Source organism: Bacillus shivajii (assembly GCF_020519665.1).
Classification (GTDB): domain Bacteria; phylum Bacillota; class Bacilli; order Bacillales; family Salisediminibacteriaceae; genus Bacillus_CA; species Bacillus_CA shivajii.
In genome coordinates this window covers 3979340-4210025 of sequence record NZ_CP084703.1, presented here as the reverse complement: position 1 = coordinate 4210025, position 230686 = coordinate 3979340, and the positions used below count along the sequence as shown (strand labels likewise).

Here is a 230686-nt window from a genome sequence, read left to right as displayed (position 1 = left end):
ATGCAAGAGGAGCCGCAGTGGGTGACTCTCTTTGTAACATTTTAGAAAAAGCAGGCTTTGAAGTTGCAAGAGAATATTATATTAATGATGCAGGGAATCAAATTGAAAACTTAGCTCTTTCTCTTGAAGCACGCTACTTCCAAGAGTTAGGAGAAGAAATGGAAATGCCAGAGGATGGCTACCATGGCAAAGATATCATTGGTTTCGCTAAAGAAATCGTTGAAACGTATGGTGAGCGTTTTCAAGATAATGATCGCCAAGAGCGCCTCGCATTTTTTAGAGAATATGGGTTGAAAAGAGAGCTAGATAAACTAAAAGAAGACTTAGAAAGCTTCCGTGTCTCTTTCGATAATTGGTATTCAGAAACGACGCTTTACACATCAGGTAAAGTCGAAGAAGGATTAGAGGAATTGAAAAAGCGCGGAGAAACATATGAAAAAGATGGAGCGCTTTGGTTTGAATCAACAAAATATGGCGATGACAAAGACCGTGTGTTAATTAAGGGAGATGGCTCTTACACATATTTAACGCCAGACATTTCTTATCATAAAGATAAGTTTGCTCGCGGCTTTGAAGAACTCATCAACATTTGGGGAGCTGACCACCACGGTTACATTCCTCGTATGAGAGCAGCAATTCAAGCGTTAGGGTTTGAAAAAGATCAGTTAGATGTGCAAATTATCCAAATGGTCAACTTATTTGAAAACGGTGAGCGTGTGAAAATGAGTAAGCGTACTGGTAAAGCTGTAACAATGCGTGACTTAATGGATGAAGTAGGTACAGACGGAACGAGATACTTCTTTGCCATGCGTGCAGCCGATACACACTTAGACTTTGATATGGGACTTGCAAAATCTCAATCAAATGAAAACCCTGTGTACTACGTCCAATACGCTCATGCAAGAATTTGCAGCATGTTACGCCAAGCAAAAGAATCTGGATTTGAAGGAAACGCAGATGCGAACTTTGAGCGACTGACTGCAGAAAAAGAAATAGAGCTAATGAAAAAAGTAGGTGAGTATCCTGTCGCTGTTGCTGACGCAGCAAAGAAGCGTGCCCCTCACCGCATTACAAACTATGTTCACGAACTTGCACAAGCATTACACAGTTTCTATAACGCGGAGAAAGTCATTAATGAAGACGACGTTGAACTAACAAAAGCGCGCCTAGCATTAATGGAAGCAGTGAAACGCACAATTTCTAACGCATTAACACTTGTCGGTGTTGAAGCTCCAGAAAAAATGTAATCATAGAATGAAAAATGGCCTCATTGAGCTTTATATAGCTCGATGAGGCTTTTTATATGAAAGAGAGAAGGCAGTGAACAAATCAAGAAAGTGGTGAACAAATCAAGAAAGAGGTGAACAAATTGAGAAAGAGGTGAACAAACTGAAAAAGTGACGAACAAATCAAGAAAGTGGTGAACAAATCAAGAAAGTGGTGAACAAATCAAGAAAGTGGTGAACAAATCAAGAAAGTGGTGAACAAACTAGTAAAAGCGATGAACAAATTTAGAACACACTTAAAAAAGTGTAGATGTACGTACCTCTTTCTGTTAGGATAGAATAGGATAAAAAGTTCCAAACTAAACAGAAATCAATGTATTTTTGAAAACGTAAACAAAAAGGATGATTGTTATGCAAGAAGTTTTATTAGCGTTATTAGCTGGATTAATTGTAGGGTTTGTTTTTGCTTTTATTAAGCTACCGATTCCAGCACCACCAGCATTGCCGGGAATAATGGGTATTTTCGGTATTTATTTCGGATACAAGCTATTCCAGTGGGTAAGTCAATTCATGGGATAACCTAAAAATAACAATCTTTTAGAAAGCGGCCCTCAGACAAAAGAAGTAAACGTTTGAGAATTGTTCTTTTATAGAAGTGGAATCGGCATGTTTTTCATGTTTTCGCACAAACTACTGACAGTATGAAAAGTCAAGGAAGTGTGCGAGGAGTGTTGAACGTATGCCAACGACAGAAGGAATTAATGAAGCTCATATTTATTATGAAGTAGAAGGTTCAGGAGAAAAAGCAATCGTTTTTATCCATCCACCAGGAATGGGGCATGTCACCTTTCGTAGGCAAAAGCAAGGCTTACAAAAAGACTTTAAGGTTATCGGAGTTGACCTTCGGGGAAATGGCCGGAGTGGATTAGACGATCGTCCGATCACGATGGAACTCATTGCTGATGACCTTATCCGTGTTATGGATCATGCTGGAATTGAGTGTGCCTTTTTTTGTGGTTATTCAAACGGAGGGTCGATTGTACAAGAAATAGCGATTCGGCATCCATCTCGAGTAAAGGGTATCATTATGATTGGTGCCTTTTCTGAGGTGAATAGCTTTTTGCTACGTAATGAATTCCGCTCTGGTATAGTTGCCACAAGGCTAAAGCAAATGCCACTTATCTCTTACGTTCTAGCAATCGCTCACGAAAAAGATAAAGAGAAGCTTGCAGAATTAAGAGATTACGTCAGAAGAACGTCTCCTGCAGTATTAGAGCAGTATTACCGTATGGGGCTAGCATACCAATCAACAGAACGATTGAAAGATATTCAATGTCCGGTACTTCTCATTTACGGTGAAAGAGATGACTATGTACATCATTACCGTCATTTATTTCGAATTCATTGTAAAACGGATGTATCAATGGTTTTAGTAGGAGAAACAGGTCATCAAGTACCGACCAAAAAAGGACATGCTTTAAACCACATAATGAAAGAATTTATTAGAAATATCAATTAAAAGAGCGGCTGACCAACAAGTGCGTGGCACTTCTGCGGTCAACCGCTTTTTAGCGTACTAATCACATTCGCACTATGGCGATTGAAAATGACTCAATTTTATTATTAAACTAAGCTTGGAAGCCCGTTGCGAGACTACAGCAACTAGCATCGAAACAGCCATGCGAAGTGATTTTCGAACCATGGCACATGACGGAACAACGAGCCAGGCGAGACCGCGCAGACTTGAATGAATCATCATAAATAGCTACGGGACGAGGAGGCTTGCGGATCGTCCGTGGCAAAGAAGACACCGCGATAGCAAGTGGAGCGCAGCTAGAGCGGATGTCGCACTTGTGCCTTGAGGTGAAAGCGAGTGTGACTGTAGCGAACGAATAACAATTACCTTCATAAATTATCATAATATGTTTTCTATTATTGAGATTGCTTATTTTCATGGTTGACTAAGCTTTTAAAAGCCTTAACCCGTTAAGAATCACGAGTAATGTACTTCCCTCATGCCCAATGACACCTAACGGTAACGTTAACTGCTGGGCAAAATTCGCAATGATTAACAGCAAAATGACAGAGACTGAGAAAACAAGATTTTGCTTAATAATTCGATTTAACCTTTTGGATAGTTGAAAAGAGAGTCGAATTTTATTCAGCTCGCTTTTCATGAGTACAAAGTCAGCGGTGTCAATGGCAATATCAGTCCCTGATCCCATCGCAATACCAATGTTTGCTTTTGCTAAAGCGGGAGCATCGTTAACTCCATCTCCAACCATAATAACAGAACCATACTTTTCCTTAAGTTTTACAACTTCTGTTACTTTTTTCTCTGGAAGACATTCTGAGATCCAATCATTAAGTCCAGCTTCTTTCGCGATAAATGCAGCTGTTTCCTCTTGGTCACCTGTAATCATCACTGTCTTAATCCCGAGCTTTTCAAATTCTTTTAATGTTTGCTTAACATCTTTACGAATTTCATCTTTAATCGCAAATGCTCCGACAAACTGATCATTTCGTGCAATGTAGACAATGGTCTTCCCTGAGTTCCTCCACTCTTCTTCGAGATTTGTGAAGTCGCGAGGGAATGCTCCTGATATCGTTCGGGCCATAAGCGTCGAGCTACCAATCGTCCACTTCACATCATCAATGCTACTTTCAACACCATAACCAGTTAAATCGTTAATGGTTGAAATAGAAGGCAATGATTTTGCCGACTGTTTGATCGAATGTTGATAGAGAGCTTTTGCTAGTGGATGGTTCGATTGTTGTTCGATCGCGGCGACTGATTCAAAAATATCTTCATCATTACCTTCGATGTAAACATCCGTGACCGTTGGATTGCCGGTTGTTATTGTCCCGGTTTTATCAAATGCAATGACGTTTGCTTTTGACAATTGTTCTAAATAAACGCCTCCTTTCATTAAAACACCGTTTCGAGCCCCAGTAGAAATCGCTGAAAGAAGCGCTGGCATAATCGAAGCAACGACAGCACAAGGGGAGGCAACAACGAGCAGGACCATTGCCCGATAAAATGTATCTTCAAAATGCCACCCTAAAAAAGTAAATGGAATGATAAGCATAAGAGTAACAACTACTAATACAGTAATGACATAAGGTCCTTCGATTTTTTCAATGAATTGTTGGGCGGGAGGGCGTTCAGCTTTTGCTTCTTGGACGAGCTTGATCATTTTTTGGAATAAGGAATCTGCATTGCGTTTTGTTACTTTTACAGTCATGGATCCTTTTCCGTTCATCGTCCCATTGTATACTTGGTCGCCTTCAACTTTACTAACTGGAATCGGTTCACCGGTCAAGGTTGATTCATCAACAGTTGTTTCACCTGATATCAACTCTCCGTCAGCAGGAACGCGTTCACCAGGCCGGATCAATATTCGATCGCCAATTTGCAGTTCATCAACTGACACCGTACGAATTCCATCTTGTTCATCTAATAAATTCGCTTCTTCTGGAGCTAATTTCATTAGAGCTGATAAATCACGTTCACTCTTTTGTAGCGTGTATGTTTCTAGTGCACCAGCTAATGAGAAGATAAAGATTAATATCGCACCTTCGCTCCAATAGCCAATGGATGCGGCTCCGATCGCAGCTAAAATCATTAAGATCTCTACATTCAATGAACGGTCTTCGATAAGATCTTCAATGCCTTCTTTTGCTTTGTAAAAGCCTCCAATCGCATAAGCAAGAATGTAAAATGATACGGCTGCCGTGTACATGTTTCCTTGGTCAAATAAAAATCCGATAAGTAAAAATAGCCCGCCAGCAAGTGAAAGAATCAATTGCCGATGCTTCCAAACATTAGAGTTGCCATCAAAAAATGTGGATTTCTTATGTGTACATGTATTCATGTTCCTACCCCTTTCTTCTAATTGAGAAATAGAATCATCTTCATTCCCCTTTGAAAGTACAAATTGCTGTCACCTAAATGGTGACAGCAATAAATCATGTTTTACATCCTTCAATTTTCAGCTTTATATCAATGTATTTCTTATTATCGGAAAGGCTTTGTTAAAGTCTGTCGCCCCTTGCAACACATATTCGTGTATGGACGAGGTATCTCGAAGCTCACTAAACTTTAACAGAGTTATTGAAAAAAAGGTGGTCAATATATCTTTATTCAGTAAGGCAAAAAAAATTGCCAATAATTTATAATCGTTTTAAATAAGTTGATTATTAGATAATAATGATTATTTATAATGATATATCCCGAACGAAAAAAAGTGAAACTTCCTGTTTGAGGGAAGTTTCACTTGCTTTACATAAGAGGAGATAACACTTTGGCTACTATTTGCTTTGAATGATCAAAAATAGACCGTTGTTTTATATGGTCAAATGTAATTTTTTCACTACTTTTATAAAAATCGTCGTCAATTTCTTCTTTTACTTGCCTGATCCAATCTAGGTCATGAATAATACAATTGACTTCATGATTTAAATGGAAGCTTCGTTTGTCAAAATTGGCTGTACCAATATCGACAATTTTATCATCAACGATAATCGCCTTTGAATGGTAAAACCCTTCATAAAATTGTCGAATTTCAATGCCAGTATTTAAAAGTGTCTTAATATAATTGAATGCGGCATCTTTCACGAGGGGATGATCAGGATATTTAGGTATTAATACTTGTACTCGAACCCCATTTTTTGAAAGTGAGATGAGCTTATTTAGCACTTGTTTTTCAGGAATGAAGTAAGGTGTGCCAATAAAAACAAACTCTTTTGCTTGGTCGATCATCGTTAAAATCTTTTCAATGACATGAGCCCCGTCAGTTGGAACAATTTGCATTGTAAGTGGTCCCTCTCTTAAGGGCGGAAAATATCGATCTTCTTGTCCAACCTTTTCTTTCCTCGCTCTTTCCCAATCAAGTAAAAACTGTTTTTGTAAATCAGCCACAGATTCGCCAGTCACACGTAAATGGTAATCGCGCCATCTGCCCATTTTAGGGTCACGGCCTAAATATTCATCACCAATATTAAATCCGCCGATATACGCTTTATCGCCATCGATAACGGTGATTTTTCGGTGATTCCGGAAATTCAAGCTAAAAAAAAGAAGAGGGAATTGAGGAGCATTTGCTTTCGTGAAATAAATTCCGGCTTTTCTTAACTCTTCTACCTTTTCTTTTGGTAAACTGTTTCCGATCCAATCAACTAACAGGCGCACTTCTACTCCTTCACGTGCTTTTTCCATTAAACGCATTAACATTTTATTACCTATTGAATCATTACGAAAAATATAAAATTGCATATGGATGTGATCTTTAGCATCATATACTTCTTTTAACATATCATCGAATAATTTATCGCCATGTGAAAAGAAATGAGCATCACTCTTTCTTTCAGGTGAAGGTTTATATGGAATGACCCTTGATTTGTGGATTTTCCGTCCGATCCATATATCGACTGTAACCCACACAAAAAATAAAAGGATCATAACGAGAATGGTGAGAAAGACTGTCACAGGATGACCTCTCCTAACATAACAAATAGACTCATTGTAAGTATAAGTTTGTGCAATAACCAATTGATTTACTAATCTTTATTCTTATTCCCCACTAAAATCCATTTCAACCAATTTTCAAAAGAAATGTATGAATGAATACTCATTCATTATTTTTTGTGCTATAATAAAAACTAAATATAAATTATTTTCAGAAAAGGGTGTATTTTTCTGCGAGAAAAACATGTATTCTATTGTTTGTAAGCACTAAAAATGCATCAATCGACAACGAGAGAGAAGGAGGAACGTAAAAGAGCGATTTACTATTGAATCTTTAGGCTCTGTTAATCTTCATTGTTGATTTTCAAAATTACGAGACGCCAGCGACGAGCATGGCTTCACGAATAGGCTTCGAGTTGTCTCGACGGATACAGCTTCAAAGCAGTGCTTGTAGAGGAAGAGACAGGAACTCCCCAATTAGCTGAAGCCTTGCCCGCGGCAAAGAAGACACCGTGAAAGCAAACGAAGTGACGCTTGAACGGATGTCGCACTTGTACCTAGAGGTGCAAGCGAGTGTATTTTTGAAAATCAATACTAACCTTTAACAAAGCCAATATTTAATGAAAGTCAACTATGAAAGGAGCTGTTTTTAATGGATTTAATCATGATTAACTGGATTGCCTTTCTTCTTGTAACAGGCTATGCGCTCTATTTATTTGCCACGCTTGTAAAAACGAGAATCGAATACATTAAATTAGGTCAAAAACCAGAGTTCATAAAAACAACAAAGGAACGCTGGGAAGACTTCAAGACGATGGTCTTTGGACAAAAAAAGTTATTGAAAGATAAAAAAAGCGGTATTATTCACGTATTGTTCTTTTACGGATTTATCCTCGTTCAATTTAGTGCAATTGATGTCATTTGGAAAGGGTTGTCACCAGGTGGACATTTACCTTTTGGCCCGCTCTATCCTTACTTTACGTTCTTCCAAGAAATTGTTGTCATAATGATTTTAGTTGCGGTCGTTTGGGCGTTTCACCGACGTTATGTTGAAAAGCTCGTTCGCCTAAAGAGGAATTTCAAATCCGGTTTAGTACTTATTTTCATCGGAGGACTGATGATCTCTAAACTTTTTGCAAAAGGGATGGAGATGATTTGGCTAGGAAAAGAAGTGACAATGGCGGAGCCAATTGCATCTAGTATTGCAACCGTTTTCAGTGGGGCTGGTGAAACTACTGCAGCAACTATGTTCTTCGTATTCTGGTGGATGCATTTAATGTTCTTACTGATTTTCTTAGTGTACATTCCACAATCAAAGCATGCTCACTTAATTGCAGGACCAGCAAACGTTTGGGTTGGACCAACACATAATAAAGGACAGTTAAATTCCATTGACTTTGAAGATGAAGAAGCAGAGAAGTTTGGGAAAAATGTCATTGAAGACTTTGACCAAAAACAACTTCTAGATCTATATGCATGTGTAGAGTGTGGCCGTTGTACAAATATGTGTCCAGCAACAGGAACAGGTAAAATGCTCTCACCAATGGATTTAATTGTAAAAATGCGTGACCACTTAACAGAAAAAGGGGCAGCCGTTACGTCAAGAAAGCCTTGGATGCCAACTTATGCATTTAACAATACAAAAGGAAATCAACTAGCTGCAGCTGGAGCAGGTATAGCAGGTGATGAAGCAGCAGCAACAGCTGAAGCATATGATGTAAGCCTAATTGGTGATGTGATTACCGAAGAAGAGATTTGGGCATGTACGACTTGCCGTAACTGTGAAGATCAATGCCCAGTTTTAAATGAACATGTCGACAAGATCATTGATATGAGACGTTATTTAGTATTAACAGAAGGAAAAATGGATACAGAAGCTCAACGTACAATTACGAATATTGAACGCCAAGGTAACCCATGGGGGATTAACCGTAAAGAGAGAGAAAAGTGGCGTGAAGGTCGAGAAGATATTGACGTACCTACAGTAAAAGAGATGAAGAAGAAAGGTGAAGAATTTGAATACTTATTCTTCGTAGGTTCAATGGGATCATACGATAACCGAAGCCAAAAAATCGCTCAATCTTTCGCAAAGATTATGAATGAAGCAGGCATTAAATTTGCCATCCTTGGAAACAAAGAGAAAAACTCTGGTGATACGCCTCGTCGTATCGGTAACGAATTCCTTTTCCAAGAGCTTGCAGCAGCGAACATTCAAGAGTTCGAAAAAAATGATGTGAAGAAGATCGTAACGGTGGATCCACATACGTACAATACGTTTAAAAATGAATATCCTGAATTCGGTTTAGAAGCAGAAGTCTATCATCATACCGAACTTCTATATGAATGGATCAAAGAGGGACGCATTAAACCAACGAAAGAAGTAAATGAGACGATCACGTATCATGACTCATGTTACCTTGGACGTTATAACGACGTGTACGACCCACCACGTGAGATTTTAAATGCAATTCCAGGGGTTAAGGTTATTGAAATGGAACGTAACCGTGAAAACGGAATGTGCTGTGGTGCAGGCGGAGGCATGATGTGGATGGAAGAAGATACAGGGACACGTGTCAACGAAGCACGAACAGAACAAGCATTAGATGTATCTCCATCAATTATCGGTTCTGGTTGTCCATATTGCTTAACGATGTTAAGTGATGGAACAAAGGCGAAAGAAGTAGAAGAAGACGTGAAAACGATGGATATTGTAGAAATTTTAGAAAAATCTTTGGAAACAAAAGAGGAATTTGTGACAACATGACGAAGTAGACTAGAAGGAAAATTCTAAATTTTCGGGTGATCCTAAATATTTTGCGATCACCCGAATATGTATGTTTAAAACGCGTCTTTTGTTTTGGAAGCGTTAACATTTATTGGCGTTATCCTGAGCGAGCGTTCAATCGAGCTTGAATGTGATTGATATGACCTGTTTGGAGTTATGTCTTTTTGCTTTGTTGTGAACAAAGTAAATCAGTAAAACAAAGTAACTATCAATATAAAGGAGGAAGTTTCATGAGTAAAACAGTGATTGTTAGTGGAGCGAGAACGCCAATCGGACGTTTAGGAGGCAAACTATCAGGATTTACAGCATCGCAACTCGGCGGAAAAGCAATGAAGGAAGCGTTAAATCGTGCAAAAGTAGAAGGTAAAGAGGTTGACCATGTCATTATGGGGACAGTGTTACAAGGGGGACAAGGGCAACTCCCATCACGCCAAGCAATGCACGAAGCAGGAATCCCTTGGGAAACAGAAACAGAAACGATTAACAAGGTTTGTGCTTCAGGAATGCGCAGTGTGACATTAGGAGACATTTTAATTCGTGCTGGTGAACAGGAAACGGTTGTTGCAGGTGGAATGGAATCGATGAGCCAAGCACCGTTTTTTGTTAAAGGAGCGCGATTTGGTTTTAAAATGGGTGAGCAAAAGTTTCACGATATGATGATTCATGATGGCTTAACTTGTACTTTTACAGGCGTTCATATGGGGAACTACGGAAATAATGTTGCAAAAGAACACGAGCTTACTCGTGAAGCACAAGATGAGTGGTCTTTTAATAGTCATCAAAAAGCTGTGACAGCAATAAATGAAGGGAAGCTAGCTGAAGAAATCGTTTCGGTAGAAGTTCCACAGCGTAAAGGCGATCCAATCGTTGTTAAAGACGATGAGTCTCCGCGCGCAGAGACGACGGTCGAAAGACTAGCGAAATTAAAACCTGTTTTTGGTGCAGATGGCACGATTACAGCAGGTAATGCACCTGGAGTAAATGATGGTGCTGCAGCCGTTGTATTAATGAATGAAGAGAAAGCGAAACAACGTGGTGTTGAACCTCTAGCAACGATCATGGGTCATACACAACTTGCTGTTGAACCAGAGAACTTTCCTAAAACGCCAGGCTTAGTGATTAATAAGCTTCTTGATAAAACAGGTGTAAAGCTTGAAGATGTCGATTTATTTGAAGTAAATGAGGCTTTTGCAGCAGTATCTCTGGCAAGTGGTCAAATTGCAAATTTAGATCCTGAGAAAATCAATGTAAACGGCGGGGCTGTTGCTTTAGGTCACCCAATCGGAGCTAGTGGAACGAGAATTATTTTAACACTGGCTTATGAATTAAAACGTCGCGGAGGCGGAATTGGTATTGCAGCGATCTGTAGTGGCGGAGGCCAAGGCGATGCAGTCATGATTCAAGTTTAATGACATTTATTAGAGTTTAATGGCAAAGTGCATTTAATGGTGCACAAGCAGAGTGATAAATGAAGGCATTATTTTATGGTGGTTTCATGTTAAATGTTTTTGCACTATGAAGAACAAAAAGTTGTTTTATGTAATTTTTAAAGGTGTCTATGGAAGCACGTTGCGAGACTCCAGTGGGACCAGCGCGAGCCGAAAATCACCCAAAACGATCGTGGTGAGTTTTGGGAAGTTGAGGCCGTGCCCACGGAAAGCGAAGCAACAAATACAGCTTCGTCGAACCACTGAGAACTGCGCCGACGCATCCAGCTACGTAGCAAAAGCTAGTAGAGGAAGAAGCAACATGTGCTTCCCCACATGATTACGAATTGATAGACATTTAGATTTTGTCGTTCGATAAAGGGAGGATATACATGCAAATCAATAAAGTAATGGTCATTGGAGCAGGTCAAATGGGTTCAGGAATTGCACAAGTTTGTGCCATGAACGGCTATGATGTCATCCTTCATGACTTGAAAGAAGAATACGTAGAACGAGGGTTACAAAGGATTGGAAAACAGCTTCAACGTCAAGTTGATAAAGAACGGATATCAGAAGCAGATATGGATCGATTTTTACGACGAATACACTCCTCTGTTCAATTATCAAACGCCGAAAATGTAGATATCGTTATTGAAGCAGCATTGGAAAACATGGAAGTGAAGAAAAACGTATTTGCACAGCTTGATGATATCGCACCTGATCATACGATTCTTGCAACAAATACGTCTTCTTTACCGATCACTGAAATTGCTGCTGTCACAAAGCGTCCAGAAAAAGTCATCGGGATGCACTTTATGAACCCAGTACCTGTTATGAAACTAGTAGAATTGATTCGCGGCTTAGCGACTAGTGATGAAGTGTTTGATACGGTAAAAACAATGGCAGAAGAGTTGAAGAAAACTGCCGTGGAAGTAAATGACTTCCCTGGCTTTGTGTCAAACCGTATTCTTATGCCGATGATTAATGAAGCCATTTACACTGTTTATGAAGGGGTAGCTTCACCAGAAGACGTCGATGAAGTCATGAAGTTAGGGATGAACCATCCAATGGGGCCGTTGACGCTTGCTGACTTTATCGGCTTAGATACATGTTTATATATTATGGAAACGCTCCACGAAGGCTTTGGTGATGACAAATATCGCCCATGTCCTCTCCTAAGAAAATATGTAAAAGCAGGATGGCTAGGGAAGAAAGCTGGACGTGGGTTTTATAAGTACGAATAGATGCTAAGAGCGTGTGTAATGCATGTAAATCATAAAAGTATCGTCTAAGATGAGGTGACATCATTGGAATTAACCTTTACAGAAGAACAAGAAATGATGAGGAAAATGGTTCGTCAATTTGCAGAGGAGCAGGTAGCAAAAGCCGTTCCTCATATGGAAGAGACGGATGAATTTCCAAAAGATATTATAAAAGCAATGGGAGAGCTTGGTCTCATGGGAATCCCGATCCCGGAAAAGTATGGGGGATCTGAAATGGGCTTTACTTCCTATATCCTTGCCATTCATGAGCTTTCAAGAGTGAGTGCGACAGTTGGTGTTATTCTATCTGTCCATACCTCAGTTGCGACAAACCCAATTCTTTATTTTGGGACTGAAGAACAGAAACAGCGCTATATACCGAAGCTTGCAACTGGAGAAAATTTAGGGGCCTTTGCATTGACAGAGCCTGGATCAGGAAGTGATGCAGGAAGCTTGAAGACTACTGCAGAAAAAAAGGGCGATCATTACATTTTAAATGGATCGAAAGTATTTATTACAAATGGTGGAGAAGCCGACGTCTACATTGCCTTTGCGAAAACAGAACCTGAAAAGGGAAGTAAAGGTATTAGTGCCTTTATTATCGACAAAGATACACCTGGTTTTTCTGTCGGAGCTAAGGAAAAAAAGATGGGTCTTCACGGATCGAATACGACTCAACTATCGTTTGATGATGCGAAAGTGCCAGCTGAAAACCTCCTCGGAAAAGAAGGGGAAGGGTTTAAGATTGCCCTATACAATTTAAATGCCGGTCGAATTGGTATTGCTGCACAAGCATTAGGGATTGCTGAAGGAGCACTTGAGGCAGCAACAGCGTATGCAAAAGAAAGAAAACAATTTGGTAAACCAATTGGAGCTCAGCAAGGGCTAGGTTTTAAATTAGCGAATATGGCGACAAAGGTTGAATCGGCTCGATTACTTATTTATCAAGCAGCATCAATGAAAGAGGCAGGGATTTCGTGTAATAAAGAGGCATCCATGGCAAAACTCTTTGCTTCTCAAGCAGCTATGGATGTGACGACAGAAGCGATACAAGTATTCGGTGGTTACGGTTATACGAAAGAGTATCCTGTAGAGCGCTACTTTAGAGATGCGAAAGTAACACAAATATATGAAGGAACATCCGAAATACAAAAAATTGTGATTAGTAAAGAGCTTTTAAAGTAAGGTGCTGTTAAAGTTCAGTGTTGATAAGAAGTGTTATTTTACAATTGTTTCATTTGTGAGGAGCGAAGGTGGCGACTCCAGCGGGAAAAGCACGAGGTGAAGATCCACTTAGGAAAGAAATAATCATTTTCTTTCCTTAGTTAGCTGAAGCCGTGCCCGCGGAGAGCGTCCACCGAGAGTGGAGCTTAAAATCAACAACAAGCAACACTTCTTCGAACAGCTTCGAGCTGCCCCGACGCATTCACTACTGTGTGTTGCAAGTAGAGGAAGGGGCAACCAACTTTAACATAGCCCTAAAGTAATGACATGAAAGAGGGGACTTAGAAGATGAATTTTCAACTTACAGACGAGCAACAGATGATTCGTAAGATGGTTCGTGACTTTGCTGAAAATGAAGTTGCACCAACAGCAGCAGAAAGAGATGAAGAGGAACGGTTTGACCGTGAAATTTTTGATCAAATGGCAGAATTAGGGTTAACCGGGGTCCCGTGGCCAGAAGAATACGGCGGAATTGGAGCTGATTATTTAAGCTATGTCATTGCAGTCGAAGAATTATCACGTGTTTGTGCATCAACGGGAGTAACATTATCAGCTCATATTTCATTAGCCGGATGGCCGATTTATACGTTTGGATCAGAAGAGCAGAAACAAAAGTTTTTGCGTCCAATGGCTGAAGGAAAGAAAATGGGGGCATATGGCCTAACAGAATCTGGCTCTGGTAGTGATGCAGCAAATATGAGAACAATCGCTAAACGTGATGGCGATGATTACATTATTGACGGATCAAAGATCTTTATTACAAACGCAGGTGAAGCAGACATTTACGTTGTTTTTGCTTTGACAGACCCAGAGAAAAAGCATAAAGGTTGCTCCGCTTTTATTGTAGAAAAAGGAACACCAGGATTTTCAATGGGCAAAAAAGAAAGCAAACTCGGCATTCGTTCATCACCTACATTAGAAATCATCTTTGATAACTGCCGAGTTCCGAAAGAAAACATGCTCGGAGAAGAAGGAGAAGGCTTTAAAATTGCGATGATGACACTAGATGGTGGACGTAATGGGATTGCTGCTCAAGCGGTAGGGATCGCTCAAGGGGCGCTTGATGCATCTGTTAATTATGCAAAAGAACGAAAACAGTTTGGTAAAGCGATCGGAGCTCAGCAAGGAATTGGTTTTAAAATTGCTGAAATGGCGACAAAAATTGAAGCATCACGACTCCTTACGTATCAAGCGGCATGGAAAGAGAGCGAAGGCCTCCCATACGGAAAAGAGTCAGCAATGTCTAAACTATTTGCTGGTGACACGGCAATGGAAGTAACAACGGAAGCAGTTCAAGTATTCGGAGGGTACGGTTATACAAAAGAGTACCCAGTGGAACGTTATATGCGTGATGCAAAAATTACACAAATTTACGAAGGAACAAACGAAATTCAAAGGCTCGTAATATCAAAAATGTTATTAAAAGATTAATAGATGGGGGCGGGATATATGGATTTAGGAGGAAAAATTCGCAAAGGAGATCAACGTGCATTAGCAAAAGCAATATCGATTGTTGAAGATAGAAAGCATGGGTACCGATCTCTTTTGTCCCGCCTATACGATGAAAATAACAAAGGACAAATTATTGGTGTGACAGGATCACCTGGAGCTGGGAAGAGTTCACTTGTCAATATGCTTGTAAAAGAGTGGCGAAAACGAGGAAAAACTGTTGCGATAGCAGCTGTAGATCCGACAAGCCCATTTTCCGGTGGTGCATTACTTGGTGATCGTGTCCGAATGAAAGATCATGAAGAAGATGATGGTGTATTTATTCGAAGTTTAGGCACAAGAGGTAGCTTAGGGGGACTATCTGAAGCATGTCAGGATGTTGTGCGACTCATGAGTGCTTCAGGTTTTGATTTAGTGGTCGTTGAAACAGTTGGTGTAGGCCAGTCAGAGCTCGATATTATGAAAACAGCTGACTCTGTTGCACTCGTTTTATACCCTTCAGGTGGCGATGTCATTCAAGCATTTAAAGCAGGAATTATGGAAATTGCGGACTTATTTATTATTAATAAAGCAGATTTACCTGGCGTCGATCAACTAAAAGGAGAACTTGAAGACTTATTACACATTTCTGAGCGTTTCGGAAAGTGGTCACCACCTATCGTTGAAACCATTTCAACAGAAAATAAAGGAATGAACGAAGTTGTTGAGAAGCTTGATGAACATTTTCGATTCTTGGTTTCATCGAGTGAAAGAACTGAACGACGACTCAGTCAGAGAAAACAAGAAGTCACACGCCGTTTACAAGAACAATTTTTATTTGAAATTTCCCCTCTATTAGATCGATACTTCACCCATCAAGAGGTGTTAGAACAAGATCCTTATGAAACCTCCGAGAAAATTTTCCAATTATGGAAAAAGGGTGAAGGCACGAAGAGAGGAGAGGGCTAAGTATGAAAAAGAAACAAGTGCCATCGATGGTAAAAGATCAGCGGCTTGTTCATAAACGCAGGGAGCAGATCGTAAAGGCATCGGTAAAGCTTTTTAACGAAAAAGGTTATCACGGAACGACGACGCGAGAAGTCGCTCAAGCGTCTGGTTTTAGTATAGGTACGTTATATGAATATATCGGATCCAAAGAAGATATTCTTTATTTAGTTTGTGACGCAGTCTATGACGAGGTCATGGAAAAGTGGGAACAATTAATGGATGTAAATCTTGAAGGTATTGAGCGTTTGAAGCAAGTGATTGAATCTTACTTCAATGTCGTCGACGATTTACAAGATGAAGTACTAGTCTTATATCAAGAAACGAAATCGCTACCGAAAGAATCGTTAAATTATGTGTTACAAAAAGAAATAAATATGAAAGAAATGTTTGAAAAAGAAATTCGCGCTTGTATGGATAAAGGAATACTCCTTTTAAATGAAGAAGAGGTGACGCTTGCCTGTCACAACATTCTCGTTGCAGGACATATGTGGACGTTTAGAAGGTGGGCAGTTCAAAAGGAATATAACATTGAACAATATTGTAAATGGCAAATGAGCCAGCTATTTCATGGGTTTCAGTTGGAAGATGAAAAAAGTGCATCCTCTTTGCACACAACAGGTACGGAGGGAGAAGTATGATAAGATACGAACCGAAGAATCCAATCCGTTTTGTAACAGCATCAAGTTTATTTGATGGTCATGATGCGTCCATTAATATTATGAGAAGAATGCTTCAAGCCTCAGGAGCTGAAGTTATTCACCTTGGACATAACCGTTCGGTGGATGAAGTCGTTCAAGCAGCAATTCAAGAAGATGTCCAAGGCATTGCGATCTCATCATATCAAGGCGGACATGTAGAATATTTTAAATACTTATATGATTTGCTTCAAGAAAAAGGAGCAGGACATATTCAAATTTTTGGAGGCGGTGGTGGAGTCATTATTCCTGCCGAGATTCGTGAGCTCCATGACTATGGGATTACTCGAATTTTTTCTCCAGAAGATGGAAGAAAACACGGCCTTCAAGGAATGATTGATCAAATGTTAGAGACTTGTGACTTTGCCCTTGATGATGTCTCAAAAATTTCAGGCGAACAAATTGAAACGAGAGAAATGGGCTCTGTTGCACGAATGATCAGTGTTGCAGAAAAACGTGCATTTAAAGAAGAACTAAATGAACAAGCGCAAACCCTGTTTGAAGAAGAAATCCTTTCTAAAAATATGCCAGACACACCGATCCTTGGAATTACAGGAACGGGAGGAGCCGGGAAAAGTTCATTAACAGATGAGCTTGTAAGAAGGTTCTTAAATGCGTTTGATGATAAATCATTAGCGATCTTATCTGTTGACCCAACGAAGAAAAAAACAGGTGGTGCATTGCTTGGTGATAGAATTCGTATGAATGCTATTCACTCACCGCGTGTTTATATGCGTTCTTTAGCGACAAGAGACAGCCGTCAAGAGCTTTCGAAAGCAATCGAAGAGGCGATCCATGTCGTTAAAGCAGCGGGATACGACATGATCATTGTTGAGACAAGTGGAATTGGTCAAGGAGACGCAGCAATTACCGATGTAGCAGATGCCTCTATGTACGTCATGACGAGTGAATTCGGTGCACCATCACAGCTTGAAAAAATCGATATGATTGATTTTGCCGATATCATCTCAATAAACAAGTTTGACCGAAAAGGATCAGAAGATGCGCTTCGAGAAGTACGTAAGCAATATCAACGAAGCCATACGTTATTTGAAGAGCAACCAGAAAACATGCCAGTTTACGGTACGATTGCGAGTCAGTTTAATGATCCAGGTACAAACCGCTTATTTTATGAACTAATCACGATCATTAATGAAAAGTGCGAGAGCGACTGGCAAACAAACCTCGGAAAAACAGATGAATTATCAACAAAAAAAGTCATTATTCCATCTGAACAAATTCATTACTTGAGGGAAATCTCAGATACCGTTCGTTCTTATCATAAAAAAACAGAAGAAGAAATGAAAAAAGCGCGTCGGCTTTTCCAAATTGAAGGTACGCTTGAGGCGTTAAACGAGAAAAAACGTGATGATGACCGTCACGGGTTAATCGAGCTAAAAGAAGAATATAAGTCTGAACTAACTCAAGAAACAAAGGAAACGCTCGATACATGGGAAAATAAAAAGGAAATGTATAAACAAGATCAATTCGTTACAAAAATTCGGGACAAAGAAATCGTCACGGAATTAAAGACGAGAAGTCTTTCGGGTTTAGATATTCCGAAAGTTGCGTTACCAAAGTTTGAGGACTATGGTGAAATCGTCCGTTGGGTTCGAAAAGAAAATGTTCCAGGTGAGTTCCCTTATACTGCTGGTGTTTTTCCATTTAAGCGAAAAGGGGAAGACCCGAAACGTCAATTCGCTGGTGAAGGAAGCCCAGAAAGAACGAACCGACGCTTTCATTATTTATCAGAAGACGACGACGCAAAACGTTTAAGTACAGCGTTTGACTCGGTAACTTTATATGGTGAAGATCCAGGATATCGACCTGATATTTACGGTAAGGTCGGTGAAAGTGGTGTGAGCATTTGTACGCTAGATGATATGAAGAAACTTTACGATGGCTTCGATCTATGTGCACCATCAACGTCTGTTTCAATGACAATTAATGGACCGGCGCCAATCATTTTAGCAATGTTTATGAACACGGCGGTTGACCAGCAAATTGAAGCATACACGAAGCAAAATGGTAGAGAACCGAATGAAGCCGAAAAAGAAGAAATTAAAGATCGAACGTTGTCTACGGTTCGAGGAACCGTTCAAGCAGACATTTTAAAAGAAGATCAAGGTCAAAACACGTGTATTTTTAGTACGGAGTTTGCCCTTCGAATGATGGGCGATATTCAACAATATTTTATTGATCATAAAGTGCGAAACTATTATTCTGTATCGATTTCTGGCTATCATATTGCAGAAGCGGGAGCAAACCCGATTAGTCAGCTAGCATTTACGTTAGCAAATGGCTTTACGTATGTGGAATACTATTTGAGCCGTGGTATGCACATTGATGACTTTGCACCAAACTTATCGTTCTTCTTCAGTAACGGGCTTGACCCAGAATATACGGTAATTGGGCGAGTTGCTCGACGCATTTGGGCAATTGCGATGAAGCATAAGTATGGTGGAAACGAGCGAAGCCAAAAGCTTAAATACCATATCCAAACGTCAGGGCGGTCATTGCACGCACAGGAAGTTGATTTTAATGACATTCGTACAACATTACAAGCGTTAATGGCAATCTATGATAACTGTAACTCACTTCATACGAACGCCTATGACGAAGCGGTCACTACACCGACGGAAGAAAGTGTCCGTCGAGCGATGGCAATCCAACTCATTATCACAAAAGAAATGGGACTTGCGAAAAATGAAAATCCACAGCAAGGTTCATTCATCGTTGAAGAGTTAACAGATCTTGTTGAAGAGGCTGTCCTTATGGAGTTAGAGCGCATGAACGACCGCGGTGGAGTGTTAGGGGCAATGGAAACACAATATCAGCGTGGAAAAATTCAAGAAGAATCTCTATTATACGAAACGAAAAAGCATAACGGAGATCTACCGATCATTGGAGTTAACACCTACTTGAACCCTAACACTCCAAAAGAAGATGACTTTGATATGGAACTAGCTCGTGCAACGAAAGAAGAGAAAGAAGGTCAAATACAGCATTTACGCAATTTCCAAGAATCACATGCTAGCGAATCAGAAAAAGCATTAGCTCGTTTAAAAGAAGTTGCCTTAAGCGGGGGGAACTTATTTGAAGAGTTAATGGAAGCAGTGAAAGTTGCAAGTCTTGGCCAAATTACCGACGCCCTTTACGAAGTCGGGGGTCAATATAGAAGAAATTTATAAGTAGACGTATTGGAGCCTCTCGTAGGCTCCTTTTTTATGAAAAATTACGGAAGTCGCAAGTAAAAGAGAAAAATCGCAAACAAATCCACCATAAATACCGACTGGTTTAAAACGAGAACGTTGCTATTTATTATTCCTCCTTTAACAGAAAACCTCCGCCTTTTACGATGTTTAAACCGAAAAATTAATGCCCACGCTAAAAAAGGATACGACTTGAACACGACACTGTACCTACATTATATATTTCAGCTTGCAAGAAAGACTTAGGTAAAAGACATTGTTAATTTTCAGCGGCAAATTTTAAAACACATCATTTAGAAGCGAGTACTTTTAATTAATTGATCTTTTATTATCCTTCATTGTTTGATAAATATAAATTTAGGGATTTAAAATGGTGAAGAGCGAAAGGCGCCGACTGTCTCTTTCTCTACAAGCAACGCTTCGAAGTTTATCCGTCGAGACAAATCGATGTGTTTTCGTAGAGGTTATCGCTCTTGCATGGCGGGAACAGCGACGAACAAAGCTTCGTGAAACAACTGTGAGTTGCGCCGACGCATCAAGCTACGAAGCAAAGATAGTAGAGGAAGAAGCAACAAACACAACTTCTTCGAATAACTCTGAGCTGCTTCGACGCACGCAACAACAAAGCAAAACTTGTAGAGGAAGAAGCAGGTTAGCCGAAAATCACCCAAAACAAACATGGTGAGTTTTGGGAAGTTGAGGCCGTGCCCGCGGCAAAGAAGACACCGTGAAAGCGAACGTAGTGAAGCTAGAATGGATGTCGCACTTGTGCCTAGAGGTGCAAGCGTGCGCCGTAAGCGATTCATCAAACAACACAAAAAGACATTCTTCCCTCTAATAGCTACGAGTTTCCCAAACTTATGAACTTCATTGTGTGTTCTTGAAAAGGATAAAGGCAATTAGCAGAGAATAATTAAAAAACTTCTTCAAAACATTGGATTAGACTGGCATAATAATAATAGATGTGTTTATAATGAAAGGTATGAATTTATCGTCGCTACTTGCGATTACTTAGCATAGCAATTATGATTAGCAGCATAGAAGACTGAACATAACTTACGTTTTTCTATTATGAATTACGATAGAATTTTCTTTGAAAGGAAGTGCCGGATGTGAGCATCAAACAGTACAGTGAGGCTCAGTTAAAGGAGTTGGCAATGATTGAAATTGCCTATGAACTGTTAAAGGAGAATAAGACCTCTTATAACTATCATGCACTATTAAAGCTAGTAGCAGAAGCAAAAGGGTTGTCAGAAAAACAAGTGAAAGAGCGTATTGCACACCTCTATACTGAGATGTCAATGGACGGTCGCTTCGTAAATATTGGCGACAATAATTGGGCTCTTCGCTCATGGTATCCTTTTGATCAAACAGAAGAAGAGCTTTCTCAAACGAACAGAGCACGTAAGAAAAAACGTGATGAAGATGAGGAAGCAGGAATCTTTGAAGATGAAGAAGATTTCGATGAATTTGAAGATCTTGAAGATGAACTTGATGAACTAGCAAGTGAAGAGGACTCTGATCTCGACGAAGATGATGACGAGATGGATGATGATGTGGAAGAGGATATAGATGGGGATGAAGAGGACGACCTCTAATATTTCTTTTCGTATATTTAAACTCTCATCTTGACTTTTTCGTCACTTATCGCTAAAATTCTTTTTGGGCTTTACTTATAGTAAATGCAAATAATCGATTGAAACCATAAAAACAAAAGTGCCCCCTCCTTATAAAGAGGTGGGTACTTTTGTTTTTTTTTATTTAGACATACATGAAATGTTGTCACTAGTATCAGTATACAAGGGAAGGCTAGTTGCTATTATTTCTTGATTTTCCCCCTAATACTACGAGAAAAAGCGAGGGACTATGAACATGACGACCAAGTATATTTTTGTTACAGGCGGTGTTGTTTCATCATTAGGAAAAGGGATTACAGCGGCATCTTTAGGGCGCCTGTTAAAAAACCGAGGACTAAAGGTAACGATTCAAAAGTTTGATCCATATATTAACGTTGACCCAGGGACGATGAGTCCTTATCAGCATGGAGAAGTGTTTGTAACTGATGACGGAGCAGAAACAGACCTAGACCTTGGACACTACGAGCGCTTTATTGATATTAACTTAGGTAAATATAGTAACGTTACAACAGGAAAAGTGTATTCTACTGTATTGAAAAAAGAACGTCGTGGTGATTATTTAGGTGGAACGGTTCAAGTCATTCCACACATTACAAATGAACTGAAAGATCGTGTTTACCGTGCAGCAAAAGAGGGGCACCCAGATGTTGTTATAACAGAGATTGGTGGAACAGTTGGGGACATCGAAAGTCTTCCGTTCTTAGAGGCGATCCGTCAAATTAAAAGTGATGTTGGAGCGCAGAATGTGATGTACATTCACTGTACATTAATTCCTTACCTTGGCGCAGCTGGAGAAATGAAATCGAAGCCGACACAACATAGTGTGAAGGAGCTCCGAAGCTTAGGCATCCAGCCGAATGTTATTGTTGTTCGTACAGAGCGTCCTGTGCCAGAAGATATGAAAGACAAAATTGCCCTATTTTGTGATATTGAAAAAGAAGCAGTTATCGAAGCTCGTGATGCTGAAACCTTATATGAAGTACCGATTGAACTACAAAAGCAAAAGCTTGATGAATATGTTTGTAACCATTTGAACTTAAAGTGTAATGAAGCTGACATGAGCGAATGGTTAGGACTCATTGATAAAGTAAAAAATCTTTCTACAAAAACGAAAATTGCCTTAGTCGGAAAATATGTTGCTCTTCAAGATGCATACTTATCTGTTGCTGAGGCACTAAAGCATGCAGGCTATGCTTTTGATTCAGATATTGAGATTGAGTGGATTAATTCAGAAGAAGTCACAAGAGATAACGTGAAAGAAAAGCTTTCAAATGTTGATGGTATTCTTGTTCCAGGTGGATTTGGTGATCGAGGAATTGAAGGAAAAATCTTAGCGATTGAACATGCTCGTGTTAATAAAATTCCTTTCTTAGGGATTTGTTTAGGTATGCAGCTAGCGTCTGTCGAATTTGCAAGAAACGTTTTAGGTTTTGAAGGAGCAAACTCTGCAGAGTTAAACCCAGAAACAAAGTATCCTGTCATTGATTTATTACCTGAACAAAAAGATGTCGAAGATTACGGCGGGACATTAAGACTAGGGCTTTACCCATGTAAACTAATAGATGGAACAGCAGCTTATGAAGCGTACTCTGAGCAAGTCGTCTATGAGCGTCACCGTCATCGCTATGAGTTTAATAATGAGTATCGTGAACAAATGGAAGAAGCAGGTTTTATCTTCTCTGGAACAAGTCCAGATGGACGATTAGTTGAAATTGTTGAAGTGAAAGATCATCCGTATTTTGTCGCTTCACAGTTCCACCCTGAATTCGTCTCTAGACCAACGCGTCCACAACCGCTTTTCCGTGAATTTATTCGTGCTAGTTTAGGGAAATAATTAAAAAGAAAGAAGAGGCCGAACGACAGCCTCTTCTTTTATTTTTAATTAAATTTTGATTATTACCTCGAAGCAATTTGCGTCTAGTAAACTTTGTGTCGTCGCCTTCGAATCTTCAAACTCAATGGGAATCAACACTTTCCTTTAACAGAGAATCTCATTCAAATGAGACTTAATGGAAAAAACTCTATTCATGTTTGGAAGTACACGCCACTTCGCTTTCCGCGGGCACGGCCTCAACTTCCCAAAACTCATTCTGTTCGTTTTGGGTGATTTTCGGCTCGTGCTGTTCCCGCAGGAGTCTCGTAGCGTACTTCCAAACTCAACATAATAGTAAAATATGGACCCATTTTCATTCACCATGTTGCAAAGGCATGGCAGACAATTTTTAATTGTTATCTGAGCAACACAATCTAAGCACCGAGCTGTTGCTGTTTCTCTTGTTTTCGCTTCTCTTTAAATTTCTTCGTTTCAGCTACAACCACTCCCGATAATAAGAGGAGGGCCACTAAGTTCGGAAAGGCCATTAAACCGTTCATGACATCCGCGAAGCCCCAAACGATATCTAAAGAAACAACGGAACCAACAAATAATGCAGCAACGAACGCGATTCGGTAATACATGGAGACTTTATCGCCAAATAAGTATGTGAAACACTTCTCACCAAAGTAAGACCACCCAACGATCGTGGAGAATACGAAGAATAATAACGCAATCGCTACGACGTATCCGCCTATACCAGGTAAATAGTTTTCAAATGCCATTGATGTTAATTGTGCAGCACTATCTGCCTCAACGAGGTACATTTGCCCCATAACGAGCGCAAGCCCTGTAATTGTACAAACAAGGATCGTATCAATAAATACTTGTGTCATTGATACTAATGCTTGACGAGCAGGTATATCCGTTTTTGCAGCAGCTGCAGCGATACCACCGGTACCAAGACCAGCTTCGTTGGAGAAGATTCCTCGTGCAACCCCTTGTTGGATTACTGCACCAATTGCTCCCCCTGCAACTGCCTGACCATTGAATGCATCCGTAAAGATATAAACAAATGCATCAGGTACATAAGAGACATTTAAAATAATGATACTTAAACCTGCAAGAAGATAAAAAACGATCATAATTGGTACGATAAAGCCGACAACTTTTCCAATACTTTTAATTCCACCAATAATAACAAGACCAACTAAAATTGTAAGTATAAGTCCTGTGACCCAAGTTGGAATTCCAAAGTTTAAGTTTGCAACACCTGCGGCCTCATGTGATTGCACCATGTTTCCGATCCCAAAAGCAGCAATGGCAGCAAAGAACGCAAATAAGACAGCGAGCCATTTCATGCCGAGTCCTTTTTCAATATAGTGCATCGGCCCACCGGACATCTCACCTTTAGAGTTTTCAGTTCGATACTTAACACCAAGTATGGCTTCACTATATTTTGTTGCCATTCCGACAAATGCCGTTAGCCACATCCAAAACACTGCACCAGGACCACCAACTGCAACTGCAGAGGCAACCCCGGCAATATTACCAGTACCGACTGTAGCCGCTAAAGCAGTCATTAAAGCTTGGAAGTGAGAAATATCCCCTTTTGATTTTTCATCCTTCTTAGAAAAAACAAGTTTTAAAGAATACGGTAGTTGTTGGAATGAGAAGAACATTAAACGAAATGTTAAATAAAGACCTGTACCAACAAGTAAAATGATCAGTGGTAAACCCCAGACAAACCCACTGACGGTGCCAATAAACTCTTCAACAGCTTCCATAAAACCAACTCCTTTTTATATAAAGTGTTAATTATGAATATACTGAAAATTCTATCTCGAAATTGGGTGTTCGTCTATATTTTTTTACAATTATATTCAGGAAAAGTAGAAACATTAATAAAAATGGTCAAGTTCATTTGATTTAACATTACGTTAACTTGAGGAGGGGAAGTAGACCCAAATTCACCTCACAAAGATTAGTAAGGTGAGCTATTGGGTCATATCATTACATATCATATTCCTCTAAATATTCTTGAAGAGTGAAGTATAAAGCGTAATAAATATGAAGAGCAATTAGTAAATGTGGTGTTCCTATACGATTACCGTCATCGGTTGGCACTAACCCTTGGCTTAATCCTGTAGAAAAATGAAAATTACAAAGCGTTATCCATTCTTGTTCTTGATCACTTTGCGAACTATGGGAGCTAACCCCAATTACTTCACAACCTGCTTTTTTTCCTTTTTCAACAATTGTTTTCGTACCGGTGCTTGCAGGGTCAGTCGAAAAAACAAGCAATGTATCTAAATGGGTAAAGGCTGTATTCGTATTAGCTACCTTTATAGTCGGGAGCGGATCGACACCGCTTACTGCTTGTGATACGATTCCTTCTAGTTCTGACTCCCCATAAATCCAAAGATCACCATCACTAATGATACTTTGGGCAATGATTCTTGCAGCATCTTCAAATTGTTCTTCATATTCATCCGTTCTGTTAATGAAATTTTGTAATTGTGTACGAAAAATTTTCATGACGAACTTCCTCTCTTTATGTAATTCAACTGTTTATAGTGTAGCAATGAATGGTACGAGTTATAAAGGAAAGATAATAAATCAGCGAGAAATTGTCAGTGATATTTATTAGATTCAATTTCATAATTACGTTTTTTGCGTAGTGAAACATTGTAAGGTATCGCACAGGAAAATGATTAAAAGTCCACTTTGGAAAGGAATGAGTTTCCTTTCCAAAGTTAGCTGAAGCCGTGCCCGCTGCAAAGAAGACACCATGAAAATGAAGTGTATTTCAACTGCAATCAAAATAAAATGCAAATTATTAGGGTTTTAAACAAAACAAATTTTTAAACTGTCATCAATTTGAAAGAGATGATTATAAAATGGTCACGTTTGACGAATTTTAACAAAAAACCTGAAAGTTTTCCTCTTTTCCTGTACATTAAGGGGAGGAAAACAGAAAGTGTTGGCGAATTATATCTTACACAAGGGGAGTATGTATGTGGCAAACAAATGAGGAGGATCAGAGATCATGGCTAAAAAGATATTAATTGTAGATGATCAATTCGGGATTAGAGTGTTATTAACAGAAGTATTTGAAAAAGATGGATATACAACATTACAAGCATCTAATGGAAAACAAGCATTAAAAATTGTGGAAGAAGATGAACCTGATATTATCTTATTAGATATGAAAATCCCAGGAATGGACGGTTTAGAAATATTAAGAGAAATAAAAAAATCAGGGGCAAAGTCGGATGTCATTATGATGACAGCATACGGTGAGTTAGAAATGATTAATGAAGCGATGGAATTAGGAGCATTAACACATTTTTCGAAACCATTTGATATTGATGAAGTGAAGGAGAAAGTACGTAACTATTTGACGGTTTAGTGAAGCTTTTGCAAGTAAACACGTAATATATCAAAGATTTCTTTGCATATATTCGTGAAAAACCAATTTCGTATGCTATAATACAAGTGTGAGTCAACTTGCGAAATGGTTTCATTTTGCTGTGACCAATTTGGTTATGGCTTTTTTCACGTAAACGTCCGTTTCATACAAATGGTAAGGATATTTTTACATAAAGTACAAATACTATCATTATTGTTTGTATGTATAGTTACCATGAATAGTTGATGCATAATGTTCGTGAATTTCAAAGGAGGATTTTAAGAATGCCTTTAGTATCAATGAAAGAAATGCTAGAAACTGCAAAAGCTGAGGGGTATGCGGTAGGACAATTCAACCTTAACAACCTTGAGTTTACTCAAGCAATTCTACAAGCTGCAGAAGAGGAAAAGTCTCCAGTAATTCTAGGAGTGTCTGAAGGGGCTGCACGTTACATAGGTGGTTTCCACACAGTTGTAACAATTGTAGAAGCCCTAATGGCTGAATATGAAACAACGGTTCCTGTAGCAATCCACTTAGACCACGGTTCAAGCTTTGAAAAGTGTGTAGAAGCAATGTATGCAGGATTCACATCTGTTATGATCGATGGTTCTCATCACCCATTAGAAGAAAACATTGCACTTACAAAGAAAGTTGTTGATGTGGCTCATACATTAGGAATTTCTGTAGAAGCTGAATTAGGCCGTATCGGTGGACAAGAAGATGACTTAATCGTAGATGATGCAGAAGCAGCATATGCGATTCCATCTGAGTGTGACCAGCTTGTACGTGAAACAAATGTGGACTGCTTTGCGCCTGCATTAGGTTCTGTACACGGTCCATATAAAGGTGAACCAAACCTTGGCTTTGACCGTATGGAAGAAGTATCTCAATTAACGGGTGTACCTCTAGTTCTTCACGGTGGTACAGGCATCCCAACAAAAGATATCCAAAAAGCAATTTCTCTTGGAACAGCGAAAATTAACGTAAATACAGAAAACCAAATTTCTTCTGTAAAACGTGTGCGTGAAGTTCTTGCTGAAAACGAAGAAATGTACGACCCACGTAAATACTTAGGGCCAGCACGTGATGCGATTAAAGAAACAGTTATCGGTAAAATGCGTGAATTTGGTTCTTCAAATAAAGCGTAATAGCACACTTAACAATATAAAAGCAAAGGAAGTTGGATTTGTCTCATAATTTATGAGGCTCTTCCAACTTTCATTTTTACCCACTTTCGTCTAAATCTTTCGATAATCGAAAGCGTTAACAAAAGGCAGAGTGAGGGTTTGCAGGTACTTTAATCACGTATATAGCATAACATATCAAAAAAAAGAGGTGTTATGATGAAATTTTTCATTGATACAGCAAACTTAGACGAAATTAAAGAAGCTCATGAACTAGGGATTCTATCAGGGGTTACGACAAACCCTTCTTTAGTAGCCAAAGAAGGCGTTGATTTCCATCAACGGTTAAAAGAAATTACCGATGTAGTTACTTCAGGCTCTGTAAGTGCAGAAGTGATTGCAACTGATGCAGAAGGAATGATCAAAGAAGGGAAAGAATTAGCAGCGATTGCTCCTAATATTACGGTAAAGGTCCCGATGACTTTAGATGGGTTAAAAGCTGTTCGGACGTTCAGCGAACTCAACATTAAAACAAATGTTACGTTAGTATTCTCTGTAAACCAAGCTCTCCTTGCAGCAAGGGCTGGAGCAACGTATGTATCGCCATTTCTAGGTCGTTTAGATGATATTGGACATGATGGACTGGAATTAATTTCGAAAATTGCCGAGACATTTGATATGCATAGTATTGGTACAGAAATTATCGCCGCATCTGTCCGTCATCCACAGCATGTCACAGAATCGGCCCTTCGTGGCGCTCATATTTCAACGGTTCCAATAAAGGTTATTCACCAACTAGTGAAGCACCCGTTAACAGATCAAGGGATCGAAAAGTTTTTAGCAGACTGGGAAAGTGCCCAAAAATAATACGACCGAATTGTTGAAATAAGATTTAGCTTATTCAATCGATATGGCCGCTATTTTGCAAAAAAATGCTCGACAGACGAAACACGATAAACCATTTATTATCATGTAATCATACATAAGCCTGATTCTTTTATAAGATTTGGGGGAGTGTTCAACTTAAAAGTTTAAAAGAGGCTGTCTCAATATGAAGTGACTAGTACCTCCAGTAAACCTAACAGTGATGTGCGAGATCATCTTGGCGATGGAGTGTAGTCACTGATGAGGCAGTCTTTCGGTTTCATCGTCGTCTTTTTTATTATAGGAAATGGATAAGGGTCTCAACTTACAAGTCTAAAGGTTGCCTACCAATTGACAAGTGATTGAGATGATTTCTGAATGCCATTCCCCTTATACTTGATACCAAAAATTTATAATCTTAAAAAGTGTAAAATAAATAGGGAACGGATATGATGGTATTAAAGGTATCCATTATCAATACAATGTAAATATAATCTTGATTCGTATGTTTAAGATTTATAGAAGGGAAGATGGTTATGGAAAAACTATTGATTGAGGGCGGTCATTATTTAGAAGGGACCGTACAAGTCAGTGGCGCAAAAAACAGTGCAGTCGCATTGATTCCTGCAGCGATTTTAGCAGACTCAACTGTGACTATTGATAATCTTCCAACCATTTCTGATGTAGGGATATTAGCAGAATTATTAGAAGAAATTGGCGGAAGGACAGAACATGACGGTGATACGCTGACGGTTCACCCTGAAGATATGTTTGCTATGCCACTTCCGAATGGGCGTGTGAAAAAACTACGAGCATCTTATTATATGATGGGTGCTATGCTAGGGAAGTTTAAAAAAGCAGTGATCGGTTTACCAGGAGGATGTAATCTTGGACCAAGGCCGATCGATCAACATATAAAAGGTTTCGAAGCGCTTGGTGCAAAGGTCACAAATGAACAAGGTGCCATTTATTTACAGGCAGACGAGCTGATTGGTGCACGTATTTATCTTGATGTAGTAAGTGTTGGTGCAACGATTAACATCATGCTTGCAGCGGTTCGAGCCAAAGGAAGAACGATCATTGAAAATGCAGCGAAAGAGCCAGAAATTATAGATGTGGCTACACTTTTATCTAGTATGGGTGCAAATATTAAAGGGGCAGGAACAAATGTCATTCGTATTGACGGCGTGGACAAATTAGACGGGTGCCGTCATTCGATCATCCCAGACCGTATTGAAGCCGGGACGTATATGATTTTAGCTGCTGCAATGGGAAAATCCGTTTTAGTCGACAATGTCATCCCTGACCATGTGGAATCATTAATTGCTAAGCTTAGGGAAATGGGTGTGATGATTGAAGTCGGCGATGACCAAGTTTTTATCCGAACACAACAAAACCTAAATGCAGTTGACGTGAAAACCCTCGTTTATCCAGGCTTTCCTACCGATCTTCAACAGCCATTCACCTCCTTATTAACGAGTGCTGAAGGTTCAAGTATGGTGACAGATACAATTTATAATGCTCGTTTCAAACATATAGATGAACTTCGTAGAATGGGAGCGAATATAAAGGTTGAAGGTAGATCTGCGTTAATTAACGGTGGAAATAGATTGCAAGGTGCTAAAGTACGAGCGAGTGATTTGCGCGCTGGTGCCGCACTTGTTGTTGCTGGATTAATGGCAAATGGAATTACAGAAATTACAGGGGTAGACCATATTGATCGTGGCTACGCTAACTTAGAAGAGAAGTTAAATGGACTCGGTGCAAAAACTTGGCGTGAAAAGTTGACAGAAGCAGAAGCAGAAGAAGTGGAGAACTCATAGATAGATTATTGAAAGAAATAGACCAAAACGAAGACTGAAAGTGGAAAAGATGTCTCGTAAAAAATTAACTGTGAGGGGAAACAATATGGAACGTAGTTTATCGATGGAATTAGTTCGAGTAACAGAAGCTGCTGCATTAGCTTCAGCAAGGTGGATGGGAAGAGGTAATAAAGAAGCAGCAGACCAAGCAGCGACAGAAGCAATGCGTGATGTGTTTGATACTGTGCCAATGAAAGGGACAGTTGTCATTGGAGAAGGGGAAATGGATGAAGCTCCGATGCTTTACATAGGAGAAAAACTAGGTAACGGTTACGGACCTCGTGTCGACGTAGCTGTTGATCCATTAGAAGGAACAAACATTGTAGCAAATGGAGATTGGAATGCTCTTGCTGTTATTGCAATTGCAGATAATGGCGACTTACTTCACGCTCCTGATATGTATATGGAAAAAATTGCAGTAGGACCTGATGCTGTTGGGAAAATTGATATTAACGCCCCGGTTGCAGAAAATTTAAAAGCAGTAGCAAAAGCCAAAAATAAAGATATCGATGACATTGTTGTTGCGATATTAAAGAGAAAAAGACATGAAAAGATGATCGAAGAAATTCGTGAGACAGGCGCAAGAATTAAACTCATTCAAGATGGCGATGTTGCAGCTGCGATTAACACGGCTTTCGATGATACGGGTGTAGATATTCTATTAGGTTCAGGTGGGGCACCAGAAGGGGTCCTTGCAGCTGTTGCTCTGAAATGCTTAGGTGGAGAAATTCAAGGAAAGCTACTTCCACAAAATGAAGAAGAAGCAGCTCGTTGTGAAAAAATGGGGATCGGAGACATCACCAGAGTGTTAAAAATGGAAGACCTTGTAGGTGGCGATGATGCTATTTTTGCAGCAACTGGTGTCACTGATGGAGAGTTGTTAAAAGGTGTTCGGTATAAAGGAACAGCTGGTACAACACAATCAGTCGTTATGAGAGCAAAATCTGGTACAGTTCGTTTTATTGACGGAAAACATATGTTAAATAAAAAACCTGATTTAGTTATTAGATAAAGCATAATTTTAACGTTCTTTAAGACGTTAGGAAAGACTCCGGACCGAGGAGGTGATGCCTCCTCGAGCCATTGTTCTATATCGAGGAATCACCAATAAATAAGGTGATGAAATTTCGAAAACACCTTGATTATTAATGTGATTTATGCTTTTATTGAGTTATGCGAAATGCAAGTAAGATGTAAGTGGATGATTCATTTATATAGTGAATACTCAAGCAATTTACCTCAAGTTACTTCTTATGACTTCAAAAATCTCTTCATGATGATCAACGGATATATCATATTAACCTTAATGAATTGAATGACGTTTCCAGTAGATTGTTTACTAGTGACTATAACTTAATTAAAATTTGAGAAGAAATATACATATTCTGAATGTTCAGTACACGCGGAACTTTTGAAGTCCAATGAATGACAAATTATTTTAGTAAAGGTGTGAACATATATGAGTGCGACATTAAACGAAATGGAGCATATGAAGCTAAAGGAATTGTACGAGCTAGCACGAGAGTACAAAGTATCCTATTATAGCCAGCTCACAAAGAAAGAATTGATCTTTGCAATTTTACAAAAGCAAGCAGAAAAAGAAGACTTAATGTTTATGGAAGGAATCCTTGAAGTTGTTCCTTCGGAAGGATTCGGTTTTTTACGTTCAAATACGTATAAACCAAGTTCACAAGATATTTATATTTCAGCCTCACAAATCCGTAGGTTTGAATTACGTAATGGTGACCGTGTTTCAGGTAAGGTGCGTCGCCCAAAAGAAAATGAACGATATTATGGGTTACTTCAAGTTGCAGCGGTAAATGGAGAAGACCCAGATGCTGCGAGAGAACGTCCACATTTTCCACAATTAACTCCGCTCTATCCAGAAAAGAAAATGACGTTAGAATATAAGCCGAACATGATTTCTTCACGTGTCATTGATATGATTTCACCAGTCGGTTTTGGACAGCGTGGGTTAATTGTTGCTCCGCCAAAGGCCGGTAAGACGTTATTATTAAAAGAAGTAGCAAACAGTATTGCAGAAAATCATCCTGACTTAGAATTAATGGTCCTACTCATAGATGAGCGCCCAGAGGAAGTAACGGACATGGAACGCTCTGTAAAAGGAGAAGTCGTTAGTTCTACATTCGACGAGGTCCCAGAAAATCATATTAAAGTAGCTGAACTTGTCTTAGACCGTGCAATGCGCCTTGTGGAAGCGAAAAAAGACGTTGTCATCCTTATGGATAGTATTACTCGTCTAGCAAGAGCATACAACTTAGTCGTCCCACCAAGTGGTCGCACGTTATCTGGTGGTATAGATCCTGCAAGTTTCCATCGTCCGAAACGATTCTTCGGTGCGGCAAGAAACATTGAAGAAGGCGGAAGTTTAACGATTTTAGCTACAGCATTAGTGGATACGGGTTCTCGTATGGACGACGTCATTTACGAAGAATTTAAAGGGACAGGAAATATGGAGCTTCACCTTGATCGTAAACTTGCTGAGCGTCGTATTTATCCTGCGATTGACTTACGTCGTTCTAGCACACGTCGTGAAGATTTATTATTACCGAAATCACAAATTGAAAACTTATGGGCAATGAGAAAAACAATGAATGACCAGCCTGAATTTTTAGAGCGTTTCCTTAAGAAAGTAAAAGTTACGAAGACAAATGATGAATTCTTCGATTCGTTTGAAAAGGAAAAGAACGGTAAACTGCGTGTGAAAAATTAATTTGGTGTGTAAGGTAATTCTTAGCAAAGAGAAACATTATGGCTTAAGTAGTTGCAAATTGCCATGACACTTGATATAATTTCGACATGTGTGAATTGATGTTTACGCATCGACATTTAACTCTGTTTCGAAAGATTCAGGGCGGAAGGAGATGAAAAGAATGAAACAAGGAATTCATCCTGATTACAAAAAGGTAGTATTCAAGGATACAAGTACAGGTTTCATGTTCTTAAGCGGTTCTACAAGAACTTCTAACGAAACAGTTGAGTGGGAAGACGGTAACACGTACCCGTTAATCGCTGTTGAGGTAAGTTCTGACTCACACCCATTCTATACAGGTCGTCAAAAGTTTGCCGATGCTGGTGGACGTGTGGATCGCTTCAGAAAGAAATACAACATCAAGTAAGAAGCCGGATAAGCAAAGCAGGCAAGAATTTTTCTTGCCTGTTTTTTTACTTAAAAGAGTCTTTTTACAAAAGCATAAAGAGTGTAAAAACGAAGGCTTCCCCCCCTACACACGATCTGCTGACTTCGACGTTGACCACAATACATGCGATCGAACTTAGCATAAAGATCCTTAGGAGAACTAGGCGATAAGCCAAGTTTTGTTAAACTCAAAGAAGATAAATAGAGATATCCAATACTTCGCCCTAACTTCCAAAATATTACATAAATATGATAAGATCGTATTGATGTCATGTTTAGGTGGAAAAGTATTGTTTTTAATATTGCAATCAAACTATAATAAAAGATAGTTAAAATAGATGGAACACTAACGATAATATACATACGTTATGAACGTTTGTTAACAATATGTAAGAGGGAGAGACGTTACATGCATTTAACAAGGAGAGAAGGCTGGTTAGAAGTTGTATGCGGAAGCATGTTCTCCGGAAAATCCGAAGAACTTATTCGCCGAGTGCGTAGAGCAAGTTTTGGGCGCCAAAAAGTACAAGTGTTTAAGCCGAAACTGGACAACCGTTATAGTGAAAAAGAAGTTGTTTCTCATAATGGAACGAAAGTATATGCTCTACCGATCGAAGAGGCCTCTCAAATCTGGGATTTGCTTGAAAAGGATACACACGTTGTAGCGATCGATGAAGTTCAATTTTTTAACGAAGACGTATTACATGTCGTCCAAGATTTAGCTGACAACGGAATTCGTGTTATTGTTGCTGGGTTAGACCAGGACTTTCGTGGAGAGCCTTTTGGTCAAGTTCCACATTTAATGTCTTTAGCCGAATCAGTATCAAAGCTTCAAGCGATTTGCCTATCATGTGGCTCACCAGCAAGTCGTACACAACGATTAATCGATGGTAGACCGGCTTCTTACGATGACCCAATCATTTTAGTTGGGGCTTCTGAGTCATATGAACCACGTTGCCGTCATTGTCACGAAGTACCTGGAAAGCTAAAAGGGAAAGAAGAAGTAAAAGCAAAGCACTCATATACATCATTAATATAATTTTGTTGCCAGGGATATTCCCTGGTTTTTTTGTTCTACCCTGAAAATAAGCAAAATAAGTTCCATTTGATGCTTCTATCCACTCGTTATCACTTCAAGGCACAAGTAGGACATCGGTTCATGCTTGACTCCGTTCGGATTCACGGTGTCTTCTTTGCTCGGGCACGGCATGGGCCTCCCGAAAAATCATTACTTTCGTTTTGGGTGTTTTTTGCCTCGTTGTTCCTGCGATTACTCGTCGCAGCTCGAAGTCGTTCTAAGAAGTCATGCTCGTTCCTGTCTCTTCCTCATATAGCAATGCTTTGATGCTATATCCGTCGAGATAGCTCAAAGCCTACTTGTGAAGGGGATGCTTGTCGCTGGAATCTTGCAACATGCTTCCAAATTCACCTTAAATATAGAAACAAAACAATTTTCATGCGCCATGGTGCGAAAGTAACTTCACAAGGATGTCTGTTATCGTTCATTGTTGATTTTTTGAAAATCACGAGACTCCTTCGGACGCAGCACGAACTGAAAACCACCTAAAATTAGCAGAGGGAGACCCCTGAAAAACATTTGATAAAAGGATATCCGTCAAAAATCCGAAGACTCCAGCGGGAAAAGCAATAGGCGAAGATCCAACAGGGCTTAAGCCCTGTTTAGCTGAGGCATTGCCCGCGGAAAGCGAAGGAATTTTTGAACGGATATAATGACTTATTAATTGGCTCGACGAATATGGTGTGTTTTAAGTTGCGCTTGAGCTAATCTTATTTTTTTCTTCTGTTTTTGTATTTGAGTGCCCAGTTGTTAATAATTGTGAGGCGTATATTGTATTCAAAGTTGTAAAAAAGGAGAAGATATTCGTAGGAGGTGTTTATGTTGAAGTATACCTTAAGCGGATTAGCGCTTCTTTTCCTCTTATTAAGTAGCACAGCTTGTACTGAGATGGATCCACCAGAAGCTCAAGGATTAGGTAATCAAGGTGAAGCAAGAAAAGATTGGGGAGAGAGCTTATTTGGTCCAGGTCCGATCAACTACGGTAATGTGACTGACAGACCGGAACGACATACAAATGTAAGTGAGCTAAATACGACAGGAACAAGTTATCGTTCTCCAGAAGCAAGCCGTCAAACGCTTGCTGACGACCAAGATATTATGGAGACGATCATATATGAGATGGACCGCGTAGAACCAGGAATGGTGATTATTACTGGAGGACAAGCTTGGGTCAATGTGATGTTTGAACGTGGAATGGAACAGCAAGAAAAGCAAGACCTCATAGAGGAAATCGAGGACCGTCTCTACGATGCTAACCCTCGTTATCATTACAGAATTATTGAAAATACGTTTCAATAAGTCATGAAGTGCCCGTTTTCAAAACTGAATAAATACTATAAAAGCAACCAGTTTTTACTGATTGCTTTTTTTATAGTAAGGATTCAACGAGGCTAGTGTTGATTTTTATCTTAGGTTAATAACAAATTAGTGGCTCGCTAACTGTCCTCCTTAAAGGCATCTATAATGAAGTTTTTCTTGAGATAAATATTAGAGCCTTCTTGCTGCTTGTTGTAATGGGTCCCATACTCCGTTATAAGGGGGTGCATAGCTTAAATCTAAGTTTTCTAGGTCAGAAATCGTCATGTTATGATAAAGCGCTGTTGCAGCCACGTCAATGCGTTTATCGACACCATCTCGCCCAACCGCTTGTACCCCTAATAATTGACCATTGCTTTTATGCTTCATCATTTTAAATAAGATTTTTTCACTGTTTGGATAGTATCCTGCATGGGTATGTCCTTCAAATAATATCGATTGAAATGGGATATTTAAGTCTTCCGCTTCTTTTTCACTTAACCCAGTTTTTGCAACGGTTAACTCAAAAAACTTCATAATCGATGTGCCGACAATTCCTTGGAATGTTTTTGTCACACCTGCAATATTACTTCCTGCGACTCTCCCTTGTTTATTAGCGTGTGTACCTAATGGGATGTAGTCATTTTTTTCTTTAATCCTGTGATATTGTGTCGCGCAATCACCAGCAGCATAAAGATCTTTCACATTCGTTTCCATATAAGAATTCACGATCATTGCCCCGGTCTGGTGGAGGTGAACGTCAGCATTTTTTAAAAACGATGTATTCGGTTTAACACCAATAGCGACAACGGCCATATCAGTTTGGTAACTGCCTTTATCTGTCTTAATCTCTTCTACTCGCTGATCCCCTTCAAATGACTCTACGGATTCGTTTAAAACAAGCTCAATCCCTTGTTTCTTTGCTACCTTTTCGATCTTTTCACTGATTTCCTTATCGTAAACCGTTCCAACTCGCTCAGCTAAATCAATCAATCGCACACTCATCCCTTTTTCTACGAAGTTTTCTGCAACCTCCAGTCCGATATAACCTCCGCCAATGACAGTGACCTGAGTGACTTGTTCGTTCATATCCTCAACGATTTTTTTCGCATCAGGAATTGTTTTTAAGACATGGATTCCCTCAAGGTCATTGCCGTCAAATGGAGGGAAAATAGGTGAAGCACCTGTGGCAACGAGGCATTTATCATAAGTCATTTCAAAAGGTTCACCAGTTTCAAGGTTGTCTCCTTTAACGACCTTATTTTCTGGATCTAATTCAGTTACTTCATGATATATTCGTGCATCAATTCCATGCTTCTCACGAAAGGTATCACGACTTCGAGCAATGAGATCTCCGCTATCTTCGACCAGTCCACCTATGAAATATGGTAATCCGCATTGGGCGTACGAATAATAACTCCCTTTCTCTAATACCGTTACTTCAGCCTGTTCATCATTACGTACAACTTGCATCGCAGCACTCATGCCAGCAGCATCGCCACCAATGATTACGACCTTCATCTTAAAAGCCTCCTTAGATAAATCCGTATATTCCTTCACACATTTGTTTCATTCTATATACAATATCCCACAAAATAAGAAAACAAAAACATCAACCAAAAATTACCAAGTGCCTGGCACCTGGAAATTGAATTCCATGTGCCAGGCACTGAACAACATGAAACGAGGCCTTGTTTTTACTTTTGCATCCACCTATACTATAATAAGACTGTTAAGCGTTAATAAATGAGGTGAATAACGTGTTTGATCGTTTAGAAGCGGTAGAAGACCGATACGAAAGACTGAATGAATTACTAATGGACCCTGATGTCATTAGTGATACGAAAAAATTACGTGAGTATTCAAAGGAACAAGCAGACATAGAAGAAACTGTACAAACGTACCGTCAGTATAAGGAAGTTAAGCAGCAATACAATGATGCAAAAGAGATGCTTCAAGATAATCTCGATGATGAAATGTCTGAAATGGTCAAAATGGAAATGGATGAACTTGAAGAGCAAATTCCACCGTTGGAAGAAAAACTAAAAGTTCTACTTATTCCGAAAGACCCGAACGATGACAAAAACGTTATCGTGGAAATTCGCGCTGCTGCAGGTGGAGACGAAGCGGCTCTATTTGCTGGTGACTTATACCGTATGTATTCACGCTACGCGGAAGCACAAGGCTGGAAACCAGAAGTGATCGAATCAAGTCAAACGGGTGTAGGCGGATTTAAAGAAATCATTTTCATGATTAACGGAAACGGAGCTTTCTCCAAAATGAAATATGAAAATGGCGCTCACCGTGTTCAACGTGTTCCTGCAACAGAATCAGGCGGACGAATTCATACATCAACAGCAACTGTTGCTGTATTACCAGAAGCCGAAGAAGTCGAAATCGACATTAACGAAAAAGATATTCGTGTCGATACATTCGCATCAAGTGGCCCAGGCGGACAAAGTGTAAATACAACCATGTCTGCCGTTCGTTTAACACACATGCCAACAGGAACCGTTGTGTCTTGCCAAGACGAAAAATCACAAATCAAAAATAAAGAAAAAGCGATGAAAGTTCTTCGTGCCCGTATTTTTGACAAGGTCCAAAAAGAAGCACAAGCAGAATACGCAGATATTCGTAAATCTGCGGTGGGTACCGGAGATCGTTCCGAACGAATTCGAACGTACAACTTCCCGCAAAGCCGAGTAACAGACCACCGTATTGGCCTTACAATTCAAAAGCTCGAGCAAATCCTTGAAGGAAAGCTCGATGAAATCATTGATGCACTGGTCGTTGAAGAACAATCACGCGCAATGGAAGAAGCCGATAAATAATGGAAACAACAAACAAAGTATACGAAGTCCTTCAGTGGGCTTCTTCTTTTTTAGAAAAATCAAGTTATGAATCTACGATTGCAGAAAGGTTGTTGATTCACCATACGGGCTGGTCACGGGCGGAGCTGTTGTCAGAGCTCCAAACGCCCTTACCAGCAAATGTATATGAAAGCTTTATCGCCGATGTAAAAAAATCAGCAGCAGGAATTCCTGTTCAGCACCTCATCGGTGAAGAAGAGTTTTACGGTCGTTCATTTGAAGTAAATAAAAATGTCCTCATCCCACGCCCCGAAACAGAAGAACTCGTTCAGCTCATGATTGGTCATATTCGTGAGTTACATAGTTCATCTCCTGAGCCGGCCCGTATCATTGATGTCGGCGCAGGAAGTGGCATAATTGGGATCACTCTAAACTTAGAGATACCCAATACTCGGGTAAGTGCGGTCGATCTGTCACCTGATGCTTTAGCTGTAGCAAAGCGAAATAACGAGAAACTCGGTGCATCTGTCGAGTTTTTCGAAGGTGATCTTTTGAGCCCTTTTATTGAGGCGGGCCAAAAAGCCGATGTCATCGTCTCAAATCCGCCGTACATCCCAGAGTCAGATCGTACGGAATTGAAGGAAAATGTCCGTGATCACGAACCAGACCTAGCCCTGTTTGCAGATGACAATGGCCTCGCTGTTTATAAACGGCTCATTGCCGAAATCCCGAAAGTTTTAGCATTACCAGGATTAATCGGCTTTGAAATCGGACATGGCCAGGGAGAAGACGTACGAAAGTTGGTTTTATCCACATATCCACAAGCTGAAGTGTCCGTCCACAATGATATTAACGGTAATGAACGAATTGTTTTTGCGAAAATAAAGGTTAGATAGCTGATATTCAGTTATATGCAAAGCTTGTTTGTTTTGATTTGGTGCGGATGAACGTGCTAAGTAGAGGAGGTCTGCCTTTGGTGAGGTCGGACCTCTATTTTTTAGTTGGTTTTTGAACCCTACAAAATTGAAGCAGCTTCAGTTGAAGCAGGTTCAAACTTGTAGGGTTCAATTTATGAATAAACAAGAGAAATCATGTATAAAACCACCCTCTATTTTGAATAAAAATACAAATATTTAAAAGGAGGAAATATAAAGCTTTTGTCGAATAAAAAAGTGAAATATATATAGGAAGGATTGAGTAGATGAAATGAGTGGTAATAGAAACTGGAAGGATCACCTGTTCTACCATGTTTATTCAAGGGGGAACCGTAAAGAAACGTTATTCCGCGATGTTGACGACTACATATTTTTTCAAGAACTTCTTTCTAAAACACAAGTTAAATATCCATTTGAACTAATTGCTTACTGCCTCATGAATAACCACTATCACCTTGAGATCCGATCATTCAAACATTCATTATCGAAAATAATGGAACATATTAATAAGCTCTACGCCCGCTACTTCAATCGTAAATATAATTTAACCGGACATGTTTTTGAACGGCGTTTTCAAGCAAAGCCAATTTATCAAAAACGAGGATTACTCATTGTAAGTCGCTATATCCACTACAACCCCGTAGAGGCAAACCTCTGTGAAACTCCGAAAGACTATCGTTGGAGCAGCTTCTCTCATTATTATCCCGAACTTCGGTCCACTCTCATAGACGAGAAACAACACCCGATCATCAACACGACACCAATTCTTTCACAATTTCCTGGAGATGAAGGCGAACAAAAACAAACGTATATTGAATGGTGCAAGTATTAAGAGGTAAGTTGAAGTATACATAAACGTTCAAAACCAAAAAAACTCCTATCTATTAACAACTTATTAACAAAGTTTATCCACAACTGTTAATAAAAAAAGGTTGTTATTCACCTGAAACCAATGGAAAACCCGCATATTATTTAGTTTTCCATGAGATTAACCATGAGTAGTTAACTTATGCACAATTATCTGTGTATAACTCTATCATTTTCAACAACCGATTCTCTATGTCACAACTTGTCGGACAAATCTATGTTTATATTATTCCTTGCCTGACAACAATGAGGACTAAGAGGAAGGTGAAGGAAATGTTATTAAAAAGAACGCAATTATACTTAATGTTATGTTTAACAGTACTTATTTTATCTTGGGAAGGAAATTATCTCGTACCTGCTCAAGCAGCAAATAGTGAAGTGATCCCTGAAGAATCTATTAGACTTCGAATCTTAAGTAATAGTAATTCACCGATCGATCAAACGTTGAAACTTAACGTAAGAGATGCGGTGAACACGCAAGTGACTGAATGGGTGCAACATTTTGATGAGTTTGAAGAGGCTCATGAATATATCGGACAAAACATTGAAAAATTAGAAGAAACAATTGCAAGTGAGCTTGAAAAGGTAGGAAAAAATATATCTTTTGATGTAGGTTTAGAAGAAACGTCATTTCCAACAAAGCGTTATGGGAACCGTCTTTATCCAGAAGGTCAATATGAAGCGGTTAAAATTACTTTAGGTGATGGACAAGGGGATAATTGGTGGTGCGTTTTATTCCCGCCACTATGTTTTCTCGACTTCTCAAATGATGAAGGGAAAGCAGATCAAGCAGAAATCGAAGCTGCAGAAGAGGAAGAAGTTGAAGTAAAGTTCTTTGTTGTAGAAGTAATCACAAATTTATGGGGAAAAGTTACGTCATAATAAAAAATCTATAAAGTTATCAACATATCTCTCTTTCTCTTTGCATACAATTTACTAGAATGCAAGAGAGAGGGTGGAGCAAATGAGTTTTTACGTAAGACAAGCAAGTGATAGAGATGCATTGACCATTAGACATTTTGTCGCAAAAGCAAGTGTGGATAAACTAACAGAACCTGTAGATTGGGATTCATTTTTAATCGCGGAAAACGATAAAAATGAATGTGTGGCCATTGTAGCCATCGAACCTGTCGGTGAAGGAAATGGTTTGTTAAGAAAGCTAATTGTAGATACTGATAAAGTGACAACATATTTTTTACTAGAGTTTGTGGAAGCTGCCTTACAATATGCAAAAGAGCAAAAACTAGAGTCAATTTATTTATTAGCGGCGAAAACGTCAAGCTTTCTACAGCAACTCGGATTTACGAAATGTCACGAAAATGAGTTGCCGGAAACATTGGAAGCACATGACGATATTACAGAACATCTATCCAATGACGGACCAATGTACGTCCATCACTTTCATTAATCGACAAATTATTCACAACTTATGCACATAGTAAGAGGGGTTATTCACACAAAGTTGTGGATAACCCCTTTTTATGTACAAATGATAAGATACTCGTTGACATTCTGTCCGCATCAAAGCAAAATATATAGCATTAACGAATCTTTGTTAACTTCTTTAATAATAGGCTGTGTTAAAGCTCAATGTTGATATCTTGGGATTTGAGGAATGGCAGGTGGTGACGCCTGCGGGAACAGCAACGAGCATCACTTCTTCGAACGACTTCGAGCTGCGACGAGTAAACGCAGGAGCCACGAACCGAAAATCACTCTGAACGAGTATTTATGAGTTCAGAGAAGTTGAGGTCGTGCCCGCGGCAAAGAAGACACCGTGAATGCAAGCAAAGTGCAGCATGAACGGATGTCACACTTGTGCCCAGAGGTGCAAGCATCCACCTATAATGACGAAAATCAACACCTAACTTTAACAGAGCCTAATAATAAGAAAAAATAAGAATGCTTAACTAAAGGGATCGTTCGGAACAAGATCGTATCATACATTATGAAATGCCTCATACTTGCACGATTATTTTTGATAATATAAATATGACTCACTCCTTAAAGGAGGAAGCAACAAATGAATGAAAAGCAAACAAACATGTGGATTGTGGATAAAGCTGTGGAAAAAATAAGTAACGATCCACAAATTCACCAAGCCGCGGAAATATTGAGAAAAAATGAAGTCATTGCCTTTCCAACAGAAACTGTATATGGCCTAGGTGGAAATGCAAGAAATGATAAAGCGATTGATCGGATTTTCCGAGCGAAAGGAAGACCTCAAGATAACCCGTTAATTGTACATATCTCTAATGAAAGCCAGTTAAAGGAATATGTTACTAACGTTCCAGAAAAAGCAGAAAAACTGATCGAAGCCTTTTGGCCAGGACCATTAACGATCGTCTTACCACATACTAACAAGTTATCCACAAAGGTGACAGCAAGTTTATCCACAGTAGGAATAAGGATGCCAGATCACCCGGTTGCTCTAGCGTTAATTGAAGTTGCGGGAATTCCATTAGCTGCGCCAAGTGCGAATACATCAGGAAAACCGAGTCCAACAACCGCCGAGCATGTGGCAAAAGATTTAAACGGAAAAATTGCTGGAATAATTGATGGTGGAGAAACTGGGGTTGGATTGGAAAGTACAGTTGTGGATTGTTCGAATAATGAAGTGATGATTTTACGGCCCGGTGGCATCACGAGAGAACAAATGGAAGCCGTTGTGGGTAAGGTGAACGTTGACCCAGCTTTAATAGAAGAAAACATGGCTCCACGTTCGCCTGGAATGAAATATACGCATTATGCCCCTGTTGCTCCTCTTGTTCTTATAGAAGGGTCTCGCTTATTTTTTGAAGAAAAAGTAAAGGAAGCAAAACAGGATGGAAAAACCATCGGCGCTTTAGTTTCTCATGAATGGAAGGGCATCCCTGATGTTGATGTTGAAGTTCTAGCAGGGTCCATTGAAGACTTATCCACAGTAGCTCACCAGCTGTATGATTCATTAAGAGCATTTGAAGACTATAAAATAGATATTATTTTTTCACAAGTCTACCCTGAGACAACGATTGGTTCTGCGATTATGAATCGGCTTAGAAAAGCTGCAGGTGGGACAATCATAAGCGAAAACGTAAAATAACAATATTTTAAAAATAATTCCCCTTGGACGTGCATAGGTTTAATATAGCTGGTCCAAGGGGTGATTTCGTGTTAGCAGAGTTTTTTACGATCGGAATTATGGCTTTTGCCTTAAGTATGGATGCTTTCTCCTTATCAATTGGGATGGGACTCCTTGGTTTGAGGTACCGACACATTTTAATGATCGGGTCTGTCGTAGGTCTGTTTCACGTATGGATGCCCCTCATTGGCCTCGTACTAGGGAAACTTTTATCGCAACATATTGGGATTTTTGCGTTTATTTTAGGGGGCAGCTTACTCATCTTATTAGGTGCCCAAATGATTCTATCCACTTTTCAAGAGGAGCAAGGCTCGATGCTAAGAATAACTTCTTTTGGAATTTTGTTATTTGCAGTGAGTGTTAGTTTAGATAGTTTTTCAGCAGGGTTAAGTTTAGGAATGCTTGGTGCAAAAACGTTCGTTACACTTGTCAGCTTCGGTGTAATGAGTGGACTATTAACTTGTATTGGACTATTAATTGGTAAAAAAGCAGGCGGTTGGCTTGGAGGATACAGTGAATGGCTAGGGGGATGTATTCTCATTTCATTTGGTATTAAAATCATTTTATCCATTCAATAGTAACTAATTTCAGAAACGAAAGATTTTCCATTTGAGGAGGATTTTTCGTTTTTTTATGATAAAATTGAGGGTAGGTATTGTTAGAATATGTCGACTTGGAAATGATAATGACAAGCCTTTGTATACCGAGTATTTAAGTCAAATAAGGTGATGCGTAGAAAGGGGATGTATACATGAAAAATGTATTATTTATTTGTACGGGTAATACATGCCGCAGCCCTTTAGCAGAAGCGGTTTTTGAACATAAAAAGACAAGTGATGAATTGAAAGCAAAATCAGCGGGGATTCATGCGATGGAAGGGATGCCAATATCCGAGCACTCTAAAACAGTATTGGAGAATAAAGGGTTTAACCATAAGCATGAAGCAAAAGTTGTTGATCCATCGTTACTGAAATGGGCAGATGTTATTTTAACAATGACAGAAAGCCATAAACGAACACTCATTGAGCAGTTTCCTGAAAAGGTGAATGAGATATATACGCTAAAAGAATTTGTCCACGATGACCCTGAAACAACAAAGCTAGTAGAGGAATTGAAAGATCAACAAGCACACCTTGAATTAAAAAGAGCAAAATTTATTGCTGATAACCAAGGAAAGATTGAAGAATACAACAAAACAAATGATGTTCAAAATCAACAAGAACTTGAAAAACAATTGTTAGACGAAATCATCCCTCACCAAAACGTAATTGATGAAATTGCAGGAAAGCTCCCTAGCTTTGATATTAGCGACCCATTTGGTGCAGATGTTGAAAGATATGATGAAACACTCACAGAAATTGAAAAAGCGGTTGAAAAGCTGCTAAAAAAACTAAAATAATATATGGAAATTCAAGGGGAGAGAGAAACGTCAATGGAGGGTAAAAAGTATCGCTTTAGTTTAAGGAAGAAAATGGTCATAGGCATTTGTACAGTAGCTGCGATTACTTACGCAACAAGTGCCGTTTTTATTTTTTATTTAAGTGAAATATTAGCAAATACGCTTGGGGTAAATGAAAATGTCTTTACTTTACTAACATTATTACTTGGGATCATCTGGTGTGGGATCCTTGGCTTTGTTGGAGCAACGATCATTGTTCGACCATTGAATGAATTAGAAACATCTGCACGCAAAGTAGCAGAAGGGGATATTACTGAAGATGTAGAAGTTCCAAAATCAGATGATGAACTTCGCGCATTAGCGTTAGCGTATAACAATATGATTAGTAACTTAAGATCTATGGTGCGAGACATTCATACCAACTTTGAACAAACGAATGAACAAGTCGTTGAAATTAAGTCCGCATCAAATGCAGCTGCAAATCAGGCAGAGAACATTTCACGAACAGTAGAGGAAATTGCATCAGGTGCAGACAGTTCAGCAAACGCAGTGCAAGAAACAGTCGAATCAATTGACGATGTCATTGAACTTGCAACGACTGTACAAAACCACGCAAAGCATTCAAATGAACTCTCGAATGGTATGGTAAAGACGTTAACTGAAAGTAAAGCAGTGATTCAATCGCTTGTTGAAGGCATTCAAACTTTAGCAAACAACAATCAGGATTCCCTTACTGCCGTGAATCGTTTAGAAACACATGCGAAAAAAGTTGAAGAAATTATTTCTCTTGTAGGTGATATTGCAGAACAAACAAATTTACTTGCATTGAATGCTTCCATTGAGGCAGCTAGAGCTGGAGAACAAGGAAGAGGTTTTGCAGTTGTAGCAGATGAAGTAAGGAAACTAGCTGATGAAAGTGGTACAGCAGTGAAAGGGATATCTGAGCTAATCCAAAACATTCAGCAGGAAGTGCAAAATGTTGTTAGGCAAATCACTGATCAAGTGTCAGCGGCAAATAGTGAAGCGGAAAAGGGAACAAAGACAAATGAAGCGATCGTAGAAATGACAGAATCAGTCGATGGCGTAGTGAAATCCGTACATGAAATTCTTCAATTAGTCGATCGTCAAATGACATCAATTGAAAATACCGCTCGTCAATCACAGGAAGTAGCAGCAGTTGCAGAAGAAACGTCTGCAGGAGCTGCAGAAGTCACTTCATCAACGCAAGAACAAACAGGTGTTATGGAAGAAATCGCAGCATCTGCTGAAGTTTTAGGCGACCAAGCGGATAAACTAAAGCAAACGATCAAACAATTTTCTGTATAAATGAAGGAGGATATTATGAAAGTAGCAATCGGTTCTGACCATGGAGGATACAGCTTAAAAGAAGAAGTTAAAACAGTATTAAAGGAAATGAATATTGATTTTGTCGATGTCGGGTGTGAATGTGAAGATTCTGTTGATTATCCTGATTACGGTATTCCTGTAGCAGAAAAAGTCGCAAACGGTGAATTTGATCGTGGTATTGTGGTCTGTGGCACAGGGATTGGTATGTCAATCGCAGCTAACAAAGTAAAAGGTGTACGCTGTGCACTCGTTCATGATTTATTTTCTGCTAAAGCGACTCGTGAACACAATGACTCTAACGTTTTAGCGATGGGTGAACGTATTATCGGTCCTGGACTAGCAGTAGAAATTGCACGTGTATGGTTAAGTACCGAATATGAAGGTGGAAGACACGAAAATCGGGTCAACAAGATTACACAATATGAACAAAATTAAGGAATGAAGGGCACGACCTTCATTCCTTTCTATACATAAGGATCTTTTCTGTAAGGAGGAGACATGTTCATGGATACAAACGTTGAAGAGGTTGAACGTAGTTTGTTAAAAGGGCTACGAGAGTTTCAACAATCTGCAAAGCTACGAGAAGGCCGAACGTTCGTAATTGGAACGAGTACGAGTGAAGTGAGTGGAAAGCATATTGGAAAAGCTGGCACAGAAGAAATAGCTGCAGCAATTTGGGGCGCTTTAAGGACATTTCAGAAAGAAACAGGGATTCATCTTGTATTTCAATGTTGTGAACATTTAAACCGCACCCTCGTACTAGAAAAAACTGTCGCTGAAAAAAATAACGTTGAAATTGTGCATGCAATTCCGGTTCCGAAAGCTGGAGGATCGATGGCATCATATGCCTACAAAAACTTCAATGAACCCGTTCTTATTGAACAAATTGAAGCTGATGCAGGCATAGACATTGGTGATACATTTATCGGAATGCATTTAAAACGTGTCGCTGTACCTGTAAGAACTTCAATCAATCAAGTTGGCGAGGCCCATGTCACATATGCGAGAACACGGCCGAAGCTTATTGGTGGAGAAAGGGCTGTGTATACCATTTCCGAAGAGGAAGGAACATGTGATTAACCATACTTTCAAGGTAGACATCAAATGTAATGAGTTTTAGGAAGCCCATACTTCCCGCGGCATAGAAGACACCGTGATAGCCAGTGGAACGTAGCTAGAGCAGATGTCGCACTTGTGCCTAGAGGTGAAAGCGAAGCAGCAAATGCTTCCCAACTAACGATTTATTTTCAGGGTAGACGTCCATGCGAAGTGATTTTCGCACCATGGCACATGAAATTTTTTATTTTGAGATATGTTTGACAGCTTGTGCGAGACTCCTGCGGGATCAGCACGAGCCGAAAATCACCCAAAACGAACTTTGAGAGTTTTGGGAAGTTGAGGCAGTGCCCGCGGCAAAGGAGACACCATGAAAGTGAACGAAGTGAGACTTGAATGGATGTCGCGCTTGTGCCTAGAGGTGAAAGCGAGCACATAAGCTGTCAAACCATAAACACTATTTTCAGGATAGACTAAAGCAAAATGACAAAAGTGTTAAAAATCGTTCATATAGACAAACCATGTAACCTCTAAATAGTACATATATTTAATATAATAGAAGCTCGTAACAAAAAAGGAGGACATAAAAATGACAACAATGAAAGTTGACTCACTATCAGAAATTAGAACAAATGACGCAGAGCTATTCGCCGCAATGGATGCAGAACTAAAAAGGCAACAAGCAAATATCGAACTGATCGCTTCTGAGAACTTTGTTTCAAAAGCAGTAATGGAAGCGCAAGGATCTGTGTTAACGAATAAATATGCAGAAGGCTACCCAAGCAAACGTTATTATGGCGGGTGCGAACATGTCGATGTTGTTGAAGATATAGCTAGAGATCGTGCAAAAAAGATCTTTGGTGCAGAACATGCAAATGTTCAACCGCATTCAGGAGCACAAGCAAACATGGCCGTTTACTACACAGTCTTAGAGCATGGTGACACAGTTTTAGGAATGAACTTATCCCATGGGGGTCATTTAACACACGGTAGCCCGGTAAACTTCAGCGGGAAGCAGTATGAATTCGTAGATTACGGGGTCAATGAAGAGACGGGAACAATTGTGTATGAGGATGTCCGTGAAAAAGCACTAGCTCATAAGCCAAAGTTAATTGTAGCAGGCGCGAGTGCTTATTCAAGAGAAATCAACTTCCGAAAGTTTCGTGAAATCGCAGATGAAGTGAATGCATATTTAATGGTAGACATGGCGCATATCGCCGGCCTTGTAGCAGCAGGGCTTCATGAGAACCCTGTTCCATATGCAGACTTTGTAACATCAACGACACATAAAACATTACGTGGACCACGTGGTGGAATGATCTTGTGTAAAGAGGAGTATGGGAAGAAAATTGATAAAGCAATTTTCCCTGGTCTTCAAGGAGGGCCACTCATGCATGTTATCGCAGCGAAAGCTGTGGCTTTTGGTGAAGCACTGTCAGACGAATTTAAAGTGTACTCAGAGCAAGTAAAGAAAAATGCCCAAGCATTAGCGGATGCCCTAAAGAGTGAAGGAATTGATCTTGTTTCAGGGGGGACAGATAACCACCTTGTTCTTGTAGATTTACGTAACTTAAAGATTACGGGAAAAATTGCAGAAGAAACGCTTGATCAAGTAGGGATTACAACGAATAAAAATACGATTCCGTATGACCCAGAAAGTCCATTTGTAACGAGTGGTTTACGTCTTGGAACAGCAGCAGTGACTACAAGAGGTTTTAAAGAAGAGGAAATGAAAGCGATTGGAAACATAATGGCAACCGTTTTAAAAGACGTAGAAAATAAAGCGAATTTACAAGAGGCAAAAACGAAAGTAGAGCAATTAACGGGCAAATTCCCATTATACGAAAACGAATAATATGACGAAGAAACAAGAGGGGGGGACATAACCTTCCCTTCCACCTCGATCGTTATTGAAGAAGACCAAGCCATCCAGAAAGGTTGGCACTCCGATTAATGAAGACCGACAAAAACTTTTTAACTCATACATTTATTCTTTTCAAAAACAGCTTGAATCGTTGTTGCTTTTTATGTAGAATTTTCAAAGAGTGTTTGAAAAGGACCATTTAATCATGGAGTAAATTTAAATAAAAAGGAGCGGTACGATGAACAACGTTTACGTGTTAGACCACCCGTTAATTCAACATAAGTTAACTTACATAAGAGATAAAAATACAGGGACGAAAGAGTTTCGTGAACTTGTAGACGAAGTGGCGAGTTTGATGGCATTTGAAATAACAAGACATTTACCGTTACAAGACATTGAAATTGAAACCCCTGTAAGTGCGGCAAGAAGTCAAATGATTGCTGGTAAAAAACTAGGATTAGTACCAATCCTAAGAGCGGGACTTGGTATGGTTGATGGCATTTTAAAATTAATCCCTGCAGCAAAAGTTGGGCATGTTGGTTTATACAGAGATCCTGAAACATTGAAGCCAGTAGAATATTATGTAAAGCTTCCTAATGACGTTGAAGATCGTGAACTTATTGTTATTGATCCGATGTTAGCAACTGGTGGGTCTGCGGTGGAAGCGATTAACTCACTTAAAAAACGTGGTGCGAAAAACATCAAACTTATGTGTCTAGTAGCTGCTCCAGAAGGCGTAGAAGAAATACAAAAAGCACATCCTGAAATCGATATTTACTTAGCGGCAATGGATGAGAAATTAAATGAAAAAGGCTACATTGTCCCAGGTCTAGGAGATGCAGGAGACCGCTTGTTTGGCACGAAATAAATAGGAAATTAAAAAGAAAAAGCAGCATTGCTTTTTCTTTTTTATAATGCTTTGTTAAAGGTAAGTGTTGATAAGGGCAGCGCCTGCAGCTATTTTTTTCATGAAATAGCTACGTCTGCTTCAAACGCACACGACGTCCTAATAACACGCAGGCTGTAGAGTGTGACGCTTTGGGCTAGTGAACGGATCCTCACTTTATAAAAAGCGGCTAGAGGAAAATACAACGAATTTTATAGGAATATAAACACCTTGTTATTTGAAAGGGGTAAAAAAATGACTGATCGAATTAAAGTAATGACGATTTTCGGGACTCGTCCTGAAGCGATTAAAATGTGTCCACTCGTATTAGAATTAGAAAAACATACACAAGATTTTGAATCGATCGTAACAGTAACTGGACAACACCGTGAAATGCTTGACCAAGTGTTAACAATTTTCGATGTAAAACCTGATGAAGACTTAAATATTATGAAATCGCGCCAAACGTTAACCGATGTAACAACACGAGCTTTACAAGGTCTTGATGAAGTAATGAAGCGTGTAAAGCCAGATATCGTACTTGTTCATGGAGATACAACGACAACATTTGTGGCAAGTTTAGCAGCTTTTTATAATCAAATTGCTGTAGGGCATGTGGAAGCAGGTTTACGTACGTGGGACAAGTATTCCCCGTTTCCAGAAGAAATGAACCGTCAACTGACAGGTGTAATCAGTGATTTGCATTTTGCCCCAACAGAAAAAGCTACGGCTAACTTAATAGCTGAAGGGAAGAATGAAGAAAGCATTCATATTACAGGTAACACAGCGATTGATGCATTAAAAACAACAGTTACGGATGAATATGAACATGACGTATTAAAGAAGCTTGGCGATGACCGAATGATCTTAGTTACTGCACACCGCCGAGAAAATTTAGGCGAACCAATGCGGAATATGTTCAGAGCAATTAAACGATTAGTAGAAGAACACGATGATGTACAAGTTGTTTATCCTGTTCATTTAAACCCACTCGTGCGTGAAGCGGCAGATGACATTCTTGGTAATGATGACAGAATTCACCTCATCGACCCACTTGGTGTACGTGACTTTCATAACTTCGCCTCCCGTGCGCATATTATCTTAACGGATTCAGGGGGAGTACAAGAAGAAGCACCGTCTTTAGGAGTTCCGGTTCTTGTTTTAAGAAATACAACAGAACGACCGGAAGGAATTGAAGCTGGTACATTAAAGTTAGCTGGGACAGATGAAGAACAAATTTATGACTATGCCAAGCAATTATTAACCGACGAAGAGGCATATAAAGAAATGTCGCGTGCATCCAACCCTTATGGTGATGGAGAAGCTTCAAAACGAATTATTGAAGCGATTCGCTATTATTTCAAGAAAAGAGAAGATCGACCTGAACCGTTTCGTCCATAAAAAAAAAGCTGTCGCATTTTTTGCGGCAGCTCTTTTTTTGCGACTAGAAAATTAGATTCTTTGTTTGAATGAAAGGCTTCTTTCTTTGGCATGATAAGGGAAAACGTAATTGGTATTTGTTCAAGAAAGGATCTTCAGACGGATTCCCAACGTGAGGAAGGCTGAAATCGACGCAAAACGAAATGATCACACGCGAGACGAGATGATCGCACGCGAGACGGAATGATCGCACGCACCATGCGTTTATCACACATAAGAATAGACAAGTAGAGGAGAAGGGATGAAGACGTACATGAGTGTTATAAGTAATTTATTTTCTTTATTTTATTACGTAATGAAAATGTTTCGAAAAGTACATAGAGCCTTGTTTATTAAAAGGTTTAGCATTATCACTTTATTAACCATCCTTTCTGTAGTAGCTATCACACCGAGTTTCGTTCAAGGTCAAAATTCTAGTAATGGAATAGGTCCAGTGACAACACCTGTTATTTTTCCAGAAAGACCAGAATTGCCGTCAAATGAGAATGAACAAGCAATATTTATCGTAGAAGCTGCGAAGAATCCGGAAGTAACGTTAGAAGAAGTCTTGGAAACTTTCCCAACTATTGAAACGCGTAAAACCTTTACAAAGTTGTACAACGGTTTTTCAATCAAAGCATCAAGGAAAGTAGCAGAAGAGCTAAAGCAATTAGATGGAATTAACCGTGTAGATGAAGTGGCGTATTACGAACCGACATTAGATGAAAGCATTCCATTTATTCGTAATGAACAACTTTTGAATAAATATTTAAGTGATGGTAGTAAAATTACAGGAGAAGGTGTAAAAGTGGCAGTGATCGACACCGGGATTGATTACCGTCACCCAGATTTAAAAGATAATTTTCATGGCGGATACGATGTCATCGATGAAGATGATGACCCAATGGAAACGTTAAAAGGTGAAGGGATGCCAACCATACATGGAACCCATGTCGCTGGAATCATTGCAGCCAATGGAAGGCTTCAAGGTGTCGCTCCAGAAGCTGAAATTTATGCATACCGTGCACTAGGGCCGACTGGGATGGGGACAACTGAACAAGTGATAGAAGCAATTGAAAAGTCTGTTGAAGATGGTGCAGATATTATTAACCTCTCGTTAGGAAACACAGTTAATGGTCCGGATTGGCCAACGAGCATTGCATTAGACAAAGCTGTTGAAAATGGTGTAATTGCGGTGACATCAAACGGAAATAGCGGTCCGAATTTATGGACTGTCGGATCACCTGGGACGTCTTCAAAAGCAATATCTGTAGGAGCTTCTACTCCTCCGATCAAAGTTCCTTATTTAATGACAAAACGAAATAGTGACGTGGAGATTCCAGTCATTCCTATGCAAAAGGCATTACCATGGGAGTTAAAAAGAGATTATCCCGCATATTACATTGGACTAGGTAAAGAAGAGGATTATCATAATGTTGATGTGCGAGGAAAGATCGTAATTGCAGAAAGAGGGCAGATTTCATTTACGTTTAAAGCAAAACTAGCAAAACAAGCAGGTGCGAAAGCATTGATTGTCTACAATCATACAGATGGTGAATTTGCAGGTATGTTAGAAGAACCGACCGAGCTCCCTGTAGTAAGTGTTTCGAAAGAAGTTGGCGAACAGTTGAAAGAACAAATGGAGAAAGAGGAAATATACATTCGAACAATTTATCGCGAAGAAGAAGATTTAATGGCACCATTTAGTTCAAGAGGACCTGTCACACATACGTGGTCGATAAAACCTGATCTCGTAGCACCAGGAGTAAAAATAGATAGTACAGTCCCAAGAGGATATTTAGATTTGAACGGTACTAGTATGTCAGCTCCTCATGTAGCAGGGGCAGCAGCTTTAATTAAACAAAAGAATCCTGATTGGAATCCCGAACAAGTGAAAGCTGCATTGATGAACACAGCACTACCAATTGCTGACCAAGATGGTAACCAATATCCCCCACATATACAAGGGACGGGGCGGATTCAGATCGACAAAGCGCTAACGACAGAATCTCTTGTCTATCCGGGAACCGTTTCATTTGGAAAATGGTCAAGAGATGATAGCCGCTTGGAAAAAACAGTCGAGGTCACAATTGAGAACATCTCCGATAGGAGAAAACGATATACAGTTGAACCCCCATTTGAGGTTCCAGATGGTGTGCAATGGAAAGTGCCATTTTCATTATATTTACAACCAGGTGAAAAGAAGACTGTAACAATATCAATTGATGTACTTCCATCAGTGTTTGAGGAAGGGATATATCATGATGAAATCCAAGTGAAAAGCGAAGATGAAACGATTCGAATTCCTTATTTGTTTTTTGTTGAAGAGCCTGAGTATCCGAGATTAATGGCATTTATGCTTGAACAATCGACAGAGGAAAATCTTTATCAGTATGAAGTGTACTTCCCAGGCGGAGCAGAAACTTTTGGAATTGCTTTATATGATCCTGATACATTTAGGTTTATTAAGTATATTGATGTAGAAGAAGATATAGAGCGCGGAATGTTTGAGAAGAAAATAAAAATTGAAGATGTACCATCGGGTATTTATAAAGCGCTTATTTTTGCAGAAAAAGATGGTCACGAAGACACAATCGAAAGAGATGTATTTATCGGAGAGTGGTAATGATAATCAATGGCTCCTCAAGAAGGTTGTTGGAGTCATTGATTTTAGACTTAATTTCATCTCCCGTACGGCCCTGCCCTGGTTACATTAAATAATAAAAAGCGAGGCTTACTAGTCGTAATTTTCGGAAAATATATTTTCTCTAATTTACCAAAGACACTCAAGAGAAAATTATGTATAATAAAGAAGGAAAATGTCTATTTTATGATAATTCTTTCATTTTATGCATGAAAGCGTTTTTATTCTGAAAATTATTGACATAACTCCCTTGCTATTGTACGATTACAAAGCGTGTGCTGTTCTCAGTTTTTTTAGCTGTAACTAGAAATGAAGGAATTCACATTAAGGGTGGGAGAAGATGATTGACCCTTCCAAAATTCGCCAAACGATGAAGTTCTTTGCACTCATGACAACGATCAGTTCTTATTTCGTAGGCTGTACCCTCGTTGGAATATTTGGCGGGAGGTGGATGGACAACTACTTTGATACAGGTAGCTTGTTCCTAGTTACAGGGTTGTTGTTGGGATTAAGTGCAGCGGTGACAGGGATCTATTTTACCATTCGCCGTTTTTTAGGAGGCGATTCTGATGAGTGATTATAGCATTGTTGCAAAGAGGTATTCTCTTTACACGATCATCCTCATCATTGTATTTTTAGTGATAGCTCAATTTGCAGTAAACAAATCTTTTTACTTTGGACTTGCCCTAGGAGCAGTTTTTAGTTTATTGAATTTATTAAGTACATATAGGCAAGTGAAAGTGATCGGAGAAATGGTAACAGGTGGTACTGTAGCTTGGACCTTTGGTACGGTCTCGCGGATTGTTACAGCAGTTATCGCTGTTTTTATTGCAATGCAATTCCCAGCATATTTTGATATGACGGGTGTAATCATAGGTTTAATGATTACCTATGTTTTCATATTAATAGAACCCATTTTTTACGTGAAACAGCTAAGATCAAACTGACGTTTTGCGTCAAAAAAGTTTTGAAAAGAGGTGAGAGTATTTGGGAAGTAATTACACAGAACCCGTTGTCTATTTATTTGGCAATCCACACTTAGGGATTAACTTAGCAAACGTGTTCATGGTTACGGTTTCTCTTGCAATCGTGTTTTTTCTCCTGTTTTTTATGTCTAGGACAATTAAAATGTATCCAACAGGTGCACAAAACGCTCTAGAGTATTTAGTCCAATTCATTAAAAATGTCATTAGTAGTACGATGGACTGGAAGCAAGGGAAGCACTTTGTTGTACTAGGGGTCTCCTTGTTATTATATGTTTTTGTATCGAACATGGCCGGGATTCCATTTGAATTTGGCCAGTACACGGAAGAAGGAAAAATTGTTTGGTGGAAATCACCGACATCAGATCCGATGCTTACTCTTTCCTTAGCATTAATGGTCATAGTAATGACTCATATTTACGGTCTTAAGCTGAAAGGCCCGAAAGAATATGGGAAAGATTACTTCCGCCCAGTGTGGTTTCTATTTCCATTTAAGATTATCGAGGACTTTTCTAATACCTTGACACTTGGAATGCGTCTTTATGGTAACGTGTACGCAAAAGAAGTGTTGATGGTCATGCTCGTTGGATTGGGAACATCTTCTATCATGTGGGGGATCTTTTCATTCTTACCAATGGTTGCGTGGCAAGTTTTCGGTACATTTATTGGGGGACTACAAGCGTTTATCTTCTGTATGTTAACGATGGTGTACATGTCCCACAAGGTTAATGAAGAACATTAATTGTTTTATTGATTAATGAAAGAACATATGAAACAAACATTTTTTCAAATCCATATCAATGGTAATTTTGCTCTTATTTTTTTATAGGGCGTTACAAAATAAAACTAAACTAAATTTTTTAAGAATCTAAAGGAGGATTTTTATTATGGGTATGCTCGCTCTTTCAGTAGCAATCGTAGCAGGTCTTGCAGCACTAGCAGGTGCATTTGGTGTTGCAATTGTAGTTCGTAGTGTTGTACAAGGAATTAGTCGTCAACCAGAAATGAAAGGTCCAATTCAATTACTATTATTCATCGGTGCACCGTTAGTAGAGGCGATTCCAATCCTAGCGATCGTTATTGCCTTCATGTTATACGGTCAAATGGGATAATTGAATACAATTATTAGTTAGGTTCAGACGTTTCGTTTGGACAACCTTACACAAAGGTGCTTTACATACTAAAGCAGCTTAGACCAGTGTAACAACAAGCTTAAATGGCGGAGAACGTTAAATAACACTCTTCGCCATTCCTTTTGATAAGGATGAAAGCGAAGGAGGCGAAATCATTGCAAGCATTGTTTGGAGACACATTTACTTTCTTAGATGCGGTATACCAAATTTTTGGTTTTCTAGTGTTAATGTGGCTTTTGAAAAGATACGCTCTCGGTCCAATTATGGAGATGATGGAAAAGCGTGAAAATCATATTGCTGATCAAATCTCCTCAGCGGAAAAGAACCGTGAAGAGGCAGAGAAGTATTTAGCCGAGCAACGTGAAGCGATTCAAAGTGCTCGTACGGAAGCAAAAGAAATCGTTGAAAGAACGAAAAAGCTAAGTGAACAACAAGCTGAAGATATTATTGCGAATGCAAAAAAAGACGCAGATCGTATAAAAGAAGCAGCACTTGCCGAAATCACTCAGGAAAAAGAACAAGCTATTTCCGCGCTTCGTGAGCAAGTTTCTACCTTGTCTGTTCTTGTGGCAAGTAAAGTGATCGAGAAAGAATTAGATGAACAGGAGCAAGAAAAACTGATCCAAGAAACTCTTAAAGAAGTGGGCGAAGATCTATGAGAAGGCATCAAGTAGGCTTTCCTTATGCAAGTGCTCTTTATGACATTGCAAAAGGTAATCAATCAGTAGATCAAACAGCTGCGGAATTAGAGGCGGTTACACAAGTACTAAATGATACGAAACTTCTTGACGAAGTGTTCAAACACCCAAAGGTCTCAAATAAAGAAAAGAAACAACTCATTCAGGACAATTTTTCTGCGCATATTAGCCAAACTGTACTGAATATGCTTTTCTTTCTCGTTGATCGAAAAAGAGAAGATGCGATCTTTGCGATAAAAGATGAATTTGATTCTCTTATCAATGAAGACCAAGGTATTGCGAAGGCAACTGTAACAACAGCGAAGCCTTTAAAAGATGATGAGAAATCCACAGTTGCAGAAGTTTTTACTAAAGCATCTGGAAAGAAACAGCTGTTAATTGAAAATGTTGTTGATAAATCGATTATTGGTGGGTTAAAGGTACGAATCGGTGATCGTATTTATGATGGAAGTATCGCTAGGCAGCTTAATGATATTCAACAGCAGATGATACAAGGGAACGTTAGTAGATAGGGGTGAACGTAATGAGCATCAGAGCCGATGAGATCAGCTCTCTTATAAAGAAACAGATTGAAGGTTACCAATCTGAGATTGAAGTAAATGATGTTGGTACCGTTATCCGAATCGGTGACGGAATTGCTGTTGCTCACGGTCTGGAAAATGTTATGGCCGGAGAGCTTTTAGAGTTTTCAAACGGTGTTATGGGGATGGCACAAAACCTTGAAGAAAACACTGTCGGTATTATCATTTTAGGACCTTACACAGACATTCGTGAAGGTGACGAAGTTCGTCGTACAGGTCGTATTATGGAAGTTCCAGTAGGTGAAGAACTTCTAGGGCGTGTAGTAAACTCATTAGGTCAGCCAATTGATGGAAAAGGACCTATTGAAACTAGTAAAACTCGTCCAATAGAAAGCCCTGCACCAGGTGTAATGGATCGTAAATCAGTACATGAACCATTACAAACAGGTGTAAAAGCGATTGACTCATTAATTCCGATCGGACGTGGTCAGCGTGAGTTAATTATCGGTGACCGTCAAACGGGTAAGACAGCAATCGCAATTGACACAATCTTAAATCAAAAAGATGAAGATATGATTTGTATCTATGTTGCAATTGGTCAGAAGGAATCGACTGTTGCAGGAGTTGTAGATACACTTCGTCAACACGGTGCACTAGATTATACGATTGTCGTATCTGCAAGTGCATCTCAACCAGCACCTCTTTTATTCCTAGCCCCATATGCAGGAGTATCAATGGGTGAAGAATTCATGTATAACGGTAAGCACGTACTCCTTATTTATGATGACTTAACAAAACAAGCATCAGCTTATCGTGAGCTATCATTATTATTACGCCGTCCGCCAGGTCGTGAAGCTTACCCAGGGGACGTATTCTACTTACACTCTCGCTTACTTGAGCGTGCAGCAAAGCTTAGTGACGATAAAGGCGCAGGCTCGTTAACTGCACTTCCTTTCATCGAAACACAAGCTGGTGACGTATCAGCGTATATTCCAACAAACGTTATTTCCATTACTGATGGGCAAATCTTCTTAGAATCTGACTTATTCTTCTCTGGGGTACGTCCAGCAGTAAACGCAGGTCTATCCGTTTCTCGTGTAGGTGGTTCTGCACAAATTAAAGCGATGAAGAAAGTTGCTGGTACATTACGTCTTGACTTAGCATCTTATCGTGAACTAGAAGCGTTTGCTCAGTTCGGGTCAGACTTAGATAAAGCAACACAAGCAAAGCTAAACCGTGGTGCACGTACAGTTGAAGTACTTAAGCAAGGACTTCACCAGCCATTAGCTGTTGAAAAACAAGTTGTTATCCTTTATGCATTAACCAAAGGTTTCTTAGATGATATTGAAGTGGAAGACGTGCGTCGTTTTGAGTCTGAGATGTTCACATTCTTAGAACACAATAATAAAGACCTTCTTGCACAAATTAAAGAAACTGGTAATCTGCCGGATGAAGATGAGCTGAAAAAAGCAATTAGTACATTTAAAGAATCATTTAGCTCTTCGAAATAAACCACGGATAACATAAAGTAATTCAAGTGTGTGTTTAAAAAGGAGATAAAAGCTGACCACGTTACTCAGTTTTTCTAAGACTTTTTAAACAACCTCTTTTAAGCAAAGGTGGTGAAGAACAGTGGCTTCAATGAAAGATATAAAAACGAGCATAACTTCAAAAAAGAAAACGAAACAAATCACGAAGGCGATGGAGATGGTTTCAGCTGCAAAGTTAAACCGAGCCCAATCTAAAGCAACTGCCTTTTTTCCTTATACGGAAAAGATTCGTGAAGTTGTTAGTAGTATTGCATCGGGGAATGGAGATACTGAAACGTCCCATCCAATGCTCGAAACACGAGATGAAATAAAGAAGACAGGATATGTCGTTATTACATCAGACCGTGGTTTGTGTGGTGCATATAACAGTGGTTTGTTACGTCAAACATTAAATTTAATTAAAGAGCGGCATCAATCAGAAGATGAATACGGAATCATTGTGATTGGGCGAGTAGGTCGTGATTTTTTCAAAAAACGCGGAATGCCAATTTATCAAGAGATCATAGGGCTTGCCGATCAGCCTGAATACTCGGATATAAAAAATATTGCTTCCACCACTGTTCAAATGTTTACGGATGAAATATTTGATGAAGTGTATATTCACTACAACCACTTTGTTAGTGCGATCAGCCAACAAGTGACGGAAACGAAACTCTTACCATTAAATGAATTTGATGGGAATGACGGTAATGATGAGAGTGCGACTACTAGATTAGACTACATGTATGAGCCGAATCCGGAAGTCATTTTAGAACAGTTATTACCACATTATGCAGAGAGCTTAATTTTCGGGGCATTGTTAGATGCTAAGGCAAGTGAATTTGGAGCACGAATGACAGCAATGCGTTCTGCGACAGATAACGCTGATGAAATGATCGACGGTTTAACGCTATCTTATAACAGAGCAAGACAAGCGGCGATCACTCAAGAAATTAACGAAATTGTCGGCGGTGCAGCTGCCTTAGAATAATAGCTCGAGTTGGTGAGAGTGAATACATACCCTCTCAAAGACAAGTGGTCAGATAGGAAGTAAGGAGGAAAGAAGATGAATAAAGGACGCGTCACTCAAGTAATGGGTCCGGTTGTAGACGTACAATTCGAACGCGGACAATTACCTGAAATTTATAACGCACTTAAAGTTCAACATAAAGCCGAAGCTTCTGGTGAAGTGGACATTGACCTTACGTTAGAAGTAGCACTCCACCTTGGAGATGATACTGTACGTACAATCGCTATGGACTCTACAGACGGAGTTATTCGTGGCATGGAAGCTATGGACTTAGCAAAGCCAATCTCTGTTCCTGTTGGAGATAATACATTAGGACGTGTATTTAACGTATTAGGGGATAACATCGATTTAGATGAAGCAATTCCAGAGGATGTTCGTCGTGACCCAATTCATCGTTCAGCACCAGAGTACGATGATTTATCGACAACAACTGAGATTCTAGAAACAGGTATTAAAGTAGTAGACCTTCTCGCTCCTTATGTAAAAGGTGGAAAAATTGGTCTTTTCGGTGGTGCCGGTGTAGGTAAAACCGTATTAATCCAAGAGTTAATCAATAACATTGCCCAAGAGCACGGCGGTATCTCTGTATTCGCTGGTGTAGGTGAACGTACTCGTGAAGGTAACGACCTTTACTACGAGATGAAAGACTCTGGAGTTATTACAAAAACTGCAATGGTATTCGGTCAGATGAATGAGCCGCCAGGAGCGCGTATGCGTGTTGCCTTAACTGGTTTAACAATGGCTGAATACTTCCGTGATGAAAAAGGTGCAGACGTACTACTTTTCATCGATAACATTTTCCGTTTCACGCAAGCTGGTATGGAGGTTTCTGCCTTACTTGGACGTATGCCTTCTGCCGTTGGTTACCAGCCAACACTTGCAACAGAAATGGGTCAACTTCAAGAGCGAATTACATCAACGAAAAAAGGATCTGTTACATCGATCCAGGCAATTTATGTACCTGCCGATGACTACACAGACCCTGCACCAGCGACAGCATTCGCTCACTTAGATGCAACAACAAACTTAGAGCGTAAGTTATCTGAAATGGGTATCTATCCTGCGGTAGACCCTCTTGCATCTACATCTCGTGCCCTTTCACCTGAAGTTGTAGGTGAAGAGCATTATGAAATTGCTCGTCAAGTACAGCAAACACTTCAAAAATATAAAGAATTACAAGATATCATTGCAATCTTAGGTATGGATGAGTTATCAGATGAAGATAAGTTAACGGTACACCGTGCCCGCCGCATTCAATTCTTCTTATCTCAAAACTTCCACGTGGCGGAACAGTTTACTGGTCAGCCAGGATCTTACGTACCTGTTAAAGAGACGATTAAAGGATTTAAAGAAATTATTGAAGGTAAGTACGATGACCTTCCAGAAGATGCTTTCCGTCTCGTAGGCCGTATTGAAGAAGTTGTTGAGAAAGCGAAGGAAATGCAATAGGAAGTGACTTATAACATGGTTAAATGCATGTTTTCCATGTTATGAACACTTCGTTAAAGGAGGAGGGTGAACCGTGAAGACGATGCAAGCAAATGTCGTCACTCCTGATGGCAGTGTATTTGAAGGACAGGTAGAAATGGTTGTCGCGAAAACTTTAGATGGTGAGATGGGGATTATGGCCAATCACTTACCACTCGTTTCGCCACTATCCATTGGTGCCGTTCGTATAAAAAAAGATTCAAAGGTTCAGCTCATTGCTGTCAGTGGCGGTTTAATGGAAGTTCGCCCTGACGAAGTAAATATATTAGCTGAATCTGCTGAACTCCCATCAGATATCGATGTAGCTCGTGCTCGTGCAGCAAAAGAACGTGCAGAGCGCCGCTTAGAGCAAGCGAAAAAAGATAACATCGATTTCAAGAGAGCAGAATTAGCTCTGAAACGTGCGATTAATCGCCTTGAAGTTTCAGATAGATAAATACCCTAAAAACACTCGCAGCAATTTGCTGGCGGGTGTTTTTTTGCAAGCTTTTCATTGATTCAACTTTGTTGTGAAATCAACACTAGACTTGAACAAAGCCTTTTTTAAAAGGTTGTTGCTTGAATCAATTTCATAATTTCGTTTTTTGTGCAATGAAACGAATGATATTATAAATTTATCATTAAGTGTACGTTTTATTTTGAAGTGAAGGTCACGCTCATTATTGGGAATTAGTTATCATATTTTGAGTTATGAAATTGATTCGCTTTTTACACGTTAGAATTTATAAAATTTTAGCTAAGAAGCAATTTCGGCGTAGTGAAAATTTTTATGTGTATAGTATAAGTGCAACTACGCCTTTGTCTTCGCCTAAAAGGCTCGCCAATCGGCGAGTTTTCTTTATAAATAGAAAAAAGTCGAATGTCTGCACGTTTCAATCCTATTTTAACAGTAGAAAAAACTTGCAGCACTTTTTGTGAAAAAATCTCCTATTCCCTCGGTAATTGGTGAAACATGTCCCTTTGAAATCTGTAGAATTCGACGGATCCTATTAATGATCTCCATAAATCTTCATAGAGAATCTTCAATGATCTACTTCAAAAACTTGTAACAAATTCTTTTTAAAATCAAGACATATTTATTTCAGATAATGAATTCAATAGTAAAGGAGGGACTTGTTCTATATAAATAAATAACGAGATGTCCAAACCGTGTTTCACAAAATATGTGAAAAGTTCATTTTTTGGACACACTTTTTAAACAAAGTTATTTATTAAGTTTGTTTATAGAACTGTTATATATATACCCCCACAACTGTTATAGTCTTTGTAAAGAAGACTAGATGCCAATTATAAAGGAGGAATGCTTGGAAATCTGAGCTGCTTCAAAGTGTCACTCATTGTCCATCTGAAAAAAATCACACAGATGAATTGGGAATAAAAACCATTCAGAATAAACAGATAATTTACTTAAGAATAACACAAGGAAAGTATGTATAAAAATAATGATTATTTGATAATATTTAATTTAATTAAATTTAGCGGGCTTGACTTCAAAAAAACTCTTTCATATCAACGGGTGTAAACGATTATGATTTATTGAACACCCAATTAACAACATAATCACTATAACAACGTTAGAAAACTGAGAATTCAGAATAATATAGACAATTTTTGATGTACTTTGTTATAATTTGGGTGTGAGTTGGAGTAACACAGTATCATGAAATGGAGGGGAGTGAACATATGGAACTGGGAGTTTATTATGACAGTTTGGTGTATGTCATTATCTTTATTTTGCTAGGAGTTGCGCTTCCAGTCGTAGCACTCACGTTTGGCCGGTTTGTTCGACCGAAAAATCCCTATAAGGAAAAATTGACGACTTATGAAAGTGGGATCGAGCCAACGGGAGATGCTCAAGTCAGGTTTCACGTCGCCTACTACATTGTAGCGATTGAGTTCATCATTTTTGATGTTGAAACCGTTTTCTTGTACCCATGGGCTGTTGCTTTAGATCAGCTAGGGTGGGTAGGTCTTAATGCAATGTTAATCTTCATTACGATTTTAGGATTAGGGCTTGCATATTCTTGGAAAAAGAAGGTGCTGGAATGGAACTAAAAGGGTTTAAAGATTTAGAACACTATGATCCGAGAGTATTGGAAGATGTAAAGAGGAATGTATTTTTTACGAAAGTTGAACAGTTAAAAGCGTGGTCAAGAACATCATCACTTTGGCCATTAACGTTCGGTTTAGCTTGTTGCGCGATCGAAATGATGGGAACCGGTGCAGCAAGATATGACTTTGACCGTTTCGGGGTCATTTTTAGAGCGTCACCTCGTCACTCTGATGTCATGATCGTAGCCGGAACTGTTACTTCTAAGATGGCACCTGTTCTACGAACTTTGTATGACCAAATGCCAGAGCCGAAATGGGTGATTGCGATGGGCTCATGTGCAACATGTGGTGGTCCATACAAAGAAGCGTATAGTGTATTGAACGGTGTAGACAAAATTGTTCCAGTTGATGTTTACGTTGCTGGTTGTCCACCAACTCCTCCTGCATTATTAGATGGTGTTGAAAAATTACGTGAGAAGATTCGCCTTGAAGCAAAAGGAGAGAAGGTGAGTCCAGAATGACAGAAGAAAAAAACAACAAACAAAATCAAGAACAAGAGGAACAAGAAGAAGTAGTTGAAGTGCATCCGAATCAGGAAGTTTTAGACATGTTCGTTGAAAAGGTAAATCACTTCCAAGGAGATGAAGTCGTCGCAGAAGCGAAGCTGAACTTTGATAAACCGATGATTATACTAGAAAGCTCTAATTGGTCTTTGAAACTAGCAAAATTCCTTCATGATGATTCCGACCTTCAATTTGATTTTCTCTCCTGCATTACTGGGGTTGATTACGATGAACATATGGAAGTCGTTTACAACTTTTACTCCACAAAATTAGATCAGTATTTATATGTCAAAGTAAAAACACCTCGTGAAAAACCGTCAGTTGTCTCAGTCGAATCGGTATGGAAAACAGCTGATTATTTAGAAAGAGAAACATATGACTTACTAGGAATAGACTTCCCTGGACATTGGAATTTAAAGCGTATCTTGCTTGAAGATGATTGGGAAGGTCATCCGTTAAGGAAAGACTACGTCACAGACAAGAAAGCCCTAGGCTTGGATTAGGGGGTGCTACGTACATGGCGATTAAAACAGAAGAAATGACGTTGAATATGGGGCCGCAACACCCAAGTACACATGGTGTTTTCCGTTTGCAAGTAAAAGTTAATGGAGAGACCATTCGTGAAGCAGAACCGATTATGGGCTATTTACATCGCGGGTCTGAAAAGCTTGCTGAAGGGTTTATGTATTCGCAGTTTATCCCTTACACAGATCGACTCGATTATTTAAATGCCATGACAAATAACTATATTTATTGTGCTGGTGTTGAGGAGTTGCTAGGTTGGGAGATACCTGAGCGCGCAGAGTACTTACGAGTCATTACGATGGAATTAAACCGAATTGCAAGTCACCTTGTTTGGTGGGGAACGTATTTACTAGATATCGGTGCATTAAGCCCATTCCTTTACGCGTTTAGAGACCGAGATTTGATTTTAGATCGATTAAATGAAATTAGTGGTGCTCGAATGACCTTTAACTACATGCGTATCGGTGGGGTGAAATGGGATGCTCCAGACGGGTGGATCGAAAAGGTAATAGAAACGGTAAAAGAAGTTCGTGAAAATATTAAAGAGTATGACACGCTCGTTACTGGAAATGAAATATTCCAGGCGAGAACGATAGGGGTAGGCAAGTTATCAAAAGAGGATGTTATTAACTGGGGGCTAACAGGACCAATCGCAAGAGCAAGTGGGGTCGGTATCGATTTAAGAAAAACAGAGCCATATTCGATATATGACCGCTTCGACTTCGATGTACCAGTACGTGAAGAGGGAGATGCTTTTGCAAGATATAAAGTGAGAATTGCAGAAATGCATGAATCATTAAAGATCATTGAACAGGCGTGCGATCAAATACCAGAAGGGGACATCATTCATAAAAAAGGAAAGCGATTAATGATGATTAAACCTCCTGCTGGAGAAGTATACAAACGCTGTGAAGCTTCAAAAGGTGAAATTGGTGTTTATATCATAAGTAACAAAAAAAATAAACCATACCGTGTAAAGCTTCGTAGACCATCCTTTGTAAACGTCTCGATCTTGCAAGATATGTTAGTAGGAGAGTCAATTCAAAACCTCGTTACGATTTTCGGAAGTTTAGATGTCGTTCTCGGGGAGGTTGATGCGTGATGGATTTACTAAGTATGATCCTTTACGCGGTCATCGTTCTTCAATTATTACTAGGGGCAGTTACGTTCGCGATATTATTTGAACGAAAAGTAATCGGCTATATGCAAATTCGAGTAGGACCAAATAGACACGGTCCTTGGGGAATGTTTCAAACAATAGCTGACGTAATGAAACTCTTGCTGAAAGAAGATATCATTCCGCAAGCGGTAGATAGAAAGATCTTTATTTTAGCGCCGGTCCTTTCATTTGCTCCTGCTTTTGGTGTTTTGGCCGTTATTCCATGGAGCGAAAACATATACGGCGCGGACTTAAATATCGGTCTGCTTTACTTTTTAGGGTTATCATCGATTACGATGCTCGGTGTATTAATGGGAGGATGGAGTTCAAATAACAAATACTCGTTATTAGGTTCTATCCGCGGTGTCGCTCAAATGGTAAGTTACGAAATTCCACTCGTCTTATCCGTTTTAGGGGTTGTCATTATTGCAGGCTCCTTGAATTTGAGAGATATCGTATTTTATCAAGAAAGCATGGGCGTATGGTTTATCGTCCCACAAATTTTAGCGTTTATCGTATATTTAATCTCTTCAATTGCTGAATTAAACCGATCACCATTTGATTTGCCAGAGGCCGAATCAGAACTTGTTTCTGGTTACCATACGGAATATTCCGGATTTCGCTTTGCTTTCTTTATGCTCGCAGAATACACATATGCTCTTGCGATTTCTGCGTTAGCAACGATTCTATTCCTTGGAGGCTGGTTAGGCCCAGCATTTTTACCAGGAATTGTTTGGTTCTTGCTTAAGATGTGTATCTTCATGTTCATCTGGTATTGGCTACGTGCAACATTACCACGTGCGAGAGTCGACCATTTAATGAAATTCGGTTGGAAGGTACTCATCCCGTTAGCGTTACTAAACATTGTTATAACGTCGATTATTAAAGTGTGGATGGGGTGATAAAATGTTTCGTTTACTAAAAGGTTTCGGTGTAACGCTGAACTATTTCAGAAAAAAGAAGTTCACCATCCAATATCCAGAAGAAAAAGTAATTATGCCTCAAAGGTTCAGAGGGATTCACCGTTTCTTCCCTGATAAATGTATCGTTTGTAATTTATGCGTTCAAGCATGCCCAACAGATGTCATCACGTTAACAGGGAAAAAGAGCGAAGAAAATCCAAAAAAGAAAGTGATCGATACGTACAATATCGATTTTCAAGGCTGTATTTTATGTGACTTTTGTACAGAAGTTTGTCCGACAGATGCGATTGTTATGACAGCGCGGTATGACAATTTGTGTACCTTTAATAGGTCTGAACATTTTAAAGATATAAAATGGCTTTCTGATAACCACATATATGGAAATTACGAAGAATCGGATCCAGTGCCGGAGCCTGAAGGAAGAGGTGAAGGTAAGTGAATGTCCACATGATCTTTTTTCTCATTTTAGCAATTGTTGCAATAGCTGGTGCGGTCTGCGTTCTCGGTTTTAAGAAGATTTCTCACCGTATTGTTTCGATGGCGTTTAGTTTTTTAGCGATAGCAGGTCTGTACTTCTTGCTTCGTGCTGAATTTATCGGGATCGTTCAAATTATGGTGTATGTTGGGGCGATTACGATCCTATTCATCTTCGGTATGATGATGACAGACCACAGAAATGTATCGTTTGGAGGCAACCCACGTAAAGTTCATAAATTCTTAAGCTTTATCGCTGTATCTGGTCTTTTAGGAGCAATGCTCTACGGAATAATAAGCATGGATTTGCCGGTAAACGAAGACCATTACATTGGTACAGCAGAAAGTATTGGACTCGAATTATACGGGAATTATATCATCGCCTTCATTGCTGTAGGGTTTTTATTAACAGCCGCCCTTGTGGGAGCGATTGTTATCGCGCGGAAGGAGGCTGAATAATATGGTGCCAATTACGCTGTTTTTAGCACTAGGAGCCATTTTATTTTGTATCGGATTATACGGAATTTTAACAAGACGTCATTTAGTCATAGTCTTAGTATGTGTTGAACTTATGCTTAACTCAGTCAATATTAATTTAGTTGCTTTCTCTAGTATTGGACCATTTGCCAATATTACAGGGCAAGTATTTACACTGTTCGTCATAACCGTCGCAGCAGCTGAAGCAGCTGTCGGTTTAGCTATCCTCATCGCGCTTTATAAAAATCGAAAGTCAATCGACATCATTAAACATGATTTACTGCGCTGGTAAGGATTTGAACACCATCTTTATGAGACTAAACGAAGAAAAGGTGATGGTATGATACAAAACGCCTGGTTAATACCGGTCTTTCCGCTAATCGCCTTCATCATCCTGTTGTTCTTTGGAAGAACGCTTAAACGGAATGCTTCCTACGTTGGAATAACAGCCTTGGCCCTTTCTTTCATTCTTTCAGTGATCGTACTGTTTGAACGGATTGGCGGAGAAACTTACACATATGTCGTTGAATGGATTACATTTGGCAGTAGTACAATTACCATGGGGTATGAAGTTACTCCATTAAATGCAATGATGCTTATCGTTGTAACTCTTGTAAGTTTATTAGTCCACATTTTCTCAAAAGAATATATGCATGAAGATGATAGAATCCATGTTTTTTATTCATATTTAGGATTGTTCTCATTTTCGATGCTTGGTCTCGTCTTAGCTCCAAACGTTTTACAACTATTTATCTTTTGGGAGCTAGTCGGTCTTTGTTCCTTCTTACTCGTTGGATTTTGGTACTTTAAGCCTGAAGCGGCAGCAGCGGCTAAAAAAGCTTTTTTAACGACGAGAATTGGGGATGTTGGACTTCTTATTGGTCTTGTTCTCCTCTTCAATGCAACTGGAAGTTTCGAATATGGAGAAATTTTTGCTGCAGTTGAAGCAGGGTTAGTCAATGATACGATGATTACGATCATCGCGATCTGTATTTTCTTAGGGGCTGTCGGTAAATCAGCACAATTTCCTCTTCACGTCTGGTTACCTGATGCAATGGAAGGGCCTACACCGGTTAGTGCGTTAATCCACGCAGCTACGATGGTAGCAGCTGGGGTGTACTTAGTTGGGGTCATGTATCCATTATTCCTAGCATCAAGCACAGCAATGACAGTCGTTGCATACACAGGGGCGATTACCGCGTTATTTGCAGCAACGATCGCACTTGTGAACACAGATATTAAACGAATATTAGCATATTCAACGATTAGTCAGCTAGGTTTTATGATGTTAGCACTTGGTACAGCCGGTTATGTTGCAGGACTGTTCCACCTTATGACACATGCATTTTTCAAAGCGTTACTTTTCCTTGGAGCAGGTAGTGTCATTTACGCTGTGCACCACCGACAAGATATTCGAGAAATGGGTGGTCTTTGGAAGCGAATGAAAGTAACGTCTGTAACCTTTTTACTTGGTGCACTAGCTATTGCAGGGGTCTTCCCATTTGCTGGTTTCTGGAGTAAAGAAGAAATTTTAGCAGCAGCTTGGTTAAATGGTGACGCCTTACTATTTACAATGGCTATTGTTACAGCGTTTATGACAGCTTTCTATATGTTTAGACTATTCTTTAAAGCCTTTACAGGTGAATTCCGTGGCGATCATGAACCACATGAAAATACGAAATTAATGACAATGCCGTTAGCGGTGTTAGCATTTTTAGCCGTTACTGCAGGGCTTGTAAATGCACCGTTTGCAGGGTATCCGCTAGAAGGGTTTCTAATGCAAGGTTTAAACATTGGCGGCCAACCTCACGGTGAACTATGGTTAGCGGTTCTTTCATTAGTTGTTGCAGGTGGAGGGATTCTCCTTGCATGGGCGATGTACTATAAAGGATCCATTTCACCAGATGCCGTTTCTGGAAAAGCTCCGGCTGTCCATAAATTATTATTAAATAAATATTATATGGATGAGCTATATGCAAAAGTGTTCGTTCGTCCGACAGTCGCAATTGGTAAAGTATTATGGGAGCTTGATCGATACTTTATTGACGCGATCGTAAACTTCGTTGGACGCTTGACAAAAAATACAGGGCGAACATTTGGAAAACGTCATGACGGTCAGCTTCAGACATATGGCCTTGTGACGATCATCGGAGGAATAGCGATCATTGCTCTTGCCTTCGTGTTAAGGGGGTATTTAGGATGATCCCAAATATTCTATCAATTCTCGTGTTTTTACCACTCATTGTGGCGCTGTTTATCTTAACCATTCCAAAAGAGAATCAAAATGTCATTCGTTCATTAGCAGTAGGAACCGGTGTCATTACGCTTGTCTTATCACTTGTTATCTGGCATGGATTTGATCGAAGCTATTCAGGATTACAATTTGAACAATTTGTTCCGTGGATTGATATCGGCTTTCTTCAATTAAACTATGAATTGGGTGTTGACGGTCTTTCAATGCCACTTCTCGTATTAACGACCGTCGTTACGACACTATCAATCTTTGCATCCTTTTCTATTAAGGAACGAGTAAAAGAATTTTACGTTTGGATTCTCGTTCTTCTTACAGGGATGCTCGGTGTATTTGTTTCTTTAGATTTGTTCCTTTTCTTCTTATTCTTTGAGCTAACGCTAATTCCAATGTTTTTCATTATCGGAATTTGGGGTGGAAAAGGGAAGGAATATGCATCATTTAAGTTCTTAGTCTATACAGGGCTTGGAAGTGCGATCATGTTCATTGCCTTTATTGCGATGTACTTAAAAGGCGCAGAAGCGATGAATTTCCAAGAAACATCCTTTAGTATGATCCGCTTAGCGGAAATTTATGCGAATCCGGCAAACCCAGAAGCATTAACAGCTACATTTAAAGGCGGGTTATTCTTAGCCTTATTCGTTGCTTTTGCCGTTAAGCTACCGATCTTCCCGTTCCATACGTGGTTACCAAATGCACACGTTGAAGCACCAACTGCTGCGAGTATGATTTTAGCAGGTGTGTTATTAAAAATGGGTGGTTACGGTTTATTAAGAATCGCATTTGGTATTTTGCCAGATCAAGCAGCTCGATTTGCAACTCTCATTGCAATTCTTGGTGTTATCAACATTATATATGGAGCATTGCTCGCACTCGTTCAAACCGATTTGAAACGACTTGTTGCCTTCTCGAGTATTAGTCATATGGGTATTGTTTTACTCGGAGCTGCATCAGTTACTGTATCAGGAATGCAAGGAGCGATTTTCCAGCTCGTCTCGCACGGGTTCATAGCTGCCTTACTATTCTTTATGGTCGGTGCTATTTATGAACGAACAAAGACAAGAACGATTTCAGAACTTGGCGGCTTATCCAAATCAATTCCTATACTTGCAGGTTTTATGTTAGCAGCCGCGATGGCGTCAGTTGGCCTTCCAGGGTTATCAGGCTTTGTCAGTGAGTTGTTAGCATTTATCGGTATCTTTGGTGCACCGGCTGAAATTATTCCAGCAGCAACATTAATTGGTGTGATCGCAGGACTTGGAATCATTTTAACCGCAGCATACCTCCTTTGGGCAATGCAACGCACAACATTTGGAGAAATGAATGAGAAATATAAAGGTCTCCAAGATGCAAGGCCAATGGAATATATTCCGATGGTAGGACTATTAGCATTAAGTCTCCTTATTGGAATTTACCCGAACATCTTAAGTGACGTCATCAACATTACAGTAATCGACTTCGTGTCGAGGATAGGGGGTTAAAGACAATGTCAGCTTTTGATGCCAACTGGTCTTTAATGACTCCGGAAATTGTTTTTGCTACTCTGGCGCTGATTATCTTTACAATCGACTTTATGACTGGGATCCATGGGAAAAAGCCTTTTATTGGGCGTTTAAGTATCATTTCCCTTTTAATCACGATCGTACTCGTGATTTTGACAAATAATCAAACAGCTAGTATTGCTGATATGTTCTATATTGATGCGTTTGCGATGATCTTTAAAGTCATTCTCCTCTCAGGAGTAGCGCTCGTTATCGCAATAAGTATGTACTACTTAGACCGTAATGAAGATGTCTATCAAGGAGAATATTATTCACTTATGCTCTTTGCAGCGTTAGGAACGATGATTATGGTCTCCTCAGCAGACTTAATTACGCTATTCATCGGTCTAGAGATTCTCAGTATTTCTTCGTACTGTTTAGCCGGGTTTAAAAAGCATACGAAGAAGTCAACAGAAGCTGCTTTAAAATATGTGATTTTAGGTGGAGCAGCGTCAGCGTTTATTTTATACGGAATGTCATTCCTATATGGATTAACAGGAACGACAAGTCTTGTAGAGATTGGGCAAGTAATGCCGACTCTATTTGAAGAATATACGTTTATGGTCACACTTAGCTTATTATTTATGTTAGCAGGTTTTGGCTTTAAAATTGCCATCGTTCCGTTCCATATGTGGGCTCCAGACGTATATGAAGGGTCACCGACTCCGGTTACAGCATTTTTAACAGTTGTTTCCAAGCTTGCAGCATTTGGGATCATCTTACGCGTCTTCTTCGTAGGATTTGGCTCAGTATATACAGAATGGGCTTTCATTTTCGCAATTTTAGCGGCTCTGACAATGATTGTCGGAAACTTTATCGCTTTAACACAAACGAATGTAAAAAGACTTATGGCTTATTCTGGAATTGCGCAGGCGGGATATATACTCGTTCCAATTGCAGCTGCTTTAACGTTAAATACAACACTAAGTATGGTGGCATTTTACGCTGTTGCTTATGTACTAATGACATTAGGTGCATTTGCGGTTATTACGCTTGTTACAGAAAAAGCGGGAAGTGAAGACATCACAAGCTTTTCAGGGCTGTATCGCCGTTCACCGTATATGGCCATTGCCATGACCGTATTTCTCGTCTCACTCGGCGGGCTACCACTTACAGCTGGATTCTTTGGCAAAGTATATATTTTATACGGAGCTGTCACAGCTGATATGCTATGGCTTGCAGTGATCATGATTGTTACAAGTATCGTTTCGTTTTATTACTACTTTGGGATCATCAAGCAAATGTTCATGCGTGAACCAAAAGAAAGTGATAGAGAACTTCAAGTACCTACTGCCTTATCAGCAGTTGTTACCGTTTCTCTTGTGGGAACGATTCTTTTAGGAATCTTGCCAAACTTGTTAACGAATTACTTTAACAACATAGGCTGGATGGCAATGTTTATGTAAAAGATTTGTATGACGGACAGAAAAAGTCCCCTGCTTACGCACTATTTACTGAGTGTGTTAGTGGCGGGGCTTTTTTTATGATCAGACTTGGCGATAAGCTTAGTATAAAAAGCTCAGGGGAGGCACTCGATTTTTTCAAGGCACTAAATAAACTTTGGTGTTAAAAATGTTTGAAAAAATTAAATGGAGGAAAGAAATCTCTCAAGAGTGGCTGTTGAAAATAAGTACTAACAAAGTAGCTCTGTAAGAAAATTGAAGTTTTTTCTTGGAGTAGGTTTACAAGCAAACATCTTGGGTTATGTACTTAAATACAAAGTCGATTTGAGCTCATTCGACAGCAACAAACAAATATCCTCCATATGCAACAAACAGGAGTATAATCCTACAAAATTAGGGAATTTAACCATAGCATTTTCAGCCACTTTTATGTATCATTAAGTTTGTCCCCGTTTATTCATTTAAGGTTAGCCCTTTTTAACAAATGAGTGGTTAAGCAAAATGGTATAAATGAGGGGAGATAAAAAAGTCGTCGTAAACATTGAAGCTGTTACGAATGTATGTGGAGGGGTTAAAATGCTTGAGTCTATGGGTCAACAGGCATTGTTGAGTATTATTGTTAACTTATTAGTGCTTATCGTTGTCTGGTGGTCAATCCAGTCTTTTAAGTTCGATTTATTTTTAAAGAACCCAGAAGGGGTAAAGGCAAAAGCATTTATAGTTTTATTTACTCTTAGTATTACCCACTTAGTAAGCAGCTTCTTACTCAATTATTTGAATTGGTCTATGATGCTAAGACATCTGTTTTAACAGAAAAAGTAATTACACCATGGTTAGTCGCTCTTGTCATTAATTAGTGGATACTTCCATGTATGTCTTTTTCCTAAGAGGCAACAATTTAAATAAGAAATAGTCGTTGGAAAGAGCGTCTTGGGAGAAGGTAAGAGGAAATTTCATTTATCAATTTAGAGTTGGTATTTATTAGCGATTCAAAAGTCGACCTAATGAAAATGAGGCACATTTATCCACTGATGTGACAAAAAAACGCATAATAGAATGTAACAATTCACAGAACGGTTGTTCGTCAACAGTGCACTTATTTATATCGTCATTGTATGAAGAGTGATTTCTTTTAGCAAATGAACTTTATAAATATGCTGAGCAACGCATAACATCTCTTAAATAGTTGACGAAAAGCAGATGATCTAGTTTGGCAAGAGTCGCTAAACTGAGATGCAACTTAACTGCTTCAAAAAAAAGTGGCAATTTTGCACTTTTAAGTGAAACAACCATCACTAAAAAGCGTATATAATATATGAAGCTTCGTTTATTCCCGTACCTAATAGGGAAACCGCGTTCTCCACTCTGTTCGCCACGGGTAAATCGCTGCATACAATCCATCGATCCGTTGAAGGGACAGTAGCAGGAGGCAATGGCAAACAGGCATTAATGAACGAGCAACAGAAATTGTCACAGACTTTGAGGCTGATTACGTTGAACAACTTCTCGAGAAATCTTTCGTTTCATTATCAGCATACACATCTTTTTTGGTTAATTCAATTGAAACGAACGGACAATCGATGAAATTAAAGTAGCATTAAGAGAAGAATTACGATTGGGCGGCGAAATAACCGTTACAATTGGCACACCAATTATTACGACTGAATATTAATAATATAGAATATGGACGCGGAGGGGAATACTTTGGAAAAAATCATCGTCCGCGGTGGCAGGCGCTTGAACGGCACTGTCCGAGTTGAAGGAGCTAAAAATGCCGTTTTGCCGGTCATCGCTGCATCCATTTTGGCCAGCAAAGGGAAGAGCACAATATATGATGTACCACCACTTGCTGATGTATACACAATCAGCGAAGTTTTACGAAATTTAAATGCAGATGTTTCTTATGAAAACGGTCAGTTTTCTGTTAATGCAGAAGGTGATCTAAACGTAGAAGCACCGTTTGAATATGTTCGTAAAATGAGAGCATCATTTTTAGTGATGGGCCCTTTATTAGCACGTAAGGGTCATGCACGTATCGCTTTACCTGGAGGATGTGCAATTGGTTCAAGACCAATTGACCAACACTTAAAAGGCTTTGAAGCAATGGGAGCCGAAGTAGAAATCGGTAATGGATTTATCGAAGCAAAAGTTAAAGATCAGTTATGTGGCGCAAAAATTTATTTAGATTTCCCAAGTGTAGGGGCCACGGAAAACATTATGATGGCAGCAACAATGGCAAAAGGTACAACGATCATTGAGAATGCAGCAGAAGAGCCTGAAATTGTTGATCTTGCCAACTATTTGAATGCAATGGGAGCAAAAGTACGTGGTGCAGGTACTGGCACAATTCGTATTGAAGGTGTAAAAGAACTAACAGCAGCAGAGCACACGATTATTCCTGATCGAATTGAAGCGGGAACGTTTATGATTGCAGCTGCAATCTCCGGAGGAAATGTACTCATTGAAAATGTTCTACCAGAGCATTTACGTCCATTAATTGCAAAAATGACAGAAATGGGTGTCATCATTTTTGAAGAAAGTACCGGTCTACGTGTCATCGGACCAGAAAAGCTTAAGGCAACCGATATCAAAACGATGCCGCACCCTGGTTTTCCAACAGATATGCAATCACAAATGATGGCACTAATGCTATGTGCTGAAGGCACGAGTGTGATTACTGAAACAGTATTCGAAAACCGTTTTATGCATGTAGAAGAATTCCGTCGCATGAATGGAAACATTAAAATTGAAGGTAGAACAGCAATTATTTCTGGACCAACTGAACTTCAAGGTGCAGAAGTATCAGCTACAGACCTTCGAGCTGGTGCAGCACTTATTTTAGCAGGACTCGTTGCAGACGGTTATACACGTGTCACAGAATTAAAGCACGTGGATCGTGGCTACGTAAACTTTTCAGGTAAACTGAAAAACTTAGGTGCAGACATTGAACGCGTGTATGAAGAAGAGCATACTGAGTTAGAAAACCTTGAAGCACCAGCACCATTGAAAATGGATCCAAACTTTGCTTAATAGTGAAAATGTAGTATAAAAGTTACACCTTAAAACCCCTTGATCATCAAAAGGTTGCGATGATCAAGGGGTTTTAATATATGGTTATGAAATTTGACGGAAATAGCTATCTAGGGTGAGGATACAAGCAACTTTTGAGTGAATACTTGCAACTAGGTTGAGAATACAAGCAACTTCAGAGTAAATACAAGCAACTTTAGTGTAAATACAATCAACTAGGGCGAGAATACGAGCAATTTCAGTTTTTTCCGTCAGAGAAAGACCAACACGATTGATTCCATTTCACTCAATTTAATTTGCTCTAGTAATTCTATTAAAATCTAGTATATTCTTCTCTCTTTTTGTTCTAACTAGTAATAGACGTTCATAGATATTGTTGTATAGAGCGTTGAACAAGCACCTTGAGGAGAGGAGATCATAAGTGATGAAACAGCTAGTATTTTTTACACTACTATTAATGGTTGTCTTGTTAGTTATTCCATCAATATTAGTTGTAGCTTTTCAAAAAGATGAACCGGGACTGTCAACATACGAGAGGGTTAATGATGAGGAACCTGAGCCAGTTATAATGGGAGAAGCTGAAGAGGTAGAGTATATCTCTGTTTTTAGAGCTGAACAAGAAATCATTGAGGATGTTCCATTTGAAGAATATATAGCTGGGGTAGTCGCTTCTGAAATGCCTGCTACTTATGAAATGGAAGCATTAAAGGCACAGGCGCTTACTGCCCGCACGTATATTATTAAGCTTTTGACAACCGGTACAGATATTAATTTACCGGATGGAGCAAATGTGACAGATACTGTTATGCATCAAGTATATAAAAATAAAGAAGAGTTAATAGAGCGCTGGGGATCAGATTATGAATGGAAGATGGCGCGTGTAAAGCAAGCTGTCTACGAAACTGGAGGAAAGATCATCACATATAATGGTGAGCCAATTACTGCAGCTTATTTTTCGACGAGTAACGGTTATACGGAAAACTCCGAAGAATATTGGAAGAATGAAATTCCTTATCTACGAAGTGTAGAAAGTCCTTGGGATAAGTCGTCGCCTCGTTATGCAGGTGAAAAAATCCTTTCAGTACAAGAATTCGAAAAAGAATTGAATGTAAACATTAATAATGGTCCTCCAGGAGAAATCATGAGTAGAACCACTGGTGGAAGAGTGGCAGAAGTAAATATAGGCGGTATAGAATTTACAGGTAGAGAAGTGAGAGATTTACTAGATCTTGATTCAAGCGACTTTGATTGGGAACGACAAGGGAATATGATTCGAATTGAAACAAGAGGTTGGGGTCATGGCGTTGGAATGAGCCAATTTGGTGCAGACCAAATGGCAAAGGATGGGTACGATTATAAGGAGATTATCTCTCATTATTATCAAGATGTAGAAATTGATGAGGCAGAAGATGTACTTGGGCTTATCATTGCACATAAAAATCGTCCAACTGAAGAAAATGGTGAAGGTGATGGAGAAGAACAAGCATTTGCAAACTAACTTTGGAAACTTTGGTGGTAAACAACCATGCTAATGATTTACACTTGATGCCCACAAAATGTATTGTTGCTTTAGATAAGGATGGAAGCACCTTGCAAAGCGAAAGTTAGTAGCTTCTACTTTCAAAAAATTTTATTGAAAATATGTCTCTTTTTAATACGTAAAATGTATTTTCAGGATAGACTTCCATGCTTATTTTATTGGTAGCGCCATAAGACATGAAAAAATTTTTTCATTTTGAAATATGTTAGACAGTTTGTGCGAGACTCTGACGGGAACAGCACGAGCCGAAGTTCACCCTAAACAAACTTAGTGAGTTTTGGGAAGCCCGTGCCGTGCCCGTGGCAAAGGAGACACCATGAAAGTGAACGAAGTGAAACTTGAATGGATGTCGCGCTTGTGCCTAGAGGTGAAAGCGAGCACATAAACTGTCAAACTGAACCACTAATTTTCAGGGCAGACTTTAAGACAAAAAAAGTACGAAATGGATTAGAAAGGAATCAATTTCCAAATTCCGTTTTTGTGCAATTCAACAAATGATATTATTAATTTATTATTAAATGTATGTGTTATTTTGAAGTGATCGTAACGAAAGGCGGAGACTCCCAGAGGATCAGCGACGAGCAATACTTCTTCGAACTGCTCCGAGCTGCGACGAGTAACCGCAGGAGCACTGTTTATCTGTGACGAGTAATCGCAGGAACAACGACGAGCAATACTTCTTCGAACTGCTTCGAGCTGCGACGAGTAACCGCAGGAGCACTGTTTATCTGCGACGAGTAACCGCAGGAGCAACGAGCTGAAGATCCACTTAGGCGAAGAGTGATCGAGCCTAAGTTAGCTGAAGACCCATCGGGAAAGCGCCCGTCTGAAGTGGAGTTCACGCCCATCATTTTGAATTTGGCATCATGTTTTGAGTTATGAAATTGATTCGAAGAAAGAAAATTTTCAAAATAATGTATAAACTCCTCGTGATTTGATCAGAATGGTTGCTGAGGTGGTGATCAAATGAATCATAACGAGGAAAAACAAGCTTCCAAAAGGGAGCCATTACAGGCGAAATTGAAACGTCTAATGAAAAAGCGTTGGGCGGTGCCCGCACTTTATCTAACACTAGCAGCAATCTTTTTGACAACATTCTTGTGGTTAACTGGTACTAGCGAAGACTTAGCAGAGGATCAAAGAGACTCAGAGTTTGATATAGATCAACCTGGGGACGAAGATCAAGCATTAACCGATGAAGAAGAAGCGGTTCCAGTTACAGCAAGCAATGAAGTGTTTGAAATGCCAGTGTTAGACGAAAACGAAGTTTCTGTTGTTGGTGAATTCTATGACTACGAAGCTTCTGCAGAAGATCAGCAAAATGCCCTTATTCGATACAACAACTATTACTATCAAAATCGAGGCATTGATCTATCTTCAGAAGAGGGTGAAAGCTTTGATGTAATCGCAGCAATGAGCGGTACAGTTGTCAAAGCAGAAGAAGATGCCCTATTTGGAAATGTTGTTCACGTCGAACATGATGAAGACATTGTTTCAATCTATCAAAGTTTAGAAGGTGTTCAAGTAGAGGTAGGACAAACTGTAAAGCAAGGCGATGTTATCGCACGAGCTGGTCGAAACCTATACAACAGTGACGCAGGGATTCACTTACACTTTGAAATCAGAAAAGAAGGTGTACCAGTAAATCCACTAGATTACATGGAACAACCAATGTCATCTTTACCTGAGATTGAACCAAATCAAGCTGCTGATGAACCAGGATCAGAAGAAATGCCTGAAGAGTCAGAAGCAGATAAACAAGAATCATAATCAGTGAAGAAAAAAAGTAGATTGAAAAAAACTAATAGCACTCCCGCCCATAACAAAACTGTCAGGACTTAACGTCTTGGCAGTTTTGTTTTTCCTGTGTGAAAAAAGGATACACTAAACGATTCAATGAAATTATTTTGTGTCCGAGCATATAAATCTATTTAGGAGTAGAACGAAGTACGTGAGTTCTTTGCCATTATGTAGTCTGGTGCCAATGTGAATGAAAATAAGAAGAGGAGTCGCCAAGAATCGTTCATAGAACCTTTGTTTAGAAAAACAATTAAGTAAAAAGTTCACCTACATTTACTCGATTAGCATGAGTTACTTGTATTCTCACTCTAGTTGCTCGTATTCTCACTCGAGTTGCTCGTATTCTCACTCGAGTTGCTCGTATTCACATGAAAGTTGCTCGTATTCACATGAAAGTTGCTCGTATTCTCACTCGAGTTGCTCGTATTTTCCACTCGATTTGTGATCTAACTCCCACTTTCTTTACTCCTGTTATTTCTTGAATATTTCGTCTTTTTTTGTACAGATCTTCGTTTTTAGGCATATCTAAGGATTTCCCCTAATAAAATTTAACAAACCTTACCACAATGAAAGGTCGTTCAAGGAGATTGAGGAGGGTCACAAGCAACCTGAATTTAACGAGGAACGCAGCTCAAATCAACACGATCAGTCAACGTATAGGTGTGCTGTCTTTCTTCGTCTTTTTGAACTCCAGAAACACTAGGGAGGCGAGAGGTGTGCACGATTACATCAAGGAGAGAACAATCAAGATAGGCAGGTACATCGTAGAGACGAGGAAAACAGTGAGAACAATTGCAAAGGAGTTTGGCGTTTCAAAAAGCACTGTCCATAAAGATTTAACAGAACGCTTGCCGGAAATTAATCCAGAGCTGGCGAATGAAGTGAAAGAGATTTTGGATTACCATAAGTCGATTCGCCACCTTCGTGGAGGAGAAGCGACGAAAGTGAAATATCGCAAAACAGATGTTCAACCAGACAAAACAGTAAAAACGAAAGTGTAAAAATTCATGAATTCCTCCCACTTTTTTCTGACAAATTATGATAAAATGATTCATTAGATACAACTTATATGTAGAAACGGATAAAACTAAAGCCATAAGGCGAATCAGTTCAGGGAGGATATCAAAAATGCTTGGAAGGGATATTGGTATTGATTTAGGTACGGCCAACGTACTGGTTCATGTTAGAGGAAAAGGCATTGTTCTAAATGAGCCGTCAGTTGTGGCGATTGATACAACGACAAAAAAAGTTTTAGCTGTAGGGAAAGAAGCATTCCGTATGGTAGGAAGGACACCTGGGAACATCGTTGCTGTTCGTCCATTAAAAGATGGTGTCATTGCTGACTTCGATACAACAGAATCAATGTTAAAGCACTTTTTAAGCAAGGTGAAGGTAAAAAGCTTATTTGTAAAACCGAGAATCCTAATTTGCTGCCCAACGAATATCACCTCAGTTGAACAAAAAGCGATCCGTGAAGCTGCTGAGAAAAGCGGTGGTAAAAACGTTTACCTTGAGGAAGAACCGAAAGTTGCTGCCGTAGGTGCAGGGATGGATATTTACCAACCGAGTGGGAATATGGTGGTAGACATTGGCGGTGGAACCACAGATGTTGCTGTATTATCAATGGGAGATATCGTCACCGCCTCTTCCATCAAAGTTGCAGGGGATCGCTTTGACAGTGAGATCCTCAACTACATTAAGAAAGAGTACAAGCTCTTAATTGGTGATCGAACCGCTGAAGATATAAAGCTTAATGTAGGAACGGCATTTGAAGGTGCACGCGATGCAGAAATGGACATTCGAGGAAGAGATATGGTATCAGGGTTACCAAGAACGATTACAGTGAATTCTGATGAAGTTCGTGGAGCCTTAGAAGAATCTGTTTACCATATCGTTCATGCTGCAAAGAACGTCCTTGAACAGACTCCTCCAGAACTATCTGCAGACATCATTGATCGTGGCGTCATTTTAACAGGCGGCGGGGCTTATTTGCACGGCATTGATCAGCTGTTAGCAGAAGAATTGAAAGTACCTGTTTTTGTAGCTGAAGAGCCGATGGATTGTGTTGCAAACGGTACGGGAATTCTACTAGAAAACTTAGATCGTGTACAAAAGCAAAAAATTAAAGTGTAAACCTAGTAAGTGGGACAAGCTTATAGATGAGTGTTGCCAATACTTTTTTACATAAATGCTGTAAATAAATAGGTCAACAGTCACATATATCGATAATTTGTAAAAATGACCTAGACAAAAACCGATATAATAATGAGAAGAAATTGGACCGGTACGGTTTAAATTGAGGTGAGTGGAATGCTTCGTGGATTGTATACCGCAGGCTCTGGAATGATCGCGCAACAAAGGCGCCAAGAAATGCTGACTAATAACTTAACAAATGCGAATACACCAGGTTTTAAAGCAGATCAAGCGTCAATGAGGACGTTTCCGAATATGCTTTTAAATGCAATGGGAACCGATCATATGAAAAAGTACGGATCGAACCATATTGGTGAACTCGCAACAGGAGTCTATATACAAGAGGGGACTCCCGATTTTCGCCAAGGAGATATTCATGAGACTGGGAATACAACCGACATGGCTCTACTTCAAGGTGTTGTTCCGACGGATGAGGAAACAGGGCAAAATGCAATGTTGTTATATACTGTTGAAAATGATGAAGGTGATGTCCGTTTTACGAGAAATGGGAATTTCACGATCGATGGAGCGGGTTTTTTAACGACATCTCAAGGCCATTATGTTCTTGATGCAGATGGTGAGCGTATCGAGGTTCAAAATGAAGATATTCGAGTTGCACCAAACGGTGAAGTTTTCTCCGCAGAAGAGGAACTTCTCGGACAGATAAATGTTGCAGTCGTACCTGACCCTGCACAACTGGTGAAAGAAGGAAGTGGCTTCCTTAGATATGAAGGGGAAGCTGACATTGTTTCAGCGATTGACAATGATGATGTAACCTATCAAATCCAACAAGGGTTTATTGAGCGTTCAAATGTTGATGCTTCTCAAACAATGACGGAAATGATGAGTGCGATGCGGGCATTTGAAGCCAATCAGCGTGTATTACAAGCATATGATCGTAGTATGGAACGAGCAGTAAACGATGTAGGAAGATTAGGTTAAGACATAAAATGAAAGAAAATAAGGTTGACTGAATTGGAAGTAGGTGAAGGTGTTGAATCAATCAATGATTTCTGCTGCTGTAACGATGGGACAGCTGCAAAAGAAGTTGGATTTAACGAGTAATAACTTAGCAAATGTAAATACAACGGGATATAAAAGGCGCGATGCGAGCTTTTCCGATTTATTGTTTCAGCAAGTGAATAACCAAGTCGTTGCAGAACAGGAAACAGGTCGTTTAACACCGAATGGAATTCGTGCAGGTTCTGGGGCAGCATTAGCACAAACAGCTGTGCGTTTTGAACAAGGAGCGTTGCAGCAGACCGATCGTCCTCTAGATATTGCCTTAACAGAAAAAGGGTACTTTTTTGAACTAGCTCCAACAGAAGATGGTGAACGACGTTTTACTCGTGATGGAGCCTTCTACTTATCACCGAACCCAAACAATGCTGGTGAAAACTATTTAGTGAACCAGGACGGCGACTACGTTTTAGGTGAGGACGGAGAGCCAATTGTTATTCCAGCAAATTACGAAGATTTACAAATTACTGACCAAGGTACAATTCAAATTGTAATAAATGGTGATGAGACTGAGGTTGTTGGTCAGTTGCAACTAGTGAATATCACGAAACCACAATTATTGAATTCAATTGGAAACAATGCCTATGTTTTTCCAAACCTCGACGATCTTGATTTAGAATTTGGAGATGTACTAGAGGAAGCAGTTGGAACAGACGTTTTTAGGCAAGGGTCACTAGAAATGTCAAACGTTGATATGAGCCGTGAAATTAGTGAAATGCTCCTCACACAACGAAATTATCAATTTAATGCGCGAGCAGTTTCTATATCAGATGAAATGATGGGGCTTGTCAACAGTATTCGTTAAGGATACAATAGGCTAGAAAGCCGAATATGACGAGGGGTTTGTCATGAATAAAGACAATGGAAACGAGATAAATAGAGAAGAAGCTTCTTCTCACAAAACAACTGAAAATAGCCATGAATTAAAGGATAAACAGTCTGATAGAAAAGAGATAACCGATGGTAGTCAGTCCGATATAAGTAATGATGAAACATCGGTATTCTCTTTAGGGGATAAACAGAAGTCTATTTCTAAAAAAACAGATCATCATTTAACAGATACTCATGTATCAGATAAGAAACAACCACATGATCAGTTAGAAAAGATTAATCCAATTCCTCCGAACGATGAACTTGTTACAAAAGAGGAAGATCGACGTTCAGAAATTAATGAGGATGAATCGATGGACAAGCAAGTGAAAACACGTAAACAGCTAAAAAAAGAGAAGGCCAATGAGGAATCGAACCATAAAATGAAGAAAAAGCGAGGAAGGATTCGTTTAATTCCTTTATGGATACGAGTCATTGTTTTATTGTTATTATTAGCTGGGAGTTTAGTAGTAGGTACAATGTTTGGATATGGGATCGTCGGTGAGGGTGAACCATCTGATATATTTGAACGTGACACCTGGTACCATATTTACGATATTATTTATCAAGAAACAGAACTTGAACGAACAGAAGAAGAATGATCAAGCTCCAAAGGGGATAGTATTTCTCCTTTGGAGCTTTTTTCATAATTTCACACAAAATTGTGCGGGACCTGGTCCCCTACAATTTTAAGGGGAGGGTTGACAATATAGGCAAGTTCATATTTATGTGTGAAATGTTGATTCTTCTACTCTGTTTTGTATTCCTTCTTGTAAATCAGTCGATGCTTAAAGTAAACTAGATAGAGAATACATAGAACCTACATATTATAGGAGGTCATAAATTTTATGCTTACAATTGAAGAAATTAAAGAGATTATCCCTCATCGTTACCCGTTTTTATTAGTGGACCGAATTTTAGAGGTCGAAGAAGGACAAAGAGCAGTAGGGATTAAAAATGTTAGTGCTAACGAAGACTTTTTTAATGGGCATTTTCCAGATTACCCTGTTATGCCAGGGGTTCTGATTATTGAAGCATTAGCTCAAGTTGGGGCTGTGGCGATGTTAAAGAAAGAAGAAAATCGCGGAAAGCTTGCATTTTTTGCAGGTATTGATGGATGCCGATTTAAAGGACAAGTAAAACCTGGAGACCAGCTTAAGCTTGAGGTTGAAATGACACGTTTAAGAGGGAAGATCGGAAAAGGAAAAGCTGTCGCAACTGTAGAAGGAAAAACTGTAGCTGAAGCTGAATTGATGTTTGCTCTCTCTGATAAAGAAGAATAAGAGTTACTTTTAAAGCCAAGTATCGCTGATGCGATACTTGGCTTTTTTCTATTTGCTAAACATTCTCATGTAGTTTTAAGGCTTACCCCAATGAAACATCATTTTACACAAAATACCATTTAATCCCAGATGGCTGGCACCTGGGATTAAATAGATATATTATTTTTTATTTATGTTTAGCTTGGTGATAGGAAAGAGGTACGGACTAAACAAACGTTTGTTTAACTTTATTTAGACAAAATTACCTCTTTTTTACTTTAAACCTTCATATATTGCGTCATGTGACATCGTGTAAGACGAGTTTTTTCTACAATGGTAACCGCCGTAAATCATATATGAGTATCGCAATCATGAAAAATCAAATGAAGCATTTTCATTGGCTAGTGTCTGGTATAAAGGGATTTACATCCCTATTATGGTGAGAATCTGTGACTATGTGGGAAAACTATGAGAGATTGTAAAAAAGATCGAAAATAGGTTTGAGTCCGTTGTTTTGGTGAAATAGGGCTGATAGAATCACTGCTGAAGCAATATTTAGCAAATTCAAAAAAACAAATCTTGTTAAGGAGGGAATGTTCTCATGAAAAAGAAAACATTCTTAACTGCTGCATCGACAGTGTTAGCATTAGGCATCTTAGGAGCATGTGCTGATCAGGATATAGACGTAGATGATGGCTTTGATGGAAACGGCGTTGAAGAAGATGGCGGAGATGATGCAGAAGTCGATGTAGAGGTTGATGATGACGAGTAAAGAACATTCAAGTACCCTTTTGATCGACATTTAGAAATAAACAAGACTTAGACATAGTGAAAAAGAGAATGGAGAAACAAGGAGGAATGACTGATGAAAAAGAAAGCGTTTTTAACTGTAGCATCTACATTATTAGCGGCAAGTGTATTAGGAGCATGTGCTGATCAAGATGTAGATATCGATGATAACGGAACAGACGGAACTGGCGGAGGTGGAGTTGAAACTGATGATGGCGGTGACGATGTAGATTTAGATATTGACGTGGAAGACGAAGGCGATGATATCGATTTTGACGATGATGACGATGACTATGATGAATAAAAGCAAGAAATCATGACTTTTTCATGTATGGCTTTTTCAGTTCCTGTTTAAAATAAGTGCAATGACATAATGACTTTAGGAGGGATCACCCATGAAAAAGAAAGTATTACTCACTTTATTGTCAGGTGCACTAACGGTAGGCTTTCTAGCTGCTTGTGGAGATGTTGCAGATGATCCGATGCAAGAAGAAGGCGACCCAATGATGGAAGATGGTGAAGACCCAGTTGGCGGTGGAGATTCATAATCGATGAAATCTGCTCGTCTAAGGAAAGATAAAAATATTTACTTTGTTGGCAACCGTGAGTTAATGATTTTTTGTAAAAACTAAGTCAACAAGAGGTTGTGTGTCAAGAGCATCACCGACCTCTTTTCACATAGATCAACTGATTGTTGCAAAGGTTGTTGACGTTTTTTATCCTGCCAATTCAAAACCAATGTGAAAAACTAAAAGGAGGAATTTGAAATGAAAAAGAAAGCATTATTAATGTTATTATCAGGAGCGTTAACTGTAGGGGTATTAGCAGCATGTGGAGATGTAGAAGATGAACCGATGCAAGACGACCCAATGATGGAAGATGAAGGTGACTTTGGTGACGATGATTTAGATGGTGACATGTAATAACAAATGAAGATCACCTATTGGAATGTACTGCTGGTTATGACGGAAAACGCTTAACTGGCAGTGCAATCTGATCTTTATCACAAAGTTGTGGAAAAATTTCATAACAATGTGGTCGATTGTCAAAGAATTTGAAAAAGCTCCGAAATCAATTGCAGCTTTTTTAAAAGCAAGATATGATTATTTCCATCGCATCACTTAACAAATAAGCGTTGCGGATAGGGAATGTATGATCATTCATTCCAAACATCAAGATAAGAAACAACAGGAGGAAATAAAAATGAAAAAGAAATTAATGCTATCAATTATGACAGGTGCTCTTACAGTAGGCGTATTAGCAGCTTGCGGTGAAGAAAACATTGAAGAGGAAGCGCCACTAGAAGAAGAAACGGGAATTGAAGAAGATGTAAACATTGAGGATGACTTTGAAGATGACGCAGATTTTGACGGCGACATTGACGAAGAAGATTTCGAGGATGACTTTGAAGATGATGAAGAACTAGATGATGACGTTGAAGACGATATGTATGATGAAGAAGATGAAGACGAAGAAGAAGACATGTAATTTGACTAAATAACTCTCTCCTTATTTTGTTGAAAACTGTGTGAACTAGTTAGGAACGTTAGTAGCGAAACCCTAACATCCCGTTAATGAATTTTTGAGCAAACGATGATTTGAATACTAGGCTGAAACGAATCAGCAGGATCAAATAATCGTTGCCTCATGACTCTTTCTTAGCCACAAAGAGACATGAAATATATTGAAGTGAGGAAAAGTGATAGCCACCACCTTTCCCTCATGGATTAGAGAAGCGATCCTTCTCAAAAGATGCTGGATACAGCATTGTTCACAAAGTTGTTTAGGAAAATTCCTAATGACTTTGTGACACCCACTACTCCCCTTAAATATATATTTTTTTGAACGAAGCTTTTGGTCGATGAGGAGCCACCACCTCATCGACCAATTTTTTTATGGGCAAAAAATACCATTTTATGACAAGTGCCTGGCACTTGGTTTTATATGGAAGTCATCTATATATAGGGATGATGCAAAAAAAATGGGAAACTCGTGAATACTAAACAAAATCGTTCAATTTGCCAATACTGCCATGAAATAGAATGATGTCATTCACCTGTATGATGAACTTCAATATAGGAGGACTTTTATCATATGTTACTAATTCCGATATCACTGACTGCTGTCCTGCTTTTACTTTTAGGGACGGTTGAACGCCGTAGGCACCAACGTAATATTGAAAAGATACCCGTTCGAATCAACATTAATGGTGTTCGCGGTAAGTCAACGGTCACAAGGCTTACGACAGGCATTTTAAAAGAAGCGGGCTATAAAACGGTTGGGAAAACAACCGGTACGTCTGCAAGGATGATTTACTGGAACAGTTCAGAGGAAAAACCGATCATTCGCGACCCTGAAGGACCGAACATTAAAGAGCAAAAAAGAGTCATTGATGAAGTCGCCGAAACAAAAGCAGATGCTCTTGTTAGTGAATGTATGGCTGTAAACCCCGATTATCAAGTGACCTTTCAAGAGGTGTTACTCCAAGCGAACATTTGTGTGATCGTAAATGTATTAGAGGACCATATGGACGTACTCGGACCTTCGCTAGATGATGTTGCTTCTGCTTTTGTAGCAACAATTCCATACAACGGGCACTTAATTTTAAACGATTCACCGTATACAGACATGTATCGATCGATCGCAGAAAAGAGAAACACAGAAGTCATCGTTGCAGATACGTCACAAATTACAGAAGACTATTTGCGCCAGTTTCCATACATTATTTTTCCAGAAAATGCAGCCCTTGCTCTAGCCGTATCAAAAGCATTAAACATCGATGAAGAAGTCGCACGACAAGGAATGTTACATTCTCACCCGGATCCTGGTGCGTTACGGGTAATGACAGTCGAAAACCAAGGACATACATCCCCGTTTATCAATGCCTTTGCAGCAAATGATGCTCATTCAACATTAGCGATTTGGGAGCGGGTGCAAATGCTCGGATACTCAGGTAAGCACCCGATTATACTTATGAATTGTCGTGAAGATCGCGTTGATCGTACGGAACAGTTCGCCTATGATGTCCTGCCAAAAATGGAGATAGGCACTCTAGTGCTCATTGGAAGTGTAACGAGTCCTATTGTTCAAGCGCATAAAGATGGGGTCATCGATGCCGACCGTGTCATTGATCTTGACGGAAAAAAAACAAATGAAGTCTTTGAAAAGATACTCTCATTAGTAAATGGCGATGTCATGTTCGGAGTTGGCAACATTCACGGCGTTGCTGAGGAACTTATGGAAAAAATACAAGAAAACGAAGAGCCACATACAGCATAGCAAAAGGAGGCACTTAGCATGTTTGGTGCAGATTTATATATTACGCTAGTTGTCGGTGTAGTCATTAGCTTACTTTATGCAGAGAAAGCCGGCGTCCTTCCGGGCGGAATTATCGTTCCAGGCTATTTAGCACTTATTTTCGATCAGCCTTTTTTCATCATGTCGATATTTTTTATTAGTTGTTTAATTTATTTACTCGTCATCCATGTTTTTGCACGATTCACCATTCTTTACGGGCGGAGAAAATTTGCGGCAATGCTTTTAACAGGAGTCGTTTTAAAACTAGCATTTGACTACTTCTATCCGGTCATGCCTTTTGAAATTTATGAACTTCGAGGAATTGGGGTTATCGTTCCAGGACTTATTGCAAACTCTTTTCAAAAACAAGGGGTCGTGATAACCGTGACAAGTACGATGGTATTAAGTGGGATTACGTTTGCCATTATGACCTTCTACTATTTCTTTTTATAGAAAGGAGCTATTTAGATGAAACGCCAGCTCTCATTTGAAGAAAACATCCTCAAATGGTCAAAAAAACATAAGAAAAAGCTGACGTTACATACTTCTGCTTTCGCCATTGTAGCTGCAGTGTTGTTAATGACGTCGAACCTATGGACACATACGGCGATCCCGCATGTCGAAAAAGACGAAGAAGCTGTTCTCACGGCAACATTTGTTGGCGATATGATGTTTGGCCGTCATGTGAGAGATGTCATTAACCATCGTGGTTATGATTATTTGTTTACATATACAGACCCATACTTTGAGGTGTCAGACTTTGCGACGGGAAGCTTTAAACACCCTGTGTTAATTAAAGAGCGCGATCCGATTGATAAAAGTATTATTTTTTCAACGACACCTGAATCAGTCGACGTGTTGAGAGAGAGGAACTTTCGCTCTGTATCGATTGCCAACAATAACATTTATGACTACGGGTATTTAGCTTTTCTTGACACGATAGATTTTTTTGAAGAAAAAGAAGGCATTCAAGCAGCAGGGGCGATGGTTGATTTAGAAGATATTGATAATGCCGTTTACACAGAGCAAAATGGATTAACGATTGCGACGTTAGCAATGACAGATATTGCGGCTGCCAATTCGATTGCGACAACCTTTCGTCCTGGCATTATGCCACTTGACCCACCGAGATATGCCATTCATGCGATTACAAATGCGAGTAAAGAGGCAGATCTTGTGGTCGTGCATACACATTGGGGTGAGCCATATGACTCTCACGTTTCAAGCCGTCAGCAGGAGCTCGCTCATGCGATGTCACATGCTGGAGCTGATATTATCATTGGGCATTACCCGCATGTTTTGTCGCCTGTCGAAATTTATAATGATACGATCATTTTTTACAGTCTCGGTAACTTTATTTTTGATCAAGGGTGGACACGGACGAAGCAAACAGCGCTTGCCCAATACCATTTATACGAAAACGGAGAGGCAGAAGTCGAACTTGTTCCTTTTGTCATCCAAGAAGGCCAGCCTCGTCCAGTAACGAACTTCTCGTATAGAAAAGCATCAATTCATCGGATGTTAACGAAGTTTTTAAATAAAGATCAATGGGAAACAGACGGCAATTCAATCAAGTTTCGTGTCAATCATGAGCGACTGTTCAACCGACCTGAACAAGCGTCTGAAGAAGAAAGGTTGTGACTTGTCATGTGGCTTAGAAGATGGACAAACATTATTGGACTTCCGTTAATTCTCGTTTTTGTTATTGCTGCAGTGATTGAAGTGTCGCCTCAAGAAGAAGAAGGTGTTGAAGAGACTCGTGAACTTTCATATACGTCATCGATTAATGGTGTTGCTGTAAGTGCGGCAAATCCGCATGCAGTTGAAGTTGGTCTTGATGTGATGCGAAATGGAGGAAACGCCGTTGATGCTGCTATTGCGATCTCTTTCATGCTAGGTGTTGTAGAGCCTTATGGGTCTGGAATCGGTGGGGGAGGTTCTATGTTAATTTATGACCCTACAACCGATGAAGCCGAAAACCAAATAGAATATATCGATTATCGTGAGACCGCACCATTACAGCTTCAAGAGCCAGTTGAAGATGAAAATAATCAATACGTGATTGCTCAAAATGAAGCAAAACTTCTAAATGGACAATATTTTGGGGTGCCAGGTTTTTTAAAAGGGATGGCGTATTTGCATGAAGAGTACGCGACACTTGATGAAGAGCTTCTAGTAGAAGCAGCGATTGATCGAGCGAATGATGGCTTTACGGTTGATACGTATTTAGCCGAACGTTTTTACTTTGCGCAAAATCGACTTCACCACGCAGATATTCCGCACTTTTTCCCGGAGAACCGCTTCCTTCAAGAAGGAGATATTTTAGTTCAAAATGAATTGGCGGAAACTCTCGAGGAAATTAGTGAATTTGGCTTTGAAGATTATTTTTACAACGAATTTGCCCCTGAGATGGTCGCGAGGTTTAACAGCTTAACGACGGAGGATTTCGAGCAATATGAAGTGTTGACGAATCAGACACCTTCTGTTGGGGCGTTTCAGGAATATGACGTTTATGCGGCACCTCCACCATTAGCAGGTCCGGTACTTGTTCAAGCGCTCCATATGGCTGAAGCGCTAGATATGGATGATCATACGTTAAACTTTTTTAATATCGAAGAGGAAGAAGCGGTTGAAGAGCGTGACCTTCAAGAAATGTTTGATCCTGCAATTGTGGAAGACGATCTTAATTTTATGGAAAAAATGCTTGCTGTCAATGATTTGACGTACCGAGACAGGCTTTTAAATATTGGTGATCCGAATACGTCTCAAGAAGCGGCGGTCCTTGCTGAAGAGATTGTAACGCGTGAGTATGCGGATCAGCTTGTTAGCCAGTGGCGAGATGCATTAGAGGAGAGACAGCGTCAATTTTTCCAAGATGATGATGAACTGACGGAAGAAGGAACTGAATCATTCTTTCGGCCAAAAAAAGGTGTAGAGTCTCTATTCGCGAGTGCTCATCCATACTATGACGCTAGGTCAGAATTAAAGCAGCATAATAATACGACACATTTCGTTGTCATTGATACTGAAGGAAGAATGGTTTCAGCGACGCATACACTTAGTAACTTTTTTGGTTCAGGTGTGTATCATCGTGGCTTTTTCTTAAATGATCAGTTAAGTAACTTCAGCCAAACAGAAGGATCGATTAATGAACCAGCTCCAGGAAGAAGACCGCGAAGCTTTATGACTCCAGCTATTTTAGTGAAAAATAATGGTGGCGAAACAGAAGAAGTGATTGGATTAGGTTCTCCTGGTGGAGCGAGAATTCCGATGATGATGGCACAAGTGTTAATGTATGACAATCTGCACGGAATGGACCTCGCGCAAGCAATAAGCATCCCTCGGTTCCAGTATGATTTTAACGAAACAAACCAACAATATGAAGTAAGGGTGGAATCGAAATTAAGGGATCGCGAGCATTATGAACTATTAAGACAAGGCTTGCAAGAGCGGGGTTATCCGATCTCTGTCGAGAGAGGTGCGATGTATTTCGGAGGAATCCAGACGTTAATCCATGATGTCGTAAATAGACAAATTTCCGGAGAAGCAGACCCTCGTAGAGGAGGTTCTTGGGACTCCGATATCGTTGGTGCGCGGTCCTATGAAGGGGATTAACAGCAATGATGAACAGAAAAAAATGGATGAGGCGACTTTTTCCACTACTTTTTTTTACACTGGTGTTTTTCTTTATGTTTGCTTTTCGTCATGAAGATGAGTTGACTCATGCGGCAAGAGAGTCGATCGAGTTGGCCACTTATAATGAAGATTGGGTGATTTACGGAAATATTCCAAATGAATTAAGAGAAAATACAGAAGGGCTTGTTCCACCTTTAAGGAGCAAAGTTATTCATCGCATATTGCGTCAAGAAGTCTTGAATGTTGTTTATTTGCCTTCTCCCTCTTTCTATGTAGAAGCAGGAATGGATCAAGGAGAAGGTATGTGGCGGGACAAAGCGATGGATTGGTTACATGCAGATTATGGTCATGAATTTGTCCATATCGAAGTATTGCCACCTGATTTTTTTCAAAAAAGGCTTCCGAATGAAACATTTGAAGAGGGGATTTGGTTGATCGAGGAAGCAGAGGAAACGGGGAAGGGTGCGGTACCGCTTTATACAGATGAACCTGGAGAAATCGAAAAAACGTATGTCCCATCAGCTAGAGCACTGAGAAGTCTTGAACCAGATGTCGTCATTTTTGATGTTGGACTTCTGCATGAAGAAGGGATTACCGTTCGGGAGTTTATCGATGAAACAGTCAATGCGTTAAATGCATTTTACGATTCGCGCGGTCGTTTTTTCACATATTTGCTATTAAATGAAGCGTTATATGAGGATCTCACTCTTGATGAGAAAGAACGTACAACTGCTGAGCATTTTTATATGACGGAATCTGAGCGAGTCAAAACAATGATTGATGACGACTTTACAAGAATTGCTGAGCAATTAGATTTTGCCGATTATAAAGAAACGCGAAGGTTTGATGGCGTTCATGAAACGAATGAAGCAAAGCACGAACGATGGGCAAGGGAAGAAATCGTGCCATTGCTATAAATAAGAAGTAACAACAAGGTGAGTTTCCAATTTTATACCAAGCGCCTGGCACCTGGAAATCGAATTCCAGGTGCCAGGCACTTTGTTTTTTTTGGGAATAAAAGTGGGGGTGTTTTAGCAAAAGAGGAGTTTAGCAGCCCTTGAGCGAATGTATAAAATGACAGAAAACGTCAGTTTATATAAAAAGGGGCAGATATATGATGAATACAACGGTGGTGACTGAAACAAAGCGGCCTTTTTTTAAAAGGCTATGGGTGAAGGTTGTAGCGATATTGTTAGGTGTACTTTTCCTTTTACTTATTGGGGCGGTAGCGTTCGGATATTGGTTTGCAACAAAGCCACTCCCAAACTTAGAAGGTGAGAAACAACTCACTCAGCTAAATGATGAAGTCTCAGTGATTCGCGATGAACGTGGTGTCGCACAAATCAATGCGACGAACCTCGAGGACTTATTTTTTGTTCAAGGTTATGTGACAGCGCAGGACCGACTTTTTCAAATGGATATGACGCGTCGATTAGCAGGCGGTCGATTATCTGAGGTCGTTGGTCAAGCAGCGCTTGATACCGATATTTTCTTTAGAACATATGGTATGCATCGAGCTGCCCCTGAATTGGTTGAACTTTTCGATGACGAGACAGCGACAATGGTAAATACGTTTGCCGATGGGGTGAACACATATATGGAAGAAGCATTTGAAGCGGGGAATCAGCCTCTTGAGTTTCGGATTCTTGGTTATGAACCAGAGCCATGGACACCTGAAGATTCAGCGCTTGTCGTTAAATATATGGGCTATACACTGTCAGGAAACTTCCGAAGTGAACTAGACCATTATTTAATGGTAAAAAAATTTGGTGAAGATGCTGAGCACATCATCCCTGATTACCACGTAGATGATCGGTTCCCAACGATTTATGAAGAAACGGCTGAGGCGAAAAGTCCGTTTTCAAAAGAAGAACTTCATGCACTAGCGACCTTTGCCCCTCCTGAATTTAACGGAAGCAACAACTGGGCGATTAGCGGGGAGTATACAGAATCAGGTTATCCACTCGTAGCAGATGATCCTCACTTAGGCCTGGCGATACCTAGTGTCTGGTATCAAACGCACCTCAACCTTGAAGGTGATTTTCATTCGATGGGAGTTACTGTCCCAGGAGTACCAGGAGTTGTCTTAGGATCTAACGAACAGTTAGCTTGGGGTGTTACGTCAATGTCTGTTGACCAAGAAGACCTCTTTTTAGAACAGAGACACTCTGAAAAACCACACCATTATTTATATGACGGTGAGTGGGAAGAAGCTGAAATCATTGAAGAAGTCATCGAAATAAGTGATGGAGAAACCCATGTTGAGCTCGTTGAAGTAACGAGAAACGGGCCGATCATCAATCAAATCATCGATGAAGATTTTGAAATGGGTGAGACGATCGGCGATAGCCCTTATCAAGCGATGTCTCTACGTTGGACAGGAAGAGAAGCAGGGGAAGAGTTAAATGGTGTGTTAAAGCTGAACCGCGCACAAAACGCTGATGAATTTTTGGCAGGCCTTGATAACTTTGTCACTCCTGCACTTAGCTGGGTATTTGCAGATCGTGATGGAAACATCGGTTACCGCGGACAAGCGAGATTGCCAGTTCGGGAAAAATCGAATGGGATGCTCCCTGTACCAGGTTGGGACCCTGATTATCAATGGCAAGGTTTTATTGAACCAGAGGAGCTTCCACAATTGATGAATCCAGAACAAGGGTACATCATGACAGCGAACAACAAACCTGTTGATGATGATTATGCGTATGAAATCGGAAGGTCATTCCATCCTTATCGTGCAGAGCGTCTCGATGAATTGATCCAAACCCAAATCGCTGCTGGAGAACTGTTTACCGTAGAAGATATGAAAGAGATGCAAGTCGACTTTTTAAATACACAAGCGCGCTCACTCTTACCTGTATTACTTGAAGTAATAGGAGAGCAAGGGGGGACGTTGACTGCACTTGAAAAAGAAGTCTACGAGATGATGGCAAGCTGGGATTATGTCGAAGCACCCGAATCTGGAGCCGCTTTCGTCTGGAACTTATGGAAAGATGATTTAGGGCCTGAGCTATTTGAAGAGGTGCTCGGCTTTGAATACAGAAACCAGCTGGCGGTTCATAAAGCACTTATTGACGCTCACGAGCATACGGAAAAAATACTGTTCGGTGACTTGTCAGAAGAATACCACCGCGAACTATCGGAATTTGCTAGAATGACGTTTGCAAATGTCGTGACAAGAGCGGAAAACATTCAAGGGGCAAATGCAGCAAATTGGGAATGGGGGAAGTGGCATAAAATGACCGTGGAACATCCACTTGCCTCTGTCTGGCCACTTAACCATTTATTTAATGTCGGCACATGGGAACTCGGTGGAAGTTCCAATACACCAGGAGCGAATGGCTATAATCGTGAGAGCGGGAACGTCAACCACGGCGCAGGCTGGCGCTTCGTCGCAGACTTAAGCTCTACAGAAGAAATGTACGATATCGTTATACCAGGTCAATCCGGACAACTCTTCTCCCCATTCTACGCAGACCAAGTAGACACATGGGTAGAAGGGAATCTTTATCCAATGATATACAACAAACAAACAGCAGAAGACATGAAAACAAAGACATTCACACCTTAGGTGCCAGGCACCTTTATGCCAGGCACCTTTATGCATTGGTTTGCATAAAGGTGTTTTTTTATATTTGGTGGTCTATCGAAGTTAAATCGGCGAAGTTTCAATTATGTTATGATAATTTCAAATATATTGATAAAGGGAAGTGGAATTGTGAATGTTCAGTTTGAAAATTTCGGAGATTCCCATCTGAATGAGGATCGGCTAATGAAAGCTTTTCACTATTTAGAATCAAAACGAATCGAGAAACAGTTTTCAGGTGCGACAGCGGTTATTACCCAAAAGGGACGAAACTTGGCAACGTTTTATACTGGCTACATTAAAGATCCTGATGCAATGACTAGCGTAGAGAAAGAAAGCCTTAAAGTAGATATGAAAACGATGTTCGATGCTGCTTCGTTAACGAAAGTTTGTGTAACATTACCTTTAACTTTAAAGCTGATTGAGCAAGGTGAACTTCATTTAGGTGATCGAGTAGCAACGTTTATACCACAGTTTGACACGGATGAGAAAAACCAGATAACAATCGAGCATTTATTAACCCATACCTCAGGAATGAAGACACATATAAAAAAGAGTGTTCATGGTTGGAAGAAAGAAGATATTTTCCAATACATTTACGAATCAGCAATGGAAAATCCCGTTGGTGAAACGGTGCTATACAGTGATTTCGGCTTTATTTTACTATCAAAAATTATTGAAACAGTAACGGGGAAAAGCTTCCAACAACTCGCCTCAGATGAAATATTTCAGCCTTTAGACATGACTGAGAGCTGCTTTTGCCCAAGCGAAAAACAAAAACATCGAATCGCAATGACAGAATATGATAAAGAACAGTCAAAATGGGTGTGGGGACAAGTACATGATGAAACAGCACGGGTGTTAAACGGGGTGAGTGGTCATGCCGGTTTATTCACAACTGCTACAGACCTCTCTCGTTATTTAATCATGATTACAAATGATGACGCTTACAAAGGGCGTGAAATCTTATCAGAAGCAACAATTAACCTAGCAACAAAAAATTATACGAAAACACAAAATGGTAATCGAGGCTTAGGCTGGGTGTTAAAGAATGATTCATTCGATGCATCAGGAATACATTTCTCTGATGAATCATACGGGCATACAGGTTTTACAGGGACAAGCATGTGGTTTGATCCTGCTGATGAAATTGGTGTCATACTTTTAACAAACCGAGTTCACTACGGTCGAGACATTGATATGAAAACAATTCGTGAGCAATTTCATAACCTTGTAAAAGCAGCGTGATAAGAGAAGGGATTTTGCAGTACCGAGTGTCTTTGCTAAAATGACTTTCCCTAGTCCTTTACCACGTTGATTTTCATCAACACCGAATGGATCAAAGCGTTCCAGACCCCTTCATAAGCTCCATAAACAGCAAAGGCGGCAACCTTTTTTTCAGGGTCACGTGCAATGATCAACGTTTCCATCAAAGGATCCCCCAGATGAAACAGGAAGGACTACATAATGCTTGTTTTTTATGGACAGGTGCAAAAACTCCAGTGGCTCACTTATACAAAAAGTTAGTATTTCAGATTACGAGAAAATTTCACGTCATGAAGCATAATTTATAAAGCCGTAATAGAGTGCTAGGTATCTTCTGTGCCTAGCACTTATCCATAAATAAACTTGAAAATAAATTACACAAACAATACAATTAACATAAAATAAAATTTCACCAAAGTAGAATAAAGGATGACAAGAAAGGGGGAAGATGATGTATTATATTGGGATCGATGGTGGTGGGACGAAGACTGCGGCACTTCTTTGTGATGAACAAGGCAATCAACTCTGTGAAGCTATTGAAGGAGCAACGAACCCAACGACTGTGAGTACAGAAACCATTGAAATAAGATTTCAACGTTTACTAGATCAGTTGAGAGGTTCACCAAACATTAATTTTCTTCACGTAAAAACAATATTCGTAGGGATGTCTGGGTATTCTCGCCTTACGAATGAAGATCGGATAATTAAGATTTTTAGAGAAGCAACAAGTACAAAGACAGTCATCACAATTTCTCATGATGCAATCACAGCGCTTTATTCAGGCACAAACGGCAATCCCGGGATTGTGAATATTGCAGGGACAGGGTCCCTTACGTTTGGGGTCAATGAAAAAGGTGAAGAAAAGCGTGTTGGTGGTTGGGGATTTTTACTTGACCATTCTGGCAGTGGATATGGAATAGGCTTAGCAGCATTAAAGCGTCTTTTTCACGAGAGTGACGATGGATTACCATTAACTCCTTTATCATCATTGATTCTAAAACATTTCGGAGTCATTGAGCCGAAAAATCTTATTCCCCTTATTTATGACAAGGAAAGATCTCGTGAAAACATCGCGTCTCTTGCACCACTTATATTAGACGAAGCGACACGTGGAAACGTTGAGGCGAATGAACTTGTCGATCAAGCAAGTGCTGATATAGCCGAATCTGTGAAAACATTAACGCCACAGTTATTTGGGGAAGGCTATCAAGCGCCTGTTTCAGTCGTGCTCGTCGGTGGACTAATGAAAAGAAAGGAACTGTTTTTACAACGATTAAAAGAGAGATGGGACACTGATTGGCAAGTTGCTGAAGATGAGCCAGTCGTTGGTGCTGTTATTGCAGCAAAAAAGGAAGCGGACGGGGATCATGGACTGAGTGATTTTGCAACGAGGCTGAAGAGAGGGTGACGGAAATGGTGAAAACAGGATTAGATCGTCTCATTGAAGAGAAGGAACATGTACTTAAAGGGAAAAAAATAGGCTTAATAATGAACCACACATCTGTTGATCGTAATCTCCACCTTAGTTTAGACATGCTAGTTGAACTTGGATTTAACGTAAAAGCGATTTTCGCACCAGAACATGGAGTTCGAGGTGATGTAGCAGCTGGACAAACAGTTGAAAATCAAGTAGATGCACGAACGAATATTCCGGTATATAGCCTTTACGGTAAACAAAAACGTCCGACAAGTGAGATGCTAAAAGAGATTGACGTTCTTATTTTTGATATTCAAGACCTCGGTGTCCGCTTTTATACATACATTTACACGCTCGCATATTGCATGGAGGAAGCGGGGAAGCGGGGAATTGAAGTATACGTCCTGGATCGTCCGAACCCAATTAATGGGGCGACTGTAACAGGTAATATCGTGGATCCTCAATTTGAATCGTTTGTTGGAAAGTATGGTTTACCGATTAGACATGGCATGACAGTTGGAGAACTTGCACAATACTTCAATCGTGAGTTGAACATGAATGTGAGATTAACTGTTGTGACGATGGAAGGGTGGAAGCGAACCATGTCGTATGATGATACCGGTTTACCTTGGATTATGCCCTCACCAAATGCAACTGGAAAGACGATGTCGGCACTTTACCCTGGAACGTGTTTTTTCGAAGGAACGAACGTTTCCGAAGGTCGTGGAACAACAGCTCCTTTTAAATGGATCGGTGCACCATGGATCGATGCGTATAAATGGAGAGCAGAATTTGAAAAACTCGCCCTACCAGGAGTACAAGTACGACCGGTTACATTCACCCCACTTATATCAAAGTATCAAGGGGAAGTTTGCTATGGACTCGACCTTCACATTTACAATGAAGACGAATTTGAGCCTATTGAAACATCATTAGGCCTCATCGATTCACTTGTTGTCTTATACAGAGATAAATTTCAATGGACAGCTCCGATTAATGGACGTTATTTTATTGATCTTATTAGCGGTACCGATCAAGTTAGAAGGCTAGGTGACCGTGGTGATTCACTAGTGAATTGGATTCGTGGGAAGGGAGAAGAAGCAAAGCAGTTTGAAGAAAAAAGAAAGCCATATTTACTTTATGACTGATCGGAAAAAGGGAGGTGTCAAAGCGAGATTGGCACTTCTTTTTTTAAATAGACTATTTATTACGAAAAAAAGGGGGAATGTAAGATGCAATTTCATTCGTGGGATGAGCTAAACGAGGAGCATATTCTAGCAATATGTAAACTATGGAACCGAGAGATTGGGGAACAGTTTCCGATGAGAGAATCATTGTTTAAACAAAACAGTGTTGATGACGAAAATGTATGTATATCAGGCTCATTCTTTGTGTTAAACGATGGAGGGCAATGTATAGGCGCTATTGTTACAAAAATATGTCAAACTGAAGAGGTAAAAAGATTGCTTGCTGAAGAAGTCGGATGGATTCAATGGATGCTTGTAGATTCAGCATTTCGGAACAAAGGAATTGGTGGAGAGCTTCTAAAAAAGGCAGAAGCTGCTTTAAAAGATCAAGGTGCAAAGAAAGTGATTGGAGGACGTGACCCGTTTCATTACTTTCCTGGTATTCCTGTATCGATGCCGGCAGTACGGAAATGGTTTGAAGGGAAAGGTTATAAGTATTCGAAAACGGTATCAGATTTCATCCGTCATGAAGATAAGGAAGGTTATGATGAAATGCCGTTTTTTCCAGAAGTCTCAATAAATGTCCTTTCTCCTAAAGATCAAAACGATTTTCTTACATTTATGCACGAAAAGTTCCCGGGAAGATGGGAGTATGAAGCGAAGAAGTATTACGAGCTTGGTGGAAGTGGAAGAGAATACATTGTAATGAAGCAGGGTGGAGCTATTATTGGCTTTTGTCGAGTAAACGATGCCGATTCACCAATGATCGCCCAAAACACGTACTGGGCACCTCGCTTTAATGGGAGACTTGGAGGTATTGGTCCATTAGGGATAGACAAGGCATACCGCAAACACGGTTATGGGTTAGGGATTGTTCAAGCTGCAATTACTGTTTTACAAAAACGTGAAGTCGACCATCTCATCATCGATTGGACAGAGCTCATTGAGTTTTACCAAAAATTCGGTTTCGAGATTATTTGGCGGTATGATCAGTTAGAAAAAACAAGGTTATAAATACCATGATATTCCATAAACCTATACCTATTTTCATAAAAATATATAGTTCGTAAGTTCTGAAATTAAATTTTAGAAAAAACAGAAAAATCTTAAAAGGTTTTTTCAACAGTGTCACCGAATGGGTGTGTTGTGAAAAATTTTTATAGGGAGTGGTATAGGTGAGTAAGGTATTAAAGGTGTTTTTTGTTTTTCTTTTTGTAAGCGCTTCATTTATGGCGACAAGTTCGCTAGTTTCATTTGCAGATGATGAAGAGCAAATGATCCGTGTCGGAGTCGTTCCGAACGCGACGTCACTCACTGTTGGAAGTGAAACCTCTTACCAACTTGAATCAAAAGAAACAGGTGTCGTTCTTTATGAAGGAGAAAGCGAGGAAGTGACAGTCGAACTTCAGTCACAAGGTACGATTGAAACGTTATTCCGTCTTCAAACTGGGTGGATAAGTAGCGAATCTGCATTAGCGGAATGGCTTACACAAGCAGAGGAAGAAGGTTATCCAACGTATGTTGAACCACATAATGATGGCTACCGAATGTTAGCAGGGGCATTTTCACTTGATGCTTCATGGGGAGAGCGGGAAGCTTTCCGACAAGAGTTAATTGACAAAGGGCTTGCTGGTAGCGATGCATTTTGGCGCCAGATTACAACGTCTGAAGGTGAATCTTCTATCAGCATCGGTGATGACTTAACGTATGAAGGGGCTGTTGTGCTTCGAGCAGACAACGGGCTTGTTACTGTCAATGGTCAACCATACCGTGGTTTTGCAGAAGTAGAATTTAATAGCGCAGGTACGCTCGTTGCAATTAACGAACTTCCGTTAGAGGAGTATTTATATGGGGTTGTCCCTCATGAGCTACCACCAGTACCTTATGGGGAACTTGAAGCACAAAAAACACAAGCGGTTGCTGCAAGGACGTATGCACTTTCGAACTTAGGAAAGCGTAGCTCAGATGGATATGATTTACTTCCAACAACATCTGACCAAGTTTATGGAGGTTACGGGGCAGAGCACCCAATTTCTAATAGTGCAGTTGATGAAACAAGAGGAGTCGTCGCAACGTATGATGGGGAGCTAATTACAGCTGTTTATCACTCAACAAGTGGTGGCTTTACTGCTAATAATGAAGATGTGTGGAATACAGAGGCAGTTCCATACTTACGTGGAGCACCAGATGCAAACCGAGGAAATGCATTTGATAACGTTCCAACACTTGAAGTGTTTAAAAATAGTGGTAATGCAAAATCTTTACGCGGCATGAATGAAGGTGCCTACGAATCTGACTGGTCTAGATATCACCGTTGGACATTCGAATGGACGATGGAGGAAATGACAGAGTCATTGAGTGCTAGATTTAATACCGATGTCGGGAAAGTTTACGAAATTAATGTATTAGAACGCTCTGACTCAGGGAGAGTCTATGAAATTGAGTTTGTAACAGAAAACGGCACATTCTCTGAATCAAAAGACCAAATTCGCTGGGCATTGCAATACTTTAACGCTCAAGGTAACTTAAGCCCACTATTAAGTACACTGTTCTTTATTGAACCTATCATGGGAAAACAGGAAGTGGTCGGCTTTGAAGTATATGGCGGTGGCTGGGGCCACGGTGTAGGAATGTCACAAACTGGCGCAGTCGGAATGGCAGAAAAAGGAGCCGATTATGAAGAGATTTTAAAGCACTATTATCAAGGAATTGACTTGGATACAATCTATTAAAATATGAATAGTCAATTAAGAGTTTGACATCATTGTCAGGCTCTTATTTTTCTTTAAATTTAAAATGATAAAAAAACATTTCAAAAAATTAAAAAACTGGTTGAAATATTATTACAGTTATTTTAAGATTAATATTGAAAGAAAATTTCAAAACAACCGATGAAGTTTGGTGATATGAGATGGATGTAAATCTCTCTGCTCTTACGACAGAACAGCGAAATGAAAAAACGAAAAACATTGATCAAAAGTCAACGATCGATATTTTGACGTTGATGAATGAAGAAGACCAGACGATCGCCCAGGCTGTAAATCATGAATTGACCCACATTGAACGAACAGTTGAATACGTGTATGAATCTTTAAAGCAAGGTGGTACATTATTTTACATTGGAGCAGGTACTAGTGGGAGGTTAGGAGTTCTTGATGCCTCTGAGTGCCCACCTACATTTCGAACATCTCCTGACACTGTAAAAGCAATTATGGCAGGTGGCGAAGGAGCAATGTTCCGAGCTGTAGAAGGTGTAGAGGACAGCGTGGAACAAGGTGCGGAAGATTTAAAGCTAGTTGGACTTACACACAAAGACGTTGTTATTGGCATCGCAGCTAGTGGAAGAACACCATACGCGATAGGAGCACTGAATTATGCAAATGAACTAGGTGCAAAAACAATTGCTCTGACATGTAACAAAAATTCAGAACTTGGCAAGGTTGCCTTAGAAGCGATCGAAGTTGAAGTCGGCCCTGAAGTCCTAACAGGCTCAACGAGGTTGAAAGCTGCAACAGCACATAAGATGATATTGAATATGATCTCAACTACGAGCATGGTAAAACTAGGTAAAGTCTATGAAAACTTGATGGTAGATGTAAATGCGAGTAACTTAAAGCTTAAGGAACGCGCAAAAAGTATTGTCAAATCAGTAACAGATGTTTCTGATGAAAAGATTGCCACAACATTGAAGGAAGCAGAAAATGATGTGAAGGTGGCCATCGTCATGCTAAAAGCGAACGTCAATGTCCACGAGGCGAAGGAGCTCCTTATTCAAAATGAAGGCTTCGTCCGCAAAGCAATCGAATCTGTTGAAGGAAATTAAAGGATAAATCTGATTCAAGTGCATTAATTTACTTGTCTTGATGAGTATCACTTAATACAAGACAAGGTATATAACTGAAAATATGAAAGCGCTATCTAAGGCTGAGAGTTTTTACTTTAGTTTTCCACCAAAGAGACGGATAACCGTTTCTTTGGTTTAAAAACATTATCATTATTTTTCAAGGGGGATAAACATGAAGAAAATGAAATCATTGGTGGCAACGGGTGTTTTCGCTTTAAGTTTGTCAGCGTTGACTGCATGTGGAGGAGACTCGTCAAGTGGTGTAGATGTTGATAACTGGGAAGATTGGGAAGGAGAAATTACCATCTGGGATGGTCCTAGGTGGCAAGACGAAGATGAGAACCAATATCACTGGATTGAAGACAAAGTTGCAGAATTTGAAGATATGTATCCAGGAGTTGAAATTGACATCGTACAGCAGCCTTGGGCAGAACTTGGTGATGCGTTAAGTGTCGCAATTGCTGGACATAACTGGCCAGACATCGCGCCAATCGATATTAGTGGTGGAGCAATTAGCTTAAACCATATCGAAGAAGGCGTGATTGAATCAACAGATGATCTCTTCACTGAAGATGAGTGGGCAGATTTCTATCCAAACACATTAGAAGCATATGAGTACGAAGGTTCTCTTTACGGTGTTCCAACGTCTGTAAGTGTTCAAACAATGCTATTAAACCTTGAGATTTTTGAAGAAAAAGGTGTAGAGCCTCCAGAAGATGGACGCTGGACATACGATGAATTCGTAGAAACGATGAAAGCCTTGACTGATGATGAGGTTTACGGTTTCTCAACATATATTATGCCAAATTACTATGAAGCGTGGCCGTTCCTATTAATGGATGGTGGATACCCGCTAAGTGAGGACCTAGAAGAATATACATTTGATTCACCAGAAGCAATTAGTGGTTTACAAAAGCTAGTTGATCTAAAGTTCGAACATGAAGTGGCACCACAAGAAATGGGTGGCTCTGATGTAGGTGGAACGTTCCAAGCATTTGCAGCATTAGACCAGCGTACAGTTGCTGTTCAACCTTGGGCAACATGGGCGATCAACTCTCTTCAAACAGAAGAGTATGAGATGGATTTCATGGTTGCTGAATACCCAATCGGTGACTTAGGTGAGCCAGTCACAATGGGTGGAGTTGGCGGATATGTTATGTTCGCACAAGAAGATGAAGCGAAGAAGATGATGGTTTCTGAATTCTTAAAGCACATCACAAATACTGAAGAACAGTATACAACTGCGAAGAACTACGGTACATTCCCTGCACGTGAATCAGCGGCAGACATGGAACCATTTGCTGATAACCCAGCAATGGCAGATGCTCAAGAACTAGCGGATCAAGTAGTTGGAATTCCAATGCACTCTGAATGGGCACGAATCGATGAAGTCATTCAAAGTCAGCTTCAACTAGCAGCTAATGGTGAGAAAACGCCAGAAGAGGCTCTAACAGATGCTCGTAGTGAAGTAGAGCGCATCTTAAACGAATAGTATCAAAATGAAGGTGGGGATGGCTCAAAAACAAAGTCCAGGCACATCCAAAACAAGGTACAGAGCTAAAAGGTTTAGGTCTACATCTTGTGAAGGGTGGAGAGAGCTAGGCACTTTTGAGTCCTCCTCCTTTTTACGAATGGACACTTACCGAAGTGTAAGGGGGAAGAACATTGAATACGGAAACGAAACCAAATACGTCAACTCAATTTGATACATCAAAAAAAATCGTTTTGAAAAAGAAAACGCTGTGGCAGAAAATTGTAGAAAATAAAGTCGCCTACTTCTTTCTCTTACCAAAGCTCGTCTTTTTCATTACGTTTATGCTCGTTCCAATCGTATGGGCATTTTTCATATCATTTCAGGATCGCGGTGTATTTGATGTTGAATGGGTTGGCTTTAAACATTATCTTGTCGCATTTGAAAGTCCAATTTTTAGAGCAGCATTATGGAATACGTTCTTATTTACAATCGTGACTGTACCTGCCTTTATTATTACCGCACTTGTCATTGCTACTTTAATTTATCCCTTAGGCAAGTGGTCACAAACCTTTTTTCGCTCAGCATTTTACTTACCAACCGTCACTTCAATGGTTATCATTGCGATGGTATGGCGCTGGATGTATAACTATCGTTTTGGTTTGTTTAACTATATTATAGAGTTTTTCGGGTTTGAGCGAGTTGACTGGCTCGGACAAACTGCGACAGCATTACCGTCACTTATGATCATGGCGATACTTATACCACCAGGTGCTGGGATTATCATTTATTTAGCAGCCATGAACAACATTAGTCCATCACTATATGAAGCGGCAGATATCGATGGGGCGTCTCCACTTCAAAAATGGTTCCGCATAACCATTCCACTCTTAAAGCCAACAACGCTTTATTTAGTGATCTTAAGTACAATTGGTTCGTTCCAAGTATTTACGCAAATTATTATGATGACAGGTGGTGGACCAGGGTATGCAACAGAAACTCTCGTCCACGTCATCTATAAAACAGCCTTCCGTGACTTTAACTTCGGTTTAGCGTCGGCCCAATCAGTAATTTTATTCTTTATTATCATGGCGTTTGCGATCTTCCAATTTAGAACGCTACGAACAGAGAAATAAGGAAGTAGGTGAAACAAGACATGCAATCAACCTCCGTTTTAAAACGAAGAATGAAGAAAACAATCATCGTTTCAATCTTAACGGTGTTAGCGCTTATCTCTTTACTTCCATTGTATTGGGTGTTCGTAACAGCTTTACAGCTACCAAGTTATCAAAACGAAGAGATGGACCGCCCGGTTTCTTATGTTGAATCATCACCTCCGAAACTCTACCCAGTTGGGGTGACAGAATACTTTTCACAATGGCAAAAAAAGCGTGAAGCAGAACGTCTCGGTGATTACGAACAAGCAGAGGTCCATTCCTCATTAATGACAGAAGTTCGAGAGAAAACGTTCGGATCATTCACATATTTATTTGAGCGAACCCAAATACCGAGATGGTTATTTAATAGTTTATATATAGCGATTGTCACCACCGCCGCCATAGTTTTAATTGATACAATGGCCGGCTACGTTTTAGCGAAAAAGAACTTTCCGGGGAAGTGGATCATCTTCTGGGTGATTATTTCAACGATGATGATCCCTGAACAAGTAACCCTTGTTCCAACCTTTATAATCGTTCAAAATTTACAACTCTTTGACACCCACTGGGCCTTAATTTTCCCAATGCTGGCACTCGCCTTCGGGGTCTTTCTCATGCGGCAGTTCTTATTATCTATCCCAGATGAACTGATCGAAGCCGCAAAAATTGACGGTGCGTCGGAATGGCGAATTTTTAGGTCCATCGTATTACCACTTGCAAGACCAGCAATGGCCGTTCTTGGAATCTTTACATTTGTTCTCGTATGGAACTCTTTCCTATGGCCAATCATCGTCATTAACGACGAAAACTTAATGACCTTACCAGCGGGGTTAAAAACATTACAAGATGCAAACTTAGCTGACTTTAAACTCCTAATGACCGGGGCAACAATTGCAGCAGTTCCAATGATTATCTTCTTCCTCATGTTCCAGCGTTACTTTATTAAAGGACTAACATTAGGGGGAGTGAAGGAGTAATGAATAACAACATTAAGAAAAAACTAGGTCAGATGATGGTGTTCGGCTTCAACGCCGACCACCCATCAAAGGTCTCAGATGAAATGAAGGAAATGATCGAGAAGCATCATGTCGGTGGGGTTATTTTGTTTGGCAGAAATATTGGGACACCTAAAGACATTTTGACATTAACAAATAAATTACAGCGCATTGCTCGTGATGCAGGGCATGAACATCCGTTATTTATTACAATAGACCAAGAAAATGGGGTCGTTCGTCGCTTAGGAGAAGGTACGACAGTTTTTCCAGGAGCGATGCTTTTAGGAGCAACGCAAGAACCAAAAAATGCTTATAAAACAGGGCGCTTAACAGCGAAAGAGTTGAAGGCGCTCGGTATTAACTGGAACTTAGCACCTGTTGTTGATGTTAATAACAATCCACTAAACCAAGTGATTGGTGTTCGTTCATTTGGCGAGGATGCTAAAACCGTCGCACAATTTTCTGAACAAGCAATGAAAGGAATGCAAGATGCCGAGGTCATGACTACGATTAAGCACTTTCCAGGTCACGGTGATACAGATCTCGACTCTCATTTAGAGTTGCCAACGATCAAGCATACGATGGAGAGGCTTGAAAACGTAGAACTCATCCCTTTTAAACAGTGTATTGAAAATGGAGCAGATGTTGTCATGACATCACATGTCTACTTCCCGGCACTTGAACCGAGAGAAGGTGTTCCAGCGACTCTTTCACGCTCTGTTTTAACCGGTTTACTGCGTGATAAGTTAGATTTTCGCGGATTAATTACGACCGATTGCATGGAGATGAAAGCAATCGCTGACACGATAGGAACCGCAAATGGTGCCGTTGAAGCTATGAAAGCCGGTGTTGATTTAATTATGATCTCGCTAAGCTATGACCTTCAAGTAAATGCATTGAGGAAGATCGAGCATAGCTTCAAGAACGGCGAAATCGGCCTCGGCCAAATCGAAGCATCGTATGAGCGTGTGATGTTAGCGAAAGAAAAATACTTATCATGGGATGATCTTCAATTAGATCGTGACATAGTCAAAGTGCCTGAAATTGTCGGTTGTAATCAGCATAAAAAGGAAGCAGATGAAATCTTCCAACAAGGGGTGACGGTGGTTGAAAATAAAGGTGAAACGTTACCGTTAGGAACTTCATCAGAACAAAAGACACTCGTCATTTATCCTGAAAACGGCTACTTAACGATGGCAGAAGATAAACGCTATTCAAGTCACGCCCTAGGGCAAGTCATTCAAGAAAATGACGAGAATGCGAAAACTGCTGTTATCGGTGATGATGAGGAAAGTATTGATGCATTAATCAAACAAGCAGAACAATACGACACACTGATTATCGGTACAATCTCTGCAGCAAATTCAAGTCATCAGCAAAATGTAGTGAAACGTTTGAAGATGTTAAACAAAACGATGGTGATCGTTGCGATGCGCAGTCCTTACGACATTAACTATTTACCAGAAGTAGATGCATACGTCACAGCGTACGAATTTACGACACCAGCTCTTCGCTTTGCCGCAAAGGCTATTTATGGAAAAATAGATGTAAATGGTCGCTCACCGGTAACATTAAAGGTATAAATAACAGGCTGTTGATGGTATGATCAGCAGCCTGTCTCTATCAATAACAAATAATATTTAAATTCAAAATGGTGAACATTTACGTTTTATTGTTCAATGATGCACATGATTACTGACAAGGTACCTTATTTTTTCCTATTCGATCATTCCTTGCTAAAATATAAGAGTCTAAAAGAGGACGAAAATGAATTAATTTTAACAATAAAAAAGGATGTGACCTTACGTGACTTCTTCCACATCTGGAGCACTTATGATCTTAAAAGAAATGTTGAACGACTTAGCACCTTCTGAAAAGAAGATTGCTGAATACATTATGGACCATCCAAACGAAACGATTTCTCTAACGGCATCACAGTTAGGAGAACGTAGCTTAACGAGCAGTGCAGCGGTTATTCGCCTTTGTAAATCACTCGGTTTTAAAGGCTTTCAACAATTAAAGCTTCGTTTAGCAGGTGACTTGCAAAAAAACACAGAAGAAGGCTATCGTGATATTCAGCCTGGAGAGTCGTCTTCACAAGTTGTTTCCAAAATGACCAACAACAGCATTCAAACGTTACGGGAAACAGCAGAGATCCTTGATTTAGAAGACTTAGATCAAGCAGTGGAAGCGATGATTCATGCTGAAAACATTCACTTTTTCGGTGTCGGAGCCTCAAGTATTATTGCTCAAGATGCCCAGCTGAAGTTTTCTCGTATTAATAAACGGGCAACCGCATTTCCAGACTTTCATGTCGCAGCAATGCACGTTGCCAATGTGAAAGAAGGAGACGTTGTTTGTGGAATCTCCTTCTCTGGAAGTACGTTTGAAGTAGAGCGAATTCTTGAATTAGCAAATAAGAAAAACGCAACAACGATCGGACTAACGCGCTTTGGTCCGTCGCCTGTTGCCGATGTCTCGCAAATTTGTTTACGCACGTCGATCTCAAAGGAAGCGACATTTAGAAGTGGAGCAACTTCGTCAAGGATCGCGCAACTTCATGTCATTGATATGTTGTTTATGAGTGTCGCAAACCAAGCGTATGATAATGTAATCAATTATCTTGATGAGACGCGTGATGCTATTAAATTTATTCAAGAAAAGCAGAGTAAAAATGGCCGTAACAGTGGAGGAAACCATGACGTTTGACTTTCAATTCCCTTTAAAAAAAGAACGAGTTCTGGCAGTTGGACTAATGTCTGGAACGTCTGTTGATGGTGTTGATGCAGCACTTGTTGAAATAGAAGGATCGGCTGATAATACGAAAGTGAATCTATTGAAATTCGAGACGCTCGAATATGATGAAGACCTAAAGCAGCGCATCTTACAGCTTTGTAAGCCAGAAACGTCATCGGTCGATGAAATTTGTGAAATGAATGTGCTCTTAGGAGAAAAAATGGCGGATGCGGCAAAAAAAGTCGTTTCAAATTCAGAAAAGTCTATGGATGAAATAGATTTCATCAGTTCTCACGGTCAAACCATTTATCACATGCCAGAGAAATATGCGACGCTACAAATTGGAGAGCTTGCCGTGATCGCCAACCGAACAGGTTGCTTAACTGTCGGTGACTTTCGTCCGAATGATTTAGCTGCTGGCGGACAAGGAGCACCTCTTGTTCCATTTGTTGACCAAATACTTTTTAAAGATGAACATAAAGGAAGAGTGTTGATCAACATCGGTGGAATTAGTAATCTGACAGTCTTACCGGCAAATGCTTCGAACACAGATCAAACGATATACGCCTTCGATATTGGGCCTGGAAACGTTTTAATCGATGAAATGGTTCGGATTGGAACAAACGGAAAGCTAGATTACGATGAAAGTGGGAAAATTGGTGCTAGAGGGACCGTTCATGAGAGCTGGCTTAATGAGATTATTGCTAGTGACCCATTTATTTCACGTCCTTACCCGAAAAGCACAGGTCGTGAGCTATATACGAGGACGTATGCGAAAGAATTGTATAATGCTGGTATAAAGCGAAATTATCCATTTGAAGATATTGTCGCTACGATCACTTATTACACAGTAATAGCGATTGTAAGTACGGTCAAAGAACAAATAGATCCAGACTATAAGATTGATGAAGTATTCGTTGGTGGGGGCGGAGTTCATAATGCATTTTTAATGGGAAGTTTACAGAAAGAACTTTCTCGCCCAGTACAATCAATGGAAAGAATTGATTTTTCAAGTGATGCAAAAGAAGCGATTGCGTTTGCGATTTTAGGAAATGAATTTTTGCGAAATCAACCAAACACCTTACCTTCTGCTACAGGAGCTGACAAGCCGACCGTAATGGGAAAATTGACGTTTCCGTAATTTGCTCTAAAACCTTTATGCGTGCAAACAACGCATAAAGGTTTTTTGTCTGTTATTGAAGTAATCACGTAGTACATAGTCGATGATGTCTAATCATGAACCTTAAACAAACGTTTGTTTAACTATTTATCTACATTTACAAGTGTTTTTCGAGGGTTCTCAGTTCATAGCTTCATCATTTAACATGGCATGATAGTTCTATTATCGACCTTTTATTCGTCTATCAATCTGTAATTAATTACAATTAATGACATTAGACGTCTTGACGAAAACGTGTTAAAATATTTCTGGTTATTAATTATATGAAAAGAAGGTGTGCATCTATGAAAAACTTATCAATACGCACAGGCTTATATATATTAGGTTTATTGATTTTATCATTTGGAATTAGCATGATGGTTATCGCAGACCTTGGTGCAGGGCCGTGGGACGCGTTATTCGTTGGATTATCAATTCAAATTGGTTTAACAGTTGGAACATGGATCTTTATCGTAGGTTTTTTACTTATTCTATTAAATGCTTATTTAATGAAACAAAGGCCAGATATTACAGCGCTCATTACAATGTTTATTTTAGGGTTATTTATTGATTTCTGGTTATTGGTTGTCTTCCCAGAAATGGCGATCGCATCCTTTATGTTACGTGTCGTCATGGTTCTTGTTGGGATCACGTTTATGGGGCTAGGGATTGCGGTTTACCTACCTGCAGACCTTGCGAAAAACCCAATTGATAGCTTAATGCTAGCAGTGCAACACCGTACAGGGAAAAGCATGAAAGTATCTAAAACAATCATTGAAATTGGCGCATTAATTATGGCATTTATTTTTAGTGGCCCAATTGGAGTAGGGACACTGCTTTCAGTATTTGCGATTGGACCACTGATCCAAATGTTCCACACGCCTTTATCTGCAAAACTAAAATTCTCTTAATTTCATACCTTTTAAACACTGAGACTAGAAAGCAGCTGGCTATTGCCAGGTGCTTTTTTTAACGCTTTTTTATCCTTCAATCCGCAGAGTGGTAAGTTTTACTAAGTCCTATAAGAGGAAAACTTTGCTACTATTAAAATATGAAAATAAAGGAGGCAAAGGAACGAATTGAAAAAATATCTATTAAGTGGGCTGGTAAGTGTAGTATTTATCTACATAATGGTTCAATCTGTTGATTTAAACAGTGCTGAGGCAGAGTCTAGTGATAAGGAAATAGCGGGAGACATGCCATTAAGAGTCATGTGGGGAGAAAGGAATGTTGAATCAAATCTCCTAGAAGCTGTCCAATTAGATTCATTGGAACATGTTCAAACTAAGGGTGAACAAGAAGGGGAAGATTTCAAGGAACAAGAAAACCTTCAAACCGATGAGACAGAACTAGAAAATGATGAGAGTAAAAAAGAAAAAAGTATAAATGAAGAAGTACAAGAGAAGGAAGTTATGAAGGAGACAAAGAACGTAGAAGAAACTGATGAAAAAGAGCAGAAACAGACAAATGAAGAAACCGTCATCAGTGAAGATACTAACTTCTTTTTATTAAAACAAATAACAGAGGATTATAATAATGGCTTATATTTTTCAAAAACGATCGAATACCAATCGAAGTTTGCACAAAACAATAATCGAGGAGCAATTCACTCTGACAGAGAGTATGTCTTCTTAGAGGGGCATTCAAATATTTTAATCACAGCTCCACATTCAACGATACATACACGTGAAGGCGATCCTAAGGATGCTGATATTTATACTGGTGCAATGGCACTTTCCATCCATGAATATACGAATGCACATGTTCTATATCAAACAAAAGAAACGAAAGATGCAAACTATTATAATGATACAGCATTTAAAAGAGAGTTATCGAGAATAATTGATAATTATCCGATAACGTTAGTCATTGACTTACATGGGGCAGCAAGAAGCAGGCCTTTTGATGTTGATATTGGAACGGACGGTGGGTCACTTGTGGACCAAATGACAATCAATAACTTTAAAAATATTAATCAATCTCACGGAATTCACAGTGTTTATGAAAACCATACATTTACAGCATCAGGAGCAGCAACGGTTGCGAACTACTCAAAAAACGAATTAGGTATTCAGGCAATGCAAGTTGAATATAATAGAGACTACCGTGATCCGCGTAATAAACTACAAAACTATTATCTTGCAGTTTATGCGTTAGCGGAATTTGTTTTATCTCAGCAATCATAATACCTATTAAAGTGTCAGGAAAACATTACAATTACCATTTGTAATGAGTTCCTGGCACTTCTTTTTTGTAAAAAAGGGGAGAATCAAGCAATTAGATTATCATTTTTTCTTGATTTCTATCATTAATTTTTGCTATTAAATGTAAAAATAGGAAGAAAGTATTGATAGAATTTTAAATTTTTTGTAAAATTAAATATATTAGTGTGAAAGGAGGGAAAATTCTGAAAAAGTGTCAAATATTAAAGTTACGAGAATAGGGGGAGTATCATTGAAGCAGTTACGTAAAGTATTTATTAGCTTAATGGCGGTATTACTTGTGACCTCTAACTTACAATTTGCTGTTGGTGGTGCAAATGCAGAAGGTACGAGTGATTTAGGAATTAAGACCGACTTAACAACTGCTGATTCAGACAAAGGTGTTAATGTGTCAGATGAAGAGTTATTAAATTCGTTTTACAATGAAAATGACCAAGTTCGTGTATTAGTTGAAATGGAAGAGAAACCAGGTGTTTTCCATGCGATGCAAGCAGGAGTGAAGTATGATGAACTTCCTAGTTCTGAACAACAAAGCTTGCATGAAGAAGCAGTACAAGTTCAAAGTGCTGTTCAATCAAACATTAAATCACAAGGTGTCAGCATTGATGTGATTCATAACTTCACAGCAGTAACAAATGGTTTCAGTGCTGAAATTACTTTCGGTGACATAGAGACAATTGAAAATACTGCTGGTGTAAAAATGGTTCATGTAGTAAATGAGTATGAACGCCCTGAAGCGGAACTTGATATGAGCTATAGTAAAGGGATGATAAATGCTCAAAAAACGTGGGATAACTATGATTACACAGGTGAAGGCCTTGTTATCGGGATCATCGATACAGGAATTGACCCATGGCACCGTGATATGGAAGTAACTGAAGGTACAGAATTGAAAATTGACAAAGAGCTTGTTGAATCTTTAGACGTACCGGGTAAATGGTTTACTGATAAAGTACCATACGGTTACAACTATATGGATAGAAACAACGAAATCCTTGATCCATTCTCTCATCACGGAATGCATGTTGGAGGAACTGCAGCAGCAAACGGTGATGAAGGAGATGGTGGAATTAAAGGTGTAGCTCCTGATGCACAATTATTAGCGTTAAAAGTTTTTGGTAATGATCCTACATTTGGTTCTACATATGGGGATGTATACGTAAAAGCTATGGATGACGCACTTAAATTAGGAGTTGACGTATTAAACTTGAGTTTAGGTTCAGTAGCTGGCTTTGTTAGTCCACATGACCCTGAGCAACAAGCGGTAAAACGTGCACAAGAAAGTGGAGTTGTTGTATCTATTTCAGCTGGTAACTCAGCTCACTTTGCTAACGGATTTGCAAAAGCACCTTATGCTTCGAATCCGGATATTGGTGTGACTGGATCTCCATCAGTATCTTATGAATCTATAGGTGTAGCATCAAGTGAGAATGATTATATGGCTATGGATGCATTAGTAGCTAATTCTTCTAGCTACCCTGAAGAATTACTACCGTTTTTGGTATCAGGTACTACTGATCCGATAACGTTAGATGGTGAACTTGAAGTTGTTTATGCTGGATTAGGGTACGAAGAAGAATATGAAGGACTCGATGTTGAAGGTAAGGTGGCATTAGTTCAACGTGGTGAATTTGCGTTTGTTGATAAAGGGCTAAATGCACAAGCAAATGGTGCAGCAGCTGTCATTATTTTCAATAATGTGTCTGGTTACGTGAATATGCAAGACGATCCTGCGATTGAAATTCCATATTTATTTATGGACAAAAGCAGCGGTGAATTTTTAAGAGACTTAAGTGAGAATGAAGAAGAGAACCTTACGATTAGCTTTAATGGTGACGAAACGATTGCTTTAAACCCTGAAGCAGGTGCAATGTCTGACTTTACATCATGGGGATTAGCTCCAAACCTTGATTTCAAGCCAGAAATCACAGCTCCAGGTGGAAACATCCTTTCAACACTACAAGATAACAAATACGGTTTAATGAGCGGTACTTCTATGGCAGCTCCTCATGTTGCTGGAGGGGCAGCACTTATTCTGGAACGTGTTGATGAAGAATTCGGTCTAGAAGGTGCTGACCGTTCTTTACTTGCAAAGAAACTATTAATGAACACTGCAAAACCGAAACAAGATATCGGATTTGCTAACGCAGCACTAGGTTGGGAGAACTCATTCTCACCTCGTCGTCAAGGTGCAGGTGAAATGGACTTGCATGCTGCAAGCAGTACACCAGCATATGCAGTAAATCCAGTAGATGGTGAAGCAAAGGTTGCTTTACGTGAAATTTCAGATGAAGTTTCGTTCGAACTGGAAGTGACAAACTTTAGTGATGATGAAGTAACTTATGATATTGAGACACAGCTTCTAACAGATTTTGTAGATCCATTCTTTGAAGGTGAATATTACCTTGGGTTTAACGTACATGAGCTAGAAGCCGTTGAGATTCTTAATGCACCATTCACAGCTTCAGTAGATGGGGCCGAGGTTGGATCAATCACAATTCCTGAAGGTACATCAGTAACAGTGGAATTTGATATTGACCTATCGGAAGGAATTGTTGCTTATGGCGGCGAAAGCCTCGAAGTTCTCTTTGAAAATGGCTATTTTGCTGAAGGGTTCGTTTCATTTGTAGACCCTCAAGATACTCACCCAACATTAAGTGTACCGTTCGTTGGTTTTAACGGAGACTGGGGAGAAGTACCAATCCTTGACGAACCACTTTATGAAGAAGGAAGTTTCTATGAAGTTGCCAACTTACTTTATAGTGAAGATGGAGGTTATTACCACTTAGGGTTTAAGCCAGGACCAGGCTTAGAAGGAGCTGGAGAAAGACATGCTTTCTCACCTGAGCTAACATCAATCACTCCATATCTATCATTCTTGCGTAATGCATCAGAAGTACAATACAGCATTTTAGATGCTGATGAAAACCATTTACGCACGATTTATACACAGTCAAATGTAAGAAAGAACTTCTTTGACCGTGGACTTGGTGTTGCAGCCCAAATTATAGGATCAGCAGCATGGGATGGAACAGTAAGAAACAATGTTGTAGAAGATGGTCTTTACTATTATGAAGTTAAGGCAGTAGCTGATTTTGAAGGTGCTGAATGGCAATCATTCAAGTTCCCTGTACTTGTTGATACAGTGGCACCAGAAGTAACTTCAGAGTTTGATGAAGAAACGAATACATTAAGCTGGTCTGCAACAGATGATCATAGTGGATTAAGGCACTTTGAAGTTCTGTTGGACGGAGGAAATATTTTTGGTGAAGGACAGGTTATTCCTGTGAACGACCAAAATGAGTATGCTATAGAATTTACAGCTTTACCAGAAGTAGCAACTTTTACAGTAAAAGCATATGACAATGCACAAAATGCTGGTGAAGCAGTTCAAGTTATTGGTGATACTGAAAACCCATTAATGTTTATTGATGAGCCTTCTCACCGTGGAATTTACGATTCATTAGAAGTTCCATTAAGTGGATATGTAGAAAATGCCACTGAAATTGCTGAATTCACAGTGAATGGACAAGATGTCGAATTAGAACATAGTGAGGTGGCTAATCGCTACTATTTCGATACTACTTTCACTGTAGAATCTGATGGTGTATATGATATTCCTTTCAACATTAAGGATGTCGCTGGTAACGATACTTCATTATCAAGAAGTGTTATTGTAGATACTACTCCAGCTGAAGTATCTGTTGTAGAATCACCAGAAGAAACGTTTGATCCACAAGCAACATTCACATTTGATGTCAAAGATAACTTTGACAGAATTAGAGTTTTAGTCGATGGCGATGAATTCTATCATCAGCCATTCGGAGGAGCATTTGAACAACGCGAATTTGAGAAGGAATTTGAAGTAACTGTTGATCTTGATTACGGTATCAATGAATTTGATATTGAAGTTCATGATATTGCCGGAAATGTAACAGAGGAAACAGTTACGATTGAAAGACCAGCCGTTGATCGAATTGCAGGACATACTCGTTTTGATACTGCAGTTGAAGTCAGTCAAGAAGGCTGGGATAGTGCGGACAAAGTAATCCTTACTCGTGCTGATGACTTTACAGATGCACTGTCTGGTGCTCCTTTAGCACAAAAATATGATGCGCCAATCTTACTAACTCAAACAGATTCATTACCTCAAGCAACAATCGATGAAATCGACCGTTTAGGTGCAACAGAAGTAGTGATTCTTGGTGGACACCTTGCTGTAGATGACTCAGTAGAAGAAGAGCTAGAAACTCTAGTACCAACTGTAAATCGTATTGCAGGACAAACTAGATGGGAAACTTCAGCAATGATCGCTGAAATGGTTGCTCCAGACGGAACGGATGAAGCGGTTGTTGTTTATGGGCATGACTTCCCAGATGCATTAGCAATAGCTCCTTATGCTGCAGCTCAAGGTATGCCAATACTTTTAACGGATAATGAAACGTTACCTTCAGAAACTGCGGATGTACTCGAATCATTAAACGTTGAAACGACTTATGCATTAGGCGGACACCTTGTTATGTCTGAAGAAGTCTTTGAAGCATTACCTGGTGGCGAACGAATTGGTGGTCAAACACGTTTGGATACAGCAATGATGGTCGTTGAACAATTTGATCCAGGTGCAGATCATTTCTATGTAGCAACTGTTGAAGACCATAATGATGCTTTAGCAGGTGCAGCACTTGCTGGAAAGCAAGATACTGGTATATTGCTAGTAGGGGATTCAGTCCATGATGAACTAGAAACGTATGTTACAGAGAATGGAATTACAACATTAACTGTTCTTGGTGGAGAATTAGCTGTATCAGCTGATCTTTATGAAGAACTAAGAAACCTATTTGCACAATAATAGCTACTTAAAACTGCCTAGAGACTTTCTCTAGGCAGTTTTTCTCTCTTTTAACTCATATTAATTCAACAAAAAATTCATAATTATATAGTTAAATAGTCCGTTAGTACCTACTTTATTTACTAATATATTGATAATATTGGATAAAATATGTAGTATTTTTGCGTCATTTGTCACCGTATTTTCAAATATTACGAGAGAGAGGTGGATCTATGTCGTTTTTTGATTCGAAAGTTCGTTCTGCTATATTTGTATCTGCTGCAGCAACAAGTGCTATATTTGTCGCACCTAATCTAGCAGAAGCTTCGTTTGGTGATCAGACGCTAAGAATTGGAATGGAAAGCCCTGATGTCAAAGAGCTTCAAGAACTGCTTAAAGAGAAAGGCTATTTTCAATTTCACACTGCAACTGGTTATTTCGGAGAGATTACGAGAGAGGCCGTACGTGATTTTCAACGTTCTAATGACCTAACAGTTGATGGAATCGTTGGCCCGCAGACTTTTGGTGCATTAAATGAAAATGCTATAAAGAAAAAACAAGCAAATGAGCCGAAAACAAAAAATGAAACCACTGAAAGTACATCAACTGATACATACAACGGAGAACCTATTAGAAATGCAAACCAAGTTTTACGACAAGGAGCTAGGGGAGAGGACGTTGTACGTCTTCAACTATATTTGAAAAAAGCTGGCTTCTTTGATCATCATGAAGCGACTGGATACTATGGGAACGTAACAGAAAAAGCAGTACGACGTTTTCAACAAGCTCGAGGTTTAACGATAGACGGGCTAGCAGGTCCACAAACGCTTACGAAAGTGAATAAAGAAATAAAGGACACGGGGGCTAGTAAAGAAGAGTCGTCTAGTAATTCAAATTCATCATCCTCCAGTTCAACCTCTAGTAATCAAGTAGACCTTTCAAATGTCATTTTACGTGAAGGTTCTCGTGGCGAAAATGTTAAGACACTACAAACGAGATTAAAAGATTTAGGCTACTATAACGGTAATATTTCTGGTACCTATGGCGCACAAACAGTAGAAGCAGTACGCGAGCTCCAACGCCAAACAAACATAAATATTGATGGCATTTTTGGCCCGCAAACTTTTGCTCAGTTAGAAAAAAATCTACCAAAAGAAACTGAGTCTTCATCATCATCTTCAGACTCTGGAGAGTCGTCTAGCGATACGCTACTAAAAAAAGGCTCTCGCGGGGAGTCAGTCAAAGAGCTGCAACATATGCTGAAAGCAATTGGTCACTTCAAACAAGAGCCCACAGGTTATTTTGGCCCGATCACGAAGGATGCATTAGTGGCTTTTCAAAAAGATTGGGGATTGAATTCAGATGGGACTGTTACAAAGTCGACATGGGAGAAACTGGAAGAAATTGCTTCCATCCATATGGAAGAACCTCAAGTATCAGCTGAAAAATCATTTAATACATTGAACGTAATAGCTGATGCAGCTGATTTAGTCGGCGTTCCTTACCTTTGGGGTGGTACGACACAAACGGGATTTGATTGTAGTGGATTCGTACAATATGTTTTCAAGAAAAATGGAGTGAATCTCCCTAGAACCGTTGCTGAACAATGGAATGCTACGAAATCTGTATCAAAACCACAAGTAGGGGATATCGTCTACTTTGAAACATACCGGCCAGGTCCTTCCCACAACGGTATCTATATTGGTAATAACCAGTTCATTCATAGCGGTTCATCAACTGGTGTAACCATCGCAAGTTTAAATAATAGCTACTGGGGTCCGAGGTACCTCGGCGCTAGAAGCCTGAAATAACCTTCGATGCTAGAACCCTTTATGCTCGCACGATGCATGAAGGGTTTTTCTTTTTGATGTTTACATCACTTTTTAACCATTACTCGTACATCATGTCAAAAACCGTAACTTAAATAAACGTTTGTTTAACTTTTTTTCGACAACGGTAGACTATTTTTCAGGAAATTCCGTCTCGATTAGCATCCTTCGCATTTGTAAGGTGTCAAATAAAAAAGAAGAAGGGAGCACTTGAAACGGCTTCCTTCTTCTGATGCGGCTTCCAATTTTACCACCAAGGGCGATGATGACCCCAAGGGATCCACAAAGGTCTTGGTCTCCATGGGTGCCAGTGGTGATGATGATGCCCGTGATGCCAAGGATGGTGGTGACCATGATGATGGTGGTGTGGATGGTGCCAGTGGTGACCATGGTGATGGTGGTGATGGTATGGATGATGCCATTGGTGATGCTGACCATGATGGTGATAACTAGGGTCAAAATGCTGTCTATAATCATCATGCTGGAAACTTTGGTCCATTTGGTCGTGCGTACGATCGTAATACATAAAATCCCCACTTTCTATAGTTGATAGTACATATTATTAAACGGACGTCCAGTATGAGCTTTTCTACATTAGAAATGGGCTACGCTTAGTTTTTGAAGGTGTCACTTTACAGAAACGACGAATAGGGAGGGGAAATAAAATAAAAGTGTTAGACGGGAATGAAATAGCTGTATTAAGGTTGATGATAGTAAAAGATGCTTTTTGAGAGGGTGATTAGATGGAGAAAGTAAGAGAACCATTTAAAGTTGCAGCAATCCAATTTAACCCGAAGTTAAATCGCCGCAACACGAATATACGTGCACTAATGAAGGTTGTCCGTGAAGCGGCGGAAAGTGGAGCAAAGTTGATTGTCACACCAGAAATGGCAACGACTGGTTACCATTACCTTGATCGTTCATCAATCTCCGCTTATGTTGATACGATCCCTGGGATTACAACGGCTCAGTTTGCTCAGATCGCCAAAGAGTACAATACACACATTGTCATCGGTATGGCTGAGCACGATTTAGAGAGTGGCCTCTATTACAACTCGGCAGCTCTCGTCGGACCAGAAGGCTACATCGGAAAGTATCGCAAAATCCACCAATGGGTAGAAAATTATTGGTCCTGTTGGGGGGATATCGGCTGTCCTGTTTATGAAACCGAGATAGGGAATATCGCGATGATCATTTGCCAGGACTCTACGTACTTTGAATCGGCAAGACTTGCTGCTGTAAATGGTGCTGATATTCTATGCTTCCCGACGAATTCGTCAGGCGCATCAATCTCTCTTTTACAGCACTGGGCAGAAATGAATGGACTATATGTCGTCAGTGCAAATCGTTCTGATACAGAAGAAGACTTCCATATGGTCGGCTTAAGTGCAATCTGGTCCCCATCAGGAAAAAAATTAGCGGAAGCGCCATATTTAAAAGCAAATGATGAGACAAAAGATGAATCAAGAATCGTTGAGGCAGAGGTTGATCCAACGCAATATGATAACCTCGCAAAGGACCGAATCCTTGAGCGTCGTATGGAAACGTATAAAGACTTAATGCTTTTCTTAGGTCCGTGGGATTACACGAAAAATACAGAGTCACGCCATGTTCATGCGGCTGCTATTCAATATGAACCAGTGATTAGTGATAAAGAGGCCAATTTAGAGAAGGTAAAACAACTCGTCAAAGAAAAAGTCGATCAAGGAGTAAACCTCATCGTTTTACCTGAACTGTCATTAATCGGTCCAATTGAGACAACGAAAACAGAGGGCATCATTCCTTATGCAGAAACTGATGATGGACCATCGATCGGCGAAATGAAACAACTTGCCCGTGAATCAGAAGCTTACTTCGTTTTTGGCTTCGTCGAAAAAGAAGCACCGAACTATTATAATACGGCGATCTTAATCAGTCCTGAAGGAGAAGTAATCGGCAAACACCGAAAAATCCACTTAAACGAGTGGGATGAGCCATGGGCAACACCAGGAACGCAAATTTCCGTCACCCCTGTAAACGGCTTTGGCCGAATCGGGTTGATGATTGGCTACGATGCCGTATTCCCAGAAGTAGCAGGTGTTCTTACCGTGAAACGTGCCGATATGATCTGTATTCCGACAAACTGGAGCGGTGAGTATGGTACAGAAATTGCAATAAATCAGAAAGTGTATCCGAAGCCATATCCTGAAGGCTCCATGACGACGTGGGATGCCGTAGCAAAGGGTGCTCAATCTTACACGATCGTTGCTAACTTTGTTGGTACAGAGCGAGGGTTTAAAGGGCGAAGCGCGATCTACAACCTTGATCAAAATTATTTAAACGACCAAACGGTCATTGCATCAGAAACGAACGAGGAAGTTCTGATGAACGACTTCAAAACGATGAAAACTGACTGGTGGCTCGATCAAGAAAAACTCATTTTAACGCGTCGAACAGGGTCCTACAAACCACTCGTCACAAGAGTTCCACCATTTTTATAACGGACAAGGGCGAACTTTAACAGTTCGCTCTTTTTGCTCAAAAGAACTTTTCACAGTTTTATAATTTGATTTTCTTGTTAAAACTAGAGCTAGAAAAGAATAGGAGGAAATTGAATGATGAAACAAAAACGTGAAGTCGGTACTTTCATTGTAAGAATCGCTTTAGGAATCATCTTCTTTGTACACGGGTTTGTAAAAACACAGGAAGGGCTCACGAATATAGCAATCTCCTTTGAAGGAATGGGCGTCCCTGGTTTTGTCGCATATGGGGTTGCCTTCCTTGAACTGTTTGGAGGAGTCGCTTTAATCCTCGGCTTTGGGACAAAAATCGTATCTGTCTTTTTTGCCTTGTTAATGGTAGGAGCAATCGTGTCGGTGAAATTTAGCGCAGGATTCATTAACGGTTATGCTTATGATATCGCATTAATGGTCATGGCAATAAACCTTGTGTTACACGGCAGCAAATTCCTATCAATCGACCAACATCTATCAAAAAACAGCACCGACGAAAAAGTGGAAAAAGCAGTCGTACATTCGTAAATAAAGTAGAAAAAGCTGATTGAATTGTTCAATCAGCTTTTTCTTTGAATGCATTTCAGCAAGTTGCTTGTATTCTGCATAGAGTTGCCAGTATTTTTACTGAAGTTGCTCGTATCCTGCATAGAGTTGCTAGTACTTTTACTGAAGTTGCTCGTATTCTGCATAGAGTTGCCAGTATTTTACTAAAGTTGCTCGTATTCTGCATAGAGTTGCCAGTATTTTTACTGAAGTTGCTCGTATTCTGCATAGAGTTGCTAGTATTTTTACTGAAGTTGCTCGTATTCTGCATAGAGTTGCCAGTATTTTTACTAAAGTTGCTCGTATTAGCATAGAGTTGCCAGTATTTTTACTGAAGTTGCTCGTATTAGCATAGAGTTGCTAGTATTTTTACTGAAGTTGCTCGTATTCTGCATAGAGTTGCCAGTATTTTTACTGAAGTTGCTCGTATTAGCATAAAGTTGCTAGTATTTTTACTGAAGTTGCTCGTATTAGCATAGAGTTGCTAGTATTTTTACTGAAGTTGCTCGTATTCTGCATAGAGTTGCTAGTATTTTTCCCCTCGATGATTGAGTCCTACAAAAATAAGTCTGACTCACGTGACCCGGACTCAAATATGGCGGACTCAATTCATGCATAAATGAACGAAATAACGAATATAAAAAACCACAAGATGAATAAACATACAAAATGTGTATCCAAAATACCTACCTACCACATCTCGAATTACCTAGAAAAATGAGTTATAATTACCATAAAGTAGAATATAAGGAGACCATACATGGATATCGACGCACTACTATTAAACTTTCTATTCATCCTACTACCAATCTTTTTAACATATATGGTTTTTTCATTGAAGCCAGATCTTCATCGTCATTTGAAAACGACGATTATCACGATATTTTCTTCACTTTCAATCATCATGTGTATGAATTACTCCATACAGTTGGTAGAAGGCTTTTATTATGATTTACGTGTTCTTCCCTTTACGCTCACACTTCTATATGCAGGGCATCGCGTTGGTTTTTTCGTATTGATCATTACAGCCGTTTACCGTTTTTCCATAGGTGGCGACGGTTTTGTTGTAACCGTCATTTTATTTTTAGCACTGTTTGCTGGAACAGCATTACTTGTGAAAAAATTTGAGCAATCGTCTTTAAAAGGAAGGCTTTTCATCCCTCCTTTCATCATCGTTCTCTTTCAGCTAGCTGTAGTCTTTAATTACAAATACATCTTTCAACACGATTTTCATTTTACGTTTGGCGAATGGGTCACAATCTTTTCCATCAATATTTTAGGGATGTTATTTGTTACATATATTATTGAACTACTAATGAAAATTACGAAAATCCAAGAAGAGCTCGTGAAAACAGAGAAGCTAAAAGTCGTCAGTGAACTAGCTGCAAGCGTATCACATGAAATTAAAAATCCACTTACGGTCACACGGAGCATAATTCAGCTCGTCATGAATCAAAAGGATAAAATACCAGAAGAAAAACAACAATATTATTTTGAAGTTGCAATCGAAGAACTCGAACGAGCAAATCGAATGTTAACTGATTATATGACACTCTCAAAACCACAGGTTGATCGGATTGAACCAATTGACTTATCACAAGAAGTAATAAAAACCATCCACTTGATAACCCCGTTAGCAAAGATGAAAGGGATTTACGTCAAAATGTCCGTTGAAAAATCAGGGATTATCCAAGGCGACAAAGCAAAGCTTCACCAGTGTCTTCTTAACCTCATGAAAAACGGTATCGAAGCGATGGAAGAAGGGGGAACTTTGCAAGTTGAAACATGGAGTAAGCAAAGTGACTGTAATATTAAAATAAAAGATAATGGTACAGGTATGAATGAAGCCGAATTGAAACGTCTAGGTACCCCATATTACTCAACGAAGGATGGTGGAACAGGCCTCGGCATGGTGGTTGTCTATAGCCTCGTGAAAATTATGGAAGGGTCAATCGATATCCAAAGCAGACCTAGTGAAGGAACAAACGTTGTTTTATCATTTCCGACAATTATCAGAACGAGATAATATTTATAAGGGGGCAGTCATGTACAAAGTCATCTTATTTGACGGAGAATGTAACTTCTGCGACCACAGCGTACAATTCATCATTAAACGAGACAAACGGGCGGTATTCAAGTTCGCATCCTTGCAAAGCGAGAGCGGTCAGAAAATGTTACGCAACTATCGCATCCCTGAAAACCTCGATAGCCTCGTTGTGATTGACGGTAACCGGTGGTACACGAAATCGTCCGCTGCTCTAAACATATGTAAACATTTAAGTGGCGGATGGAAACTCTTTTACATCTTCACCCTTATCCCAAAGCCGATTCGCGACTTCTTTTATACGATCTTCGCAAAAAATAGGTACAAATGGTTCGGCAAAAAAGAAAGCTGCACTTTACCGTCACCTGAAATAAGGAAACGATTTTTGTAAGGGGAGCACCTTTTCCGTATGGGGAGGGTGTTTTTTCATAGTTATGAAATTGAGAGTGAGGAAAAATAAGGTGGGGAGTAGGCGGATAGTGGGTTGTTGGTCTCGCGGTGATGGTGTGGTTGTCTGACGTCGTAAAAACTTTGGAGGGCTCTCATTTTCTTAAGTTTTGAACCCTACAAAATCGAAGCAGGTTCACGAGAAGCAGCTTCAAATTTGTAGGGTTCAATACATGAATAAACGAGCGTATAACCATCTAGCCCCACTAAAAAAGACCAAAGCCAAACGCTTTGGTCCATCCGCCCACCTACTTAATTTTTTACGACATCTGCTAACAGCTCATATGATCGAATACGTTCGGCTTGATCAAAAACGTGCGTATTCACGATCATTTCATCGGCCCCAGTTTCAACGAGGAACTCCTCTAGTTTTTCCTTCACAACAGAAGGACTCCCTGCGACAGAATAGTGAAGCATCTTTTGCACGAGCGATTCTTCATAAGGACTCCATAATTCATCCATATTTTCTACGGGCGGTTGCAATTGCCCATTTTTACCTCGAATGATATTTAAAAAGGCTTGTTCTTGTGACGTTGCGAGCCACTTCGCTTTTTCATCGGAGTCAGCGGCGATCACGTTCACTGCGATCATTGCATGGGGTTTGTCTAGCACCTCGGAAGGCTGGAAGCTCTCACGATAAAGCTTCAGCGCAGGTAGTAAATAATCAGGTGCAAAGTGACTAGCAAGTGAAAACGGAAGGCCAAGTTTTCCTGCGAGCTGCGCACTAAAGCCGCTTGAGCCTAACAACCAAACGGGTACGTCTAACCCTTCACCTGGGATCGCTCGTACCTTGCTTGGTGAAGTAGGGCGGAAAAACTCTTGTAATTCAGTTAACTGTTGCGGGAACTCGCTCCCATCGGTTTTTGCATTCCGTCTGAGTGCTCGAGCTGTCTGCTGATCGGTCCCTGGGGCGCGCCCTAACCCTAAATCGATCCGGCCTGGATACATGGACTCGAGTGTTCCGAATTGCTCGGCAATCACAAGTGGAGCGTGGTTGGGCAGCATGATTCCACCTGAGCCAACACGGATCTTTGACGTTCCGCCAGCGATGTACCCGATTACGACAGATGTCGCAGAACTCGCAATTCCTGGCATGCTGTGATGCTCGGCTAACCAAAAACGGTTGTACCCGAGCTCCTCTGCACGCTGAGCGAGCTTCAAGCTATTATCAAAAGAATCAGCAGCCGTGCTACCTTCTAAAATAGGCGCTAAATCCAAAATCGAAAAATCTATATCCGAAAGGCGTTTACTTTGAGCCATCGAGATAACCTCCTTATATATCATTAATATTCATGATGACAATAATGATTATGTAAAATCTTAGCATGTTGATCACTTCCATTGCATGAAATATGCTTTGTTAAGAAGGTGAGGCGCAGTTACAGGAGGGGGTTACGAGCAGCTTTTGTTGGAATACAAGCAACTCAGGTGAGAATACGAGCAACTATTGTTGGAATACAAGCACTCGGGAAAGAATACAGGCAACATTCTGTGGAATACGAGCAACTCGGGTAAAAATACAGGCAACTCGGGTAAGAATACAAGCAACTTTCTGTGGAATACGAGCAACTCTAGTGTGAATACAAGCAACTTCTTATATGAAACGACACGTAGCGAGAAACGGTAAGTGTTTTTATTTAACTCATTTTTCCAAATGCGGTAGAATAAATTTGTAATAAGGACGAAGTGTCCACACACAATCATGTCAGAGAGAGAAACTTACTAGGGGGATTTCAATGCGAAAGAGGCTTTCTTTCATTTTTTATGTAATTATAACAGTTGCCTTCGTTGCCGCATGTTCAGATGAAAAACAAGTAAATCCAGAAGATACTATAAATGATTACATCACGGCCTGGGAAAATCAGAACTATGAGGCGATGGAGGATGCGTTGAGCGAAGACTCACAAGATGAATATGATTGGGAGTTTAGAGAGCGTTTTGAAAAAATTCATGGAGATTTAGGAATCGAAGCGATTGATGTCCATTTTGAGTCGATTAATTTTGAGGAGGAAGAAATCGACTTAGATGAAATTGATACACTCAATTACGATGCGAATGTTCAGATGAAGTCAAGACTTGGGGACATATCCTACTCTACGAATATCACACTTTTGAAAACGGTTCAAACGATCGAAGACGAGGAAGTCGATGTTTGGAAAATTGAGTGGCACCCATCGCATTTATTTATTGGTCTCCAAGAAAATAATGATCAAATCCACATTTCAACGGAATCGCCGGAACGTGGGACGATTTATGACCGCAATGGCCAAGAACTCGCAGTGAATGGTGAAATTTATGAAGCAGGCTTTGTCCCTGAGCGATTGGACGATTTTGATGAAGCAACAAAAATGTTTGCGGAAATTTTGAACCTCAATATCGATACCGTTCGCGATCTCGCCGACAATTATCCCGACAATCCTGATTGGTTCGCACCCGTTCAGCAACTGTCATTAACAGACCCAAGAACGGAACAATTACTGGAAATCCCAGGTGTTCTACTTAACCGTAAGGAAGGGCGTGAATATCCGTACGGAGAGGAATTCGCTCATCTCATTGGTTATATCGGTCCAATTACCGCGGAAGAACTAGAGGAACGTGAAGGTGAACAGTATGAAACCCATTCTGTTATCGGAAAAAGAGGATTAGAAATCGTCCTCGAAGAACAGTTACGCGGGAAGCCTGGGGTGACGGTTACCGTTTTCGACAATGAAGGAAACACAAGAGATATCATTATTAAAGAAGATCCCGTTCATGGAGAAGACATTACGTTGACGGTTGATGCGCACCTGCAACGTCAGCTCGCTGAAACACTCAGTAATAATGCAGGAGCAGGTGTCGTCATGAATCCATCTACCGGCGAAGTGCTTGCTCTTGCTAGTTTACCTGCTTACGACTCAAACCTTCGTTATTTGCGACTACCTGACCCAAGAGCAGAAGACATCGATGATTCGAACACGTTACTGACACGAAGGTTTCAACAAGCATACTCACCTGGCTCTGTTTTTAAACCATTTACAGCAGCCGCAGGACTTGAGGAAGGCACCTTGGATCCTGGTGAAACGATCCATATCGATGGCAAACAGTGGCAAGCTGATGAAAGCTGGGGGAACTACCGGGTGACGCGTGTTAATGAACATGTCAATGAAGTCAATTTTAAAACAGCGATGGAGTACTCGGACAACATTTACTTTGCCCAGCAAGCGTTAGCACTCGGTGTTGAGCAATTGGAAGCATGGGCGGAGCGTTTCGGATTCGGCAAACCGATGCCATTTGGTTTTCCGATGTACGCTTCAACGCTTACAAATGACGGAATCACTTCTGATGTCCTTCTAGCTGACACAGGCTACGGCCAAGGACAAGTGCAGATGCCCCCCGTCCATTTAGCAAGTCTTTATACGATGTTTGTTAATGACGGAAACATCCCACAGCCACGCTTATTTGACGATGAGAGCGAAGAAATGTGGAAAGAAAATCTTATCTCAGAAGAAACGGCAACGACCGTATTAAACAGTCTCATTGCCGTCGTGGAAGACCGAAACGGAACCGCCTTTCGTGAAAACTTAGGTCATACCCGCAATCTAGCAGGAAAAACGGGCACAGCCGAGCTCAAACAATCACAAGACGATGATGATTCCAATGAAGAACTCGGCTGGTACGTTGCTCTCGATTATGAAGAGGAAGACCTCCTCGTCACAGTGGTGGTTGAAAATGTGGAAAATAAAGGAGGTAGCGGCTACGTCGTCGACCTCGTCAATGAATTTATAGGAAATTTAGAATAAAAGAAATGCCTGGTCCATCTCGGAACCAGGCTTTTTCAGTATGTGCGAATAGCTACGACGAACTTTTTATTGGAATACGAGCAACTTTTGTTAGAATACGAACAACTTTTGTTAGAATACGAACAACTTTTTATTGGAATACGAGCAACTTTTGTTAGAATACGAGCAACTTTTGTAAGAATACGAGCAACTTTTGTTAGAATACGAACAACTTTTGTTAGGATACTGGCAACTTTTGTTAGGATACTGGCAACTTTGGTAAGGATACGAGCAACTATCTACGAAATACAAGCAACTTCCGTTCAAATACAAGCAACTTTCTACGAAATACAAGCAACTTCAATGAATTTGTTCACCGATAGAATAACTATAAGACAAAAAAAGCTTAAAGATGATCAAATCTTTAAGCTTTTTTCTTATAAGTATGTTTAGTAGTTTATATATAGGGGGATAGTAGTTACATATAAAGTTGTAAACTTGAGTATATGTGTGTTTCATTTTGTTATTTGTACAATTTTCAAAGAAAAATTTTAGTTAATACGTCCTGCACCTAAGTAACGTTGGTTCCAGTAAGACTGGCTTAGGTTTGAAATTGTTACACCAGTGGATGTACCTGCATGGATGAAGTCACCGTTACCAAGGTAAATTCCCGCATGAGATGGTCCTGAAGTGTACGTTTCAAAGAAGACTAAGTCACCTTTTTGCGGTGAAGACACACTTGAGCTTGCACTATGGATTCCAGAAACAGTTCTTGGAATGTCGACACCATTTTGGCTGAATACATATCCTAAGAATCCACTGCAGTCAAAACCAGAAGGTGATGTTCCTCCCCATGAGTACGGTGTTCCGATTAAATCCTTAGCAGTGGACTCAAGACCGGATGCTAGATTAGTAGACGAGCTAGAGTCAGAGCTAGAACTACTGCTTGAACTACTAGAAATGTTCGTTTCGTTAGACTCTCTGCTAACGCCATTATTTAATGCTCCAAACGTTTGAGGGCCAGCAATGCCATCAACGCCGATTCCTGCTGCGCGTTGGAAATCTCGGACACCTGCAATCGTTTTTGGCCCATAAATACCAGACGATCCAGCACTAAACCCTCGATCTCTCAATGCGTCTTGCAGTGCACGTACATGACTGCCGCGCATGCCGTTTCTCAATGTCGTTTCGAATGTAACGGAACTACTTGAGTTGGAAGCAGTTGAACTAGAGCTACTTGAACTAGAGCCGTTCGAGCTTGTCCCACTTACTTCAAGAGCTCCAAATGTTTGAGGTCCCACAATACCATCGACTTGGATTCCTGCTGAGCGTTGAAAATCACGAACAGCACTTCGAGTAATTTCCCCAAAAAAACCTGTCGATGTGTGGAAGGTAAAGTGGCCCTTGTCTCTCAAAACCTCCTGCAATTCGACAACATCATTGTGACGCATTCCTTCACGCAAAGTTTGATCTCCGAGTGCTGCCTCAGAAATGCTAGGTAAGATAAACAAACTACCCGCCAACGTAACGCTTAATACAACTTTTTTCATAAACTTTCCTCTCCCCTTAATTCTTCTCTAAGTTGTTACAACAATAGTGTATATAAATCTAGCAAATGTAACAATAGTCTCAGCTGATACGTCATTAAATATTAAACGCCCTGTAATATTTGTAATCTTTTGGTGAAAAAACAAAATCTTGGGCAAATGGGAAACATATTCCTCCAATTATTTATCTCTTCCATTTCAGTCATGTCATAAAATCCCATCATTTGTAAAAAACTAATGATAATGATTGGAAAAAAGGAGAACATGACATGCCCGAGTTTAAGTATAAACAGTTAATTCAAGCACCTATGGAAGTTTGTTTCGAATTGGCAAGAAATGTTGATATTCATATGCAAATAACAAAAGATCAAGCTGTTTGCGGAGTGACGGAAGGCCTTTTGGAAGAAGGGGACAATGTAACCTGGGAGGTACAACATTTTGGGATAAAACAAAGACTGACAGCAATGGTTTCATTTATGGACAGCCCTCATAAACTCGTTATCATGGTTCGCGGCACCTTCCAAACCTATACGCATATACGAGAGTTTTTTGAAGTGTCGGATGGCACTATGATGGTCGGCATGCTCGAATACCGATCCCCATTCGGACTAGTTGGCATACTCGCCGACAAGCTGTTTTTGGAAAGATATATGCAGACACTCATCAAATCACGCGCGAAAACATTTAAAAAAATAGCTGAGGCGGAAGTATCGCAAAACTTAAAGGGGGATACATCGAGTCAATAGTAGATAGATGTAAGGAGTATGCTCAAACTTTGTTAAGGATACAATCAACTTTGGTGGAAATACAAGCAACCTTGTTGAGGATAAAAGCAACTTGAGTAACAATACTAGTAACTTTAGTTAAAATACGAGCAACTTCAGTTAAAATAAAAGCAACTTTTAGCACAAATATAGTCAACTTGATTCAACACCCATGCATCATGGCAAATGGAAATCTCCGGTCAACACGCACATCATAAAAAACGCGAAACTCCGAGAGTTCCGCGCACTTTTTACACTAAAGGAAAGTATAAATTTTAACAATTAAGCTGACTCTAGGTAGCCAAAATTTTTATGTCTACTAGTGCAACTGAGGCTTTCCCTTCGTAAAAGACTTGGTAATCGCCGCGTTTTCTTTATGGTAACCCATCTAATTGAACCATTTGTTTCTTTTCCAAGTTACGATCGAAGACTTGGATCGAATCGCAATGTTGACAGGCTCTGCCAATTTGTTTATTTGTATGAGGATCTGCATAATACACTTCGTTAAAGCCGCATGCTAAACATTCTACTTCATAAAAAGTAATTCGCTCACCTAAAATAGCATCTAGTACGAGATTAAATGACATGCTTATCACCTCAACGTGTATTTTGTTACTGCTAATTCTATCAGATACATGCGAAAAAGAAGGAGAAACTTGTCGTGTCATCGGTCCTAATCTATCGACGAAAAATGAGCCTAGATGATAGGGCGGTAGGAAAAAAGAGGCAGGGCCTCATCCACTGCTTCTTAACATATTATTCGGATATTTTTTTAATTTTCTGACCGTTTATAAGGTAATTTTTCTCTTTTGTTAGGTTGTTTGTACTTTGGGTAAAGTTGCTCGTATTCGAAGAGAAGTTGCTTGTATTGAATGGGGAGTTGCCAATATTCGAAGGGAGGTTGCTCGTATTGGACGGGGAGTTGCCAGTATTCCAATAAAAGTTGCTCGTATGTGATGAGAAGTCAATTTCACCCGAAAATACGCTCTTTCTACTTCACAAATTCTGCTTCTTTTTATAAAATAAAGGTAGATTTTTCCTCTGCGAGACTCCATCAAAAAACTTAATAAAGGAAGTGTCCACGTTGATTGTTAAACCTCCTTCGTTGCCTCTAGAGATCCGTCGGTTAGAAGCGATCCTCAGTCGATTGGATAGGGCCCACCTTCAATGGGAAGATCTGAACCAAATGTATCAGCGGAAGCTAGCTGGTTTTAGAGGTGAAATTTCGCTTGATTACTATTTGCGCTCACTCCCGAATGACAACTTGATTCTCCATGACCTCAAACTACCGCTAAACGGCCGCCACTTTCAAATTGACATTCTGTTATTAAATCCGAGATACGCGATGATTTATGAAGTGAAAAATATAACTGGGGACCTTTATTTTGAACACATGCACTATCAACTCATTCGTAAGCTCAAACTCGAAGATGAACCGGAAAAAACGGAGGTGTTCCAATGCCCGATAAACCAGGTGAAGAATCTTCAGTGGCAATTAAGTGAATTTTTCCGATCGTACAATATTGATTTTCCGTTACCTATTTGTGGGAAAGTCGTTCTTACGAATAGAAACGCCGCTATAAAAAGTGACCAGGATGATAAGACCGTCAACGACTTTGTTACTCGTAGCTGGAATATCCTCTATCAATTGCGGACTTTGGACAAGAGCTATTCAAGAAAAACCCCGGTTGGAGATTTACATAATATAGCCAGTCACTTAATAAAAGAACATGATCCTTGGCTTTCAGATTTTGAGCAAACCCCTGTTCCCCTTGATGACCTTTCAATCGGAATCCGCTGCCTCAAATGCGGGTATCTCCCGTTAAGTCGTGATTACGGCACCTTTTATTGTCAAAAATGCAATAAAAAATCAAAGGATGTTTATGAAGAGACATTAGTAGATTTCGGGTTATTAAAATCGACATCTATCACTAAACGTGAATTTAAAGACTTTGCCGACCTCCATTGCGACTCTCTTGCCTCAAGAAGCCTCCGTCGCTTAAACCTCCCATTTCAAGGAACTTTTAAAAACCGGAAGTACGACTTGAAACAATTTATTATTGAAAAAGCAAAAAACTGGTCACGAAAGAGGTTATTTTAAAGGCGAAGTTGCTTGTATTGGAGGGAGAGTTGCTAGTATTGGAAGGGAAGTTGCCAGTATTCAGCAAGAAGTTGCCAGTATTCAGCAAGAAGTTGCCAGTATTAGGTAGAAAGTTGCTTGTATTTGTATATAAGTTGCCAGTATTATGAAAAAAGTTGCTTGTATTCAAGGTACCTTCGGAACTGCGGTTGCATGAAAAAGCACCTCCCGGAGCGGGAGGTGCGAAGCAAATTCGATTATTTATGCGTCATCGTCTTCGTCGTCATTATCTGTGTTGTTAGCGACTGCTCGCTCTAAATCTAGGTGAGCTTGTAGTTTACCAGAAACGCGCTGACGTTCTTCTTCTGGAACGATATAATACCAAATATTATTAATCCGATCACCGTGGCCATCAATTTCGAGAGTTGTCATTGAATGTCTGGCACTACGGTAGTTGCTTTGAATTTTCATCATTTGCTCAAATGTTAAGTTTGTTGCGATGTTGTTACCCATTGCGTCTAAAATCGACTGTGCTCTTGTTACAGAAGATAAATGGGCACCTTCATCAATAATGGCTGTCATAATTTGGCGCTGACGGTCATTACGGCCTAAGTCACCGCGGCTATCTTGTCTTCTCATACGAGCATATGCGAGCGCTTCTTCGCCTTCTAAAAAGATTTCTCCTTCATCAAATCGGTGACCGCTTTGTGTAAAGGAAAAGGGATTATCGACAGTGACACCGCCTAGTGCGTCAACGATATCTTGGAAGCCATCCATGTTGACTGCCATGAAATAATCAATTGGAATGTCTAAATAATTCTCGACCGTGTCCATTGCCATTTCTGGACCACCGAAAGCATATGCGTGGTTGATTTTGTCGTCAAAGCCGCGTCCGATAATTTCAGTTCTTGTATCTCTAGGAATGCTGAGCATTTTCATTGATTCGTCTTCGGGGTTAACCGTTATGACCATAATCGTGTCGGAACGTCCGCTTTCGACATTACTTGTGTCGACTCCTAATAGTAAAAAGGCGAGTGGCTCTTTTGCTTCTACGTCGACTTCAATTGCACGTTTTGCTGATTTTTCACGTTCAATCGACACGTGCATTTGGTCGTCTACCGTGCTTTGCACAGAGCTGTATAGATGATAGGCATAACCTGCGACAGCTAAAATAAGAACGCCAATAAATGAACCGATAATAATAAGAGCTTTTTTCATCTTTTCTCGTTTCTCCTTTTAATATAAAATAGCCAAATCTGGCCTTTTGTAACTTTCGTCGCCCTTTATAGGAAAATCGTTTCATAAAAACTCAATTGGAAACACTCTCCTAGTTACAAAATTATAAACGATTGATTAAGATTAGTATAGTCATTACGAGAAAGTTTAGCAATCTACAAAAATATTCTATTTTTCTCATTTTTCCACAAAATATTTACATTTATCATTAAATGATATAGCATGAGAAGGTAATGAATGCATGTGATTAGGAGGACAAAATGGAAGAGACGATTAGTTTAAAAGAGATATTTCATACTTTAAAGAAGCGCCTAAAAATAATTATCGTAATAACAGCCGTTGCTGTTGCTGCAAGTGCAATTGTTTCGTATTTTATGCTTACTCCAACCTACCAAAATTCAACGCAATTACTCGTTAACCAATCCAAAGAAGACGGCCAACCTATATCCCAAGGGGACTTACGAACAAATCGAGAGTTAATTAATACGTATAACGTTATTATTACATCTCCACGTATTTTAGAACCAGTTCAAGAAGAGTTAGGCTTGGAACGATCTGTTAGTAATTTAAGAAACCAGGTTAGTGTTAGAAGTGAAGGGGATTCGCAAGTCGTAAGTATTTCTGTTGAAGATACGAACCCTGCAATGGCGGTGCAAATTGCAAATACCGTTGCAACCGTGTTCCAACGTGATATTGTCGACATTATGAGTGTAGATAATGTGTCGATCTTGTCAGCGGCGGAGCTTTCAGAAAATCCAAGTCCAGTTAACCCGAATCCGACATTAAACATGGCGATTGCTTTAGTTGTTGGATTAATGGCGGGGGTAGGACTCGCATTTTTACTTGAGTTCTTAGACAATACGGTGAAAACAGAAGATGATATTGAGGAAAAACTAGGGATTCCAGTATTAGCTGCCGTTTCTACCATTAATGAAGTGAAAGCGGGAAAACTTGGTCCATCAAGAAGTCAATCAAGAACAGGACGTGAGAACTTTGGCGCGTAGAAGAAAAAAACAAGTCGTATCAGATAAACAACGAAACTTAGTCACACACTTTGATAAGAAATCTCCAATTTCAGAGCAATTTCGAACGCTGAGAACGAATATTCAATTTGCCGCGATCGATAAGAAAATCCAAACGATCATGGTTACTTCTTCAACACCTGGAGAAGGGAAATCGACAACGATTTCAAACTTAGCGGTTGTACTCGCGCAACAAGGGAAGAAAGTTCTAATTATTGACTCTGATTTACGTAAACCAACGGTTCACTTTACGTTCCAGCTACCGAACCAAAAAGGGTTAACGACCGTTCTTGCAAAACAGACGGAATTCTTCGATACGGTTCATGAAACAGCGGTTGAGAACTTAGATGTGTTAACATCTGGTCCAGTTCCACCAAATCCGAGTGAATTGCTGGGAACGAAAGCGATGGAAATGTTCATTCAAGAGCTTGAAAAGCATTATGATTACGTATTATTTGATGCACCACCAGTGAATGTTGTAACAGACCCACAGATTTTGTCACGTTTTTGTGATGGAGCGATCTTAGTTGTAAGAAGTGGAAAGACAGAAGAAGATTTTGCAAAAAAGGCCGTTGAATCATTAAATAAGGTTGACGCAAATATTCTAGGTGCTGTGCTAAATGATTGTGATATGAAAGATTCGCAGTACTATTATTATTACGGTGAAAAATAAAAAAGTTCTAGATTCGAGGTAGAAAATACCCAATAAAATGGTATAATGGACTACATTCGGGTGAAATAAGTACTACTTTGGTATTGGTTTCATATAATTACAAAAAAAGAAAGGGGCTCAATCAATGATTGATCTCCACTGTCATATACTACCTGGAGTTGATGATGGGGCACAGACGATGGAAGATGTGCTAGAAATGGCAAAAGTTGCCGAACGAGAAGGGATAACAAGAATCGTGGCAACCCCGCATCATCAAAATGGGAAGTACATCAATGAAAAACAAGGAATTCTTGATAAAGTGAGCGAAGTGAATGCAGAGTTAAAGAAGCAATCGTTTGCTCTTCGTATTCTTCCAGGACAAGAATGTCGTTTATATGGAGAAATTCTCGAAGACTATGATTCTGGCAAAGTGATGACTTTGGCAAACAGTCAGTATTTATTTGTAGAGTTTCCGTCGGCACAAGTCCCAAGATATGCAAAACAAATGCTTTATGATATTCAATTAAAAGGGTTAACGCCGGTGATTGTTCACCCAGAGCGTAACCAAGTTTTTATGAAGAAGCCGGAAATGCTTTATAACTTTGTAAAAGACGGGAGCTTAACACAAGTAACCGCAGGCAGTGTTGCAGGGAAGTTCGGGAAAAAGATTCGAACTTTTTCTCTAGATATGATTGAAGCGAACTTAACACATTTTCTTGCCTCTGATGCACATAACACGACAAACCGTTCTTATCACTTACTCGCAGCTTACGATGACATCGAAGAGGAATTTGGTGAAAGTTTGGTTTATTTTTTTCGTGAGAACGCCGAAATTGTTCTTGAACATGGACATGTGATGATCGAACGTCCGGAAAAAATTCGACAAAAAAAGTTTCTTGGTTTATTATTAAAGGTTTAAAAAACGGGATGCTCTTTGTAAGAAGGGCATCTTCGACTACATATGGAGCAAAAATATGCTGATTTTTAGAAATAGGTAATGTCTCCTTACCTTTATCAATGGAGGCACTCGGCCGTGCTGTGGGATCGTTTGCCCAAGCAAGTCCTTAGGCGCTCTGTCGCCATTGGTACGGTGTGAGGTTAGGTTAAATGCCTTTCCTACATATTTTTGTAGGTGACGTTCGAGAAAATTGGGTAAAAGATTTGGTTGATCTTTATGTCACCCCAATTGAGCTCTTTTTGGGCTAAGGAGAATACATTATATATATTCGCAATGTATGTACCCTATTTGAGGGTGTTTGAACGCGTAACTAAAAAAAGCATATGTCGAATCGTGACGAGTTTTGTTTTTCTTTTCGACAAAAGTATATCATAAGACTTTCACAGAGTGCAAAACTTCTGTTCAATAAGTAGGTTAAATGTATGAGTTTTCATAGAGTTTTGTCGAAAAAGCGTAAAAGTATTTGTGTATTTACAAAAGTGATCGAGAAAGAGTGAAGTAGAATCGAGTGAAAGACTATTAGTTTTATTTTTCACTAGTGCGAAATGACCAAGCCTATATAATGGTTAATAGAATGAAGAATGAAAGTGCGTTCATCAATAGATCACAATAGACGTTGAGGGCTATTGATGAGCGCTCTCTTAATTTGCTAGGTAGCATTATCGGTGACTAGATTTAAATTTTGGCTGAAAACAGTATTTATATATGTAAGATAATAGATGTTTGATTTTGAAGGGGGAAAGCAGTAATGGGGTTTAAGACGAGGTTAGGATTACTTATTTTAGTGGATTCAATCATTGTTTTATTTTCAATTTATGTTGGTTATTGGCTGTTAAGTTCATCTGCAACGATCGTACCAACAGCAATCATCGTCAGTTCAATTGCGTTATTTGTTTGTCATCATATTTTTGCACATCGCTACAAGCTGTATCAACGTGTGTGGCAATATGCGAGTATTCAAGAGTTGACGGCGATCTTTAAGGCGGTGACGCTATCGATCGTAACCGTTGCGGTGATTTTACTTATTGGCTTTCAAGGATTCTTCATTCGTACATTACTTATCACGTGGATGTTGCACATTTTACTGATCGGTGCGTCGAGATTTTCGTGGCGTTTATACCGCGATACGAAGCTGAATAAAGGAAAAGACAAACAGCGTACACTCATTATCGGTGCGGGTGACGGTGGGAGCATGGTTGCGCGTCAACTATTAAATAGTGAAACGTCTGAGCTTCACCCAGTCGCCTTTGTTGATGATGACGTAACGAAGCATAACCTTGAAATTATGGGTCTACCAGTCATCGGCAGTGTACGAGATACAGCAAAGGTCGTTGAAGAAAACAACATTGACCATATTTTAATTGCAATTCCGTCACTTACAAAAACAGATCTTAATGACATCTTCTCGATTTGTTCAAAAACAAAGGTACGTACACAAATCATGCCGTCTGTTGAAGACATTATGTCTGGAAAAGTGTCTGTTCAACAAATTCGTGACGTACAAGTAGAAGACTTACTCGGCCGTGAGCCGGTTGAACTTGATACAGAAAAAATCGGGAACAAGCTGACTGGAAAGACGGTCGTAGTAACAGGTGCAGGTGGCTCGATCGGTTCAGAAGTATGTCGTCAAGTGTGTAACTTTACCCCAGAGAAAATCGTCCTTCTTGGCCATGGTGAAAACAGTATTTATAGTATCGAATTGGAACTAAGAAACACGTATCAAGACATTACGATTGTGACAGAGATTGCCGATGTGCAAGATAAAGAACGGATGAATGACGTGATGCATAAGCATCGTCCAGATGTCGTCTATCACGCAGCAGCACATAAGCACGTCCCACTTATGGAAAGAAACCCGCACGAAGCGGTGAAAAACAATGTGATTGGAACAAAAAACGTTGCGGAAGCTTCTCATGAAGCAGGTGTTGATACGTTTGTGATGATCTCAACTGATAAAGCAGTGAACCCAACGAGTGTGATGGGGGCAACGAAGCGAATTGCAGAAATGGTTGTCCAGCATATGGATATTGTCAGTGACACGAAGTTCGTTGCGGTTCGGTTCGGTAACGTGCTCGGTAGTCGCGGCAGTGTCATTCCACTATTCAAAAAGCAAATTGAAGCAGGTGGGCCCGTCACAGTAACAGACCCAGAAATGACGCGTTACTTTATGACGATCCCAGAAGCATCACGACTCGTCATTCAAGCTGGAGCGATTGCAAAAGGTGGCGAAGTGTTCGTCCTTGATATGGGTGAACCAGTGAAAATCGTTGACCTTGCGAAAAACTTAATTCGTCTCTCTGGCTTTAGTGAAGACGAAATCGAAATCACCTATACAGGCATGCGTCCAGGAGAAAAACTGTTTGAAGAACTGCTCGGAGAAAACGAAGTTCACAAAGAACAAATTTATCCGCAAATTTATCGCGGGAAAACACCGCAAGTAAACATCAACGTCATTTACGATCTTATCGATGAATTTGAACGAAACAGCACGGAAACACTCCGTGAAAAAACGTTAGACATTGCGCACTTTAGAGTCGAGAGCTTGAGTAGGTTGAGTGTGGTTAAGTAAGAAAAAATGAAGTTTTAATACAATGCATAGTATGTGAGTGTTACTGTTAGTAGAACTTGTGAACTAACAGTAACCTCCATTTTCGTATGTTTAGTAAATTAGTAGTTAGTTTGATCAGGTCTAACTAAGTACTAAAAGACTAAAAGAAGGGGTTACAAAAAAGTAACTGCAAAGAGGAAGGAAGTTGACAATGGGAGATCGGATTTATCTCTCATCACCACACATGAGTGATGAAGGTTATGAAATGGAATATGTAAAAGAAGCATTTGATACGAACTGGATTGCACCTCTTGGAGAAAATGTGAATGGGTTTGAAAGAGAATTAGCAGACAAGGTCGGTTCTAAAGCAGCTGCAGCAATTTCATCTGGGACGGCAGCTATTCACTTAGCTTTAAGAGCTGCAGGAGTAGGTGAAGGGGATATCGTGTTATGTCCAACACTTACATTTTCAGCTACAGCAAATCCAATTATCTATCAAAATGCAACACCAGTATTCATTGATAGTAATTATGAAACGTGGAACATGTGTCCAAAAGCATTAGAAGAGGCGTTTATAAAATATCCTGAAGTAAAGGCAGTTATCGTTGTACACCTTTACGGATTGTCAGCAGATATGGATCAAATAGTTGAACTTTGTAAGAAACATAACGTTGTTCTAATTGAAGATGCGGCTGAATCTCTTGGAACTTACTACAAAGGTAAGCATACAGGTACAATTGGTGATTACGGTATCTTCTCGTTTAATGGAAATAAAATCATTACTACTTCTGGTGGTGGAATGCTCGTTTCTAATAATGAAGAAAGAATTGCTAAAGCTAGATTCTGGGCAACTCAATCTAGAGACCAAGCGAGGCACTATCAACATAGTGAATTAGGATTCAATTATCGGATGAGTAATGTAGTAGCTGGTGTTGGTAGAGGACAACTTAAAGTATTAGACGAAAGAGTTGAAAAGAAACGTTATATCTTTGACTTTTATAAGAGAGAGTTAGGTTCTTTAGAAGGTATTGAATTTATGCCAGTAAACGATTGGGATGAGCCAAACTTTTGGTTAAGTGCGATGACGTTAACTGGTAAAGTGAGACCGATCGATATATTTGAAGTACTGGAAGCTGAGAATATTGAGTCAAGGCCAGTCTGGAAGCCGATGCATATGCAACCATTTTTTGAGAAGTATGATTTTGTAGGAACGAATGTAGCAGAAAAGTTGTTTGATGATGGTGTTTGTTTGCCGTCTGATACGAAGATGACGGATGCACAGTTGGAGAAAATTGTAGAAATTATAAAGGGGTTGTGGAGGTGAAGTGATGAGGACTTTGAATTTATTTTTAAAACGGACAATTGATATATTAGGTAGTTTAATAGGGGTTATTATTATTTCTCCAATCCTTATTATCATAGCACTGTCTATTAAATTAACATCTAAAGGTCCTGTATTTTTCAAACAAAAACGGATTGGGAAAAATGGTACAGTATTTAAGATACTCAAGTTTAGAACTATGGTTGTTAATGCTGAACAGATTGGATCAGGTTTGTTTGTTAAAACGGAGAATGATAATCGGATAACAAAAATCGGGAAATTATTACGTGCAACCAGCTTAGATGAGCTCCCACAACTTTGGAACGTTGTTATTGGCGATATGAGCTTAGTTGGGCCAAGACCACCTGTGCCACATCATCCGTATAAATATGCGGATTATAGTGACTTTCAACGAAAGCGTTTTGAAATGAAACCAGGGATGACTGGATTAACTCAGGTTACGGTTAGAAATTCTGTATCTTGGGATGAAAGAATTCCGGTTGATGTTGAGTATGTTGAAAAATTTAATATATGGTTAGACATTAAGATTCTTTTTAAAACAATACAAAAATTGTTTAAACGTGAAAGTATTTATACCCATAATAACTCAAAAGTATCTGGAAAACCTTCTAAGTATTAATCAGACCACAAGGGAGTAAAATATGCAAATTACAATTCGAAAATTCCAAGAAGACGATATTCCATATAAAGTAAAGTGGATAAACGATACGAATAATAATAAATATTTACATTATGATCTGCCTCTAAGAGAAGATAAGACTCTACAATGGTTTAAATCTCTTGATGATAGAGATGATAGGATTGACTACACTATCACGTATTCGGGAAAACCTGCAGGATTAATTGGGCTGCTAAATATTGAATTTGAAAGTATGGAAGCTGAATATTACATTTGTCTTGGTGGAGAAGAATTTAGAGGAAAAGGTATAGCTAGTATTGCAACGGACCTTTTAATTAAAAAAGCTTATAAAGAACTTAACCTTAAGAAAATATACCTTTACACAGAAGTCGATAATATTCGTGCTCAAAAACTCTTTGAAAAATGTGGGTTTGAGCAAGAAAAGCTACTAAGAAACAATTTATTTTATAATGGAAAACATGTAGATAGATATTTGTATATTCTTGATGTGGAAAACTATCTGTAAAATGTAGGTGAAATGAAAATTGGAACTAGTTGATTATCCAGTAACACCGATTCAAAAGTTAAGTGGAAATCTAAATAACAACTCATTTTATATAAAGCGAGATGATCTTCTTCCTATATCATTTGGGGGGAATAAGGTAAGGAAAGCGGTACTTTTTTTTGAAAAATTAAAGAGTGAGTCTTCTGATAGTGTAGTTACGTATGGTAGTAGTAGTTCGAATCATTGTAGAATTATATCCAATATTGCAGCGGCTAAGGGGATACCGTGCCATATTATTTCTCCAAGTGAATCTAGCTATATAACCTCTAATAAAGAAATGATTGAACTGTTTGGTGCCATAGTTACGCATTGTCCTGTATCTGAAGTCCATATTACAATTGATAAAAAGATGGAAGAGTTAAGAGAAAAAGGCTATAAACCCTATTTTATTCAGGGGGGAGGCCATGGTGATATCGGAACCCAGGCTTATGTAAATGCATATGAAGAAATTCTGGACTACGAAGCCTCAACAGGCATGTATTTTGACTACATTTTTCATACGACTGGAACAGGCACTACTCAAGCTGGACTTATATGTGGAAAAATCCTACATGGTGATGAAAGAGAAATTATTGGAATTAGCAACGCTCGAAAAAACCCATATGGTGGTCAAATTGTTTTTGAAAGTGTGAATAATTATTTGTTAGGTCAAGGAAAAGAACCAACTAGCCTTGATGCCATAAAATTCATAGATAATTATATACTAGAAGGGTATGGTTCCTATAATAATAAAATATTAAAAACCATCAAGGATGTACTAATTACTGATGGTATCCCAATGGATACAACTTACACAGGTAAGGCTTTTTGGGGTATGAAAGAGTATATTAAAGAGAATTACATTAAAGATAAAAAGGTATTATTTATCCATACAGGTGGAACACCATTGTTTTTTGATAAATTGGAGGCTTTGAAGGATGAACGATGATTTGAACATACTAATATTAAGCTGTGGAACAAGAAATAAAATAGTTCATTATTTCAAACAAGAGTTAGAAGGTAAAGGGTTTGTTATAGCTGCTGATAGTAGTGATTTAGCACCAGCACTTTATGATGCAGATAAATACTTTATTGTTCCAAGGATGGATGAAGAAGGATACTTAGATACTATTCTATCTATATGTAAAGAGAATAATATAAAGGGCGTTCTATCTCTGATAGATCCGGAAATAAGCCTACTAGCGAAATACGAGCAAGCCTTTTTGGATATTGGAACAACACCAATTGTCTCAAATTATGATGTTGTGGAAATGTGTTTTGATAAATATAAGATGTTTGAATTCTGCGTTCAAAATAAATTTAAAACTGTTAAAAGTTATGTTGATAAAGAGCACTTTTATTGTGACGTTGAAGCTGGAGTAATTAACTATCCAGTGTTTGTAAAACCTGTTAAGGGGAGTGCTAGTGTCAATATAAGTAAAGTAACATCGAAAGAAGAGATTGAACTGTTGTTTAGTAGGTTTGATAACTTAATGATACAAGAGTTCATGGATGGTATTGAATACGGTGCAGATGTATATATTGATATAATTTCAGGAGAGCCTGTTTCAATTTTTCTAAAAGAGAAATTAAAAATGAGAGCTGGAGAAACTGATAAATCGGTTTCTGTTAAAGACATGGAACTACTAAAACAAATTGAGGACTTTGTTAATGATACTGGATATAAAGGTGTTATAGACATTGATATTTTTAAGGTTAATGATGAATATTATATCTCCGAGGTAAACCCTCGGTTCGGTGGGGGATATCCGCATGCATATGAAAGTGGTGTAAATATACCGAAGATGATTATTAATAATATTAGTGGTAAAGCTAATTTAGATACAATAGGTCAGTATGATATAGGAACTTATATGATGAAATTTAATGAAGTGAAAATATTAAGACATTAAATTAGTTTTAATTAATATGTACTTGGAAGCTATAGGCGGTGAAGAAAATTAATGGATGATTACAAAAAGCATAATGTTATAATTTTGAACCACCATGCACATGCTCCAGACACAGGTGGTGGTGGAAGACATTTTGATTTAGCGCAAAGTTTAAGTGCTCGGGGACACAAAGTTACTGTTTTAGCATCATCGTACGATAATGGGAAACAAAAATACCTTTTAAATGAGAAAGAAAATGAAATTTTTTTCAATGATAATTTGAAATTTGTCAGGTTTAAAACTAAGCCAGGTTATAAAAATACCGTTACTCGTTTGTTGAATTACTATCACTATAAAATTTTGACTGCATCTTACAGTAAATTTAGCGAGAAACCGACAGTTATTATTGCTTCTTCTGTACACCCGTTTGCATGGATTTCTGGTTATAAGCTAAGTAAGAAGTATAACGCTAAATTTATTGTAGAAGTAAGAGATTTATGGCCTTTAAGCATGTATGAAGACCTTTCTGGTTTAAAGAGGAAGGTTATTTTCTCATTTTTTGAATCATTAGAGAAAAAGTATTACAAAATTGCAGATGAAATTGTTACAACAGCACCATTTGCATACGAGTATATGGATGAAAAGTTTGGCACAAATGAAGATAAAGTTCATTACATCCCTCATGGTATAGATATTAATAAATTTGATGAAAACACCAATCACAGTAGTGAAGTACTTCCTGCTGAACTAAATGAGGCCCTCGATAATTATTTCTGTGTAACGTATACAGGAGCTTTATCTAAAAGTGAAGGTTTAGAAACCTTAATTTTTGCTGCAAAACAGCTAGAAGGTTATGAAAATATTAAGATTGTAATAGTTGGTGGCGGATCAGAGAAAGAAAAGTTATTAACGTTACAAAAGCAATATAATTTAAATAATATTTTAATAATTGATAAACAACCAAGGTCTAATATCCCATTAATTTTGAAAAAGTCAAAAATACTTTTCTGTGGCCTTATGGATAGGAAGGCATTTAAATACGGAATTAGTAAAAATAAATTTTATGATTATATGGCTTCAGCAAAACCGATTATTTTTGCTTCAAATGTTAGGGGGAGCCTAATCACAAAAGCTAATGCAGGAGTTACGATTGAGCAAGGTAATCCTGAGTTATTAACTAATAATGTTCTTAATATGTATGAAAACTACAGTGACATGTCTAAAATCTACGGAAAGAACGGAAGAGATTTTGTTGAGAAGAATCACACTGTTAAAGTTATAAGCGATAAGTTTGAAAAGTTAATTGTAAAATAATAGATAGTAAAGTAGAGGTTCATATGATTAAATCATTAGTAAAAGATTATGGAGTAAAGTGGGTATTTAACCGCTTTTTATACTCAACAAAGTTAAATATGCTAAAACGTTTTCCTATTTCAGAGCGCCTTTTTGAGAAAAGTGTTGACGTTAAAAGAATTGATATCTTTGAAATAAATATCGATGCAATTGAAGCTTTTTTAAAGAATATTGATTCTGGAGAAAAAGAAAAAATCATTACTATAGCAGATAATTCAATTAATGGTAAGATTAAGGGATTTTCTTCTGTTGAACTAGATTATGGTTCACCAATTCAGTGGAACTATCATCCGATGACTAAGGCGAGGGTAGATGTACAAAGAAAATGGTTTCAAATCCCAGACTTTGATCCTAACCGAGGAGATATTAAAGCAATATGGGAAGCCTCAAGGTTTACTCATTTTTTCTATCTTTCAAGAGCTTTTATGTTAACGAAGGATGAAAAATATTACTATGCGTTTTCTAGCCAGTTAGAAAGCTGGGTAAAGCAGAACCCCTATCCTTATGGACCTCATTATAAATGTGGTCAGGAAGCTACACTTCGAATGATAGCAGCGTTGATGAATTACTCTGTATTTTCCCAATATGGCTTACCAAATAGTGGAGATGTTAGAAACTTAAAAAAACTTGTAGAAGGAAGTTATAAGAAAGTGTTGTCGAACTTCTTTTATGCAAAAAATTGTATTAAAAACAACCATACTTTATCTGAAATCACTGGTTTAATAATAGGAAGCTGGTGTGCTGTGGATAGTAAATCTTTAAATAGAGCTTATAAGCTTCTAGAGAAAGAGATAAAATTCCAGTTTTCATACGATGGTGGTTATATTCAAAACTCAGTAAACTATCAGCGTTTCGCTTTACAAATTATGGAATGTGTTATGGCACTTGGAGATGCAACAGGGAAAAACCTTTCAAAGGAGAGTCAATCGCTTGTTTATAAAAGTGCTCAACAGCTATATCAAATTCAAAGTGAAAATGGTGATGTTCCAAACCGCGGATCTAATGACGGTGCTTTAATCTTTCCAGTTACAAATTGCAATTACCGTGATTTTCGGCCAGTGATTAATACAATAAATTCACTCATTGATAACCAAAGAATATATGATAAAGGGCTATATGACGAAGAGATCTTATGGTTTACAAATATCAAAGATATTTGTGAAATATCACAGGTAGAAATAAAGAGAAAGACTTTCAGTTACCCTGAAGCAGGACTTTATACGTTGAGGTATAATGATAATAGCTTTTTAATGACAATTTTAAAAGATAATAAAACGAGGCCGACACATATGGATCAACTCCATATTGACCTATGGCATAAAGGTATAAATGTTTTTTGTGATGCTGGCAGTTATTCATATGCAGATCCAGAGGGGAAAAAACTAGCATTTACTTCTGCTCATAATACAGTAAAGGTTGATGGAAAGGAGCAAATGACAAAAAAAGGGGCATTTTTGGTGCTTGACTGGAGTAGGGCAAAAAACATTGATTATAACTCCTCGCATTTTAGTGGAACAATGGTTTCACAGAAAGGTTATGAACATACCAGAAAGATTCAAAAAAACGAAATGGGATACTCGGTTAATGATGTCGTGGTTGGAGATGTAGAAGAGTGTGATTTTTATTTTCATACACCTTGTGATGTTAAAGTGACTAAGACAGGGTTTGACCTTTATAATAAAGGTCAACTTATGTGTAGTATACAAACAGATGGTTTGGTGAGGGTCCAAGAAGCTTATAGGAGTTTATATTATTTAAATAAAGAGGAAATAAACTGTGTGACTGTTAAAGGAAGTATAGAAGAAAAGCAATACAGTATGAATTTTAATATAGAGTTAAAATAACAAATAGGTACTTTATACAAAATTAGTCGGAATGAACGGAACTTTTGATAAATATAATTGGGCTCTGATATATAGGCTTACCAAGGGTTCTCATGTTAGTCAAAAGTGAAATCAAGGTAGTTGGTATTGACAAGCTTACTTTTGAAGAAGAGGGATTACAGGACTTATTTTAAGAAGCCATTTAAATGGAATTAAGTTTTCAACTGGAAAGCAAGAGAAACACACTTATATTTTGGCAGTTCCAACACCTTATATTAAGGAAAGTAAAAAGCTTGATCCTAAATAGGCTTTATGAGCGGTGATGATATCCATTTAATGCGTGCACCTGAAAGGATTATCCCGTGTAATATAATTTATGAATTTGAAAATAACCCAAGAACTATTGGTCAGATAATGTTGGAATTGAAGAAAAGATTAAAGGGTTTATTTTAATTTCTGTAAAGCAGAATCGCAGTTACAGATATAAGTTCAGCAGAAATTTATAAGGTTGTAGAGAACACTTATAGAGATATTAATTTTGCATTTGCAAATGAATTAGCGCAAATATGTTGTACTGATAATATGAATGTTATGAGATTATTAGAACTGCTAATACGCATCCATGAATTAATATGTTACAACCAGGGTCAAGTGTTGGAGGTCGTTGCATTTCTATTGATCCCGGCTTCTTACTTGGAGATTATCCATACTTAACAAACCTTATCTTAACAACAAGAAGAATTAATGACTCTATGCTAAGACGTGTACTAGGACGTATTGGAGGAATTATGAGAGAGCATAGGATTATAGATGTCTCCAAAGTTTGTCTTATGGATTATCGTATAAAGAGAATGTGGTTTAGGGCGAATAGACGAGCAAAATTTTGAAGACTTTTTAAATGAGTAGAAATACTTGTTGTTATGGTTGGACATGATCATATTAAGAATAGTTAGGATAATATTAAATACAAACTTATTCTTGATCCGAAAAATATTATAAGTGTAGATAGGGTGTATAAGCTATGAGAATCGACTTTGAGGTGGTTATATGAAGGGGTATATAATCCATGACAATAAATTCACTAAAAAAATAAAATTAATCCTCGATAAACTTGAGGATAATTCAAAAATCTTTGTCACAGATCGCTCGTTATATAATGAATTAATGGAAATGGATTTTAATGATATAATTTTTTTGGATTTGTTTATTGAAACGGAATCGGAGAAAAAAATTGAGTTAACTAATGAAATAGTTAAAGATATTGATTATATATCGGAAAACAATTACAGCTATTCACCGGAATTACTAGTTAATAAAATATATAATATGATTTGTATGATAGTAAATATGGTTAATCAGCTTGAAAAATATCTAAAGGAATATCATATTAATTGTTTAGTTATATACGGCGGTTCCGATAGCGAGCAGTTTTTAGCTTTAACATTAGCAGAGGGAGAGCGTCCTTTTAGATTTTTATATAAAAGAAACTGGTTTTTGAATAACTTTATTTACCATTCGTTCAAATCGAAATATGATATTTTATGGAAAAATAAAACTCCATCTATTTACTTGAAAACATTATCGTTTATAAAGTTGAATGCTATTTCTATAGGGAAAAGTATCTTTATAATAAGAAAAGTACTAGAGGCCATGAGAGAAACTAAGGTTACTTTTAAAGATAGTTTATTAAAGTATGGAATCTTTGTTGTGCGAAGTCCAATACAAATTAGCCCTCTAGTTCCAATTTATAGGGAGATTGAAAAAAGAAAGGAAATGACACCTATATATCTTTCTTTCGAAAATTATTCAAATAATAAAATTCATAAAGAATTTTTAAAACACAAGGTAAACAATTACAACCTTTATCAATTACTTACCTTTTCTAAATTATTTAAAATAAACAAAAAAATTTATTATATAAAGAAAAGAATCAAAAAACGTCAAAATAGAGATTTCTACATTTTTGATAATAAAATTAGTTTAGATTGTAGCAAACTTATGAAAGAACTTACAGTATATTGGTTTGATACTTTGGTTTTCAATCACTTATTAAATAAATTCGATGATACAATGCAAAAAGATCTTGTAGTATTAATAAACAATGAGACTCACGGGTATCACTCTGCACTTCAAACAAAGTGGGCTAGACAGAGGAAAGTTCCTTCAGTAGGGATTCAGCATGTTTCTATTAGTGACCGTTTATTACCTAAAATTTCATGGAATAATGTAATGTTTATGATGTCCAATGAAATTGCCAATAAATTAAATTCTTTAAAATCAGACGAAGAATTTGCTTATGTTGGACCAATTTCTTATGATGATTATTTTAACACTTCAAAACATAAGAATGACTTTAAGGTAATCTCTATATTTACACAACCAGATGATTTTAAAGTAGACTATTTCAAAATAATAGAAGATATAATAGAAATTATTAAAAAGAATGAGTTCAATTTCGATATTAAGGTCAAGCTCCATCCTAGAGAGAAAGACAAAAAAACTTTTATGAAATACAAGGATTACTATCAAAAACTTGAAATTATAACTGATGAAGTAGATAGTTCTACGTTAATTTCAAATAGTGATTTAGTCTTGTCTATTCATTCAGGAACTTTAATGCAAGCAATATTTATTGGTACTCCAGCTATTAGTATTAACTATCAAAAAAAGCACAAAATAAAATTTGATTTTATCCAAGACGATGTAACTACTAAGGTATTTAGTAAACAAGAACTTGAAAATCAACTGAAAAACCTAAGAGTGCTTAATGGAAAATATTTTATAAATAGGAAAAAGTATCTCAAGTATAAGCTAGGAGACTATCAAGGTGATGCAGCATCTAGAGTTTATGACTATATTATGAATTTTAAATCTAATAGTACAATAAGAGAATAGCTTACTTAAATAAAGGGCGTTGTATATGACTACAAGTATTAAACAGGACAAGGGTGCTACAATATTTTTACACCTATTATTCCTTCACTTTATCGCATTCCAGATTTTATCTATTCTTAGAGCTACTGCCATTTATAATACATCTTTTTTAGCTGTATATTCTAGTCTGTTAATTTCTTTAGTGATGGTATTATTTTTCATGACAAAATTAAATAAGGTGAGGTTTACTGTAGTTGAAATAATCCTATTATTTTTTCCATTAATTTACTTTTTGTTTGGATTTTTAATAAATGACTCGTATAGGGACTTAGTTGCTGATACCTACAATGCACTATTTTTTGTAATGCTTATAGTTTATATGCGAAGTCAGAACATTAATTTTGATAAAGAACTACAGATTAAATTTGCAAATTGGATGTTTATTGGTTTAGTCATTTCGACAATCAGTTATTGGGTTGCCCCTTTTATAGGATTTAATGTATTCAGCGTAGGAGGAACATCTATTTTTTTTGTTTTTCCACTAATAGTATATCTGTTTAACAAACAATACCTGAAATTTATAATTGTACTTATTTTACTTATAATAGCTAGTAAAAGAGGTGTATTGCTAGGCGTCCTATCTGTTTTATTAATAGTGGGGTTTGGTAATGCGAATATGAAACCAATTGTAAGAGCCTTAATGGTGATTTCGGTTACTATGATCTTCGCCAGTATAATTTTCTTTACACTTAGCCCAGATAAGTTTAATCAATTTCCAGAACGTATACAGCCCCTTCTTTACAAAACGATGTTTGTAAACCCGCTATCTGAGTACAATAGGATAGAAAGCGATGCAAGAGTTAGAGAAGTGATATATGCTATGAAACCTTTGATAGACAATCCTGTTTTATTAATTACTGGAATGGGAGCAGGATACACTTATGAATATTTTAGTAGTGATGGTACCCTTATTCGAGAAGCACACAAAAATGTTCACTTTACACCAATAGCAATCTTCACAAGATATGGACCTATTTATACACTTATCATTTATGGGTATATTTTAAGTATAATTATTATTAATTACCGAAGGTTACAAAGAAAAAAACTATCGATTGAAAATACTATTCTACTCTTCTATTTAATTGCAGGGCTGATTAATTCATTTACTGCGTATACAATATACTTGGACTATTTATTCATTATGGCTCTAGGTATTTTAACAGCTAATATTAAAAGGAGTTAGATAGGTTAATTGCTTGAAATGACTAGTTATCATAAAAAATTTTATAGCTAAGGAGAGAACTAAATGAATATTAATGGTAAAACAATACTAATAACAGGTGGAACTGGTTCTTTTGGTAAAAAATTCATTTCTAAGGTATTAGAACAGGACGTGAAAAAAGTAATTGTTTTTAGCCGAGATGAATTAAAGCAATATGAAATGGCTCAAAAATATACTGACCCTCGAATTCGTTTTTTTATTGGAGATGTGCGCGATAAAGATCGTCTATATAGGGCTTTTGATGGAGTGGATATTGTCATTCATGCGGCGGCGTTAAAGCATGTTGGAGCTTGCGAATACAACCCATTTGAAGCTGTAAAGACTAACATTCATGGTGCACAGAATATAATTGAGGCTGCTATAGATCGTGGTGTTGAAAAAGTAATAGCTTTAAGTACTGATAAGGCGGCAAGTCCAATTAACTTATATGGAGCAACTAAGTTAGCATCAGATAAATTATTTGTTGCTGGTAATTCATATGCTGGGAATAAAGAAACAAGGTTTTCTGTAGTTCGTTATGGAAACGTAGTAGGAAGTCGTGGAAGTGTAGTACCATTCTTTAAAAAACTTAAGGCTCAAGGAGAAATACAGATTCCTATTACAGATGAACGAATGACACGTTTTTGGATTACGTTAGACCAAGGTGTTCAATTTGTGATTGACAATCTTCAGAGAATGAAAGGCGGAGAAATCTTCATACCAAAGATTCCGAGCATGAAGGTTACGGATTTAGCAGAAGCAATTGCTCCAGAATGTGAAATAAAAATAGTTGGAATTCGCCCTGGAGAAAAATTACATGAAGCAATGATTAATGAAGATGATGCACGCCAAACTTTAGAGTATGACACTTATTATGTTATCCAACCAGAATTTCCTTGGTGGAGGGAAGAGTATTCAAACGGTGGTAAACCATTACCTGAAGGCTTCACCTATATAAGTGATGTAAATGACCATTGGTTAACTGTTGATGAACTTAGGCAATTAGTAAAAGAGTAATCACTATTTTCCTCTATTTAATATGGAAAGGAAGTTTAATATGGATACTAAAACAATCAGAGACAGTTACTTACCATATGGGCGTCAGTGGATTGATGAAGATGATATTCAATCAGTGGTAAATGTATTAAAAGGCGACTATTTAACAACAGGACCGGCAGTAGTAGAGTTTGAACAAGCTGTTGCTTCTTACGTGGGAGCTCAATATGCTGTTGCATTTTCGAATGGAACAGCTGCCCTTCACGGTGCTTGCTTTGCAGCAGGTATTGGTGAAGGAGATGAAGTTATTACAACACCGATGACCTTTGCCGCTAGTTCTAATTGTGTTCTTTATCAAGGTGGCAAGCCGGTCTTTGCTGATATAGATCCCAAAACTTATAATATTGACCCCAAAAAAGTTAAAGAGTTAATTAACGAGAATACCAAAGCAATTATTCCTGTACATTTCACAGGACAACCAGTTGCTATAGATGAAATTCACCAACTTGCTAAAAATTATAATCTCGTGGTAATCGAGGATGCTGCACATGCTTTGGGTGCGACTTATAAAGAGAAAAAAATAGGTTCATTAAGTGGTATGACAATGTTCAGTTTTCACCCTGTAAAACATATTACTTCAGGAGAAGGCGGGGTCATAACAACTAATAATGAAGAGTTTTATCAAAAATTATTACAATTTAGATCCCATGGAATTACTAGAGAATCTGATAAGTTGATTGAAAATCATGGACCTTGGTATTATGAAATGCAGTTCTTAGGTTTTAATTATCGAATGACCGATATTCAAGCTGCTCTTGGTACTAGTCAATTGAAGAAGATTGATAAGTTTGTTGACTTAAGAAAGAAGTATGTGTCGATATACAATAAGGCTTTTAAAGAGTTAAAGGAAGTTCAAATACCATATCAGGAACAGTATGGATCATCAAGCTGGCATTTATATATTATACGTTTAAATTTAGATAAGCTTTTGGGGGATAGAAAAGAAATCTTCGAGGCTTTACTTAATGAAAATATTGGTGTTAACGTACATTATATTCCTGTTCACCTTCTGCCATACTATACACAATTGGGTTATCAACGTGGTATATGTCCAAATTCAGAAAAATTGTATGAGGAAATCATTACATTACCACTTTTCCCTGCTATGACAGAAGAAGATGTTATGGATGTAATAGCAGCTGTAAATAAAGTAATAAATAATTATCGAAAGTAGGGCAATTACATGAAAATTGCAGCTATTATACAAGCTAGAATGGGGTCAACAAGACTTTCAGGAAAAGTAATGAAAGATATAAAAGGGAGAACCGTACTATCACATGTGATAGAAAGAGTTAATCAATCTAATTTAATAGATGAGATTATTATTGCTACAACTGTAAAAGAAAGAGATACTATTATTGAAAATGAAGCAATTAAATGTGGTGCTAAGGTATATAGGGGAAGTGAAGAAGACGTTCTCAGTCGTTACTATTTAGCAGCAAAAGAAAACAATATTGATATTGTTGTAAGAATTACTTCTGATTGTCCTGTAATTGATGCAAATGTAATAGATGAAATTCTTAATTTCTATTTAGAAGAAAAATATGACATTGTAACAAATGCTGGATCCGATCTAAGTCAAAGAACATTTCCTAGAGGATTGGACACAGAAGTATTTTCTTTTGAAGTATTAGAAGATGCATTTAATAATGGAAGAGAAAAGTATCATAGAGAACATGTCACTCCCTACATTTATGAAAACAGTAATGAAATACATTACTTAAAGAATGATGTTAATTATTCTATGTATCGGTGGACATTAGATACAGAAGAGGATTTCGAATTAATAAATGAAATTTATAATAGACTATATAAAGGAACACATGATTTTTATCTTCAAGATATTATAGAGATATTCAAGCAAGAACCTAAACTTTTTACTTTCAATGCACATATTGAACAAAAGAAACTCAAATAATCATAAGGATGAAAAGTATGAGGGCGTTGATCTTTACAGAAGGCGGTAGTCAAATAGGTTTAGGACATATCTCAAGGTGTACCTCTTTATATGATGAATTGGCGGACAGAGGAATTGAAGTTGAATTCATTGTTAATAGCGACACGCCTCAATTTGAAATAATAAAAGATAAGCAGTACAAAATATTTAATTGGTTGTCAAAGGAATTTTTAACAAACTATATTAAACAGAGCGACTATTGCATTGTAGACTCTTACTTGGCTAGTGAAGATTTATATCGAGTTATTTCAAATCGTGCCAGAAAAACTCTATTTATTGATGACATTGGAAGGATTGAATATCCAAAAGGTATTGTAGTTAACCCATCTCTTAGTACTAAAGCAGTTAAGTATCCTATAAGTGATATGAACTGCTATTTACTTGGACCTAAATATATTATTTTGAGAAGCCCTTTCATCCAAGTTAAAAGAGAGAATATTAACTGGCAAGTAAAAGAAGTACTAATAACACTAGGTGGGTCTGACATACACAATTTAACTCCAAGTATCCTAAATAAACTTTGCAATGACAACTCAGAAATTACTTTCAATGTAGTAATTGGAAATGCGTTTAATAATGTTAAAGAAATAAAAAGTTTTTCCTCAAAGAATGTCAACTTTTATGAGAATGCTACAGCTAGGGAAATGAAATCTATAATGCTTAAGTCTGATTTTGCTATAACGGCTGCAGGACAGACTATTTATGAATTATTAGCGACACAAACACCTTTTATTCCAATAAAGATTATAGATAATCAGAATAATAATGTTGCTGGATTAAAAGAGTATAATTTGGTAAAAAAAATACTGGACTATAAGAATATAAACTTATTACATGAATTAGAAGATGAGTTCAATAAGTTGTTAAATGCCGATAAAAGAACTCAAATAATCCATAGCTATAATGAGATAATCGATGGATTAGGTAGGAGACGACTTATTGACAAACTGGTTGATGATAAAGGGGTGAGATAACTATGAGTATACTCTTTTGTGGATTTGGGAAATTGGGAAAAGATTGTGTACAAAGGCTAATTGCTGAAGGATATGCTATATCTTTTATACTCACTCATAAGGAATTAGATAATGAAAGTGTAGATACCTTCGCGAAAAAACATAATATTAAATTCTCCTATAAAGATGCAAGAAAGTATATGAATGATATAAAAGAAGCGATCTCTCAAGAACATATTGATTATTTGATAAGTGTAAATTATAGATATATTCTTCCAAAAGAGATTTTTAAATTACCAAAATATGCATTGAACATTCATGGTTCATTGTTGCCGAAGTATAGAGGGAGAACCCCCCATGTTTGGAGTATTATTAACGGAGAAGACTTTAGTGGAATAACTTCCCACATTATAGAAGAAACTGTAGATACTGGAGATATCATTGAGCAAATTCCTGTAAGAATTAAAAGTGACGATACAGGTTACAGTTTACTGAAGAAGTACGAAGAGTTGTATCCGGAGTTGTTAATAAACTCATTGAAAAAACTAGCAGATAATAAGCCACTTATTAAACAAAAAGAACAGGAAGCTAGTTTTTTTGGTAAGAGAACACCTGATATGGGGTATATTGACTTTTACAAGAATGCGAATGAAGTAATTAATTTTGTAAGAGCTCAGGCAAAGCCATATCCAGGTGCTTATTATTTTTTAAAGGATGGAAATAAGATTATCATTAATCAATTAATAGTAGAAGAATCGATAGCACATGATATGCCTATAGGAGTCATTAATAATGTGAACGGGGAATATTACGTGAAATGTAAGAATAATATACTGAAGATTGTTGACTATAAAGTCATTTAATTATGACAGGAGGAAAAGAAATGTCAATTAATATAGGTGATTTTAAAATTGATAAAAAGAGCCCAACTTTTATAATTGCAGAACTTTCGGCAAATCATGGTCATGATATAAATGTTGCTAAGGATACAATCAAAGCAGCTAAAGAGGCTGGTGCTGATGCAATAAAGTTACAGACATATACTGCAGATACGATTACGATAGATTGTAATAACGATTATTTTAAGATTAAGAGCGGAACAATATGGGATGGAAGAACGTTGCATGATCTATATAAAGAGGCCTATACTCCATGGGAATGGCATGGAGAGTTGATGGAATATGCTGAGGAACTTGATATAATTTGTTTTTCAAGTCCTTTTGACAATAGTGCGGTTGATTTGTTAGAAAGCTTAGAGGTCCCTGCATATAAGATAGCATCATTTGAAATAACAGATATTCCATTAATAGAATATGTTGCTTCAAAGAAGAAACCAATAATTATTTCAACTGGAATTGCAACACTAAGCGAAATAGACGATGCTGTAACAGCATGTAGAAAAGTAGGAAATGATCAGATAATTTTATTAAAGTGTACATCTGCATATCCAGCAAAAATTGAAGATGCAAACCTAAGAACAATGCAAAACCTGAAAGAAACTTTTAATGTGGAAGTGGGATTATCAGACCATACTTTAGGAGTGACAGTACCCATTGTCTCAGTTGCTTTAGGAGCAAAAGTTATTGAAAAACATTTTATTTTAGATAAGAGTATTGGTGGTCCAGATGCTAGTTTTTCCCTTGATAAAGAGGAATTTAAACAACTTGTAGATTCAGTAAGAGATGCAGAGAAAGCATTAGGATGTGTTGATTACAAACTCACAGACAAAAAGATAAAAAGTAGGCAGTTTTCTCGCTCTTTATTTGTTGTGAAAGATATAAAGGAAGGAGAAATTTTTACAAAAGAGAACGTTAGATCTATTAGACCTGGAAACGGCCTTTCACCGAAATATATAAAAGATATACTTGGGAAAAAGGCAAATGAAGATTATAAGAGAGGAACTCCGGTTTCCTTTAAAATGTTTAAATAAATGTATTTCATAATTCTAAGCTTACGTGGCTCAATGGTTCTAAGGCATGTAAAATGGGAACATCTCTAAATGTCGAATTAAGTAAGTGACTAGGGAACTAACTCGAGTAGGAAGAAACCCTTTATGTTGGTTGTACGACAAGAGAGTCTTTTAAATCTAAAATTCACATGACTAAGAGTCTAATATTGCCGTCAAGAGGTCCACTTAGGGTACCGAAAGACTACTTAAACTACCCAACCATAATTCTATGTTTGGTGTTCAGAATTATGGAAAGAGTCCCGAAATGACATCTATAGACAGGTTCACTGCATGAATGGGGAATTGGTTATTGCTTATAACAAACCAATGAGCCAGAGTCTATTAGATTCGACTCGAATTTTCTCTTTGTCAAAAGGTTTAATAGTAAAGGTTGGCAAAAACCTTTGCCGTTAAAGTACTCCTGCACTTGGGTCTCAAGCATGGGAAATTGCTACAATATACGTAGTTCCGTCGAGTGTATTATTGTCGAGACACATGGTTTTGACTTGAGGAGGCTAAGCGGCTCGTCTTCAAATAGGAAGTGAATGTCCAGAATAATTTCATAAAAAAGTGAATAATCAAATCTAACCCTACTATGCTAATCTATAGTAGGATAGCTAGTAGAAGAAAATTTACTTACTATATATTGATTCTTCTACTGGCTTAGGTATTATTTACAGTCTTTGTTTTAAAATAATCTTTAGGGTTCGGTGTATAGTGAGGGTGTTAAAATGTTATCGAAAGTAACTCGATTAATTGACACGAAAAGAGATATTATTAAAGATGTATTTGTATTATCTATATCTAAATACTTTAAGCAAGGTACAATTTTTATAAAAGGCTTATTATTAGCCAGTGTACTAACAGTAGAGGATTTTGGAATTTATAGTTTATTTATGTTATTTATAACATTTTCTGTTTTTATTTCTTTGGGGTCGACTTATGCATTAAATAAACAACTATCAATTAATCATACAGACCTTATACAAAGAGGATTAACAATAAGACGATCCCAATTAATATTAGTCTCTAGTAATATTCTATTTTTTATACTTTTTATTATTATTGCTTTAAATATTCAAACAGTTTTTAACCATGGAATTATTATTGTTTATTTAAGTCTTATATTAAAACAATATAACATTTTTTATGAAAATATCTTAAGGGCTTTTCAAGAGTTTAAAAAAATTTCTATAGGTCTATTTTTAGTCGCGTTTATAGACTTGTTATTAATATTAGCTTTTATAGGAAAAATAAACATAAATTTGATTATAACCTTTTACTTAATTGCTGTTCTATTGTCGAATCTATTTTATAGGTTTGCTACTAAAGAGATAACTAGAGAAAGTCTTTCTCCACTAAAGAAAAGCCATTTTACTGAAAGTAAAATGGCTTTATATAATCATTTTATATTAGGCATTTCTTTATTATTATACAACTTAAATTATTTATTATTTTTAAACACTGACAAAATAATAGTCAGTTCCTTTTTTGGTATAGAAAAACTAGGAGTATATACATTTGCAACAAATATAGTCGCCGGAACTATGATTTTATTACAAGGTATTAATTATATAATGTATCCCAAGCTATTAAAAAAATTCTCAGTCATAGATTCATCCCGAAGTGCCTTGATATTATATAAAAAAATCATTTTTTTATTAATTCCTTCTTTATTAGTAATTAATACTTGTATCTTTTTCGTTTCTTCTATATTTATAAGAAATTTATATGTGGAATACATTGACGGAATCATAATTATATTAATTCTTTATATAGGGCAAATATTTAATGTTGTAACAATGTACAGTAATACAATAAGTATAGCGCAAAACAAGGAGTCTTTTTTAATAAAGATACAATTACTCAGTCTAGGTTTGAACATAATTTTAGGCGTGTTATTTCTTAATTTTGGTTTGGCTTTTTACTATATTGCAGTTGCAACTGTACTTTCACAAATGTTCCTTTGTGTATTATCGGTGATTAACACATTTTCTGTAATCAAGCATAACGGAAAAAATAAACATTGATTAATAATTTTTATATCCTCGAAGGTATAGGAAGTAAATTATAAAAGTAAAGGGGTGTCCTACACATGAATATATGTACAATAGGTTTAGGGTATATTGGATTGCCAACATCGATCATGTTTGCTAAACATGGTGTTGATGTAGTTGGTGTTGATGTAAAGTCGGAAGTAATAGATTCATTAAATAATGGAACCATTCACATTGAAGAACCTGGATTACAAGATGCATTAAATGAAGTATTAGAAGGAGGAACGTTTAAAGCGTCAATGGAACCAGAAAAATCAGATGTGTTTATTGTAGCTGTTCCAACCCCAAATAAAGAGGACGAGCACAAGTCATGTGATTTAACATATGTGTTAAGTGCTACAAGAGCTGCACTTCCTTACATGGAAAAAGGAAATACAATTATTGTTGAGTCTACTATTGCTCCAAGAACGATGGATGATCATGTGAAACCACTTATAGAAGAAGCAGGGCTTACTATAGGGGAAGATATCTTTTTAGTACATTGTCCTGAAAGAGTTTTACCAGGGCAAATTATGCATGAACTTATTTACAATAATAGAATTGTTGGTGGAGTTACTGAAGCTTGTACTGAAGCAGGTGCAAAAGTTTATGAAACATTTGTACAAGGTGAAATTATTAAAACGAATGCCAAAACAGCAGAAATGTCGAAGCTCATGGAAAATACGTTTAGAGATGTAAACATTGCACTCGCTAATGAATTAACAAAAGTATGTAATGAATTAGATATTAATGCGTTAGATGTGATTGAAATGGCCAATAAACACCCTAGAGTAAACTTGCATACACCAGGACCTGGTGTAGGAGGGCATTGTTTAGCGGTAGACCCATATTTTATTATTGCGAAAGCACCTGAGTCTGCTCAAATGATCAAAAAGGCTCGTAATATTAATAACTCAATGCCAGAATATGTTGTTGACAACACCAACCGTTTACTAAACAACGCCGATGGAAAAGTTGTCACAGTATTTGGTTTAACCTACAAAGGGAATGTAGATGATATTCGTGAAAGCCCTGCAATGGAAATCTATCATATGTTAACGAATCAAGGTAACTTAGAGGTTCGTGCCTATGATCCTCACGTAAAAGAAGACTTTGTTATAAAAGATATGGAAGAAGCGGTAAAAGGTTCTGATTTAGTATTAATCCTTACTGATCACAACGAATTCAAGCAATTTAACGAAACATACTTTGCTGGAATGAATAATAAAGTTGTTTTCGACACAAAGAATGTGGTCAAAGAATCACCAAATGAAGTAGAATACATTAACTTTGGAAACTTATACAGTTCATTAAATAAGGCATTAGTTGGTAGTAATTAAACATAGTCTAGTTAGGTTGTGAATAAAGTGGAGAAAGTAAAAGTCATGACAATTTTTGGGACACGCCCAGAAGCAATAAAAATGTCCCCACTCGTATTAGAGTTAGAAAAGCACGATCAAATCGAATCAATTGTTACTGTAACAGGACAACATCGTGAAATGCTAGATCAAGTGCTTGAAATATTCCAAGTTGAACCTGATCATGACCTCAATATCATGAAAGACCGCCAAACGTTAATAGAAGTGACAGCACGAGCACTAGAAGGCCTTGACCGAATTATGAAAGAAGTCAAGCCTGATATCGTTCTCGTTCACGGAGATACAACAACGACGTTTGTCGGAAGTCTAGCGGCATTTTACAACCAAATTGCTGTCGGTCACGTTGAAGCAGGGTTGCGTACGTGGAATAAGTATTCACCGTTCCCTGAAGAAATGAACAGACAGTTAACAGGTGTTATGGCTGATCTACATTTTGCACCAACTGATAAAGCTCGAGAAAGCTTATTAAAAGAGAATAAAAAAAGTAAAGATATTTTTGTGACAGGGAACACAGCGATTGATGCACTAAAGTCAACGGTAGATGAGAACTATCATCATGCAGTCTTTAATGATATTGGTAATGACAAAATGATTCTTTTAACTTCTCACCGTCGTGAGAACTTAGGCGGTCCAATGGAGAATATCTTCCAAACAGTTAAAAGAGTTGTAGAAGAGAATTCAGGTTATCAAGTCGTTTACCCTGTTCACTTAAATCCAGTCGTGAAAGAAATTGCTAACAGAGTTCTTGGTGATGATGATCGTATCCATTTAATCGAGCCATTAGGAGTCAAAGACTTCCATAACTTCTCGTCAAAAGCTCATATTATTTTGACAGACTCTGGAGGTATCCAAGAAGAGGCACCGTCCCTTGGAAAGCCAGTTCTTGTTTTACGTGATACAACAGAGCGCCCTGAAGGTGTTGAGGCAGGAACGCTCAAATTAGTAGGAACAGACGAAGAAACAATCTATCAAACAACAACTGACTTACTTCGTAACTCTGAAACGTATGAAAGTATGTCTAAGGCGTCTAACCCTTATGGTGACGGTAACGCATCAAAAAGAATTGTCGATGCAATTCTTTATCATTTTGGTAAGTTAGAAGAGCGCCCAACGGATTTTAAAATAAAATATTGAATCCAAGCCGGTCAATTCCATAGTGGTATTTGACCGGTTATTCTTTTTAGAGGGGGAAGAACATAGTGGGAGTAGAAGAACTGAAAAAGTTAATGAACGAAATCAAGCAACGTGCTGATAAAGAACCTGATTGGCAAGCTACGAACGTCTTACAACTAATCGAACAAAGGTTAGCAGAAGGACTCCATAATCCAACGGAAACTAAGAAGTAATTTATTTGCTCAAGTAGGTGATGTACATGAAAGATTTCAACGAATATCCTAAAACAATCAAAAAGACCGCAAGGTATATTCTTCAAGACGTAAGCGACATCAATAAGCTTGAGGAAATACAACAAATGATCAATCAATGCATCAACAAGAAAAAGCAAGAATTAACAAACGAAAGCCGCTAACACTCGGTTGTAAATGGAGTAATAGCGGCTATTGATTTTTTATACCTTTAAATATCTGAATATTCACTCTTTTGTGTTGGGCTGTTACTAGGATAAAATATTCAAGCCGAGCCCTGATGAGTTTCTCCCTAAAGTATAGGCTGTAGGACTTGATAGGTCCCGTTCAAGATCACGAATATACGTACTATTTAACTTGGAAAATTCGGCTAATTGTTCTTGTGAATATCCTCTTTGGTCTCGAAAGTAACGGATTGTATTCCCTAAAACATTTTTATGAGATTCCTTCTTGTCCATACGAACAATCTCCTTGTTTAACCATTGTCTGTTGGACGACAAGAAGGAACCACCGTCTATATACGGAAAATAGTGAAAACATGGAAAAACTAATTTTTTTATTGGTCTACTAAAGGCATTGGTTGGTTTGAAAATCGAATGACACAATAGGATGTCCTATAAATTTGTTTTTCTAAGATCGAATAGGAAACGTTCATTTGAATAGAATCGTCATTCGTGAAGGTTACAGTCGTTTCATGTGGAGATTCAGGTGTGAGTTTTCGAATATGATGATAGAACAGCCAACTGCATTCACGATGTTTCGGAGAATGAGTAGGGAACGCATATAGGTTTAAATGAGGGTTAATGGGAATCGGCACTTTATTGACCGTACCAGTTAAATGAGTGACCGCTCTTCGCCGCCCTTTGTAATCCGATCCGCCTTCTAAACACCCCTTATTAATGATGTTGATCGGTGTTTGTTTTACATAATACTTAGCATTCTCCTCAAGTACAATCGTATCGTACTCAATACTTTTTGCTGGAATCAAAGCAATTGTTTCCTCATTAATCTCATAATCTTGAATAATCTTTGCCATGTCAATTCTCCTTTCGTGGGGACGTTTCTCGTGCTTCCTTGTATTCGTTTTGCAAGTTGGAAGAAGCAAGGGGACGGTACTACTGCTTCCATGAAGCATTGGAACGGTCTTGGTATGGGGACCTCATTCTAATCACATGATCAACCGATTGATCAACAAGAAAAAGCAAGAACTAACAAACGATAGCCGCTAACATTCCGTTATATATAAGATCCTGTTAGCGACTTTTTATAACGGGAATTAACTGAATGTTCTGTTTTTATGTGGTGTTGTGTGTTCGTTGCTCTTTCTATTTGAACGATGCTTTACGATATTTTTTTACGGTGTCATTGCCATCGCCTGATTTGAAAAGCGGATGACACAATATGAAGTTCGATGTAGTTGTTTTTCCATCGTGTAATAGGAACAGTTGATCGTGATGGATTCGTTGTTTGTGAAGGTAATCGTGGTGTCATGTGGTGGTGCTGGTTTTAACTGGAGGATGTTCTGATAGAACAGCCACATGCAGTCCATGTTGGATGGTGAATGTGTCGGAAACGCATATATGTTTAAGTTAGGGTTGATCGGGATTGGCATTTTTTGCATGGCTCCTGTTAAGTGCGTAACAGCCTCTCGTCTCCCTTGATAATTCGATCCTCCATCAAGACAAGCTAGCTTGATCATTTTTAGTGGCGTTTGTTTTACATAGTACTTGGCATGTTTCTCAATCACAATGGTGTCGTATTCTACCTCCTTTGCTGGAAGAATGGCCATCGTGTCTGGATTGATTTCGTAGTTTTCTAGAACTTTTGTCATGTGGATTCTCCTTTCGGGGATTAGCTGTAGATAGTAGTGGAAGTTTCGAAGGTCTGGTGCGGAGCTATATAGGGGAACGAGCTTGAACGCATACAAAAGAATGATGTGTTCATGTTATGTGTGAATGTGTTTTGCTAAGTTTAAATCATCAATGAAATGTGATTTGGAGAAATCGTGGGTAACGCGAAGTTTTTAGGAAGAAGTAGGGTGGCTCCTACTCCTTTTCGTCATTTTTAATCATCGCTAAATATTCTTGCTCTGCCTCGTGGAATAGTTTTGTACCTGTTGTTTCAAGAGCTTGTCCAATTTTTACGAGACTCACAAAAGATGGATTACTAATGCCTCGTTCGACTTTACTAAAATACTTATAGCTCATCGGAACTCGATTTTCCACTTCCTCTTGGTTAATCCCTAGTACTTTTCTTCTTCTTTGAATGACTCTACTGATTACGGCCACTAGAATGTACCACTCTCGCCATGTTTTTTACCACCGAATGACAAGGATATTACCACACAACGCCAACGTGTTTACCATTGAATAAAAAAGCCCTACAGATTAACATTTTAATAATCTTGTAGGACTTTTTTACGTTCAATTAGTTAGATTTGTTATCGAAGTAGTTCTTGATCACTTTTCTGGAACCCTGCCAAATATCCTCCTCCGTCCAAGTTTGAGGAAAAGGCTCCTCACCATAGACACTCAAAAGCTCTGCTTTTAGTTCTTTAGGAAATGGATACCAGGCTTTGTATCCACTCCAATAATAGTATTCTTCTATCTTTCGCAGTTCCTTTCTCGTTAGAGTCGCCATCTTCAACTTACCCACCTAATCCATGACGCTCACGCATAGAAACATCTCCGTCTATCAGAATTTGATAGGAGTCATGGATAATACGATCAAGAATTGCTTCCGCAATTGTTTCATTCCCTAACTTTATATGCCATCCACTAGGGTCAATTTGTGAACAGAAAATCGTCGAAGCAGCTTTATGACGAGATTCTGTAATTTCTAATAGGATTGCTGCTTCATCCGTTGATAGGTCTGTCAGTAACCATTCATCAAGGATGAGTAAATCTACTTTCTTATATTTTTTGATCAATTTCCGGTAGCTGCCGTCTGCGGCTAATTTTGCGAGAGACAGTTCATCCAATAATTCCGGTAAGCGAATGTATTTAACATTATAAAATTGGCGACAAGCAGATACTCCAAAAGCCGTTGCCAAAAATGTTTTACCGGAACCAGTAGGTCCTTTCAATATGATGTTGTGACTGCTTTGGATATAGGTGCAGCCGGCCAGTTTTAATATCAAATCTTTATCTAGTCTTCGATCTTCATGATATTCCAAATCTTCAATACATGCATTTGAATTCAAAAAAGTTGCTGTCTTAATCAAGCGTTGGAGCTTATTACTCTTACGACGGGAATGTTCTAAATCGACGAGTAAACTAAAACGTTCTTCGAAACTCATCTTTTGAAATTCTTTATTTGATGATTGTTCCTTATAAGCTTCCGCCATTCCGCTTAATTTCATTTCGTGTAATTTAGTTAGTGTTTGTTCATTCATCATTTACCCGTTCCCCCGTAGTAAGAAGCTCCTCGCGTGAAGCCATGATTATTTTTGCTGATATCTGTTTGGCGTTTCAATTCTTGCTCGGCATCATTTTTTTTATTGTTCTTTAAAATCGTTTGAATACTTTTGACCGTTGGTCTTTTAGTCATAGAAATGACCATTTTACATGCACGTTCAATTTCATATTTAGTGTAACGGCGCTCAGCCTTTTTCAATGAAAATATGGACTGTAATGCCTGTTTTTCATTTTGTGAAGTATCTAAAAGATAGCGTATGACGCTCAAGGTTGATGCTCCGATAGTTTCAGCCCATTCCATTGCAGCCTCTGGCGTTTGATCCACGTATAACTTATGATTATCAGGCATGTGATCACGAATGGTGGAAGATTGTCCAAACTTCCCGTATAATCGTTTATGTGATGCCACACGCATATGATTGAAAAAGACTTCAACGAGGTGATCTGAAAGCTTCACCTCTACTTCTCGATAATATGAGCGCCTGACCCCCGGGACGGTGAAGTGTTAAAGTATTGTCCAGCAATTTCACAATTTTTTTGTGCTAATTTGATGAAATTTTTTGAAAGATGATATAGAATATTTATGAATATAGACTAAGTTTTTAAAAATACATATCATTGGAAGGGTGATGCTATGTCTAGAAAACTTAGAGTCTGGTATCCGGGGGCAACCTACCACATTACCGCTCGTGGGAACCGAAGAACGGACTTGTTTGAAGGTAGGGAAGATTACGAAACGTATTTAGCAATCCTCGAAGACGTCCAACGAATGTACCCCTTTAAATTACACGCCTACTGTTTGATGACTAACCACATTCACCTGCAAATTGAAACAATCAATCACCATATTAAAGACATTATGAAAGAACTGCATTCACGCTATGCTGTTTGGTTTAATCGGGAACATAACTATACCGGTCACTTGTTTCAAGGACGTTATGGGGCCAAGTTAATCGAGACTGATGAATACTTCTTAGAAACGAGTCGTTACATCCACCAAAATCCACAAAAAGCGAAAATGGTAACGAAGCCTGAAGAGTATGAATGGAGCAGTTACCGAGCTTACATTTCATCGCAAGAAAATCCGCTAGTTACTATATCTAGAACTCTCTCATATTTTCAACCCCCACAAAAATTGAATTACCAGCAATTTGTTGAAGGAAAAGAATCAAATATATTGGAGGAATTTAAGCATGTCGTCCAAAGTGAATAGTATTGGCTTAAAAGGTTTGGAAGGATACATTGTTCAAGTCGAAGTGCAAGTCATGGATGGGATGGAGTCTGTTGTGATCGTTGGCTTGCCAGACGCTTCAGTGAAAGAGTCGAAGGAGCGGGTGTCTGCGGCCTTACATAGTATGGGTTATCAATTGATTGATAAGAAAGTGATCGTCAACTTATCGCCATCTGAAGTGAAGAAAAACGGACCGTTATTTGATTTAGCGATTGCATTAGGGATCTTAAAAAGTGGCGATTTTATTAAGAGGCGGTTGCCTACGGATTGTGCGTTTATTGGTGCATTGTCGCTCGATGGTTCTGTTGTACCCGTTGAAGGAATGCTCCCTGCCATTTTAGCCGCGAAGAAATTAAACGTGAAGAAACTGTTTTTACCTTATGATCCAACCATTCCCCAAATTGATCTTGATGAATTGGAACTTGTTTATATTTCAACACTCCAAGACGTCATCGATCAACTGCATGGAAAATCTCCTTTTCCGTTTATCCCAAAGAAATCGAAAGTCGAAGAAAAACCAATGATTGAAAAAGACTTCAACCAAATTATTGGACACGAGTTTGCAAAACGAGCACTAGAGATCGCGGCAGCAGGAGGACATTATGTGATGATGGACGGGCCGCCCGGCTGTGGAAAGAGTCTCTTAGCAGAAACGTTCCCATCAATCCTCCCACCGCTTTCAAATGAAGCGCAGTTAGAAAAAGTAAGCCTCTATCAGCTTGCTGGAGCGCCTTATGACTCTATTATGCTCCCTCCATTTCGTCAACCGCATCACTCAGCATCAGCAGTTTCCATCATCGGTGGCGGTACCAACCCAAAGCCTGGTGAAGTATCGCTTGCCCATCATGGTGTTCTCTTTCTCGATGAACTCGCCGAATTCACGAAAAAAACGTTAGATATGTTAAGACAGCCGTTAGAAAACAAAAAAGTGACGATTAGTCGTGTTCATTCAACCGTGACATACCCAGCAAACTTTATTTTTATCGCAGCGATGAATCCATGTCCCTGCGGATATTTAGGGTCAAACAAGCACTATTGCAGCTGTACAGAAAACCAAATAAAAAGCTACCAAAACCGAGTCTCTGGGCCAATTCGAGATCGCATCGACATTTTATTTTCTTTACGACCAGTTAATTTAAAAGAACATAACTTTCAAGATATCGAATCATCTCGAGCGATCCAAAAAAGAGTCATGAAAGCAAGAGAGAAACAATACGAAAGGTTTGGAACGAAGGCTTGGAATGCAAATGTTCCATTTGAAACGTTAATTCGTGCCTCACCTCTATCGGAAAGCCAGCAGCAAAATGTCCAACACTTATGTGCGAAAGAAGGATTGAGTAATCGTGTCCAAATCAAGCTTATTCGTCTCGCACGAACGATCTCGGACGTAAACGGGAGTGATCAAATCACAGACGAAGCGATAGAAGAAGCGGTTAAGTTGAGGGGGATTACTTATGTAAATTAGCTGTATACGCATAAACGTTAAATTCCCTTATACCTAATAATTAACTTTAAAGGAGGGTTTTTGAATGTTGCTTTGTGTATATACAAAGAATAATAAAGAAGTTTATCCTGGTATTGTAAAGCCAATCAGTGCTCAGGATGTTACTACAATTGCTAAGCAAGGGTGGTTTTTCGAATGGGAGAAGGAATATGGTCACCCACTACGTCACGTATACAAATTACTCATAAAAGGAACAAATGACATAGAGGGATTAGTGTCTTTTGAATATGAGGATGGCTTTGTGCTGGTGGAGTATCTTGAGGCAGCACCACACAATTTAAAAGAAGATGGTTTGAAAGTAGGAGCTCCTCTTATTGCCTTTGCATGTAAACAAAGCTTCGATATTGGTTTTCAAGGTTATGTTCTTATCTCAATTAAATGGAATGAACGAATGATTCGATATTACGAAGACTTAGGAGCCAAAGTGTTTGGTGTTGGTCGTATGGGGTTTCATCCCGTTGATTCGATGGAATTACTTAAAGTATACTTATACAAAGGAGAGTGATACGATGATCGAACCTAAACGAAAATCAAATATCACTGATAAGCAATCAACAGAAATTGATAAGAAAGACAATGGAAGATATGCCATTGGTCATAAGTCAGACGAAGAAAAAGAAGAAACGCGTAAGATGTTTCGTAAATATAAAGAAGCCTATGATGAAAGATAGAAGGGCGCTGGGATTAATTGTCTATCCACCACGTAAATAAAACCGCTAACATTCCGCAATAATTGGAGTGTTAGTGGTTTTTTCTATTTGAAGCGTGGGGACGGATCTCCTGCTTCCAAAAGACTTTTTTAGAGAACTCATTATGAATTTTTTCATAATGAGTTTTTTTATAACTGCTTTTTTCATAAACGATAGCCTTCTTATCAGTGGCTAACCCTCACACCCGGGGGATTACAAAGTGTACAGGAAGCAATGGGACGTAGAAGCACCGGAACCGTCCGGGACCAGTGAAAAAGTCAATTATGCAAAAAAGTATTGTATATTTAACCATTCTAATGATTGATAGTCTTAAGATACTATGGTTTTAAAGTTATGAATCGCCTACGGCGCACGCTTGCCGCGGGCACGGCCTCAACTTCCCAAAACTCACGTTGTTCATTTTGGGTGATTTTCGGCTCGTGCTGTTCCCGCAGGCGTCGGCGCCGTTTGCTCTTCACATTTATTTTATATACGATTACTTATTATTTAAAAACAGCACTTATCAACTTCTTTATACAAATTTTCTTATAATTAATAATCGACTTCAAAAATATAATCACTTTTTCAGTAGTCTCGAACCGTCCCCACACTTCCAAAAAATATTTTATTTAAAATATTGCGAAAATTCCTATAACGTGCTAAAGTACTCTTAATAAATGTATATCCTTTATTTGTGGATGGGAATGAAGGGAACACTTCATAATGAATGATACTTTTATTTGGAGGCCTTTATGGAACGTATCTTTAACACGATTAAAGAGCAGCAACCGACTTTTTCAAAAGGATTGAAAAAGATTGCGACCCACTTTTTTAACGATCCAAAAATCTTTGCTGTTCATTCAGCTGCACAAGTTGGTGGGCAAATTGGTGTTAGTGAAACAACCGTCATTCGATTTTGTTATAAGCTTGGTTACGATGGTTACAAAGCTTTACAAGAAGACGTGCAATATTATTTATTTCAAAAAAGCAGTCTATTAGATTATGCCGAGGCGAAACGTTCTGAAGCGAATCACTCGATTAAAAAAATGATGCAAAATGATATCAATCATATTTCTAAATTAATCGATCAACTGCCAGAAAAGGACTTAGAAATGGCTGTATCTACGATAGCTTCTGCAGATAGGGTGCTAGTCTCTGGGGTGCGTTCATCGCATGCACTTGCCAGTTGGTTCGCGTTTGCACTTGATCTTGTCATTGGTCGTACACGTTTTTATCAACCAAATGTCGATGATGTCCTACTTAGAATCAGTGAATTAACGGAAAGTAGCGTTTTTGTCGCTTTTTCATTTCACCGATATGCCGTTGAAACGGTTCAGATTGCGAAATTGGCGAAACAGCAAGGAGCTTTTGTCATCGCATTTACGGATTCTCCTTTTTCGCCGATTTCTGAATTTTCCGACCTTGTAATGCCTGTGCAAGTAAAATCTACCCTTGACGCAGCCCCTGTTGTTTTTTCATTAATGAATAGTATCGTTTCTACCATTTCATTACGAAATTCAGGAACGTTTCAAGAAAGAGCCGACCGTTTTGATTCGATTGAAGCACAAGAGTTTTTCTATAAGACGTAAGAAAGGGGATTGTACATGAATCCAACGATTGAAAAGTTAACACCAAAGTTATTAAAGATTTTCTCCTATTTACATAAAAATCCGGAAATTAGCTGGGAAGAATATGAAACAACGAAATATATTAAGGGCTTATTCGAAGACTATGAATGCAAAATAACCACATTAAATCATTCAACAGGGTTAATTGTTGAAGTGGGGCAAGGGAGACCGGTTGTTGCGTTACGAGCAGATATTGACGCCCTTTGGCAGGAGGTTGACGGGGAATTTCAAGGGAACCATTCGTGCGGACACGATGCACACATGACGATTGCGATTGGGTCATTATTTACCCTGTTGGAGAACGGATATCCTGACAATGGAACATTTCGCTTTATTTTTCAACCTGCTGAAGAAAAAGGGACAGGCGCATTATCGCTTGTCGATGAAGGTGTCATTGATGATGTCGACTTTTTATATGGTATGCATTTAAGGCCGATCCAGGAATTAAAACATGGACAATTTGCACCTGCAATAAAACATGGTGCTGCAAAGCTTGTAAGTGGAGTCATCCGAGGCGATGATGCTCATGGGGCACGCCCTCATTTAAATGAAAATGCCATTCAGATCGGCAGTGAACTGATTCAACATTTCAATAATCTCTATATTGATCCAATGGTTCCGCACTCGGTGAAAATGACTGCATTTCAAGCGGGTGGGAAAAGCAAAAACATTATTCCAGGATCTGCAACGTTTTCATTAGACATACGTGCTCAAACAAATGAAGCGATGGCGGAATTAACGGATAAAGTTGAACGTGTTTCCAAGATGCTTGCAGATTTTCACGAAGTCACGATTGATTTAACAACGGAGGCCAATATAGCGGCTGCAGTTATTCATGATGAAGCTTGTTCGATGATGCGTGATGCCATTTGGGACTGTGCAGGAGAGGAAAAACGAAAGCCGGTGATTACAACCACTGGAGGAGATGATTTTCATTTTTACACGATTAAACGTCCTAATGTAAAGGCAACGATGCTTGCGATTGGTTGTGATTTACAGCCTGGCCTTCATCACCCAAACATGACATTTAATCATGACGTCCTTCCACAAGCCGTGGAGATTATGACCGATGTATTAGTAAAGACGGCTCAAAAATATACGTAGATCATTGTCATAGGAGGATTCCATGTCAGAACAAATTGAAATGAGACAGCTAACTACGATGGAAGAGTTGACAACTATGCAACATGTGGAGAAATCCGTTTGGAACATGCATCCCATTCCCGTGCATCAAACCTATACGGCATTAAAAAATGGTGGGGTGATTTTGGGGGCTTTTGCAAATGAAAAAATGATCGGTTTTCTTTATAGTTTCGCAGGGTTTGACGGCAAAGAACCTTATCTTTGTTCACATATGCTTGGAATATTGCCTGAATATCGTAAAGGCGGACTAGGAGTTTGCATGAAACTGAAACAGGCAGAGGTTGCAGAAAGGATGGGATACTCAAAAATCACATGGACATTTGATCCACTTGAAAGCTTGAATGCGTATTTAAACTTACACAAACTCGGCGCGGTTGGTTCGTATTATAAGGAGAATAATTATGGTTCGATGAATGATGAATTAAATCAAGGATTACCAACGGATCGGATTGTCATCGAATGGAAAATGAATGGAAGACCAAAGCGGAATATCGTTTTTGATAAAACAAAGTTATTACTTGATATGGACAATGGTCATCCGGTAACGACAAAAGTTTTTACAGACGAATTCCCTAATGAAAGTAATGAATGGTTTATCGCCATTCCTGCAAATTTTCAATCAATGAAACAAGAAAATATTAAACTCGCAAAAGAGTGGCGATATGAAACAAGAAAGGTTTTTCAAGCTTTATATTCCCATGGGTATGAGGCGAAAGATCTCATTCATGATCGTTCCAGTCAATTAAGTTATTACTATTTTTCAAAAAAATAAACGTTCAACAATTAGGAGGTAGTTACTTTGGCAATCCCACTTAAACAGATTAAATTACATAAGTTAAACATGCGTTTAAAAGCTCCTTTTACGACAAGCTTTGGAACTTTTCAAGATAAGGAGTTCTTTGTCACAGAGTGTATTGACCGTGAAGGGAATCGTGGTTTTGGCGAATCGGTCGCATTTACAAGTCCGTGGTATAGCGAAGAAACGGTCAAAACAAACGAGCATGTCATCGAGGATTTTTTAATAAAAGCATTAAAGGAAAATGACATTGAACATCCAGATCAAGTATCAGAACTTTTTGCTCCATTTAAGCGAAATAATATGGCGAAGTCCGCTGTGGAAGGAGCGATTTGGGACCTTTATGCAAAACGTAAAAATATTTCTCTAGCAAAAGCAATTGGAGGAGAGAAAACAGAAATTGACGTTGGTATTAGTATTGGAATCCAGCCAACCGTGAAAGACCTTCTCAACACAGTGGATCATTACGTTCAGGAAGGCTACAAGCGAATCAAGATTAAAATAAAGCCTGGCTGGGATGTCGATGTTTTACGCGAAGTTCGTAAACACTTTCCTGATACGCCGATTATGGCAGATGCTAATTCAGCGTACACATTGAAGGATATCGATCACTTAAAACAACTCGATGACCTTGATTTAACGATGATTGAACAGCCACTTGAGCACGATGACATTGTTGATCATGCAAAGCTCCAAGCTGTGATGGAAACGCCGATTTGTTTAGATGAAAGCATTCATTCACTTGCAGATGCTAGAAAGGCAATTGAACTAGGTAGCTGTAAAATTATCAATATAAAAATAGGGCGTGTTGGCGGACTTACCGAGGCAAAACGAATTCATGATTACTGTCGAGACCATGACATTGCTGTCTGGTGTGGGGGGATGCTGGAAGCAGGGGTTGGACGAGCACACAATATTGCTTTAACGACTTTGTCACAATTTATTCTTCCTGGTGACACTGCAGGATCTTCAAGGTACTGGGAACAAGATATCATTAAGCCAGAAGTGACCGTTAAAGATGGTGTCATTCATGTCCCTGATAAGCCCGGAATCGGCTATGACATCGATGACGAGGCATTAGAGAAATTCACAGTTGATGTGAAAACATTTCAGCTTTAATTGAAGGATTGTATAGAGAGTAGCTTCTTTGAAAACTCTTCTGAGAAAAATTGAAGCCACTGGAAGAGTCATAATGTCCGTTAAACTTTGCTTACCGAGTGTTCGGTTTTTAACGGCCCTCCATTTATCAAATGTATTTCAGTGGTATCGATCTCTATTTTAATATAACCCAAAGACGGAAAGGAGAATTTTATGAAGAATGTATTTGAAGGAGCATTTGGGAGATACCTCCTCCCAGCGATTATTTTGCAATCTGTATTAATTGGAGGAGGATTTGCGACAGGGCGTGAAATTGTGGAATTCGGTGCAAGGTATGGTGCACTCGGGTGGTTAGGCGGTATAGGAATCTTCATTGGTTTTACTGTAATGGCGATGCTAACATTTGAATTTGCGCGAAAGTTCAAGGCCTACAACTATCGATCTCTGTTTAAAGAACTGATTGGTCCATTTTGGTTTTTATTTGACATTATTTATTTAGGACTTGCTATTTTGATTATCGCCATTATGGCATCAGCAACAGGTGAAATTATGAACAGTACGCTTGGGGTAAATTACTGGGTAGGTGTTATCCTCATTACTGTTGTCGTTGGTATTTTGAATTTTTATGGAAAAGGACTTATCGAACGCTTTAAGACATTTGGTACGTTAGCACTTATGCTTGGTTATTTAGTATTTGCTATTTTAGTCATTTCAACGACATGGGAAAGTGCATCTGCCGTTCTCAGTTCTGGTGATACTAGCTTTATGCCTGGAACGATCTCGATTTGGACAGTATTATGGAGTGGGGTTTTATATGTCGGTTATAACTTAGCTGTATACCCAGCAACCCTATTTACGATCGAACGTCAGCGAAAGCGTAAAGAAGCGATTATTTCTGGTATTATCGCTGGTGTGTTCATGACAGTTCCGTGGTTCTTAACTTACTTTAGTATTTTAGGACATTATCCATCTGAAGAGGTATTAGGTGCATCTGTTCCATGGCTCGTGATGTTGAATGACTTCCCAACTTGGGTCATTGTCACTTTTGGAATTGTTGTTGGCTGGACGTTAATCGAAACATCTTCTGGAATGATCCATGCGTTTGTTGAACGATTGGAATCGCAAATGGAAGAGATGACGAATAAAACGCTAACAGCTGCACATAGAGGAATCATAGCAGTGGGAACACTTGTAATGGCGGTGATTTTAGCTCAGGTTGGAATCATTGATCTTATTGCAACAGGATATACAGCCATGGCATATGGAATGATTGCCGTATTTGCCTTACCATTATTGACGATTGGTGTGTATAAGATTTTCTTTAAGCGCGAGGAAGATCGATCAGAGAAAAAGGATGTTAAGGGAGCATAGGGAAGCTAGGGGACGGTTCTGCTGCTTCTTTTGCATGCCGCGGTAAAGATAGATGAACTTAGATCCAGCCAGTAACAAGTGAGATATCCTTTTTAAATGAAACCACAGAACATGACGGAGGTATCGGTGCCTGCCCCTGGGACGATTGTGAGGCTGTGGCGTTGTTTGTATGGTTTTAATACAATCAGCAAAAGAACTTGTATGTATAATGGTGAATTTTATCAGCTTAAAAGAAAACGTAAGATTTGCTACCATCCATAACCTGTTTCTTGTTACGTCTATTGCTGTTTGATCAGTTCATTTAATTCAAACATATAAACGTCTTCAAACTTTTTATGTAGCACCCCGTAAAAATAGGCGATCGGACGACGAATGTTTTTCTTTTTCATGGCACGAACAGTTTGTTTAAAGGCTTTGATAGCGTTGTCGATCATGAGGTTTTGATCGGTTTCGTAGCTATTTTTATACGCACAAATACGTACCATTCGCCAGTAACTTTCAATCGTGTCAGCACAGTCGAAGAAATTTTTAACGAGCTTTTGAAAAGAGTGAGGGACATCGTCACTTGTATACGAGTGGTCCAACGACTCTTTACGTTTATTTAATAATTTATTAGTTTTATATTCTTTAGTTTTTATTAGGTGGTTCAAATTTTGCTGGTATGGTGGTTCATTTGAATGTAAGCGACGTTCAGGGACATATGACTGAGCGTGTCCAGATTGATTTTTTCGAGAAGGTGAATCACCATCATTCGGATATGGTTGGAACACATATAAGTTACTTGACTGGCCGCCGCTAGTTCGTTTAAGCGTGTATGTCTTGATCATACCAATTTTCTTCGCTTTCGATACCATTCTCTTAAATGTAGACCGTGAAATACCATTGCCATTATATTCCTCATGAATGACTTTAAGGACCGTTGCAATCTTCACATTTGAAACACCGACAACTTTCACACTATAACGAGTCAAAAAAGTAAGAGCTAATTTTTCGCCCTTTGTAAAATAGTCGTGATATTGATCCAGCCATTGATGAACCGCTTCATTAAAAGATGCTACATCCTCAAACTTTGAATACTCCGCAAAAAGTGTCACTTCACCATTTTCCATCATATTGATCTCCCCCTTCATAAGAATAGATACATCCAAATTCCAAAAAAGGGGAGGGTGATTTTTAAAATTTTGGAAGCGTGGGGACGGTTCTACTGCTTCCAACATACAGGTCGTGTTAGAGAACTCACTGTTCAGTTTTTTATGGTGAGTTTTTTTATTTCATAAGAAGCATAGGTATTATGATGAGTTTCAAACAATTGGAGGAGGTCTTAGTATCCCCGTATTTTTTTATCATTATTATTCAGTTCTTGTTTGGCGTCCTCTAGCATTTGATTAATATTGGCGATGTATTCTTGTAAACTCATTTTTAAAAGCACGCTCCTTTTTAGTTATTAGTATAAGTATCTCCATATGATTGATCTATTAAACTATTACTTTGAAGCGTGGGGACGGTTCTACTGCTTCCATGTTTTTGCTTAGTGTTGGGAATAAAGGGGGCGGGAAGCACGGGAACCGTCCCGGTGCTTCAATTTTAATGATTCCTCAATTTTTACTTCAGAAAATGACCTCGTACATAAAGTTTTGTTATATGAAACGTCATTTTTCACCACTCCGCCTACACCAATTTTTTGAAAATAACGATTCGTCTCTTTTTCTATCGTACGGTACATTTGCATTACCGCGGAATAAGTGGAAGCGCGCTTCCGAGTAGGGGATATGTACTTGGATTTTTCAAAAGAAAAAGAGTTTGAGGAAGTTTGTGAATCATTCATGCCACTTGTTTATTCGCTCATTAAGAAATGGAATTTACAAAGAGATTATGAGGAGTATGAGCAAGTAGGAAGGATCGCGCTATATGAGGCGTGGTCGAAGCATGACCCGGAAAAAGGTCCATTTGCAGCTTACGCGAAAAGCTATGTTTATGGAAAGATCAGGCACATGATTACATCGAAAAAACGCTGGGGTGACCATAATGTTGCCATGGAACCAGCAGACATGACGAGTATAGCGACATCGGTCCAAGAAAGTGAAGAACAACGAATGATGTTAGAAGATTGGCTCGACCGATTAGAACTGAAGAAGCGGGAACGCCAATGGGCGAAAGAAGCCCTCATTCATGGACATAAACCAAAGGAAATCGCAGAAATGTACGGTGTGAGCATAAACAGCGTGAAGTATTGGCGCAAGCAAGCACTAAAAAAACTAGCGGAGTGCCAGTCACTTTCCGAATTTTGTCGAATTGAGGGACGTCGCACGAAGTGAGGTGAGTGATGCTGCGTGAATAGTGAGTGGTCCCGCGTGAATAGCGGAGCTACATGTGATCAGCAAAACTCATACGCGATTTCGTGACAATAGCACACTCTTATGAAAATAAATCTTAAATGATAGCGGAGGTTTTACAATGTTTGAAAGAAAACCAGTTATTAGAGAAGAATATTTCATATTAACGGGAGATTTTGCATTGGCAGTAATCCTAGATCAAATGGTACATTGGTCAGGCTACGCTGCTGAGCTTGATCGATGGATTGAAGAACAAAAAAAGAAAGGAAGAACTCCTAACTTAACACCAATGAACGGGTGGTTCTGCAAGACAGCTGAGGAATTAGTTGAAGAGACGATGTTAAATGTTTCACCAAATACAATGAATGACTATTTAAATAGATTAATAGAATTAGGCTGGATCGAGCAACGCCCGAACCCACGTTATAACAAAAATCCAAAGGAATTATATCGAGTGAACTTTGCAAAACTGCACGCCGACCTCGAACAGCTTGGCTTTGAAGCGTAGGGACGGTTCTTCTGCTTCCAAGACGGAAACAGGGAAATGGTTTTGATTAAAAATGACCTTCCCAATATGTGGAGTTGCAACGAAAAAGCGGTAAAGTTGAAGGGGACGCCTTTAATGGATAAGTATTGATCTTCATTTTTCATTTTTAGATATGAAATTATATATATATTTAAAGAGTATTTAATGAAGGAGGGAGGTTTATTGTTCCCTTCGAGCGAAGAAACACGTAAGATGTTTCGTATATATATAAAAGCCTATGACAAGAGATAGAAGGGCGCCGGGCTTAGTTTCTGTCCACCTTTAAGTAAAGCCGCTAACATTCCGCTATACAATAACGGGACGTTAGCGGCTTTTTTTATTTAACTGAAGTTTTACTATAATTTTTACGGTGTCATGGCCATTGTTTGATGCGAGGAGCGGATGAGACAATATGATGTTCGGTGTATTTGTTTTTCAACCTTGTAATAGGAATAGTTGATCGTGATGGATTCGTTGTTTGTTAAGGTGAGCGAGGGGGCTTGTAATGGCTAGGATTGGAGTGTACTTATTAATTGATCAAATCGTCAAAAGAAAGAGATCAACATAAGTGGAAGTTGATATAAACATTCTCATATAGTTAATTAAATAGTTTTTAGATACTAGTATTTTAGAACTATCTACCACTTTCTTCTTGGCTTCATCTATCTTATAATGACAATGTTATTAAATTGTTATCGAAAGGAATTTATTAGATGAAGAAGTTACTGATGGTATTATCTTTTAGTTTGGTTTTAATTGGTTGTTCAAACTCTGAGACAGCAGCGTTAGAAGAACAAATCGAGGAGTTAAAAGAAGAGAATGAAGAACTAAGAAGCGAATTGGCTAGTAAAGAAGAAGAGGCTGAGGCGTCAATTAAGAGTGATGTTGAAGAGGTAAAAGAGGAAGAAGTTGCGGAAAAGGTTGAGGAAGAAGATACAAATGATACACTTCAATTTGGTAAGCAGTACATAGTTGAGGGATTTGCTGAGTTTACGATTGATGAATTTGAATTTGTAGATGAAATCCTCCCACCAAATACTTCAAGTGTATACAGTTATTACGAATTAAATAATTCGAATAATATTTACCTATTACTTACAGGTGAGATTAAAAACTTAAGTACAGGTACGATCGATACAGGTAACTTTAGTAACGATTTTAGCGGAACCGCATTTTATAAAAATGATTTTACGTATGACAATGTTCGGTTTGGCTCACCAACAACCAGTGATTCAAACTTCCACAACGATAGAATTGATCCTTTAGAAGACCGTCTATTTTATATTTATGTTGAAGTACCAAAAGAAGTATCAGATAACATCAGAGATGTTGAAATGGAAATTGAAATAAATCGCGAGACATTTTATATTCAGTTTGATTAGAGGCGGAGGAACGGATCCTAAAGCAACGAAGGTGGCTTTTAATATTATATTGAAATGCGGTCGGATGAGGTGTCTCATTCGTCCGTTATTTTTATAGGTGGGAAGAAAGATCGAAGGTGTAAGACACAAGGAATGCCGCGAATAAGCTACGCAAATTCGCTGCAGAGAAGAAGGAGCGGACATATAATAGGAAATTAATTTTTGGTTATATGAGACCTTTATTTTGGTATGCTCATGTTTTAAGAATTATCTTCTATAATGCCATCTATAAATGTATCCAACCCTTTACCAATACGAATCATGTCCTCTCCAATAACCTTTGCTGATTTTTCAACATCACCAAGGTCCAGATCAATGTACATATAGAATAATGGTTTCCCCGTCTTCACTTGAATCTTAATGCCGTGTTTTTCTGCTAATTGCGAGGCTTTATTTAGTGTAGTTTCGGGCAACTTATTCAATTTTTCCTTTAAGGCCTTTCGACAATAAATAGACAAACGAACACTTTCTGTTTTTTCCATATCATCATAATCACGAACATCTCGATAGAGCACGGATAATTCAACTTTGTCACTTTCAAATATCCCTTGATTATTAGAAAAGTAAGGATACAACTCAATTCGACCTGGTTTGGAATGGTGGCAATTCCATGTATATTGATTTGCCTCTAGTTTTGAACAATGAGTAACAATGTATTGATATGTATGATTTGTTAAGTTATCTAGATATTTATTTACCTCATGCTCCGCGTGTTTTAGAGCATAGTATTCATTTAAATATAGTTGCCCTGCATTGGATAAAACTTTCATTTATATTTGCCTCCTCTAAGAATTTCTAATAAAAGGTGGTTCTCTTTGATTGCATCTATAAAGGCTTTTGTTTTACTAACAGGGAATCCGTTCTTGACTACTTCTTTGGACAGTGTATGTAATTGATTGATCACTTTAGTCGTTGAACCATACGGCCCTAGTATGAAATCAAGTAAGAGCCGCTTTACATTCTCAACAGCAGCGAGTGAAAGGTTTTCATCCGACATAAGAGGCAGTAGGCGCAAGATGATCGTTTCATGGGACATAGGAATCCAATCATTTGATGTGGTTGGGATTGACTCCTTGGGGGTTAAGTAGACTTTGATAAACTGAAGGTCCTTGAAGTTTTCATTTTTCGCCATTGCCAAACTATAACGATTCAATTGTCCTAGGTTTGACTCATTTGTATTACTTTCTCCACTGAAAAGCTTTTGTTCAATACAGAGAACGAACCCTTCACCTTGAATCAGGATATCTACATAGTTGTTTACGTTGTAACCAGGGAGCGTACCTAAGTTATATTCAGCATAAACATTACACCCTTTATACCAGTCCTCTGAAAGCCCAGCCTCTTTCGCTTCAATATCAAATGCATATTTTAAACATTTGTCCTTTAAACCATGTAACTGTGTTTCGTCTAAATAATAAGTAAAATACTTCGTAAACCTTATTTCTTGAGTACCTTTACCACAAACGGTTAATACTGGTATAGGAATTCCTTCTTCTATTAATTGTTGAAGAAAACGTATGTATTCTTTACTTTCCGACGATAAATTGGTTTTGACCTCTTCGGTAATAGAATCGATCACTTCTTTAATTCTTTGTTCATCGATTTGCATTGCTCTTTAACGCTCCTTAAGAATTACTTGATACTTATTTCCTAATAGCTTCGCTTTGAAATAGTAGAATTCCTTTAAAGAGGAGCCTAATCCCACTTCTAGTATTGTTAGGTCTAAATGCATATGACTGAATACATTTTTTACTCGGATACAGTCAATGGACTTTATAAAGTAAAAGATAATAATTCCTATAGTTCCAAAATATAATAACAAATAACAGTGAATAAATACCTACAAATATGTAATTTTATGGTGCAATTTATAACTGTTAGAATGTTTTGACTATGTAGGGGAGGGGCGATAAATTCATAGGTTTATTTCGGTTTATGTTCATGGATCGTTTTTATTTGATGTTCAGAGGATGTTAACAATGAAACGATGGATGAGGCAGAATACTTCGTATGAATAACAGAAGGAAATGTTGCTATTGAGGTAAAGGACAAAGAATTTAAAGGAGGAAGTTTTTATGTTTGAGTTTTTATTGTTTATTTTCATTATTGGGGCTATATGGTTTTTTATAAAAAAGCGTAAAAATTCATCAAACTCTTCAGCTAGTACGTCTAATACTGGAACGACAAAACCATGTATTAAAGAGTTTCAAGGAAAAGTTGCTACAGTTAGGCTATATGAATCAAAAATTGAAATTTATAAACGTGGACTTGCAAAGTCTGTAATGGGTCAATCAGATATTACGCTTCCTTTAAGGTCTATTTCGGCAGTTAATTTTAAAAAGGGAAGTGCATGGGAAGGTACTGGCTATATCAGGTTTTTAGTTGGGAGCAGTGACCGTAACACAGATGGGATATATTCAAGCTATTTAAATGCTGCTTCTGATGAAAATACCGTTGCTTTTGCAAAAAATAAAAATGAAGAAGCTTTAGAGTTTAAAAATATAATAGAAGATCAAATAGAGAAAGTTTTAAGTTCTAATAATGGTAATACAATAAATGAGCTATCAAATGCAGATGAAATCAAAAAATTTAAAGAATTATTAGACCAGGGGATCATTTCAGACGACGAATATAATAAGAAGAAACAAGAACTATTGGGTTATAGCAAGCGTGCCTGACCCCAAAAACAAAGAACGAAAGTGCGGCTTCTAATAATATACTTAAATCTGGACGGATGAGTTGTTGTTCATTCGTCCGTTATTTTTATAGAGGGAGAAATGTATAGATGTAAGATACAAAGAAAGCCGCGAATAAGCTTGTGCAAATTCGCGGCGGGGAAAAAGGATAATAAGTATAATAGGGAATTACCTTTTGGGTGATATGGGAGCCTTTTTTGGTACGATTATATTTTAAGAATTCCTCTCTAAAATGCCACCTATAAATGTATCCATCCCTCTACCAATATGAATCATAGCTTCTCCAATACCCTTTGCTGATTTTTCAACGTCATCAAGTTCCAGATCAATTTAATCATAGAAAACATCTAACCTCCCAATTGTTCAATGAATGGAATGTTAGTGGCTTTTTGTTGTACATAAGAAGTACATGGACGGATCTCATGTTTCTTGCATACCACGATAGAAGTGGATGAAATAGGGTGCGGTTGGTGCCAAGTGTAATACCTCTTATCAAACACGATTATTAATTAGAACAACAACTGTTTTTAGTCACACGATATCAACACTTGCCACTTATCCACCTTTCAAACCTCTTTAAACACTCTCAGATATACAAATCTATTATATCTAGTGTGTCTCAGAAGAAAAAGTAGTATTTTTCCTGGATCTCCTGGAGAGTCACCAGAGTCTTAATGGACAAGAAGTGTTAAATCTTATCAAGAGGAAACTGTTACATTTAGTTTAGCAGTCACAATAAATATTTACAGCTTGTAAATTATGTGCAATTTAACCGTCTATTCAGTGGAATTTAACATTAAGATTATCGAGAATATTATTTTGTATTTTTAGAAAATTCTAAATTAACCATTGAACTGGGATACAATGTGTCATATACTAATAAATATAATAACTGGGATACAATGTGTCTCTTTGCTTATTAATGTATTAAAGAGGAGGTCATTGATATTTGAAAAAAATAGAAACATTATCCATTCGTGAAACTATTTTCAAACAACTTAGAGGAATGATTTTAAAAAATGAACTGAGGCCTGGTGATAAACTTAGCGAAGCTGAATTAGCTGAGCGACTGGGTGTTAGTAGAACTCCAATAAGAGAAGCATTACACAAATTAGAATTGGAAGATTTAATTGAAATTCAACCCAGAAGATACTGTCAGGTAAAAGGGATTACTAAGGAATCTATTAATGAAATAAATTTGATAAGGGCTCAACTTGAACCGCTTGTGGCAAGAGATGCTGTAGACCATTTAACTGATGATGAATTGAATTATATAAAAGAAGTTTTAGATCGGTCCGTAAATTACTTTGAACAAGGTGATGTTTATAGCTTAATAGAAGCGCATGATGAATTTCATTCCACGATATTAAAAGCTTCGAAACTAAAAAGGATTGTTAAATTACTCGAGAATTTGCATGATTATATTATTTCATTTCGTTACTCTTTTATGTCCCGTCCGGACTTGGTAAAGCGGTCTATTTATGAACATCAAGATATTTTTGAAGCATTAGAAAAACGAGATAGTGATAAAGTAGAAGAACTCTTTAGAATTCACCTGGAAGGTGTACTAGATTATGAAAGCGTTGTCTTAGAAGATATGTAAATCTCTAAATAATAATTCAAGGAAGGGGTTATTTTTGAATGATTAAACAGAACGTTATTCTTAGTTTTTCGTTTTTTCTCTTGTTCATTCTTCTTTTGGGGTGTACTTCTTCTGAAGAAGGGAGTACGAATGTAGAAACTGACCCAATTACTTTAAGTTTTGCTTATGAACTTCCTACAGATCACCCTTGGGGAATAGGTGCTGAAGAGTTCAAGGAAATAGTCGAAAGGGAGACTGAAGGTGCAATTACAATCGCGATTCATGGTGGTGGAGCCCTTGGAGGATCTGGCGCGGAGATTCAGGAAGGTACTGAACTAGGGACAATTGACATTGGGATTTCATCTACACCGTTAGCACAAATAAATCCATATGTAGAAATATTCTCTCTCCCATATATATTTACTGACAGAGAAAACGCCTGGGATGTTATGGACGGTGAAATTGGTGAACAAGTTGGTGGGTATTTAGAAGATAATAATCTTAAACACTTAGCTTTTTGGGAAGATGGATTTAGACAAGTAACAAATAGTACTAGGCAGATTACTTCACCAGAAGACTTTGATGGCCTAAGTGTACGAGTACCTGAAAGTACTGTTAGGATAGAAACATTTGAAGCATTAGGGGCTAATCCGTTACCAATGTCATTTTCAGAAGTTTTCACAGCATTACAACAAGGAGCTATAGACGGACAAGAAAATCCATTATCGGTTGTGGAAAGTTCATCATTTTATGATGTTCAAGAATATTTAACTATAACTAACCATGTGTATTCTCCAGCTTCTTTATTCATTAATTATGACAAGTGGGACAGTTTAACTGAGGAACAGCAAAGTATTTTAGTTGAGGCTGCAGAAGCAGGGAGAGATACTAATAGGGAATTGAATGCAGAACAAGATGAAAGTTTGATCGCTGATTTTCAAGAAAGGGGAATGGATGTACACGTAATTGAAGATATTGTGCCTTTCCAAGAATTGACTCAATCTGTTTGGACAAATGTAACAGAGGAGTTAGGTGAAGAGGCCCAGGAGATTATTGATGACATTCTCGAAACTCAGCAGTAAACAACCAATTATAAGGGTGATACTAGATGAAAACTATTCACCGCTCTGTATTTCTAGTAATTAAATATGTAAACAATACTGTTCTGTTCAGTATGTTTGTTATTCTTCTAATTCAGGTTATATTTCGAAGGGCTCTTGGTAGCCCTTTGCCATGGCCTGAAGAGATGGCACTTTTGACAATGATATGGATAACTTTTTTAGGAGCGTACCAATGTACATTCGAAGATAAACATTTAAAAATGTCATTTTTAGAAGATAAGCTTTCTCCAATACTTAAACCCTTTCTTCTTATTGTTTCAAAGGGAATTGTGTTAACATTCCTGGCTATTACAAATGTATGGGCGTATCCATTTATCCAGACTGCAGGGAAAACAACCCTCCCTATAACAGGACTACCAATGTGGGTTCCCTATGGTATGATATGGCTCGCTTTTATACTTATGTTTATTGAAGTTCTCATTCAACTAATAAAGGAAATCTATGAGCTCACATTAAAAATAAGAAATAGAAAAATAAGTGATGAACCAAGTAAGGAGGGAGAGTAATGACCCCAGCATTAATGTTATTGATTATTTTGTTGATGCTTGCATTGGGTGTTCCGATCGCTTTTGCCCTTGGGGTTACCGCCGTTGCCTTCTTACTTTTACTAACTGATTTACCAATGAGCTTAATCGTTCAACAACTCTACCAAGGAACTAATAGCTTCCCTTTACTGGCGATACCTTTATTTATTTTAGCTGGATCATTGATGAATTACAGTGGAATGTCCAAACGGTTAATTAATTTCGCATTATCAATTGTTGGAATGGTTAGAGGTGGACTCGCTTTTGTTAATGTGATAGCCTCGGTATTTTTTGGAGCTATAACAGGTACTGCTGCAGCAGCAAGTGCTGCAGTGGGGCAAATTATGATACCTATAATGAATAAAAAAGGTTATGCCCCAGGCTTTTCAGCAGCTACAACTTCGGCAGGGTCTTCATTAGGAATCCTTATTCCGCCAAGTGTTCCAATGATACTTTATGGATCTATTTCTGGAATTTCCGTAGCCAATCTCTTTTTGACTGGAATTCCAATCGGATTAATGATTGCTTTTGGATATCTGATAGTTGCATATTTCGTTTCTTTAAAACAGGATTATGTAGTTGAAGAACAACCTTTCAGCTTAAGAAATTTTTATAAGACCTTTTTAGATGCCATACCAGCTTTACTAGTCCCAGCTATTATTCTAGGTGGAATCATGACGGGGGTTGTTACACCGACCGAATCAGCGGCATTAGCGGTATTATGTGGCTTAGTTGCAGGGTTCATATATAAAGAACTAACCTTCAAAAAGTTAATGAATGCACTAGAGGATAGTGTTCGTAATACAGCGCTTGTTATGTTTATAGTAGCAACCGCTACGATATTAGGTTTCTCATTTTCTTCCTTGGGAATCGGCCAACAGATGATGGGACCATTTATGGCTTTTTCTGATAATCCAATTATGATAATGCTTATGGCCAGCCTTATTTTATTTATAGGAGGATTAATCTTTGATGGTACTGTTATGGTGGTAGTATTGGTTCCGTTATTTCTACCTTTAGTTCAAGCCACTGCAATTGATCCTTTACAATTTGCAATGGTAGTAATTATCGTGTGGGGAATTGGCCAACAAACACCTCCAGTTGCTAGTGGGTTATATATTACAACTGCCATCGCTAAAGTAAATATGTTAAAAGCTAGTAAATACAATATTTGGTACATTTCTGTATTAATCGTTGCTCTTATTGGTATGATTTTCTATCCAGACGTCATGCTTTACTTTCCAAGATTATTAGTACAATAACTTAAGGAGATGATATTATGATTTTTTCCAATATGGTACAAACAATTGAAACGCACACATTTGGAGAACCTACTAGAATTATTAATGGAGGGCTACTAAAGGTTAAAGGTGAGACAGTGGCAGAACAAAGAGACTATATGGCAGAAAACTATGATTGGTTAAGACGATCCGTAATACAGGAACCAAGAGGGCATCGTGATATGTTCGGTGCTGTACTTCTCCCTCCAACGAAGGAAGGAATTGATTTTGGTGTGATCTTCATGGATAACACTAATTTTCTAAATATGTGTGGGCATGCTACTATTGGAGTTTCAACTGCAATAGTAGAGATGGGAATGGTAGAGGCAACTGAACCAGAAACAAAGCTTGTGTTGGAAACCCCAGCGGGAATAGTATATCCAACAGTAAAAATTGAGAACAATCGGGTAACAGCTGTAACTTTTGAAAATGTACCTGGTTTTTTGGAGCACAGAGATGTAGTCATTGATTTGGAAGGTATCGGTGAAATTAAGACTGATATTAGTTTTGGTGGAAATTACTTTGCGTGGGTAAATGCAGACGAAATCGGAGAAGAGATCCACGTCTCAAATGGTACTCGATTAAAAGAACTAGCTGCACGTATCAAAGAGAAAGTTAACCAAAAAGTTAGTGTTAAACATCCTACAAAACCATATATTGATAAAATTGATATTGTAACATTTTATAGTAAACCAACAATTCCAGAAGCTACTTATAAAAACGTACACATTTTTAGTGATCGACAAGCTGATCGTTCTCCAGGAGGTACTGGTACTACCGCTATGGTAGCTAGAATGGTAGGAAGAGGAGAGATGGATTTTGGAGAAGAGGTTGTTTGTGAAGGTTTCGTAGGAGGTACCTTTACTGGAAAGGCTGTCAGGAGGGAAAGGTTAGGGGATATGGATGCGGTAGTGACTGAAATTACGGGTACTGCGTTTGTATCAGGATTCCAAAATATCTTGATTGATCCAAATGATCCGTTTAAACATGGATTTAAAGTCGATTGATTCAAATATATGAACTTTATATACTAACTGGGAAAAGTTAATCTATTTTTTCTAATAGATAATTAGGTATCTCCTGATTATGGTACCGTAAAGCGATTAGTTTAACAACAAAATAAAACCAATAGCTTAGGACACATGTTCTAAGCTATTTGTTGTGAGAAACTAACCATTAGTGATTATGATTCAGGATCCGGTTGTGAGAAGAAAAGACATCGAAATGGCCATCTGCCGCGCGGTATTTTGCTACATACTTTTCACGAAAGCCTTGTTTCGATTGAGAGGTTTGTTTCTTTTCCACTTCGGAACTACTGCCTTGTAATTCTTTTATCGTTTCAAACAAACGTTTATTGGATAAAATCCTTTCTCCCCAGCAAACATATGGAGCACCAGAGACTTTATTTTCAAATTGTTTTCCTCCGAGACTCTCTCCTAGTCTAGTAATCACCCAGCCATTATCACTCTTTTGTATGAGTCCCTGTTCAGATAAAATAGGATTCATTCTAAATCTAGAAACCCCAAAATGATTACTTAATGCCGTTACACCCAACATTTTTGTTTCCTCTTCTTCATTTTCCTCAGAGAAATTTGTTCCTTTCTCTTCCCAAGCCCAAGCGATATAAGGCCCTGCTTGATTTTTCATTGTTGCTCCTTTTTACTTTCTGACGATCTATGATAGGAAGAGGTACTAGAAGATATAACATCACTTTTTATAATACATAAATTACCATTTTTAAATTTAATAGCTTTTTTACTATTAAGAGTCATATTTTATGAAAGTTGACTGTATATTGATTCTAAACAGTAAACAGTTTGTTTGTGAGTATGGAACACAAGGGGTTAAAAATGATGAGGAAAAACCAAATAGTACATGATTTATCAAATTCTATTTTTCATTACATTTTATCTGGGAGGTTTGGTCCGGGTTCTCCGTTGCCGAGTGTAAGGGAAATTGCACAACAACTAAATATTAATAAATCGACTGTATTTTTGGCTTATAAAGACTTACAAGAGAAAGGCTATATCTATTCTCGAAAGGGGAAAGGTTTCTATGTTTCCAGTGATGTAAGAATCGATGAAACGTCATGGGAGGGCAGCATATCAGAAGCTATTGAACCCTTGCTCTGGCAAGCCAAATTGGCACAATTACCTAAAGAAGAACTGCTGAAAAAGATCAAACTTTATATTACAGACAATTACGAGGTAAGCCCGATCAAGGTAGCATTTATAGAGTGTAACAAATATGAAGCGACAGAAATTGCTCAAGATCTAGAAAGGCAAATAGGTGTTCCTGTAAAACCATTTATGCTAGATGAACTTCCTATAAAGCACAGAGAAATCCTCTCTTATCCATTAATATTGACGACGTTTTTCCACCTTCATGAAGCAAAAACATTATTAAAAACGAGAGAAATCACCGCAGTACACCATATTCCATCGATTCAATCCGTATCTGAAATATCCAATATTAACAAAGTTGACAGTGTTGGGATTATCGCGACGAATGAAAGAACAATGAGAATTATTAAGGGGGTGTTATCTGTATATCAAAGAGATTTTCGCCAAAGTGCTACGGTCGACCAGCCCGAAAAAGTCAATGAAATCTTGAAGGAATGTAATATCGTGATTATTAATCCAGAGATCTATACACATTACGACGAAAATACCTTTGCCAATCATAAAATCATCCCAGTTCATTTTCAAATAGAGAATCAATCGATTCGGTTTATCAAAGAAAAACTGAATAAAATTCAGAAAAAATGAAGTTACGTCTTCTCTTTATTTAAAAACTTTAAAGGGGGAAAAACGATGTTTCGCTTTAAAAAAACGCTGTTTGCATTAACGGGTTCTCTAGCATTGGTGTTAAGTGGATGTGGAAGTGATGATGAGACACCTTCTCAAGAAGAAGGTGCGGGCGATTCCGATGGAGGGGTAGAAGAAGTTACGATTCAATTGGGCCACCATCATGCTGTAGGTGGGCAAGTAGACCAGCTTGCTGAAAAAATATCTGAATTAGCTACTGAAAAGAGTGATGGAGCGATCACTGTTGATGTTTTTCCTGGGGGACAGCTTGGCGAAGAGATGGAAGCGATTGAAGGGGTAAATATGGGAACGATGGAGATGTCGATCGTCTCACCTGGTTTAATGGATCAGTACTCTGGAGTGTTTGGTGTTGAAACGCTGCCATTCATCTTTGAGGATTGGGATCATGCTGATGAATCGTTAAATGGCGAACCTGGTAAAGCACTACGAGAAAATCTTTTGGACAATAGTGATATCCGTGTGATGGGCTATATGCACTTAGGTTTTCGCCATATGATCACAAATGAAACTCCTATTGAATCTTTAGATGATATTAATGGGTTAGGGATGCGTTCTCCTGAATCATGGGTATGGACGCGAATGTTTGAGTTATTAGGTGCAAATCCAACACCTGTTACATGGGGAGAAGCATATACAGCCTTGCAAACGGGAGTTGTTGATGGGATGGAGTCACCTGCTTCAGGGATCATCGATATGAATTTCCATGAGGTAACAAACTATTTATTCTTATCTAATCATATGTTTGGCACAATCAGTGTTGTGATCAATGATCCGTTGTTTTCAGGTTTATCAGAGCAACAACAAGCACTGTTAACTGACGCTGTAGAAGAAGCTGTGGACTATCTAAATGAAAATGTTACAAAACCAGCAGATGAAGAAGCGATTATTGTTTTAGAAGAAGAGAAGGGGATGACCGTCATCGAAAATCATGATATTGATCATTGGCGAGAAAGCGTGGAACCGATGTATGACGAGTTTATCGAACGCGCCCCAGATGCTGAAGAAATTATCGATCTGATTAACGAGTTAAGATAAAACAACCATTAAGGTGGTTCATATGAAAAAAACACTTCGTAAGGTGGATTGGTTGTATGAAAGTACGGCCGTAACCGTATACGCTCTAGCTATTATCATTATGTTAGTGCAAGTTTTCTCGAGATATGTATTAAGTTCTCCGATGATGTGGGCAGAAGAGTTTGCGAGATTAATGTTTGTCTGGATTGTGTTTATAGGAGCGCCAATTGTCATAAAGAGACATGGCAATATTGCCGTCGACTATTTTATCCAATACTTGCCGCAGATGTTTAGAAGAAAATTAAAGCTCGTACTCTATGTCATCGCGGCAATTTTCTCTCTATTAATTGCTTATTTAGGGATGAACATGGTGATTAGTCATTGGCACATGACATTAAATACGCTTCCCTTCCCTCAATCTGTAAGGTATTTACCAATTATGCTTGGTTTCCTTATGATGGGGATCAATTTTATGAGAGTGATTCCTGAAGTCATTAGAGGTGAAGACGAGTGATTGAATAATTAAAGGTGGTCTCTGAGCATGACTCTAATCATACTATTTGTACTGTTTCTATTTCTTTTGATACTAGGGATGCCTGTAGCGTTTGCGATGGGAATTGCCAGCATTTCTTCGATCGTAACGACTCTTGAAGTACCATTGTCGATCATCCCGCAGAGATTATTTGCTTCTGTAAATTCTTTTCCATTGATGGCAGTGCCGTTTTTTATCCTTGCGGGTTATTTAATGAATGTGGGAGGTATCACGGAAAGGCTCGTAAACTTCGCTAGAACATTAGTTGGCCATCTTGCAGGAGGTTTAGCCCAAACAAATGTTGTTACGAGTATGTTATTTTCAGGGATTTCCGGTTCTGCGTCAGCCGATGCGTCTGCCATCGGTTCGACGATGATACCGGCCATGAAAAGGGATGGATATAGTTCGTCCTTTAGTGCATCTGTGACAGCTGCTTCAGCAACGATCGGTCCAATTATTCCTCCTAGTATTGTCATCGTTATTTACGGATCGATGACTGAACTGTCCATAGGCGTGTTATTTGCAGCAGGGATTATTCCTGGAATTATGCTTGGCTTTGCTCAAATGATGATTGTTCATTCCTACGCGAAAAAAAGAGGTTACAAGAGTGAACAAAAAGTCCCTTTTTCAATGGTAATCATGAAATTTAAGGAAGCCTTTTGGGCATTATTAGCTCCAATCGTCATATTAGGAGGAATACTAGGTGGTATCTTTACAGCTACTGAAGCGGGAGTCATTGCCTGTGCTTATGCATTTATAGTAGGAATGTTTATCTATAAAGAAATTAGACTGAAAGATATACGAAAAATCCTGCTTGATGCAACCGTTATGACTTCTGTTCCTATTTTAATTTTAGCAATGGCTTCGATCTTTGGTTGGATTCTAGCAACACAACAGTTTTCTTCGACTCTAGTAAACGGGATTAGTTCGATTAGTGATAATCCGTATGTCATTCTCTTTATTGTGATTTTGTTATTACTCATTGTCGGCTTATTTATTGAAGCGTTAGCAGCAATGATTATCTTCATTCCCGTACTGACCCCTTTAGTCATGCATTTTGGTTGGGATCCGATTCATTTCGGGATTGTCGTCGTAGTTGCGATGTTAATTGGTACAGTAACTCCACCTGTAGGTATTCAATTATATATTGCTGCAGCGATTGCGAAAGTGCGTGTATCTAAAATTACTGAAATTTGGAGTTTTGTTCTTGTGATGATCGTGGTCCTGTTGCTAGTTGCTTATATACCTCAACTAACGACTTGGCTGCCTAGTATACTATTTTAATTTTTTAGGAGGAGATGTATGGGTATTCAAACTTTAGGGAATTTAAACGTGAAGAGATTAAATCACTTGATGGAAAAAGAAGGTGTTGAGGCAGTGGTCTCAGTTTCGCCGGAAAATGTTCTGTATACTTCAGGCACGAATATTATTACGCAACAATTATTGCGAGAGCGGTTAGCTTTAACAGTGATCACAAAGTCTGGCGATGCTACCTTGATTGTATGTGGAATTGAAGAAAGCTTAGCAAGAGAGGAATCGTGGATTTCCGATCTCCGTACTTATGTAGAATTTAAAGAGAGCCCAATCGACCTTCTCGTAGAGTATTTAAAAGAGAAAGGATTAGGGACAGCAAAAATAGCAGTGGAAGTCGATTATTTAACGCATCGCTATTCTCAAGAGCTTACTAGCTCTTTACCTTCATTAGATATTGTTGCAGCTGAACCTATTTTATTTGATTTACGAGCGATCAAAAACCCTGAAGAAGTTGAAAAGCTTCGCCACGCAGCAACAGTTACAACGAACGTGATGGAGGAAGTATTTCAAGAAGCTTCCCCTGGGATGACAGAACAACAAATATCATCCTTAATGATCAAGAAACTAATTGATCAAGGTGCAGACAAACATGAATTTATCGTGATCGGAACAGGAGAGCGAAGTCAAATTATTCATCCTCTCGCTGAAGATATCCCTCTCCAATCAGGAGATGTATTAAAGGTAGACTTTGGCGGAAAGTTCAAAGGGTATTTTTCTGACGTTGCTCGAACTGTTTTGGTCGGTGAACCGACAGCTAGACAAGAATTTGTCCTCAGTACGTTAGCCGAAATCCATCGTGAAGTCATTCAAAGTGCAAAGCCAGGCATTCGCTATTCGGATTTATATAACAAGTGTAAGGATTTGTTTGCTGAAAAAGGGCTCCCATTCTTTATGCCGCATATTGGGCATAGCTTAGGCTTAGGTCTCCACGAAGAACCTATTATTAGTCCGTTAAATGATGACATTATTCAAGAAAATGTCATTTTAAACATTGAACCGATCTGTATTGATGATGAATCAAAAGGTGGCTATCATATTGAAGATCTCGTACTAATCACTGAAAATGGTCCTGATATCTTAACTGGGTCGTCACTAAACGAGCATCCGATTATTATAAAGTAACAAAAAGGGCCTAAGTGGGGGACTTAAGTGGGGACTGACCCCCACTCAGCTAAAGTGTAATGCATTAACGTATGAAATAAATATCATTTGCCGCTAACATACCGCTTTAAAGTGGGGGGTTAGCGGTTTTTTAGTTGCAAATAACCATTTGATAGAGTGAAGATATCGAGAGCGTTGGAAAGGGTATGTTTCTTAGAAATTAGCTCGACTTTAAGGTGAATACGAATGGGGATTTCTGTCATACGAGCAACTTTAGTATGAATACTGTCAACTTTAGTATGAATACAAGCAACTTTAGTATGAATACTGTCAACTTAGGTGTGAATACAAGCAACTACCTTATGAATAAAAGCAACTTTAGTATGAATACTGACTCTAGTATAGAAAGTGGGCACAGGTAGTGGTGTTATGATTTTATACTAACTAATATAAATAAGGACGTGTTAAATATGGCAAAAAACCTAAAAACATTATGCACCTGAGTTTAGGAATTATGTAACAAAGTTGATCGCTGACGTAAAATTGTAAGATGTCAGTAAGGAGCTGGATATTCCTTATAATACGTTACAGAAATGGGTTCAACGATTCATAGCAAAAGGAAAGAAGCACTAGAATCTTTCTATCATTCTTACTTGTATTATTATGTATTTTTAGAGCATCTTCAAGAAAATCTTGGCAATATCCTCCCATTTTCATAGTCAATTAGTTATAATGATTAATAGGAAAATTAGATCTATTGTCATAATTCTAAATTTGTATTTTTTACGGCTATAATGTTGAGAAAGGGTGGATTTTCTATTCGAATTTAAACTTTGAAGAAAGGAAAAAACAATATTATATAGGTGAGTATCACCCATGAATGCAGATGATTCTAAAAATGAGGTGGAGAGGATGAGTGAACAAAGGCAACCTATCTTCCTAAGTCATGCGTCAGCAGATATTAATGTTATAAAACAAATTGCAAACTATTTGGAGGAAAGGAATATCCCTTGTTGGTATGCCCCTCGAAATATACCGAAGGGTGACCAATATTACATAAGAATTGAGGAAGATATTGAGAACATAGTAAGTGCGATGGTTGTGATCATTACAAGTAACTCGAAATATTCCACATATGTTCCCAAAGAAATTATAGCAGCACAGTCTTATAATAAATTAATTATTCCTGTTTTAATGGATAGTGTAACATTGCCGCAAAATGTAAGGTTTTTGTTGCGTGATTCACAATGGCTTGATATGGAAGAAGAAGGTTTGGAAGTTTTATGTGATGCTCTTGAGGAAAATTATCAAGGTGAACGAAATAACCACTTTCTTTCTAAACAACGAGTAGTTAACGAGCCTGTTGTACTTCCAAACGAAGACGAAGTGAAATTATATCGAATTAATAATGATATTCTTAATAAAGTAAGTTCTGTGTATGTCCCCTCAATTCCACAAGATGATGTGCTAGAAAAACTACGCTTACACCAATTTGTATTCCTGCATCATCCACATCATACAGGTAAATACACAACTGCCATGGCACTATTGGAGGAAATGGGAAAAGAAGAAGTGTATGAGTACTCTCAGGATATTCATTTTCGAGAGGTTATTAATCTTCCGGTTAAACCGAATATTGGTTTGATTTTAGAAATGGATAACAGCCAAATTATAAGCCAATTCTCACATGATCACTTTCAAGAATTCTTACAAAAACTAAAAGATAAAAATGCCCATCTTGTAATCATTTCAAAAGAAGAAACATCTATATCCAGTTGGAAAATGATTAGTGCCAAAGTGAAGGGACCGACAAATACGAAGAAGCTTATTCAAAATCATGCGAAGTGGAATGCATTTGGTGAAGACTTACGAACAAGTTTAGCCAAATGGCTACAAACAAACGAGGCTAATCAGGTATTACCAAATATTATGTATCCGAGAGAAGTCAATGAATTGCTTATTAAAATTAAAGCATTATTATTGAATGAAATTAACTTTGACCATTTTGTCAACTCTCTTGATGTCAATATAGAGCTGCGGGTGAAAGGTTGGTTTGATAATCAAACGTCTTTATACGATAAAGCATTTTATTTATGTATAGCTGTATTTCAAGGTGAACCTTTTCCATATGTCGTTAAAAAGGCAGAGGAACTGCATCACTATTTCCTTCATCATTTCGGTCAGGGACTTACAGATATTCCTAATACACCAAGGGATCAATATTTGTCTTCTTTTCATGCCTACTCATCTACGAAAATTGTACAAACAGATCTAGGCAGTGAAGAAATTCAAGGGTGTGTCTATTTTTCATTTCCAGATGATGGACTTTATGCATGGGAATATGTGTGGACACAATTCTCGTCTTATCAAACACCACTCCTTTCTTGGATGAAACAAAATATTACTGAGACTAAGAAAGTTGATTCATTTGCGACAATTCTTGCGCGTTTATTAAAAACTGACTTACGAACGATTCGTTCAAGCGTTATTCAGCCAATGGCTAAATCTAATAAAAATAAAGAACGATTATTCGTCGTTCAAGTTTTAGATGATCTTAACTCGAAGGATGAGTTAAAACAAACAATCTGGAATTTATGTAAGTCATGGATGGGTTCTGGTCAGAGGAATTTACAATGGACTGCTCTGTTTTTAATTGGAGGGAAGTTAGGATATCATTACTTTCCAGAGAGTTTAAAACTAGCCCTATCAGTTGTTCAGTCAGATACAAAGTCTCTGTTCCATCAAGCTAAAATCTCGATCTCAAAAATAAGTCATATCGTTCATTTAGGTGAAAAATATGAGCGTCTATACTTTAGTATTTGGCAACAAACTTTTGCAGAGGCAGAGCAAGAGAAATTATCTGTTCTTTTACGATTTGCGCAAGGTGTTTTTATGTCAGATGAAAAGCTTTTTTTCCATACGTCTGATGAATTCATCAAAGAGTTTTGGTCTCCGTTTTTAAATGCGTTATATGAATACCCTACCAACCATTTGTTACTTGATAAATGGATGAGATATGCAAATGGAAATCGAGCATATGAAGATAAACTGTTATTGCTCATACGTTTAATTTTTCAACGTGGATCTGTAGATAGTAAGGACCGGCTAAGAATGTATATTGAACAGCATCACGAAGAGAGTGATATTCCGCAGTACCTTACTCTGCAGTTAATTGATTAAGGAGGAAGGATTAATGAGTGTAATCCAAAATGTCGAATCGATCAAATATCGTTTTTTATCTAAGGAGCCGTACTCCACAAATGATATATCATTTGTGTATATAAATTCGAATGGGGAGTATCGTTTAGTTGAAAATGGTGCTCATTTAACGAATGCTGAACTCCGTGCTCAAAAGTATAACGTCCGCTATAGCATACTAAGGAAAAAACAAACGTTTACAGATCAAGTGAAATTAGCCAGTGACAATATGATTGATGAATTTGAAGTTACTCTAAGGTTTACAGTAAAAGTAATTGAACCGATAGAGTATATTAAAAATGACATGGATGAACAATTAGAAAGTAATGTGAAAGACCGAGTGTTCGGAGATTTGCGCAGAATGGCTAATCAATACGCTATCGAAGAATATGTTCAATTAGAATCAACGATGAAAGGTAATTTACAAGTGTTAGACGAACTTGAAGACGAGGGTCTAAAAGTAGACATTATCCCTCAAGTAGAAGTAAGTCAGGAAATTAAACAAAAATTGAAGAGTAAACGTGATGCAATCGACGATAAAAGGCTTAGTTATACGCTAGAAGATATGGACAAAGATCGGGAAAGGCAACTACGTGAGAAAGAGTTCGCAGAGTTTACGGAGATTTTTGCAGGGACACCTCTTGAAAGGTATACAACAATGTTTAAAAACGTAGATCAACTAAGGGAACATCTTCTTTCTGAGTATAAAGATAAAAGGAATGTTATGGAAAAGTTAAAGACTCAGTATATGGACGGCCAAATAGATGCTACACAGCTTAAGAAAGCACAAGACTTATTCCAAGGTTTTGACTCTATGATCGGGGGAGTAGATTCTTCACAGCTTGAAAGTGGGGAAAAGAAGCTTTATATCGAACGATCTGATTCCGATAAAGATCAGTCTAGTAAGGAAGAAACGGAAAATAGCTTTTCAAAGGGATATAAAAAAATGGCAACTGCTGAAATGACGGACAAAGGCTGGGAGTAGAATGGAGATTATTTCAAATATTTGGATTTCCTTTCCGGAATGGTCTCGTCCTCTAGTTGTTGGTTTCCTTGTTATTTTACTAACACGCTCACTATTTTTGTGGGGCATTAGCCAAATCTTCAAGCTGCAATTAGTCATTGGATATAAACTAGTTGAAATGATTTTTTTCCTTATTGCAATACCATTTGGGTGGTATATTAAGGCTAAAAGAAAATCCCGATACCTCTTTATAGAAAAGGCTGAAGACGGGATGAGGAAGTGTCTAAGTGGCATTGATTTTCTAAAAGATAAGGCAGTCATTTTAAAAACAAAGAAAAAGTTCTATTATATTGGAATTATGACATTATCCTGTATCATGGCCTTATCATTGTTTAATAACTGGAAAGCCTTTGCAATAAATGAGATTTGGGAATCTGTAGATGCATGGTTTGTAGAAGATGTGTTGGAAGCAAGTGAACTATCAAGTGAGGAAGCTGCCACAACGGTCAAAGGGTGGTTCGGTATAGAAGAATCAATAAAGGCACAAAAAGATTCAGAAGATGAGCATGAAATGGAAGAGGTTCAATATCAATTATCAAAATCTCAAACAGGAGGGAATTTACGAGAATATCCAGTAGAATCAACGAGTACTGATAACGTTGTAGGTACAGTCTATCCACATACAGAATTAACCTTTCTAGGAGAGGCGGAAACCGTTAACCGAATTGAATGGCTAAAAGTCCAAACAGATGAAGGAGTTGTTGGATGGATTTCTAGTAGAATAGTAGAGAAAGTCGAGTAGCTTAAATTAGGAGAGCCGCGGGAAGGGTTCTCCTCGTTTATTTTTGTCATAGGCTTAATTTAAACAACAGAAAAAATGCCGTTCCTTTCGAGTTTAACTCCCCTTTAGATTTAAAATCTTTAGTTTAAACGGTTAGGAAATAGAATTGTTAGCGAAAGGAGTGAAAGGATGAAGACGCTGATTATCGGTGTTACAGCTCACCGAACGATAAAGGAGTCTGCTATTTGTGGAGTCACCCAACAAGTGCAAAGCTTTTTTAAAAGTATTCAGCAGGATTACTTTGGGTACAAAATTAAACTTCAAAGTCCGCTGGCGGAAGGAGGGGATCGTCTAGTTGCAAAAATTGCATTGGAGCTCGATATTGATTTAATGGTCCCTTTACCTATGGAGATAGATGATTACGTCAGTGATTTTACGACTGAAACGTCTATTAAAGAGTTTTACGACTTATGTGGTCAGGCCAAAAAAGTATTTGCTCCAAACATGGGTGAAGTCATTGATCGAACGGATGCATACTACAAGGTCGGTTGCTACACAGCTTTGACAAGTCATATTTTACTTGGGTTATGGGACCAACATCTTGGTTTAGAGAAAAAGGGTGGGACAGCAAATATTATTCGAGAGCAATTCGAGGGATTCTCAAATGAAAGGGTACTGAATGAAATTGAACTAGTACCTAACCGCAAAACATATATTATTTATACACCACGCCCACAGCAAATATCACAAGAAGCAACAGACGGTTATTGGTCGAAGCATGATTATAACGAGTATAAAAAGAATGACCACTCACTGTTTAGCACAGAATGATTGATAATCAATAACACTTTGGATAGTTAAAGGTATGGAAAAAGGAGGTAACTATGCTGAAGCCGACTAATCAAGAACATTTACTTGCAGAGCGGTTTGAAGTTGCTTTTAACATCATTGATGAAAGAATAAAAAAGATCGTTAGTCATTATGATAGGCGTTTTACAGCTCTAGTAAGAGAAGGAGCTAAAACACACCATTTGATACGTTTTTATAAAGAAGACTTAGAACAATATGCTAAACTACGAAATGCGATTGTTCATGATAAAAAGGAAATTGGATATTATATTGCTGATCCTCACATTGATATCGTTAAACATATTGAAGACATCGCACAAATATTTACGAGTCCAAATTATGCATTAACCATTGCCACGAAGAATGTCGTTTATTACAACGTAGAAGATAGTTTATTAGAGTTGATTCAAGGGGTGAAAGAGCATGCTTTTTCTCAATATCCCATTTATAAAGGAAAAGATTGTATTGGTATCTTAAAGACTGGTGACATTGCTAAGTGGATGGCTAAGCATGTAGTCAATAGTATTGTAGATTTAGCAGATATTAAAGTGATGGATATTATGATAAATGTAAATCAACATCCACTAGCCTTTGCTTCAAAATCTATAAATATATTTGAGGTAGAAAATATATACAAGGAGTACCATAAACAAAGTAAGGATTTAGAAGCGGTAATTATTACAGAGAATGGAAAAGAGGATGAATCGCCACTAGGCTTCATTACGGCTTGGGATATAATTGAGATTGACTACACAGTTCAATAATTGTTTTTTGGACAGAGCTAATTGAAGAGGAGTAATACGAGAGGAGGTATAATGTGCAACTTTTAATGTGGCTAAAAAAGATACATATTATTATAGTAATTCTGTTATCTCTATTATTAATTTTACATTTATTAAATGTATACTCTTTAAACGACCCCGGTTATATATTTTTATTGGTAGTATTGTTAGGGTTTTCTTTTACGTTTTACCGAGTGTTTAAATCATATGAAATTCAAAGTATTTCTTTTTTAATTGCTTTTGGTTCTGGTTTTTATGGTTTTTTAAATTATAGTTATACTGATTACTCACTTTTGAATACTACGTATTCAACTTTTCGTCTATTTTTGTTAGATGTTGATCCTGTTTTTAATGAAGCGGGTACGAAATACTTTAACTTGCCGTTAGCTATGGAGGTTGCTAGATGGTCCGCAGCATTTTATACAATTTCAACAATTAGCCTTATTGCTTTTCGGTACTTCCGTCAAGTGATCTTTAGTCTTAGGTTAAGAGTGGTGGGCAATCATATCATTGTTGCAGGGTATAATGATCGTTCATCTAAGTTAATTGAAAATTTAACGAAAGAAGGCTACAAGGTAGGTGTCATTGCTGATAAATTAACGAATAAACAACAGTCAGCTTTTCACGATCAAGGAATTACATATTTTGATGGTACGAAAAGCGGTGAGCAAATCTATAAAAAGTGTGGACTAAAAAATTGTAAATATATTATTGTTTTTCATGATGATGATTCTAAAAACCTTGATACTTATATTTCGATGAAAGATTTTTTTAGTAATAATCAACTAAATGATGATCAGAAGGAAATCTTAATACATTTGGAATATCAAAATTCTATCCAGCTATTTAACAATATGGTTATTGATGATGAACGCAAGCACATGACTAGTAAGCTTAAACCAAGAATTTTCAACGTATACCAGCTTATTGCGGAAAGACAATTGGAATGTCAACCGTTGTATAAGGGCTATGAGAAACAATTGAGAAATGAAGACGAGTCGTCACTGCATTTATTATTTATTGGTTTTGGTAAAGTCAATCAACAAATAGCGTTTCATGCACTAAACTTAGGCCACTTTCTTACAAAAAAACCTTTGGAAATAACCATTATTGATCGAGATATTGATCGAGTTAAGAAAGAGTGGGGTTTTTCTGTTAAAAACGTAGATAAGGTTGCGAAAGTTAGATTTAAGAAAGTTGATTTAGTTAGTCAGTTTTTATCTGAAGAAATTCACCAATTAGATAAACCAGTTACCCATGCTTTCATTTCTTTAAAAGATGACTTTTTAGATATGATCGAAGGATTACAATTAACGGAACAATTTAGTGAGGTCCCTATATTTGTGAAAATGAAGGACGACCGTTTAGTGAGTGAGTGGCTGGACCAGCATCAAAAAGAGTTCAAGTCAATTAGACGCTATTCTTTTTTTCACGAGGTATTAACTGGTGAGTATGTACTTAATGAGAAACTTCAGAGGTTGGCAGAAGAAGCCCATAGTAACTATCAACAACGAAAGGTTGAATTAAACTTACCCTCAGATAAACCATGGGAGGAACTTAATTCGTTTAAGCGTGAGTCGAATCGTTTTCAGATGCTTCATAATGATACGAAATTAATGTTATTGGGGTTAAAGAAGGTTCCATTGGAAAAAACTGAATTTAAATCTGAAAAGGAGTTTTATATTTATATTCAGCCATATTTAGAAGATCTCGCCGAAGTAGAACATAAACGGTGGAATGCTTTTCATTTTCTGAGAGGGTGGAATGCCCTAACAGACTATAAATCAAGTTATACAAATAACCCAGATAAAAAACTACATGCTTGTCTTGTTTCTTGGGAGGAACTTACTACTGTAAGTAATGTTGTTGGCACAGATTATAAAAGTTACGACAGAGATAGTATTATACATTTGTATCATTATTATTATGCTCAGGGGTACGGCTTTCAACGAGAAAAGTAGTTTAGCATTGTCACCTTCACCTACTCTATTTGTATCGTGCAATCAAACTGAACAATAGTGTTAAAAAGACAATAGAACCGATTTGGGACCATCCAATGCTGTATTTAAAAAGATAGGGGGTTCTTTCATTCGATAGATAGTTTACATTTACCCATAAATTCTATTGGTGTATAGGTCTTTTCTTTTGGAAAGACTCAAATTCTGTCTTATGTTGTCGAAAGTGTCGTCTGATTATGTAGCATCGTGTAGGCTAAAGGGAGTGGGTCTAAAGAATTTTCATTAGTTGTGTATTGGAATAACAGTAAAAACGTAAGGGGGGCTTTGATGACTTATATTATTGATTTTTTTCAAAATTTTAAGAAGCGAAGTAATATCGGAGTTGCGATTTATCTCGTATTGAATACGTTAATCGTAATCGGATTATTTGGTGGCTTTGGTAGTGTACAAGGGTTCATTTTTGGGTCTTTTGTTTATTTATTATCATTGTCGATTGCTTTATCACCTGTAGGTGAATGGATACTGAGGTTGCAGCAAGGGTGTAAGCCGATTGCTCGTCAGGAGCATAAAGACCGTTTAATGCCTTTATTTGATGAAGTTTACCGAAGAGCGAAAGAGTTGGATCCTCATTTGCCTGATGACGTTCAGCTATTTATTAGTAAAGATAAAATGCCTAATGCATTTGCTACGGGAAGAAAAACAATTTGTGTGACTAGAGGGTTTCTCGAATATTCAGATGAGGAAATAAAAGCAACGCTTGCACATGAGTTTGGCCATTTATCAAATAAAGATACAGATCTTGTATTAATCGTTGCTGTTGGGAACTTGATTGTTACTAGTCTATTTATCGTGTATCGTTTGTTCTTTTTGGCAGTTGGAATTATTTTTAGTATTGCATACAGAAGCATTGGAACAGCTATCTCTACGTTCTTTATAGACATGGTTCTTGTCGCCATGATGTGGGTATGGACCAAAATAGGTACTGCATTAGTAATGCATTCATCTCGTCAGAATGAATACCTTGCTGATAAATTTGCTTATGATTGTGGTTATGGTGACAACTTGATGACTGTCCTAGACAGTTTTAATGATTATGAAGATGATAACTCGAAAGGACTTTGGGCAAATCTAGCATCTAGCCACCCAGACCCAGATGAGCGTATTGCTAAAATTCAAGAGTTGCGAGCAGCTTAATATGACTGACCCCACCGCGATGAAGATTTAGTGCACTGGAGGCAGGCGCCTTGAAGAACCCGTTATCGAGCTACTGTATTATTGCAGTAGCTTGTTTGATTTGATGCTAATATTTTTCCATCTTGATGAGGTAGAATGAATGTGGGGGGTTACCTCAATGCTAAATCAATAGATTAGGGGGAGTAGATGATGTCTATTTTAGAAGTAGCGTTTCAAGAGATGATTTTTGATAGTAATTTAATTATGGCAATTATTGCGATAAACATGACAATTATTGGGCTTACTTCGCTAGCCGAGACGAAGCGGGTGATTGGAGTTGATTATGGGAAGTTCCTCGTACGGAAGTATCGTGTGCTAAAGGTTGTACGAATTTACGAATTATTGATTGGCTTTGCGGTGATCAATGTTGGCTCACTGCTGCTAATGTTTATTCAAAATATGGAATTTCGTCTTGCTATTTTTCTCTTATTAGTGACAAGCCTTATGTTTGCCATCTATTATTTCTTTGCTTATATTATTGCTGAAAACCCTCGTGTAAAAAGACAAATATATGAAGATGAGATGTCAGGCCTTTATTATGCAAGTAATGACTTTGAACATCAGGAGGCGGACATTGTGACTAAAATGAGTGGCGGTTCACGTACGAGTAAAAAACTCTCTAGTAACGTCATTCATTATTTTAATACATATAATAGTGACTCCCAAATTGCATTTGAAAATATATTTGGACCAAGTTCAGTCCTCTATGATTATTCGAAAAAAAGAGAAGCACGTTTATGGAATAAGTATGGAATAAAACCTTACTACTACCGAAAGTGGGCAGAAGGGGTTTATGACATGTCATATGAATTTTTTCAATTATTTCGAGCTAGCGAGCTTCAAGATAAATGGGCGCTTGAAATTCTTCGATTATTTGATGGAGACCGATCTCAACATAAATTCTTCTTAAGAGGACGCTTATATAATTTCTCGCGCCTTGTGACACATGTAAATTTATTTGGTCACCAAGAACTTCTTTTTCGCTATAAGTTTCTTGAATACTTTACACGTCATTATGTGGAAGCGACTCGAATAACTACCGAAGAATGGGAAAGTTTGAGTATGCAAGATCAGGAGCAACTCACGAATGTAGATAAATATACTTTTCGTCAACTTAGTCTTTTCATGTTTTATGACGAAGAAAGTAAAAGGGACGAAGCCTTCCAAAAGAAAGCAAAGCAATTAATGTCTGATCTTCTCCTTAACGACCAAGCGATACTTTCGAGTGAGGATAGAGCTAAAGCCTTCGTTGATACGACAATGGCAGCCGGTACACGCGAGATAAAAGAAGCATTAACGGATGTCATAAACCTTTGCCTTCAAAAACAGCAAGGCGCTGATATTACATTAAAAGTTGATGTCATAAAGCGATATATACAATCTTATAAAGAAAAAGACGAGCAAATAATCGTTGAATTAACACCTGAGGATCTTTTTGGTGAACAAATACATACTGAGGTTTAAGGTATTTTGGAAGCGTGGGGACGGACCTCCTGCTTCCATGCACGGAGTATGCGGGTCTGCCACCTTGGTGGTGAAAGATTACCGAGGATATGTGTGAAATGGATGTTTAAGAGTATAGCCAATGATATACGAACTAATGATAGCCGTTAACATTCCACAAGAAACGGATGTTAACGGCTTTTTCTATGTTCAGAAAGCATAGGGGACGGTTCTTGTGCTTCCGAAGCAGCGGAACCGTCCCCTTGCTTCCAAAAGATTCCCAAATGAATCATTCACAATGGAAAGCGTTTGCACATGGAGTATACATTAATAAGTATTTATATTATTTTAGTTTCGTTTTGACATTAATTTCAGAAAATACATTGACATATGTTAGTTGGGTGAATATACTGAATATTAATATTTAATGGAATCTTTCGTAATGTTTTAATTCATTTAAGGGGGATCATATGGGAATTCAAAATAGGGTTACAAATCTTAGAAAAGGATTAGAAGAAAAAGGGTTAGAGGCAGCAGTCATTTTTTCCGTTGAAAATAGGCGTTATTTCTCGGACTTCCCTGGAAGCAGCGGGGCTTTAATTATTACACAATCTGATGCAGTCTTACTTACTGACTTCCGCTATATCGATGAAGCGCATACCCGTGCAGCTGAACATTATGAAGTCATCCAGCATGCAGGAGGAGCGTTAACGGAAAGTGTCGGAGAAAAATTAAAACAAATGAACGTGGCAAAGGTAGGAGTTGAAGATTCACTTTCTATCGCTATGTTGGACGTATTGGAAAAGGAAGCACCTCAATGTTCATTTTCAATGATCGAATCGATGATGATGAAAATCCGTATGATTAAAGATGAATCAGAGATTGAAAGTATCAGACAAGGAATTAGTCTTTGTGATAAAGCGTTTGAACATATTTTAACCTTTATAAAGCCTGGTATGACAGAGAAGGAAATTGGTTTAGAACTTGAATATGTCATGAAGAAAAATGGAGCAGAAGGTATTAAAGAGAACCATGTTATTGCATCAGGTGAAAGGTCATCGCTTCCACATGGTCAAGCCACTGACAGAGTTGTGAAAAATGGTGAATTTGTCAAAATGGATATCGGTGCAAAAGTGAACGGGTACTACACAGATTTCACCCGCACGGTTGTACTAGGTGAACCGTCAGAAAAACAGCTTGAGATTTACGGGATTGTCTCCCATGCTTTAGAAGTTTCTTTACAAAATGTTGGGCCTGGAAAGGTTTGTAGTGAACTAGATAATATAGGGAGATCAATTATTAAAAATGAAGGATATGGTGAGAACTTTGGGCATAGTTTAGGCCACTCTCTCGGTCTGAATATTCATGAAAAACCTGCCATGAGATCGACTGACGATACCGTTTTACAACCAGGGATGGTTATTACAGTAGAACCAGGCATTTATATTTCCGGATGGGGAGGAGTTCGTATTGAAGATCTCGTTGTCATCAGAGAAGAAGGAATAGAGAATTTGACAAAGGCTACAAAAGAATTACAAATATTAAATAATTAATCAAAAACAAAAGGGGGAAATAACGTTGCAACAAAAACTATTTCATTTTTCATTACTAATTCTATTAAGTCTAGCATTCGTTTTAACTGCTTGTGCAAGTGAACCAGGATCTGAAGAAGCAACAAGTGGAGATCCACAAGAAGAGAATTCAGAATCATCAGAATCAACAACGTCAACTGATGATGACAATAAACAGCTGGTCATTGCCGTGAATTCTGATGCTACTCAGTTGGACCCACATGAAGGGGCCGACATCCCATCTGCAAACGTATATCACAATAAAATCTATGAAACACTGGTCATCCAAGATGAAAATATGGAATTTCAACCAGGGTTAGCAACAGATTGGGATAGAATTGATGATCATACTTGGGAGTTCACATTAAGAGAAGGAGTAACGTTCCATGACGGAGAGGAATTTACTGCTGAGGCTGTGAAAGCAAGTATTGATCGAATATTGGACGAAGAAGTTGCATCAGTGAGAGCTAGTTTGTTCGAAATGGTTACTGAAGTCGAAGCTGTTGATGATCATACTGTTCGTATGACAACAGAGTACCCATTTTCACCCTTACTCTCTAACTTAGCGCATTACGCTGGAGGGATTATTAGTCCAAAAGCCATTGAAGCGGATTATAGCGGAGAGTCCGCGTTAGGTCAAAATCCAGTAGGAACAGGTCCATTTAAGTTTAAATCGTGGGAAACTGGTTCAGAAATTACGCTAGAGAAAAATCCAGATCACTGGACAGACAGAGTACAAATTGATGAAGTCGTCTTTCGAGTGATTCCAGAGGCTTCGACTCGTGTCAGTGTAGTTGAAGCTGGAGAAGCACATATTGCCGAACCAATTTCTAGTAGCCACATTTCTAGAGTTGAATCATCTGACAATATGCACCTATTACTAAGTCCAGGATTGGGTGTTGATTACATCGGTTTTAATACACAAAAGGAACCATTCGATAACATGTTAGTGCGTCAAGCAATAAACTATGCAATTAATACTGAAGAAATTATTGAGCATATTTACAGTGGTGTTGGTTTATTTGCTGATGGAACGATGAGTTCTGCGAATATTGGTTACCATCCTGATATCGAAGGTTACGGCTATGATGTAGAAAAAGCAAAGGGGTTACTTGAAGAAGCAGGATACCCAGAAGGGTTCGAAACAACACTATGGACAAACGATAATCAAGAAAGAATGGATGTAGCAGAATATGTCCAAGCACAGTTGACGGACGTAGGAATAGATGTGTCGATCGAGGTAATGGAGTGGGGCGCATATTTAGATGGTACGTCAACAGGTGATCACGACATGTTTATCCTAGGGTGGTCAAACATGACTGGTGATGGAGACTACAACCAGTGGTTCTTATTCCACTCTGATGCTAAAGGTGCTCCAGGAAACCGTACATTCTATGCCAACGATGAAGTCGATGCATTAATTGATGCAGCTAGAAGGGAAAGTGACCCGGAAAAACGTGTTGAGCTCTATAACGAAGTACAAGAAATTGAAATGGAGGAAGCACCGAAAGTACTCATAAGACATACGGAATATGTTGCTGCCGTTCGTGATGGTGTAGAAGGCTTCTGGCTACACCCATCAAGAATTATGATGATAGACGATGTAACACTTCCGTAAGTGGATGCAAGGGGACGGTTCTTGTGCTTCCGAAGCAGCAGAACCGTCCCCGCGCTTCACTAGTTTAGATCACAATGATTTGTTTCATTGTGGTTTTTTTTATGAATTTTAGTGTGAACTCGTGATTTTCCGAAGTAAGTTATAGAATGCGGGAGTTTCGACCTATTAACAAATAGTGACATTTTATATGAACGGATGTGCTAAACTGAAGTTGTATTTGTCGAAATTTGGAAAGGGGACAAGTGAAATGAATTTGAAAGCATGGTTATTGGTTGTTTTTTGCGTGATGTTGATGCCAGTTATCTTTGTTATTTCTCCAGTGTTACTAGCGATCGCCATATTTTTAGGTACTATGATTGTGAAGTGGAAGTTTGCGACAATTAAAGGTGCAGTTGGTGAAATGTACGTGAACAACAAGTTAAGTAAGTTAGACCCTAAAGTGTACCGAATCTATCATGATCTGTATGTGCCCAATGGTGATGGTGGAACGGCACAAGTCGACCACGTCGTAACCTCTCCATTTGGGATTATTGTTATTGAGACGAAGCATTATGAAGGTTGGATCTTTGGCAATGAAAGACAACGTTATTGGACACAAGTGATCTATAAGAGAAAAGAAAAACTATTTAACCCGATTTGGCAAAACAAAGGTCATATTCGTGCTCTACAAGATTATTTAGAAAAGGATGATGAGGATGATTTCTTCTCGATCATTGCCTTTTCACAAAACTCGACGTTAAAATTCGAAGACAATTTTTCTTCTGCACGGGTCACTCAGTTTCCACAACTTTTAAATGTGATGCAAGAGTGGAACAAGCCAATCATTGATGAAAGTGAATTAGAAGCTATCAACAAGGAATTGGACAACTTAATTATCCGTGATTCCAAGAAGAAAAGAGAAATTAAGAAGAAGCACGTAGCAGCTATTAAAAATAATGCTGAAAAAAGCAAACACACAGGCAAAGTTATTGATCGAAAACGTGTAAGCAAGCCAAGTAGTAGTGGTAACGATAGTAGTCCACAACCTACTTCACAAGAAAGTAGCGAAGATAGTGTGAATCCTAATGGAACTGAACCCAAGTGTCCAAAATGTAACGCAACCTTATCACTTAAGAAAGGAAAATACGGATCCTTTTACGGATGCAGTAATTTTCCAAAGTGTAGGCATACAGAGAAGGTGTCGTAGGAAGCATGGGGACGGTTCTTGTGCTTCCGAAGCAGTGGAACCGTCCCCACGCTTCCCCTTAGATTTTCATGAAAAGGAATTGAGTTGTATGTTTAAAGTCATTTCTTGGGTCGCTGTCATTCTTTGGATGGCATTGATCTTTTATTTGTCTCATCAGCCGGCGGGGGAATCAAGTGAGCTTAGTTCAGGAGTAACGGCTTTGATTCTATCAATCATTGAGGGTATTGTTCCTGCTGCCGTAAATGTGGACTTCGACATTTTTCATTTTTATATTCGAAAAGGGGCACATTTCGCCGCCTATTTTGTGCTGGGCTTATTCGTTGTCAATGCTTTGTATGCGAGCGGTGTTAAGGGCTTGCGCAGTGTATTGGTGGCCCTTCTCATTAGTGTGTTGTATGCCGCTTCGGATGAGTATCACCAGACATTTATACCGGGAAGGTCTGGTGAGGTGAGTGATGTCCTTATCGACGCAGTCGGATCCGCGACAGGGATTGTTTGCTATTTGCTTGCAGTGAAACTCATCCAAAAACTTCGCTAGGGAAGCATGGGGACGGTAATTGTGCTTCCGAAGCAGCAGAACCGTCCCCATGCTTCCACAAGAAATTTCTGAATATTCCTTGACAAAATAGTGGTCAATGTCCTAATATTATCATCAAACGATTATTAAAACGCCTTTTTAAAAAATAAAACGAGTAAAGGGTGGCGCCATGAGTAACTCATTACGTAATACTTCAGTAACAAAATTGCTTAGAATTTTAGAAGAGGTTGTAAATGCTGATCAAGGTATTGGTGTTAGTGAACTTGCTAGAAACTTAGATATGAATAAAAGTACAATATATAGGTTTTTAGCGACATTAGAAGAAGAAGGATACCTTGAACAAGACAATGCAACCCAGCATTACAAAGAAGGAATCAAGATGTTTGAGTTATCATCAAGAGTGATTAACAAAACAAACTGGGTTCAAGATATTAAACCGTATTTATCTGATCTACAAGAGAAAGTTCAAGAAACTGTTCACCTAGGTGTGATAGATAAGGGAGAGGTTATATACATAGATAAAGTAGAATGTGACCGATCCATAAGAATGTACTCCAAAGTAGGGAACAGAGCACCTGTTCATTGTACTGGAATTGGGAAAGCGATCCTGGCCCACATTCAGGGTGAAGAACAGGAAAATATTATTGAGTCTATTGAAATGAAATCGTTTACTGAAAAAACTATAACAAATAAAGATCGTTTCAAGAGACATTTAAAAAAAATTAGAGCTCAAGGTTTTTCGATTGACGACGAAGAACATGAAATGGGAATTCGTTGTGCTGCTGCACCTATTTATAATTACAAAAATGAATTGTTAGGTGCCATTAGTGTTGCAGGCCCTTCTTCAAGAATTAATCAAGATGTTTTAATTGATTTATCACTTGAAGTTAAGGAAGCAAGTCAATTGATTTCACGTAGATTAGGTAATGTTTAAATTTTTTTTGGCCACCAAATGAAACGGAGTTTTAATAATTAAAACAAAAAACAAGAGGAGTGTTTGAACATGTCAAAAGTAGAGCAAAGATTAAAAGAAGTAGGTATTGAGTTACCTGAAGCACCAAAACCAGCAGCTGTATATGTTCCAGCAAAAACATTTGGGAATCTCGTTTATACATCTGGGCAGGATTGCCGTATTGATGGAAAGCTTATGTATGAAGGAAAAGTAGGAAAAGATATTACGTTGGAACAAGGATACGAAGCGTCAAGACAAACGATGGTAAATTGTTTAGCTGTTCTAAAAGGAGAAATTGGAGATTTAGATCGAGTTAAGCAAATTGTAAAAGTATTAGGGTTTGTAAATTCAGCAGAAGGATTTGTTGAGCAACCATACGTCATTAATGGTGCTTCGGAGTTACTTGAAGAAGCCTTTGGTGATAAAGGAAAACATGCAAGATCTGCATTATCAAGTAATGAATTACCGTTTAATACACCAGTGGAAATTGAAATGATTGTAGAACTTTATGAATAGAAGGAGACATTATGATTATTACATTTGGTGAATCAATGATAGCATTTAGCTCGAATGACCAGCTTAGGTTATCGGAAAGTAACAATTACAAATCTTCATGTGCTGGGGCGGAATCAAATGTAAGTATAGCGTTATCAAGACTAGGTCACAAAGTTACATGGGTCAGTAAAGTAGGGGCTGACCCATTTGGCACAAAAATCGTTCGAGAACTACGGGCAGAAGGAGTAGATGTTAGTCACGTAAAGTCAGACACTGAGAAATCTACTGGAATTATGTTCAAACAAAAAAAAGCCCTAACAGATACAGAAGTTTTTTATTATCGAAAAGGCTCAGCTGCAAGCGCTATGAACAATGATGACTTTCCATTTGATGATTTAAGAAACTTTACATTTGTCCACCTAACTGGTATTACCCCTTCATTAAGTGAAACTTGTCGTGAACTTACATTGAAAGTGGTAAAAAAAGCAAAAAAATATGGTGTGAAAGTTAGCTTCGACCCTAATATCCGTAAAAAGCTCTGGAGTAATGAAAAGGCTCGGGCTACGATATTGGAATTATTACCGTATGTAGATATTTTCTTTCCAGGAAGAGAAGAATCAGAGATATTATTTGGTATCAATGACCCCGAGGCTCTAGTAGACATCAATAAGAAGTATGGAATTGAACTGTCAGTTCTAAAAGATGGTGGAAGCGGAGCATGGTTGATTGACCAACAATCGACTTCATTTCATCGGGCGTATTCAGTAGAACATGTGGTTGACGAAGTTGGCGCAGGCGATGCTTTTGCAGCAGGATTTTTACACGGTTACTTAACGAACTCTTCATTGAGTGATTGTATGAAAATTGGGAGTGGGGTCGCAGCCTTTGTTGTTTCAGAAGAAGGCGATACAAAAGGTCTGCCATTTCCTCATGAATTAGAAAGATTCATAGGAGAGGAAAAGACGACCATTCGATAGGAGAGATTGCTTTGTTAAATCAATTAGGAGAAAAGCCAATTATACCGATTCTAAGAGGGTTGAGTATAGAGGACTCGCTATTTACAGTAGATTGTTTAGTAGAATCAGGATTTAATGTCATTGAAATATCGTTAAACCAAGATAATAGTTTGGATGTATTAGATGAAGTAACTAACAGATATAACAATGATTTATTAATTGGTGCCGGTACAGTATTAAATGAACCTTTAGCCAAAGAAGCTTTACGTAGGGGGGCACAATTCTTTTTAAGTCCTCACCTTTCTGAAGAAGTGTTTTCCGTTTCAAAGGAGAAAGACGTTCCTTATATTCCAGGCGCTTTTACTCCGACAGAGATACAAACTGCTATAGAAATGGGAGCAGAAATTGTTAAGGTATTCCCAATAAGAATGTTAGGTCATAAGTATATTTCAGACATTCTTGCCTCAATGAATCATGCCAAGTTACTTCCTGTAGGAGGTGTGTCTGAAGAAAATATTCAAAATATTTTTTCTAGTGGTGCATTTGGTGTAGGGATTGGTAGTAGCCTGACAAAGAATGAGTGGATTTACAACAGAGACCGAGACAAATTAGTGGACTACGGGAAGGACCTTTTAGAAAAATCTTTAAAAGCTAAGGAGGGGTCATAATGGATTTTATTAGTATTTTAATTTTAGGTTCAGTTGTTGTCTTCGGTGTAATTTTGACGATTGGCCCAATTATGGAGATGAGAGGTAAGTTTTTATTTGAAAAGCAAGAAAAGCCTCCAGTAATCAGAGGAAGAGTAGGAATGGGGTTAATGGCGGTAGGGATTATTCTTTTTATAGGAGCTGTTGCTTCTAGAATGTTTTTGGAGTCGGGTACAGTTACTCCTTTTGCAATGTCAGGATACGGTTTATGGATCGTTGGTGGAGTTGTAGCTGTTTGGAGGAATGAACTATTGAAGTTCATGGTACCTGAGTCCATGCACGATTCTCGTTACGAGGAGGAGAGAAAAGATGGAACTAGCAATATCAAATATTGATTTAGGTATAATTATTCTATATGTCATTTTCTCACTTTTTGTGGGGTATTGGGTCTCAAAAAGTGTTGGTAAGTTTGAGGACTTTGCAGTTGCAGGTCGAACATTTGGGCCATTCATGTTAGCGGCAACATTCGCTGCGACAAACTTCTCAACTTGGAGTATGGTCGGTAAGCCAGGTTTAGTGTATGGTAGTGGTGTTCCGATTGCTTGGATTGCATTAAATGCGATGGCATGTGTTCTAGCCGCTGTTATTTTTGTACCGATTTATCGAAAACTAAGATATAATACAATGTCTGAAATTTTTGAAGATCGTTATGATGGAAGAGTTAGAGGACTAATCAGTGTTATTTGGATTTTAGCAGACACCCTAAACAGGTATGGGGTAACAGTGTATGCTGCCGCTGTTATTACAGGATTACTATTTGGTGTAGACATTTATATCATGATTTTACTTATTGCAGCATTAGTATTGTTTTATACTTATTTAGGTGGACTTCGTTCGGTTGTTATTACAGACTCTGTTCAATTTGTCCTGATGTTTTTAGGACTTTTTATTGGAGGCGCTTACATCTTCTATACATTTGGTGGCTGGGGCGGCCTTATGTCTTCGGTACCAGTTGAGTTAACGGAATGGGTACCATCTATGGAGCATGCGAATGGGTGGCCATGGATTATTGCTATGACATTATTAGGTTTCCCGTATTTTATTACGAGCCAATTTGTCATGCAGAGAGGACTAGCTGCTAAATCTGTCAACATTGCACGTTGGGGAATGATCTTTGCAGCTATTGTCGCAATTCCGATTGCTATTTTAGAAGTTTTACCTGGACTTGCTGCTCATTCATTATTGTCATCAGATGCAGTTTCTTCCATGCACTCTGATATGGTTGGGCCACAAGTTTACACAGAATTACTACCTGTTGGGTTACTTGGTATTTTCTTTGCTTCGTTGCTAGCAGCCGGTGTATCTACAGCCGACTCAGCTTTATGTGGTTCATCTTCATTATTTACTGAAGACTTCTATAAAAAATGGAAGCCGAATGAAAGTGGAGAGCATTATTTAAAAGTATCAAGGCTGACAACGGTTGTATTATCAGTTATCGGTATTTTATGGGCGATGCTTGTTCCATTATTAGGTGGAGCAGTTGATGCCATTCTAAACGTTATTGCGATTACAGACATGCCAATTTTCGTCATTATTTGTTTAGCGATCTTCTGGAGACAAATGAAAGCAACAGCTGCTGTTATTGCCATCTTAGCTGGTACGATTAGTGGTCTAACAGTTTCTATATTAGGAGCTGGTGGGATTCAAGGGTTAGCTGTAACTACTGCTACAAGTACTTTTACTACACTCATTGTAGGAGTCATCTTGAGTTTAATTATTAGTAGAGATAATAAAGAAGAACAAAGAGTTTCTGAATTCTTTGAGAAGATTGCAAATACAAAATAGAAAATATGGGACAGGGATGTATGATCCCTGTCTCTTAAACATCAATAAGTGTCGATAAGGAGTTTAAAAAGCTATGACTGAACTAAAAACGTGGAACTTTGCTGTAATAGGTACGGGTGTTTTCGGTGAAGAGCATATGAAAATGATAGAAAGTCATCCAAAAGCAACATTGTGGGGGATTTGTGACCAAAGGAAAGAAAGACTTGAAGAACTAGGCGAAAAATATCATGTTCAAAATTTATTTCAAGACGCTGACGAACTACTATCGCATGATGAATGTGATGTCGTCATTATTGCAACTGATGAATCGAGCCACCTGACTTTAACAGAATTGGCTGTAAACAAAGGGAAACATGTCCTATTAGAAAAGCCTGTTTGTCTAAGTAAGGAGGATGGTAGAAAGCTATTATCTACAACGAAATCCTACGATAAACTCGTGTTACCTGCACATATTTTAAGGTATGACTCTTCGTACGCTAAAGTAAAGGAACAATTAGATGATCATCGTTTAGGGAGTCTACATTCTATTAAGTTTAAACGAAACGTTCCTATAGAAAGGTTTTCATTACACTCGAGGACTCACCCTGTATTTATGTCCCTTTCTCATGATATTGACTTAATGATTTGGTATACAGGAAAAAAGCCAAAATCCGTTTATGCTAAACAAAAGAAAATCACAGAAGATAACGATGCTGCTGGAATTATTTTTGCCATCATCGAGCTTGAGGACGGAACGTTATGTCAGCTTGAAACACAGTGGTGCTTACCAAATGAATATGGTCAATATTTAGATGTCGAAATGGAAGTTATGGGGACCGATGGGCACCTCGTTCTAAAATATCCTGGTGACAATCTGAAGGTAATGGCAAAGGGTCAATTAAGTCAGCCAGATACTTCTTTAGCAACTAGTGTACATGGAATACCGAATGGTGCATTAGCGAATCAATTGGATGGTTATATACGTTGCTTGGATGGGGAATCGTCCTCTCCAGTCATTAATATGGAGGAAGCCGTCACAGGAGTCGCCATTTGTGAAGCGATTATTGAAGCGTGCGAAACGGAAAAAGAGATCATTTGGAGGGACTTTTTTGATGAGGTTAACTAAACATGTTTATTTAGTTGGTAGTGGTGAGATCGGTGTGTCTCATCAAAATGACTGTCATGTCTATTTAATTGATACGGAAGAAGAAGCTGTCTTAATTGATGCAGGAGTAGGGTTAGATACACAAACGATTATTCAAAATGTAGAACAGTATATTCCCTTTGAAAAGGTTACAAAGGTCATCTTAACTCATACACATGCTGATCACGGTGGTGGAGCCCCCGACTTTCAACAACTCGGCAAGCAAGTGGTTGTACCTGAGATAGAAGCAGAGCTGATGACCAACCATGAAGACGATGTTGAACTTGCTTTACAATTAGCGAAGAATGCAGGAGCTTATCCTTCTGATTATTCATTTAAATACTTTGAGCCAGATCAATTAGTAAAAGATTGTGATGAGCTAAAAGTTGGCGATTTAACTTTAAAAGCTATCCAAGTACGTGGACATAGTCCGGGATTGTCATGTTATTTCTTAGAGGAATCTGACGGAAATAAGGTCCTCTTCTCTTCTGATGCTGTTTTTGCTCATGGTTTACTAGGTCTATTAAATGCACCAGGTTCATCTTTACAAGATTATCGAGAAGACTTTCATAAAATAGAAAACTTGAATGTCGATACTTTGTTGCCAGGTCATCGATTATTTATTTTAAAAAGAGGTAATGAACACATTCAAAATGGAGCTGAACAACTTACTAAAGTTTTTACTCCTAATATGTTTTAGGGTGGTGAAAAGCATTGAACAGATGGCAGGAAAAAACAAAAGTTTTATTAGAGCAGCTAGTAAATACGCCTAGTGTTAACCCGAGAGATAATGAATTAATAGAAGGAGAAGCGAATGTAGCCGAGAAACTGATTGAATATGTAAAAGAAAATATCCCTGAAGCTGTAATTGAAACGCAGCCCGTATTAAATGACCGCTATAATGTCGTTATTAAATATGAAGTTTCTGATAACCTCCCTACGGTTCTACTTGAAAGTCATCTCGATACCGTTGAAGTCGATCAAATGATTATCGAACCCTTTAAGATGACTGAAAAAGATCAAAAATGGTGGGGGAGAGGGGTTTGTGATGCTAAAGGTCAGCTTGCAAGTATGATTATCGGTTTGGAAAAAGCGATTTCTGATAATAAACCTTTGTCGATGAATGTAATCATTGCTGCCGTCGTAGATGAAGAACATTTACACCGAGGCGTCGATGAACTTGTTAATCTGAACCCGAAGGCTGACTTTTCAATTGTTGGAGAACCAACAAAGTTACGTTTAGGCGGCGTACATAAAGGAAGTATTCGCTTTAAAATTGAAACGTCAGGCATTCCAGCTCATAGTGCTACACCATGGGATGGCGAAAATGCGATATATTCTATGAGTGACATTATTCAATGTATAAAATCCAAAGTTGTTCCTGAAGTGGAAAAAAAGGTCCATCCATTAATTGGGCCTAGCTCTGTTAGTGTAAACCTCATCAGTGGCGGTGAACAAGTAAATGCTGTGCCAGGGAAATGTGAAATTCATGTTGATCGTAGATTGAACCCTGGTGAGAACTGGGAAGAAGCATATGTAAGTATTAAAGAAACATTAAAAAGGGAGCTTACTGATGCTACATATTCAAATACAGTTTTCAAGGACCCGTATTTAATTGATCCGGCTTTAGATAACGAATTAGATGATTTAAATATTCAAGAATTTCAAACGTTTTTAAGCAATCATCATCTTAATTCTGATGTAATCGGATTACCTTTTGGGTGTGATGCAAGTAAAGTTGTTAAAGCGATTACACCAACCATTGTTTTTGGCCCTGGAAGTATTGAACAAGCTCATACGAAAGATGAGTTCATTGAAATAGAGCAAATCATGAAGGCGGTTCACCTATATGCCGATTTCATGTGTAATGGTCAACTGAAACAGTAAGGAGATAGACAATGAGTGATGTGACAATTAACAACTTTAGAAAAGGGATGAAAGTTTTAGATCAATGTTTATATCTTGACCATGGCGCAATGTCTCCTCTACACCAACGTGTACTAGAAGGTGTCCAAACGTTTCATGAAGAAAGAGCGATGTTTGGAAATAACTTTTCTAAGTGGTGGGAAGAAGTTGATGAAGTTCGTGGAATGGTCGCTTCTACAATTAAGGCTAAACCAAAAGAAATAGGCTTTTATTGGAATACATCTAGTGCAATTAACCTTATCGCTCATTCACTGAATCTCCAAGAGGGGGATGAAGTTCTCATTACAGATGAAGAATTTCCGTCTAATGTGTATCCGTGGATGAAGCTGGAGGAAGAAAAAAATATTAAGCGAAAAATCGTTCAACATATTGATGGACGAGCGGATATAAATCAATTTAAAGAAGCAATCACAGAAAAAACGAAAGTAGTTAGTGTGAGCTGGGTCATGGCTTCTAATGGAAATAAACTCGATTTAGAAGAAATCGGAACACTCTGTAAGGAGAACGGAATTATTTTCATCGTAGACGCTATACAAGGTTACATGACAGAACCTTTGGATGTGAACAAAATACAAGCTGACTTTGTTGTGAGTGGTTTTTTTAAATGGGCAATGGGGCCAGATGGCCTTTCCTTTATCTATATTAATGAAGAATTGCTCGATCAAATCAATATACCGTTTATTGGTTGGGCTAGCATGAAAGAAAGGTTTAACTATAGTGATATTAAAATGGATATTGACCAATCTGCTAGGTCTATTGAAACCGGAAATATGAATTTTTCAGCTATTAGAGGATTAAGGGAATCCTTGTTGTTACTAGATGAATATCAAACCCTTATCCCAGAACGAATAAAGAAATTAACTTCGTTATTAAGAGAAGGTCTTATGTCGGTGGAGCATATTAACATGCATTCCCCAACAATTGATCAAAAAAATTGGTCCGGAATAACATCATTTAGTGGGATTGACCCAACCACATTAACAAATCATAACATCAAAATAAATGTAAGGTCAGGAATTAGAGTGTCCCCACACTTTTACAACACAGAAGAAGAAATCGTGCACCTATTGGATATTATTAAAAATGGATAAGTAGTGTTAGGATCTGAGTGCATGATTCGGTACCAGTAACTTCCCGTATTTTGTCGAATAGCAATCGAGAAGACAGCTCTACTTAAGAAGGATTTTTATATTAGAAGACCTCACTATGTGTGTCATAGTGAGGTTTTGAATTTCGTTTTCGTGAAGCTTCAGGATATATTGAATCATAAATCGATAGCGAAAGGCCAGTGTCCTGACCCCCATTTCGCAAAACCTTTACCGCAATGGGGACCAGGAACCAAACTCACATGACTTCCCGTGTTTTTATTTTAAACCTTTGTCGGTAGTCTTTTGGTGTACAACCGTGTGATTTCTTAAAAACCTTCATAAAGTGTTTCGGATCAGTGTATCCGACTCTTTCGCTAATCTCATAGATTTTCAGTACAGGGTTTTCTAAGAGTGTGGCAGCCTTTTTCATTCTTACATTTGTTAAATATTTTAAAAATGATTCACCTGTCACAGATTTAAACAGCTGTCCTAAGTAGTGATCACTTAGATGCACTCGTTCTGCTAATTGTTTTAATGTTAGAGGTTCCATGTAGTTAGAATTGATATAATTGATCGTGCTTGTAATCACTCTTTCTTGCTGTGTTTGACTCTGTTTTATATCATCGATGTCATTGGACAGGGGCTCTTGAGGCGGGGCGAGATATTCTTCTTTTACTTTCTGTACTGTTTCTAATAACTCAGTTGTGTCAATCGGTTTTAATAAATATCCCCTGGCATTGTAACGCATCGCTTCTTGTGCATAAGTGAATTCTTCAAATCCGCTCATAATAATGACGTTCGTTTTTATTTGCTCATCATAAATATGTTTCGTAAGAGCGATTCCATCCATTTCTGGCATGCGTATATCTGTTAGGATAATATCTATTTTCTCCTTTTTTAACCAAAATAACGCTTCTTTTCCATTCGCTGCAGATCCAACCACATCAATGTGTAAGTCCAACCATTCTTCCATATGCTTTAAACTGTCAGTAATCATCCAATCATCATCAACAATTAGCATTTTATTCATTTGTTTCGCTCCTTTGAGGGATGGTAATGGTTACAACAGTGCCTTTTGCTTCTTCACTATCAATCGAAATACCATAAGAAAGTCCATAATGTAAATGAATACGTGATTGGACATTATACAGGCCAATTCGTTTTTTATATTTTGTAAGTTCACTTGAATCATCCTTAAGCCTACTTCTGATCTCCCTAAGCTTCTTGGGAGAAATCCCACTCCCATTATCTGTTACTGTAAAAATAATACATTGATTGTCCATTTTGCCCTTAATCTCAATGTCACCTTTTGTTTGTTGAGGGTCGATCCCATGTAAAATGGCATTTTCAACGATCGGTTGAAGGATCCACTTTAACATGTGCTTATCGTATAACTCATCTTCAATATCAATGTTGTAGTCAAGGCTTTGCCGCATGCGCTTTTGCTGAAGCTCCAAATAGTTATTCGTGTACATGATTTCTTGACGCACTGGAATCATTTCATCAAAAGAGCTAATGCTTAAGCGTAATAGTCTTCCTAGTAAAACGATGAGGTGACTAATTTCATGCTCTTTCTTCTTTCTAGCTAAAGAATTAATCGATTCTAACGTGTTATAGACAAAGTGCGGGTTTATTTGTAATTGCAATGCTGTGATTTCCGCTTCTCTTTTTAATTTTTCTTCTTTTTCCACGGACTTGATCAACGCTTTGATTTGTACGAGCATATGGTTAAAACCTTTGGCTAAGTCTCCAATGACATCTTTTGAATTCGTAATAAATCTTTCTTCAAAGTTGCCGCTTTCTACCTCCTTCATTTTTTTCTGTAAGTTATAAATAGGATTTGAGATTTGTTTCGTTACGAATAATGAAGCCAAGATACAAACGATAACACTAACGATAATCGTATAAAGGAAGAAGTTTCTCGTATCATACACTGGTTTGAAAAAATTACCGACTTCAAAATACTCAACGATTGTCCAGCCGGTTGAAGGAACCTTTTGTTTGTAAATGATAAACTCTTTGTTTTCCTCATTTTGAATAATACCCCCGGAATTACTAGAGGAGATGGTATGATAGGAAAAAGTAAACGTTTCGTTTTCGGAGTATACAATTTTTTCATCATTATAAATAAGCGTTCCTGCAATATCAGTTTCATTATACTGAATATTCGTAATATTTGAAACAGATTCTTCGGTAAGGTCGATGATAATATAACTAGAGTTTAATTTATTGTCCCACCCTTGATAAACAAAGGAATAAACAGGTGTATCGTTATTCATGTTACTGTAATTTCTAGTATGCAATGGAGTAAGGGCCGGGTAAGATAGACCTTCTATCGATGGAAACCAGTCAGATTGATAGAAAGTGTTTGCGGTTATGTTGAGTGCTAAAGGGTAGCCATAGTTGTAAATGAAACCAGATTCATTGATGATCGTGATGCCTTCGAATGCTGGAAATATATTTTCTATACTGACTAACAATTGGTCTAATTCAAGAAATAATTGTTGGTGCCTTCGATCGTTGTCATTTTCGCTAAAAGTAGAAAACACTTTATTATGAACGATTCCGCTGCTTATTCGTTCTAAGTCATGAAAAAGCTGATCGAGTGCGTCTACTTTCTGATCCAAAATATAAGAAGCATGATAATCTAAATTATCCGTCATACTTTTTGAGGTGTTATTGTACGTAATGAGTCCGACGATACTTAAAGGAATAATGGAAATAATCAACAAACAAAATAACAATTTAAAGAATAAAGAGTGAAAAAACTTCATAAGACACCTCCTTTTTTGCAATTTTGTAAGAGATCCCCTTAAGCTTTACAAAAGAAATGAAATTAAGGGCGCATCATTGGCCCTTTTTAAGTAAGCGTTTGCAAGGATTATAATGATATATTTATATTCTAGCAAGTGAATCGACAAAAAAAGATGATTTATGCGAAAACTTTTACCCACTTTTATCACCGAAACGCCCTCTTTCAATACGTTATGAAAGCGCTTAATATAAGTTTTAATCGATGCTAACTGTGAAAGTAGGTTTGCATTAAAAAAAGGAGGTATGAATAATGATACGAACGTTCGTGAGAGCATCACTGTTATGTATGTTTTTGTTAATGCTAGTAGTTTTCGTTGCATGTCAGTCTCCGTCAGGTAGTTCCAGTGTAGAAGGTGAGAGTGAAGAGCAAGCAACGGGAGGGCAAAGTGACGGTGAACAGGAGTCCTCGGTAGATGAAGAAAACACGCTGCAGTTACTAATTCCTAACTACTACAATGATGTGGAACGAGAGCAATGGGGGCAGGTAGTGGATCGTTTCAAAGAATTAAATCCTGATATTGACGTTGTATTAGAAACAGGCGATGTTCGGGTAGAGTCTGGAAGTTTAACAGCATTGTTACAGTCTGAAGTAAATACGCCTGACGTGATTCTTATGAATGCTGGGCCAAGTCGTATTTCTGTTTTGTCACAAGGGGAATTAATTAAACCGCTAGATGACACCTATGAAGCAAACCAATGGGAGAATGCTGTTCGTCCATTTGCATACGACTTGATTGCTGGTGGCGACCATATCTATGAAGTACCTCACATGGTAGATGCAATTGCCCACTTCTATAACATTGATGTGTTTGACGAGTATGGATTGGACGTCCCTGAGACTGCCGATGAATACATTGATTTACTAGAAACGTTAGCGGAAGAATCTGGTATTGACCCAATTACAGTAGGTGCGAGAAATGGTTATGCCATTGGCTGGTTATTTGGGGTTATGTTAGAAGCAATGGCAGGGACAGAGAAATTAGAGGAGATTTTCTTTGAAGATGGAAAGTGGAATGATCCAGAAGTCGTGGAAGTAGCAACGGCTATGACAGAATGGCTAGATAAAGGGTATATCTCACAAGATGCCGTTACATTACAAGAGACAGATTCAAAGTTTAAATTTTTAAATAAACAAGCAGCCATCTATACAGGTGGGACGTATCTGATTACAGATTTAGCTGAAGAAGGTTTGCATGATAGTGTCGGATTCTTTATGGCGCCATCGTTTATCGATGGGGAAGAAGCAAAACCGACAGGTGGAATTGGCCAATCATGGGTCGTACCAACCGGTGCAAATAACGAGGATGCAGCTGAGTTATGGTTAGACTATATTCTTTCTAGTGACTATGCCGAAATTGTTTATAGCTTCCCAGATTACAACTTTATTCTTGCATCTACTGCTTCGATGGATGTAGAGCCGGTTGGCGATGTTTTACGTGATGCAGCTATTGATGTTGCGGACGGGTCAGGTTATAACCCAAGTGTGTTTATTGGTGTAGAAACAGGTGAAGCCTATTTCCAAAACTTACAAGGGTTAGTCGGAGACTTAACGACGCCAGAAGAAGCAATGAACGCGATTGAAGAAGCGGCTCAAGCAGACAAAGCAAATGGATTCCAATTAAAAAGATAGGATCAATTCTCATAACAAAGCGAAGGTGTTTTCTAAATTGATAGAAGGCACCTTCGTTTTCTATTCTTGACTAGTTTTGGGTTTGGGTTCATTCATTTTTTCTACGAATATACCCACTTTTATCAACGAAATGGCTCCTTTCATTAACTGAAAAATCAGATTATTATCTTAAATAAAGAAACAGAGGTGAGGGGGGATAATGTTGTTTATTACATGTAAAGTACCTTGTCATGAATGCGCTTTCAGGCGGACCGAAATTAACCCGAGAGGAGAGTTTGCTTATGAGTACGAGTTTACAAACTGTAAGTGTTAAGGTTCAAAAACAAAACAAAGTTAAAGCACAAAGAATAAATAAGCTAAAAAGAATTGCCGTTATTGCATCTTTTTTATCACCAGCACTGATCCTTTATGGGGCTTTTATGCTTTACCCAATGGCAGATGCCGTTCGCTATAGTTTATTTGATTGGAATGGGACATCACCAACAATGAATTTTGTAGGGCTGGACAACTATGCAAGGTTAGCAACAGATGGTCTTTTTTATAGGGCATTAGGTAACAACTTACTGTGGGTTGTTTTAAGTTTAACCTTAATGGTCATTCCAACTTTAGTCCTCGCTGTACTGATTAGTAAGGTGAAAAGAGGTAAAACCTTTTTCAGGGCAGCATTCTATCTGCCGAGTGTATTGTCGCTTGCCGTTGTAGGGGTATTGTGGTCCAAAATTTATGATCCGACAATGGGGCCAATTAACATTTTTCTCCGGGCCATAGGACTGGATTTTATGGCAAGAAATTGGCTTGGTGAGCAAATGTTTGTCATTCCTGCCTTAGTAATTGCTAGTACATGGGCGTTTTATGGGTTGTACATGATTTTATTTTTAGCAGGGTTACAAAGTATTGAGCCGCAAATGTATGAGGCAGCAGATATTGACGGAGCAGGTCCAATCAGAAAGTTTTGGTATATAACCGTGCCGAGCCTGCGTAACACAATGAACGTTGTCATTAGTATGGTGATCATTCATGCGTTAAAAGGTTTTGCATTGATCTGGATAATGACACAAGGCGGACCTTTCTACATGAGTGAGGTTGTATCTACCTTAGTTTATAAAACGGCATTCAGTATGAACCAAGTAAGTTACGCAACAGCACAAAGTGTAATCTTAGGGATTATCATCATTATCTTTACGATCGGGTTTAACTACTACAGAGAAAGGACTGAGTAACAATGGAGAGAACAATGTCAAGAAAGTCGTCATCACAAATGATGATATGGGTCGTCTTGTTTTTACTATTATCATTAATCATCGCCCCCATTATTTACGCTGTTTTAGCTAGCTTTAAAACAAATATGGAAATCTTCTCTTCTCCTTTTTCTTTACCTAGTAACTGGAGCTTCGAAAATATTATTAATGCCTGGCAAGTAGGGAATTTTCAGCAATATATCATTAACAGTGCAGTTGTAACGATAGGCGGAATGCTTGTTGTAGCTTTAGTTGCAAGTCCTGCGGGTTACGCATTTTCACAATTAACGTTTAAGGGAAACAACTTGATCTTCTATATTGTCTTGTTAGGAATGGCGTTGCCTGTTCAAGCGATTATTATTCCGATCTTTTTCCACTTAAGATCAATGGGGTTAGTAAATACATTAACCGGTCTTACGCTTGTTTCGGCTGCTTTAGCCTTGCCATTCTCCATTTTTTTGATGAGAAACACATTTCGAGATGTTCCAAAGGCAATGCGTGAGTCTGCAATGATCGACGGTGCAGGAGAATGGAGAATCTTCTGGACAGTGATGCTTCCGTTAGCGAAGCCGGGGTTAGTAGCATTGTTAATCTTTACATTTATGAATATATGGAATGACTTCTTACTGCCGTTAGTTCTCTTAATGTCACAGGGGAAGTATACGATATCACTTGGTCTATATTCATTCCAAGGAGAAATGGCAACGAACTATGCACTTATTTTTGGCGGAACGGTAATCAGTATGATTCCAAGTATCATTGTCTATTTAATATTCCAGCGCTCCTTTATTGAAGGAATGTCGAGTGGTGCTAATAAGTAAAACAGGTGGCTAAAAAAGTGAAATCTACATTTTGACCACTTTTTTAAAAGGAATACCTCATTGGTAAGCGCTTTATATCAATTTAAAATAATAGTTAACAAATCTTTTATTGCACAAGTTTTGTACGAAAGGATGTGCAATAAGATTTATTTAAAATCTTGAAAAAGCGGGGGATTATATCATGACTAGTAATCAAAAAAGTGCAACAATTACAGATTTAAATGAAGAGCGTTATTTACTACCGATGGATTGGGGCGGTATTCAATGGCTTTGCGGAGAGGATATCGATCCAGACAGTGAAATGACATTCGGAATGGTATTTATTAATGCAGGCGAAGAAAATCCACGTCACATCCATCCGAATTGTGAAGAAGTGATCTTTGTGTTATCAGGCGAATGTGATCATACCCTTGGTGATGAAACGTACCACTTAAAACCAGGAATGATGTTACGAATACCAAGAAATATCCCTCATAATGCGAAAGTTACGAGCTGGGAACCTTGCCGAATGATTATCGCTTATTCAGCACCTGACAGACAAACGATTGGAGAATAAAAAGAGGAGGAGGGAATTCACTTATGGCAAATATTAAATTCAATTACGAGTATACCAATAAGATTAATGCTGGATTTATTGGGTGTGGTGCTCACTCGTTTCGTAACGTTTACCCGACATTTGATTATGCGCCAGTCGAATTAGTCGCTGTCTGTGACTTGAATTTAGAAAGAGCAGAACTATACAGAAAACGATTTGGTGCAGACCGTGCATATACCGATTATCTTGAAATGATGAGAAAAGAAGACCTTGATGCTATTTTTGTTGTATTGAACTTTGATAAAAATGGGCGTCCGATTTATCCGAAAATTTTACCGGATATTATGAAAGCAGGCATTCCAGTCTGGGTAGAGAAGCCCATTTCTTATACGACAAAAGAAGCGGAAGAATTAATGGAATTACAAGCAAAACATAATGTGCAAGTCCTTGTTTCTAACAAACGATACTTTTATCCATCATTCGAAGGGGCGAAAAAGATCGTAGAGAGTGAAAAGTTCGGAGGCGCGACCTCGATTACAGGACGTTATCCGTTAACGTTGACTCCTTTTAATGAAGAGTTAGGAGAGCGGGAAGGCTTACACTGGTTTTTAGATATTTGTCACCCAGTTTCCGGTATGCAGTATTTGATGGGCGATATTGATGAAATGTGTTTTGTCGATCATCAGCCAAGTGGTAATGTACACACATTATTTAAGTTTAAATCTGGTGCGATCGGCAGTTTGCACTTACCGTCCACTCAATCAGAAACAAGCCCTAATGAAAATTACGAGGTGATTGGAAATAAGGAAAACATTATCATCGATAATGCGATACGACTGGGTTATTACCAAGGTAAAAAAGGCAGCGGTGAATACGGAAAGGCACCTTCCTTTATTGGTGACGATCCATCGAACGGACCGGTGCACTGGGAGCCAGAATTCTCATTAGGACAGCTGCATAATAAGAACTTATTTACGCAAGGGATGGTTCAAAGTGTAAACCATTTTGCAGAATCAGTGTTAGAAAATAAACAAGTCGAACGTGCCACGTTACGTGATGCATGGCATTTGACGCAAGTCTTCGAAGCCTATAAAGACAATAAAGCTGGCAACTGGATTAAGATCGGATAATGTTGAGTGCAAATGATGGAATCAAGGTGGGGGGAGAACTTTATGAAGTTTAGTGTTGTGACAGATATGTTAGGGATAGAGTCATTTGATGAAGCGTTACAAACAGCCAAGGAGCTGGGCTTTGATTATGTTGAGCTTCGTGCAAAATTAGACGGCGATACAATAGATTCGATCTCTGTTGAGAAGGCAAAGCAATTAGGAGAAAAAGTTAAAGAACATGGATTGGAAGTTGCCACTCTCAGTTCGTGGGCCGTAAATTCTTGTACGTTTTCTGGACCGCCTAAATACGATAATTACGATGAAAACCACCATGATGAAATGACGAAACAATTAGACCGATTATTCAATTTAGCAGATGCTTTTTCTGCACCAAACGTCCGAATTTATTCTTTATACAGGTATCCTGATTTCGATACTTGGTCAGAGGAAAAAAAGGAAAAGGAATATAAGCACAATGCTGAAGTTTTAAAGAAACATGCAGAACATGCACAAAGAAGAGGGAAAGTCATTTTAGTAGAAAACGAACCGCCAACGTTAACGAACAATTGCGTAGAACTCGGAAAGCTAGTGCAATATGCGGATCATCCGCATTTGAAGTTAAATTGGGATATTGTTAACGGCTGGCGATCTGGTGAATATCCAACTGTGGAATTATATGAACATATTAAAGGAAACGTTGCTTCTGTTCACTTAAAAGGAGCTTCGAGAGTTGTCAATTCTGTAACTGACGATATGCCTGAGGGCAGGTTTAATAACTTTGCGATAGCCGGTCATGATGACTTTAAACATGAAGCAGTTTTAAATGCGCTTACAGAGGGGGATCCAAACGTCATTTTGACGATCGATACACACTATCCTTCCTTCTATCAGCAAGACAAAATAGGAGAGGCAGAAGTTGTGCGTCAAACCAAGGAGTTCTTTGAAGGCATACTCGGATAACTGAAAGGGGGATCAACAATGGGAAAAAAAGTGCTTGTTATTGGAACGCTTGATACGAAAAAAGACGAGTTTCTCTATGTAAAAGATATTCTAGAGAGTAATAACCAGACGGTTTTGTTAATGAACACAGGAATCTATGATACATCTATTCCTGGAGACATCACGAGTAGTGAAGTTGCTGAAGCTGGCGGGGTTTCCTTGCAAGAGCTTCGTGATAAAAATGACCGCGGAACAGCTGTTGCCACAATGACAAAAGGTGCTGCGAGTATTGTCTCAACATTACTAGAAGAGAATGAAATATCAGGAATCTTCGGTATGGGCGGGACGGCTGGAACAACAGTTGCTGCGACAGCGATGAGGAATGCCCCAGTAGGTTTGCCGAAAATCCTCGTCTCTACAGTTGCATCTGGTAATACAAGACCTTATGTAGGTGATAAAGATATTACGATGATGTATTCTGTTGTCGATATCGCAGGGATTAACGGCTTATCGGCTGAAATTTTGAAAAACGCTGCAAATGCATTAAGCGGAATGGTTCAAGGAGCTGAAAAAGGGCCAAAAGTAGAAAGTAAGCCGATGATTGCGGCAACGATGTTTGGTGTGACGACACCATGTGTGACGAAAACAAGAGAATTATTAGAAGACCAAGGATATGATGTCTTAGTATTTCATGCCACAGGTACAGGTGGCGATGCGATGGAATCGTTAATTCAAGATGGTTTCATCGAAGGGGTCGTAGATATTACGACAACCGAGTTTGCTGATCGCTTAGTTGGTGGGATTTTTAGCGCTGGAGATGACAGGTTGGAAAGCGCGGGGAAAATAGGTATTCCGCAAGTCGTTTCTGTAGGTGCACTAGATATGGTTAATTTCGGTCCGCCAGAAACTGTGCCAGAGCAATTTAAAGATCGTTTATTTTACCAGCATAACCCTACGACGACATTAATGAGAACGACAGTAGAAGAGAACAAGCAATTAGGTAAGCTGATTGCTGAAAAATTAAATAAAGCGGAAAGCAAAACAGTTGTTATTCTTCCAAAAGGCGGTGTTTCCTTATTAGATAAGGAAGGGCAAGCATTTGAAGGGAACGAACAAAGAGAGGTACTGTATGCGAGCATTAAAGAAAATTTGAATGAAAATATTCCATATATTGAAGTGGAAGAGGACATAAATGATCCGTCAGTTTCTGAGTTAATCGTTAAAGAATTATTGCAGTTCATGTAAATGGAGGGGTGGTTGAAGTGGCAGTTGCAAGAGAGGAAGTTTTAAGAAGACTAAGAGAAAATGTTAATGATGGTACAGCTATTATCGGTGGAGGCGCTGGTACTGGACTTTCAGCAAAAAGTGCAGAAATGGGCGGCATTGACTTAATTATTATTTATAACTCAGGAAGATATCGTATGGCAGGAAGAGGGTCCTTAGCAGGCCTGATGCCATATGGGGATGCGAACCAAATTGTCGTTGAAATGGGGCATGAAGTGCTTACCATTGTCGAAGATACACCTGTTTTAGCTGGTGTTTGTGGTACAGATCCATTCCGAGATATGGGACATTTCTTAAAGCAATTGAAGGATATGGGTTTTTCAGGTGTGCAAAATTTCCCTACCGTTGGCTTATGCGACGGACAATTCCGCCAAAACTTAGAAGAAACAGGGATGGGTTATGACCTTGAAGTAGAAATGATCCGAAAAGCGAGCGAATTAGGTTTATTTACTTCTCCGTATGTATTCAATAAAGAAGATGCGATTAAGATGGCTGAAGCAGGAGCAGACATGCTAGTAGCACACGTCGGCTTAACGACGAAAGGAGCAATTGGCGCTCAGACTGCATTAAGTCTTGAGGATTCCGTGAATTTAGTTCAAGAAATTCATGATGCAGGAAAATCAGTCAATGAAGATATTATCGTCATTTGCCACGGTGGCCCAATTTCAGAGCCAGAAGATGCAAAGTATGTACTCGAGCGTACAAGAGGCGTATCAGGATTCTTTGGAGCTTCAAGTGTAGAAAGGCTACCTACAGAAGTTGCAATATCGGAACAAGTGAAACGATTTAAAAATATTTGAAAGCGTGGGGACGGTTCTCGTGCTTCCGACATTTTATAGTAACGGAAAATCACTTTAAATAGGTGAGTGAATGATACAAATTTTATTAGCCATCATTTCAGGAATTATTGTGGGCTTTTTGTTTGCTCTAATCAAGCTGCCAGTGCCAGCTCCACCTGCGATTTCTGGAATTGCTGGGATATTGGGGATTTATCTAGGCTATAAACTCTACAACTATATGATCCCTTTTATAGACAAACTATAACAACAATGCCAATTAGTCACTACTTGCCAATGGAAATGCCAAGTAGTGACTTTTACGTTTTTATAGAAAGGTTGGATATGTGCAAGAGATGAGCTTTGAAACTAATAGATTCTATCTTGATGTATGGAGTCGCTGTACTCCCACAAGTGAACTTTTTAGGGGTTCGTTAATGTTGATGCGGGCATTCTATTATTTTTTTATAAGTTTAACAAAGTTTTTTCGGTGCTTTAGATGATCAATCGCTTAGTTCCTTTACCATTA

206 protein-coding genes (1 of these 206 only partly in view) are annotated in these 230686 nt (G+C 38.4%); 184 read left to right on the top strand and 22 right to left on the bottom strand.

Annotated features, from left to right (window positions below; genetic code table 11):
• The 3 genes from argS to LGQ02_RS20165 all read left to right on the top strand — a co-directional run.
• Positions 1 to 1247, top strand: partial view of an arginine--tRNA ligase gene (argS, locus tag LGQ02_RS20175; protein ID WP_226516068.1) — the 3' portion only. The gene continues 424 nt to the left of window position 1, outside the view; 1247 of the gene's 1671 nt are visible here — the last part of the coding sequence; its start codon lies beyond the left edge, outside the window; the stop codon is at positions 1245 to 1247.
• Between the two features lie 390 nt (positions 1248 to 1637).
• A complete protein-coding gene (locus LGQ02_RS20170) occupies positions 1638 to 1805 on the top strand; it encodes a XapX domain-containing protein (RefSeq protein WP_226516067.1) in 168 nt (55 codons plus the stop codon).
• 160 nt (positions 1806 to 1965) lie between these two features.
• A complete protein-coding gene (locus LGQ02_RS20165; RefSeq protein ID WP_226516066.1) occupies positions 1966 to 2745 on the top strand; it encodes an alpha/beta fold hydrolase in 780 nt (259 codons plus the stop codon).
• Between the two features lie 442 nt (positions 2746 to 3187).
• Here LGQ02_RS20165 and LGQ02_RS20160 read toward each other — a convergent pair whose 3' ends face one another.
• Both LGQ02_RS20160 and cls read right to left on the bottom strand, forming a co-directional pair.
• Positions 3188 to 5101: a heavy metal translocating P-type ATPase gene (locus tag LGQ02_RS20160; RefSeq protein WP_226516065.1), complete on the bottom strand. Its 1914-nt coding sequence runs from the start codon at positions 5099 to 5101 to the stop codon at positions 3188 to 3190.
• A 407-nt stretch (positions 5102 to 5508) separates the two neighbouring features.
• Positions 5509 to 6714 carry a cardiolipin synthase gene (cls, locus tag LGQ02_RS20155; protein ID WP_226516064.1) on the bottom strand — a complete coding sequence of 402 codons (1206 nt, stop codon included), beginning with the start codon at positions 6712 to 6714 and terminating at the stop codon, positions 5509 to 5511.
• Between the two features lie 631 nt (positions 6715 to 7345).
• On the opposite strand from cls, the gene LGQ02_RS20150 reads away from it, so the two are divergent.
• The 10 genes from LGQ02_RS20150 (at position 7346) to LGQ02_RS20105 (ending at position 23205) form a co-directional block, all read left to right on the top strand.
• Positions 7346 to 9457: a (Fe-S)-binding protein gene (locus LGQ02_RS20150; RefSeq protein ID WP_226516063.1), complete on the top strand. Its 2112-nt coding sequence runs from the start codon at positions 7346 to 7348 to the stop codon at positions 9455 to 9457.
• Between the two features lie 251 nt (positions 9458 to 9708).
• Positions 9709 to 10887 (top strand): acetyl-CoA C-acetyltransferase, encoded by a 1179-nt coding sequence (locus LGQ02_RS20145; protein WP_226516062.1) that lies wholly within the window; start codon positions 9709 to 9711, stop codon positions 10885 to 10887.
• A gap of 410 nt (positions 10888 to 11297) precedes the next feature.
• Positions 11298 to 12149 carry a 3-hydroxybutyryl-CoA dehydrogenase gene (locus tag LGQ02_RS20140; RefSeq protein WP_226516061.1) on the top strand — a complete coding sequence of 284 codons (852 nt, stop codon included), beginning with the start codon at positions 11298 to 11300 and terminating at the stop codon, positions 12147 to 12149.
• Positions 12150 to 12212: 63 nt separating this feature from the next.
• Positions 12213 to 13352, top strand: coding sequence for an acyl-CoA dehydrogenase (locus tag LGQ02_RS20135; RefSeq protein WP_226516060.1), 1140 nt, complete (start codon positions 12213 to 12215; stop codon positions 13350 to 13352).
• 327 nt (positions 13353 to 13679) lie between these two features.
• Entirely contained in the window at positions 13680 to 14822 is a 1143-nt protein-coding gene (locus LGQ02_RS20130; RefSeq protein ID WP_226516059.1) for an acyl-CoA dehydrogenase, read from the top strand.
• A gap of 18 nt (positions 14823 to 14840) precedes the next feature.
• Positions 14841 to 15788 (top strand): methylmalonyl Co-A mutase-associated GTPase MeaB, encoded by a 948-nt coding sequence (gene meaB, locus LGQ02_RS20125; protein WP_226516058.1) that lies wholly within the window; start codon positions 14841 to 14843, stop codon positions 15786 to 15788.
• Between the two features lie 2 nt (positions 15789 to 15790).
• Positions 15791 to 16465 (top strand): TetR/AcrR family transcriptional regulator, encoded by a 675-nt coding sequence (locus LGQ02_RS20120; protein ID WP_226516057.1) that lies wholly within the window; start codon positions 15791 to 15793, stop codon positions 16463 to 16465.
• Entirely contained in the window at positions 16462 to 19713 is a 3252-nt protein-coding gene (icmF, locus tag LGQ02_RS20115) for a fused isobutyryl-CoA mutase/GTPase IcmF (RefSeq protein ID WP_226516056.1), read from the top strand. Before LGQ02_RS20120 ends, icmF begins: the two co-directional genes overlap by 4 nt.
• A gap of 1133 nt (positions 19714 to 20846) precedes the next feature.
• On the top strand, positions 20847 to 21332 hold the full coding sequence (rpoE, locus tag LGQ02_RS20110) for a DNA-directed RNA polymerase subunit delta (protein ID WP_226516055.1): 486 nt from the start codon (positions 20847 to 20849) through the stop codon (positions 21330 to 21332).
• A 274-nt stretch (positions 21333 to 21606) separates the two neighbouring features.
• On the top strand, positions 21607 to 23205 hold the full coding sequence (locus LGQ02_RS20105; RefSeq protein WP_226516054.1) for a CTP synthase: 1599 nt from the start codon (positions 21607 to 21609) through the stop codon (positions 23203 to 23205).
• Positions 23206 to 23618: 413 nt separating this feature from the next.
• Here LGQ02_RS20105 and LGQ02_RS20100 read toward each other — a convergent pair whose 3' ends face one another.
• Together LGQ02_RS20100 and LGQ02_RS20095 are read right to left on the bottom strand one after the other, a co-directional pair.
• Entirely contained in the window at positions 23619 to 24971 is a 1353-nt protein-coding gene (locus tag LGQ02_RS20100) for an alanine/glycine:cation symporter family protein (RefSeq protein WP_226516053.1), read from the bottom strand.
• Between the two features lie 226 nt (positions 24972 to 25197).
• On the bottom strand, positions 25198 to 25722 hold the full coding sequence (locus tag LGQ02_RS20095) for a DUF2529 family protein (RefSeq protein ID WP_226516052.1): 525 nt from the start codon (positions 25720 to 25722) through the stop codon (positions 25198 to 25200).
• A 511-nt stretch (positions 25723 to 26233) separates the two neighbouring features.
• On the opposite strand from LGQ02_RS20095, the gene LGQ02_RS20090 reads away from it, so the two are divergent.
• The 9 genes from LGQ02_RS20090 to LGQ02_RS20050 all read left to right on the top strand — a co-directional run bounded on the left by LGQ02_RS20090 (position 26234) and on the right by LGQ02_RS20050 (position 35983).
• The gene (locus LGQ02_RS20090) at positions 26234 to 26596 is read left to right on the top strand and encodes a response regulator (protein WP_226516051.1); all 363 of its coding nucleotides are present in this window, start codon (positions 26234 to 26236) and stop codon (positions 26594 to 26596) included.
• A 284-nt stretch (positions 26597 to 26880) separates the two neighbouring features.
• Entirely contained in the window at positions 26881 to 27744 is an 864-nt protein-coding gene (gene fba / locus LGQ02_RS20085; RefSeq protein ID WP_226516050.1) for a class II fructose-1,6-bisphosphate aldolase, read from the top strand.
• A gap of 195 nt (positions 27745 to 27939) precedes the next feature.
• A complete protein-coding gene (gene fsa, locus LGQ02_RS20080) occupies positions 27940 to 28587 on the top strand; it encodes a fructose-6-phosphate aldolase (protein ID WP_226518391.1) in 648 nt (215 codons plus the stop codon).
• A gap of 533 nt (positions 28588 to 29120) precedes the next feature.
• Positions 29121 to 30407, top strand: coding sequence for a UDP-N-acetylglucosamine 1-carboxyvinyltransferase (locus LGQ02_RS20075; protein ID WP_226516049.1), 1287 nt, complete (start codon positions 29121 to 29123; stop codon positions 30405 to 30407).
• A gap of 85 nt (positions 30408 to 30492) precedes the next feature.
• Positions 30493 to 31458: a class II fructose-bisphosphatase gene (gene glpX, locus LGQ02_RS20070; RefSeq protein ID WP_226516048.1), complete on the top strand. Its 966-nt coding sequence runs from the start codon at positions 30493 to 30495 to the stop codon at positions 31456 to 31458.
• A gap of 447 nt (positions 31459 to 31905) precedes the next feature.
• Positions 31906 to 33180 carry a transcription termination factor Rho gene (rho, locus tag LGQ02_RS20065; protein ID WP_226516047.1) on the top strand — a complete coding sequence of 425 codons (1275 nt, stop codon included), beginning with the start codon at positions 31906 to 31908 and terminating at the stop codon, positions 33178 to 33180.
• A 160-nt stretch (positions 33181 to 33340) separates the two neighbouring features.
• Entirely contained in the window at positions 33341 to 33586 is a 246-nt protein-coding gene (locus LGQ02_RS20060) for a type B 50S ribosomal protein L31 (protein WP_226516046.1), read from the top strand.
• 429 nt (positions 33587 to 34015) lie between these two features.
• Positions 34016 to 34645, top strand: a complete 630-nt coding sequence (locus LGQ02_RS20055) for a thymidine kinase (protein WP_226516045.1) — start codon at positions 34016 to 34018, stop codon at positions 34643 to 34645.
• Positions 34646 to 35503: 858 nt separating this feature from the next.
• Positions 35504 to 35983, top strand: a complete 480-nt coding sequence (locus tag LGQ02_RS20050) for a hypothetical protein (protein WP_226516044.1) — start codon at positions 35504 to 35506, stop codon at positions 35981 to 35983.
• Positions 35984 to 36172: 189 nt separating this feature from the next.
• On the opposite strand, the gene LGQ02_RS20045 is transcribed toward LGQ02_RS20050, so the two are convergent.
• The gene (locus LGQ02_RS20045; RefSeq protein ID WP_226516043.1) at positions 36173 to 37501 is read right to left on the bottom strand and encodes a CoA-disulfide reductase; all 1329 of its coding nucleotides are present in this window, start codon (positions 37499 to 37501) and stop codon (positions 36173 to 36175) included.
• Positions 37502 to 37740: 239 nt separating this feature from the next.
• Between LGQ02_RS20045 and prfA the strand changes: the two genes are divergently transcribed.
• From prfA to LGQ02_RS19750, 60 genes are all read left to right on the top strand, one after another.
• On the top strand, positions 37741 to 38811 hold the full coding sequence (prfA, locus tag LGQ02_RS20040) for a peptide chain release factor 1 (RefSeq protein ID WP_226516042.1): 1071 nt from the start codon (positions 37741 to 37743) through the stop codon (positions 38809 to 38811).
• The gene (prmC, locus tag LGQ02_RS20035; RefSeq protein ID WP_226516041.1) at positions 38811 to 39686 is read left to right on the top strand and encodes a peptide chain release factor N(5)-glutamine methyltransferase; all 876 of its coding nucleotides are present in this window, start codon (positions 38811 to 38813) and stop codon (positions 39684 to 39686) included. The genes prfA and prmC overlap by 1 nt, the downstream gene beginning before the upstream one ends.
• Positions 39687 to 39996: 310 nt before the next feature.
• A complete protein-coding gene (locus LGQ02_RS20030) occupies positions 39997 to 40557 on the top strand; it encodes a transposase (protein ID WP_226516040.1) in 561 nt (186 codons plus the stop codon).
• 308 nt (positions 40558 to 40865) lie between these two features.
• Positions 40866 to 41474, top strand: a complete 609-nt coding sequence (gene spoIIR, locus LGQ02_RS20025) for a stage II sporulation protein R (RefSeq protein ID WP_226516039.1) — start codon at positions 40866 to 40868, stop codon at positions 41472 to 41474.
• 82 nt (positions 41475 to 41556) lie between these two features.
• Positions 41557 to 42000: a GNAT family N-acetyltransferase gene (locus LGQ02_RS20020; protein WP_226516038.1), complete on the top strand. Its 444-nt coding sequence runs from the start codon at positions 41557 to 41559 to the stop codon at positions 41998 to 42000.
• Between the two features lie 615 nt (positions 42001 to 42615).
• The gene (locus LGQ02_RS20015; RefSeq protein ID WP_226516037.1) at positions 42616 to 43674 is read left to right on the top strand and encodes an L-threonylcarbamoyladenylate synthase; all 1059 of its coding nucleotides are present in this window, start codon (positions 42616 to 42618) and stop codon (positions 43672 to 43674) included.
• Positions 43675 to 43772: 98 nt separating this feature from the next.
• Positions 43773 to 44291, top strand: a complete 519-nt coding sequence (locus LGQ02_RS20010; protein ID WP_226518390.1) for a manganese efflux pump MntP — start codon at positions 43773 to 43775, stop codon at positions 44289 to 44291.
• Between the two features lie 173 nt (positions 44292 to 44464).
• Positions 44465 to 45112 carry a low molecular weight protein arginine phosphatase gene (locus LGQ02_RS20005; protein WP_226516036.1) on the top strand — a complete coding sequence of 216 codons (648 nt, stop codon included), beginning with the start codon at positions 44465 to 44467 and terminating at the stop codon, positions 45110 to 45112.
• A 33-nt stretch (positions 45113 to 45145) separates the two neighbouring features.
• Positions 45146 to 46438 carry a methyl-accepting chemotaxis protein gene (locus LGQ02_RS20000; RefSeq protein ID WP_226516035.1) on the top strand — a complete coding sequence of 431 codons (1293 nt, stop codon included), beginning with the start codon at positions 45146 to 45148 and terminating at the stop codon, positions 46436 to 46438.
• Between the two features lie 15 nt (positions 46439 to 46453).
• Positions 46454 to 46894 carry a ribose 5-phosphate isomerase B gene (gene rpiB, locus LGQ02_RS19995; RefSeq protein WP_226516034.1) on the top strand — a complete coding sequence of 147 codons (441 nt, stop codon included), beginning with the start codon at positions 46454 to 46456 and terminating at the stop codon, positions 46892 to 46894.
• Positions 46895 to 46963: 69 nt separating this feature from the next.
• A complete protein-coding gene (locus LGQ02_RS19990; RefSeq protein ID WP_226516033.1) occupies positions 46964 to 47539 on the top strand; it encodes a TIGR01440 family protein in 576 nt (191 codons plus the stop codon).
• A 631-nt stretch (positions 47540 to 48170) separates the two neighbouring features.
• Entirely contained in the window at positions 48171 to 49370 is a 1200-nt protein-coding gene (locus LGQ02_RS19985; protein ID WP_404802438.1) for a serine hydroxymethyltransferase, read from the top strand.
• Between the two features lie 247 nt (positions 49371 to 49617).
• A complete protein-coding gene (upp, locus tag LGQ02_RS19980) occupies positions 49618 to 50247 on the top strand; it encodes a uracil phosphoribosyltransferase (protein WP_226516032.1) in 630 nt (209 codons plus the stop codon).
• A 273-nt stretch (positions 50248 to 50520) separates the two neighbouring features.
• Entirely contained in the window at positions 50521 to 51666 is a 1146-nt protein-coding gene (wecB, locus tag LGQ02_RS19975) for a non-hydrolyzing UDP-N-acetylglucosamine 2-epimerase (RefSeq protein ID WP_226516031.1), read from the top strand.
• Between the two features lie 280 nt (positions 51667 to 51946).
• Entirely contained in the window at positions 51947 to 54310 is a 2364-nt protein-coding gene (locus LGQ02_RS19970) for a S8 family serine peptidase (RefSeq protein ID WP_319003498.1), read from the top strand.
• Positions 54311 to 54668: 358 nt separating this feature from the next.
• On the top strand, positions 54669 to 54905 hold the full coding sequence (locus LGQ02_RS19965) for an AtpZ/AtpI family protein (RefSeq protein WP_226516030.1): 237 nt from the start codon (positions 54669 to 54671) through the stop codon (positions 54903 to 54905).
• Positions 54898 to 55275, top strand: coding sequence for an ATP synthase subunit I (locus LGQ02_RS19960; RefSeq protein ID WP_226516029.1), 378 nt, complete (start codon positions 54898 to 54900; stop codon positions 55273 to 55275). The genes LGQ02_RS19965 and LGQ02_RS19960 overlap by 8 nt, the downstream gene beginning before the upstream one ends.
• 118 nt (positions 55276 to 55393) lie before the next feature.
• Positions 55394 to 56053, top strand: coding sequence for a F0F1 ATP synthase subunit A (gene atpB / locus LGQ02_RS19955; RefSeq protein ID WP_264184041.1), 660 nt, complete (start codon positions 55394 to 55396; stop codon positions 56051 to 56053).
• A gap of 151 nt (positions 56054 to 56204) precedes the next feature.
• Positions 56205 to 56423, top strand: a complete 219-nt coding sequence (gene atpE / locus LGQ02_RS19950; protein WP_226518388.1) for a F0F1 ATP synthase subunit C — start codon at positions 56205 to 56207, stop codon at positions 56421 to 56423.
• A 248-nt stretch (positions 56424 to 56671) separates the two neighbouring features.
• Complete coding sequence (gene atpF / locus LGQ02_RS19945; protein WP_264184040.1) at positions 56672 to 57103, top strand: F0F1 ATP synthase subunit B; 432 nt, start codon at positions 56672 to 56674, stop codon at positions 57101 to 57103.
• Positions 57100 to 57654, top strand: coding sequence for a F0F1 ATP synthase subunit delta (locus LGQ02_RS19940; protein ID WP_226516026.1), 555 nt, complete (start codon positions 57100 to 57102; stop codon positions 57652 to 57654). Before atpF ends, LGQ02_RS19940 begins: the two co-directional genes overlap by 4 nt.
• 11 nt (positions 57655 to 57665) lie before the next feature.
• Complete coding sequence (atpA, locus tag LGQ02_RS19935) at positions 57666 to 59174, top strand: F0F1 ATP synthase subunit alpha (RefSeq protein ID WP_226516025.1); 1509 nt, start codon at positions 57666 to 57668, stop codon at positions 59172 to 59174.
• A gap of 121 nt (positions 59175 to 59295) precedes the next feature.
• Positions 59296 to 60183, top strand: a complete 888-nt coding sequence (gene atpG / locus LGQ02_RS19930; RefSeq protein ID WP_226516024.1) for an ATP synthase F1 subunit gamma — start codon at positions 59296 to 59298, stop codon at positions 60181 to 60183.
• 75 nt (positions 60184 to 60258) lie between these two features.
• Complete coding sequence (gene atpD, locus LGQ02_RS19925) at positions 60259 to 61671, top strand: F0F1 ATP synthase subunit beta (RefSeq protein ID WP_226516023.1); 1413 nt, start codon at positions 60259 to 60261, stop codon at positions 61669 to 61671.
• A gap of 73 nt (positions 61672 to 61744) precedes the next feature.
• The gene (locus tag LGQ02_RS19920) at positions 61745 to 62146 is read left to right on the top strand and encodes a F0F1 ATP synthase subunit epsilon (protein ID WP_226516022.1); all 402 of its coding nucleotides are present in this window, start codon (positions 61745 to 61747) and stop codon (positions 62144 to 62146) included.
• A 1247-nt stretch (positions 62147 to 63393) separates the two neighbouring features.
• Positions 63394 to 63765, top strand: coding sequence for an NADH-quinone oxidoreductase subunit A (locus LGQ02_RS19915; protein WP_226516021.1), 372 nt, complete (start codon positions 63394 to 63396; stop codon positions 63763 to 63765).
• Positions 63756 to 64283 (top strand): NuoB/complex I 20 kDa subunit family protein, encoded by a 528-nt coding sequence (locus LGQ02_RS19910; RefSeq protein ID WP_226518387.1) that lies wholly within the window; start codon positions 63756 to 63758, stop codon positions 64281 to 64283. Before LGQ02_RS19915 ends, LGQ02_RS19910 begins: the two co-directional genes overlap by 10 nt.
• The gene (locus LGQ02_RS19905; RefSeq protein WP_226516020.1) at positions 64280 to 64828 is read left to right on the top strand and encodes an NADH-quinone oxidoreductase subunit C; all 549 of its coding nucleotides are present in this window, start codon (positions 64280 to 64282) and stop codon (positions 64826 to 64828) included. Before LGQ02_RS19910 ends, LGQ02_RS19905 begins: the two co-directional genes overlap by 4 nt.
• Positions 64829 to 64842: 14 nt before the next feature.
• Positions 64843 to 65952 (top strand): NADH-quinone oxidoreductase subunit D, encoded by a 1110-nt coding sequence (locus LGQ02_RS19900; RefSeq protein ID WP_226516019.1) that lies wholly within the window; start codon positions 64843 to 64845, stop codon positions 65950 to 65952.
• Positions 65952 to 66911 (top strand): NADH-quinone oxidoreductase subunit NuoH, encoded by a 960-nt coding sequence (nuoH, locus tag LGQ02_RS19895; protein WP_226518386.1) that lies wholly within the window; start codon positions 65952 to 65954, stop codon positions 66909 to 66911. Before LGQ02_RS19900 ends, nuoH begins: the two co-directional genes overlap by 1 nt.
• A gap of 4 nt (positions 66912 to 66915) precedes the next feature.
• A complete protein-coding gene (locus LGQ02_RS19890; RefSeq protein ID WP_226516018.1) occupies positions 66916 to 67371 on the top strand; it encodes a NuoI/complex I 23 kDa subunit family protein in 456 nt (151 codons plus the stop codon).
• Positions 67368 to 67865, top strand: coding sequence for an NADH-quinone oxidoreductase subunit J (locus LGQ02_RS19885; protein WP_226516017.1), 498 nt, complete (start codon positions 67368 to 67370; stop codon positions 67863 to 67865). The genes LGQ02_RS19890 and LGQ02_RS19885 overlap by 4 nt, the downstream gene beginning before the upstream one ends.
• Position 67866: 1 nt before the next feature.
• Entirely contained in the window at positions 67867 to 68175 is a 309-nt protein-coding gene (nuoK, locus tag LGQ02_RS19880; RefSeq protein WP_226516016.1) for an NADH-quinone oxidoreductase subunit NuoK, read from the top strand.
• A 48-nt stretch (positions 68176 to 68223) separates the two neighbouring features.
• Entirely contained in the window at positions 68224 to 70086 is a 1863-nt protein-coding gene (gene nuoL / locus LGQ02_RS19875; RefSeq protein WP_226516015.1) for an NADH-quinone oxidoreductase subunit L, read from the top strand.
• Positions 70083 to 71615: a complex I subunit 4 family protein gene (locus LGQ02_RS19870; RefSeq protein WP_226516014.1), complete on the top strand. Its 1533-nt coding sequence runs from the start codon at positions 70083 to 70085 to the stop codon at positions 71613 to 71615. The genes nuoL and LGQ02_RS19870 overlap by 4 nt, the downstream gene beginning before the upstream one ends.
• Before the next feature lie 5 nt (positions 71616 to 71620).
• Positions 71621 to 73081: an NADH-quinone oxidoreductase subunit N gene (locus tag LGQ02_RS19865; RefSeq protein WP_226516013.1), complete on the top strand. Its 1461-nt coding sequence runs from the start codon at positions 71621 to 71623 to the stop codon at positions 73079 to 73081.
• A 573-nt stretch (positions 73082 to 73654) separates the two neighbouring features.
• Complete coding sequence (locus LGQ02_RS19860) at positions 73655 to 73888, top strand: DUF1146 domain-containing protein (RefSeq protein ID WP_226516012.1); 234 nt, start codon at positions 73655 to 73657, stop codon at positions 73886 to 73888.
• Between the two features lie 635 nt (positions 73889 to 74523).
• Positions 74524 to 74673 (top strand): YwmB family TATA-box binding protein, encoded by a 150-nt coding sequence (locus tag LGQ02_RS21555; protein WP_404802437.1) that lies wholly within the window; start codon positions 74524 to 74526, stop codon positions 74671 to 74673.
• Between the two features lie 20 nt (positions 74674 to 74693).
• Entirely contained in the window at positions 74694 to 74750 is a 57-nt protein-coding gene (locus LGQ02_RS21550) for a hypothetical protein (protein ID WP_404802436.1), read from the top strand.
• A gap of 32 nt (positions 74751 to 74782) precedes the next feature.
• On the top strand, positions 74783 to 76108 hold the full coding sequence (gene murA, locus LGQ02_RS19850) for a UDP-N-acetylglucosamine 1-carboxyvinyltransferase (RefSeq protein ID WP_226516011.1): 1326 nt from the start codon (positions 74783 to 74785) through the stop codon (positions 76106 to 76108).
• A 424-nt stretch (positions 76109 to 76532) separates the two neighbouring features.
• On the top strand, positions 76533 to 77606 hold the full coding sequence (gene spoIID / locus LGQ02_RS19845; RefSeq protein ID WP_226518385.1) for a stage II sporulation protein D: 1074 nt from the start codon (positions 76533 to 76535) through the stop codon (positions 77604 to 77606).
• Between the two features lie 1008 nt (positions 77607 to 78614).
• A complete protein-coding gene (locus tag LGQ02_RS19840; RefSeq protein WP_226516010.1) occupies positions 78615 to 79418 on the top strand; it encodes a stage II sporulation protein SpoIIQ in 804 nt (267 codons plus the stop codon).
• Positions 79419 to 80164: 746 nt separating this feature from the next.
• A complete protein-coding gene (gene spoIIID, locus LGQ02_RS19835) occupies positions 80165 to 80449 on the top strand; it encodes a sporulation transcriptional regulator SpoIIID (RefSeq protein WP_226516009.1) in 285 nt (94 codons plus the stop codon).
• A 127-nt stretch (positions 80450 to 80576) separates the two neighbouring features.
• Entirely contained in the window at positions 80577 to 81581 is a 1005-nt protein-coding gene (gene mreB, locus LGQ02_RS19830) for a rod shape-determining protein (RefSeq protein WP_226516008.1), read from the top strand.
• A gap of 177 nt (positions 81582 to 81758) precedes the next feature.
• Positions 81759 to 82583 (top strand): flagellar hook-basal body protein, encoded by an 825-nt coding sequence (locus LGQ02_RS19825; protein ID WP_226516007.1) that lies wholly within the window; start codon positions 81759 to 81761, stop codon positions 82581 to 82583.
• Positions 82584 to 82632: 49 nt separating this feature from the next.
• A complete protein-coding gene (locus LGQ02_RS19820; RefSeq protein ID WP_319003497.1) occupies positions 82633 to 83466 on the top strand; it encodes a flagellar hook-basal body protein in 834 nt (277 codons plus the stop codon).
• A gap of 43 nt (positions 83467 to 83509) precedes the next feature.
• Positions 83510 to 84133 carry a DNA-directed RNA polymerase subunit beta gene (locus tag LGQ02_RS19815; protein ID WP_226516005.1) on the top strand — a complete coding sequence of 208 codons (624 nt, stop codon included), beginning with the start codon at positions 83510 to 83512 and terminating at the stop codon, positions 84131 to 84133.
• 246 nt (positions 84134 to 84379) lie between these two features.
• Positions 84380 to 84814, top strand: a complete 435-nt coding sequence (fabZ, locus tag LGQ02_RS19810; protein ID WP_226516004.1) for a 3-hydroxyacyl-ACP dehydratase FabZ — start codon at positions 84380 to 84382, stop codon at positions 84812 to 84814.
• Positions 84815 to 85394: 580 nt separating this feature from the next.
• Complete coding sequence (locus LGQ02_RS19805) at positions 85395 to 85565, top strand: hypothetical protein (RefSeq protein WP_226516003.1); 171 nt, start codon at positions 85395 to 85397, stop codon at positions 85563 to 85565.
• 93 nt (positions 85566 to 85658) lie between these two features.
• Complete coding sequence (locus tag LGQ02_RS19800; protein ID WP_226516002.1) at positions 85659 to 85886, top strand: hypothetical protein; 228 nt, start codon at positions 85659 to 85661, stop codon at positions 85884 to 85886.
• A 91-nt stretch (positions 85887 to 85977) separates the two neighbouring features.
• Complete coding sequence (locus tag LGQ02_RS19795; RefSeq protein ID WP_226516001.1) at positions 85978 to 86130, top strand: hypothetical protein; 153 nt, start codon at positions 85978 to 85980, stop codon at positions 86128 to 86130.
• 219 nt (positions 86131 to 86349) lie between these two features.
• Positions 86350 to 86505, top strand: coding sequence for a hypothetical protein (locus LGQ02_RS19790; protein ID WP_226516000.1), 156 nt, complete (start codon positions 86350 to 86352; stop codon positions 86503 to 86505).
• 280 nt (positions 86506 to 86785) lie between these two features.
• Positions 86786 to 87070: a hypothetical protein gene (locus tag LGQ02_RS19785; RefSeq protein WP_226515999.1), complete on the top strand. Its 285-nt coding sequence runs from the start codon at positions 86786 to 86788 to the stop codon at positions 87068 to 87070.
• Between the two features lie 606 nt (positions 87071 to 87676).
• Positions 87677 to 88861 (top strand): poly-gamma-glutamate synthase PgsB, encoded by a 1185-nt coding sequence (gene pgsB, locus LGQ02_RS19780; RefSeq protein WP_226515998.1) that lies wholly within the window; start codon positions 87677 to 87679, stop codon positions 88859 to 88861.
• Positions 88862 to 88879: 18 nt separating this feature from the next.
• Positions 88880 to 89332 carry a poly-gamma-glutamate biosynthesis protein PgsC gene (gene pgsC / locus LGQ02_RS19775; RefSeq protein WP_226515997.1) on the top strand — a complete coding sequence of 151 codons (453 nt, stop codon included), beginning with the start codon at positions 88880 to 88882 and terminating at the stop codon, positions 89330 to 89332.
• Positions 89333 to 89347: 15 nt separating this feature from the next.
• Positions 89348 to 90520, top strand: coding sequence for a CapA family protein (locus LGQ02_RS19770; protein ID WP_226515996.1), 1173 nt, complete (start codon positions 89348 to 89350; stop codon positions 90518 to 90520).
• Positions 90521 to 90526: 6 nt separating this feature from the next.
• Positions 90527 to 92494 (top strand): gamma-glutamyltransferase family protein, encoded by a 1968-nt coding sequence (locus LGQ02_RS19765; protein ID WP_226515995.1) that lies wholly within the window; start codon positions 90527 to 90529, stop codon positions 92492 to 92494.
• A gap of 5 nt (positions 92495 to 92499) precedes the next feature.
• Positions 92500 to 93432 (top strand): hypothetical protein, encoded by a 933-nt coding sequence (locus LGQ02_RS19760; RefSeq protein ID WP_226515994.1) that lies wholly within the window; start codon positions 92500 to 92502, stop codon positions 93430 to 93432.
• A gap of 197 nt (positions 93433 to 93629) precedes the next feature.
• Positions 93630 to 96086, top strand: coding sequence for a penicillin acylase family protein (locus LGQ02_RS19755; RefSeq protein ID WP_226515993.1), 2457 nt, complete (start codon positions 93630 to 93632; stop codon positions 96084 to 96086).
• Between the two features lie 201 nt (positions 96087 to 96287).
• Positions 96288 to 97349, top strand: a complete 1062-nt coding sequence (locus LGQ02_RS19750; RefSeq protein ID WP_226515992.1) for a serine hydrolase domain-containing protein — start codon at positions 96288 to 96290, stop codon at positions 97347 to 97349.
• A 50-nt stretch (positions 97350 to 97399) separates the two neighbouring features.
• Here LGQ02_RS19750 and LGQ02_RS21365 read toward each other — a convergent pair whose 3' ends face one another.
• Positions 97400 to 97531 carry a hypothetical protein gene (locus LGQ02_RS21365; RefSeq protein WP_264183994.1) on the bottom strand — a complete coding sequence of 44 codons (132 nt, stop codon included), beginning with the start codon at positions 97529 to 97531 and terminating at the stop codon, positions 97400 to 97402.
• 284 nt (positions 97532 to 97815) lie between these two features.
• Between LGQ02_RS21365 and LGQ02_RS19745 the strand changes: the two genes are divergently transcribed.
• The 20 genes from LGQ02_RS19745 to LGQ02_RS19650 all read left to right on the top strand — a co-directional run bounded on the left by LGQ02_RS19745 (position 97816) and on the right by LGQ02_RS19650 (position 125685).
• Positions 97816 to 98775: an N-acetylglucosamine kinase gene (locus LGQ02_RS19745; RefSeq protein WP_226515991.1), complete on the top strand. Its 960-nt coding sequence runs from the start codon at positions 97816 to 97818 to the stop codon at positions 98773 to 98775.
• Positions 98776 to 98780: 5 nt separating this feature from the next.
• Entirely contained in the window at positions 98781 to 99932 is a 1152-nt protein-coding gene (locus tag LGQ02_RS19740) for an exo-beta-N-acetylmuramidase NamZ family protein (RefSeq protein WP_226515990.1), read from the top strand.
• 84 nt (positions 99933 to 100016) lie between these two features.
• Positions 100017 to 100985 (top strand): GNAT family N-acetyltransferase, encoded by a 969-nt coding sequence (locus LGQ02_RS19735; RefSeq protein WP_226515989.1) that lies wholly within the window; start codon positions 100017 to 100019, stop codon positions 100983 to 100985.
• Positions 100986 to 101146: 161 nt separating this feature from the next.
• The gene (locus LGQ02_RS19730; protein ID WP_226515988.1) at positions 101147 to 102703 is read left to right on the top strand and encodes a SpoIID/LytB domain-containing protein; all 1557 of its coding nucleotides are present in this window, start codon (positions 101147 to 101149) and stop codon (positions 102701 to 102703) included.
• Positions 102704 to 102882: 179 nt separating this feature from the next.
• Complete coding sequence (gene murQ, locus LGQ02_RS19725; protein WP_226515987.1) at positions 102883 to 103794, top strand: N-acetylmuramic acid 6-phosphate etherase; 912 nt, start codon at positions 102883 to 102885, stop codon at positions 103792 to 103794.
• A gap of 193 nt (positions 103795 to 103987) precedes the next feature.
• Positions 103988 to 105307 carry a sugar ABC transporter substrate-binding protein gene (locus tag LGQ02_RS19720; protein ID WP_226515986.1) on the top strand — a complete coding sequence of 440 codons (1320 nt, stop codon included), beginning with the start codon at positions 103988 to 103990 and terminating at the stop codon, positions 105305 to 105307.
• A 173-nt stretch (positions 105308 to 105480) separates the two neighbouring features.
• A complete protein-coding gene (locus LGQ02_RS19715) occupies positions 105481 to 106422 on the top strand; it encodes a carbohydrate ABC transporter permease (RefSeq protein WP_226515985.1) in 942 nt (313 codons plus the stop codon).
• A 20-nt stretch (positions 106423 to 106442) separates the two neighbouring features.
• Positions 106443 to 107420, top strand: a complete 978-nt coding sequence (locus LGQ02_RS19710; RefSeq protein ID WP_226515984.1) for a carbohydrate ABC transporter permease — start codon at positions 106443 to 106445, stop codon at positions 107418 to 107420.
• Positions 107420 to 109021, top strand: a complete 1602-nt coding sequence (gene nagZ, locus LGQ02_RS19705) for a beta-N-acetylhexosaminidase (RefSeq protein ID WP_226515983.1) — start codon at positions 107420 to 107422, stop codon at positions 109019 to 109021. The genes LGQ02_RS19710 and nagZ overlap by 1 nt, the downstream gene beginning before the upstream one ends.
• A 250-nt stretch (positions 109022 to 109271) precedes the next feature.
• On the top strand, positions 109272 to 110147 hold the full coding sequence (locus tag LGQ02_RS19700; protein ID WP_226518384.1) for a MurR/RpiR family transcriptional regulator: 876 nt from the start codon (positions 109272 to 109274) through the stop codon (positions 110145 to 110147).
• Positions 110137 to 111315 carry an anhydro-N-acetylmuramic acid kinase gene (locus LGQ02_RS19695; RefSeq protein ID WP_226515982.1) on the top strand — a complete coding sequence of 393 codons (1179 nt, stop codon included), beginning with the start codon at positions 110137 to 110139 and terminating at the stop codon, positions 111313 to 111315. Before LGQ02_RS19700 ends, LGQ02_RS19695 begins: the two co-directional genes overlap by 11 nt.
• A gap of 323 nt (positions 111316 to 111638) precedes the next feature.
• The gene (locus LGQ02_RS19690) at positions 111639 to 112244 is read left to right on the top strand and encodes a YczE/YyaS/YitT family protein (RefSeq protein ID WP_226515981.1); all 606 of its coding nucleotides are present in this window, start codon (positions 111639 to 111641) and stop codon (positions 112242 to 112244) included.
• Positions 112245 to 112412: 168 nt separating this feature from the next.
• Entirely contained in the window at positions 112413 to 113519 is a 1107-nt protein-coding gene (locus tag LGQ02_RS19685) for an N-formylglutamate amidohydrolase (RefSeq protein ID WP_226515980.1), read from the top strand.
• A 268-nt stretch (positions 113520 to 113787) separates the two neighbouring features.
• Positions 113788 to 118404, top strand: coding sequence for a cell wall-binding repeat-containing protein (locus LGQ02_RS19680; protein ID WP_226515979.1), 4617 nt, complete (start codon positions 113788 to 113790; stop codon positions 118402 to 118404).
• A 212-nt stretch (positions 118405 to 118616) separates the two neighbouring features.
• Positions 118617 to 120194: a C40 family peptidase gene (locus tag LGQ02_RS19675; RefSeq protein WP_226515978.1), complete on the top strand. Its 1578-nt coding sequence runs from the start codon at positions 118617 to 118619 to the stop codon at positions 120192 to 120194.
• Between the two features lie 318 nt (positions 120195 to 120512).
• Positions 120513 to 120665 (top strand): hypothetical protein, encoded by a 153-nt coding sequence (locus tag LGQ02_RS19670; protein ID WP_226515977.1) that lies wholly within the window; start codon positions 120513 to 120515, stop codon positions 120663 to 120665.
• 290 nt (positions 120666 to 120955) lie between these two features.
• Positions 120956 to 122692 carry a nitrilase-related carbon-nitrogen hydrolase gene (locus LGQ02_RS19665; protein ID WP_226515976.1) on the top strand — a complete coding sequence of 579 codons (1737 nt, stop codon included), beginning with the start codon at positions 120956 to 120958 and terminating at the stop codon, positions 122690 to 122692.
• A 114-nt stretch (positions 122693 to 122806) separates the two neighbouring features.
• Complete coding sequence (locus LGQ02_RS19660) at positions 122807 to 123232, top strand: DoxX family protein (protein ID WP_226515975.1); 426 nt, start codon at positions 122807 to 122809, stop codon at positions 123230 to 123232.
• A gap of 778 nt (positions 123233 to 124010) precedes the next feature.
• Complete coding sequence (locus tag LGQ02_RS19655) at positions 124011 to 125276, top strand: ATP-binding protein (RefSeq protein WP_226515974.1); 1266 nt, start codon at positions 124011 to 124013, stop codon at positions 125274 to 125276.
• Positions 125277 to 125295: 19 nt separating this feature from the next.
• Entirely contained in the window at positions 125296 to 125685 is a 390-nt protein-coding gene (locus LGQ02_RS19650; protein WP_226515973.1) for a thiol-disulfide oxidoreductase DCC family protein, read from the top strand.
• Between the two features lie 308 nt (positions 125686 to 125993).
• On the opposite strand, the gene LGQ02_RS19645 is transcribed toward LGQ02_RS19650, so the two are convergent.
• Entirely contained in the window at positions 125994 to 127001 is a 1008-nt protein-coding gene (locus tag LGQ02_RS19645) for an LLM class flavin-dependent oxidoreductase (protein WP_226515972.1), read from the bottom strand.
• 476 nt (positions 127002 to 127477) lie between these two features.
• On the opposite strand from LGQ02_RS19645, the gene LGQ02_RS19640 reads away from it, so the two are divergent.
• A complete protein-coding gene (locus LGQ02_RS19640; RefSeq protein ID WP_226515971.1) occupies positions 127478 to 129520 on the top strand; it encodes a penicillin-binding transpeptidase domain-containing protein in 2043 nt (680 codons plus the stop codon).
• Positions 129521 to 130050: 530 nt separating this feature from the next.
• Here LGQ02_RS19640 and LGQ02_RS19635 read toward each other — a convergent pair.
• Positions 130051 to 131049 carry a C40 family peptidase gene (locus tag LGQ02_RS19635; protein WP_226515970.1) on the bottom strand — a complete coding sequence of 333 codons (999 nt, stop codon included), beginning with the start codon at positions 131047 to 131049 and terminating at the stop codon, positions 130051 to 130053.
• Between the two features lie 266 nt (positions 131050 to 131315).
• Between LGQ02_RS19635 and LGQ02_RS19630 the strand changes: the two genes are divergently transcribed.
• Positions 131316 to 131792 carry an SRPBCC family protein gene (locus LGQ02_RS19630; RefSeq protein ID WP_226515969.1) on the top strand — a complete coding sequence of 159 codons (477 nt, stop codon included), beginning with the start codon at positions 131316 to 131318 and terminating at the stop codon, positions 131790 to 131792.
• A gap of 392 nt (positions 131793 to 132184) precedes the next feature.
• Here LGQ02_RS19630 and LGQ02_RS19625 read toward each other — a convergent pair whose 3' ends face one another.
• Positions 132185 to 132397, bottom strand: a complete 213-nt coding sequence (locus LGQ02_RS19625; protein WP_226515968.1) for an acyltransferase — start codon at positions 132395 to 132397, stop codon at positions 132185 to 132187.
• Between the two features lie 497 nt (positions 132398 to 132894).
• Between LGQ02_RS19625 and LGQ02_RS19620 the strand changes: the two genes are divergently transcribed.
• The gene (locus LGQ02_RS19620; protein ID WP_226515967.1) at positions 132895 to 133911 is read left to right on the top strand and encodes a nuclease-related domain-containing protein; all 1017 of its coding nucleotides are present in this window, start codon (positions 132895 to 132897) and stop codon (positions 133909 to 133911) included.
• A gap of 240 nt (positions 133912 to 134151) precedes the next feature.
• Here the strand turns inward: LGQ02_RS19620 and LGQ02_RS19615 are convergent, their stop codons facing one another.
• Positions 134152 to 135108: an LCP family glycopolymer transferase gene (locus LGQ02_RS19615; protein ID WP_226515966.1), complete on the bottom strand. Its 957-nt coding sequence runs from the start codon at positions 135106 to 135108 to the stop codon at positions 134152 to 134154.
• Positions 135109 to 135386: 278 nt separating this feature from the next.
• Here LGQ02_RS19615 and LGQ02_RS19610 point away from each other — a divergent pair, with 278 nt between their 5' ends.
• The 25 genes from LGQ02_RS19610 to LGQ02_RS19490 all read left to right on the top strand — a co-directional run bounded on the left by LGQ02_RS19610 (position 135387) and on the right by LGQ02_RS19490 (position 162874).
• Complete coding sequence (locus tag LGQ02_RS19610; RefSeq protein WP_226515965.1) at positions 135387 to 136130, top strand: YveK family protein; 744 nt, start codon at positions 135387 to 135389, stop codon at positions 136128 to 136130.
• On the top strand, positions 136120 to 136821 hold the full coding sequence (locus tag LGQ02_RS19605; RefSeq protein WP_226515964.1) for a CpsD/CapB family tyrosine-protein kinase: 702 nt from the start codon (positions 136120 to 136122) through the stop codon (positions 136819 to 136821). The genes LGQ02_RS19610 and LGQ02_RS19605 overlap by 11 nt, the downstream gene beginning before the upstream one ends.
• A 124-nt stretch (positions 136822 to 136945) precedes the next feature.
• A complete protein-coding gene (locus tag LGQ02_RS19600; RefSeq protein WP_226515963.1) occupies positions 136946 to 137719 on the top strand; it encodes a tyrosine-protein phosphatase in 774 nt (257 codons plus the stop codon).
• Positions 137720 to 138506: 787 nt separating this feature from the next.
• On the top strand, positions 138507 to 140327 hold the full coding sequence (locus LGQ02_RS19595) for a polysaccharide biosynthesis protein (RefSeq protein ID WP_226515962.1): 1821 nt from the start codon (positions 138507 to 138509) through the stop codon (positions 140325 to 140327).
• 190 nt (positions 140328 to 140517) lie between these two features.
• Positions 140518 to 141630 carry a DegT/DnrJ/EryC1/StrS family aminotransferase gene (locus LGQ02_RS19590; RefSeq protein WP_226515961.1) on the top strand — a complete coding sequence of 371 codons (1113 nt, stop codon included), beginning with the start codon at positions 140518 to 140520 and terminating at the stop codon, positions 141628 to 141630.
• Positions 141631 to 141634: 4 nt separating this feature from the next.
• Complete coding sequence (locus LGQ02_RS19585) at positions 141635 to 142267, top strand: sugar transferase (RefSeq protein WP_226515960.1); 633 nt, start codon at positions 141635 to 141637, stop codon at positions 142265 to 142267.
• A 22-nt stretch (positions 142268 to 142289) separates the two neighbouring features.
• Positions 142290 to 142793, top strand: a complete 504-nt coding sequence (locus LGQ02_RS19580) for a GNAT family N-acetyltransferase (protein ID WP_226515959.1) — start codon at positions 142290 to 142292, stop codon at positions 142791 to 142793.
• 19 nt (positions 142794 to 142812) lie between these two features.
• Positions 142813 to 143760 carry a 1-aminocyclopropane-1-carboxylate deaminase/D-cysteine desulfhydrase gene (locus LGQ02_RS19575; RefSeq protein ID WP_226515958.1) on the top strand — a complete coding sequence of 316 codons (948 nt, stop codon included), beginning with the start codon at positions 142813 to 142815 and terminating at the stop codon, positions 143758 to 143760.
• Positions 143750 to 144724 carry an ATP-grasp domain-containing protein gene (locus tag LGQ02_RS19570; RefSeq protein ID WP_226515957.1) on the top strand — a complete coding sequence of 325 codons (975 nt, stop codon included), beginning with the start codon at positions 143750 to 143752 and terminating at the stop codon, positions 144722 to 144724. The genes LGQ02_RS19575 and LGQ02_RS19570 overlap by 11 nt, the downstream gene beginning before the upstream one ends.
• 51 nt (positions 144725 to 144775) lie before the next feature.
• Positions 144776 to 146017 carry a glycosyltransferase family 4 protein gene (locus LGQ02_RS19565; RefSeq protein ID WP_226515956.1) on the top strand — a complete coding sequence of 414 codons (1242 nt, stop codon included), beginning with the start codon at positions 144776 to 144778 and terminating at the stop codon, positions 146015 to 146017.
• 23 nt (positions 146018 to 146040) lie between these two features.
• A complete protein-coding gene (locus tag LGQ02_RS19560) occupies positions 146041 to 147900 on the top strand; it encodes a heparinase II/III domain-containing protein (RefSeq protein ID WP_226515955.1) in 1860 nt (619 codons plus the stop codon).
• Between the two features lie 447 nt (positions 147901 to 148347).
• Complete coding sequence (locus LGQ02_RS19555; protein WP_319003543.1) at positions 148348 to 148593, top strand: hypothetical protein; 246 nt, start codon at positions 148348 to 148350, stop codon at positions 148591 to 148593.
• A gap of 333 nt (positions 148594 to 148926) precedes the next feature.
• Positions 148927 to 150774 carry a hypothetical protein gene (locus LGQ02_RS19550; RefSeq protein ID WP_226515954.1) on the top strand — a complete coding sequence of 616 codons (1848 nt, stop codon included), beginning with the start codon at positions 148927 to 148929 and terminating at the stop codon, positions 150772 to 150774.
• Positions 150775 to 150799: 25 nt separating this feature from the next.
• Positions 150800 to 151999 carry a hypothetical protein gene (locus tag LGQ02_RS19545; RefSeq protein ID WP_226515953.1) on the top strand — a complete coding sequence of 400 codons (1200 nt, stop codon included), beginning with the start codon at positions 150800 to 150802 and terminating at the stop codon, positions 151997 to 151999.
• 63 nt (positions 152000 to 152062) lie between these two features.
• Positions 152063 to 153034, top strand: a complete 972-nt coding sequence (pseB, locus tag LGQ02_RS19540) for a UDP-N-acetylglucosamine 4,6-dehydratase (inverting) (RefSeq protein WP_226515952.1) — start codon at positions 152063 to 152065, stop codon at positions 153032 to 153034.
• A gap of 40 nt (positions 153035 to 153074) precedes the next feature.
• A complete protein-coding gene (pseC, locus tag LGQ02_RS19535) occupies positions 153075 to 154247 on the top strand; it encodes a UDP-4-amino-4,6-dideoxy-N-acetyl-beta-L-altrosamine transaminase (RefSeq protein ID WP_226515951.1) in 1173 nt (390 codons plus the stop codon).
• 9 nt (positions 154248 to 154256) lie between these two features.
• The gene (locus LGQ02_RS19530) at positions 154257 to 154991 is read left to right on the top strand and encodes a glycosyltransferase family protein (RefSeq protein WP_226515950.1); all 735 of its coding nucleotides are present in this window, start codon (positions 154257 to 154259) and stop codon (positions 154989 to 154991) included.
• A 17-nt stretch (positions 154992 to 155008) separates the two neighbouring features.
• Positions 155009 to 156004: a UDP-2,4-diacetamido-2,4,6-trideoxy-beta-L-altropyranose hydrolase gene (gene pseG, locus LGQ02_RS19525; RefSeq protein ID WP_226515949.1), complete on the top strand. Its 996-nt coding sequence runs from the start codon at positions 155009 to 155011 to the stop codon at positions 156002 to 156004.
• Between the two features lie 2 nt (positions 156005 to 156006).
• Complete coding sequence (locus LGQ02_RS19520) at positions 156007 to 156846, top strand: methionyl-tRNA formyltransferase (RefSeq protein ID WP_226515948.1); 840 nt, start codon at positions 156007 to 156009, stop codon at positions 156844 to 156846.
• 20 nt (positions 156847 to 156866) lie between these two features.
• The gene (pseI, locus tag LGQ02_RS19515; protein WP_226515947.1) at positions 156867 to 157913 is read left to right on the top strand and encodes a pseudaminic acid synthase; all 1047 of its coding nucleotides are present in this window, start codon (positions 156867 to 156869) and stop codon (positions 157911 to 157913) included.
• A 749-nt stretch (positions 157914 to 158662) separates the two neighbouring features.
• Positions 158663 to 159961 (top strand): oligosaccharide flippase family protein, encoded by a 1299-nt coding sequence (locus tag LGQ02_RS19510; RefSeq protein WP_226515946.1) that lies wholly within the window; start codon positions 158663 to 158665, stop codon positions 159959 to 159961.
• Between the two features lie 65 nt (positions 159962 to 160026).
• Positions 160027 to 161307 carry a nucleotide sugar dehydrogenase gene (locus tag LGQ02_RS19505; protein ID WP_226515945.1) on the top strand — a complete coding sequence of 427 codons (1281 nt, stop codon included), beginning with the start codon at positions 160027 to 160029 and terminating at the stop codon, positions 161305 to 161307.
• Between the two features lie 45 nt (positions 161308 to 161352).
• Positions 161353 to 162480, top strand: a complete 1128-nt coding sequence (wecB, locus tag LGQ02_RS19500) for a non-hydrolyzing UDP-N-acetylglucosamine 2-epimerase (protein ID WP_226518382.1) — start codon at positions 161353 to 161355, stop codon at positions 162478 to 162480.
• A gap of 65 nt (positions 162481 to 162545) precedes the next feature.
• On the top strand, positions 162546 to 162692 hold the full coding sequence (locus LGQ02_RS19495; RefSeq protein WP_226515944.1) for a hypothetical protein: 147 nt from the start codon (positions 162546 to 162548) through the stop codon (positions 162690 to 162692).
• A 26-nt stretch (positions 162693 to 162718) separates the two neighbouring features.
• Positions 162719 to 162874: a hypothetical protein gene (locus LGQ02_RS19490; protein ID WP_226515943.1), complete on the top strand. Its 156-nt coding sequence runs from the start codon at positions 162719 to 162721 to the stop codon at positions 162872 to 162874.
• Positions 162875 to 162961: 87 nt separating this feature from the next.
• Here the strand turns inward: LGQ02_RS19490 and LGQ02_RS19485 are convergent, their stop codons facing one another.
• The 6 genes from LGQ02_RS19485 to LGQ02_RS19460 all read right to left on the bottom strand — a co-directional run bounded on the left by LGQ02_RS19485 (position 162962) and on the right by LGQ02_RS19460 (position 166583).
• Entirely contained in the window at positions 162962 to 163168 is a 207-nt protein-coding gene (locus tag LGQ02_RS19485; protein ID WP_226515942.1) for a helix-turn-helix domain-containing protein, read from the bottom strand.
• 98 nt (positions 163169 to 163266) lie between these two features.
• On the bottom strand, positions 163267 to 163746 hold the full coding sequence (locus LGQ02_RS19480) for a competence protein ComK (protein WP_226515941.1): 480 nt from the start codon (positions 163744 to 163746) through the stop codon (positions 163267 to 163269).
• A 318-nt stretch (positions 163747 to 164064) separates the two neighbouring features.
• Complete coding sequence (locus tag LGQ02_RS19475; RefSeq protein ID WP_226515940.1) at positions 164065 to 164541, bottom strand: competence protein ComK; 477 nt, start codon at positions 164539 to 164541, stop codon at positions 164065 to 164067.
• Between the two features lie 214 nt (positions 164542 to 164755).
• Positions 164756 to 164998 (bottom strand): helix-turn-helix domain-containing protein, encoded by a 243-nt coding sequence (locus LGQ02_RS19470; protein WP_226515939.1) that lies wholly within the window; start codon positions 164996 to 164998, stop codon positions 164756 to 164758.
• Positions 164999 to 165357: 359 nt separating this feature from the next.
• Positions 165358 to 166107, bottom strand: a complete 750-nt coding sequence (istB, locus tag LGQ02_RS19465) for an IS21-like element helper ATPase IstB (RefSeq protein ID WP_226514556.1) — start codon at positions 166105 to 166107, stop codon at positions 165358 to 165360.
• Positions 166104 to 166583: a hypothetical protein gene (locus tag LGQ02_RS19460; RefSeq protein ID WP_226515938.1), complete on the bottom strand. Its 480-nt coding sequence runs from the start codon at positions 166581 to 166583 to the stop codon at positions 166104 to 166106. The genes istB and LGQ02_RS19460 overlap by 4 nt, the downstream gene beginning before the upstream one ends.
• A 177-nt stretch (positions 166584 to 166760) precedes the next feature.
• On the opposite strand from LGQ02_RS19460, the gene LGQ02_RS19455 reads away from it, so the two are divergent.
• From LGQ02_RS19455 to LGQ02_RS19415, 9 genes are all read left to right on the top strand, one after another.
• Positions 166761 to 167339 (top strand): REP-associated tyrosine transposase, encoded by a 579-nt coding sequence (locus tag LGQ02_RS19455; protein ID WP_226515937.1) that lies wholly within the window; start codon positions 166761 to 166763, stop codon positions 167337 to 167339.
• Positions 167320 to 168822: a YifB family Mg chelatase-like AAA ATPase gene (locus LGQ02_RS19450; protein ID WP_226515936.1), complete on the top strand. Its 1503-nt coding sequence runs from the start codon at positions 167320 to 167322 to the stop codon at positions 168820 to 168822. Before LGQ02_RS19455 ends, LGQ02_RS19450 begins: the two co-directional genes overlap by 20 nt.
• A gap of 64 nt (positions 168823 to 168886) precedes the next feature.
• The gene (locus LGQ02_RS19445; protein WP_226515935.1) at positions 168887 to 169366 is read left to right on the top strand and encodes a hypothetical protein; all 480 of its coding nucleotides are present in this window, start codon (positions 168887 to 168889) and stop codon (positions 169364 to 169366) included.
• Positions 169367 to 169370: 4 nt separating this feature from the next.
• Positions 169371 to 169532 carry a hypothetical protein gene (locus LGQ02_RS19440; protein WP_226515934.1) on the top strand — a complete coding sequence of 54 codons (162 nt, stop codon included), beginning with the start codon at positions 169371 to 169373 and terminating at the stop codon, positions 169530 to 169532.
• 770 nt (positions 169533 to 170302) lie between these two features.
• Positions 170303 to 171139: a MurR/RpiR family transcriptional regulator gene (locus LGQ02_RS19435; protein ID WP_226515933.1), complete on the top strand. Its 837-nt coding sequence runs from the start codon at positions 170303 to 170305 to the stop codon at positions 171137 to 171139.
• Positions 171140 to 171154: 15 nt separating this feature from the next.
• The gene (locus tag LGQ02_RS19430; protein ID WP_226515932.1) at positions 171155 to 172282 is read left to right on the top strand and encodes a M20 peptidase aminoacylase family protein; all 1128 of its coding nucleotides are present in this window, start codon (positions 171155 to 171157) and stop codon (positions 172280 to 172282) included.
• Positions 172283 to 172304: 22 nt separating this feature from the next.
• Complete coding sequence (locus LGQ02_RS19425) at positions 172305 to 173093, top strand: GNAT family N-acetyltransferase (RefSeq protein WP_226515931.1); 789 nt, start codon at positions 172305 to 172307, stop codon at positions 173091 to 173093.
• A gap of 33 nt (positions 173094 to 173126) precedes the next feature.
• Positions 173127 to 174236 (top strand): o-succinylbenzoate synthase, encoded by a 1110-nt coding sequence (gene menC, locus LGQ02_RS19420; protein WP_226518381.1) that lies wholly within the window; start codon positions 173127 to 173129, stop codon positions 174234 to 174236.
• A gap of 192 nt (positions 174237 to 174428) precedes the next feature.
• A complete protein-coding gene (locus LGQ02_RS19415) occupies positions 174429 to 175586 on the top strand; it encodes a YkvI family membrane protein (RefSeq protein ID WP_226515930.1) in 1158 nt (385 codons plus the stop codon).
• Positions 175587 to 175864: 278 nt separating this feature from the next.
• On the opposite strand, the gene LGQ02_RS19410 is transcribed toward LGQ02_RS19415, so the two are convergent.
• Positions 175865 to 176698, bottom strand: coding sequence for a hypothetical protein (locus LGQ02_RS19410; RefSeq protein ID WP_226515929.1), 834 nt, complete (start codon positions 176696 to 176698; stop codon positions 175865 to 175867).
• 663 nt (positions 176699 to 177361) lie between these two features.
• Between LGQ02_RS19410 and LGQ02_RS19405 the strand changes: the two genes are divergently transcribed.
• The 3 genes from LGQ02_RS19405 to LGQ02_RS19395 all read left to right on the top strand — a co-directional run bounded on the left by LGQ02_RS19405 (position 177362) and on the right by LGQ02_RS19395 (position 179827).
• Complete coding sequence (locus tag LGQ02_RS19405; RefSeq protein ID WP_226515928.1) at positions 177362 to 177901, top strand: sigma-70 family RNA polymerase sigma factor; 540 nt, start codon at positions 177362 to 177364, stop codon at positions 177899 to 177901.
• Between the two features lie 139 nt (positions 177902 to 178040).
• Positions 178041 to 178427 carry a helix-turn-helix domain-containing protein gene (locus tag LGQ02_RS19400; protein ID WP_226515927.1) on the top strand — a complete coding sequence of 129 codons (387 nt, stop codon included), beginning with the start codon at positions 178041 to 178043 and terminating at the stop codon, positions 178425 to 178427.
• Between the two features lie 731 nt (positions 178428 to 179158).
• Positions 179159 to 179827 carry a hypothetical protein gene (locus LGQ02_RS19395; protein ID WP_226515926.1) on the top strand — a complete coding sequence of 223 codons (669 nt, stop codon included), beginning with the start codon at positions 179159 to 179161 and terminating at the stop codon, positions 179825 to 179827.
• A gap of 239 nt (positions 179828 to 180066) precedes the next feature.
• Here the strand turns inward: LGQ02_RS19395 and LGQ02_RS19390 are convergent, their stop codons facing one another.
• On the bottom strand, positions 180067 to 180636 hold the full coding sequence (locus tag LGQ02_RS19390; RefSeq protein ID WP_226515925.1) for a hypothetical protein: 570 nt from the start codon (positions 180634 to 180636) through the stop codon (positions 180067 to 180069).
• On the bottom strand, positions 180633 to 181475 hold the full coding sequence (locus tag LGQ02_RS19385; protein ID WP_226515924.1) for a PD-(D/E)XK nuclease family protein: 843 nt from the start codon (positions 181473 to 181475) through the stop codon (positions 180633 to 180635). The genes LGQ02_RS19390 and LGQ02_RS19385 overlap by 4 nt, the downstream gene beginning before the upstream one ends.
• A 466-nt stretch (positions 181476 to 181941) precedes the next feature.
• Between LGQ02_RS19385 and LGQ02_RS19380 the strand changes: the two genes are divergently transcribed.
• From LGQ02_RS19380 to LGQ02_RS19355, 6 genes are all read left to right on the top strand, one after another.
• The gene (locus LGQ02_RS19380; protein ID WP_226515923.1) at positions 181942 to 182544 is read left to right on the top strand and encodes an SHOCT domain-containing protein; all 603 of its coding nucleotides are present in this window, start codon (positions 181942 to 181944) and stop codon (positions 182542 to 182544) included.
• Positions 182545 to 183511: 967 nt separating this feature from the next.
• A complete protein-coding gene (locus LGQ02_RS19375; RefSeq protein ID WP_226515922.1) occupies positions 183512 to 184165 on the top strand; it encodes a GntR family transcriptional regulator in 654 nt (217 codons plus the stop codon).
• A gap of 38 nt (positions 184166 to 184203) precedes the next feature.
• A complete protein-coding gene (locus tag LGQ02_RS19370; protein WP_226515921.1) occupies positions 184204 to 185226 on the top strand; it encodes a DctP family TRAP transporter solute-binding subunit in 1023 nt (340 codons plus the stop codon).
• A gap of 26 nt (positions 185227 to 185252) precedes the next feature.
• On the top strand, positions 185253 to 185771 hold the full coding sequence (locus LGQ02_RS19365) for a TRAP transporter small permease (RefSeq protein WP_226515920.1): 519 nt from the start codon (positions 185253 to 185255) through the stop codon (positions 185769 to 185771).
• Positions 185771 to 187051, top strand: a complete 1281-nt coding sequence (locus LGQ02_RS19360; protein WP_226515919.1) for a TRAP transporter large permease — start codon at positions 185771 to 185773, stop codon at positions 187049 to 187051. Before LGQ02_RS19365 ends, LGQ02_RS19360 begins: the two co-directional genes overlap by 1 nt.
• Before the next feature lie 17 nt (positions 187052 to 187068).
• Positions 187069 to 188076, top strand: coding sequence for a proline racemase family protein (locus tag LGQ02_RS19355; RefSeq protein WP_226515918.1), 1008 nt, complete (start codon positions 187069 to 187071; stop codon positions 188074 to 188076).
• Between the two features lie 169 nt (positions 188077 to 188245).
• Here the strand turns inward: LGQ02_RS19355 and LGQ02_RS19350 are convergent, their stop codons facing one another.
• On the bottom strand, positions 188246 to 188716 hold the full coding sequence (locus LGQ02_RS19350; protein ID WP_226515917.1) for a hypothetical protein: 471 nt from the start codon (positions 188714 to 188716) through the stop codon (positions 188246 to 188248).
• A 203-nt stretch (positions 188717 to 188919) separates the two neighbouring features.
• Here LGQ02_RS19350 and LGQ02_RS19345 point away from each other — a divergent pair, with 203 nt between their 5' ends.
• The 27 genes from LGQ02_RS19345 to LGQ02_RS19215 all read left to right on the top strand — a co-directional run bounded on the left by LGQ02_RS19345 (position 188920) and on the right by LGQ02_RS19215 (position 219014).
• Positions 188920 to 189837 (top strand): GntR family transcriptional regulator, encoded by a 918-nt coding sequence (locus tag LGQ02_RS19345; protein WP_226515916.1) that lies wholly within the window; start codon positions 188920 to 188922, stop codon positions 189835 to 189837.
• 45 nt (positions 189838 to 189882) lie between these two features.
• Positions 189883 to 190932: a TRAP transporter substrate-binding protein gene (locus LGQ02_RS19340; protein ID WP_226515915.1), complete on the top strand. Its 1050-nt coding sequence runs from the start codon at positions 189883 to 189885 to the stop codon at positions 190930 to 190932.
• A 22-nt stretch (positions 190933 to 190954) separates the two neighbouring features.
• Positions 190955 to 191425 (top strand): TRAP transporter small permease, encoded by a 471-nt coding sequence (locus tag LGQ02_RS19335; RefSeq protein WP_226515914.1) that lies wholly within the window; start codon positions 190955 to 190957, stop codon positions 191423 to 191425.
• Between the two features lie 27 nt (positions 191426 to 191452).
• Positions 191453 to 192727, top strand: coding sequence for a TRAP transporter large permease (locus LGQ02_RS19330; RefSeq protein WP_226515913.1), 1275 nt, complete (start codon positions 191453 to 191455; stop codon positions 192725 to 192727).
• Positions 192728 to 192745: 18 nt separating this feature from the next.
• Positions 192746 to 193879 carry a M24 family metallopeptidase gene (locus LGQ02_RS19325; protein WP_226515912.1) on the top strand — a complete coding sequence of 378 codons (1134 nt, stop codon included), beginning with the start codon at positions 192746 to 192748 and terminating at the stop codon, positions 193877 to 193879.
• A gap of 891 nt (positions 193880 to 194770) precedes the next feature.
• Complete coding sequence (locus tag LGQ02_RS19320; protein ID WP_226515911.1) at positions 194771 to 197038, top strand: toll/interleukin-1 receptor domain-containing protein; 2268 nt, start codon at positions 194771 to 194773, stop codon at positions 197036 to 197038.
• A 13-nt stretch (positions 197039 to 197051) separates the two neighbouring features.
• On the top strand, positions 197052 to 198041 hold the full coding sequence (locus LGQ02_RS19315; RefSeq protein WP_226515910.1) for a hypothetical protein: 990 nt from the start codon (positions 197052 to 197054) through the stop codon (positions 198039 to 198041).
• A 1-nt stretch (position 198042) separates the two neighbouring features.
• Positions 198043 to 198822, top strand: coding sequence for an SH3 domain-containing protein (locus tag LGQ02_RS19310; protein WP_226515909.1), 780 nt, complete (start codon positions 198043 to 198045; stop codon positions 198820 to 198822).
• 168 nt (positions 198823 to 198990) lie between these two features.
• Positions 198991 to 199632 carry a hypothetical protein gene (locus tag LGQ02_RS19305; protein WP_226515908.1) on the top strand — a complete coding sequence of 214 codons (642 nt, stop codon included), beginning with the start codon at positions 198991 to 198993 and terminating at the stop codon, positions 199630 to 199632.
• Positions 199633 to 199685: 53 nt separating this feature from the next.
• Positions 199686 to 200414: a CBS domain-containing protein gene (locus tag LGQ02_RS19300; protein WP_226515907.1), complete on the top strand. Its 729-nt coding sequence runs from the start codon at positions 199686 to 199688 to the stop codon at positions 200412 to 200414.
• Between the two features lie 53 nt (positions 200415 to 200467).
• Positions 200468 to 202393, top strand: coding sequence for an NAD-binding protein (locus tag LGQ02_RS19295; protein WP_226515906.1), 1926 nt, complete (start codon positions 200468 to 200470; stop codon positions 202391 to 202393).
• Positions 202394 to 202717: 324 nt separating this feature from the next.
• Entirely contained in the window at positions 202718 to 203584 is an 867-nt protein-coding gene (locus LGQ02_RS19290) for a zinc metalloprotease HtpX (RefSeq protein ID WP_226515905.1), read from the top strand.
• A 186-nt stretch (positions 203585 to 203770) separates the two neighbouring features.
• A complete protein-coding gene (locus LGQ02_RS19285; RefSeq protein ID WP_226515904.1) occupies positions 203771 to 205087 on the top strand; it encodes a hypothetical protein in 1317 nt (438 codons plus the stop codon).
• A 449-nt stretch (positions 205088 to 205536) separates the two neighbouring features.
• Positions 205537 to 206619 (top strand): M24 family metallopeptidase, encoded by a 1083-nt coding sequence (locus LGQ02_RS19280; RefSeq protein ID WP_226515903.1) that lies wholly within the window; start codon positions 205537 to 205539, stop codon positions 206617 to 206619.
• Positions 206620 to 206644: 25 nt separating this feature from the next.
• Complete coding sequence (locus tag LGQ02_RS19275) at positions 206645 to 208255, top strand: glutathione ABC transporter substrate-binding protein (protein WP_226515902.1); 1611 nt, start codon at positions 206645 to 206647, stop codon at positions 208253 to 208255.
• Positions 208256 to 208502: 247 nt separating this feature from the next.
• On the top strand, positions 208503 to 209441 hold the full coding sequence (locus LGQ02_RS19270) for an NERD domain-containing protein (protein WP_226515901.1): 939 nt from the start codon (positions 208503 to 208505) through the stop codon (positions 209439 to 209441).
• A gap of 88 nt (positions 209442 to 209529) precedes the next feature.
• Positions 209530 to 209979: a VanZ family protein gene (locus LGQ02_RS19265; RefSeq protein WP_226515900.1), complete on the top strand. Its 450-nt coding sequence runs from the start codon at positions 209530 to 209532 to the stop codon at positions 209977 to 209979.
• Between the two features lie 169 nt (positions 209980 to 210148).
• Positions 210149 to 210913 carry an IclR family transcriptional regulator gene (locus LGQ02_RS19260; protein ID WP_226515899.1) on the top strand — a complete coding sequence of 255 codons (765 nt, stop codon included), beginning with the start codon at positions 210149 to 210151 and terminating at the stop codon, positions 210911 to 210913.
• 69 nt (positions 210914 to 210982) lie between these two features.
• Positions 210983 to 211447, top strand: coding sequence for a RidA family protein (locus tag LGQ02_RS19255; RefSeq protein ID WP_226515898.1), 465 nt, complete (start codon positions 210983 to 210985; stop codon positions 211445 to 211447).
• An 11-nt stretch (positions 211448 to 211458) separates the two neighbouring features.
• On the top strand, positions 211459 to 212403 hold the full coding sequence (locus LGQ02_RS19250; protein ID WP_226515897.1) for a sugar kinase: 945 nt from the start codon (positions 211459 to 211461) through the stop codon (positions 212401 to 212403).
• Between the two features lie 11 nt (positions 212404 to 212414).
• Positions 212415 to 213050 (top strand): bifunctional 4-hydroxy-2-oxoglutarate aldolase/2-dehydro-3-deoxy-phosphogluconate aldolase, encoded by a 636-nt coding sequence (locus tag LGQ02_RS19245; RefSeq protein WP_226515896.1) that lies wholly within the window; start codon positions 212415 to 212417, stop codon positions 213048 to 213050.
• A complete protein-coding gene (locus LGQ02_RS19240; protein WP_226515895.1) occupies positions 213050 to 213424 on the top strand; it encodes a hypothetical protein in 375 nt (124 codons plus the stop codon). The genes LGQ02_RS19245 and LGQ02_RS19240 overlap by 1 nt, the downstream gene beginning before the upstream one ends.
• Positions 213399 to 214874, top strand: a complete 1476-nt coding sequence (locus tag LGQ02_RS19235) for a sodium:solute symporter family protein (RefSeq protein ID WP_226515894.1) — start codon at positions 213399 to 213401, stop codon at positions 214872 to 214874. Before LGQ02_RS19240 ends, LGQ02_RS19235 begins: the two co-directional genes overlap by 26 nt.
• Positions 214875 to 214947: 73 nt before the next feature.
• Positions 214948 to 215979, top strand: a complete 1032-nt coding sequence (locus LGQ02_RS19230) for a Gfo/Idh/MocA family protein (RefSeq protein ID WP_226515893.1) — start codon at positions 214948 to 214950, stop codon at positions 215977 to 215979.
• The gene (locus LGQ02_RS19225; RefSeq protein WP_226518380.1) at positions 215966 to 216697 is read left to right on the top strand and encodes an MBL fold metallo-hydrolase; all 732 of its coding nucleotides are present in this window, start codon (positions 215966 to 215968) and stop codon (positions 216695 to 216697) included. Before LGQ02_RS19230 ends, LGQ02_RS19225 begins: the two co-directional genes overlap by 14 nt.
• 14 nt (positions 216698 to 216711) lie before the next feature.
• Entirely contained in the window at positions 216712 to 217884 is a 1173-nt protein-coding gene (locus tag LGQ02_RS19220; RefSeq protein ID WP_226515892.1) for a M20 family metallopeptidase, read from the top strand.
• Between the two features lie 11 nt (positions 217885 to 217895).
• Positions 217896 to 219014, top strand: a complete 1119-nt coding sequence (locus LGQ02_RS19215) for an aminotransferase class V-fold PLP-dependent enzyme (RefSeq protein WP_226515891.1) — start codon at positions 217896 to 217898, stop codon at positions 219012 to 219014.
• Between the two features lie 253 nt (positions 219015 to 219267).
• On the opposite strand, the gene LGQ02_RS19210 is transcribed toward LGQ02_RS19215, so the two are convergent.
• Together LGQ02_RS19210 and LGQ02_RS19205 are read right to left on the bottom strand one after the other, a co-directional pair.
• The gene (locus LGQ02_RS19210; RefSeq protein ID WP_226515890.1) at positions 219268 to 220041 is read right to left on the bottom strand and encodes a response regulator transcription factor; all 774 of its coding nucleotides are present in this window, start codon (positions 220039 to 220041) and stop codon (positions 219268 to 219270) included.
• A complete protein-coding gene (locus tag LGQ02_RS19205; protein ID WP_226515889.1) occupies positions 220034 to 221785 on the bottom strand; it encodes a sensor histidine kinase in 1752 nt (583 codons plus the stop codon). Before LGQ02_RS19205 ends, LGQ02_RS19210 begins: the two co-directional genes overlap by 8 nt.
• 290 nt (positions 221786 to 222075) lie before the next feature.
• Between LGQ02_RS19205 and LGQ02_RS19200 the strand changes: the two genes are divergently transcribed.
• The 9 genes from LGQ02_RS19200 (at position 222076) to LGQ02_RS19160 (ending at position 230425) form a co-directional block, all read left to right on the top strand.
• Complete coding sequence (locus LGQ02_RS19200) at positions 222076 to 223455, top strand: ABC transporter substrate-binding protein (protein ID WP_226515888.1); 1380 nt, start codon at positions 222076 to 222078, stop codon at positions 223453 to 223455.
• Positions 223456 to 223736: 281 nt separating this feature from the next.
• Entirely contained in the window at positions 223737 to 224675 is a 939-nt protein-coding gene (locus LGQ02_RS19195; RefSeq protein WP_226515887.1) for a carbohydrate ABC transporter permease, read from the top strand.
• 2 nt (positions 224676 to 224677) lie between these two features.
• On the top strand, positions 224678 to 225514 hold the full coding sequence (locus LGQ02_RS19190; protein ID WP_226515886.1) for a carbohydrate ABC transporter permease: 837 nt from the start codon (positions 224678 to 224680) through the stop codon (positions 225512 to 225514).
• A gap of 181 nt (positions 225515 to 225695) precedes the next feature.
• Positions 225696 to 226070, top strand: coding sequence for a cupin domain-containing protein (locus LGQ02_RS19185; protein WP_226515885.1), 375 nt, complete (start codon positions 225696 to 225698; stop codon positions 226068 to 226070).
• Positions 226071 to 226093: 23 nt separating this feature from the next.
• Positions 226094 to 227179 (top strand): Gfo/Idh/MocA family protein, encoded by a 1086-nt coding sequence (locus LGQ02_RS19180; RefSeq protein ID WP_226515884.1) that lies wholly within the window; start codon positions 226094 to 226096, stop codon positions 227177 to 227179.
• Positions 227180 to 227221: 42 nt separating this feature from the next.
• Complete coding sequence (locus tag LGQ02_RS19175; protein WP_226515883.1) at positions 227222 to 228118, top strand: sugar phosphate isomerase/epimerase family protein; 897 nt, start codon at positions 227222 to 227224, stop codon at positions 228116 to 228118.
• An 18-nt stretch (positions 228119 to 228136) separates the two neighbouring features.
• Complete coding sequence (locus LGQ02_RS19170) at positions 228137 to 229342, top strand: Tm-1-like ATP-binding domain-containing protein (protein ID WP_226515882.1); 1206 nt, start codon at positions 228137 to 228139, stop codon at positions 229340 to 229342.
• Between the two features lie 17 nt (positions 229343 to 229359).
• The gene (locus LGQ02_RS19165) at positions 229360 to 230181 is read left to right on the top strand and encodes a phosphoenolpyruvate hydrolase family protein (protein WP_226515881.1); all 822 of its coding nucleotides are present in this window, start codon (positions 229360 to 229362) and stop codon (positions 230179 to 230181) included.
• 70 nt (positions 230182 to 230251) lie between these two features.
• A complete protein-coding gene (locus LGQ02_RS19160) occupies positions 230252 to 230425 on the top strand; it encodes a XapX domain-containing protein (RefSeq protein ID WP_226515880.1) in 174 nt (57 codons plus the stop codon).
• Positions 230426 to 230686: the final 261 nt, after the last annotated feature.

What these genes read in the sequence shown, in the direction of transcription:
- LGQ02_RS20055 (WP_226516045.1), top strand. Translation starts at nt 34,016, where the DNA reads ATGCATTTAACAAGGAGAGAAGGCTGGTTAGAAGTTGTATGCGGAAGC.
- LGQ02_RS20020 (WP_226516038.1), top strand. Translation starts at nt 41,557, where the DNA reads ATGAGTTTTTACGTAAGACAAGCAAGTGATAGAGATGCATTGACCATT.
- LGQ02_RS20145 (WP_226516062.1), top strand. Translation starts at nt 9,709, where the DNA reads ATGAGTAAAACAGTGATTGTTAGTGGAGCGAGAACGCCAATCGGACGT.
- mreB (WP_226516008.1), top strand. Translation starts at nt 80,577, where the DNA reads ATGCTTGGAAGGGATATTGGTATTGATTTAGGTACGGCCAACGTACTG.
- LGQ02_RS19695 (WP_226515982.1), top strand. Translation starts at nt 110,137, where the DNA reads ATGACGTTTGACTTTCAATTCCCTTTAAAAAAAGAACGAGTTCTGGCA.
- atpE (WP_226518388.1), top strand. Translation starts at nt 56,205, where the DNA reads ATGCTCGCTCTTTCAGTAGCAATCGTAGCAGGTCTTGCAGCACTAGCA.
- LGQ02_RS19905 (WP_226516020.1), top strand. Translation starts at nt 64,280, where the DNA reads ATGACAGAAGAAAAAAACAACAAACAAAATCAAGAACAAGAGGAACAA.
- LGQ02_RS20015 (WP_226516037.1), top strand. Translation starts at nt 42,616, where the DNA reads ATGAATGAAAAGCAAACAAACATGTGGATTGTGGATAAAGCTGTGGAA.
- LGQ02_RS19210 (WP_226515890.1), bottom strand. Translation starts at nt 220,041, where the DNA reads ATGAATAAAATGCTAATTGTTGATGATGATTGGATGATTACTGACAGT.
- LGQ02_RS19415 (WP_226515930.1), top strand. Translation starts at nt 174,429, where the DNA reads ATGAAGAATGTATTTGAAGGAGCATTTGGGAGATACCTCCTCCCAGCG.
- LGQ02_RS20150 (WP_226516063.1), top strand. Translation starts at nt 7,346, where the DNA reads ATGGATTTAATCATGATTAACTGGATTGCCTTTCTTCTTGTAACAGGC.
- LGQ02_RS19520 (WP_226515948.1), top strand. Translation starts at nt 156,007, where the DNA reads ATGAGTATACTCTTTTGTGGATTTGGGAAATTGGGAAAAGATTGTGTA.
- LGQ02_RS19940 (WP_226516026.1), top strand. Translation starts at nt 57,100, where the DNA reads ATGAGAAGGCATCAAGTAGGCTTTCCTTATGCAAGTGCTCTTTATGAC.
- LGQ02_RS19200 (WP_226515888.1), top strand. Translation starts at nt 222,076, where the DNA reads ATGATACGAACGTTCGTGAGAGCATCACTGTTATGTATGTTTTTGTTA.
- LGQ02_RS19785 (WP_226515999.1), top strand. Translation starts at nt 86,786, where the DNA reads ATGAAAAAGAAATTAATGCTATCAATTATGACAGGTGCTCTTACAGTA.
- LGQ02_RS20130 (WP_226516059.1), top strand. Translation starts at nt 13,680, where the DNA reads ATGAATTTTCAACTTACAGACGAGCAACAGATGATTCGTAAGATGGTT.
- murQ (WP_226515987.1), top strand. Translation starts at nt 102,883, where the DNA reads ATGGATGTAAATCTCTCTGCTCTTACGACAGAACAGCGAAATGAAAAA.
- LGQ02_RS19665 (WP_226515976.1), top strand. Translation starts at nt 120,956, where the DNA reads ATGGAGAAAGTAAGAGAACCATTTAAAGTTGCAGCAATCCAATTTAAC.
- LGQ02_RS19580 (WP_226515959.1), top strand. Translation starts at nt 142,290, where the DNA reads ATGCAAATTACAATTCGAAAATTCCAAGAAGACGATATTCCATATAAA.
- LGQ02_RS19475 (WP_226515940.1), bottom strand. Translation starts at nt 164,541, where the DNA reads ATGACAAAAGTTCTAGAAAACTACGAAATCAATCCAGACACGATGGCC.
- LGQ02_RS19505 (WP_226515945.1), top strand. Translation starts at nt 160,027, where the DNA reads ATGAATATATGTACAATAGGTTTAGGGTATATTGGATTGCCAACATCG.
- LGQ02_RS20090 (WP_226516051.1), top strand. Translation starts at nt 26,234, where the DNA reads ATGGCTAAAAAGATATTAATTGTAGATGATCAATTCGGGATTAGAGTG.
- LGQ02_RS19800 (WP_226516002.1), top strand. Translation starts at nt 85,659, where the DNA reads ATGAAAAAGAAAGCGTTTTTAACTGTAGCATCTACATTATTAGCGGCA.
- LGQ02_RS19635 (WP_226515970.1), bottom strand. Translation starts at nt 131,049, where the DNA reads ATGAAAAAAGTTGTATTAAGCGTTACGTTGGCGGGTAGTTTGTTTATC.
- LGQ02_RS19400 (WP_226515927.1), top strand. Translation starts at nt 178,041, where the DNA reads ATGTTTGAAAGAAAACCAGTTATTAGAGAAGAATATTTCATATTAACG.
- LGQ02_RS19745 (WP_226515991.1), top strand. Translation starts at nt 97,816, where the DNA reads ATGATGTATTATATTGGGATCGATGGTGGTGGGACGAAGACTGCGGCA.
- LGQ02_RS19320 (WP_226515911.1), top strand. Translation starts at nt 194,771, where the DNA reads ATGAGTGAACAAAGGCAACCTATCTTCCTAAGTCATGCGTCAGCAGAT.
- pgsB (WP_226515998.1), top strand. Translation starts at nt 87,677, where the DNA reads ATGTTACTAATTCCGATATCACTGACTGCTGTCCTGCTTTTACTTTTA.
- LGQ02_RS19970 (WP_319003498.1), top strand. Translation starts at nt 51,947, where the DNA reads ATGAAGACGTACATGAGTGTTATAAGTAATTTATTTTCTTTATTTTAT.
- LGQ02_RS19425 (WP_226515931.1), top strand. Translation starts at nt 172,305, where the DNA reads ATGTCAGAACAAATTGAAATGAGACAGCTAACTACGATGGAAGAGTTG.
- LGQ02_RS19890 (WP_226516018.1), top strand. Translation starts at nt 66,916, where the DNA reads ATGTTTCGTTTACTAAAAGGTTTCGGTGTAACGCTGAACTATTTCAGA.
- istB (WP_226514556.1), bottom strand. Translation starts at nt 166,107, where the DNA reads ATGATGAATGAACAAACACTAACTAAATTACACGAAATGAAATTAAGC.
- LGQ02_RS20120 (WP_226516057.1), top strand. Translation starts at nt 15,791, where the DNA reads ATGAAAAAGAAACAAGTGCCATCGATGGTAAAAGATCAGCGGCTTGTT.
- LGQ02_RS19325 (WP_226515912.1), top strand. Translation starts at nt 192,746, where the DNA reads ATGGGTATTCAAACTTTAGGGAATTTAAACGTGAAGAGATTAAATCAC.
- LGQ02_RS19615 (WP_226515966.1), bottom strand. Translation starts at nt 135,108, where the DNA reads ATGAAAAAAGCTCTTATTATTATCGGTTCATTTATTGGCGTTCTTATT.
- LGQ02_RS19590 (WP_226515961.1), top strand. Translation starts at nt 140,518, where the DNA reads ATGGGAGATCGGATTTATCTCTCATCACCACACATGAGTGATGAAGGT.
- LGQ02_RS19560 (WP_226515955.1), top strand. Translation starts at nt 146,041, where the DNA reads ATGATTAAATCATTAGTAAAAGATTATGGAGTAAAGTGGGTATTTAAC.
- pseB (WP_226515952.1), top strand. Translation starts at nt 152,063, where the DNA reads ATGAATATTAATGGTAAAACAATACTAATAACAGGTGGAACTGGTTCT.
- LGQ02_RS19285 (WP_226515904.1), top strand. Translation starts at nt 203,771, where the DNA reads ATGATGTCTATTTTAGAAGTAGCGTTTCAAGAGATGATTTTTGATAGT.
- LGQ02_RS20165 (WP_226516066.1), top strand. Translation starts at nt 1,966, where the DNA reads ATGCCAACGACAGAAGGAATTAATGAAGCTCATATTTATTATGAAGTA.
- LGQ02_RS19255 (WP_226515898.1), top strand. Translation starts at nt 210,983, where the DNA reads ATGTCAAAAGTAGAGCAAAGATTAAAAGAAGTAGGTATTGAGTTACCT.
- LGQ02_RS20030 (WP_226516040.1), top strand. Translation starts at nt 39,997, where the DNA reads ATGAGTGGTAATAGAAACTGGAAGGATCACCTGTTCTACCATGTTTAT.
- upp (WP_226516032.1), top strand. Translation starts at nt 49,618, where the DNA reads ATGAACAACGTTTACGTGTTAGACCACCCGTTAATTCAACATAAGTTA.
- fba (WP_226516050.1), top strand. Translation starts at nt 26,881, where the DNA reads ATGCCTTTAGTATCAATGAAAGAAATGCTAGAAACTGCAAAAGCTGAG.
- pgsC (WP_226515997.1), top strand. Translation starts at nt 88,880, where the DNA reads ATGTTTGGTGCAGATTTATATATTACGCTAGTTGTCGGTGTAGTCATT.
- LGQ02_RS19805 (WP_226516003.1), top strand. Translation starts at nt 85,395, where the DNA reads ATGAAAAAGAAAACATTCTTAACTGCTGCATCGACAGTGTTAGCATTA.
- atpA (WP_226516025.1), top strand. Translation starts at nt 57,666, where the DNA reads ATGAGCATCAGAGCCGATGAGATCAGCTCTCTTATAAAGAAACAGATT.
- atpB (WP_264184041.1), top strand. Translation starts at nt 55,394, where the DNA reads ATGGTTACGGTTTCTCTTGCAATCGTGTTTTTTCTCCTGTTTTTTATG.
- prmC (WP_226516041.1), top strand. Translation starts at nt 38,811, where the DNA reads ATGGAAACAACAAACAAAGTATACGAAGTCCTTCAGTGGGCTTCTTCT.
- LGQ02_RS19550 (WP_226515954.1), top strand. Translation starts at nt 148,927, where the DNA reads ATGAAGGGGTATATAATCCATGACAATAAATTCACTAAAAAAATAAAA.
- pseG (WP_226515949.1), top strand. Translation starts at nt 155,009, where the DNA reads ATGAGGGCGTTGATCTTTACAGAAGGCGGTAGTCAAATAGGTTTAGGA.
- LGQ02_RS19315 (WP_226515910.1), top strand. Translation starts at nt 197,052, where the DNA reads ATGAGTGTAATCCAAAATGTCGAATCGATCAAATATCGTTTTTTATCT.
- atpD (WP_226516023.1), top strand. Translation starts at nt 60,259, where the DNA reads ATGAATAAAGGACGCGTCACTCAAGTAATGGGTCCGGTTGTAGACGTA.
- LGQ02_RS20105 (WP_226516054.1), top strand. Translation starts at nt 21,607, where the DNA reads ATGACGACCAAGTATATTTTTGTTACAGGCGGTGTTGTTTCATCATTA.
- LGQ02_RS19720 (WP_226515986.1), top strand. Translation starts at nt 103,988, where the DNA reads ATGAAGAAAATGAAATCATTGGTGGCAACGGGTGTTTTCGCTTTAAGT.
- LGQ02_RS19565 (WP_226515956.1), top strand. Translation starts at nt 144,776, where the DNA reads ATGGATGATTACAAAAAGCATAATGTTATAATTTTGAACCACCATGCA.
- LGQ02_RS19765 (WP_226515995.1), top strand. Translation starts at nt 90,527, where the DNA reads ATGTGGCTTAGAAGATGGACAAACATTATTGGACTTCCGTTAATTCTC.
- LGQ02_RS19305 (WP_226515908.1), top strand. Translation starts at nt 198,991, where the DNA reads ATGAAGACGCTGATTATCGGTGTTACAGCTCACCGAACGATAAAGGAG.
- LGQ02_RS19335 (WP_226515914.1), top strand. Translation starts at nt 190,955, where the DNA reads ATGAAAAAAACACTTCGTAAGGTGGATTGGTTGTATGAAAGTACGGCC.
- LGQ02_RS19345 (WP_226515916.1), top strand. Translation starts at nt 188,920, where the DNA reads ATGATGAGGAAAAACCAAATAGTACATGATTTATCAAATTCTATTTTT.
- meaB (WP_226516058.1), top strand. Translation starts at nt 14,841, where the DNA reads ATGGATTTAGGAGGAAAAATTCGCAAAGGAGATCAACGTGCATTAGCA.
- LGQ02_RS19160 (WP_226515880.1), top strand. Translation starts at nt 230,252, where the DNA reads ATGATACAAATTTTATTAGCCATCATTTCAGGAATTATTGTGGGCTTT.
- LGQ02_RS19610 (WP_226515965.1), top strand. Translation starts at nt 135,387, where the DNA reads ATGGAAGAGACGATTAGTTTAAAAGAGATATTTCATACTTTAAAGAAG.
- LGQ02_RS19645 (WP_226515972.1), bottom strand. Translation starts at nt 127,001, where the DNA reads ATGGCTCAAAGTAAACGCCTTTCGGATATAGATTTTTCGATTTTGGAT.
- LGQ02_RS19230 (WP_226515893.1), top strand. Translation starts at nt 214,948, where the DNA reads ATGACTGAACTAAAAACGTGGAACTTTGCTGTAATAGGTACGGGTGTT.
- LGQ02_RS19815 (WP_226516005.1), top strand. Translation starts at nt 83,510, where the DNA reads ATGAATAAAGACAATGGAAACGAGATAAATAGAGAAGAAGCTTCTTCT.
- LGQ02_RS19570 (WP_226515957.1), top strand. Translation starts at nt 143,750, where the DNA reads ATGAACGATGATTTGAACATACTAATATTAAGCTGTGGAACAAGAAAT.
- nuoK (WP_226516016.1), top strand. Translation starts at nt 67,867, where the DNA reads ATGGTGCCAATTACGCTGTTTTTAGCACTAGGAGCCATTTTATTTTGT.
- icmF (WP_226516056.1), top strand. Translation starts at nt 16,462, where the DNA reads ATGATAAGATACGAACCGAAGAATCCAATCCGTTTTGTAACAGCATCA.
- glpX (WP_226516048.1), top strand. Translation starts at nt 30,493, where the DNA reads ATGGAACGTAGTTTATCGATGGAATTAGTTCGAGTAACAGAAGCTGCT.
- LGQ02_RS20060 (WP_226516046.1), top strand. Translation starts at nt 33,341, where the DNA reads ATGAAACAAGGAATTCATCCTGATTACAAAAAGGTAGTATTCAAGGAT.
- spoIIR (WP_226516039.1), top strand. Translation starts at nt 40,866, where the DNA reads ATGTTATTAAAAAGAACGCAATTATACTTAATGTTATGTTTAACAGTA.
- LGQ02_RS20140 (WP_226516061.1), top strand. Translation starts at nt 11,298, where the DNA reads ATGCAAATCAATAAAGTAATGGTCATTGGAGCAGGTCAAATGGGTTCA.
- LGQ02_RS19640 (WP_226515971.1), top strand. Translation starts at nt 127,478, where the DNA reads ATGCGAAAGAGGCTTTCTTTCATTTTTTATGTAATTATAACAGTTGCC.
- LGQ02_RS19485 (WP_226515942.1), bottom strand. Translation starts at nt 163,168, where the DNA reads ATGGACAAGAAGGAATCTCATAAAAATGTTTTAGGGAATACAATCCGT.
- LGQ02_RS19310 (WP_226515909.1), top strand. Translation starts at nt 198,043, where the DNA reads ATGGAGATTATTTCAAATATTTGGATTTCCTTTCCGGAATGGTCTCGT.
- LGQ02_RS19585 (WP_226515960.1), top strand. Translation starts at nt 141,635, where the DNA reads ATGAGGACTTTGAATTTATTTTTAAAACGGACAATTGATATATTAGGT.
- LGQ02_RS19450 (WP_226515936.1), top strand. Translation starts at nt 167,320, where the DNA reads ATGTCGTCCAAAGTGAATAGTATTGGCTTAAAAGGTTTGGAAGGATAC.
- LGQ02_RS20160 (WP_226516065.1), bottom strand. Translation starts at nt 5,101, where the DNA reads ATGAATACATGTACACATAAGAAATCCACATTTTTTGATGGCAACTCT.
- fsa (WP_226518391.1), top strand. Translation starts at nt 27,940, where the DNA reads ATGAAATTTTTCATTGATACAGCAAACTTAGACGAAATTAAAGAAGCT.
- LGQ02_RS19865 (WP_226516013.1), top strand. Translation starts at nt 71,621, where the DNA reads ATGTCAGCTTTTGATGCCAACTGGTCTTTAATGACTCCGGAAATTGTT.
- LGQ02_RS20000 (WP_226516035.1), top strand. Translation starts at nt 45,146, where the DNA reads ATGGAGGGTAAAAAGTATCGCTTTAGTTTAAGGAAGAAAATGGTCATA.
- LGQ02_RS19900 (WP_226516019.1), top strand. Translation starts at nt 64,843, where the DNA reads ATGGCGATTAAAACAGAAGAAATGACGTTGAATATGGGGCCGCAACAC.
- LGQ02_RS19290 (WP_226515905.1), top strand. Translation starts at nt 202,718, where the DNA reads ATGACTTATATTATTGATTTTTTTCAAAATTTTAAGAAGCGAAGTAAT.
- LGQ02_RS19270 (WP_226515901.1), top strand. Translation starts at nt 208,503, where the DNA reads ATGAATTTGAAAGCATGGTTATTGGTTGTTTTTTGCGTGATGTTGATG.
- LGQ02_RS19825 (WP_226516007.1), top strand. Translation starts at nt 81,759, where the DNA reads ATGCTTCGTGGATTGTATACCGCAGGCTCTGGAATGATCGCGCAACAA.
- LGQ02_RS19675 (WP_226515978.1), top strand. Translation starts at nt 118,617, where the DNA reads ATGTCGTTTTTTGATTCGAAAGTTCGTTCTGCTATATTTGTATCTGCT.
- LGQ02_RS20050 (WP_226516044.1), top strand. Translation starts at nt 35,504, where the DNA reads ATGTTGAAGTATACCTTAAGCGGATTAGCGCTTCTTTTCCTCTTATTA.
- LGQ02_RS19390 (WP_226515925.1), bottom strand. Translation starts at nt 180,636, where the DNA reads ATGAAAGTTTTATCCAATGCAGGGCAACTATATTTAAATGAATACTAT.
- LGQ02_RS19700 (WP_226518384.1), top strand. Translation starts at nt 109,272, where the DNA reads ATGATCTTAAAAGAAATGTTGAACGACTTAGCACCTTCTGAAAAGAAG.
- LGQ02_RS19380 (WP_226515923.1), top strand. Translation starts at nt 181,942, where the DNA reads ATGTTTGAGTTTTTATTGTTTATTTTCATTATTGGGGCTATATGGTTT.
- LGQ02_RS19190 (WP_226515886.1), top strand. Translation starts at nt 224,678, where the DNA reads ATGGAGAGAACAATGTCAAGAAAGTCGTCATCACAAATGATGATATGG.
- LGQ02_RS19960 (WP_226516029.1), top strand. Translation starts at nt 54,898, where the DNA reads ATGAGTGATTATAGCATTGTTGCAAAGAGGTATTCTCTTTACACGATC.
- LGQ02_RS19655 (WP_226515974.1), top strand. Translation starts at nt 124,011, where the DNA reads ATGGATATCGACGCACTACTATTAAACTTTCTATTCATCCTACTACCA.
- LGQ02_RS19440 (WP_226515934.1), top strand. Translation starts at nt 169,371, where the DNA reads ATGATCGAACCTAAACGAAAATCAAATATCACTGATAAGCAATCAACA.
- LGQ02_RS19445 (WP_226515935.1), top strand. Translation starts at nt 168,887, where the DNA reads ATGTTGCTTTGTGTATATACAAAGAATAATAAAGAAGTTTATCCTGGT.
- LGQ02_RS19840 (WP_226516010.1), top strand. Translation starts at nt 78,615, where the DNA reads ATGAATCATAACGAGGAAAAACAAGCTTCCAAAAGGGAGCCATTACAG.
- LGQ02_RS19490 (WP_226515943.1), top strand. Translation starts at nt 162,719, where the DNA reads ATGAAAGATTTCAACGAATATCCTAAAACAATCAAAAAGACCGCAAGG.
- LGQ02_RS19340 (WP_226515915.1), top strand. Translation starts at nt 189,883, where the DNA reads ATGTTTCGCTTTAAAAAAACGCTGTTTGCATTAACGGGTTCTCTAGCA.
- LGQ02_RS19365 (WP_226515920.1), top strand. Translation starts at nt 185,253, where the DNA reads ATGAAAACTATTCACCGCTCTGTATTTCTAGTAATTAAATATGTAAAC.
- LGQ02_RS19430 (WP_226515932.1), top strand. Translation starts at nt 171,155, where the DNA reads ATGAATCCAACGATTGAAAAGTTAACACCAAAGTTATTAAAGATTTTC.
- nuoH (WP_226518386.1), top strand. Translation starts at nt 65,952, where the DNA reads ATGGATTTACTAAGTATGATCCTTTACGCGGTCATCGTTCTTCAATTA.
- LGQ02_RS19170 (WP_226515882.1), top strand. Translation starts at nt 228,137, where the DNA reads ATGGGAAAAAAAGTGCTTGTTATTGGAACGCTTGATACGAAAAAAGAC.
- LGQ02_RS19215 (WP_226515891.1), top strand. Translation starts at nt 217,896, where the DNA reads ATGAGTGATGTGACAATTAACAACTTTAGAAAAGGGATGAAAGTTTTA.
- LGQ02_RS20010 (WP_226518390.1), top strand. Translation starts at nt 43,773, where the DNA reads ATGGCTTTTGCCTTAAGTATGGATGCTTTCTCCTTATCAATTGGGATG.
- LGQ02_RS19670 (WP_226515977.1), top strand. Translation starts at nt 120,513, where the DNA reads ATGGGTGCCAGTGGTGATGATGATGCCCGTGATGCCAAGGATGGTGGT.
- LGQ02_RS19965 (WP_226516030.1), top strand. Translation starts at nt 54,669, where the DNA reads ATGATTGACCCTTCCAAAATTCGCCAAACGATGAAGTTCTTTGCACTC.
- LGQ02_RS19870 (WP_226516014.1), top strand. Translation starts at nt 70,083, where the DNA reads ATGATCCCAAATATTCTATCAATTCTCGTGTTTTTACCACTCATTGTG.
- LGQ02_RS19260 (WP_226515899.1), top strand. Translation starts at nt 210,149, where the DNA reads ATGAGTAACTCATTACGTAATACTTCAGTAACAAAATTGCTTAGAATT.
- pseI (WP_226515947.1), top strand. Translation starts at nt 156,867, where the DNA reads ATGTCAATTAATATAGGTGATTTTAAAATTGATAAAAAGAGCCCAACT.
- LGQ02_RS19410 (WP_226515929.1), bottom strand. Translation starts at nt 176,698, where the DNA reads ATGATGGAAAATGGTGAAGTGACACTTTTTGCGGAGTATTCAAAGTTT.
- LGQ02_RS19915 (WP_226516021.1), top strand. Translation starts at nt 63,394, where the DNA reads ATGGAACTGGGAGTTTATTATGACAGTTTGGTGTATGTCATTATCTTT.
- LGQ02_RS19790 (WP_226516000.1), top strand. Translation starts at nt 86,350, where the DNA reads ATGAAAAAGAAAGCATTATTAATGTTATTATCAGGAGCGTTAACTGTA.
- wecB (WP_226518382.1), top strand. Translation starts at nt 161,353, where the DNA reads ATGACAATTTTTGGGACACGCCCAGAAGCAATAAAAATGTCCCCACTC.
- LGQ02_RS19435 (WP_226515933.1), top strand. Translation starts at nt 170,303, where the DNA reads ATGGAACGTATCTTTAACACGATTAAAGAGCAGCAACCGACTTTTTCA.
- LGQ02_RS19300 (WP_226515907.1), top strand. Translation starts at nt 199,686, where the DNA reads ATGCTGAAGCCGACTAATCAAGAACATTTACTTGCAGAGCGGTTTGAA.
- LGQ02_RS19225 (WP_226518380.1), top strand. Translation starts at nt 215,966, where the DNA reads ATGAGGTTAACTAAACATGTTTATTTAGTTGGTAGTGGTGAGATCGGT.
- LGQ02_RS19910 (WP_226518387.1), top strand. Translation starts at nt 63,756, where the DNA reads ATGGAACTAAAAGGGTTTAAAGATTTAGAACACTATGATCCGAGAGTA.
- LGQ02_RS19545 (WP_226515953.1), top strand. Translation starts at nt 150,800, where the DNA reads ATGACTACAAGTATTAAACAGGACAAGGGTGCTACAATATTTTTACAC.
- LGQ02_RS19600 (WP_226515963.1), top strand. Translation starts at nt 136,946, where the DNA reads ATGATTGATCTCCACTGTCATATACTACCTGGAGTTGATGATGGGGCA.
- LGQ02_RS19690 (WP_226515981.1), top strand. Translation starts at nt 111,639, where the DNA reads ATGAAAAACTTATCAATACGCACAGGCTTATATATATTAGGTTTATTG.
- nuoL (WP_226516015.1), top strand. Translation starts at nt 68,224, where the DNA reads ATGATACAAAACGCCTGGTTAATACCGGTCTTTCCGCTAATCGCCTTC.
- LGQ02_RS19235 (WP_226515894.1), top strand. Translation starts at nt 213,399, where the DNA reads ATGGAACTAGCAATATCAAATATTGATTTAGGTATAATTATTCTATAT.
- LGQ02_RS19770 (WP_226515996.1), top strand. Translation starts at nt 89,348, where the DNA reads ATGAAACGCCAGCTCTCATTTGAAGAAAACATCCTCAAATGGTCAAAA.
- LGQ02_RS19990 (WP_226516033.1), top strand. Translation starts at nt 46,964, where the DNA reads ATGGATACAAACGTTGAAGAGGTTGAACGTAGTTTGTTAAAAGGGCTA.
- LGQ02_RS19735 (WP_226515989.1), top strand. Translation starts at nt 100,017, where the DNA reads ATGCAATTTCATTCGTGGGATGAGCTAAACGAGGAGCATATTCTAGCA.
- fabZ (WP_226516004.1), top strand. Translation starts at nt 84,380, where the DNA reads ATGCTTACAATTGAAGAAATTAAAGAGATTATCCCTCATCGTTACCCG.
- LGQ02_RS19250 (WP_226515897.1), top strand. Translation starts at nt 211,459, where the DNA reads ATGATTATTACATTTGGTGAATCAATGATAGCATTTAGCTCGAATGAC.
- LGQ02_RS19185 (WP_226515885.1), top strand. Translation starts at nt 225,696, where the DNA reads ATGACTAGTAATCAAAAAAGTGCAACAATTACAGATTTAAATGAAGAG.
- LGQ02_RS19360 (WP_226515919.1), top strand. Translation starts at nt 185,771, where the DNA reads ATGACCCCAGCATTAATGTTATTGATTATTTTGTTGATGCTTGCATTG.
- LGQ02_RS19750 (WP_226515992.1), top strand. Translation starts at nt 96,288, where the DNA reads ATGAAAGCTTTTCACTATTTAGAATCAAAACGAATCGAGAAACAGTTT.
- LGQ02_RS19395 (WP_226515926.1), top strand. Translation starts at nt 179,159, where the DNA reads ATGAAGAAGTTACTGATGGTATTATCTTTTAGTTTGGTTTTAATTGGT.
- LGQ02_RS20095 (WP_226516052.1), bottom strand. Translation starts at nt 25,722, where the DNA reads ATGAAAATTTTTCGTACACAATTACAAAATTTCATTAACAGAACGGAT.
- LGQ02_RS19455 (WP_226515937.1), top strand. Translation starts at nt 166,761, where the DNA reads ATGTCTAGAAAACTTAGAGTCTGGTATCCGGGGGCAACCTACCACATT.
- LGQ02_RS20045 (WP_226516043.1), bottom strand. Translation starts at nt 37,501, where the DNA reads ATGAAGGTCGTAATCATTGGTGGCGATGCTGCTGGCATGAGTGCTGCG.
- LGQ02_RS19510 (WP_226515946.1), top strand. Translation starts at nt 158,663, where the DNA reads ATGTTATCGAAAGTAACTCGATTAATTGACACGAAAAGAGATATTATT.
- LGQ02_RS19595 (WP_226515962.1), top strand. Translation starts at nt 138,507, where the DNA reads ATGGGGTTTAAGACGAGGTTAGGATTACTTATTTTAGTGGATTCAATC.
- LGQ02_RS19760 (WP_226515994.1), top strand. Translation starts at nt 92,500, where the DNA reads ATGATGAACAGAAAAAAATGGATGAGGCGACTTTTTCCACTACTTTTT.
- LGQ02_RS21365 (WP_264183994.1), bottom strand. Translation starts at nt 97,531, where the DNA reads ATGGAAACGTTGATCATTGCACGTGACCCTGAAAAAAAGGTTGCCGCC.
- LGQ02_RS19710 (WP_226515984.1), top strand. Translation starts at nt 106,443, where the DNA reads ATGCAATCAACCTCCGTTTTAAAACGAAGAATGAAGAAAACAATCATC.
- LGQ02_RS19740 (WP_226515990.1), top strand. Translation starts at nt 98,781, where the DNA reads ATGGTGAAAACAGGATTAGATCGTCTCATTGAAGAGAAGGAACATGTA.
- LGQ02_RS19195 (WP_226515887.1), top strand. Translation starts at nt 223,737, where the DNA reads ATGAGTACGAGTTTACAAACTGTAAGTGTTAAGGTTCAAAAACAAAAC.
- LGQ02_RS19385 (WP_226515924.1), bottom strand. Translation starts at nt 181,475, where the DNA reads ATGCAAATCGATGAACAAAGAATTAAAGAAGTGATCGATTCTATTACC.
- LGQ02_RS19480 (WP_226515941.1), bottom strand. Translation starts at nt 163,746, where the DNA reads ATGGCAAAGATTATTCAAGATTATGAGATTAATGAGGAAACAATTGCT.
- wecB (WP_226516031.1), top strand. Translation starts at nt 50,521, where the DNA reads ATGACTGATCGAATTAAAGTAATGACGATTTTCGGGACTCGTCCTGAA.
- LGQ02_RS19330 (WP_226515913.1), top strand. Translation starts at nt 191,453, where the DNA reads ATGACTCTAATCATACTATTTGTACTGTTTCTATTTCTTTTGATACTA.
- rpiB (WP_226516034.1), top strand. Translation starts at nt 46,454, where the DNA reads ATGAAAGTAGCAATCGGTTCTGACCATGGAGGATACAGCTTAAAAGAA.
- LGQ02_RS19350 (WP_226515917.1), bottom strand. Translation starts at nt 188,716, where the DNA reads ATGAAAAATCAAGCAGGGCCTTATATCGCTTGGGCTTGGGAAGAGAAA.
- LGQ02_RS19180 (WP_226515884.1), top strand. Translation starts at nt 226,094, where the DNA reads ATGGCAAATATTAAATTCAATTACGAGTATACCAATAAGATTAATGCT.
- LGQ02_RS19370 (WP_226515921.1), top strand. Translation starts at nt 184,204, where the DNA reads ATGATTAAACAGAACGTTATTCTTAGTTTTTCGTTTTTTCTCTTGTTC.
- atpF (WP_264184040.1), top strand. Translation starts at nt 56,672, where the DNA reads ATGTGGCTTTTGAAAAGATACGCTCTCGGTCCAATTATGGAGATGATG.
- rho (WP_226516047.1), top strand. Translation starts at nt 31,906, where the DNA reads ATGAGTGCGACATTAAACGAAATGGAGCATATGAAGCTAAAGGAATTG.
- LGQ02_RS19650 (WP_226515973.1), top strand. Translation starts at nt 125,296, where the DNA reads ATGTACAAAGTCATCTTATTTGACGGAGAATGTAACTTCTGCGACCAC.
- LGQ02_RS19660 (WP_226515975.1), top strand. Translation starts at nt 122,807, where the DNA reads ATGATGAAACAAAAACGTGAAGTCGGTACTTTCATTGTAAGAATCGCT.
- LGQ02_RS19860 (WP_226516012.1), top strand. Translation starts at nt 73,655, where the DNA reads ATGCTTGAGTCTATGGGTCAACAGGCATTGTTGAGTATTATTGTTAAC.
- LGQ02_RS19630 (WP_226515969.1), top strand. Translation starts at nt 131,316, where the DNA reads ATGCCCGAGTTTAAGTATAAACAGTTAATTCAAGCACCTATGGAAGTT.
- LGQ02_RS19240 (WP_226515895.1), top strand. Translation starts at nt 213,050, where the DNA reads ATGGATTTTATTAGTATTTTAATTTTAGGTTCAGTTGTTGTCTTCGGT.
- LGQ02_RS19175 (WP_226515883.1), top strand. Translation starts at nt 227,222, where the DNA reads ATGAAGTTTAGTGTTGTGACAGATATGTTAGGGATAGAGTCATTTGAT.
- LGQ02_RS19265 (WP_226515900.1), top strand. Translation starts at nt 209,530, where the DNA reads ATGTTTAAAGTCATTTCTTGGGTCGCTGTCATTCTTTGGATGGCATTG.
- LGQ02_RS20005 (WP_226516036.1), top strand. Translation starts at nt 44,465, where the DNA reads ATGAAAAATGTATTATTTATTTGTACGGGTAATACATGCCGCAGCCCT.
- pseC (WP_226515951.1), top strand. Translation starts at nt 153,075, where the DNA reads ATGGATACTAAAACAATCAGAGACAGTTACTTACCATATGGGCGTCAG.
- LGQ02_RS20075 (WP_226516049.1), top strand. Translation starts at nt 29,121, where the DNA reads ATGGAAAAACTATTGATTGAGGGCGGTCATTATTTAGAAGGGACCGTA.
- LGQ02_RS19205 (WP_226515889.1), bottom strand. Translation starts at nt 221,785, where the DNA reads ATGAAGTTTTTTCACTCTTTATTCTTTAAATTGTTATTTTGTTTGTTG.
- LGQ02_RS19280 (WP_226515903.1), top strand. Translation starts at nt 205,537, where the DNA reads ATGGGAATTCAAAATAGGGTTACAAATCTTAGAAAAGGATTAGAAGAA.
- nagZ (WP_226515983.1), top strand. Translation starts at nt 107,420, where the DNA reads ATGAATAACAACATTAAGAAAAAACTAGGTCAGATGATGGTGTTCGGC.
- spoIID (WP_226518385.1), top strand. Translation starts at nt 76,533, where the DNA reads ATGAAACAGCTAGTATTTTTTACACTACTATTAATGGTTGTCTTGTTA.
- LGQ02_RS20100 (WP_226516053.1), bottom strand. Translation starts at nt 24,971, where the DNA reads ATGGAAGCTGTTGAAGAGTTTATTGGCACCGTCAGTGGGTTTGTCTGG.
- LGQ02_RS19755 (WP_226515993.1), top strand. Translation starts at nt 93,630, where the DNA reads ATGATGAATACAACGGTGGTGACTGAAACAAAGCGGCCTTTTTTTAAA.
- LGQ02_RS19355 (WP_226515918.1), top strand. Translation starts at nt 187,069, where the DNA reads ATGATTTTTTCCAATATGGTACAAACAATTGAAACGCACACATTTGGA.
- LGQ02_RS19795 (WP_226516001.1), top strand. Translation starts at nt 85,978, where the DNA reads ATGAAAAAGAAAGTATTACTCACTTTATTGTCAGGTGCACTAACGGTA.
- LGQ02_RS19985 (WP_404802438.1), top strand. Translation starts at nt 48,171, where the DNA reads ATGGATGCAGAACTAAAAAGGCAACAAGCAAATATCGAACTGATCGCT.
- LGQ02_RS20170 (WP_226516067.1), top strand. Translation starts at nt 1,638, where the DNA reads ATGCAAGAAGTTTTATTAGCGTTATTAGCTGGATTAATTGTAGGGTTT.
- LGQ02_RS19530 (WP_226515950.1), top strand. Translation starts at nt 154,257, where the DNA reads ATGAAAATTGCAGCTATTATACAAGCTAGAATGGGGTCAACAAGACTT.
- LGQ02_RS19625 (WP_226515968.1), bottom strand. Translation starts at nt 132,397, where the DNA reads ATGTCATTTAATCTCGTACTAGATGCTATTTTAGGTGAGCGAATTACT.